This window comes from Brucella grignonensis, from assembly GCF_002252505.1.
Taxonomy (GTDB): domain Bacteria; phylum Pseudomonadota; class Alphaproteobacteria; order Rhizobiales; family Rhizobiaceae; genus Brucella; species Brucella grignonensis.
Genome location: NZ_NNRL01000157.1, coordinates 56,450 through 287,135, shown reverse-complemented (window position 1 = coordinate 287,135; position 230,686 = coordinate 56,450). Strand labels below are relative to the sequence as shown.

The window sequence follows — 230,686 nt, the reverse complement described above, 5'->3', positions numbered from 1 at the left end:
CCCGCGAGTACAGGACGCTTCCAGCGCGTAAATTCGACGCCAGGGCCACCTTGCGAGGTGGATTGTGTGAGAAAAGCATCGCAAACCATTCGCATGATCAAGGAAGCAGTCTGCCAGCCCGACGCGGCAAGCCCGCCCAGTACGCTTGCCTTGCCTGCTTCTTCATCCAGATGGAAAGGTTGTGGGTCGAACTCGCGGGCGAATTCGATAATCTCTTCTTTGGTAATGGTGCGCGGTCCGAAGGGGAGATTCAGTCCTTGCGTGAAATCTTCGTAAGCATATTTTGGTGTCTTATCAGTCAATCCGGTCTCCTCCCGAATAAGAAAAAAGCCACCGTTTTCACGGTGGCCTGATCGTATCAGGTATTGAAGCGGAACAGCATCACATCGCCGTCATGGACGATGTATTCTTTGCCTTCGTCCCGCGCTTTACCTGCTTCCTTGGCGCCGACTTCACCATTGAACTTGATGTAGTCTTCATAGGCGATGGTCTGCGCACGAATGAAGCCACGCTCGAAATCCGTATGGATAACGCCTGCTGCACCGGGAGCCTTGGTGCCGCGCCGGATGGTCCAGGCGCGTGTTTCCTTGGGGCCAGCCGTGAAATAGGTGATGAGGTCGAGCAGTTTGTAACCGGCTCGGATCAGGCGGTCGAGGCCAGGCTCTTCGAGGCCCATGGCGTCGAGATATTCCTTGGCTTCTTCATCGGCAAGCTGCGCTACTTCTGCTTCGATAGCAGCAGAAATGATGACGCTTTCAGCACCCTGTTCAGCAGCCATCTTCGCAACTGCTTCGCTATATTCATTGCCATTGGCAGCGTCGCTTTCAGCGACGTTGCAGACATAAAGCACTGGCTTGGAGGTGAGCAGGTTAAGACCCTTGAGGATCAGCAGATCGTCCGGCGCAATGTCTTTCAGCATCAGGCGAACCGGCTTGCCGTTCTGCAGCAGCTCGAGCGCTTGTTCCATCACGGGCAGGACCGTGGTTGCTTCCTTGTCTTTGGATGCGGCGCGCTTACGGATCTGAACAATGCGGCGCTCGATGCTTTCGAGGTCCGACAGCATCAGTTCCGTCTCAACGGTCTCTGCGTCCGACACAGGATCGATACGGCCTTCAACATGGGTGATGTCGTCGTCTTCAAAGCAGCGCAGAACATGCACGATCGCATCGACTTCGCGGATGTTGGCGAGGAACTGGTTGCCCAGACCTTCACCCTTGGATGCGCCGCGCACCAGACCGGCAATATCAACGAAGTTGATGCGGGTCGGGATGATTTCCTTGGAGCCTGCGATTTTCGCAATGCCATTCTGGCGCGGATCAGGGACAGCCACTTCGCCAGTGTTTGGTTCGATGGTGCAGAACGGATAGTTTGCAGCCTGTGCCGCGGCCGTCTTTGTCAGCGCGTTGAAAAGCGTGGACTTGCCGACGTTAGGCAGGCCGACGATGCCGCATTTGAAACCCATGATCTTACCTGTCAGACTAGAATAGAATTGGTGCCGCTATGCGACATTGATACAGTTATTGTCGCTATGCGACATGGAAGTGCGAAGCGTCAAGAGCGCTGCGCAACTGGATATGTTTAATCCTTCTTGCCAAGCAGCTTTTTCAGCATTTCGGCCATTGGGCCGCTTGCCGGAATGTTTGGCTTGGCTGCGCTCTGGCGGGCTTGCCGAATATGGCTCTGAGCCTTGGCTGGAGCCTTTTCCAATTGTGCAGGATCAGCCTTGAAACCGTTGGGGCGCTGGCTACCATCGCCCATGGCGATTGCCACACGGTTCATGAAGCTGTTGTCTTCCTTCTTGGCCAGCAAGCCAACATTATCGGCGATAGCGCCGAACAGCGTGTCGAGCCATTCGCTGTCGACCTTGGCGAAATCGCCCAGAACATAATTGTGAACAAGCTCTTTTGCGCCCGGATGTCCAATGCCAAGCCGCATGCGGCGATAGTCTTTGCCGCCGGGGAAGGCTTGCACATGGGCGTCGATGGATTTGATACCGTTATGGCCGCCGGAGCCGCCACCTGTCTTGATGCGCAGCTTTGCAGGCGCAAGGTCAAGTTCGTCATAAATCACGACGAGATCGGCAGGGGTCAGCTTGTAGAAGCGCATGGCTTCCCCAATTGACTGGCCGGAGAGGTTCATGAAAGTCATCGGCTTGATGAGAAGCACTTTTTCGCCGTCGATCACCCCATCGGCGATTTCGGCCTGAAACTTCTTCTGCCAGTTGGAAAAGCGATGGCGGCGGAATATTTCATCCGCCGCCATGAAACCGATATTGTGTCGGTTATGCGCATATTTGGGGCCCGGATTGCCAAGTCCTGCGATGAGCAGCATGGATTTCAGACCCCCCAATACGGAAAGCGATTATTCGCCTTCGGTCTTTGCTTCTTCTGCGCCTTCTGCATTTTCTTCCGACTTCAGGCCGGCAGGTGCAGCAATGGTGGCGATCGTGAAGTCACGGTCCTGAATGGCAGCAGTTGCACCCTTTGGCAGCTTGATAGCCGAAATGTGAACCGAGTCGCCGATTTCGAGGCCGGTCAGATCGAACTCAAGAGCTTCTGGAATTGCATTCGCAGGAACGACCAGTTCAACGTCGTGACGAACGATGTTGAGAACGCCGCCGCGCTTGATGCCCGGTGAAGCTTCTTCGTTCTTGAAGTGAACTGGAACGTTGACGTGAACAACCGACTTTGCGGAAACGCGCAGGAAGTCGACATGCTGCGGGAAGTCACGAACTGGATCCAGCTGGTAGTCTTTAGGAAGGACCTGAATCTTCTTGCCGTCTACTTCGATCGTTGCAACAGTGGTCTTGAAGCCACCGCCATGGATCTTGTAGAAGATTTCCTTATAAGGAACAGCGATTGCGAGGGGCTCCTGCTTGTCGCCATAGATGACTGCAGGAATCTGGCCGTTGCGGCGAAGTTCGCGGGAGGACCCCTTACCAACCCGGCTGCGCAGATCGGCCTTGAGCACGTAAGTATCGCTCATGGCATTACCTTTCAAAGTTACTGGAGTGTTGGTCGCAGTTTTTTATCTAAGCATGATCCAGTCCGAAAACCGGTTTCCACTTTTCGGGATCATGCTCCAGCGAACAACATGAAACAGCCCGTAACGCCTTTCACATTGTGAAAGACCGGACCGCCCCATTCCGCGTTGCCTCCAAGGGTGTCTACGCGGATGGCAGGCCTATAGCCCATAGCCTTTTCAAGCGCAAGTTTTTTGGTTGGAAAGACAGCTTCTGTGGGCTTTTGTCTTAACGGGTGGCATTGGCTGCGTCAAAAATGTTAAGCGGGTGCCTGAACAATCGCGGGTTTTCCTGCCGAGTCGTCCCAATATTCATGAAACAAAAGGAAACGAGATGCAGGTCGGTATCGACATGGGTTCTGTTGCTGGAAGCGGTACTGCTGCGGCAGGTGCGCTTGGTGGTGGCAAGCAGGCCATGCTTGATCTTGAAGAGCTTCTCGCAACCCGCCTGCTGGTTCAGGGAAATTCCGGGTCGGGCAAGTCGCATCTCCTTCGTCGCCTGCTTGAGCAGAGTGCCCAATGGGTGCAGCAATGCATCATCGATCCTGAGGGCGATTTCGTGACGCTTGCAGACATTCACGGCCATGTCGTCGTTGATGCTGCCCGCACCGAAGCCGAACTGACACGTATTGCCGGACGTATTCGCCAACACCGGGTTTCCGTCGTACTCAATCTCGAAGGTCTCGATGTCGAGCAGCAGATGCGTGCTGCTGCAGCTTTTCTCGGTGGTCTGTTTGATGCCGAGCGTGACTATTGGTATCCGATGCTCGTGGTGGTCGATGAAGCGCAGCTCTTTGCGCCCGCTGCCGCTGGCGAAGTGTCGGATGAGGCCCGTAAGCTTTCGCTTGGCGCGATGACAAACCTCATGTGTCGTGGCCGCAAGCGTGGCCTTGCTGGTGTGATTGCCACGCAGCGCCTTGCAAAGCTTGCCAAGAATGTGGCTGCGGAAGCGTCGAATTTTTTGATGGGCCGTACATTCCTCGATATCGACATGGCGCGTGCCTCCGATCTGCTCGGGATGGAACGCAAGCAGGCGGAGATGTTCCGCGATTTGCAGCGCGGCCATTTCATTGCGCTAGGACCTGCTTTGTCGCGTCGTCCGCTGCCGGTCAAGATTGGCAAGGTTGAGACCTCGGCACGTTCGTCTTCACCGAAACTGATGCCATTGCCAGATGCGCCGGAAGATGCGCGCGATCTCATTTTCACACCTGCACCACAGGAAATCCGCACGGTTGTGCGTCGAACACCTCCGCCACCGCCACCGCCATCGACGGCTGAAATTCTGGCGCAGGTCGCCAAACCCAAGCCCGAAGCAGAACCCGTAGAAGCGCCGTTGTTCCCCGGTATTGTGGAAGCCGAGCGCGAGGAATTGCTTGAAAAGGTGATGCGCGAGATTGTCGATGACCCGGAAGCCTCGTTCCGTTCGGTTGCCGTACTTTATCAGGATTTTCTGGTGCGTTGCCGCATCCATCGCGTTCCGGGCGAGCCGCTTGCGTTGCCTGCGTTCCGTCGCCGTCTTGCTGTTGCGCAAGCCAGCATTGAAAGCGATGTAGCGACCGGGGAAACATGGCAAAAGGCTTTGACGCTGTCCGAAAGTCTCACAGATGATGTGCAGGGTGTGTTCCTGATTGTCGCACAGGCAGCAGTGACGGGTGCGCCATGCCCCTCAGATGCCGCCCTCGCACGTGCCTATGGCACGCATTCATTCAGCCGCGCGCGCCGTCTCCTGACCTATTTTGAAGAACGCGGCCTTCTTGTATTGCGCAACGACTTCAAAGGCCTTCGCATCGTCAATTTCCCGGATCTCGAATGTGAAACTGCGCCGGGCGATCCCAATGCACCGGATGATCAGGTCGATGAAAGCACTGCGGCCGAGTAATGGGCCTTCTGTGCAAATTGTCATGAACCTGTAATGATCCTCAGCAACTGCTTGGAGGATTATGCAGAGAGAGAACATGACAACAGAACCGCAACCGGATTTCAGAGAATTATTCGCCACGTTTGGCAAGATCGGGTTGCTGTCGTTCGGCGGGCCTGCGGCCCAGATTGCCATGATGCAACGAGTGATCGTCGACGAAAAGAAGTGGATGGATCAGGAGCGGCTGATCCATGCTCTGAACTTCTGCATGCTTTTGCCGGGTCCCGAAGCCATGCAACTTGCCACCTATTGCGGCTGGGCTGCGAGGGGTTGGCGTGGTGGGCTGCTTGCTGGATTGCTCTTTGTTCTTCCCGGCGCTGCAGTCATGTTGGTGCTATCGGCGCTTTATGTGGCCTTCGGTCATGTTGATGTGGTCGCCGGTCTTTTGTTTGGGCTTAAAGCTGCAGTTCTGGCGATTGTCTTTGAGGCTCTTTATCGAATGGCCAGACGCACACTGGCGTCTGGATTTTCCTATGCAGTAGCGGTGCTGGCATTTATGGCCGTCGCGTTTCTTAAACTGCCGTTTCCTTTGGTGGTGGCGCTTGCGGCGCTGGCAGGAGGAATGCGTTACTGGTTGCAGCGCGACGGGCATGGGGTGCCACATGGTGCTGTTGGCCCGAATGCAATGCGTGTAGCGACACAGCAGGCGCTTATCTGGGGAGCGCTCTGGCTTCTGCCACTTTTGGTGCTTTATTTGATGTTTGGCGGACATCATGTGTTCACGACAGAAGCCGCTTTTTTCTCGAAACTTGCGGCGGTGACATTTGGCGGTGCCTACGCTGCTCTCTCCTATACGGCACAGCAGGCCGTTGAGCATTTTGGCTGGATGAAACCCGGTGAGATGCTGACAGGCCTCGGACTGGCTGAAACCACGCCCGGGCCGTTGATCCTTGTGCTGGTGTTTGTCGGCTTTGTGGGGGCGTCCAATCTGTCGGGCCTGCCGCCGCTCCTGGGCGGCTTTTTCGGTGGCCTGATTGCGCTGTGGTTTACCTTCGTACCGTGTTTTTTATGGATCTTTGCTGGTGCACCGTTTCTAGAGCGTTTGCGCAAGGTGCGTTGGTTATCGGCCATGCTGGGTGGGATAACAGCTGCAGTCGTTGGCGTGATTGCCAATCTCGCCCTGTGGTTCTCGCTGCATGTGCTGTTTGGAAAAGTGGTTGATCACCAGATCGGACCAGTAGCCCTGCCACTGCCGGTGGTGAGCACAATAGACAATGCCGCCGTCCTGATCGCAGGCGCGGCGGCATTCTTACTTGTCGTTCTGAAGCTCAACATGCCGCTCGTGCTTCTGCTTGCGGCATGTTTCGGTATCGCCATTCGCCTGATAGCGAATTAGTCGAACAGGCTCGAAACTGATTCTTCAGCTGCCGTGCGTGCAACCGCTTCACCGATGAGGCTGGAGATCGACAGAACGCGAATATTCGGAGCGTCGTTGATCGCAGTCGTCGGCTGGATGGAGTCGGTGATGACCAGTTCTTTCAGCTTTGACGAGGCGATACGGGCAACAGCGCCGCCGGAGAGAACGCCGTGCGTGATGTAAGCGGTAACGCTCTTTGCGCCCTTGGCGAGCAGAGCTTCGGCCGCATTGCAGAGCGTGCCGCCGGAATCGACGATATCGTCAAACAGCAGGCAATCTTTGCCGGTCACATCACCGATGACATTCATGACTTCCGATTCACCTGGACGTTCACGACGCTTGTCGACGATTGCAAGCTGCGCATCGATACGCTTTGCAAGCGAGCGGGCGCGAACCACACCGCCAACGTCAGGCGAAACGACCATGCAATTGCCGGTTGCGTAGTTCGCCTTCACGTCGCGTGCGATGACTGGAACGGCATAGAGATTGTCCGTTGGGATATCAAAGAAACCCTGAATCTGACCGGCATGAAGATCAAGTGTCAGAACGCGGTTAGCACCCGCTTCAGTGATAAGGTTTGCGACGAGCTTTGCCGAAATTGGTGTGCGTGGGCCGGGTTTACGATCCTGACGCGCATAGCCGAAATAAGGAAGAACGGCTGTAATGCGGCGTGCCGATGAACGACGGAACGCATCAATCATGATGAGCAGTTCCATCAGATTGTCGTTTGCCGGGTAGGATGTCGATTGCAGTACGAATACGTCTTCGCCGCGTACGTTTTCCTGAATCTCTACGAAGATTTCCTGGTCGGCAAAACGGCGTACTGTAGCCTTGCCAAGCGGGATGTTGAGATATTGAGCAACGGATTCGGCAAGAACCCGGTTGGAGTTGCCTGCGAAAAGTTTCATTCTTTTTGCCTCTGAAGCCGGAGCAGTTTCGTTCTGTCGCAAAAAGTCCGTGAAACGGACGTAATCTCTGGTTTGAGCGAAACCCGACACAAATCCGGGTGCGCTCGATTATTCTTGAAAAACTTTAAAGCCGCAGCTTCTATGACGATTGGTCAAGTGCCGCAGCTTGGAAGGTTTTCTCGAATGTGCGGCCTATTGCAAAGAGTCACTGTCATTGCAAGGCCTGAGGGAAAACAATTGCAGTAAAAAGGCTTCGCAAAGTGCTTTCCCACAGGGCTAACACGCGATTCAGCAAAAGATTTCAGTCTTTTGCTGTCTCAGCTCGTTCTCATGCGCGATTTGCCGCAAGCCAGGTGGAATATTCCTGCATGGTCTTGTCGGCGATGGATTGCATGGCAGAGGCAGGCACAATGCTCCATGAGTCTGCGGAAGCGCCCGGTACTTTTTCCTGCCCCTGTATGCGGTGGAGGCGGTTGCCGGAAGCGTCCATCACGTCCCAGACGTAGAGGATCGTTGTCTGGTTATCTTCAGACAAAACCGAGAAATAGCCCTTCATCACATAAGCGGCATCGGTGCCGTTATTGCCCGCAAGCTCAACACCCTTGGCGCGTGCATCATCATTGATGCGATGGGTAAGTGGAGTTACGACACTGACAGGTGCGCCGATGATCGGAGCGATGTAAAGCTTGCCCGACTTGAGTGAGGCCGTGCGTGTGGGCGGTGTCGCCGGTGTTGTTGTCTGGGCAGGTGTTGCAACTGGTGCAGCCGTCTGACCTGTAGAAGCCTGGCCTGCAGGCGGCGTTGTGGTTTGTCCGGATTGCTGATTGGTTCCCTGCACGTTCAATGCAGACTCGGTGCTGTTGCAGGCGGCAAGCAGTCCAGCAAGCAACAACACCATAGAAAGATGTGCCTTGTTCATGTTCGGCTTCATGCTCCTGAAAGCGCAGACCACTCTGCGCCATGAACGGAGTTTATCGCTTATCCTGCGTCACTTGACAATCATGTCGAGTGAATGACGGGACAACGGTAGGGCAGCGCCATTTGTCGTCAGGTAAGTCTGACCAAGCGTCATTGCCGTTTCGGTGTCGGAATCCATGATGATCATGTGCGCAAACAGCGTCATGTCGGGCTGGATACTTTCCGGATTGCCGGAATAGAACATCTGCGGGTCCATCCATGATGGTGTAAAGCGCGCGCCCACCGAATAGCCGCAAGCATTCAGACGATGACGGGTGAGGCCGTGTGCTTCCATCGTGCGGGAATGCGCATCGAACACGTCGCCAAAGGTTGAAGCCGGCGTCATCGCTGTCTCGACGGCTTCCAGCGCTTCTCGTGCGGCATTGTAGAGTTTTAGATGCTCTTCCTTTGGCTGACCGATGATGATGGTGCGCATCATTGGCGCATGATAGTGGCGAAAGACGCCAGACCACTCCAGTGTGAGCTGATCATTCGCTGATAATGTGCGACGGCCTGATTTGTAACGACACAAAAGCGCATCGGCGCCAGAACCGATAATGTATTCATTGGCCGGATAATCGCCATCGCCCGCAAAGTTTGCGCTCATCATCGCGGCCAGAATGTCTGCCTCGCTTGCGCCTGCCTTGGTGAGTTTCAACGCGGCATCCAGCGCTTCATCGCTCAGTTCAGCCGCACGCTTGGCATAGGCAATTTCTTGTGGGCTCTTAAGAAGTCGCAAGCGGTCAACCATGCCGGAGGCGTCGAAAAGCTTGGCAAAGCTTTGCAACTGTTCATCAAGCTTGCGTGCGTTGGCGCCGGTCAGGCCGTGGGTCTGATATTCAATGCCGATGCGTGTGCCGAGCAGATCAAGTTCTGTCAGAATATTGCGCAGATCTATGGCCGGATTGGCATTGTCGCGGTCGGTCCAGACGGTAATATTGTCGATGTTGGACGTGTGACGCGCCTGTCTCAGATCAGCAGAGCGGGTCATCAGCACTGTCGATCCATCAGCCTTCACCACGAGACACTGGAAAAAGCAAAAGCCGAAAGTGTCATAACCAGTCAGCCAGTACATGCTTTCCTGCGCGAATAGCAGTAGAGCATCGAGCTTCTCCTCCTCCATCTTCAAGATCAGACGGTCGCGGCGTGCAGCGAATTCTTCCGGCTCGAAGTGAAGGGCCATGTGGTTCTCCTAATCGTTTACGATAGCGATGGCGGCGATCTGACGACCGTAATCAGGCTCGTTGCGGTGCGTGGTGCGCCGGTAGGAATAGAACTGATCTTCATTGGCATAGGTGCACTGACGCAATGCTTCGGCTTTGACATTTGCCTTGGTCAGGCGATCTGTGATGAAGGTCCAGAGATCGAAAAGCTTGTGACCTTCCTTGCCCGAAGGCTGGAAATATTTGTCATAGCTTTCGTCTTTGCTAGTGAACTCAGCATAGAATTCCGGCCCGACCTCGTAATTTTCGGGGCCGATTGTTGGGCCAAGAACCGCAATGATATTTTCGCGTTTCGCACCGAGTTCAATCATCGCGTTGATGGTGTTTTCAAGAACGCCGGTAAATGCACCACGCCAACCCGCATGGGCCGATCCAATGACGCCAGCTTCATGATCGGCAAAAAGAACAGGACCGCAATCCGCTGACAGCGCGCCAATAGCGATACCCGGTACATTGGTGACCATGGCATCAGCCTTGGGGCGCGGTGTGCTGAATGGTTCAGTGACGCGGAGCACATCCGGCGAGTGCACTTGATGGACTGTCATCAGATGGTCGGATGCGACACCAAGGGTTTCTGCAACACGGCGGCGATTCTCTGTTACGAGTTCCGGCACATCATTTGACCCGCTGCCGACATTCAACCCGGCATAAATGCCATCTGAAACGCCACCCTTGCGCGTGAAAAAACCATGCGCAATACGCTTGCCGTTTTGTCCGGCAGGGCCATCCAGCAGGGCGGAGCGGAGCGGTTGCGGTTTATCGGTCATTAGCTTTCTCTTTTTTAAACGGCGGGATGTTGGGGGAGGCAGATTGGCTTGTCAATTGAAGCTTTTTGACAATGTAATTTATCGGGCAATATCAAAGGGGAAGATTGCGGTGGCGGGATCACTGATCACAAGGACCTTAAACAGTGTCCCCATCTGATCCGGTGCTGCGAGACGCTCAACGTCGCCGCGAATTTTTTCCTGAGATGCCACATCGCGTCCGGTGCCGAGGCGACCCGCACGATCGATGAGTCCCATCGCCAGTAGAAAATCGCCTTGCGTCATGGTTCCCGCCTTGCATCCGCAATTGCGTGCAGTTCTTTCCAGCATGTCGAAATCGACGTGGCTGGTAAGATCTGCTTGACCCGGATGTGCAAACACATCGTCATAGGCGTGTTTCAACATGGCCTGCAGTGTATCGGCAAAGCCCGATTGAAAATGCCCATAATCGATTGTGAGTGCAGCTCCGCGTGCTGTTGCAATCCGCTGTGCAATCTCCTGCATCAAAGCTGTGCGGGCAGGGGCTGCCTCAAAGATAGCCCCATCGGGAGCGGACTGATGGCCGAGTGGCAACAAAGCCTCATCGATGCCACCAGCGCCGCTCACAAACTGGAACTCGTCCTGTTCATCAAGCGCGATCATTCGTTCGACAAACCGGCCATTGGCTTTAACGAATTGTCGAAACGGTATTGCATCGAACAACTCGTTGGAAACGAGGATCAACGGGCCGTCTGGAATGCTCGGGAAGTTCTCGAACCATTCGATTGACCGGCCCAAACCAGAGAGCTTTTCTTTCTGTTTTTCGATCAGTCGCGGGCTGGTTTCGACCATGGCAACGCGCATTGTTGTGAACATCTGTGGCGCAAGCTGTTTGATCGTGCGCAGCATGTCGCTCATTAATGTTCCGCGACCCGGGCCGATTTCGCACAAGACTGCATTGTCGGGGCGTCCGAGCGCGTCCCATATGCCGATGCACCATATGCCAATCAGTTCACCGAACATCTGACTGACCTCAGGCGCGGTGATGAAGTCTCCCTCACGCCCGAATGGTTCGCGTGTTGTGTAGTAGCCTGATTCACGGTCGCCGAGGCAAGCCGCCATGTAATCCGCGACGCTGATCGGCCCTGTGGTGCCGATCAGTCGCTTTAGCCGGTCTTTGAGCGTTAACTCAGGCATTCTTCGTTACGGCTCGATTTGCGCGCCACATGGCCCAAACGCCGATCACGACCATCGGCACCGACAGCACCATGCCCATGGTCAGCCATCCACCGACCAGATAGCCGAGCTGCGCGTCTGGTTCGCGGAAGAACTCGACTGCGATGCGGCTTAAACCGTATCCGGTGACGAATGCACCTGCAATGAACCCCGGTGCTCTGAGCTTCTTGCCACCCCAGATGAGTGCGAACAGAACGAAGAACAGCACGAAACCTTCAAGGAAGGCTTCATAAAGCTGGCTTGGGTGACGTGGCAGTGGACCACCATTGGGGAAATAGACCGCCCAGGGCACATCGCTGACACGGCCCCAGAGTTCTGAATTAATGAAGTTTGCGACACGGACGACGCCAAGGCCGACGGGTACACCGGCTGCAACCGTATCAAACATGCTCCAGACCTTGATGCCGCGTGAGCGCGCAAACAGGATCATCGCGATTGTGGTGCCGAGAATGCCGCCATGGAATGACATGCCGCCATCCCACACTGCCGGAATAGCCAGTGGATTGGAGAGGTAATAGGAGAAATTATAGAAGAGGACGTAGCCAATACGGCCACCGAGTACGACGCCGAGAGCCGCCCAGATGACAAAGTCATCGAGCGCTTCGGGCTGCATGGGTGGCTGGTTGTTGCCCCAGAGACGATGATTGCGCAAAAGCTTCTTGCCGTACCACCATGCGAACATGATGCCGACGACATAGCCAAGGCCGTACCAATGAACGGCAAGCGGGCCGATGGAGAAAATCACCGGATCGATGTTCGGAAAAGCGAGAGCCGAAACCGGCAGCAACGTCTCTATCATACAATAACTCCATTTTCCGGCGGACCATGCGCGACGATATCTGAGTGGTCAAGTCATCACGATTATACAGCTTCACTTGCATCAGAACCGAGACGGCCCTATTTCAAAATCAGGTTTTCAACAAGCCTGTATCGAAGATAGGGAAGAATGCCATGACCAGCGGACAAAACCGGGTTCTTGATGAACTCGCCAAGCTTGTGACGGATGCGGCAGGCGCAGCCCAAGGCGTGCGCCGTGAGGTGGAAACGGCTTTGCGCTCGCAGAGTGAACGCGTACTGAATACACTTGATGTGGTGCAGCGCGAGGATTTCGAAGCGGTGCGCGAAATGGCGATCAAGGCGCGTGCTGAAAACAGTGCTCTGCTTGTTAAAATTGAAGCTTTGGAAGCTCGCCTTGCCAAACTCGAAGTTGATTCGAGTGCCAAAACGGCAAAATCCTCTGCTTCGACTGCTAAATCCAAAGATAATTCATAATTTTTTATTAACAGGCCGCAAGTGCCAAAAACCCTTGTCTTAGAGTCGGTTAAGGCAAGGGTTGCGGACCGCTCCAATCATATTTCCACATGCTTTAATGCCTCTTTTTAGAAAAGGGGCTGGCGTTCAGATTCAGCATCAATAGACTGAAAACACTACATGATTCGTAATGTGGTCATGTGGGCGGCGGCGAGGGGCTGTAGTTTTAGTTTTCGCGTCTTCAGGCTGCTTTCCAGTATCAGTTGCGTATGTGCGTGTGCCATTGAGGCGTTGCATGCTTTTTAAGCATGTCGGTTCCTCAACCGATCAATTCGTGCCTGTTTTCCTGCGCTTAGTCTTGCGTGGTGATAGGTGCGGGCGAGCAATAACTTGCGCGCCGGGAATTTGGAGGTGTCTTTCGAGGCGCTTCCCAGAACAGGAAACGGACATGAGCCTTCTTGAGCTTGAATTTGCACGCGAAGCGCATCCGGTGGATGTGATCGAGCATGTTGCGAATTCAAACGACTGGACGTTCGAGCGGACTGGCGACGACGAAATTGCAATTTCTGTAGCGGGTAACTGGACCGACTACCACATCTCGTTCTCCTGGATGGAGGACTTTGAAGCGTTGCACCTGGCTTGTGCCTTTGACATCAAAGTTGCAGAGCCGCGCGTCAATGAAGTGATGCGGCTGCTATCGCTGATCAATGAAAAGCTTCTGATGGGCCATTTTGATCTGTGGCAGCAGGAAGGTGCGATCATGTATCGCCAGTCGTTGCTGCTGGCCGGTGGCGCGGAGCCAACCAGCCGTCAGGTCGAAGTGCTGTTGTCGGCAGCACTTGAAGCTTGTGAAACTTATTTTCAGGCATTTCAGTTCGTTGTCTGGTCGGGTGTCAGCGCGCGTGAATCACTTGAAAGCGTTGTCTTCGAGACAGTTGGGCGCGCATAAGAATTAGAGATCCCGGTAAACAGGCCGGGATCTATTTCAGGGGATTTGTTATGAGTGAGACGGAAACGATCAGCTGGGGTGATTTCGAGAAAGTCGATATCCGCACGGGGACCATTGTTGAAGCTGTTCGATTTCCTGAAGCGCGTAAGCCTGCTTTTAAACTCAAAATCGATTTTGGTGACAAGTTCGGTATCAAAAAGTCATCCGCGCAGATAACAAAGCATTATCAGCCGGAAGATCTGGTTGGGCGTCAGGTAATGGCGGTGGTCAATTTCCCACCACGTCAGATCGGTCCGTTTATGTCCGAAGTCCTAACACTCGGCTTTCCAGATGAGAATGGCGAGGTTGTTCTCGCTGCTATCGATAAGAAAGTACAAAACGGCGTCAAACTGTTCTGATCTTATAGCGGTGATTTGCGTCGGCTTTGCATATTATGCAAATAGTCTGCACAAATAACGAATAGGAATGGGACAGATGCAGGGAACGATTGCCGTAGCTTTGGGCGGGGCGCTTGGAAGCATTTTACGCTACTGGTTTGCGATCTGGCTCGCGCCAATCAGCCGTGAACTGCCTTGGGGCACAATTGTCGTCAATATCATCGGTTCATTTGCAATCGCCTTTTTCGGCGCATTGACGATGGCATCAAGCCGCTTTGAAGTGCCCGAAATCTGGCGTCTCGCCTTCATGGTCGGTATTTGCGGCGGCTTCACCACTTTCTCATCGTTCAGCGTGCAGACTTTTGAATTATTGCGTCTGGGCATGCCGGGTCGCGCGCTCATGAATGTGAGCATATCGCTTTTTGCCTGCTTCGCTGCGACAGCGCTTGGTTATGTTGCAGCGCAGGCGATCAATAGAATTTAAGCTGGAATACGAATAATTGCCCTCAGGCCGCCGGTCGGTGCGTCTTCAAGATCGATATCCCCGCCATGGCTTCTGGCTATGTCACGGGCAATGGCGAGGCCAAGGCCGCCGGTGCCGCCGGAATCCTGCGTGCGTGCTTCATCAAGGCGCACGAAAGGTTTGAAGACGTCTTCACGTCGATCTTCCGGGATACCCGGGCCATCATCATCAACGATGATTTTCAGCCAGCCATCATTGTGGGTGATCGAAAGCTCGACATTATCCGCATGGCGGAAGGCATTCGAGACAAGGTTGCTGACGAGGCGTGAGAAGGCATTCGGGCGAACGTTGACCTCGCTGTCGCCTTCGATTGAATACTTAAAGCCACGCTCGCGCAGACGCGCTTCATTCGCAAGCTTGTCACACAGCAGGCGCACATCATAGGTTGCAGCTTCTTCCGAGCCTTCGCCACGCGCAAAGGCGAGATAGCCCTCAAGCATGGTCTGCATATCGGCGATATCCTGATTGAGCGGTTCAGTGTCGATTGCATTGCCGGTCAGTGCCAGTTGCAGCTTGAAGCGGGTCAGAATCGTGCGCAGGTCGTGGCTCACACCGGAAAGCATGGCTGTTCGTTGCTCAATTTGCCGCTCAATACGTGAGCGCATCTGAATGAAGGCGATGCCCGCACGGCGAACTTCTTCGGCACCATGGGGACGGAAGCCTTCCGGCATTGGTCGGCCCTTACCGAAGCTTTCGGCTGCTTGCGAAAGCTGCTGGATCGGCTTGATCTGGTTGCGCAGAAAAGCGATGGCGATGATCAACAGCACAAGTGCAGTGCCGATCATCCATGTGAGGAAGATGCCGGTATTGGACGCATAGGCCTGACTGCGACGTGCAAAAACACGCAGGACTCTATCATCGAGCTTGATACGGATTTCGATCAGATCGGAATCACCGACCGTATCGACCCAGAATGGCCTATTGATCTGACGAGTGATTTCTTCACTCAGGAAGTAATCGAGAATAGCGAAGAAGGGTTTCGGTCCCGGCGGCGGCAGCGGATCGGGCGGCAGGATCGAAATATTCAGGCCAAGACGCTGCTGCGAAATGCGGATCAGATTGTCATAGCCCGGTTCCTGCGGATAGGTTTCCAGGATGTCGATGATTGCAGAGATATCGCGCACGACAGCTGTTGAAAGCCGCTCGGTCACCATCTGCCAGTGGCGTTCCATGAACACATAGGCAATCACTGACTGAAGCAGCACCATCGGCGCAATGATAATAATAAGCGAACGCGCGTAGAGCCCTTTTGGCATGCGGCGCGCGAACCAGCGTGTTACTGATTTCCAGAGTGACTTCATCGTCTCAGATAACTCCAGACGGTTCTGCTGGTTGCATGTTTTCGGTCACGCTCTGAAATTTGCGAAGCTCCGCTCTAATCGCTTGTTTTAACGCGCATCTTGTCCGAAAACCGCTTCACACTTTTCGGGACGCGCTCTAAATCTAAACGCTACTCAATGCTCAGCTTGTAGCCGATACCGCGAACTGTTTGCAGCCAGACCGGGTTAGCCGGGTCCTGCTCGATCTTGCGACGCAGACGGTTGATCTGCACATCAATCGTGCGTTCGCCCACATCGCCGTCTTGTCCGGTCAGTTCATGACGCGGAATGGTTTCACCGGCGCGCTCGGCGAAAATCGCCATGATATCCTGTTCGCGATCCGTAAGCTTGATTGTTTCGGTGCCCTTCTTCAATTCGCGACGCGGAATGAAGAAAGTATAGGGCCCAAAAACGATCTGTTCGATCTTCGGCTGGGCCGGTGATGCGCCACGGCGAAGGATATTATTGATACGCAGGATCAATTCGCGCGGATCGAAAGGCTTTGGCAGATAGTCGTCTGCGCCTGCCGACAGACCATCGATACGGCTGTCGGTTTCCGACAAAGCAGTCAGCATCAGGATCGGTACACTTTTCTGCTCACGCAACGAGCGGGTCAGCGAGACACCGGTTTCGCCGGGCATCATCACATCGAGGATCAGCAGGTCGAAATCGATGCCTTCGAGCTTGCGGCGCGCCTCTGCTGCGCTGCCAGCCATAGTCACTCTAAAACCGCTGGTCGTCAGATACTGCGAAAGAAGGCTGCGAATTCGCGTGTCATCATCAACAACAAGAAGATGTGGTGCGTCGTCAGAAAGGTTGTTTTCATCTACAGCCATGGCGTCGTTCGATCCCATCCTGTGCCAAATCACCGTGCAAAGAATTCTGCACGACACTGGGCTTTTATTTCACGTATATGGAGGAAAACCAGTTCAAGGCTTTCCATAAGATACCGCATCTTAGCCACTGCAAGACAGCGCGTCTATCCGAGGCGTGCGCTGTTGGTGATTAGCCCCCAGCCTTCTCGAGCAGTTCCACTTAAGACAGAATCGTTGGAACCGGTCTAACTATTTGGTTCTACGCATTGTCGTCCTACGCAAAACCGTTTCGCATTTTTTGCTGGAGATGCTCTAGAGTTTTGGCTCGGATGCACCCCCGGCTGTTTCCGTTGCCGCGAAATCGTCAATCTGGGCGCGGCGCTCAGGATTGACCATATTATAAAGAAATCGCTCAATAACTTCACGTTCTGCTGCGCCGGATTCTTCCAATGCCCGCGCGATGCGGCGTGACTGTGGCAAAGCAAGCGCAAGCGCAAGCTGTCGCCCACTTTTTGTGGGATAAAGTTTGCGGTGGCGGCGATCATGCAGCCCCGTGGCCTGCACAACATGGCCGGTATCGATCAGTTGTTTGAGAACACGCGACAGGCTCTGCTTGGTAATGCGGAGCACTTCAAGAAGTTCAGCCACCGTCATACCGGGTTTGCGATTGATGAAATAAAGCACACGGTGATGCGCACGGCCAAATCCGATCTTCTCAAGGATCAGATCGGGGTCGGCGGTGAAGTCGCGATAAGAGAAGAACAGCAGTTCAATGACGTTGAGATCGTCAGCCTCCAGACACGTCAGAGGATTGCTGATATAGTTCACGTCGTTCGTCGAATTCACATCGAAGCTCCATCCTGTTGCGATAAATATGTCAGCATTGTTGACATAACTCAATCGCCAAGATAATTTTTGGTAAGTGCAGACCGCTTTTTTTGGAATAAAGTTTGCACTGATGCATGTTGGAGGAGAGATAATTGCGCGGTGTGCTGTGTCAGACTGTCCAATAAGGACGGTGAAGCACAATGGCGAGCGCTATTTTCCGTAATTGTCGGAAATATCTTTGTTTTACATGTATTATTTGCCTGATCTCAGCGTCGTTGTTCGAGCTGACCTCAGCGCATCTGTTTGTAAAATGCCAGTGTTGGCGAAGAAAAACACGTCTTACTTACCAGTTATATCGATTTAACTGGCCAGAAAAGATTAGGGAAAGGCTCGTCTGAGCCAAACGGCTTGCCGAAAAAGCGGGCCAATTTTGAGGAAGAGTGAAATGGCTGCGATTCCATTCGATCAACGCGACGGATTTATCTGGCAGGATGGCGAATTTGTCGCCTGGAAGGATGCGAAGGTCCATGTGCTGACTCATGGTCTGCACTATGCGAGCGCCGTATTCGAAGGTGAGCGTGCATATGGCGGCGAGATTTTCAAGCTGACCGAGCATACTGAGCGCCTGCATGAATCCGCCCGAATTCTTGGCTTCGAGATTCCATATAGTGTCGAAGAAATCGACAATGCCTGTCGCGAACTGCTCAAGAAGCAGGGCTTTGTGGATGCATATGTTCGTCCGATTGCATGGCGTGGATCAGAGTCGCTTGGTGTTTCGGCTCAGAACAACCGCATTCATCTGGCAATCGCGATCTGGCAGTGGCCGAGCTATTTCTCGCCTGAAGAAAAGATGAAGGGTATTCGTCTCGACATCGCAGAATATTGCCGCCCCGATCCGCGCACTGCACCGTCGCGTTCCAAGGCTGCAGGCCTTTATATGATCTGCACCATTTCCAAGCACGCAGCAGAAGCAAAGGGTTATGCGGATGCGCTGATGCTTGATTGGCGCGGGCAAGTGGCTGAAGCCACTGGTGCGAATGTCTTCTTTGTCAAAGACGGTGCCTTGCACACACCAAAGCCTGATTGCTTCCTTGATGGCATCACGCGTCGCACGATCATTGATCTTGCCAAGCGTCGGGGTCTGGAAGTTATTGAACGGGTTATCATGCCGGAAGAAATGGCGACATTCACCGAATGCTTCCTGTGTGGAACGGCAGCAGAAGTGACGCCGGTTTCAGAAATTGGAAAATACCATTTTACACCCGGTGAAATCACCAACATGCTGATGAACGATTATGCTGCTGAAGTTCAGCCCAAGCGAATAGCAGCCGAGTAACAACGTTTTAAACAGAAAAAAGCGGCTTTTAAGCCGCTTTTTTACTATGTGACTGCTTAATGTTTGACTTTGGAAAGTTTCGGTCCAAGATTTTTCGGGTCGGATTCGCGTTATTCCGGCTTTTAACTCAGATGGGGTGACGATTATGGAATCTCTACTGCCTATCATTCTTCAACTTGTTTCAGGCGCAGTAGGCGGCAATATTGCTGGTGCTGTTAAGAATCTCAGCCTCGGAACTGCTGGCAATACGGTTGCCGGTGGCATCGGCGGCATTATTCTTGGCCAGCTTCTGCCTATGCTGTCCGGTGGCGGATTGGACTCGGTTCTCAATGGTGTCGTTGGCCAGCTGGCTGGTGGCGGTGTGGGCGGTATCGTCCTCACAGCAATTATCGGACTGATCAAGAACTCAATGGCAAGCAAAGCCTGAGCTTAAGCGAATAGCGTGGTTGTGGGGACAACAACCGGCGATCTCATGGGGTGACATTGCTCTAAAAGTGGTTTCAGGCTTTTGGAAATGTGAACAAGTTTCGTGAGAGGGGATACGGGCGGCCTTGTGCCGCCCGTTTTACTATGATCAAGCCTTTGCAAACTGAATGTCGCGCATTATGTGAAGGTGCAAATAGTCTGCGACAGTCCGAAATTCGCCTCGGCCAACTTTTCCAACATGCTGCTGAATGGAGTATTCTATATGGGACAATTACAAGCCATCATCGTTCCAGTGACGCCATTTCAGCAGAACTGCACCATTCTTTTCGATGGTGACACCAAAAAGGGTGTAGTGATCGATCCCGGTGGCGATTTTGATCGGATCAAAGAGGCGATCGCTTCTCAGAATGTTGACGTCGAAGCCATTTGGATTACGCATGGCCATATCGACCATGCAGGCGCAGCGCTGGACCTCAAGGAAGATCTGGGCGTTGAGATTATTGGTCCGCACAAGGACGACAAGTTTCTGCTCGATAACCTGGCAACTACCGGGCTTAAATACGGATTGACTGAGGGCGTGCGTAATGTCACACCCGACCGCTGGCTGGAAGAGGGTGATACGGTTTCAGTTGCCGGGCACACTTTCGATGTCTTCCATTGCCCCGGACACGCGCCGGGACATGTGGTGTTCTACAATCCTGAAGCGCGCTTTGCGATTGTCGGAGACGTTCTGTTCAACGGTTCAATCGGTCGTACAGATTTGCCAGGTGGCGATCACGCCGCACTCATCCGCTCGATAAAAGAAAAGCTTTTGCCTTTGGGCGATGATATTGGCTTTTTATGTGGCCATGGTCCCGGCGGACGCTTTGGCGAAGAACGCCGCAACAATCCGTTTCTCAACGATATCGGATATGCATGAGCTGAACTGCTTGTGAAAAAAGCCGCCCTTGAGGCGGCTTTTCCAATTGCGGATTGCTGGCGGGATTAGTTCGCCGAGCAGAAATGGTCGCGTCCATCATAACCGCGATAGGTTCCGGTATTGGCATTGAACGAACGATAACGGTCTGAACAATACTGATACCAACCGCGACTCCATGGCTCATAGCCCACACGATACTGCACGCTGCGCGCCGGTGGTGCCGGATAATATGCAGGTGGCGGTGGAGGTGGTGCGTAAACCGGCGCTGGCTGGACATAAGTCGGCTGAGGCTGGCTCAGAGCGCTACCGATGAGTGCACCAGCCGCAAGACCGATGACGCCTGCAGCAACTGCATCGCCGCTGCGGTCACGATGACGATGATAAGGACGATCCCAGCCGCCACGATTCCAGTCATCACCGCGATCCCATCCGCGACGACCCCAAGAGTCAGCCGATGCTGAAGCCAGCGGTGCGGAGACTGCTGCTAAGGAGGCAACTGCCAGAATAGCTGTTTTAAGTAGTTTGTTCATTGTCCGCTCCTTCAGAAGCACAACTACAATTTTGGTGATATGCAGGGCCGGGTTGGCGCACCGCATCAATCATGAATGACAAGTTAATAGTCTTGACATGAATGGAGGCTGAACAATGGTGAAGGGGCGGTTGAAAACACTGTTATGCGGTAAATTAAATGCAGTGTTGGTAATATTTCGAGCGCTGCGATCTGGAACGTGTTGCGAGCGGATTGGACAAAATCGGCGCTCTGACTATTCGTTTTAGAGCATTTCCTGTTTTTTTGAATCATTGGAAATGCTCTATCTCTTTGTTTTTTCGCCATATCCCTCAAAGGACGCGGCGGATTTCTCCTCTGGCTTTGTCGAAGTTCGCTCAAGGAGGAATAACGCCTCATCGCTCACTTCTCCTCGCCAGCGCCAAAATCCCGCTCGCGCCGCTGATAAGTTAAATCGTCACCACGGCCTAGATGTACTCAGCCTAATAAAAAACCCCGGCGTTAGCCGGGGATCAAATTCTTGTTCTGTAAAATTTCGGACTTAGTCAGTAACCGAGATGTTTACAGCCTTTGGACCTTTGCCGCGACGATCCGGTTCAGTCTCGTAGGAAACCTTCTGGTTGTCGGCCAGTCCAGCCAAACCTGAAGCCTGTACGGCAGAGATATGGACAAAAATGTCTGCACCGCCATCATCAGGCTTGATAAATCCGAAACCTTTTTCGGAGTTGAAGAATTTGACCTGTCCGGTCTGTGCCATGGGATCCGTTCCTTTTCCTTGGCGCCACCGCTTTATTAAAAGACAGTGGAATTACAACTTCCGCCGAACGCACCACACACCCGGCAGAGGGTCATGCAGGCAGTTCTCGACATAGGAAAGGAACCGATCATTGCCAGAGACTAATCTCTGACCCGGAACTTCTAGCGGTTCCGGCGCGCCGTTCTTCCAGTCTTCCGTTTGTACTCAAATTGCCCGGACGGTTGAAGACTGATCTATGATGCGTAATTTGGCAAGCAAATTCTTCATGGAATATGAGATTGGTTATCTTCTTAACGGTATCGACTCGAATCTTTACAAAAATTACGAGAATATTGCTCATCCAATACCAAAATAGCACAGGCCAAAGGCAATATATCGATTCATACTAAGGTATAGCATGCTCATTTGCTTATCGATTGCGCAAAACTATGCATGCACCACCTGCCGCGCGAAGTTTAGAGCAAATGTTGTCGGCTTCGCCTCGGCTGTCGGCTCCGATGCGCACAGCATAAATGCCACGTCGGGCCATCGGGGTGCGTACGCGGCTAATGACTGGATTGTGACTCGCGAGCACCGAAGAGAATTGTTTGCGTAGCCTGCTCCACTGATTAACGGCGACGCTGCGTCGAAAGTTGCCCGCAACCTGAATGCCCCAGGGTTTGGGCTTGATGCGCGACATGGGTATTGTAGCCGTGCGAATGATCGGCAGGCGCTGGCAAGCTTCCGCAAAACTGAGTTTTGCGTCGAGGGGCTTGTTGGTGATCTCGCTGCCGGATGCGAAATTATCAGCGGGAGCACCTGTGAGATCGAGAACGTAGTCTTCCGTTTCCAGCGGAAGAAATCCGCCCGAGCGCATCCAGTTGGAAACGCGGGTTGGACCGGCATTATAAGCAGCAGCGGCCAAACCCCAATTCCCGAAAGCGCGTTTGAGTTCGCTTAGGAAGTCGGCGGACGCGGGGATCGCCTGTTCTATATCGAACGGGTCGGCAAGGCCGCGCTCTTTGGCGGTATAAGGCATGAATTGCGCGATGCCTTGTGCGCCGACCGGGCTTACTGCGCGATGATCGAAGCGACTTTCTTTCCAGATGAGCCGTGCGAAGAAGTCCTTCGGAATTCCTTGAGCTTCGGCATTGATTTCTATGAGCTGGCAAATTCGATCAACAGTAGGCGTGCTCTTCTCGGATGGCATGGGCGGACCATAAACCAGGGATTCGGAATTGGCCGCTGTCTGTGCTGTCGCGTTGATGCTTTCAGGCCAGCAAAAGAGTTGCATGAATGCAAATGTCGCTATCGTTATATGCAGACGACTCATGCAGCTGATTCCGCCCATTATCCCGCTCTGAGAATGTAGAGTAATGCATGTTTACGACTTGTCGATATGCGGTTGCTGATAATGATGCCGATTATCTTCCAATACTTCCTTGTTCTTGGAGGTTTCTGGGCCATTTTAGCATTCAGATATGAGAGGGAGAGAGCAATGCTTCTAAGCAGAATTAGCCGCTTGGGGTTGATCGCGAGTGCCATTTTTCTGGCGGGTTGCGTCGCTGAAGGTGGCCCGGATTATAGGCCTCCGGTGCGGCCGGCTCCATCGCAGCCGCAGATGTGCCCGATGATTTATGCGCCGGTTTGTGGTGAGCGCGGCCATTCACGCAAGACTTTTGGCAATGCCTGTCAGGCTCGTGCCGATGGCTATCGGATTGTTGGAAACGGTCAGTGTAGTTCAAGACCGGGAGCCGACGCGGGCTGGGGAGGGGGACGACCGGGCCGTCCGCCACATCAGGGCAACAGACCTGGACGTCCAGGCGCCGGTGCGTGCACTCGAGAATATATGCCGGTTTGCGCACGTCGCGGTAACGACAGGCAGACATTCCCAAATCGTTGTGAAGCAGAACGTGCGGGTTACCGCATTACCGACGGCGGCCAGTGTCGTTAGAGCGCGTTTTGATCTGATTGGATCAGATCGACGCTCTAATCATTTGTTTTTACGTGCATCTTGCCCGAAAACTGTTTCACATTTTTCGGGATGCGCTCTAAACATTGGGTCTTGCTCGATGTTCTTGGATTACCGCCCCGGTCGGCCAGTCTTGCCGGGGCGACGCTTTTTGCGGGCCGTTTCAGCGGGGTCTTCATAAGAGCCGATACCCGAACGTTCACGCCGAAGCAGAGCATCATCCGCACCCGCCGGTTTTTCCGTCCGCTTAACGGTCATTTCATCCAGCGTATTCTTGCGGAACAGCGGCTTTGCCGTATCCGTTCCCGGGCCCATATTGTCGAGCGAAGGCTTGGCGAACAGCGATTTTTTCGGCTCGTCATCGACTGTGCGATGCGCCTTACGACCCGCATTGTGGCGACCTTTGGTACGACCCGTTACAGGGCTCTCAAGTTCCACTTCACGCGCCATCGGATCATCGGCAATTGCCAGTTCCATTTCTCGCAGGCGCTTGACCTCATCACGCAGTCTCGCGGCCTTCTCGAAGTCGAGATCGGCAGCAGCATCGCGCATCTGCTTTTCCAGATGTTCGAGATGGGCGGCAAGATTGTTGCCCATCATCGAACCTTCTTCGGCAAAGCCTGAAATATCGGCGCGGACGTGGTCCTGTTCGTAAACCGAATTGAGAATGTCCGAGATATTCTTCTTCACCGAAGCAGGCGTGATGCCATGTTCGAGGTTGTAGGCCTCCTGCTTTTCGCGGCGGCGGCTGGTTTCATCCATCGCGCGCTGCATCGAGCCGGTGATGTTATCAGCGTAAAGAATGACCTTGCCGTCGACGTTACGCGCCGCACGACCGATGGTCTGCACCAGCGAAGTTTCCGAACGCAGGAAACCTTCTTTGTCGGCATCCAGAATGGCGACGAAACCGCATTCCGGAATGTCGAGGCCCTCGCGCAGCAGGTTGATCCCCACCAGCACGTCGAAAGCGCCAAGGCGCAAGTCGCGGATAATTTCGATACGTTCCAGCGTATCGATGTCCGAGTGCATATAACGCACGCGAACGCCTTGTTCGTGCAGATATTCGGTCAGGTCTTCGGCCATGCGCTTGGTCAGCACCGTGCAGAGCGTGCGATAGCCCTTGCGCGCAGTTTCGCGGATTTCGCCCAGCACATCATCAACCTGATTTTTCGCAGGGCGAACTTCCACCGGCGGGTCGATCAGGCCGGTTGGGCGGATGACCTGTTCGGCAAACACGCCGCCAGCTTCTTCCATTTCCCATTTGCCGGGCGTTGCCGAAACTGCGATGGTCTGTGGACGCATGGCGTCCCATTCCTCAAAGCGCAACGGACGGTTGTCCATGCAGGAGGGCAGGCGGAAGCCATATTCGGCAAGCGTTGCTTTGCGCCGAAAGTCGCCGCGATACATACCACCAATCTGCGGAACCGTGACATGGCTTTCGTCGAGGAAAACGAGTGCATTGTCTGGAATATATTCGAAAAGGGTCGGCGGCGGTTCGCCCGGCTGACGGCCGGTCAGATAGCGTGAATAGTTTTCGATACCGTTGCAGACGCCGGTTGCTTCGAGCATTTCAAGGTCGAAATTGGTGCGCTGCTCAAGGCGCTGTGCCTCAAGCAGTCGGCCTGCGCGGGTCAGTTCTGCAAGACGATGCTGCAATTCTTCCTGAATAGATTTGATCGCCTGATTGAGCGTCGGGCGCGGCGTTACATAGTGCGAATTCGCGTAAATCTTGACCGACTGCAGATCGCCGGTTTTCTGGGCGGTCAGCGGATCAAATTCTGTGATGGTCTCGATCTCGTCGCCAAACAGAGAAATACGCCATGCGCGGTCTTCCAAGTGCGCCGGGAAGATTTCAATCGTATCGCCTCGCACCCGGAACGAGCCGCGCACGAAGTTGATGTCCTGCCGCTTATATTGCTGCGCCACGAGATCGGCGAGAAGCTGGCGCTGGTCGAGCCGGTCGCCGATCTTCATCTCAAACGTCATGGCGGTATAGGTTTCAACCGAACCGATACCGTAGATGCATGAAACAGACGCGACGATAATGACGTCATCGCGCTCGATCAAAGCACGCGTTGCCGCGTGACGCATACGGTCGATCTGTTCGTTTACGGTCGATTCCTTTTCGATATAAGTATCCGACCGCGCCACATAGGCTTCGGGCTGATAGTAATCGTAGTAGGAAACGAAATATTCGACCGCATTGTTCGGGAAGAAGTTCTTGAACTCGCCATAAAGCTGCGCTGCCAGTGTCTTGTTTGGAGCAAGAATAAGCGCGGGGCGCTGCGTTTCCTGTATGACCTTCGCCATGGTGAAGGTTTTACCGGAGCCAGTAACACCGAGAAGAACCTGCGTGCGGTCCTGATCTTCAAGGCCGCTTATCAGATCGCGAATGGCAGTGGGCTGATCGCCGGACGGCTCAAAACTCGATTCCATCTGGATCGCAATGCCACCTTCGGATTTTTCCGGGCGGGCAGGACGGTGCGGGGTCCATAACTCGCCGTTCTTGAACAGCGGATTGCCGGATTCAATCAGATCGGAAAGCGCCTGAACGGTTGCGGTCGCGCCCGAAGGACTAAACTCGGCTGCGTCTTCGAGGCTGATGTCCAGTCCTGCTACCGGATTGAGGCCTGCTGCGGCACGTTCTTTGGCAGAGGCAGCGCCGCCCATCGAAGTGCCGCGTGCGCTACGCGATGATTCCTTGCTGCGTTCAGGCACTTTTTTGGGGGGCTTTGCGGCTTTGGCCGGTTTCGCCTTGGCCTGAGGCTTGGTGGCCGCATCGCTGATCTCTTTTGCCCAATCGGAAATGGACCCGGAAAGCGGCGCACCCGAAAAATCGGGCTGAGGTGCTTCACCGAAACCGCCAGTCTGGCCAGTCAGTTTGCGCGAATCCTGAGAGTATTTATCTTTTGAGGAAGCCATGTCCCCAATATGGAATTTCGCAACTCAAATGAAAAGGGTGCAGTGGTTAAATCCACCGCACCGCATCTCAGTTTTCTGTCGCTCCTGACATCAGGCTGTCAGGAGGTGGTGCTCATCGTGGACGCCAGCGATTACCGGGGCCGTAGAAATTTGGGTGAAAACCCGGATGATCATTCCAGCCGGGCCGGTCGCCCCAATGTGGACGAGGCGGTCCCCACTGACCCGGTCCGCGCCAACCCGGACCCGGACGATATGGACCTGGACCCCAACCCGGGCCGTAGGGGCGAGGCCCCCAATTTGGACCGTCATCCCATCGATTGTTATTGATTGCCGAACCGATCACCAATCCGGCGATCAGTGGTATGCCGATCGCTGCAGCGGTCGATCCAAAATTGTCATTGGTGGTGTAACCGCCACCGCCGGTCTGAACCGCGATGTAATTTGATGAAGCCCAGCCATCAAGGCCACGATAGTTGACGCGGCACCAGCCATACCCACTCGTGCAGCCAGCGACATTGAGCACAACCCCATTGGGGATGCTGCCCATGGATGGATATTGTGTGCCGGGACCGGTACGAAGATTAATATTTGCAGCTGCAAGTCCGGCTGAAGCTTCTGCGTTGGTTGCAAATAAAAGTACTAATGTAGCAATTGATGATGTAATAATTAATCTCATACTATCCCCCGATGTGTATGGCTTAGCCGTTTATATGGCAGGAAATTGTTATTTTTACTTTAAATTATTGTCGCTGTTTTGATCGTGATTAATAATTAAGTTTTTAATATTTAGGAGGTTGCCTCATGCTTGATTTGCACGGCTGCGGTGCGGATGTCGCACTTTTCCTTGATTAAGGCTTACAGCATACTCACCTTGACTCATTTCAGATGATCGAAGGATTTATTGATGAACGATACTAACGCGCCCAAGGGCATGCTGACCGTGCGTACGCAGGCAATGCCGAAAGACACCAATTCGGCTGGCGATATTTTCGGCGGCTGGGTTATGGCACAGATGGATACGGCCAGCGGCATCCGTGCTGCAGAGCGCGCCAAGGGCCGTGTCGTCACTGCGGCAGTACGTGAAATGGCTTTCGCCAAGCCGGTGAAAATCGGGGATATTCTATGTGTTTATACCGAGATCACGCGGGTTGGCCGCACGTCGATAACGCTGCGGGTGGAGGCCTGGGCGCAGCGCTATCTTGCGGATGCAATGGATCTCGTGACGCATGGTGAGTTCGTGATGGTAGCGCTCGACAAGAGCGGTCAGCCAACACCAGTTCCTGCTGAGTGAGCAAGTTCGGGAACTGATTCAGCATGCTTCGCTAAGCGGATGAAACAGAATCGAAAAAGCCCGGTTCAACCGGGCTTGTTTTATTACTTGCAAGCGCGATAACCGCTGCGACGTTGCATCAGATCGAAGTGGAAGTGATCGGCATGCTCGCGATTATAGCCGGGGCCGAGTACCGTGGTGAAGTAATCGCAAGCATCGGAACGGACGCTGTTGAGCAGGCCTTTTTCGCGAAAGGCAAAGAAGCCGGGTCTGCGCACGGTGATGCTTTTACCGTTGTTCAGCACGATCTTGGTAACGTCGATGGCATTGCCACGTGAATGCTCAGACATTTTGGCACCACGGCGATGATTCATTGTCCGACATGAGTAACCACCGGCATTGTGAATCGTATTGACGCCGGAGAGGTAGCGCAGGCGTGCCGATGGTTGCAGATCACCTTTGATCCAGCGCGCGAATGCTTCCGTGACCTGACAATTGAGTGTTGCCGCTGGTTTGAAAGCGATTGAACCACTATTGAAGCCGCTGACTTCGATGGGATTATCGATGCGGCAGCTGCCGCTCTGATTGATAGGCGACTTCTCGGTGAAGACAACACCCAGACGCTTCAGGCGTGTCCGACAGGCCGCATCCGAATTGGACATCGCATAAATATTCTCGGCGGTGCTGACCGGGTTTTGAACAGGCGCCGCAAAACCGTAATCGCCGGTATAATGCGGCTGGCTCTGCGTCGTCATCTCATTGGCATTGTTTTCGATTTCTTCGGCCAGTCCAACAACACGCTCTTCGTGTGGCGCATTGACAGAAGCAGCAGGGGCAGAGGCGACAGGGGCCGGTGGCATCATATCGGCATTGCCTATTTCGGCCTGCGGACGTGGTGGACGTTCCCCGGAACAACCGGCAGCCAGGGTCAGCAAGGCAAGAGATGCCGGTATCAGATAGCGATGAAAGCGATTGGACAACGCAACACTCATGTCCCTGCCTTTTATTTTGGAACCTGGCTCAGGCTCATATTAGCCGATAAGCGTAAACGAACAGTCAGTAAGCGCGTTAAGGGCTGTGGCGCAATTAAGGTGATTTTCCGCCCAATCAGTGGTCGTAACTGTGGCGAAATCTTCATGCCTTTTTGCTATTCGTTTCTTGCGGTTTCGGGCCAAGCCGCGACAGTGTCCTCCCGGTCCCCAAAGTTCTTTCCATGTCAGCACTGATGTCGCCGAGTGTTCTGCCGATCCTGCTTTTGATTGGTTCCAATGTTTTCATGACTTTTGCCTGGTATGGGCATCTGAAATTCACCAGCACGCCGCTGATAACGGTTATTTTCATCAGCTGGGGTATTGCGCTGGTTGAATATTGTCTGGCTGTGCCAGCAAATCGGATCGGGCATGAGGTCTATTCAGCGGCACAGCTCAAAACGATGCAGGAAGTCATCACACTTGTGATCTTCAGCCTGTTCTCGATCTTCTATTTGAAAGAAGCTTTCACCTGGAATCATGTGCTTGGCTTTGCATTGATCGCAGGTGGTGCGGCGTTGATTTTCAGAGGTTAATTATTCCGCAGCTGCCGGAATTGGTTCCGCTTTGCGCTTCCAGAACATGGGAACCAGTTCCACTACGAGCATAGCGGCAAACAACAATCCGCAGCCAATGAAGCCGATGAATGTCAGGCGATCCCCCAAGAATATCGCACCAAACAAAGCAGCAAATAAAGCTTCCGATGACAGGAAAATAGCGGCCTGTGCCGATGTGGTGTAGCGCTGGCCGATGGCTTGCAGGGTGAACGCAACGCCTGAGGAAAAGACGCCTGTAAACAGAAGCTCTTTCCATGTAAGGGCGACGATGTTCCAGTTGATGTCTTCGACGGCAAGAGCGATGGCCAGTCCTGCAACAGCAGCGGTGGCAAACTGTATACAGCTAAGCGTGATCGGACGTCCCGCAAGGTTGGCGCGGCTGATCAGTAGGACCTGCATGGCCCAGAAAAGTGCGCCACAAATGACCAGCCAGTCGCCCTGCTTGAGTGCACTTAACGCTCCGCCTGACAGAAGAAAAATACCTGCAAGACATGCAACCGCACTTGGCCAAACGACTGGATGGGGCCAGCTACGGAAAATGATGACACCCAGCACCGGCACCATCACGACGTAAAGTCCGGTGAGAAAGCCAGCATTGGTGACTGATGTTGTGATCAACCCGATCTGTTGCAGGGCAAGGCCGGTAAACAGGGTGGCTCCCACAAGCATGAAGAAGAGATAGTTCGGGCTTTGAAGCTTGTGCGGTGAGCGCCTGGCTTCCGCAATAGAGAACGGCAAAACGGTGAGCGCTGCGATGGCGGAACGCACGCCGATAAACAGGAATGGTCCGATGCTCGCCATAGCCGTGGACTGCGCCACAAAGCCCATGCCCCATATGACGCCGGCCAGAAGGAGGAGTAAATTCGCCTGTACGCGCGTCATTGTTGCTTCGTCCCCAAGAAAAATGCCCGCAATGACTTGGATCATTTTTCCGGGGTGGCCATGCTATAGAAAATATCACGCGGGATCGGCAAGACATTACTTTAAATATGACATGTTAGTAGGTTGATATTTTGAATCTTATGGAGCGGGCTATGGTTTTTCGGAAATTTGCACTCGGAGCAATTTTGCTCACAGGAGGGGCAACGATTTTGTTGCTTTCAGACACTGGCATATCGCAGGCCGCCTACAAGCTGATCCGGGATACTTCTGTTCTATGCGACTTTGCTCAGAACTGCACATTAAGTCTCACGCCGGTTGCAAGTGAGGGTGCACCAGCATTTGGTATATACAGGAGTCGCGCGATCGGGGCGAAGCCGGAAATGCAGCTTTCCTATATCGATCCGTCTAAGGTTTCTGGGAAACTGGAACTGTCCGTCGACGGAAAGTCAGTGCTGGTGGTGGAAGCATCAGCTGCATCGCTCAAGGACGATCGGCTTAATTATGGCGACGCGGCTGCCGTTACCAAACTGATTGATGCCATGAAGAATGGCCGGAAATTGCAACTCAAGTTCGCGGGGCAAACATCGAATTACTCGCTTTCCGGATTTGTTGGCGGTTTGATCTATGCCGATGAGCAGCAATCGCGCGCTGGCACGGTCGATGCATTGCAGGCAAAGGGTGACAAGCCTGCACCGCTGTCATCGGAGGTGAAAATCATTGCTTCAGTCGATCAGGTGCCGGAGCAGATTCGCAAGGACTTCACTGAAGAAAATGGTTTGTGCGGGACATCCAGTGGAAATTCTTTCGGCACCGGCGGGGGCTTTGATGCGAAAATCGCAGACGGCCTTCACCTGATCGGAATGCCGTGCGGCTCGCCGGGGGCTTATAATCAGCCCTACGTATTTTACAGCCAATATGAGAATCAGGTGGTTCCGGTTTCACTGCCAACGATTTCGGATGATGGTCCAACCGTTACTGATCAGGCATGGAACATTGACTGGTCGCAGCAGAACAAGACGCTGATGGCGTTTTTCAAGGGGAGGGGCCTGGGCGATTGTGGCACCTATGATGTCTGGAAAGCCACGGATGCGGGCGAAGGACACGTGCGGTTTGTGCTTGTGCAAGAGCGCGTCAAGGACGACTGCGATGGCAATTACGATGGCGGTCCTGAGAAATGGCCTGCGAACTGGCCCATTCAGGCAAAATAGAAATGGTATACTGCAGAATTAACAGGCTTAAATTTTTCTTCGTGAAATGATTGATGAAAATGCTATAGTTACAGCAACATCACTTTGAACGGTTCCGAAGCATGTGTTTCGGCGACCGTTTTCTTTTTGTGTTCCGGCAGGCGTTTTGATCTTCCGGACGGGTGTCCTGGGCCAATTGTGGAGCAGGATCAGGCGGGCAATCAAACTGCCGTCGCGCTCATCCTGGAGGGAAGCGCGGCGGGCGATGGAAAGGACTGGACTGGGTATGGAAAAGTTCCCTATGACCCCTCGCGGTTTCGAAAATCTCAAGGAAGAACTCCGCACGCGTCAGCAAAGTGAACGTCCGCGGATCATTGAGGCAATTGCTGAAGCGCGTGCGCATGGCGATCTTTCGGAAAACGCAGAATATCACGCTGCCAAGGAAGCCCAGAGCTTGAATGAAGGACGAATCAATGAGCTGGAAGAGCTGGTTGGTCGTGCCGAAGTCATTGATGTAACGAAGCTTTCCGGTGACAAGATCAAGTTTGGTGCAACCGTCACGCTGATCGATGAAGATACCGAAGAAGAGAAAATCTATCAGATCGTTGGCGATCAGGAAGCCGACGTGAAGGAAGGTCGTATTTCGATTTCTTCGCCAATCGCACGCGCGCTGATTGGTAAGGGCGAAGGCGATACCATTGAGGTCAATGCACCTGGCGGTTCGCGTTCATACGAGATTCTCGGTCTCAAGTTCGTTTGAGACGAAACGTGCCAATTCCCGTTGAACAGGTTGAAGTCGTAGCGCCTAATTTCAAGCGCCGCCTTTCCGGTGTGACTTCGACTATCGTGCAGCTAATCCCTTTGCAGCGAGCAAAGGGATTAGGAATTGCAACAATGGGGCCTGGGCTGCCTGAAACTCTGCCGCATCTCGGCTGGAGTGCTGTTCTCTCATTCTGGAAAAAGCCTGCCAAACGACGTTTCCGTATCTGGCATGCACGCCGGAATATCGAAATGCTTGCAGGTATTTTCATGCGCGATGTATTGCGCATGAAGTTGCGGCTGGTGTTCACTTCTGCCGCGCAACGTCACCACAAGCCCTTCACCAAATGGCTGATCCGCCGCATGAATGCAGTGATTGCAACGAGTGGCCGTTCGGGCAGCTTTCTCGAGGTTCCGCATCAGGTCATCATGCATGGCGTGGATCTTGAGCGGTTTCATCCGCCCGTTGGCGAAGAAGACCGGTTCAGCGCATCGGGCCTGCCCGGGAAATATGCTATTGGCTGTTTTGGGCGTGTGCGTCATTCCAAAGGCACTGATCTGTTTGTTGATGCGATGATTGCGCTTTTGCCGAAATATCCGGAATGGACGGCAATCATCACTGGACGCACGACTGCCGAACACCAGTCGTTTGAAGATGATTTGAAGGCACGTATTGCTGCCGCCGGATTACAGGATCGTATCCGTATTCTTGGCGAAGTGCCGGACGTTCGTATCTGGTATCGACGTCTCACGCTCTATGTCGCGCCTTCGCGCAATGAAGGCTTCGGCCTCACGCCATTGGAAGCCATGGCTTCAAAAACTGCTGTCGTTGCAAGCGATGCCGGTGCCTATGCCGAAATGATCGTGGAAGGCACAGGTCGTTTTGTTGCAGCTGGCGATGGCGACGCATTACGCAATGCAATAGAGCCTTACCTGGCTGATCCTGCCCTGGCCCAACGCGATGGCGAAAACGCGCTTGAATATGTTCGCGATGCTTTCCCACTTGAAAAAGAAGCTGCAGCAATCAGCGCAATTTACGAGCGAGTCTTCGGCCGCTAACTCTCCGTTCAAAACAAAAAGAGCGATCGCGCATGAACGCAACCGCTCTGATTTTTTATTTTTGCGCATTATCCTGCGCAAAGCCGGTTCCCATTTTTGGGCGACATGCTTTAATTCACTGAATTAGAGGATCATCAGCGGTTCGTCCTTCACTGGACGAATGGTCAGGGCTGTACGTACCGAATCCACATTGGGAGCGGCGGTCAGCTCTTCAATGACGAAAGTCTGGAAGGTGTTGAGGTCGCGTGCAACGCAATGGAGCAGGAAATCGGACTCGCCCGATACCATCCATGCGCGACGCACCAGCGGCCATTGCTTGGATTTCTCGGCGAAAGCCTTGAGATCGGCATCGGCCTGCCGGTGTAGACCGACCGAACAGAATGCGACGAGATCTTGTCCAAGGGAATTGCCATTGAGAATGGCGCGATAGCCACGAATGACGCCGCTTTCTTCCAGCTTACGCACACGACGCAGGCAGGGAGGAGCAGAGATGCCGACACGTTCGGCAAGCTCAACATTGGTGATGCGCCCGTTATTCTGGAGCTCCCGAAGGATTTTCCAATCGATTTCGTCCAGATCAGCCTTGATCGGCATGCAAAACTCCGCGCGCAATGAAATTTCATTCAGGCGTAATTATAAAACACTCAGCGCCGTTATAGCGCAATCTAATCCTGCTCATACCAAAAGAGACGACAGGATGTAAACTGCCTAAAGCGTTGTTAGCGCATCCAGAAAGTGCGTGTGAACAGGATAAATACGGTTACGAGCTCAAGACGTCCGACCAGCATGAGAAACGAAAGCACCCAAAGTGCGGAGTCGTGAATGGTGGAAAAGTTGCCGACGGGGCCGATTGTGTCACCAAGGCCGGGGCCAATATTGGAGAGTGCGGTCAGCGCGCCGGTGAAGGCTGATATGAAGTCGAGGCCGAGTGACGCAAGCAGCACCGCGCCTATAATGAGTGAGGCGCAGTAGAGAAACAGGTAGAGAAGAACGTTCTGGGCGATTTCGCCGGATACTTCCGAACTACCGTAACGGATCTTGATGACGGCATGCGGCATGATGAGCCGGGCAAGATTGGCGCGCGTCAGGCTCCAGAGGATAATCAGGCGGTTCATCTTGATGCCGCCTGATGTCGAGCCAGCGCAGCCACCCAGAAATGATGCAAGAAAGAAAATTCCAATCGCGGGCGGTCCCCACAAAGAATAGTCTTCAGTGGCGTAGCCTGTTGTCGTCATGACCGAAACAAAATGAAACGAGGCTGAGATCAGCGCGTCACCGAAAGGCACGTTGGACCCGAGCCGCAGGACCACCGCGAGTGCAAAGCTGAAGCCGATCACAATCGTGAAGAACAGTTTCACCTGCGGATCGACAAGTGATTCTGTGCGACGTGGCATGAAGGCCTTGATATAGAGTACGAAGGGCAGGGCCGAGAGGGCCATGAAGATCGTGGACACTATGAGCAGTTTACGGTTGCCTTCATAGAAGCCCAGCGAACTGTCATGCGTGGAAAAGCCTGCTGTCGCGATTGTCGTGAAGCCGTGGTTGATGGCGTCGAACATGCTCATGCCAGCAACAAAATAAGCAATGATACAGGCAGCAGTCAGACTGAGATAAGCCAGCACGATGCCGAGCGCGATCTGATTCATGCGTGGGAGGATTTTTTCCGACTTGTCGGAATTCTCCATGTGAAAGAGCGCAAGTCCGCCCGCACGCAAGGATGGCAGCATCAGCAGGGCCAAGCCGATAAAGCCGATACCCCCGATCCAGCAAAGAAGCGAACGCCATAGAAGAATGCCACGTTGCATGTTGTCGAGCCCGGTCAGCGCGGTGGCGCCAGTGGACGTGACGCCCGACATGGCCTCAAAGAATGCGGCCGCATAACTGATTGGCAGGTGCGAAAAATAGAGCGGGATCGAGCCCAGAAAACTGGCTGTGAGCCACAGGCATGTGGTCAGCAGGAAACCAAGGCGCGGGGTGAAGCGCGTGTTCTGGCTTTGGGTGGCAAACAGGATCAGAGCCGACAATGCACCGGTCGCCGCTGCAGAACGCACAAAAATAAGCCAGTCGTCGCTGCCATCGCGCAAGTCGATAGCCGCAGGCAACAGCATTGCTACAGCCATGACGAGGCCGAAACGCGCACAGATATTAGCAACGGTCTTATATATGGCCTTCGGCTCCAGCGATTTTGAAAGCTGCTTTGTTGTGCTGTGTTTAACGCGGGAACTTGCCTGCCGCAATGTGGGTATGCCGCATCATCGTGTTGAATGGCGACAAGCTGTGGCTAAAGCGCAGCAAATGTTGCTCCAACCTTGCAAACAGCCGATCGCAGACCTACCTTGGCCACAATATCAGGACATTGGCAAAGCCGAACGCGAAGGCGATTCTGGTGAGCTGGAAGTCCACTATTTAAATCGATTTTTGGACCGGAGAACTATCCTCATGTCACAGCGTCATGCGCCCGTTATTGTAATCGGCTCTGGTCCGGCAGGCTATACGGCGGCGATTTATGCTGCGCGCGCGATGCTCAAGCCGATCATCATTACTGGTTTGCAGCAGGGCGGTCAGTTGATGATCACGACCGATGTGGAAAACTATCCGGGTTATGCCGAGCCAGTGCAGGGGCCATGGATGATGGACCAGATGGCGACACAGGCTCAGAATGTCGGTGCTGAAATTCTTTATGACATCATCACGGAAGTGGATACGGCGTCGCGCCCTTTCCGCCTGATCGGTGATTCCGGCACGATCTATACCTGTGACGCCTTGATTATCGCGACTGGCGCTCAGGCCAAGTGGCTTGGTCTTGAAAGCGAACAGACATTCATGGGCGGCGGTGTTTCGGCTTGTGCGACCTGTGATGGCTTTTTCTATCGCGGCAAGGATGTGGTCGTTGTCGGCGGCGGTAACACAGCCGTCGAAGAGGCACTCTATCTGTCGCATATCGCCAAGAGCGTGACGGTCGTGCATCGCCGTGAAGGTTTCCGTGCTGAGAAGATCATGCAGGATCGGCTCATGTCGCGTGAAAATGTCAAGGTTATCTGGAACAGCGTCATTGATGAAATCGTCGGCACCGAAGCCAAGCCTCCGATGGGTGCGACGGTAACAGGTGTTCGTCTCAAGAATATTGTGACGGGTGAATTGAGCGAGCATGAAACCCATGGGGTCTTCATCGCCATTGGCCACGCACCTGCAGTTTCGTTGTTCGAGGGCAAGCTCAAGCAGAAGCCAAATGGTTATCTCTGGACTGCGCCCGATTCGACCGCTACCGACGTGCCGGGCATCTTTGCCGCTGGTGACGTTACAGACGATATTTACCGGCAGGCCGTGACTGCTGCTGGTATGGGCTGCATGGCGGCGCTCGAATCCGAGCGCTGGTTGGCTGCACAGGAACCGCTGCACGAAGCTGCGGAGTAACGAGAGGGGGAGAAGGTGGTCGCACCGCTCGACTGGGACAAACTGCGCATTTTCCATGCTGCTGCGGAAGCCGGGTCCTTCACCCATGCCGCACAGACATTGCATCTGTCGCAATCGGCTATTTCGCGACAGGTCAGCGCACTGGAGCAGGATGTTGGTGTCCCGCTGTTTCACCGTCATGCACGCGGTCTGATCCTGACCGAGCAGGGCGAAACGCTTTATCGCACTGCGCATGACGTGCTGATGAAGCTCGAGAACGTTCGCTCGAAGCTTGCCGAGAGCAAGGAAAAGCCGACAGGCCGTCTTCGCGTGACGACGACTGTTGGTCTTGGCTCCGGCTGGCTGATCGAGCGGATTCAGGAATTTGTCGAGCTTTATCCCGATATCCAGCTCCAGCTGATCCTCGACAATGAGGAGCTGGACCTGACGATGCGCCATGCGGATTGTGCCATCCGGTTGCGGCAGCCGCAGCAGCCAGACCTGATTCAGCGTCGGCTGTTCACAGTGCATATGCATGTCTATGCGTCGGCTGGTTATGTTTCAAAATATGGCAAGCTGAATTCGATCGATGAGATCGATCAGCATCGTGTCGTGACTTTCGGTGAACCGGCGCCAAGCTATCTGACAGGCCTGAACTGGCTGGAGATTGCCGGGCGCGCCGATGGCAGTACACGCATTCCGGCGTTGCAGGTGAACAATCTGTTGTCGATCCGTCGCGCTGTGCAGCGTGGCGTCGGCATCGCCGTTCTGCCCGATTATATGGCCGACAAGGAATCCGGTCTGGTGCAACTTCTGCCGGAACTGGAAGAAATACCGTCCTTCGATACTTTCTTCTGCTATCCGGAAGCCTTGAAGAACTCCGCGAAACTGCATGCCTTCCGTGACTTCCTGTTCTCGAAGGCCCGCAACTGGACTTATTGATCGTATATTATTGTTCGTAAAAAAAAGGCCGCGCTGATCGCCAGCGCGGCCCTTTTTGCTTATGGCGATGGCTGGTTACTTGCGTGGCAGCAGGCGCTGGACTTCCTTGGAGGCATCGGCAAGGGCGTCTTCCGGCGTGGCGGATTGCTCAACGACGCGCGAAAGATTGTCCACGATGGTCTGCGTCACCTTCACGCCGTTCGAACCCGGGAAGGCATACCACGGGATCATCAGCGACATCTGGCTGAGACCGGCTTTGAACAGCGGATTTTCCGCGTAGAATTTGCCGAGATAATCGTCGGACTTTGCAGCCAGTTCGTTGTTCGGCACATAGCCGGTGCCGGGAACGACGACGGAAGCGCCGTAAGGTCCAGCGGCGAACTTGGCGAATTTCCATGCCGCATCCTGCTTTGCCTGATCTTCTGTCAGGATGACGACTGCGTTGCCACCGGTTGGCAGGCGACCCTTTTCAGCATTGATAAGAGGGATTTTGGCAGTGCGCAGATCGAATTTGTCGCCGACATTCTTGATCGTGTTGCGCAGCGCGCCAGTCGTCTGGAACGAGAAGCCGACCTTGCCAGCAGCGAAAGCCTGCTCACCCGCTGCCTTGGTCAGAACCGGCATGCCGCCTTCCTTCACCATGCGGTCGACCAGCTTGAAGGCTTCGAGCCCTTCCGGTCCATCGAAGGCGACCTTCTTCTCGTCTTCGGTCAGCATGGTGCCGCCTGCGCCGAACAGAAGCGCCGAGAACATCCAGTCATCGCCCTGCCAGCGGAAATCAATGCCTTCATTGCCGTTGCCAAGCGCCTTGATCTTGCCGCCGAGCTCGATCACTGCATCCCAGGTGGTTGGAGGCGTGTCGGGATTGCCGCCTGCAGCCTTCAGAAGATCGGCATTGTAATACATGATTGGGTTGGAGGTCGCGAAAGCAAGACCAACCTGACGGTCGCCGACACGGGCGAGGCTCAACAGATGATCAGTGAAGCCTTGTGCTTCCATGTCGGTTTCTTTTTCGACCAGCGGCTTCATGTCGACGCCGATATTGCGTTCCGCGAGGACGCGCAGGCGGTTCAAACCGGTGAAGGTGATATCCGGCATTTCCGACGTTCCGGCCTGACGCATGATCGTCTGAATGCCTTCTTCGTAGGTTGCCGAGGGGCTGACGAAGTTGATCTTGATATCCGGATTTTCTGCCATGAACTTTCCAGAGATGTCAGCCATGACATCCTTGAAAAAGCCTGGCATCGGATAGTGCACGTTCAGCGTCGTTTCGGCAAAGGCGGGCGAGCCGAGGCCTGTTGCCATAGCCAGAGCGGCGAGTGCACTGGAAAAGCGTTTCATGTTTGAACTCCTGTGGAGGATGGGAGGGAAGAATTCAGCCCTTGAGGCCGGTGAGGGTGATGCCTTCGATGAAGCGGCGTTGGGCGGCAAGAAACGCAAGCAGCAGCGGCAGCGTGATGATGAGGGTTGCCGCCATCAATGCCCCGTAATCGTCGCCTGCTTCCGCAGCGCGGAAATAGAGGAGACCCAATGGCGGCGTGGCGCGCTCCATGCCGTTGATAACGATCAGCGGCCAGAACAGATCGTTCCAGTGCGCAACTACCGAGAAGATCGAGAAGGCGGTGATGGCGGGCCAGGCATTGGGTACGATCACCCGCATGACGATGCCTGCCTCTGACATGCCGTCGAGACGCGCGGCGCTGATGAGATCATCCGGCATGGCGCGGAAGAATTGCAGAAACAGGAATATGCCGAAGACCGAGATGAAGAACGGAGCACTGAGAGCAAAATAGCTGTTGAGCACGCCGAGCTGATTGAAACCTACGTAGAAGGGCAATGCGGTGGCATGGATCGGCACGAGCAGGCCGAGCATGACCATCATCATCATAGTACGCTGGCCGCGGAAATTGAGCTTTGCCATGGCATAGGCGCAGGGAATGGCGATCACGACCTGAATGACCAGAATGAGCGCGCAGACGACTATGCCGTTGAACAGCAAAAGCCCCATCGGCACACGGCTGAATGCCTTGGCAAGATTATCCAGGAGTGCCCAGTTGTGCGGGATCAGCGACAGGGAGGACGAGAAAATATCCTGCTGCGATTTTGCTGCCGTCGACAGCATGAAGATATAGGGCGCGAGAAAAAGCAGGGCACCCAGTGAAAGAATGCCAAGACGGAAAGAACGAGCCAATGTCATCCGGGTTTCCTCAGTAATGGGTGCGACGGTCCAGCACGCGGAACTGCAACATCATCAGGATCACGAGAACCGCGAGAAAGATCACCGTCATTGCTGAGGCATAGCCGACCCGCAGATAGACGAAGCCTTCCTGATAGATGGTCCAGAGCAGGACTTCCGATGCCTTGTTCGGGCCGCCTTCGGTCAGCGTCTTGACCGTCTCAAACACCTTCACGGCATTGATGATGCTGATCGTCGTGACGAAAAGCGTGGTGGGTCCGAGCAGGGGCCACGTGACCAGCCGGAAGCGTTCCCAGCTGCTTTTCACGCCGTCCACTTCGGCAGCCGAATAGAGCTCTCGCGGAATGGCGGTGAGCCCGGCTAGAAACAGCACCATGTTGAAGCCGACGCTCTGCCATACGCCGATCATCGCAAGGCTGGTCAGAACCGTGTCACTGGAACCAAGCCAATTAGGACCGGCAATGCCGATCATGCCCAGCATGGTGTTGACGGGGCCGAGTGTAGGATGCAGCAGATATTGCCAGACAGTTGCCATGGCGACGAGGAGCGAAGCGACCGGCAGGAAATAGACCGTGCGGAAGAAGGATTTGCCGCGAACTTCACCTTCGATGAGGAGGGCCACGCCGAGGCCGAGAAAGACGGAGGCCGGTGCCACGATCGCGGTATAGATGGCGGTGTTCTTCAGCGAGACCAGAAACGTTCGGTCGCTGAAGAGTTCGGCATAGTTTTCCAGCCCGATGAATTCGAAACCGTCATAGCCAAGCTCGAAATTGGTCAGGCTCCAGAAGATCACAGCAGCGGTTGGCAGCAGGATGAGGAGTACAGTCAGAAAAATCGCCGGGGAGGCGAGTTTCCACGCAAGACGTTCTTCGCGGCGGCGGGCTTCATCAGCCGCCGTGCGTGCGCTGGTGGCCACAGGGCCGGATAGCGTAAAATCAGACATGAGCGGCAGCCTTTGCCGGCGATGCAGGTTTGACGATGTTCCCGGCGGGCTGGCGCAGGCGCAAACCATCTTCTCCGAAGAGGTGGGCGTGGCTGGCATCGAAATGCAGGCCCACCGGCAGGCCGACGACAATGTCACGGGCTTGTTCGGGTGTGAGCTTCACAGTGAGATCTTGTGAGGCGCCGGGAGCCTTGAGATAGACCAGTACTTCCGAACCGAGAAATTCGATCCGCGATACCGTGCCCGCAATGCCTGTCTTGTCATGCGGCTTGAGCTGAAAATGCTCAGGACGAATGCCGATGCGGATATTGGTACCGGAATGGGCGGCGACGCCCTGCAGGATGGGGCGACCGGCAAAATGCACCATGCCGTTATCGCTGACCAATGCTTCCAGAATATTGATGCGCGGCGTGCCGATGAACTGTGCGACCTCGATATGGCGCGGATCGTTATAGATTGCGGTTGGCGTGTCGATCTGCAGCAGTTTACCGCCCATCATCACTGCAACACGGTCGGCCATGCTGAGCGCTTCGGCCTGATCGTGGGTCACATAGATAGTCGGGACACCGGCGCGGCGATGCAATTCGACGATTTCCGCACGGGTGTGAACACGCAGATTGGCATCGAGGTTCGACAGTGGTTCATCCATCAGGAATGCACCGGGCTGGCGGACGAGCGCGCGGGCAAGGGCCACGCGCTGGCGCTGGCCGCCGGACATCTGGCCCGGCTTGCGGTCGAGCAGATGGTCGATCTTGAGGCTTGTTGCGGTTGCCCTGACCTGCTTCTGGATGGCGGCGCGCTTCCTGCGCTGGCCGGGAACGAAAGTGCCGATCATTGGCAGGCGTTCCACGGCGGTCAGATCACGCATTGCAAGCGGCACCGCGATGTTCTGCGCTGTCGTCAGGTGGGGATAGAGCGCGTAGGACTGGAACACCATGGCGATGTTGCGGTCGGCAGGGTGAGCGCCCGTTATGTTACGTCCTGCCAACTCCACGCTTCCTTCGTCCGCATGGTCGAGACCGGCCAGAATACGCAGCAATGTGCTCTTGCCGCAGCCCGACGGGCCAACGAGGGCTATGAATTCGCCTTCTGCTGCTTCGATGGAAATGCCATCGAGAATACGATTGCCCCCGTAGGATTTGCCGATGTCGCGAAGGACGAGCGTGCTCACTGGCTTGCCTCCTCAGCGACTTTCTCGCCGTCACCAGCATGGTGCGGATAGACTTCATGCACCACGTCATCGATGACATAGGGCGTTAGCTCATCGATGCGGACGATGCTGCTTGTGGCGACTTCATCGAGATCGTGAATGGCGGCCCCGAGAATGCGCTCGCCAGGGAGATCGCGTTCCATTGGCCCAACGATGAAGGCAGCGGCAGGCGCCCAGATATAGTTCGTGCCGAAGGCGGCGCCCGACCAGGCCCGGTGCAGGTGGCCGCTGGCATGAAGCTGCACGTTATACTGAGCGAAGAGATCATAAAGACGTTGGCGCGGGGCAGGGCGAATGCCCCAGTAGCCGCTGTCGCCTTCATCCGGATCGTCCACGAAGAGCGGCTTGTGGGCGAAGACGGCGACGGGCTTGCCATCGCTGTTCTTCAATTCGTCTTCGAGCCACTGGAACTGTTCTGCTTCTTCGGCTTCACCGGAGCCGATGACGAGACTGTTGAGGCCGATGATGCGCCAGTTGCCGAAATTTTCCGCCCAGCGGTCCGGACCGATATGACGACGCCAGCGCATCAGGCGCTGCGGATTGACCGGCTGGTGGCTCTCGGGAAGATGGCCGATATCGTGATTGCCCGGAAGACTGAGAACACGCGCCGGAAGCTCGTTCAGGCAGGTGCGGCAGAACAGAAGGTCAGCCTCTACGTCTGCGCCATCGACGGTCAGGTCACCGGTGTGAATGACGAGATCGGGCTTTTGCTGATCGATCCAGGCAACCAGCGGCTCCCAGTTGCGATTGAAGTGCGGCTTGATAGGGCTGAGGTGGGTATCTGTAATCTGAACGATCCGCAAGATGGCGCTCCTTCATAAGTAAGGGGTGCGCGCAGCGCGTGCCATTTTGGGCATTCATCGGGGATAGCTGCGGCCTGGTGAGGGCTTCTATGCCTCTTCTGTGACAGGTTCGATGCAACGCGGTGATAGTTTAATGACAGCCCCCATGAATGTTGCAGAAGGAAGTGATTTGCTGTTTTTACAGGCAAGGCGAGCTTGCGTTTGCCTGCGGTTTAGGCTGTTTTTATATCGCTGATATAGAATTTTGGTTCAGTGAAATATGTTTAGTGGGTTGAAATTATTAGTGTTTTTCTGATTTTCGAGCTATGCATAAAACGCATAGCTGTATTGCTATAAAGTTGCATTGCAAAAACAATGAGCACGAGGCATATAAGGATCATCTCAGCGCTGCGTTTCCTCCTCCCATTTGCGCAGGCTGAGTGTTCCCCTCTGGAGGTTTGCCTCAAAGGCACCTTCAAAACTCAAAGCCAGACATTTGTCTGGCTTTTTTTTTGGCTTTTTGCCAAGCCGCCTCTTTTTCTCAGAAATGCAGAAACGAAAAAGGGGCCTTTCGGCCCCTTCGTCATTCAATGTCTGAGCTGTTTAACGCAAGCTTGCACAGAAGCGCTGAATGCGTGAGCAGGCTTCTTCAAGCAGTTCATCAGATGTCGCATAGGAAATGCGGAAGTTTGGTCCAAGACCGAAAGCCGAGCCGTGAACCACGGCGACGCCTTCAGCTTCAAGCAGTTCGGTGACGAAATCTTCGTCGGTCTCGATGACTTTGCCCGCTTCCGTTTTCTTGCCGATGAGGCCAGCGCATGACGGATAAACGTAGAACGCACCTTCAGGTGTCGGGCAGTGAATGCCTTTAGCCTGATTGAGCATAGATACAACCAGATCGCGACGGGCCTGGAAGATTTCCTTGTTCTTCGGGATGAAGTCCTGTGTGCCGTTCAGTGCTTCGACTGCGGCCCACTGAGCGATGGAGCAGGCGCCCGAGGTCTGCTGACCCTGCACCATATCCATGGCCTTGATGAGCTGCAGCGGTCCTGCCGCATAGCCGATACGCCAGCCGGTCATGGCATAGGCCTTCGACACGCCGTTCATGGTGAGCGTGCGATCGTAAAGCGAAGGTTCGACCTGAGCAGGCGTTGTGAAGACGAAGTCGCCATAGACCAGATGCTCATACATGTCGTCGGTCAGGATCCAGACCTGCGGATGACGAACGAGAACTTCGGTCAAAGCCTTCAGTTCTGCTTCGGTATAAGCCGAGCCGGTTGGGTTCGATGGCGAGTTGAAAATGAGCCACTTGGTTTTCGGCGTGATCGCCTTTTCAAGATCAGCAGCGGTGAGCTTGAAATTGTCTTCGATCTTCGTATTGACGAAAACCGGGGTGCCGCCGTTGATCGCTACCATTTCCGGGTAGCTGACCCAATATGGAGCGGGGACGATCACTTCATCGCCGGGGTTCAGCGTCGCCATGAAGGCGTTGAACAATATCTGCTTGCCGCCAGTGCCGACGATGACCTGTTCCGGCTTGTAGTCGAGACCGTTTTCACGCTTGAACTTGGCAACGATGGCCTGACGCAGTTCAGGAATACCGGCAACGGGCGTGTACTTGGTTTCGCCGCGATTGATCGCGTCGATAGCGGCCTGCTTGATATTGTCTGGAGTGTCGAAATCGGGCTCGCCCGCTCCGAGACCGATCACGTCCTTGCCCTTAGCTTTCAGTTCACGTGCTTTCTGGCTGACTGCAATGGTCGCAGATGGCTTTACACGAGAAAGGGCGTCGGCGAGAAATGCCATGATAGATCTCCATAGATGGCAGGATCAGATAACCGGCACCGGGCGCGGTCCGGTTTTGCGGACTTTCTATGTCGCATTGGCGCACGAATCGCAACAAAAGCTTTGCAGTTTCGCTAGAAATTCCGGTTTCTCGCGAGAATGTGTTGCTCAAAAGTTCTGATCCATCAATGCCGCGAACATATTGTTTCAATGAAACTGATTGGACAGTTTTCGCTCTGATGGACATGTTATACCGGTACAGGAGAAGCGGATGCTCACAATCTATTCACAGCCTGATTCCGGAAACTGCTATAAGCCCCGGCTTTTGCTCGCCAAACTGGGAAAGACGTTTAAGCACGTCACTGTTTCTTCGCTCGACGGTTCGACGCGAACGCCCGAATATCTGGCGAAAAATCCGAATGGTAAAGTTCCTCTGCTGGAACTTGATGATGGCCGGTTCATTGCCGAATCGAATGCGATGCTTCTCTACCTGGCCGAGAATACGCGCTATCTGCCGAAAGACGCCTATGAACGGGCGCTTGTTTATCAATGGCTGTTCTTCGAGCAATATAGTCATGAGCCCTATATCGCTGTGCGTCGTGCCTTGATGGTCTATCCGGAGCGTGCACGTGATGCGACGCCTGAACGTCTTGCATCGACGCTTGTGGGTGGCGACAAGGCGCTTGGTGTCATGGAAGAGCAGCTGAAAAAGACACCTTTTCTGGTTGGTGATAGTCTGACGGTGGCTGATATTGCTCTTTATGCTTATACGCATGAGGCCCATCGGGGCGGCTTCAACATGGAGCACTATCCGGCGGTCAATGCGTGGCTTGCTCGTGTGGCTGCGGATGAGGGCCACGTCTCGCTGGACTGGTTGCCTTGATCAAAATTTTATTGCGCATATCACTATCGGAAAGCCGGTTCCCGCTTATCCGCGAAATATTCCTGATAAAGAAAAAGGCGGGGTATTGCCCCGCCTTTCGTTTGCCTAATCGGCAAAAATTACGCTGCGACGAGGTTGTCGGCAGACGAACGGCCCGAACGACGGTCCTGTACGATTTCGTACGAAACCTTCTGGCCTTCATCAAGCGTGGCCAGACCAGCGCGCTGAACAGCGGAAATGTGGACGAATACGTCCGTGCCGCCCTGATCAGGCTGAATGAAGCCGAAGCCCTTGGTCGTGTTGAACCACTTAACTGTTCCCGTAGCCATGGGAAATTCCTTTGTAACATTAGTAGTCGTTAGTCCGTATGCTTCGCACACGTCCCTGTGAATCGAATTTATGGACAGGAGATCGTCAGGAAGCACGGCAGGCCGGGCGGGTCGCAAAGTCACTTGACCGAAAAATCGATGACAAGACTATATGCGACAAATTTGACCAACACAAGACAGGCTGTGCTATCTCTAAAGGCCTATTTTTGTAATGCTTTTCCCCATTCCCAGGCCAATGCGTGCACTTGCTTCTATCAAAGGCAGCCAGAACAATTTGAAAAGAATTGGTTTGTTTCCGTCACAGGGAACCATTTCATAGTGGTGCTATTGATCGGAAAATTTGCCATCCAACGGCAGATGAAAGCAGTGACGACGATGTGTCTCTGTGTGGGTAGGCTCGATATATTCGTAGGTCACGCTTTCAAGACTACGCATGCCGGAGGTTTTGAGGATGCCGGTCTCTTCGTGAAACTCGCGATAGGCTGCAGCTTGGATTGCTTCGCCCTCATCGACCGTTCCACCCGGAACCTGAAGCGGCATGTCTGGATTTTCCGGCTCGCTGAAGACCAGAAGCTTGTCGTTCCATGTGGCGTAAATCAGAACTTTATCAATTGCTTTGGTCAATGCAGTCATTGGAAGCCTTCGCGCAATCTACACTTTGTACTATCGTGACAGGATCAGGGCTCACGCAAAAGTTCCAAAATATTGCTATAGAGCGCAATCGGAATTGGTTAAGAACAACGCGATAAAAGCTGGATTTTTTCCGCAACGTTTCACATCTGCCACAAACGATTTTGATGAGGAAAGACTTGGTGTCGAAGTCAAAGCAGGAAAAGCCGCAGGGGCGCGATAGCGCTAATCAGAAAGCTGATCGTGGCACGCAGGACGGCAGCGATCTCTTTTCGCAAGCACGCATGATGATGAGCGCCTTCTGGGTATCGCCGGTTCGCAATCAGTTGATTGCGCTGGGAACTGGTATCTTCGTTCTGATTGTTTTGATCGCCGTGGGGCAGGTTGCAATCAATCGCTGGAACGTACCGTTCTATAATGCTTTGTCCGATCGCAATTTGGGCGACTTCTTTCATCAACTTCTGATCTTTTTTGTTATCGCCGGATCGGTCCTTCTTCTGAATGTGTCGCAAACCTGGCTGAATCAGATGTTCAAACTGAAGCTGCGAGAAGGGCTGGCGCGCGATCTGGTGGGTGAATGGTTGCAGCCGAGGCGAGCGTTCCGTCTTGCGAAGGCTGGCGAAATTGGCATCAATCCGGATCAACGACTGCATGAGGACGCACGCCATCTTGCCGAGACCACGAGCGATCTGGGCATTAATCTGCTGCAATCCACAGTCATTCTCGTCAGCTTCGTTGGCGTCCTGTGGTCCCTGTCGAGTGGCTTTGTATTTCACCTTTGGGGGTATAGCTTTTCCATACCGGGCTATATGGTTTGGGCGGCGGTTTTTTATGCGGGTTCGGCGTCGCTGCTGTCATGGTTTGTCGGCCGCAGCCTTGTTAATCACAATGCCAACCGTTACGCGCGGGAGGCTGACTTCCGCTTCTCATTAATGCGGGTGAATGAGCACATCGATGCTGTCACACTGGCACGTGGTGAGGCTGATGAACGCCGCAGGCTGGATATTGATCTTGACGCAGTGCTGGTTGCTATCAAGCGCATTGTCATTGCGACGACCAATCTGACATGGGTCACGGCCGGCTATGGCTGGTTCACCATTGTCGCCCCGATCCTTGTTGCGGCGCCGGTCTATTTTTCGGGCGGGCTGACATTTGGCGGTTTGATGATGGCCGTCGGCGCTTTCACGCAGGTTCATAATTCGCTGCGCTGGTTTGTCGATAATTTTGGCGCGATTGCCGATTGGCGCGCAACGCTGCTGCGCGTGGCGAGCTTTCGACAAGCGATATTGCGCATGGATGAAATTGGTCACATCGATCGCCAGATAGTTCTGGAAACAAACGAGGACGAGCGGCTGACGATCGATGCCCTGTCTATTGCTGTGCCTGATGGGTGCCTCAATCTGGTTGAGACGCACGCCAGCATCAACCCCGGTGAACGCCTGTTTGTGACTGGCGCGACGGAAACCGAACGGAGCCGGTTTTTCCGCGCGCTTGGTGGCTTGTGGCCTTGGGGGAGCGGGCGGATCGGATTGCCTGCTGGAGATCGTGTGGTGTTCATTCCGCATGCGCCCTATATCCCGCCCGGCAATCTCCATGATGCGGTGGTCTATCCTTTGAATGCCGCTGATTTCTCAAAAAATCAGGTGGCGGACGTGTTGAAACTCGCAGGATTGGAGCGGCTGACACCGCAAATCGACCGTATCCTGCGATGGGATCGCACGCTGACCGAGGATGAACAACAGAGCCTCGCTCTGGCCCGGCTTGTGCTGCAAAACCCAAGCTGGATCGTGATTGATGGTACGCTGGATGGTATGGATGAAGAGGCGCGAAAGCGCGCTTATGCCATTCTGACAGGTCCGTTAAAGGAGGCCGCCGTCATCCATATCGGCAAAGGCTTGGGCCATAATGGTCTGTTCACGCGGCAATTGCATCTGGAAATGGACTTGCAGGCGGATCCGCTTCGGTTGCCCCATCAAGCGGAAGCAGCGGAATAAGAGCCGCCTATATAACACCTATCAAAACAAAAGGCCGCAGATTGTTTTCTGCGGCCTTTTCCATTCTCGTGTAATGCGTTGCTTTTGCGCATTATCCTACGCAAAACCGCTTCGCACTTTTCGGAAAGCGCTTTAATCGCGGAAGTAATCCTGAAGTGGACGAACCTCCAGCGATCCTGCCTTAAGCGCCGCAATAGCCTCAGCCGCGGCTTCGGCACCGGCCATCGTCGTATAGTAAGGCAGCTTCTGCATCAGCGTTGCACGACGGATCGACTTGGAATCGGAGACTGCGCTTGCGCTGTCGGTCGTGTTGAAGACGAGATGAATCTGGCGATTGCGGATCGCATCTTCGACATGTGGACGACCTTCGATGACCTTATTGATCTTGGTCGATTCCACACCATTCGCTTCAAGGAACTGTTGTGTTCCACCTGTCGCCATGACCTTGAAGCCGATGCTGACCAGTTTGCGGACCGCACCGAGTACGCGTTCCTTGTCTTCGTCACGGACGGATACGAAAACCGTGCCTTCGCGTGGCAGTTCAACGCCTGCGCCGAGCTGCGCCTTTGCGAAGGCGAGAGCGTAGTCGTAGTCGAGGCCCATGACTTCGCCGGTTGAGCGCATTTCCGGTCCAAGCAATGTGTCAACGCCGGGGAAGCGGGCGAATGGGAACACAGCTTCCTTGACCGCAATATGTGGGCGGGAAGGCGTCTTCGGCTTGCCGCCATAGGCACCGAGTGCGGCTTCCAGACTTTCGCCAGCCATGATGCGGGCTGCGACCTTGGCAATCGGCGTGCCGACCGTCTTGGCGACGAATGGAACCGTACGCGATGCGCGTGGATTGACTTCAAGGATGAAGATTTCGTCGTCCTTGATGGCAAATTGCACATTCATCAAGCCACCGACATTGAGTGCCTTAGCAAGCAATGCTGTCTGGCGCTCGAGCTCGGCCACGATTTCAGGCGAAAGCGTATGAACCGGCAGCGAGCAGGCACTGTCGCCAGAGTGAATGCCAGCTTCTTCGATATGCTCCATGATGCCGGAAACATAGCTTTCCTTACCATCACAAAGGCAGTCGACATCCACTTCAATTGCCTGTGTCAGATAGGTATCGAACAGGAGCGGGTTCTTGCCGAGCAGCGTGTTGATCTGGCCGGTCTTGTCGTTCGGATACTTGGCCTTGATGTCTTCCGGCACCAGTTCCGGAACGGTGTCGAGCAGATAGTTCTGCAGCGAGCGTTCGTCATGGATGATCTGCATGGCGCGACCACCCAGAACATAGGATGGGCGCACGACAAGCGGGAAACCAAGGTCTGCTGCAATCAGGCGTGCCTGTTCAACCGAATAGGCGATGCCATTCTTTGGCTGGTTGAGGCCGAGCTTGATCAGCAGCTTCTGGAAGCGATCACGATCTTCTGCAAGGTCGATAGCGTCCGGCGAAGTACCGAGGATCGGAATGCCAGCCTTTTCAAGCGCATTGGCGAGCTTGAGCGGTGTCTGGCCGCCGAACTGAACGATGACGCCGTGCAGCGTGCCCTTTTCCTGCTCAACGCGCAGGATTTCCAGTACGTCTTCTGCAGTCAGCGGCTCGAAATAGAGGCGGTCGGACGTGTCATAATCAGTTGAAACCGTTTCCGGGTTGCAGTTGATCATGATGGCTTCATAGTCAGCATCATTGAGCGCGAAGGCCGCATGGCAGCAGCAATAATCGAACTCGATGCCCTGACCGATACGGTTTGGACCGCCGCCGAGAATGACGACCTTCTTGCGATCCGATACTTCGGCTTCCGAGCGCGGCTGACCGACGAATGGCGTTTCATAGGTCGAGTACATGTATGCGGTCGGCGATGCGAATTCGGCAGCGCAAGTATCAATGCGCTTATAGACCGGATGAACGTCGAGCTTGCTACGCAGCTTTGCGACATCTTCAGCATCTTTGCCGATCAGGCTCGCAAGACGCGCGTCGGAAAAGCCCATGGCTTTCAGCATGCGCAGGTTTTCAGCGTCCTGCGGCAGGCCATGTTCGCGAATGCGCTCTTCGGTCTTTACGATGGCTTCGATCTGTTCGAGGAACCAAGGATCAATCTTGGATGCATCATGAACCTGTTCTGTGGTCAGGCCAAGGCGCATTGCCTGTGCGACCATGCGCAAGCGATCTGGCGTCGGTGTGCCGATGGCAGCGCGGATTGCGTTCTTTTCGTCGCCGTCATCGATACCCGGAATGGCGATTTCGTCGAGACCCGTCAGGCCGGTTTCGAGACCGCGGAGCGCCTTCTGCAAGCTTTCCTGGAAAGTACGGCCAATGGCCATGACTTCACCGACCGATTTCATGGCAGTGGTCAGGATCGGCGAGGAGCCAGGAAATTTCTCGAAGGCGAAACGTGGGATCTTGGTGACGACATAGTCGATCGATGGCTCGAACGAGGCAGGCGTTGCACCGCCGGTGATGTCGTTGTCGAGTTCGTCCAGCGTATAACCGACAGCAAGCTTGGCGGCGACCTTGGCAATCGGGAAGCCAGTTGCCTTGGAAGCAAGCGCCGAAGAACGCGACACACGTGGGTTCATTTCAATCACGATCATACGGCCATTGGCCGGGTTGATCGCGAACTGCACGTTGGAGCCGCCGGTTTCAACGCCGATCTCGCGCAGCACCGCAATCGAGGCGTTACGCATGATCTGGTATTCTTTGTCGGTCAACGTCAGTGCAGGCGCAACGGTGATACTGTCGCCGGTATGCACGCCCATCGGATCGAGGTTTTCGATCGAGCAGATGATGATGCAGTTGTCCGCCTTGTCGCGGACGACTTCCATTTCATACTCTTTCCAACCCAGAACCGATTCTTCGATCAGAACTTCGGTCGTTGGCGATGCATCCAGACCGCGTTCGATGATTTCAAAGAATTCCTGGCGGTTATAGGCAATGCCACCGCCAGTGCCGCCGAGTGTGAAGCTCGGACGGATGATGGCAGGCAGGCCAACGACATCCATTGCTTGCGCAGCCTTGGCAAGCGCGTGGCTCATGTAGCGTTGCTTGCGTTCGACTTCGCCGAGCTGCCATTCGGTTTCGAGCTTGTCGAGTGCCTTATCCAGATCGTCGCCAGAATATTGCGCCTTCACTTCGTTACGCTTGGTTTCGTGGCGCTTGCGATCTTCTTCCTTGATCTCGGTCGCATTGGCGAGCATCGAAGTCGGTGTATCGAGGCCGATCTTTTCCATGGCTTCACGGAAGAGTGCGCGATCTTCTGCCTTGTCGATGGCTTCTGCATTGGCGCCGATCATCTCGACATTATAGCGCTCCAGCACGCCCATGCGGCGCAGAGACAATGCGGTGTTCAGTGCGGTCTGGCCGCCCATGGTCGGCAACAGCGCATCAGGGCGTTCCTTGGCAATGATCTTGGCGACAACTTCAGGCGTGATCGGTTCGATATAAGTCGCATCTGCCAGATCTGGATCGGTCATGATCGTCGCTGGATTGGAGTTGACGAGGATGATGCGGTAGCCTTCCTCTTTCAACGCCTTACAAGCCTGCGTGCCCGAGTAATCGAACTCGCAAGCCTGGCCGATAACAATGGGGCCCGCGCCGATAATCAGGATCGATTTGATATCTGTACGTTTCGGCATGGGGGCGTTTTCCTTGTTCTTAGCCTGCCAGAAAAGCCCGCACGGTTTACCGGCGGGTTGGCAGAGAGAAATTCTGTGGGCTAAGCTGGCCTTATAGGCAATGATGGTACAAAGCGGAACCCCACAAATGCCCTTATTTAAAAGAAAATGCGGGCATTCACGAAAATTCGCAAACAAGGCGCCGATCTGCAACCTTTCATTGCTTCATATGTTGCGATCATGTCTTTGTTTGTGATTGGTTTTGCCATTTACTTTTTATGTTGCCGTGCCAACTGTTTGTGCGACAATTACATGCAACAGATTGCTGCTGTCTTTTTATGAGACGGCCTTGTGAAGGGGAGTTGGTCAATGCGTTGGCAAGGCCGTAGACAAAGCGACAATGTGGAAGATGTTCGGGGGCAACAAAGCGGTGGCCTTGGCGGTGGGTTTAGCCGCGGTGGTGGCCTCGGCGGCGGAATGGGCGGGCCGGGTTTCCGCATCGTTCGCGGTGGCGGTCTTTCCGGGATTCTCATTCTGGTTGTGATGTTCTTTGTATTGCGTGCGTTTGGCATTGATCCACTGCCGTTTCTGTTCGGTGATGGCAGCATCAATTCTACGCAGACACAGCAGAGCAGCGGCCGCACGGCGGCTGAAGGCGGTACAGTTGCCAATGATGAGGCAACGCAGTTTGCACGCACTGTTCTTGCCGAAACAGAAGATGTCTGGAGCGGCATTTTCCAGTCGCGCGGACAGACCTATACACCGCCAACAATGGTCCTATTTTCCGATGGCGTGCGTTCAGCCTGCGGCATGGCCTCTTCGGCATCTGGCCCGTTCTATTGCCCCGGCGACCGTAAGCTTTATCTCGATCTGACATTTTTTAACGAACTCGCCAAACGCTTTGGCGCATCGGGCGACTTTGCCAATGCCTATGTGATTTCGCATGAAGTGGGGCACCATGTTCAGAACCTGCTCGGTATTCTGCCGCGCTTTAACCAGATGCGTCAGCAGATGAACGAAGCGCAAGCCAATCAGATGTCGGTGCGTGTTGAGTTGCAGGCAGACTGCTTTGCAGGTGTCTGGGGCTACTACACGGATCAGAAGGGCATTCTGGAAGCAGGCGACCTCGAAGAAGCGATCAATGCCGCCCATCAGATTGGCGATGATACGCTGCAAAAGAGAAGTCAGGGTTATGTTGTACCTGAAAGCTTCAACCACGGCACATCGGCACAACGTGCCAAATGGTTCCAGCGTGGGTTCCAGAGCGGCAAGATCGAATCCTGCGATACATTTAGTGGTGATGTTTGATCGCTAATGCGGATATCGGGAATGAAAAAAGCCGGGATCAAATCCCGGCTTTTCTTTTCTTAACAACGTCTTAATTCATAACGCTCAGGAGTTGAATCACGCTGCCTGTTCGCGCTCTGGAAGAAGAGCTTCGCCCTTCTTCTCGCGGATCAGGTTGATGAACCGGCGGAAGAGGTAATGGCTGTCCTGCGGGCCAGGAGAGGCTTCCGGGTGATGCTGTACCGAGAAGATCGGCTTGCCGATAACGCGCAGGCCGCAATTGGTGCCGTCAAACAGCGAAACATGTGTTTCTTCGACGTGTTCTGGCAGGCTGTCGGAATCGACCGCAAAGCCATGGTTCATCGATACGATTTCGACCTTGCCGGTGGTGTAATCCTTGACCGGATGGTTGGCGCCATGATGGCCCTGATGCATCTTTTCGGTCTTGGCACCAAGCGCCAATGCCAGCATTTGATGGCCGAGGCAGATGCCGAAAACTGGCAATTCGCTGTCTACGAGCTTCTGGATCGTTGGCACGGCATATTTGCCGGTTGCTGCCGGATCGCCGGGGCCATTGGAAAGGAAGATGCCGTCTGGATTATAGGCGAGAACGTCCTCTGCAGTGGCCGTGGCTGGCAATACAGTGACCTTGGCACCAAGGCCTGACAGCAGACGCAGAATGTTGCGCTTCACACCAAAGTCGAGCGCGACAACATGATATTGCGTGTCTGACTGTTCGCCGTAGCCGTCTTCCAGCGTCCACGGCGTTTGGTCCCAAGTGAGGCTCTGGCCGATGGTGACATCCTTTGCCAGATCGAGATTTTCAAGACCGCTCCAGTTTGCAGCGCGAGCCTTGAGCGCGTCGATGTCGAACTTCCCTTCCGGATCATGGGCGATCACCGCATTCTGCGCGCCACGTTCGCGGATAAGCGAGGTGAGGGCGCGCGTATCGATGTCAGCCAGTGCGATGACGCCACGGTTCTTCAGCCATGTATCGAGATTTTCTGAAGCGCGGAAATTGGATGGGTTGGTGATGTCGGCTTTGAAAATTGCGCCCACAGCGCCGTGACGATTGGCAGGCGTGAGGTCTTCCACGTCTTCCGCATTGGTGCCTACATTGCCGATATGCGGGAAGGTGAAAGTCACGATTTGTCCGGCATAGGATGGATCGGTCAGAATTTCTTCATAGCCGGTGAGGGCGGTATTGAAGACCACTTCGGCTTCAATTGCTCCAGTTGCGCCAAGGCCTTTGCCTTCAATCACTGTGCCATCTGCAAGCACAAGAACGGCGGTTCGCTTTGCAGTCGTCCAGGGTGCTGTCTTCGATGTGGCTTCGGTCATGGCGTGCACTCCTGTCAGGTTTCGCGCTTGCCGTCTGGCGCGCGTTCTACGTTATCAGTCATGCGGCATGTATCCATGTTTCAACCGCCCGATGTCAGACAGCTTGAAAAATGGAGTTTATGGGGCCATATATGCGCCAAAAAGCAGCGGGGATTAAACTTCCCGCCGCGAGCACATGCCGATGTCCTGCTAAGCCCTGAGCAATAGAGAAACTTGGGCGCGGGGTCAATCGTTTGAACGCAAGCTTTTCAGGAAATTATGAGAGTGATGTCTCATTTTTTCTATGTTGGCGGCTTTCTATGATGGTTGTTCTGACAGCTCGGAATAGGCGTGTGATTGCTTTATGGCCCCGGTTCTGGATACAAGGGCTCTGATTTTTCATTCTCACGCATGACGTCAAGGGAAGGCGAGTTTTTGCTTTTCGACGGTATGCACTAACACCGTCAGGAGAGACGTATGCTTCGCCAGGAGATTTCTCAGGCACTCACTCAGGCTATGAAGGCACAGGATAAGCTGCGCCTGTCGACATTGCGTCTGATCATGGCGGCGGTGAAGGACCGTGATATTGCCAATCGCGGTGCGGGCAAGGATCCGGTTGGCGATGAAGAACTGCTCGGCATTTTGGGCAAGATGGTGAAGCAGCGCGAAGAATCCGCTCGCATTTATGAAGAAGGCAACCGTATTGAGCTCGCCGAAGGCGAGCGTGCGGAAATTGCTATCATCAGCGGTTTTCTGCCTGTGCAGATGAGTGATGATGAAATCAAAAAAGCCTGTGCAGATGTGATCACCGAAATCGGCGCGCAAGGTTTGCGGGATATGGGCAAGGTGATGGCAGCTCTTAAGGAGCGCTATGCTGGTCAGATGGATTTCACAAAGGCCAGCGCGCTGGTAAAAACGCTTCTTCAGTAGAAGCGTCGTCGTCTTCAATGAAAAGCCCCGCTCACGCGGGGCTTTCCTAGTTTTGTTTTGCTGCTTTCAAGCGCGTCGAGCCGAGCAATCCTTGTTCTTCAAGGACTGGATAAGCCATTGATGCGAGCAACGAATTGATCTGCTTCAAATCGCGAATAGTATCGAGATGGATGGTGCTTGTCTCGATGCTACGTGTTGAACCCTCGCGTAGCCGCGAGAAGTGACGCATACTCGTCTGCTTTTCCAGATCACGCAGATTGTCTTTTTCCTGCACGAGCAGACGTGCGGTGCGACCATCACGCGAGACGATGACGTTGAACGCCATATGCGCGTTGGCCAGCACCATGGCGTGGAAATGGCTGAGCTCTTTCCAGCCTTCCTCTGTGAATTCGAGGTTATGATCCATCTTTTTCTGAACATGCGCGAGCATGTTGCGCACGATGATATCACCAACCTGTTCGAGCTTCACACATGCACCCATCAGTTCCTGCATCCGCAAAGCTTCAAACTCATCGAGATCTTTGCTTGCGAGCTTGGTAAGATAAAGCTTGATGGCTGCATGTTTCTTGTCGACCCGGTCGTCGAGGCTTGCCAGTTCGTTGATGCGTGCCTGATCCGGCTTTTCGTAGAGATCGATAATCCGACGCAGCATCACTTCAATTGTATCGCAAACGCCGACGACTTCGCGGGTTGCATTGGCGAGAGCCTGGGAAGGCCGGTCAAGGACTGCATTATCAAGAGCACTATACTCTTCGACTTCAAGCGGCTGGGCGGGTGCGTTATTGTCTGAATTGAGATGAACCAGCGCTTCAGTCGCACGGAGCACCAGTCCAGACAATGGAATGCCTGCGACCATGACGATGACGTTGAACAGAATGTGTGCGTTGACCACCTGTGAAACAGGATCACCACCAAGGAAGCCAATTGAGGGCTTGAAGGTTTCAAACAGGATCAGCATGAGCAGCGAACCAGCACCGCGCATCAACAGATTGCCGAGCGGCACGACACGGGTCTCAGGTGGCGCGTTGCGGGTCAGGATTGGCGCGATGATGGAGGAGCCAAGATTGACGCCAAGCACCATGACCACCGCAAGTTCGGGCGTGATTAGTCCGCGCGATGCGAAAGTGGTCAGCAGGATGACACCCGCGATGCTGGAATGAAACAACCACGTCATCAAAGCTGCCAGAAGATAGGCAGTCACGGGATCGTTGGAGAGATAATCCACGATGACGGGCAGAAGCTCACTCTGGCGCAGTGGCTCTGTTGCCTGTCCTGTCATTTCCAGTGACATGATGAGCAAACCGATGCCAACGAGGATGCGCCCGATCTGACGCCAGTCACGCCGCTCTGTCGTCATGAAAATGGCTGTACCGGAAACAAGGCAGAGTGGAACCAACAGCGTCAGATCGTAGCTCAGGATTTTCACAACGAGCGCTGAACCAAGTTCACCGCCGCGCACCGCCATCAAGCCGGCAACACCGCTGACGATACCCGATCCGACGAAAGAGCCGACCAGAAGCGTCACGGCAGTCGAGCTCTGCAAGGCGATTGCCAGAATAAGGCCAAAGGCTATCGAAAGCAGCGGATTCTGCATCTGATTGCGCAAGCGGCGACGCAAACGATCACCATAGGCACGCTCCACTCCTGTTCGCACCATGCGTGTCGCCCAGAGTAGGAGCGCGACTGCACCGGCAAGATGCAAAAGGACTAAAGAACCGTTCACGGAAAATCCTTTCAGGGTGTGAAGAGAGTTGGATCTCGATTGGGTTAAGCTTACGCAACAAATAAAGAAAAAATATGTTCCGGCTAACCATATTCGCCAGAAATATGGTCTGGAAATGCACTTAAATCAAGCGTCACAATTGTAATGTGACAACTATATGACAGTTTTATGAATGTCGCGACTGTGTGCAATGATTGTAATTAAGAGGCTTGCTGCATGTGATTAGCGGGGAGGGCCGTTTGTGTATGATGGACTGTCCGTCTGCGCGGGCCTATATATCATTGACTGGATGCCATGTTTACAGCGGTTCCAGTTAAGACTGAATCGTTGAAAGCGCTGTAATTATTTGTTTTTACGCATTATCCTACGCAAAACCGCTTCGCACTTTTTGCTGGAAATGCTTATCTGACCCGAAAGTGACAATCGTAATGCGTTTTCCGCCATCCTTCCTTGATGAGATTAGAGATCGTGTGCCGATCTCGACGCTGATCGGAACGCGCGTTTCGTTTGACCGAAAGAAGAGCAACCCGCCAAAAGGTGATTTCTGGGGCTGTTGCCCGTTTCATGGCGAGAAAACCCCAAGCTTTCACTGTGAGGACCGTAAGGGTCGTTATCACTGCTTTGGTTGTGGGGTGACTGGTGATCACTTCAAGTTCCTGACCGATCTGGAAGGTGCGAGTTTTCCCGAAGCCGTCGAGCGTGTTGCCGATATGGCCGGTGTGCCGATGCCAGCGCGTGATCCGGAAATGGAAAAGCGCGAAGCGCAGCGTGCGACGCTCTATGATGTGATGGAGCTTGCGGCGCAGTTTTTTGAAAGCCAGCTGCAAAGTGCGTCGGGCGCGAAGGCGCGCGCCTATTTGCGTGATCGCGGCCTTTCGAGCGCAACGCAACAGACATTCCGTATCGGCTATGGTCCGGAATCACGCAACGCGCTCAAGGAGTTTCTGGCAAGCAAAGGCATTTCAAAAGACCAGATCGAAGCCTGCGGTCTTGTCGTTCATGGCGAGGGTATCGCTGTTTCCTATGATCGCTTCCGCGATCGTATCATGTTTCCTATTGAGGACTTGCGCGGACGCATCATCGCTTTTGGGGGGCGAGCACTTTCTGCTGACGCGCCTGCGAAATATTTGAATTCGCCTGAAACCGAGCTCTTCCATAAGGGCCGCGTGCTTTATAACGGCCTTCGTGCGCGTAAAGCTTGCCAGCCGCAGGGCGGCGAGCCAGCCAAGCCGATCATTGCGGTTGAGGGCTATATGGATGTTATCGCGCTGGCGCAGGCGGGCATTCATCAGGCGGTGGCTCCGCTTGGAACGGCGCTGACCGAAGAGCAGCTTGAATTGTTGTGGCGGATCAGCCCTGAGCCGATCCTGTGTTTTGATGGTGACGGAGCAGGTGTTCGTGCGGCGCATCGTGCTGCTGATCTTGGACTGCCTACTTTGCAGCCGGGGAAATCCTTGCGCTTTGCGATGCTGCCGGAAGGACAGGACCCGGACGATCTGGTTAAGGCTGAGGGGGCTTCGGCTTTTTATTCTGTTTTGCGCGATGCCCGTCCGCTGGTCGATATGGTCTGGACGCGTGAAACGGCAGCGGGTGTGTTCGATACGCCTGAGCGTCGCGCGGAACTCGAAGCGCGCTTGCGCGAAATTACCAGCCGCATTGCGAATGAAGATATTCGTCGGCACTACAGCCAGGAAATGCGCGAACGTGCGCAGGCTTTCTTTGGTCAGGGGCGGCAGAATGCACAACGCGGCGGCGGCGCATTCAATCGCGGAAAAGATAAAGGTCGCGGTGCACAAGGTGGTCGCGGAGTAGGGCTGGTTGCTGGAGGCCGGTTAGCTTACTCCGATAGCTTGACCCGCTCCAACATGGTCAAAAAACGTAATGCGCCCCTGCGTGAAACTGCAATCGTACTGATGCTGCTTAATCATCCGCGTCTGATCGAAGAAGACTTTGAAACAATGGCGGCGCTTGATCTCGAACATGAGGCTTTGAAGGTTTTGCATCTGGCGATGCTCGACGTTCTGGCGACGGATCATGTCGAAGATGGCTTTGCCATGCGCAAGGCGCTGGTTGCAGCCGGTCATAGCGAATTGATCGAAACGCTGGAAGCCGTTGTTCGGCGGACGCGGGAATGGACCGCGACATCGCAAGCGGCGGAGGACGACGTCCGCGAAGCATTAAAGCAGGCGCTTCACTTGCATCAGCGCGCGCGCACCCTACATAGGGAACTGCGCGCTGTTGAAGCATCGCTTGATAGTGATGAAACGGGCGAAATCTTCGCTCGACTTATTGATATTCAAAAACAGATTGCTCAGGCAGAAGCAACCGAAGCCCTCATTGACGGTTTTGGGCTTTCCTCAGGACGCGCATCCGGCGGTTCGTGACCGCTCTTAAGTGAGGCACTCGTGGTGCCCGAATCACTTTGAATCGCTTGATGACTCGAAACTGCCGGAAATGGTGGGGTTTCGCGAATCTTCAGCGGCTTAAAGGCCTGAGAATGCGCCGCGACAATAAATGATTCGCTTTTTAGACCCGAATCAGGTGAGTCGCTCTTGACGTGCGGCACAAATGACGGAATCACGACAGTTCGAGCATGGATTAGGGCATAATCCGACCGGAGTGAAACGAGGATCGATAAGATTATGCTTTGAAAGAATCTTCAGAGCGTCGATCTGATTCAATCAGATCAAAACATGCTCTGGAGAACTGATATTGATAAACGTTCCCTAAGTGGACTCCTGAAATTTGCCTTGATGGGCAACAGTCAAAGACCGGACGGGGCCTTAAAGGCGATCATTGATCCCGGATCTACTCACAGGAATTTGGAGACGGCAGGATCGGTTAATGACGGCAGGGTTAATTCGGCATTAACACGAAATCAGCTATTCGCAGAATCAACAGTTAGACGGCGCTCTCGCAAAACCGTTTGACCACTCTATATATCTTAGACGCGACCGGTGTCGCCTGGAGACGAGCAATATGGCAACGAAGGCTAAGGAAAACGAAGAAGCCGAAGTCGAGCGCGAAGGTGCGACCGACGGGCCGCTTCTCGACCTTTCTGACGATGCTGTCAAGAAGATGATCAAGCTCGCGAAGAAGCGCGGCTACGTCACTATGGACGAGCTGAATGCCGTGCTGCCTTCCGAAGAAGTGACATCTGAGCAGATCGAAGACACTATGTCCATGCTGTCGGACATGGGCATCAACGTAGTTGAAGACGACGAACAGGAAGCTGATCGCGACGACAACAATGATGATGATGCTGAAGAAGGCGGCGATCTGGTCGAGGCGACCGGTACTGCAGTCGCCGCCACGACAACCAAGAAAGAACCGACTGACCGCACGGATGATCCAGTGCGCATGTATTTGCGCGAAATGGGTTCCGTCGAGCTTCTGTCGCGCGAGGGCGAAATTGCCATCGCAAAGCGTATTGAAGCCGGTCGCGAAACGATGATTGCCGGGCTTTGTGAAAGCCCACTGACCTTCCAGGCCATTATTATCTGGCGCGAACAGCTGAATGAATCAAACATTCTGTTGCGCGAAATCATTGATCTCGAAACCACTTATGCTGGCCCAGAGGCCAAGCAGGCGCCAATTGTTGAACGTGTGGAAGAAGAAAAGACACGCGACGACAAGGGGCCGCGCCGTTCGCGTGACGACGACGACATTACCAATGTCGGCGGAGACATGCCTGCGGAAGAGGAAGAAGAAGACGAGGACGAAGCCAACCTGTCGCTGGCGGCTATGGAAGCCGAATTGCGCCCACAGGTCATGGAAACGCTTGATCTGATCGCTGACACCTACCGCAAGCTGCGTAAGCTGCAGGACCAGCAGGTCGAAAGCCGTCTGGCTGCTGCCGCTGATCTGTCATCCAGCCAGGAACGCCGCTATAAGGAACTGAAAGATCAGCTGATCAAGGCTGTGAAGTCGCTGTCGCTGAATCAGAACCGTATCGAGCAGCTGGTTGAGCAGCTTTACGACATCAACAAGCGTCTCGTTCAGAACGAAGGCAAGCTGTTGCGTCTTGCTGAATCCTTCGGCGTCCGTCGTGAAGAGTTCCTGAAGGAATATCAGGGGCACGAACTGGACCCGAAATGGGTCGACCGCGTCAGCACTCTGTCGGCTCGTGGCTGGAAGGAATTCGCAGTCAAGGAAGAACGTGCGATTGATCGTCTGCGTTCGGAAATTCAGATGCTTGCTACTGAAACCGCGATTTCGATCGGTGAATTCCGCCGCATCGTCAATCAGGTGCAGAAGGGCGAACGCGAAGCGACCATCGCCAAGAAGGAAATGGTGGAAGCCAACCTTCGTCTCGTCATCTCGATTGCCAAGAAGTACACCAACCGTGGTCTTCAGTTCCTTGATCTTATTCAGGAAGGCAATATCGGTCTGATGAAGGCGGTCGATAAGTTCGAATATCGCCGCGGTTACAAGTTCTCGACCTATGCGACATGGTGGATCCGTCAGGCAATCACCCGTTCGATTGCCGATCAGGCGCGCACCATCCGTATTCCGGTGCATATGATCGAAACGATCAACAAGATCGTTCGTACATCGCGTCAGATGCTGCATGAAATCGGTCGTGAACCAACGCCGGAAGAACTGGCTGAAAAGCTGGCCATGCCGCTTGAAAAAGTTCGCAAGGTCTTGAAGATTGCCAAGGAGCCGATCTCGCTCGAAACGCCAGTGGGTGATGAAGAAGATTCACACTTAGGCGATTTTATCGAAGACAAGAATGCGCTGCTGCCAATCGATGCAGCCATTCAGGCTAACCTTCGCGATACGACGACCCGCGTTCTGGCATCGTTGACCCCGCGTGAAGAACGCGTTCTGCGTATGCGTTTCGGTATCGGCATGAACACTGACCACACACTTGAAGAAGTCGGTCAGCAGTTCTCGGTAACGCGTGAACGTATTCGTCAGATCGAAGCGAAGGCGTTGCGCAAGCTCAAGCATCCGAGCCGTTCGCGTAAGCTGCGTTCGTTCCTCGACAGCTAAGAATTTTTCGCCCGAGGCCGGATACGGTTTCGGGCGATTTTTATAGAAGAGAGGGAGCGTTATGTCTTTTTTGAAGCGCCTTTTTGGCGGTGACTCAACGGAAGAAACGCCAGCAGCACCAAAAGAAGCCGGACGCCTTGAGCACAAGGATTTTCTGATTATCGCAACGCCTTACAGCGAAGGCGGACAGTATCAGGTTTGTGGTGTTATCTCGAAGACGATCAATGGCGAGTTGAAAGAGCACCGCTTTGTCCGCGCAGATCGTTGTCCCGGTATCGAAGATGCCGCCAGCATTTCGCTGAACAAAGGCCGCCAGATTGTCGATGAGCAGGGCGAAGCGATTTTCCGCTGAATAGCTGAAAACAGAATTGAAAAAGCCGCGCATTAAATATGCGCGGCTTTTTATTTGAGCCTGTCAGTGTGGATGGCAGACGAAGCCGACCAGCTTTCGGACGATTGGCAAAATAGCCAGCAGCACCGGAAAAGCAACGAGCCATGAAAGAGCCCACGCGGTCATCCAGCTATGCGCGAGGTCCGGGTGCGTAAAGCCCAGGCTTTTCGCGGTTGCGATCAGTGAGACAATGAAAGTCATCATGATCGAGAGAATAAATGGCATAACAATAGACGCATAACGCGCTGGCAGTTTTCTGCGGCGTGAACCGTTAAACTGAGACATGTGTATTCCTGAATATTATGCAGAGAACGGACAACGAAACATCAAAACTGATAGCCGTTCCCAGCTAAATTGATGCGTTGCCTAACGTAAGACGCTTACGGTCATAAGGATGACAAGCGTTATCTAACTCAACGATGCCCCGGCATTCAATAGGGAAGGGCGACGATTTGCCCGTGTTATTGCGGACGCAACTGCTACGCACTTTTGCCGGAAATGCTCTATATGCAGCATAATGAACAAGAAACCTTTTTGGCAAACCAAATCGCTTGAGCAAATGAACCGACAGGAATGGGAAAGCCTGTGCGACGGTTGCGGCCAGTGCTGCCTGCATAAATTGCTGGATGATGATACAGAGGAAGTCTACTGGACGACAGTGGCCTGCACGCTTCTGGACGCAGATAGCTGCAAATGCAGTGACTATCCGAACCGTCGCAAAACTGTGCCCGATTGCGTGTTTCTGACGCCGGAAATCGTCTACGAGGTCAACTGGCTACCGGCCACCTGCGCTTATCGACTCGTTGCAGAAGGTGCAGATCTTTATTGGTGGCACCCGCTTGTTTCCGGGTCGCCCGATACAATCTACGAAGCTGGCGTTTCTGTTCGTGGCAAGGTGACAGCATTCGACCATGAACTCAAGGATGAAGAAGAGTACATCCAACACATGGTTCCATTGGATTAATCGCCCTATGGAGCGCATTAATTAAATTTAATGTTCGCTCTCCTGTCGTTTCCGTTTGGCCTCTGTTCTATTTAACTATTTGTTTTCTAATAATTTTCTTAAAAAGGCTGTGTGTAGTCCTGTAGTAATGTTTACTAAGCTGAATGCCATATGAACGCGAACTTGGCTTTGTGTTCATATTCGATGGGCTACTTATCGGCTGCCTCGGGTGAGGATCACCCGCCAAAGTTCGAAAGGGTTTCAAGATGTCCGCAATGTCGCTCAAGTCATTCGTTGTCACTGCCGCAATCGGTTTTGCTGCTGTCTTCACTGCTGGTGCTTCAGCAAATGCTGCATCGCCCACGTCAGCTCCTGCGATGAGCACGGCAGCACATTCGCCTGTGATCAATATCGATTATCGTGGCAATCGTCATCATGCCCGCCCTTCGCGGCGCGGTCCCGCCTGCTCGGTTGAAGGTGCCAAAATGAAGGCGCACCGTATGGGTATCCGCAATGCACGCATCATTTATCGCGGAAAATCGGTTCAGGTTCGTGGCTTCCGCCATGGTCGTCCGACCGGCGTTGTATTCGCCAATGTGCGCGGTTGCCCGATTATCCGCTAATTGCATCCTTGATTGAACAAAAGCCAGCCTGAGACTCAGGCTGGCTTTTGTATTATCTTGATCGGTAAAACGGGGCGAATAATCGCCCTTTTTACTTTTGTTGTTCCTTGATTTCGAAAACGACATTAACCGAGACATCGTAGCTATTCTCGCCAGCTGCGACAGGAACGGCATCCTGAGGCACGGAAGCGGCCATCATCTTGGCCTGACGCGCGATTGGCATTGGCATAGGTGGGCGGCTCAGTTCGTTGATTTCAACGACGCGGCCGAGGCCGACGCCTGCTGCATCGGCAAGTGTCTTAGCCTTGGCAATCGCATCCGCTACGGCGCGCTTGCGCGCTTCGTTGATGGTGGCTGCCGGGTTGTCATTGACGAAGGTGAGATCGCCACCCTGATTGACGCCGAGCGTCACGGACTCATCAAGTACATTGCCAACCTTGTCCAGATCACGCACACGTACGGTCAGGCTATTGGATACGCTGTAACCGCTGATCTTTGGTTCCTTCAGGCCGTTCTTGTCGTCGGGGTAGACATAGCGAGGCTGAATGTTGATGCCGCTTGTCTGGAGATCGCGCTCCTCGACGCCAGCTTTCTTCATTGCTTCCAGTACTTTGGTCATTGCTTCATTGTTGGCCGTCATTGCGTCGCGCGCAGTTTCAGCATCGCGCAATACAGTGAGGTTGAGAATAGCCATGTCCGGGGCAGAGGTCATCTTGCCTTCGCCGGTCACCGCAATACGCGCGGCCTGCTTCGTCATCTGATTCTCCTGCGCTGCGGCTGGCAATGAAAGTGCACCTGCGAGCATGATTGCCGAAAATGTGGTGGCAAGAAGGGTGGTAGCGCGGTTCTTCATAAAATCTCCTGTAGAGAAAGTTGAGGCAGCTTGTGCAAAGCAGTCTCCATGAAAGGCCATTTCTGCTTTGTCATTAATGTATTTAAGTTCCCTCTAAAGCAAAACGCCACAATATCTGGCCTGAAACACAGTTGAATTGCAACCAAAGGGTTCAATCCAGGTGAATCGTGTCTTGGGTTGCATGCATGACAATCGAATATGTGCGCATTAGGGCAACTCGTGCAATTGACAGCTTGTATCCCGTCTTTCTTTAGGGTAGGTGCTGTGTTGCGTGGGGCCTGTAGCTCAATTGGTTAGAGCCGGCGGCTCATAACCGCTTGGTTGGGGGTTCGAGTCCCTCCGGGCCCACCATTTCCTTAAAAAGCGAAGACTTAGACCTTGGATTTCATAGGTGGAACATCCAAGGGAGACATGGGTTGTTCAATCCGGCCTATCTAACTAAGTCCAGAAACGGAGTGTTATACTTCCGTTGGCCGATTCCCAAAGAGCTGCACCCTGCCAGAAAGCCCTCAACGCTGAAGTTGCCGCTGTTCTCTCGGCCTCCAGTTCCGCTTTTAAGCATTGAAGTGAATTTCAATCTGATCGGTTTTGCAGGTCCATAATGGTTGCAGTCCGCCCGATTTAGAGCGCATCCCGAAAAGTGTGAAACGGGTTTTCGGACAAAGATGCGCGTTAAAACAAATATTTGGAGCGCTGATCTGATCCAATCAGATCGAAACGTGCTCTAATCGCCAGGCGGGTTTTTTATCCGTAAAGTGTGCGTAGCCACGGCCATTTTCTCCGTTCAACAAGTTTTTGGGAGTCTGTTAAGGAAATAGTAACGCAATGAAACAATTTTTTATGTCACGTGATTGGTAACATTATGGAGGTTTCGGGCAATGACTAAAAAGACAACCACTGTTGCGTTGGCGCTTGCAGGGTTGGTGGCGAGTTCTCTCGCGGCTTCGGCTAAAACGAGTCACATTGGTGAGTTCAAGGACTGGGGCGTTTACCAAAACACGCAGCTGCCCGGGAACAAGTGCTATGCCCTGACTGTGCCGTCGAGTTTCCTTCCGGCAGGCGTTCGGCATGGCGATAATTTCATTATTCTTTCCAAGTCTGGTGCAAGCTACAGCCCGCAGCTCGTGATGGGATATGATCTGAAAGCGGATAGCACCGTTAAGGTCATGATTGACGGAGCACAGTTTCCGTTCTTTAGCGAAGGCAACCGGGCGTGGGCGCAGAATGTCGGTGATGAGGCACGCATCGTCAGCGCCATGCGGTCTGGTCGCACTGTAAATGTGCAGGCTACATCGGCACGTGGTACGCAAACGCGCTATACATTTTCGTTGATGGGATTGTCTGCTTCGCTTCAGCGCGTCGACCGCTGCTGAATGTGATAGAGATATAAGAATGAAGCCCTGTCGAGGGCAGGGCTTCATTTCGTTAAAGCCCCAGGAATTTGAAGGGCTCTGCGTCCTTGAAGTCCTTGTTCACAACGCCAGAAAAGATGTTGCGCTGATCCGGGCCAAGATCGAGTTTCTGCACTTTTCCCTTGTCGGAAGAGAAGTCTATCGCATTCAGGTCGACCCAGAAAACATTCGGTGTCAGGGCTGATTCAAAGAAATAGAGTTTACGCTTCTGATCTGAAACTGTGCGCCAGCGTGTTGAGGAGATATTTGGCTCATCAGGTGTCGTGATGCCGAACGGGACTGATGCGTTGCGAATGACGCCGAAAACACTCGCAAGAGCTTCGACAGGCTCTTCGGATTTTGGTACGGCGTTTATGTAGAAAGCAGCGCGTGTGAAACGATCTGATGCCCGGTTTGTGCCCGGTAACATGACGGTTCCGCCAATTTGCGACCAATAAGAGTGCAGCGCAAGCTGTTCGTCAAATGTCGGCGAATTGGTCATTACCTGATACTCACGGCTGTGATGGATGACCTGCTTACCGTCGATATATTCGACGATTGCACTATCTCCTAACGCATCCGATATGGAGAGATGCAGGGTCGCCAGCCTGTTTTGGCCGGGCACATTGTCGGTTACGATTGTGAACGGATTGGTGCTGAGCTCTTTGACAGCTTCGTCGACCGTGGCAAAGTTATCGAGCACATACTGCGCCCAGGCTGCGATGGAAAGGCCGGGGCCGGTGCCATCATATTTCGGGTATTCGGACTCTACCAACCAGAGCACATTGGCCACGAGGCCAGCTTCGTTCATTCCGTCGGTCGTCGAAATATCGTAGCCGGAGGAGATGACGCTGCCATATTTGGACGTCCATTTGATGGAGTTGGGTCCGGCTTCGCCACTGCGATCCATACCGCGCGGGAAAATCCACAGATTGGTGCCAACATCGACTTTCCAGTCCATGGAACGCGCCGTAATTACCTGATTATTGGCTCCAAGATAAACGACACGCGTGCAGGCTTCAGCGACAGGTGCGGCAAACATGCTGACAGCGACAAGAGCACTGGTGCACGCTGCTGCTAAGGACTTTTTCAGAATAACCATTGATACCCCCTAGAGCGCATCCCGAAAAATACGAAGCGGTTTTCGGAATAAGATGCGCATAAAAACAAAGAGATAGAGCATTTCCTATAATTCAAGATAAACTGGAGATGCTCTAGGTGAAACGGCCTGCATATTCATCAGGCATGGGCGCTTGCTTTTGATAAGTCCATTAGAAGGTCTCTGAAGCACTCAATCCATATTTATCTTTCGCCGCCATAGCCGCGGCGCTTCCACTCAGCCAGTGGCATGATGTCGGGCGGGCCGCCGCCTGCTTCGTACCAGGAATCAACTGCCCAGCGCTCACCATCCTTGGCTTGGATAACCGCAGTCCAATGGGGATAGCGACCATCGAAAAAGCTTCCTCGTGCGGTTTTGCGCACAGGAGTGTGATGTTTGAGCCAGCCGCGAGAATTCAGGTAGCGGATGAAATTGTCCGTATTGGTCGATTCATCGATGCAGTCCATCTGTCCTTTGATTCGTGCCTTGCCAAACTGCATGCGTGGCTTGTCACGAATACCGATTATTGCTGTGCTGCGTTGTTCAAATAGTGCAATCGCAGCTCTCAGGGCTTTGCGTTCGGCAGCCGCCGATTGAGCGCCTTGCTGCATGAGATTTTGTATGCGGCGTAAATCTTGAGCGGATAGCGTTAGCTTGGTCTGATAGTAACACTCGTAGCCATGACAGACGCGAAAGGTCTGTGCTTCGGCCTTTGGCAATGCTGCGAAGAGCGTCAGTGCTGCGATGGCTATCGAAAGAAATTTCATTCGAAAGATCAACCCGCTTTCTGGTTTGTAAATAGCAGCGACGGTTCGAGCCGCTCTATGCCCTGATATGGATTGGCATGGATCGCGAGGATCCAAAGACAAAAAGCAGCCGTGATCGAATAGATTACCATGGCCTTGATGCCGGCACTTACTCTGTCTGCATGTGTGGCTGCGATAGTGATGATGGTCAGGATCGTCAATGAAAACAGTAAATACCATTTGTACATGTCAACGGATGTCGAGCCGACAGAGAGGCGCGTGTTGCGCGCATCCTGTAATTCGTCGAAGTCGTGCACGAGCTGCGATATTATCGGTGACGGAATGTCTGTCTTTGCAAGCTTCACGATCTCTCGCCGTATATTCTGCAATGCAACTTCAACGGAATGGGCAGGCGAGATGTTGCTGTTTTCAAGCCATTCGTCTTTGACGACTGCCGCGCGATACTCGGAAAGAGACGTCACGAGTACGGGTGCATTCAGAATGTCTGGACTTGCTGCTCCTATCAGCCGCGAAATGGATGATCTTTCCTCGCTGGTCGCCTGATCCGCTTTTGAGTTGGCTGTCCAGATGTCTGCTGCAACAAATCCCAATGACAGCGCCCATGCTGTCGCAATGGTGCCGATGAAGGCTCCAATCGGGATGGATAGAATGTCATGATTGGCATGGCGGGACAGGATGTGAAGCGCGAAACGACCAACGAAATAGACGCCCACGCCGAGAGCTGCGAAGGTCACAAAAGAAAGATAAACGGATAGTTCGAAAATATAATTCATCCCGCGCCCAACGCCCCACTAGAACGCGTTTAGATCGGATTGAATCCGATCGGCGCTCTAAATGCTTGTCTTTACACGCATCTAATCCGAAAACCGTTTCACACTTTTCGGGATGCGCTCTAATACAGGCGGATGATGAATGCAGGTCCATATTTACGAATGGTTCCTGTCAAAATCATCAAGCCTGTTCAGATAGTTGAGGCCATATCACTCAATCTTGCAAGCATGAAATAGCGACAAGTTATTTCATGCTAAATAAAGAGCTTCCGCTCGATCAATGTGGGCAATGTCTTTTGTTGCGGAAGCAAAACAAAAAGCCGCCGGAAACATCCAGCGGCTTCAGAAGACAGGATCAGAACTGAACGGAGAGGCCGATCACTGGTCCGTGCTGTGTCACGTCATATTTGAACTTTTCGGCGCCATCATTGTCCCGGTAATCCTGATAGAGCGCACGATAACCAACACGCCAAGTGGTTGGGACGTCGAATACCAAGGTGCGATAGCCAAGATAAATCTGGCCGTTCGCGCTGAGCTTGGTGCCCGCACCGAAACCACCGATGTCGGCTTCAGCAAAAATGTTCCAGCGGTCATTGATGTCGTAGAAGACGCGGGTGCCGATAAACGGATCGGTCCAGTCTGCTTTCCGAGATGCGCTGAACGGTCCCACGTTGACCTGCGCCTTGAGCTCGGTCCAGCGTACGCCTACGGTCGGTTCAATGGCGAAAATCCGCTGTCCGCCGAAAAGCGTGGTGCCGTCCAGCTGTTGTTCATAGAGGCGATAATAGACACCACCCGAAAGTGTCGTGGACTTGATGTCCATGTCGAGCTGTTCGTCACGAATGTCGGCGTCCTGGCTGGTTTTGGTATATTGGCCGTCAAAATAAACGCCGAATGTGCCGTTCGTTATGTCGACATTGCCCATAAGGCTCATGTCGAGATTATCCAGAATGTCCCTGAACGGTACGTCGACATTCGTGCTCAATCCAAGCAGGCCGGCTTTGCCATTCAATGACGCGCCCCAGACATAAGGGCTGAAGATAACGCGCCAGCGTTGCTGATCCTGAATTTCGGTCTGCACGGGAGGAGGCGCGACAACGTCTGCTGCGTGGGATACGCTGGCTGCCGTTATTATAAAAGATGTAGCTAATATAATATTGCTAAAAGTAGTGTTCAGTAAATTTTTGCTATCGGAACGAGAATTGTTTCTGATCACGGCATTGTCCCCTCGGAACCTAATTTAGAAACATATAAAAGACTGAACCTATAAAGGCATGGCCAATGATTATGTTAATCATGGCAAGAAATAAATGGAAAAATAAAGACAATACAGAAGTTTTGTTAGTTGACTTTGCTATGATGCGGCCGTTCTATTCGCCTGCGATTGGATTAATGAATGTTTCTGGTTCCCCAAATGTAGCTGAGCTCCTCCAGGTGGCTGCATTTCTCAAATCCAGACATCTAATTTTGTGATGAGGTTATCATGCAAAAGAACTGGTCTATCTGGAAGTCTTCATGCCGGGCATTGGCTCGCACAGCAGCGATTGCGGCACTTGCTTCGGCGCTCGTCATTCCGCAGGTAGCGCAAGCCTGCACGAGTTTTGTATTGCCTACTACGGATGGAAGCATCGTTTACGGACGCACGATGGAGTTTGCGTTCCCGATCGATTCACAAATGATCGTATTGCCGCGCAACTTTGATATTGCCGCTACACCTGCAGACGGTAAAGTGGCCAAGACTTGGAAAGCCAAGTATGCGGCTGTCGGTATGAACGCTTTTGGCGTTACCGCGCTTGCCGACGGCATGAACGAGAAGGGTCTGACTGGCGGCGTTCTCTATTTCCCGGATTTCGCCAAATATGCCGACCCGGCTGACGCGAAGGCTGAAAACAGTCTTGCACCATGGGATGTCCTGACCTGGGCGCTGACGAATTTTGCCACGGTTGCCGAAGTGAAAGAAGCTCTGAGCGACATTTCCGTCGTGACCGTTATTCAGAAGAACATGGGCATTGCACCGCCGCTGCATTACACACTTCACGATGCAAGCGGCGCTTCGATCGTTATTGAACCAGTTGATGGCAAGCTGAAGATCTATGACAATCCGCTTGGCGTGATGACCAATGCGCCTTCATTTGACTGGCATATGACCAATCTGCGGAATTACGTCAAACTTTCCCCAAACAATGCCAAGCCAGTGAAAATTCTTGGTGCTGAAATCAAGCCACTTGGTGAAGGTTCGGGCATGTTGGGCATTCCGGGCGATACCACACCTCCGTCGCGTTTCGTGCGAGCCAGTGCCTTTGTTCTTTCGGCCAAGCCTGTTGCAAGCGGTCCGGAAAGTGTGCGGCTTGCAGAGCATATCGTAAACAACTTCGATATCCCGAAGGGTTGGATTGAAGAGCCGAATACACCCGCTGAGTATACCCAGTGGAGTACAATCGGCGATCTGAAAAACCAGGTTTATTACGTAAAGACGTATGACGATCCGGTTCTGCGCGGTGTCTCTTTCAAGGACCTTGATCTTGATGCCAAGGACATGGTCACTATTCAGATGCGCCCGAAGCTTGAGCCTGCTTCACTTATCGAGAAAAAATAGGCTGAGTTCTCATTGAAATAAAGGGCGGCGAAACAAAGGGCGACTTGAAAGGTCGCCCTTTTGCTTTTGTCAGGGGACATCGTCGTAGCCCACGACGCCGCCTTCATTTTCCATGTTGGCAATGCGCTTTGATTCCGAGCGGTTGAATTTCAGCCGCACACCAAGTCCGCCGCCATTCTCCCATATGAATTGTGCGCCGACTTTTTCGAGCGTCTCCTGCAGGATTTGGACCTGCTCATCCGATGGGGAGCCAATCTTTCGTTCAAAATGCTCGATTATCCCAGCATCAATACCCGAGAGCTGAGCCAGTCGCTCCCGCGTGAATTCCACCAGTGCTCGTGCGGCGCGGCATTGCGGTCCCGTTATCATGGCAATTATCCTCATTATCCCGGATGGGCACTGGCGATAAGTCTATGACAAATCGTGGTAATTACCATGTGGCTTTTTACTGAAAAATTTTGCACGCACGCTCGATCACGTTATCTTGAGGGGTGCCTTTTTTCGTGAACAAAATTTCGCCATGATCTTCCTTGCCCCCGATCTGTCTACTTCTTACATAAGCTCTTGCGCCGCAGGAGAAGCGCCGTCGGCCCAACGGATTGTCGGACCGGTAGTTCAGCCTGCCTCATAAACTAAAAAACAAATGGTTCGCGATGACCACTTATAAGTATTTCATTTGGCCGGCATTTTTCACGGTCATTGGACTTCTCTGCGCTCTCTGGCTTGGGTATTCGACGACTGGCACTATTGGAGGCATGGTTTCTGTCTTCATTATCTGTGCGGTGTTGAGTGTTCTCGAAATTTCCCTCTCATTCGACAATGCTATCGTTAATGCGCGCATTCTGCGTGATATGACGCCGCAATGGCAGCATCGGTTTTTGACCTGGGGTATCATCATCGCCGTCTTCGGCATGCGCATCATTTTTCCGCTCGCAATCGTTGCGGTTGCCATGTGGACAGATCCGATTTCTGCGCTGAAACTCGCTATATGGCAGCCGGATGAATATGCGCGGGTGATCGCGGAATCCCACACGGGTATCGCGGCATTTGGCGGCACATTCCTGCTCATGGTCGGCATGAAATACTTCTTCGATGTTGAAAAGGACGTGCATTGGGTCAAGATCATTGAAAGCCGCATGTCGAAATTCGCATCGGTTCAAGGTGTTGAAATCGGCGTTGCCATCGCGCTTATCCTGTTCTTCTCTTACCAGCTCGATGCCGAGCATTCGCACACATTCCTGGTCGCAGCGCTGTTCGGTCTGCTGACCTTTCTGGCTGTCGAAGGCTTGGGTGAAGTGCTGGACGCATCGCAGGAACAGGTGGATATGGTCCATCGCGGCGGTCTTGGTGCCTTCATTTATCTTGAAGTGCTCGATGCCAGCTTCTCATTCGACGGTGTTATCGGCGCATTTGCGCTGACGACCAATCTGTTTGTCATTGCGATCGGCCTTGGTATCGGCGCGTTCTACGTACGCTCGCTCACCATCATGCTGGTCGAGCGCAAGACACTTGGTCAGTATCGTTATCTGGAGCATGGCGCGTTTTACGCCATTCTGGTGCTGGCTGTGATCATGTATGTGCAGACGCTGGTGCATATTCCGGAAGTCATTACCGGCTTGATCGGTGCTGTGTTAATCGGCCTCTCCTTGATGTCGTCAATCCGCTTCAACAGGAATAATCCTGAGTGGCAGAAAGAGGCTGATGAGGCCGCGTTGCACTAAGTATCTGGATTCAAAGTTATTAAAAGGCGGCTCGAAGCCGCCTTTTTTGTTTGTTTTTTACGTATTATCCGACGCAAACCGCTTCACACTTTTACTGTAAATGCTCTGTTGACCGAATCGAAAGAGTTGGCCAGCCTTGGTGAGCTTCTGGCTCTATTGGTCAGAGCATATCAGCATAGGCCGCAGGTCTCGACGAGGCTGCGGCTGCGACTTTTTTGGAGAGGGGTTTTCCATGGTCGTTACTCGTTTGAGCAAAACCGCATTCGTTGCGGCAATTGCCTTCTTCGCAACACTCGTTTCCTTTGGCAATATTACCGACTACGGCAGTAATTTCGCGTTTGTGCAGCACGTTTTGCTCATGGATACGATTTTTCCTGATGCGACGATCAAATATCGCGCCATAGACAGCAATTTCCTGCACAATGCCGGTTACATTTTGATCATTGCCGCAGAAACGCTGACAGCTATTCTTTGTTGGATTGGCGCTTTCGCAATGTTTGGCCGCCTGGGCGGGGATGCAGGAAGCTTCAACCGTTCCAAGAAATGGGCCATTGCCGGTCTTTCGGTTGGCTTCCTCGTCTGGCAGGTTGGCTTTATGTCTATCGGTGGCGAATGGTTCGGCATGTGGATGTCATCTACATGGAACGGAATTGAATCTGCATTCCGCTTCTTCATAACCATCATTGCTGTGCTGATCTATGTCGTTCTGCCTGATGGTGAAATTCAGAAATAGTCAGAGCAAATGTGATGCAAGGGCGGGTTCGTTGATGAGTTCAACGCCCGCCTTTTGCATTTTTTCGAGCATGGTATTCATGGAACCGCCGATGTCTATGCCGCGGCAGGCGTCCAGCCGAACACGCACTTGAAAGCCGTGTGAAACTGCATCAAGTGCTGAGAAAGCCACGCAGAAATCCGTCGCCAAACCGGCCAGTGTCAATGAACCGATGTTGCGCTCGCGCAGGTATCCGGCAAGGCCCGTAGGGGTCTGGTGATCGTTCTCGAACAGGGCCGAATAGCTGTCCACTCCTATGCGGAACCCCTTGCGGATAAGCATCTGCGCACGGGTCCATTGCAAATCCGGATGAAAATCCGCACCGTGCATGCCCTGAACGCAGTGATCCGGCCATAATGTTTGCGGGCCATAGGGCATATGGATGGTATCGAATGGCCTTTTTCCGGGATGACTGGTTGCAAAGCTGGAATGTCCCGCCGGATGCCAGTCTTGTGTCAGAATGACATGCTCACTCTCGTCAATCAGCCGGTTGATAGCCGGTAGAATTTCATCACCCTTATCGACGGCCAGCGCGCCACCAGGGCAGAAATCATTTTGCACATCAACGACGAGAAGGGCATGACCAATCATAAGATGCTCCTGACTGTTTTCATGTAATTATAGTCAGCGGCGCAGGCGCATACCAGTCAATATCAGCGTTCTGGTATTACATTGTCTTTGATGCTAACGACCGGCTTTATCTATCTGGACAGGGGATGATCATGACTGATGAAATCACGCGCGACAGCAACGGGACGCAGCTCAACGACGGTGATTCCGTTACGCTCATCAAGGATTTGAAGGTCAAAGGAACGTCAACGACACTCAAGCGTGGCACGCTGGTCAAAGGCATTCGTCTAACTGGCAATCCGGATGAAGTTGATTGCAGCACTAAGCAGGTCAAAGGCCTCGTGCTGCGTACCGAATTTCTGAAGAAGGCTTAAAGCATTTCCAGCAAAAAGTGCGAAGCAGTTTTGCGTAGGATAATGCGAAAAAACAAATAGTTACAGCGGCTCCAACGATTCAGTCTTAACTGGAACCGCTGTAACTACTTCATAATTTAAACTGGTAGAGCGCACTGCGCTCTACGCATCAATTTCGACACGGCCACGCGGGCGGCTGCAGCAGGCGAGAATATAGCCATCTGCGATCTCGTCGTCACGGATGCCGCCATTGTGGTTCATTTCCGTCTCACCGCCGATGCATTTCACTTTGCAGGTTCCGCAGATACCGAACTCGCAGGCGCTTGGGATTTTAAGCCCGCCATTGCGGGCTGCGAGCAGGATGGTGTCGTTTTCCGTGCATTCAACTTCGACGCCTGACAGGCTGAAGACGACGCTCGCGGGTGCGACAGCAGGTTTTGTTGGAGCCGCAGGTGTATCGACTTGCAGTGCCGAGGGTACTGGCACTGCAGAAATTTCAGTCGCAGGCTGGAAGCTTTCCTGATGATAATTGGCCATATTGAAGCCGGATTGCTCCAGAAGGCCACGCACGCCATTCATGAATGGCTCAGGTCCGCAGCAGAATACTTTGCGATGCAGGAAATCGGGTGCCAGCAGTTCAAGTCGTGCGCGGTCGATGCGGCCATGCAGACCCGGCCAGACATGGCGCGCCGATGATTGTTCCACAATGAAAGCAAGATGCATGGCTTCCATGCGACCGGAGAGAAGCTCCAGTTCTTTGCGGAAGATGATGTCATCGGGTGTGCGTGCACAATTGATGAAGGCTACATCGGTTGCCGGTGCGCAATCGAAAAGCCAGCGCGTCATCGACACCATCGGTGTAATGCCGGAGCCAGCCGAGACGAAAAGATATTTTTCGCTCGGATGGTTGGCGAGTGAGAAATCGCCATTGGGGCCATAGGCCTTGATGGTCATCGGCGGACGCAGATTATCGAGCATCCAGCGGGTGCCAATGCTGTCTTTCTGCGCTTTGACCGTAACCGAGATATGGTAGGGGCGCGAAGGTGTGGATGAGAGCGTATAGGTGCGTAATACCGGGCCAAGTCCATCGGAGCGCTCGATTGGAAGTTCGAGCGTGATGAACTGTCCCGGTGTGTAGCGAAACCAGTTGTCATCCTGAGTTTTGAAGGAGAAGGTCATGACGTCTGGCGCTTCTTCGATGGCCGAGATGCATTGCAGCATCTGCAACCTGTCGTTCCACGGCAGCATCTCATCCAGATATTTCAGAGGCTGCATGGCCTTCTCACTTCTCTATTTCAGTTTACTTCAAGCTACGCGACTAAGCTTTGTAGTCTCGCCTTTCAGGCGAGGTGTGATGGTGTTGGTGTACCATTCGAGAAACTGCATCACACCACCTTCATGCTCGACCGAATAAGGGCCGGGCTGGTAGGCGGGTGAGCGAATGCCAATGGCATTTTCTTCTACAATCTGACGGTCCTGATCATTGGTCTGAATCCAGACATGGGTCAACTCATCGAGATTGTAATCAACGCCTTCAACGGCATCCTTGTGAACCAGCCATTTGGTCGTGACCATGGTTTCTTCGGCACTGATTGGCAGCACGCGGAAGGAAATCGCGTGATCGACCATCAGATGGTTCCATGTGGACGGATAATTGAAGAGGAGCATGGCGCCGATATTGGTATTGCCCGACACCTTATCGCTCAGTGGCTTCTTAACGGCAGGTTTGCCCGACATGGTATAGCTCACGGCATCACGCAGCAGTGGAATGCGTGTGATGCGATAGCGACCATCTTCCGACATGTTGAATTCAGCGGGCAGACCGATGGAAGCGCAGTTTTTCCAGAGTTGGTTGATTTCGGGGTCTTCCATCACACCCTGAACGCCGGTTGCGCTTGGTGCTTCAGGATAGGTGCGGCAAAGTTCCGGATGGTTGGCCGCGCAGTGATAGCATTCGCGGTTGTTTTCCCACACCAGCTTCCAGTTGCCTTTCTCGATGATCGAGCTTTCAAAGGCGACCTTGGCTTCCTTGATGTTGTGTGGTGCGAGGTAAGGCTCGACCAGATTGCGGAAGCTGTTGAAGTCAGGTGCTTCGTCCGCGAGGCAGACATAGATGTAGCCAGCAACGCTCTCGCAATGAACCTGCTTCAGACCGTATTCTGCGGGCTTGAAGTCCGGGCCGACCTGACGTGCGAACAACAGGCGGCCATCGAGTTCATAAGTCCACTGGTGATAAGGGCAGACGAGCTTGGCAGCGGTGCCTTTTTCCGCCGAACAGATGCGCGAGCCGCGATGGCGGCAGGAATTGTGGAACGCGCGGATGCCGCCTTGCGCATCGCGCACGATCACGACGGGATAGGCACCAACCTGCACTGTCATGTAGGAGCCTGTTTTCGGCAGTTCGCAGTCATGGCCGACAAACAGCCAGTCGCGGTAAAAGATGTTTTCCAGATCCAGCTTGTAATAGTCAGGATCAGTGTAAAACTTCTGTTCCAGGCTGAAATTTGGGTCACGCCCGGTCAAAAGCCCCAGCATTTCGTTGCGAACGTCCATAGAATCGACCCTTTGTGCCGTATAAAGGTCGTGCTTGTGCTGTTCTCTCAGCGACGTTTGCTCGACCTACTGTTCCCGTTGTCTTCCGAAAGCACGGCTTTTCCCGTTATCTCAATGGCTTGTCCGTTCATTCGGTTCTGTTCAGACTGGCTTTCGTTGTCATGATTCAATCATTGAAATGTTCTAAACGCGCATTGGGATGCGACATGATTTTCGCGTAAAGACGACACGTCAAAATGACGCGCAGCATTTCGCAAATATGTGTGACTTACGCGCATGGGATTGCCAAAATGGCAGAAAGCCGGTTACCAAGCTGTCAAATATATCCGGTTTCATTCCATGGGAGGCTTAGAGGCCATGAAACGTTCAGAAATTAATGAGATTATCCGTGAGAGCGATGCTTTCATCCGCTCCTTTGGCTATATCATGCCTCCCTTCGCTTATTGGTCGCCAGAAGAGCTGAAAACGCGCACGTCGAGCGATGCAAAGGCAATTCTCGATGGTCGCCTCGGATGGGATATTACCGATTACGGTCAGGGCAAGTTTGCCGATCTCGGTCTGTTTCTTTTCACCACACGCAATGGCAATGCTGAAGATCTCAAGCGCGGTGGCGGTATGCTTTATGCCGAAAAAATCATGATTTCGCGCAAGAACCAGATTTCGCCAATGCATCGCCATGTGGTGAAGGCAGAAGACATCATCAATCGTGGTGGTGGTACGCTGGTGCTTGAGCTTTTCAATTCGCGTGCCGACGGCAGCGTCGATGAAGAAACCGATGTCACGGTTGCGACGGACGGTCGTCTGGTTACGCAGAAGGCAGGTGCACATCTCAAGCTCGCGCCGGGCGAAAGTGTCACGCTGCTGCCGGGCAACTGGCACGCCTTCTGGGGTGAGGGCGCTGACGTGCTGATCGGTGAAGTATCGACGGTCAATGACGATCTGACAGACAATATTTTCCGCGAGCCGATCGGACGCTTCTCCAATATTGAAGAAAATGAGAAGCCGCTACACCTCTTGGTGTCGGACTATGATAAATGGCTTTAAGCTAAATTGAAGGGTTGAACATATGAAGCTGGCGATGATCGGAACGGGCTATGTGGGTCTGGTTTCAGGTGTGTGTTTTGCCGAATTTGGCTTTCACGTTACCTGTGTCGACAAAAACCCGTCGATCATCGAACGGCTGACTGCGGGTAAGGTCACGATTTTCGAACCAGGGCTCGATGAGCTCATGGCGCGAAATATTCGTGACGGCCGGCTGGAGTTTAGTACCGATCTTGCAACCAGTGTTGCAGATGCCGATGTGATTTTGATCGCTGTCGGCACACCATCGCGGCGTGGCGATGGCGAGGCAGATCTGCAATATATCGAGGCTGCTGCTGACGAGATCGCAGCCGCAATGAAGCCGGGTGCGGTGGTCGTCATCAAGTCGACGGTTGTTGTCGGCACCAATGCGCGTATTCGCGATCGTATTGCCGCTGCGCGTCCAGGCGTTGAATTCTCGATGGTATCAAACCCGGAATTTCTGCGCGAAGGCTCGGCAATTGAAGATTTCATGCGCCCCGACCGTGTGGTGGTTGGCGTTGATGATGAGCGCGGCAGGGCTGCTATGCAGCGGCTTTACCGCCCGCTATATCTGCGTGAGACGCCAATGGTTGTCACATCGCTTGAAAATGCCGAAATCATCAAATACGCCGCCAATGCATTTCTTGCGATGAAAGTAACCTTCATCAACCAGGTCGCTGATCTTTGTGAGAAAACTGGCGGCAATGTGCAGGAAGTTGCTCGCGCCATTGGCATGGACAACCGCATCGGCTCCAAGTTTCTTCATGCGGGGCCGGGTTTTGGCGGCTCATGCTTTCCCAAAGATACACGGGCGTTTGCTGCCACAGGCAAAAAATACGATGCGCCGCAGTCTCTGATCGAAGAAGTCATCGCGGTCAACGAAGCACGCAAACAGTCGATGGCAGAGCGCATTGTTGCCGCTGCTCATGAAAGCGGTGCAAAGACTGTTGCTGTGCTTGGTGTCGCGTTCAAACCGAACACGGATGATATTCGTGAGTCTCCGTCGCTCGACATTATTGCGGCTATTCAGAACGCAGGCATTTCTGTCCGCGCCCACGATCCTGAGGCAATGGAAGCCGCAAAACTGGTCCTGCCGGATGTGACTTGGTGTAGTTCGGCTTATGAAGCAGCAAAAGGCGCTGGCGTCGTAGCACTGCTTACCGAGTGGAATGCATATCGCGCACTCGATCTCAGACGCATTGCGAGTGTGATGGAGGGCAATGTGCTGATCGATATGCGTAATGTCTATAAGGCAGATGATGTTGCTGGCACCGGCTTGAATTATCGCTCGGTCGGGCGCACGCATAAAGTTTGATATTCTAAACTAAAACGCCGATCTGACATTATCAGATCGGCGTTTTGATTTTGAACCGTGCGAGAGGGTTAGTCTGCTGTTGCAATTCGCTTCTTCTCGTTGGCGATGAGCCAGAGATTGCGGATATAGACAATCAGGCCGAATCCCTGACCGGCGATAAAGACGGGATCCTTGCGTTGTATCGCATAGATCAGAAGAAGTGCGCCGCCAAAGAGCGAAAAGAACCAGAATGCCACTGGCATGACGCTTCTCTTGGCCTTTTCCGACGCCAGCCACTGCACGACGAAACGCATGGTGAAGCAGGCCTGCGCAACAAAGCCCAAAACGATCCAGCCGTCCCATTGAGCCACGAATACATCGTGAAGCCATTGAACGAGGCTGCTGAGAACATCAGTCATGGGTAATCTCCGTCACACGCGGCACAACCTTGCGGCGCTTGCGCAACCACCAAACGCCATAAAGGTCGAGAATACCGCGCAGGCCGCGGTCCAGAATGCCATAATTGGATTTGCCGTGGCGGCGTTCGCGGTCGGTAACATCGATATGTACGACATCAAAACCTTCGCGAAGGGCCAGCGAGGGCAGATAACGGTGCCAGCCGTCGAAGAACGGCAACTGACGGAAAAGATCGGTGTGCAGCGCCTTTAGACCGCAACCAGAATCGCGGGTCTTATCTTTCAGGATAGAACCGCGCAGATTATTGGCAAAGCGCGAGGAAAGCTGCTTGAGCTTGGTGTCTGTGCGCTTGAGGCGCTGTCCGGCGGCAATACCAAAGGCCGGACCTGCATTAATGAGAGCATCTGCGAGCGCTGGCAAATAGGCGGGATTGTTCTGCCCGTCGCCATCCATCGTGACAACAATCTGGCCGTGAGCTGCAAAGACACCTGAACGCAAAGCGGCACTCTGTCCGGCTGAACGGTCATGGCGGATATGGCGCAGCGGCCTGCCCGCATGGATACGACCTGCAAGCACGTCGCTCGTGGAATCTGTCGAGCCATCATCCACGACGATCACTTCATATGAGCGACCAAGCATGGCATTGTCGACTTCATCGAGCAGAAAAGCGAGATTGTCGGCCTCATTGCGGCAGGGGATGACCACAGAAATCGTTGGTGTTGCCAAGCGGAGCTTCCTTCATTCCTTGCGCATTTGCCGTAAAACCGGTGTGCTTAATGTTTATGTATAGATGCCCTGTAGCGCGCAAGGCGGGCTCCATAACATTGATTGCGAGGCAAACCAAGACGTTTCAAGAAATCGTGAGTTTGATCCGGTATTTGAATATCTGCAGGTTTTAACCGGAGATGCGGCTGTACGGAAGTACCTCGGTGAGCCAATCCAGAAAATTCTGCGTCACCTCATCTCGATTGATCTCGTTCAGGCTTTCATGGCGCGTGCCGGGATAGATATTGCAAGTAACATTGCTAAAGTCCATCGCCTGCATTCTATCCGCCAGTTTGCGCGTGGCCCTAGCTTTGTCTGTGGCAGGGTCTTCCGTTCCACCGACGATATTAAACGGCAGGTCTTTGCGGATGTTCGCAAAATTACTGTCGGTTGCGCCATTTTTCATCATCCGGAAGACGTCAATCCAGAGTGCCACACTTGCATCAAAGCCGCAGAGAGGATCGTTCACATAGGCTGCCACTTCTGACGCATCGCGTGAAAGCCAGTCAAATGCTGTGCGATGGCCAGGAATGGAATTACCCCATGCGCGGAATGTAAGCTTCGGCAGGATTGCGCTTGGTACGTCCGAGCCTTTGAGCATACGCTCGGCATAAAGCAATGCCATCGCTGCACTGTTCTCGATGCCACCGTTGAAATTAGCGTTCCACACGGCGACAGCATCAATCGTATCCGAATACGTAAGTGCGTAGTTCAGTGCGATAAGCCCACCCATTGAATGCCCGAATAAAACCACTGGTAAGTCTGGATGCATCGCATGAATATGGCGGTTGAGTGAAAGAACATCATTGATGGCCACTCTATAGCCGTCTTTGAGTGCGAATATTCCTTTGGGTGCGTGTGGGCCGATATTTGCACCGTGTCCCCGATGGTCATGCGCATAAGCATGATAACCGGCCTGGTTCAGTGCTGCGGCAAAACGTGCATAGCGGGCCGAGTGTTCGGCAAGCCCATGGCAGATTTGTACCACCGCTTTTGGTGTGGCGGTAAGCGACTGCCGATAAGGCAGTTCGATTTCGTCTGTCAGAGGCAGGTGATGGATGGTTTCAAATGTCATAAGACCATCAGAATTTATGCCGCGCAAATAGTCAAATTCTCTTTTGGTCGCGTCTTTAAAAAAGGCACCAGGAGGTTGAATGAATTAATTTTAGGCATTTGTATTTTTTGAGCAAATTCCGCTTGAAAACCACAAAATCCTGGGCAAATCTGTCTTTATCAGGGGATATGAACGGAGTTTTGAAGAGAATTCAGGGGCGTCGAATTCCAGTCTTTAAGGCATAACTAGCAGGCCATTCGGTGAAAGGGAGGATACTTTCCCGAGTGGTGGCCAGAGGGGAAACCGGGTGACGGAAATATCCGCGCCCGGTTTCATTTATTTTGGGACACAGAAAAATCAGTGCTTCGCTCTCGCAATGAGAGTGATCGGTGTAATCCGTGCGATGATGTTTGCTTCCGCGCGCTATTTCGCCTACATAGCCAGCAGCAATTTCCCGCGCTTCGACATCAGGTCGAACCGCGCTTTCCAACCTGTGGAGACGACGCGCTTTATGGCACGCCAATTCATCTATCATATGTCCGGGCTGAATAAGGCCTACGGCGCCAAGAAGGTTATCGAAAATCTTCATCTGTCATTCTATCCAGATGCGAAGATTGGTATTCTCGGACCAAACGGCGCCGGTAAATCGACAATTCTCAAGATCATGGCCGGTCTCGACAAGGACTTCACCGGTGAAGCCTGGCTCGCAGACGGTGCGACTTGTGGTTACCTTGCACAGGAACCGCATCTCGACCCTGAAAAGACCGTGCTCGGCAATGTAATGGAAGGTGTAGCCAAGAAAACGGCTATTCTCGACCGTTATAACGAGCTGATGATGAATTATTCTGATGAAACAGCCGACGAAGGTGCGGCGCTTCAGGATCTCATCGACAGCCAGAACCTCTGGGATCTGGACAGCCAGGTCGAAATGGCGATGGAAGCCCTGCGCTGCCCGCCTGCTGACGCCGATGTCACAACGCTTTCGGGTGGTGAACGTCGTCGTGTGGCGCTTTGTAAGCTGCTGCTTTCGAAGCCTGACCTGCTTCTGCTTGACGAGCCGACCAACCACCTTGACGCTGAAACCACCGCATGGCTGGAAAAGCATCTACGCGAATATGAAGGCGCTGTCCTGCTTATCACGCACGATCGCTACTTCCTTGACAATGTGACGGGCTGGATTCTTGAACTCGATCGTGGTCGTGGCATTCCTTATGAAGGCAACTATTCTGCCTATCTGGAAGCCAAATCCAAGCGCATGATTCAAGAAGGCCGCGAAGAAGATTCGCGCCAGAAGGCGCTTGAACGTGAACGCCAATGGATTGCCGCAAGCCCGAAAGCACGTCAGTCTAAGTCGAAGGCCCGTATCAAGGCCTATGATCAGCTCGTTGAAGCCGCCAACAATCAGCGTCCGGGCGATGCCCAGATTCTGATCCCTGCTGGTGAGCGCCTCGGTCAGGTGGTTATTGAAGCTGAAGGTCTGACCAAGTCGTTTGGCGACCGTATGCTGATCGAAAATCTGACATTCAAGCTGCCTCCAGGTGGTATTGTCGGTGTTATCGGTCCGAACGGTGCCGGTAAGTCGACACTGTTCAAGATGATTACCGGTCAGGAAAAGCCGGATTCCGGTTCGATCCGTATCGGTGACACGGTTCATCTTGGTTACGTTGATCAGAGCCGCGATCACCTGGATCCGAACAAGAATGTCTGGGAAGAAATTTCTGGCGGTAATGACATTATCAAGCTTGGCAAGTTTGAAATGAACTCCCGCGCTTATTGCGGTGCGTTCAACTTCAAGGGCGGCGATCAGCAGGCGAAAGTCGGCAATCTGTCCGGTGGTCAGCGTAACCGCGTGCATCTTGCTAAGATGCTGCAGGCAGGCGGCAACGTTCTGCTCCTCGACGAACCGACCAACGATCTTGATACCGAAACGCTGGCAGCGCTCGAAGATGCGCTTGAAAAGTATGCTGGCTGCGCTGTTATCATCTCCCACGATCGTATGTTCCTCGACCGTCTGGCAACGCATATTCTGGCATTCGAAGGCGATAGCCATGTTGAATGGTTCGAAGGCAACTTCGAGGATTACGAAGCTGACAAGGTCCGCCGTCTTGGACCTGAAAGCGTCAATCCGAAGCGGGTAACCTACAAGCCGCTGACGCGCTAAGAAATCAAAGGCCGGTGCTATGCACCGGCCTTTTTATTGGGGAGGAGTGGAGAATGAAAGACTGGTCCGCAAAGCAGTATCTGAAGTTTGAGGATGAACGTAGCCGCCCGGCAGCCGACCTTCTCGCTCAAATAGCGATCGATAGTCCGCGCAAGGTGGTTGATATTGGTTGCGGTCCCGGAAACTCCACCGAACTTTTGGCTGAACGCTGGCCAGATGCTCAGGTTTCCGGCTTCGACACATCGCCGGATATGATTGATAAAGCCAGACAACGCCTGCCTCAGCTGGATTTCGCTCTGGGTGATCTGACAAAGTTTGAACCAGATGCTGAAACGGATGTGTTGTTTTCCAATGCCGTGTTTCAGTGGATTCCGGATCACAAGGAGCAGATGCGACGACTTCTGTCACAGCTTCACAGCGGCGCTTATCTCGCTGTGCAGATGCCGGATAATATGGGTGAACCGACCCATATATTGATGCGCGAAGTTGCCAAAACTGACCCCTTTAAGGCCAAGATTGGCGATAAGGGCAGGGCACCGCTGCCGCCTGCTGCCGATTATTATAATGCTTTGATCGGTCAAGCTTCCCGCGTCGATATCTGGCATGTGATTTATAATCATCAGCTGGCCGATGTAGACGCTATTATTGAGTGGGTGAAATCTACGGGTCTGCGTCCGTTTCTTGATCCATTGAACGATGATGAGCAGCGCGAATTTTTGAAAGCCTACAAATCACGCCTTGAGGAATTCTATCCAACACTGAATGACGGTCGCGTATTGTTGCGCTTCCCACGAATTTTTATCGTTGCCAGAAAATAAGATAATCAACTTCATTAGAGCGCCGTGCGCCCTCTGGGGCGTACAAAGGTCGCTCTAACCGTTTGTTTTGACGCGCATCCCGAAAACCGTTTCACACTTTTCGGGATGCGCTTCAAATCCTGAATAAATGAACGCTGCCTTCAGGCGGCGGTTACATTACCGCCGCTTCATCCTCATCTGCGGTGACGAGGCGTGTCGCGCGCCATTCTGTCAGTTTGGAGTTGATGGCATCCATTACAAAGAAGCGTGCTGAATCCTTGTCATATCCATCATCGCGCAGTGTGTCGTAGTCGGTGTGCATGTGACGAACATGGGCCACGGTCGCAAGCCATACTGCAATTGATGGTGGAAGCGTTTTCATATGCGGCGCAAGAGCTGCAGCGCGAATTGGTTCTGAATCCGAATAGGGGACGGCAGGAAGCAAAAGTGTGAGAGATTTTGCAATTGCCTTCTGGCGTACAGTGCCTGCACTCATAGCCGTCTTCCTTTCACGCTACAGTTCCCGTTCAAAACCGGAAACGATGCCGGAAAATGCGATGCGTAGATTCAATATGTTAAGGCGCTCGAAGCAAGATTCGCAATAATCATAACTCGGTTGTTCTCCAGCTCAAATGACTTCCCAAAGGGCCGGTATTGTTTTGCTGTGCATTGCATCGCGAAAATTTCTTGCGCTCAAGCCGCACTTCATATAAACATATCTTTATATCTTTAGAGGTGTATGGAGATTGCGAATTGCGCTTGCAGCTCGATCAGATGGTGGATGTGTTAAAAGCAGTGGCAGAACCAAGCCGCTTGCGCATTCTTGCGCTTCTTTCCAAGGGTGATCTCACCGTTTCAGACCTGACCACAATTCTGGGTCAATCGCAGCCGCGTGTTTCGCGCCATCTCAAGCTGCTGGGCGAAGCCGATCTTATTGATCGCTATCAGGAAGGTGCCTGGGCCTATTTTCGTCTGTCGGACAATGCGCTGTGCGGTGAAGTCGCACGCAATCTTCTGCAGCGGCTTGATGCGGCCGATCCATTGATCGAACGTGATATGGAGCGGCTGTCGCAGGTTAAATCCAGCCGTCAGGAAAAGGCTGCAGCTTATTTCAGTGCCAATGCTGGTAGCTGGGATGAGATCCGCAAGTTGCATGTTTCCGAAAACGCAGTGGAAGCGGCTCTCAAAGGCATCATTGGCGACAAGCATTTTCAGGCCATGCTTGATGTCGGTACGGGAACGGGCCGACTGTTAGAGCTGTTTTCGCCGCTTTATGTGCGTGGATTGGGTATCGATATCAATCGCGACATGCTCTCGGTGGCGCGTGCCAATCTCGATCTCGCATCGGTCGGCAATGCGCAGGTCCGGCAGGGAGACGTCTATGCGCTGCCCGTCGAACGCGAAAATTTCGATCTGGTGACAATCCACCAGGTTCTGCACTTCCTCGATGATCCGCTCGCCGCAATCCGTGAGGCGGCGCGTGCGCTTCGCCCCGGTGGACGCTTGCTGATTGTTGACTTTGCACCGCACAGGCTCGAGTTCCTGCGTGAGGAACATGCGCATCTAAGGCTTGGCTTTAGCGACGAGCAGATGCTGGGATGGTTGAAAGATGCAGGGCTTGAACCTGCCAGGACGACTGAATTGGGGCCAAAGGCTGCAAATGGTGACGACGGATTGACGGTCAAGCTTTGGCTTGCCAATGACCCGCGCTTGCTGATTGCCGATCCAGCGCCGCAAAATGCAAGCATAACGGAGACAGTCTAATGGGCTTTTACGGTCTTTCCCGCCGATCGGATATCGGCCAGACCACCCGCGTATCGTTCGAGTTTTTTCCGCCCAAGACGGAAGAAATGGAACAGCGTCTGTGGGAAACCGTGACGCGCCTTGCGCCGCTCAAGCCTGAATTCGTCTCTGTGACTTACGGTGCCGGCGGCTCTACTCGCGAGCGTACCATCCGTACGGTCGCGCGTATTCTTAAAGAAACCGATATTGAGCCTGCGGCTCATCTGACCTGTGTTGATGCGACGCGCGAGGAAGTGGATCGCGCTGCACAGGAATTTGCGGCCCTTGGCGTCAATCGCTTTGTCGCGCTGCGTGGCGACCCTGCCAGCGGTATTGGCGAGAAATATGTGCCGACGCAGGGTGGCTATCAGAATGGTGCCGACCTGGTTGGAGGTCTGCGCAAGCTTTCCGATTTCGACATTTCGGTTTCGGCTTATCCGGAAAAACATCCTGAAAGCCCGGATTTCGCCACCGACATCGATATGCTCAAGCGTAAGGTTGATAATGGCGCGACACGTGCCATTACGCAGTTCTTCTTCGATAATGATCTTTATGAGCGTTATGTCGAGCGCGTGCGCCGTGCTGGTATATATATCCCGATTGTTCCGGGTGTTTTGCCGGTGCATAATTTCAAGCAGGTCAGCAACTTCTGTGCCCGTTCTGCGACACATATTCCGGCGTGGCTGGCCGAGCGTTTCGACGGGCTGGATAAAGATCCGCAGACGCATCAGCTTGTTGCTGCGGCCATTGCTGCGGAGCAGGTGATGGACCTCATCGAACGTGGCGTGCAGGATTTCCATTTCTATACGATGAACAGAGCCGATCTGCCGTTTGCGATCTGCCATATGATTGGCATCAGACCTAAGATTGATGCTGAATTGGAAGTTGCCTGAAATGAAAAAAGCCCGGTTTGAAAACCGGGCTTCTCTTTAGATTTTGTATCTAAAACGGGTCGGTTTATCCTCAAGAACCGATGCCGCCATAATGGCTTGGCTATCCCAATTCAGGGAATAACGCCTGCTATCAACGCTGCAACAAATGCGAATGCTGCACAGATCATGAGGACATTCAAAGATCGCGTAAGTCCCATTGGTCTGTCTCCTTATATGCACCCGACGAGGCCGGGCGCGCGCTGGTAGAGAACCGGAATCTAAGCGCAAATTGGATCAAACGAAAGAACATTTCGTACTGCAATAAGCGGTGACAGCGAAAAAAACCTTTTGTTTACCAGCTAAGTCTTTGAAATTTTTAACTGTAAAAATTTGTTCACATTTCATGAAAATGCCACGAAAGCGCCAATTTTGACCCGGCTGTGACTGGCCAATTGGCTCTTTTGCATCACCGCTTAGCGGATTAAAGCGAGGAATCCTGACAAGGTGAACACCGACAGAATGGTCGAATAAAGGATGACATTCGACGTAATGGCTGCTTCGCGGCGATAATGTTCTGCAAGCATGAAGGGACCGGTGCCAGCCGGCAGTGCTGCGAGCAGTGTTGCACTCTGCGCCAGGTGTGGCGGAAGCCCGAAGACATAGACCGCCAGTAACCACGTTGCCAACGGCATGACGATAAGCTTGACCGAAACGAGGAAGGCGATTGCATTGACACTGTCGCGTTCGATCTTGCGGGGTTGTGCGAGGAAAAGGCCGAGTGCCACGAGCGCACAGGGTGACGCTGCACCACCGAGCATTTTCAGAAAAGTTTCGGCGGGAGCAGGGATGGTGAGGCCTGAGAACGATACGAGCGTTCCCAGCGCTGGTGCAAAGAGAAGCGGATTGCGGATCAAGGATCGCGCGACTTTCCAGACAAGGCGTAGCGGCTTCTTTTCTGTCTGCATGCCGATTTCGATCAGAATGATAGCAAAGGCAAAGGTTACACAGACGGTGATGATAATGGAAATTGTTGTCGCCGCCAGAACGCCTGATCCGAAAGCGATCATCGAAAGCGGGATGCCCATATAGCCGGTATTTGGATAGGCGGCGTTCAATCCATCAAGCGCATTGTCGGCTAAGGATAACTTGCCACGAAGACGGATAACGAAGGGCAGGGCAAAGGCGATAGCGCTGCTCAATAGAAAGACGCTGATAAAGCCCGGCTGCCATAAATCGCTGCCGTGGGTATTGGCCATGATGTCGAAAAGCAGGGCAGGCAAGGCGAGGTAGACAACGAAACGGTTAAGCTCAGCGATCGCGTGCGGCCCCAATATCTTCAGCTTGAATGCACCCCAACCTGAAAAGATGAGGGCGAAGACGGGCAGAACGATGATGAGGGTGGAGATCATGGCGCTTGAATAACTTGCAAAAGTTGAAAGGCGCGGAGGTTGGTCCGCGCCTTTGATTTACTTTGGTTTAGAGCTTTTCGAGCAGTTCAGGCGTTGGCCATGAATCGGCAGGCATTCCAAGGCGCAATTGTTCGGTGCGAACGGCATCGCGGGTCAGGATACCGAAAACGCCGTCGATCTTGCCCATGTCATAGCCACGGGCCTGAAGCTTGGTCTGCAATTCCTTCATTTGTTCCTGCGTCAGTCCCTGATCAGGATTGCCGGGATTGAAGGCAGGTGCGCCAGCGAGGCGGGTGGCGAAGTAGGCAGCCGTTGTCGCGTAAACAATCGACTTGTTCCATTCCACGAAAATATCGAAATTTGCATAGGATAGGAATGCAGGGCCTTTGCGACCCAGTGGCAGGAGCAGCGATGCATCGCCGTCATCGGGGCCGAGTGGCCCCTTAAGCCCAACCACGCCCTGCTCAGCCCACCATGAGTGTGGCTTGCGATTGGTGCGAATGGATTCTTCCCAAGGCAGATCTTTGGTAATACGCACTTCTTCGAGCCACGGCTCGCCACGCTTCCAGCCGAGTTCGGAAATCATGCGGCCAGCGGTCATCATTGCATCGGGAACGCTGTTCTTCAGGTCGACCTTGCCATCGCCGTCGCCATCAACGCCGCGCTCAAGATAATCCTTCGGCAGAAGCTGCATCATACCAATCTCGCCAGCCCACGCGCCCGTTGTGGCAGCATCGACAACGCCGGTATCGAACAGCTTAAGAAGAGCGATGAGCTGCGGACGGAACAGATCCGGACGGCGGCAGTCATAAGAAAGCGTCACAAGTGCATTGAGCGTGTCGAAATCACCCTGAATGGCACCGTAGTCGGTTTCGAGACCCCAAAAAGCGGCAAGTACAGGACCCGGTACGCCATAGGTGTCTTCGACTTTCTTGAAGACATCGGCATATTTGACCAGATTGTTCTGGCCATTCTTCAGGCGCGCTTCAGAGATGAGCCGCTTGGAAAACTCGGTGAAAGTCAGGTTGAAGACCGTCTGCTTGCGGTCGCGATCAAGAACTTTCTGTTCGAGCGACGCCTTATGCAGTTCAGCTATTCCCTTTTCGCCAACGCCCGCTTCGCGTGCTTCCTTGGTCAGATTGTTCATCCACTGACCGTAATCGATCTCGCATTCTGGCTTTGGCAGGTTGACGTTGCTGTCGGCGCTAGCAGCCGGTGCGGGAGAACCGGAAGCCTTTGCGCCAGATTGGGCAACAGATATTACAGTCGATGCCAGCAAGGCGGTAGCCATCACTGAAGCTAAAATTTTCATCGAAAAAACTCACAATTCAGAGGGGGAGGTCTCCCCGTCGGGTTTTCCAAGCTATTGCCCCATCACGCATCGGAAATGAAGCAAAACTTGGTGTGAGCACCCAATTAAGGATGAGTTAACGGACCTTGTTGCTTTCCAGCCACTTTTTCCAAGCGCCCGCACTGCCAGCAAACACGTTAATATCTGCATCACCCTTGATGCCTGGAATAGTGCCCGTTCCGGTATATTGCCAGAAGGTCCATGGATGCGGTCCGTATTTCTCGGTCGGATGACCGGCCGTGGATCGCAGCCAGAATGGATATTCGCGCATCTGGTTCAGGTCATTTTCATCGAAGAAGTCGACCGTCGTGTAAATGATAGGGCGCTTGCCATAGTGCTTTTCGACGGCATCGAGGAAAATCTTCATTTCCTTGCGAACCACAACCGCATTTGGTCTGAGCTTGCAACTCGGCGAACTGGCGTTCCATTCCATATCGAGAACGGGAGGCAGTGCATTCGGATCGCGGGGCACATTCTGGATATACCAGCGTGCCTGTTCGATAGCCGGGCGGCAGAAATAATAGAAGTGATAGGCACTGCGTGGAATACCGGCCTGTTTTGCGCCGTTCCAGTGTTCGGTGAAGCGGTCATCGAAACGGTCGCCGCCTTCGGTTGCCTTGATGAAGACAAAGGAAATGCCGCTGCGCCGCACCGCGTTCCAGTCGACGTCGACCTGATATTTGGAAACATCTGTGCCGTGGATCGGATAATGCCATGGTGTCCGGCCTGTCCATTCGAACGGCTTGCGGTCACCGAACCGCGGCGCATTGACCGCTCCGCTTGGCTGCGCCATCTGCTGCATTGAATTGCGGGACTTTTTCACATCGGAAAAGTCATAATCCACTGTCGTACAGGCGGACAGAAGGAAAACACCAAGGGCAAGAATGCTGCGGTTGGCCAGACGGTTCATACAGTGGTCCCGATGTCGCGAATCAATCTTAACAACGGTTACGCGATCCGGGTGCGAACGTCATCAGCTATGCTGGCAAAACTTTGCGGGAAATAGATTGTGTCGCACCGGCTGAGGGATAATCAAAAGAGCCGTCGGAAATCTATCCGGCGCGAATGACAGCTATCCACGCAAAGCCGCGATAAAGATTCATGCGTTTGGATGTGGCGCCCTGTTCTAAAGCCATCGTATCTGCGATGCTGAAAAGATCATCACGCGGTGTCACATGGAACCATCCAAGCCATGTGAAGAGCATCTTCTTAAACCATCGTGGCAGGCGTTGTTGATCGCCGAAGTCAACGATATGCAGCTCGCCACCCGGTTTTAAGTGTCGGATGCTTTCCCGAATGACCGATTGCCATTGAGGTATCATCGAAACCGCATAGGAAATGAAGATACGATCAAAGCTATCCTGACCAAAAAGGGCCGCAGGATCGAAATGCGTGGCATCGGCACGTTCAAGTCTGGTGCGATCTGCAATCCCGGCACGCTGTGCTGCCTGACGTGCTGTGTCCAGCATTTCAGCCGAAATATCGATGCCGAAGAGTGTTGCGTCGGGGTAGTTTTGCGCTGTTTTGACAAGATTACGTCCTGTGCCGCAGCCGATTTCAAGCACACTGCCGCCTTGAGGCAAGTTTAGTCCCGCAATCATAGGGTCGCGACCCAAAAGATAATATTTGCGCGTGGCATCGTAGAAATGACGCTGCCGCTTATAAACCCGGTCCATCAGAGTAGCGTGATCGATACCCTTGATTTGCCCCTGAGTTCGTTGCGGATTGGTGCCCATATCATGCGCCCTTCAAAACATAGAGGTGAAAGCCGCCATAAATAGAGGAGCGGTCGCGATCATGCAGCATGCGGGACTCTTCTTCACGGTAGTGCCAATGTTCAAGGATCGATGGATCAACCCGGCCAGGCAGCAGGCTTGGCTCTGCCGCTGTGCGGAAGATGACGCGTGCACCCGCAGCAGCCGTGCGCGTAATTTCGCTCCAGAGCGCATTGAGCTGGGCGTCATTCATCCAGTCCTGTGCGTCGAGTAAGATGTAACGGTCTACTGATCCGGCGGGCTTTTGGCTGAGAAACTCAGTGTAATTGGCATTCCGCACCGTCATGCGGTCAACGCGCGCGCGAACGGTGTCAAAATTTGCCCTTGAGAGATATGGGGGCAGGGGGCCTGCTTCTTCATCGCCGCTATAACCACGGCCAAAGGCCTGCCACGCGAAATAGTTCTCGGTCAGGGGGAAGGCGCAGGCGAGCTTTTCGAGCCGGGCGCGCAGGACAAATGCCATGTCGCCATTTCCGGCTGTCGCCAGTGCGTCATATTGCTGAGGCGGAATGCCGAGGCCAAACAGCGACGATTTGCGGGCTGTTGCCCAGCGCACCATGCGTTTTTCAAACAGGGGGGCGAGGGCAGTGTCGAAGAAGCTGCGCTGTTCTTCCATTGTGCGGGCTTTAAGGATGTCGCGCGGGTCTATGCCATAGAGACGAGCGACGCGGTGGCCCATGCCGATAAAGACGCCCAGCAATCCGTGACGATAGAGATCCCTCGAGAAGATAGAGATACGCTGACGGCCGCTCCATTTGCGCTTTTCCCAATAGGCGCGACTTTCACTATCAAGATGCGGACGGATGAAGCGTTGATAAGCTGCGAGATTGGCCTTGTCATCGGCCTTGCCATAGAAACGATAGAAGCTGGCATAATCCGGCAGATGCTTCAAAGCGCCAAGTTTCAGGCGGTTGAAGGCGACATGGGCGCTGTTGAGATCAACAGCCTCGACCGAGGCCGGGTCTGCTGTCAGATATGAGAGAGCATTGCAGCCGCCTGAAGCGATGGTCACGATGCGGTGGCCGGGCTGAATGGCGAGCGCTGCCATATCCACTTCGGGGTCTTCCCATATCTGGGGATAGACCAGCCCTTTGAAGAGCCAGGCGAATAGCCTTTCGGATACGCCATCGCGCGAAAGCGCATGGTTTTGTGTGACTGCGCGCTTGAGGATTGTGCCGTTGGCATTTGGGCCCGTCATTCCATGCTCCCCGTATTTTTTGGGCGCATTCCGAAAATTCTGAATGATTTCGGACAAGATGCGCGAAAGTTCCAAGGCGAATCCAGCCTTGTTTGTGAGAGTTAAGCATCCGCCGGTGACAGGGGCGTGACGGCTGTTTCGGGGGCAAATTATGGTTAAAACTTTGTTATTATGGCGGTTTGTTACCGGCCGTAAAACTATTTGAGAGAACCTTTCCCTATGCGTGCCGTTTTCTGGTGTGACGTTGGCATCGTCGAAAAGCATCACCGGGGACCCAAAAGTGGTGTGACGACTGTCTTCGTAAGGTGATTGACCGGTCAGAACGGTCAGACACGGAAAACCAAAACAGCGTTGGCTATATCCCCGCAACGCTGGATTTTAGGGAAGGAGAGCCATCATGAAGAAATTTTTGATTACTTCGGTTGCTGCCTTATCGTTTTTGGGGCTTGCAGCTTGCAGCGACAATTCAAACGATGCCAGCAAGGCACCGGCATCACCCTCGCCTGAAGCGCCGGCTGCACCAGCAGCACCTTCAAACAACGATACAACGACGCCGATGACACCAGCACCTGCGCCTTCGACGCCAGGAACGACCGGTTCGCCGCCTGCAAACTAAAGCATGTCTCCCAAAAGTGGGAACCGGTTTTCGGATAAAGACGTGCTTAAAATTGCAGCTAGCGTGATTTTCGAGCACTGATCTGATTGGATCAGATCGGTGCTCTAGTCATTTGTTTTCACGCGCATCTTGTCCGAAAACCGTTTCACACTTTTCGGGATGCGCTTTAATGCCAGAGATTCTTGCTGGTAAAAGAATGGCGGTCCGGTCAGCGGGTCGCCATTTGCCCCGAAAAGAGCAAAGCTGATGGATAATTATGCAGTGGTCGTCAATAAAGACAATATAACTGCGTTTTCCATGTTCAAACGCAGGCTTTCTTCGGTTATGGCTTTTGTTATGAGCCGTCATTTTCTGTTTCTGATTTCCGCTGTCGTTCTTGTTGCCCTTGCCGCTTGCGGTAGAGGAGAGCAAGAGCAGTCTGCTGCTCCAACGCAGCCAGAACAAAACACTGCTGCTCCGGCGCCTGACGCTGACAAGCAGGCTGGGCCTGATCTGATCAAAGCTTTGCAGGATAATGCCGGTGTTATGACAGCTGAAGAGCAGAAAGCTGCCATCGAACGCGCACGCAACAATGCGGAAACTGCTGCGAAGTCTGTTGGCCAGAGCGCTGAACAGGTTCAGGCCGCCGGTGAAGCGGCAGTCGCTGCCGCACAGCGTTCGTTCGAGGCTCGCCAGACTGCGCAATAATTCTCTCTACTGAGCGCATATTCTTCTAAATTATTGTTTTTTCGTCGATTGTAACGGGTTGCTGTTTCCAGTCTTTACGGAATTATATAGAAACGATTCATGTCGATCTGGGTCCGCATCGGTGAGTTTGTCACCTCCGTCACGGCGAACGCTATTTCAAGCGTTATCGAGGCTGTGCGAACGGTGTTTGAAGGCGATGCAGATACGCGCAGGCGTGTTGCATTCTCCATTGCGATGATTGCGCTTTCAGCCAAAATGGCCAAAGCGGACGGGGTGGTGACACAGGATGAGTTCCGCGCATTCCAGAGCATTTTCTCCGTGCCGCCAGAAGAGCATGCCCATGTGGTTCGCTTGTATAATCTCGCTCAGCAGGACGTAGCGGGCTATGAGAGCTACGCACGCCAGCTTGCTGGCCTATGTCGGGAAGGCGATGAGAACTGTCATCTGCTTGAAGATATTCTCGATGGTCTCTTTCATATCGCAACCGCTGACGGTTATGTGCACGATAAGGAAATGGCTTTCTTGTCGAGTGTTGCCGAGATTTTCGGCTTTGATGAGGAAAGTTTTGAACGTATTGCACTGCGGCATGTCAATCGCGGTGAGGGCGACCCATACGCCATTCTCGGGCTGGTGCGCGGCGTTTCTTTCGAGGATGCGCGCAAGCGCTACCGGTCATTGGTGAAAGAACACCATCCGGATCGGCTCGTTGCGGAAGGCCTTCCGCTGGAATTCATAAATATCGCGAATGCACGTCTTGCAGCCATCAATGCGGCTTGGGCAAGTGTCGAAAAACAATTGGAGGCCGCATGAGCAGCGTGGATGCTTCGCAGGAAGAATTGGTAGCGGAACTGTCTTTGAAAACGCCCGATTATCCGACCGCTTTGCTGGATGCATCACCAAATTTTGGTCCGCGTCGCGATGGCAAGACGCCGACCTATCTCATTCTGCATTATACAGGGCTGGCAACGGCTGAAGAGGCTTTGGAGGTGCTCAAGTCGCCCGAGCGCGAAGTTTCCGCTCATTATCTCGTTCACGAAGATGGACGTGTGGTGCAGATGGTGTCTGAAAAGGCACGGGCATGGCATGCAGGCCAGAGCTTCTGGAAGGGCGAGACTGATATCAATTCGGCTTCCATCGGCATTGAGATCGTCAATCCTGGCAATCTGGAAAACTATCCACCATTCGCAGACCGTCAGATAGAATCCGTTATCGATCTGTGTCGCAACATATGCGGGCGCTACGAAATTCGACCGGAAAACGTTCTCGCGCATTCCGATATTGCACCGGAACGCAAGACTGATCCGGGGCATAACTTCCCATGGAAGCAACTGCATGAAGCAGGCATTGGACACTATATCGAACCAACGCCGATCCGTGGTGGACGCTTCCTCGCGCGTGGTGAACAGGGCCAGCCAGTGGAGGCTTTGCAGTCCATGCTTGCCCTTTATGGCTATAAAATCGAGATCAATGGTGTGTTCGATGAGGCCACACAAACCGTGATTAAGGCCTTTCAGCGACATTTTCGGACACAAAATGTGGACGGTGTAGCCGACGTATCTACTATAGATACCCTCTACAGGCTGATTTTTTCGTTGCAAAATGTTACCGCTTGACCGCGCGTGGTTCTGTATGGTCGAGCAGAACCCTACATTCATATTTCCGTAATAGTTTCATCAAATTAGAACAATTGCAGCTTTAGGTGGTGATCCTCTTCCACTGTGACGCGCATCACGAAATGTGACAGCGTTTATTACAACCTGTAAGACTATTTTACTTCCCCGACCAATCTTCGGCTGCATTTCCCCAGCAAATGATCTGCCATTCCCAGCGGTGACGGGCGGGCAAAAATGCTTGTCGAGCGGGATCATAAATAAACGGCATTGCTGCCCCCAAGACCAGCAATGCCCCATAAAAACGATCCAAGACGGTAGGTTATGAAAATAAAATTTGTTGTTGTATGCGCTCTCATTGGCGCCATGAGTTCCTTTGGCCTTAATTCTGCGATGAGTGCTCCTGTTAATGAGCCAACCAATCTCGCGGACCTGCTCAAGGCACGGGCACAGAATAAGACTGCTGAAGCCAACAAGTCAGAAAAGGCATCCCGCGCAGCCGCACGTGCAGAACAGAAACAGACTGCCAAGAAGGTTTCGGTCATCACCAAGCGTGCTGCTCCAACAGCTAAAAGTGCAAAGCGTTCCAAGGTGCGTGGTGAGACTTCAAAGTCTGTGCAGAGCGGCAAGGGCTACTCCCAGATTATCAATCGTTATGCAGCAACCTACGGCGTCTCTTCTTCGCTGGCCCATGCCGTTGTTCGTCACGAAAGCAATTTCCAGCCAAACGTTCGGGGTGCTGCCGGTGAAATTGGCCTGATGCAGATCAAGCTCTCGACGGCTCGCGGTCTGGGCTACACAGGGTCGGCCAAGGGTCTCTATGAACCATCGACCAATATCCAGTTCGGTATGAAGTATCTTGCTCAGGCACAGAAGCTCGGTGGCGGCAGCACCTGCGGCACGATCCTCAAATACAATGCCGGTCATGGCGCAAAGCGCATGAACCCAACCTCTGCAAAATATTGCAGCTCGGTTAAGTCCTATATGGCCGGACTTTAGAGCGCGTTTCGATCTGATTGGATCAGATCGGCGCTCTAAATATTTGTTTTAACGCGCATCTTTGTCCGAAAACCGTTTCACACTTTTCGGGATGCGCTCCAATATTCAGATTCACTTTGTCGGCTGCGTAGTGTTTCAGGTCGATGATGTGAACGAAAAGCCGGTAGCGGTTTCGCTGCCGGCTTTTCTGTTGCGTATAGTTTTTTTCGAAACCCGGTTCCCACTTTGAACGATCATGCTATATACGCGCCGTCAGTCGGTCGGGCAGCCGCGCTTGTCATATGCCGAAAGGCGGCAGGTGAGGAAAGTCCGGGCTCCATGGAAATACGGTGCCGGGTAACGCCCGGCGGGGGTGACCCCAGGGATAGTGCCACAGAAAGCAGACCGCCCCGTCTTCCGTACCGCTTTCAAGAAGCGGCAGGGATGACGGGGTAAGGGTGAAAGGGTGGGGTAAGAGCCCACCGCGCCGGTGGCAACACAGGCGGCACGGTAAACCCCACTGGGAGCAAAACCGAATAGGGACGGCGCATCAGCCCGAAAGAGCTGATAATCAGTTTCCGGATCAGCCGTCCGGGTGGGTTGCAAGAGGCGGGTGGCGACATCCGTCCCAGATGAATGGCTGCCACGTTGGACGCAAGTCCGGCCATACAGAACCCGGCTTACAGACCGACTGACATTTTTTACTCTCCGTAATGGCTAACCGATATTTCCCTTTGATCGCAGGAAACGGATAGTTGTGTTCTCATTGCACATCTATTGCGGAGCCTCCCAACCAAGGAGGTTTCCATGTCGAGCTTAAAAGATAAAGTCGCAATCATCACTGGCGCATCATCGGGAATAGGTCGTGCTACGGCACTGTTGTTTGCTTCAGAAGGTGCTGCAGTTGTGTTGAATGCCCGCAATGAGGCCGGGCTTGAGCAAGTAGCACAGAGTATCGGAGAACTTGGCGGGCAGGCATATTGTGTGGTCGGCGATGTTTCTCAGATGAAGACACATGAAAGGCTGGTTGCCGCTGCTCAAAGCGAATTTGGTCGCCTTGATATTGCTTTCAATAATGCGGGCACTGTGGGTCCAATCGCCCCGTTAATTGAGGCAAGCCTTGTTGACTGGAACAATGTGATTGCAGGCAATCTGACGTCGGCATTTCTTGGCACGAAGTTGCAGATACCATTGATGCTCAAGTCCGGCGGGGGGTCGATCATTTTCACGTCAACCTTTGTCGGCACCAGTGTCGGTATTCCGGGAATGTCGCTCTATGGTGCATCCAAAGCTGGGTTGATGGGCTTGGTCAAAGGCATTACCGCAGACTACGGATCGCTAGGCATTCGGGCCAATGCGCTCCTGCCGGGCGGTGTTGATACGCCAATGGCAGGCGGTGACGCTCAGAAAGAGTGGGCGGCGGGTCTCCATGCAATGAAGCGGATTGCGCAGCCTGAAGAAATTGCCCAAGCGGCACTCTTTCTTGCAGGGCCAATGGGGAGTTTTGTCACTGGTTCAGCGCTTTACGCCGATGGTGGCAATTCAGCGGTCAAATAAAAAACAGCGGCTTTCCGGGTTGGAAAGCCGCTGTGCCGTCTCAAATGGGTACGCCTGTGAAGAAGTCGTAGATGAGTTTCATGTTCAACACGACGATGATGGCGGCGGTAACTGCCGCAAGGATTGTTACCCAGCGCGGTGCCACCAGAGCACCCATCTTTTTCTTTTCTGCCGTAAACATCACAAGCGGGATGATCGCAAAAGGAAGCTGCAGGCTGAGTACGACCTGTGACAGGATCAGAAGTTCCGTCGTTCCTTGCGAGCCATACATGATCGTAACTATGGCCGCTGGCACGATAGCGACGAAGCGGGTGATGGCGCGACGCAACCAGGGCTTCAGTTTGATATCGATAAAGCCTTCCATCACGATCTGACCAGCCATGGTCGCCGTGATGGTCGAGTTAAGCCCGCAGCATAGCAGCGCAATTGCAAACAGTGTTGGGGCTAGAGCGGAACCAAGCAACGGGTTGAGCAAGGCGTGGGCTTTGTCGAGATCTTCGACGGTGGTATTGCCCGTTGCATTGAAGCTCGCTGCGGCGAGGATCAGGATCGAGGCATTGACCAGCAGTGCGAAGGTAAGGGCAATCGTCGAGTCGAGCGTTGCAAAGCGGATTGCTTCGCGTTTTTCTGGCAAAGTATGCCCGTAATCGCGCGTCTGGATGATGCCGGAATGCAGATAGAGGTTATGCGGCATCACGGTCGCACCAATAATGCCCAATGCTATATAAAGCATATCCGGATTGCGGAGAATTTCTGTCGTTGGTGCAAAGCCGCGGATTACTTCGCCCCATTTGGGTTCTGCCATCAAAATCTGGATCAGGAAGCAGAGGGCAATTACGCCTAACAGCGTGATGATGAGCGCTTCGACCCGACGAAAGCCCTTATTCTGGAGATAGAGAACAAGAAGCACGTCTGCGGCGGTAATGATGACGCCGATTTCCAGTGGAATGCCGAAAAGAAGATTAAGGCCGATTGCAGTCCCGATAACCTCAGCAAGATCAGTGGCGCAGATGGCAAGTTCTGCCAAAAACCACAGAGGCCAGGCGAGAAAGCGCGGATAGGCATCGCGGCAGGCCTGAGCGAGATCGCGGCCCGTCGCAACGGCAAGACGGGTGCATAGTGCTTGCAGAAGTACTGCCATGAGATTTGAAATGAGTACGATCGACAGCAACATGTAGCCGAAGCGGGAACCGCCAGCGAGCGATGTTGCCCAGTTGCCGGGGTCCATATAGCCAACGGCGACCAGATAGCCGGGGCCGAAAAAAGCTGTCGCGCGGCGAAGTTTTGAGCCTGATCGGCTGACCCGGATCGATCGGTGGACGTCAGACATGGACGCTTCGCCCCGATCCCGACGCCAGCCTTCAAATGTAACGTCTTGCGGAGCGGGGGACGTGCTTCCCCGAGGAGCCATCTTAAATGCCATGCGTTGAGCTTTCAAAATGCAATTGCGAATTATTTGCAATTAATAACGCCGGCATGGCTTGCCGTCAACGGCAGCAAATGGGGGCTTTTTTCATAAATATGTGATCGTGCTGTTTGGATACTCGACGAATTGATAGCTGCTCGGAAGCGCTGTTTACGGGCTTCGGGTCATGCAAAATCGTGCCAGAAAAACTTTTGTATAAGCCTCGGTTTTCTGAATGGGCGCGGCAAAGGATAACGGTTCATTAAGCTTAATATCCGATAACTGTTTGAACGAATCCGCCAAATAGAAGCTTGTCTACAATTGGCCGGAATCCATACAGAAAACACAGGATAGCGGGACTTGATCCCGGGAAAGGATCGGGATGATGGCTAGCCTCGGCGGAGACCAATCTCAAGCCGAAGGGGCTCAGGTCCGTCACGTTCCGGTGCTTATTTCCGAAGTGATCGATGCCCTGAAGCCCGAATCCGGCAAAATAATCGTCGATGGCACATTCGGTGCAGGCGGTTATACGCGGCGTATTCTGGAAGAGGGTGCAAACGTCATCGCTATCGACCGCGATCCGACCGCAATTGCAGCCGGTCGCGCCATGGAAAAGCAGTTCGAAGGCAAGCTCAATCTGGTCGAAAGCCGGTTCTCGGCACTGGATGAAGCCGTTAAAAAAGTCGAGGGAGAAGGCGCGAAAGTGGATGGCGTTGTGCTCGATATCGGTGTCTCGTCGATGCAGATCGATGAAGCCGAGCGTGGCTTTTCCTTCCAGAAAGACGGGCCTCTCGACATGCGCATGTCACGCATGGGCCCAAGTGCGGCTGATGTGGTGAACCGCCTGAAAATGGGCGATCTTGCACGCATCTTCAATTTTCTGGGTGAAGAACGCAATGCAGGACGCATAGCCCGCATGATCGAAAAGCGCCGCGAAGCACAGCCTTTCACGCGCACACTTGATCTTGCCAATGCGATTGAATCGCTGGTTGGTCGCAATCCGAAAGTGCCAATTCATCCTGCAACGCGCGTGTTTCAGGCGCTGCGTATCTATGTGAATGACGAGTTGGGCGAGTTGGCGCGGGCATTGCTTGCAGCCGAGCGCGTTCTCAAGCCGGGCGGACGTCTGGTTGTTGTAACCTTCCATTCGCTGGAAGATCGCATGGTCAAGCGTTACTTTGCAGACCGCGCTGGTGGCAGTGCCGGTTCGAGGCACTTGCCTGAGACACATGTGCGCCATCCGAGTTTTACACCTGCAGTGAAAGGTGCCGTTGGCCCAACTGCAGAAGAAGAAGAGCGCAATCCACGTGCCCGCTCCGCGAAATTGCGCGCTGGTCTAAGGACTGAGAATCCGCCTCTTGAAGATGATCTTTCGCTTTTCGGGCTGCCTAAATTGCCTGAAACGCATGAACTGGCCCGGAGTTGAACGAGTGCTGCGTACTTTTGAACTCATCATGATAGCGGCGATGCTGGTAGCAGCAACGATCACCTACACCATCAAATATGATGCGGAGAGGCAGATCGCTGTTATTTCCAAGCTCAAGCGCCAGATCGATTCCGAGAAGGATACGATCACGCTTCTGCGCGCGGATTGGGCATTGATGACCCAGCCGGGTCGCTTGCAGAGCCTTGTCGGCGTTTATTCTGATGAGCTGAAACTTGCACCCATTGAAGCGGAGCAGCTTGCGATGGGCGTGCAGGACATTCCAGAACGCCAGCTGGACGACATTCAGAAACTTATTTCAGGCAGCGATGAACTGGTGGCAAGCGGCGTTCTTGGACCCGATGCAACGACCACCGGCAGTATCAAGAAGAATGGAGCGAGGCACTGATCATGCGGCTGAAGCTCGGATTTTCCAAAAAGAACAAGCAGAACGGCAATGACGGTTTTGAGCCGGCTGGCGATGAAAAGCTGGCTGGCAATATGGCGTTTGTTGGTTCCCGCAAGAAGCATGGCAATCGTGCGCGCAATCGTTTGTGGATGGCAATTGCATGTTTTGTCGGCATTTATGGCGTGATTGGCGGCAAGCTCGTCTATTTCGGTGTGATTGGTGGTGAGGACGACGATTCCAACGGTCCTGCCATGCATCAGCTCGCATCGCGTCCTGATATTCTGGATCGCAACGGCGAAATTCTTGCGACCGATATCAAGACCTCTTCGCTCTTTGCCGAGCCACGGAAGATCGTCGATCCGGATGAAACCATTGAACTGCTTTCAACGGTTATTCCTGATCTCGACTGGGAAGCGACCTATCGCCGTCTCAAGAGTGGTGCTGGCTTCGTCTGGATCAAGCGCGGTCTGACGCCACGCCAGCAGAGCCAAGTCATGGCGCTCGGTGTTCCGGGCATCGGTTTCCGTACTGAAAAGCGTCGTTTTTATCCCGGCGGCCCAACGGCCTCTCATGTTCTTGGTCTCGTGAATGTCGACAATCAGGGCATTGCCGGCATGGAGAAGTATATCGATAGTCAGGGTCTGAGTGATTTGCGTGCCGTCGGCATGGCGACCGGGCAATCGCTTGAGCCAGTCCGTCTTTCGATCGATATTCGCGTTCAGCACATCATGCGTGACGTGTTGGTCAAGGCAGTCGAACGCTATCGTGCAATCGCTGCGGGTGCAGTGGTATTGAATGTGAAGACTGGCGAAGTTATCGCCATGGCTTCTGTTCCGGATTTTGATCCGAACAATCCTGTGCATGCGCTCGACAAGGACCGTCTGAACCGTATGTCTGCGGGCACCTATGAAATGGGCTCGACGATCAAGAGCTTCACCACTGCAATGGCGCTCGATTCCGGCAAGTTTACGCTTAATTCCAGGATTGATGCATCGCGGCCGCTGGTGATTGGTCGTCAGACCATCCGCGACTTCCATGGTAAAGGCCGTGTGCTGACGTTGCCGGAAGTATTCATCTTCTCGTCCAACATTGGTTCGGGTCATGAGGCGAATGTGGTTGGTATCGAAGGCCATCGCGCATTCCTCAAGAAGATTGGCCTGCTTGATCGCATGCAGACGGAATTGCCGGAAGTTGCCCGTCCTGTCGAACCACGCGTCTGGAAGAAAGTTCATTCCATGACCATTTCGTTTGGTCACGGCATGATGACAACCCCGCTGCAAACGGCAGTGGGTGCTGCAGCTTTGATGAATGGCGGCAAGCTGATCGAACCGACCTTCCTGACCCGCACTCAGGCTCAGGCCGATCAGGTGGCGCAGCAGGTTATCCATCCGCAGGTTTCTGCCGATATGCGTTATCTCTATCGCCTGAACTCGACCGCTCAGGGTGGTTCGGGTAAGCGCGCTACAGTTCAGGGCTATCGCGTTGGTGGCAAAACCGGTACGGCGGAAAAGGTTGTTCATGGCCGCTATTCGAAAGATGTGCGCTTCAACGCCTTCCTGGCATCCTTCCCGATGGATGATCCAACTTATGTCGTCTTGACGATCATCGATGAGCCAAAGCCGGAAGAAGGCAAGTACAGCGCAACCGCTGGTCTTAATGCCGCCCCGATGGTTGCAGACATTATTAGGCGCTCAGCCACTTTTTTGGGGGTAAAGCCCGATTTTAAACAGGAATTTGCGCCAGCAGAGGCAGAGATCGCTTCCGCTGATTCGATAAACGACTGACACGTGCGGCTTCGCTATTGGAAGCGGAAACTGCACCACTGAACCTGGATTTGGTAAGACCATGAAGCTGAAGGAAATTACACTCTTTAAAGAACTGGCCTCCGGCGCTGCGGGCGAAGTGGACATTACCGGTGTCACGTCAGACTCGCGTAAAGTCGAGCGCGGCTTCCTTTTTGCGGCCCTCAAGGGTGTAAAGGCTGATGGCTCCGCCTATGCCGCCGATGCAGTCAAGCGTGGCGCAGTAGCGATTATTGCTGACAAGAATACGGTTCTGGAAAATCCAGGCGTACCGGTGCTGTATATTGATGATCCGCGCCATGCTCTGGCGGTTGTTGCTGCCCAATTCTATGGCAAACAGCCGGAAGTCATGGTTGCCGTAACTGGTACGAGCGGCAAGACGTCGGTCGCTTCCTTCACCCGCCAGATCTGGGCTTATGCGGGCTTTCCAGCGGCTAATATTGGAACCACGGGCGTTTTTTCGCCAACGCGCAGCGATTATAATTCGCTGACAACGCCCGATCCAGTTGAGCTGCATCGTCTCCTCGCAGAGCTTACTGATGAAGGCGTGACCCATGCTGCGATGGAAGCCTCGTCGCATGGTCTCGACCAGCGCCGCCTGGATGGCGTGAAGCTTGCTGCCGGTGCTTTCACCAATCTCGGTCGTGATCACATGGACTATCATGCGACGATCGAAGAATATCTGAACGCCAAGATGCGCTTGTTCGATACCCTGCTTCCTAAAGGTTCGCCCGCAATCATCTTTGCGGATGACCAGTTCTCGCCACAGGCGATTGAAGCGGTAAAAGCTGCAGGCTGTGACGTCAAGACTGTCGGTCGCAAGGGTGATTTCATCACAATCAAGCGTGTTGAACATGAACGTTTCCGCCAGCACATTGAAGTGCGCATTGCTGACGAAATCTTTGAAATTGAGTTGCCGCTGGCTGGTGATTTTCAAGTGGCTAATGCGCTTGTGTCCGCTGGTCTTGCCATGGTTACGGGCGTTCCGGCTGCCGCTGCCATGCGCGCGCTTGAACGTCTCAAGGGGGCGCCGGGTCGTCTCGATCTGGTAGGAGCCACGGAAGAAGGCGCTCCTGCTTACGTTGACTATGCGCATAAGCCGGAAGCACTTGAAAATGTCCTGACGTCCGTCCGTCCGTTTACGACGGGCCGTGTGATCGTGGTGTTTGGCTGCGGCGGTGATCGTGACAAGGGTAAACGCCCGATCATGGGCGAAATTGCTGCGCGTCTGGCCGATGTTGCCATCGTAACTGACGACAATCCACGTTCGGAAGTGCCTGCGCAGATCCGTTCGGAAATCATGGCAGCAGCCCCCGGCGCCACCGAAATCGGCGACCGTCGCGAGGCAATTTTCACGGCAGTTTCCATGATGATGCCGGGCGACACACTGGTGGTAGCGGGCAAGGGACACGAAGAAGGCCAGATCGTCGGTGACATCACGCTGCCGTTCTCGGATCATACGGAAGTGGCAGCTGCACTGGCAGCGCGCTTTGAGGAGCATAAGGGATGAGTGACTGGCTTTGGACATCTGCCGATATGGTGGAGGCCATGGAAGGCCGGCCTTTCGGTACGTTGCCTGTGGGTATTACCGGGATTTCCATCGATAGCCGCACGCTGAAGGACGGCGAAGCCTTTTTCGCGATCAAGGGCGATCTGTTTGATGGGCATGATTTTGCAACCGCTGCTATGGCCGCGGGCGCAGGTCTTCTGGTCGTTAATGAATCACGCCTTCCAGCGCTCGGTAATCTCAAAGTTCCGATGATCGTGGTCGAGGATGTGCTTGAAGCCCTGACCAAGCTCGGTATTGCTTCGCGCGAACGCTCCAGAGCCCAGATCATTGCTGTCACGGGCTCTGTCGGCAAAACCACAACAAAAGAAGCGCTGCGTCACGTTCTTGCCGATTCAGGCAAGGTCCATGCGTCGGTTGCTTCGTTCAACAATCATTGGGGCGTGCCGCTGACGCTTGCCCGTATGCCTGCGGATACCGATTACGGCGTATTCGAAATCGGCATGAACCATCACGGCGAAATCCGCCCACTGGTTAAGATGGTGCGTCCGCATGTGGCGCTGATCACGTTGATCGCGCCTGCACATCTTGGTCATTTTGCTAATCTCGAAGAAATTGCGGTCGCGAAAGCTGAGATTTTTGAGGGTGTTGTGCCGGGTGGTTATGCGCTTCTCAATCGCGACGATAAGCGTTTCAAGCAGCTTGAAGAGCTGGCCGAGAAGGCCGGTGTCGAACACGTCGTCACCTTTGGCGAAAATGCCCGTTCCGACTATCGCCTGCGCGACGTAAAGATGCATCCGACCTGCTCATGCATGACGGTGAAGATTGGCAGCGAAGAGGCGGTCGTAAAAGTTGGTATGCCTGGACGCCATATCGTGCAGAACATGCTTGCAGTTCTCGGAGCCGCACATCTTGTTGGTGCGGACATGGCAAAAGTTGCTATTGCTATGGCAACGCTGACCGCTGAAGGCGGACGCGGCGCACGTCATGTGCTGGAGCATCCGGATGGCGGCTCCTTCACGCTGATCGACGAAAGCTACAACGCAAACCCGACGTCGATGCGTGCATCGCTATCATTGCTTCATGCAACTCCGCCCGAAGGGCAACGTGGTCGCCGCATCGCCATTCTGGGCGACATGCTGGAGCTTGGGCGCCAGTCTGGAAAACTTCATGCCGATCTTGCGCGGCCCATCGTCGATGCCGAAGTGAACGTACTTTATATCGGTGGACGTGAAATGTCGGTGCTCAAAAATGCCTTGCCGGTTGAAATTCACGTCGAATACAGGCAGAGCACCGATGAATTGTTGCCGCTGGTGATGAAGGCTGTGCGCCCCGGCGATGTTGTTATGGTGAAGTCATCCAAGGGGATTGGCTTCTCCAAGATCGTCAAGGCGCTTACCAACCAGTTTCCACCAGTGGTGCCTGCCGAGTAGCAGTTTTTGAGGGATTTTTCTCAGCATGTTGATGCTTCTTTCAATCTTCGCCGAGCATGTGACACCGTTTAACGTGTTCCGCTACATCACGTTCCGCACCGGTGGAGCGATGATCACCTCGGCGTTGATCGTGTTTCTGTTTGGTCCTGCGATCATCAATGCGCTGCGCGTGCGTCAGGGAAAAGGTCAGCCGATCCGCGCTGACGGTCCTCAGACACACTTCAAAAAAGCTGGTACGCCTACCATGGGCGGCCTGATGATCATGACCGGTATTCTGGTCTCCTGCTTCTTCTGGGCCAATCTTTCCAGCGTCTATGTCTGGGTTGTGCTGATGGTCACGATTGGTTTTGGTGCCATCGGCTTTTACGACGATTATCTCAAAGTCACGAAGCAGTCGGACAAAGGCTTTTCTGGCAAATCGCGTCTGGCTATCGAGTTTCTGATTGCGGCGGTTGCAGCCTTCATCATTATGCGTGCCGGTCAGGAGCCGTTTTCCTCGTCACTGACGTTCCCGTTCGTGAAGCAGTTTGTTCTGAACCTTGGCTGGTTCTTCATTCCACTTGCGGCCTTCGTCATGGTTGGCGCTGGTAATGCGGTGAACCTCACCGATGGTCTTGATGGTCTCGCGATCGTGCCTGTAATGGTTGCGGCCGCTTCCTTCGGTTTCATCGCTTATCTCTCGGGTAACGCGATCTTTGCGGATTATCTGCAAATTCACTTTGTTCCGGGTACGGGTGAACTGGCGGTCGTACTGGGCGCCGTGATAGGCGCGGGACTTGGTTTCCTCTGGTTCAATGCGCCGCCTGCCGCAATCTTCATGGGCGATACGGGTTCGCTGGCACTCGGCGGGATGCTTGGGACGGTTGCTGTTGCCACCAAGCACGAAATCGTTTTGGCCATCATTGGCGGTTTGTTTGTGGTTGAAGCGCTCTCGGTCATTATTCAGGTTGGCTCGTTCAAGCTCACCGGCAAGCGTGTGTTCCTGATGGCACCAATTCACCATCATTTTGAAAAGAAGGGCTGGACGGAAAGTCAGGTCGTGATCCGTTTCTGGATCGTGGCAATTATCCTCGCCATGATCGGCCTTTCCACATTGAAGCTGAGATAAGGCAGACGAATGATCCCGATCACCGCCCTCAAAGATAAGACCGTAGCCCTCTTTGGATTGGGCGGGTCGGGTATCGCGACAGCCAAGGCCATCGTGGCCGGCGGCGCGAAGATCATTGCCTGGGATGATAATCCCGACAGTGTGGCCCGCGCTCAGAGCGCAGGCATTGCAACAGGTGATTTGAGGCAGGCGGACTGGTCACAGTTCGCCGCCTTTGTGCTTTCGCCTGGTGTTCCGCTGACCCATCCAAAGCCGCATTGGTCGGTCGATCTGGCCCATGCTGCCAGCGTTGAAATTATCGGCGATGTCGAGCTGTTCGTACGGGAACGCAATCACATTGCACCGGATTGCCCGTTTATTGCCATTACCGGCACCAACGGCAAGTCCACCACGACTGCGCTCATTGCGCACATTATCAAGGCCTCGGGCCGCGACATGCAGCTTGGAGGCAATATTGGCACCGCGATCCTGACACTCGAAGCACCTGCGCCGAACCGTTTCTATGTGGTTGAGTGCTCGTCCTATCAGATTGATCTGGCGCCTTCGCTCAATCCGACCGCTGGCATTCTGCTTAATCTGACGCCGGATCATCTTGACCGCCATGGCTCGATGGAAAACTATGCTGCCATTAAAGAGCGGCTGGTTGCGAAAAGCGGGGTGGCAATCGTTGGTGTGGACGATGAATATTGCGGGAGCATTGCGGATCGTCTTGAAAGCAAGGGCGTAAAAGTCGCACGTATTTCCAAGGATAAGCGCCTTGAGAACGGCGCATTCGCTGAAGGTGCAAAGCTATATTCTGCAAAAGATGGTAAGATTGAAGAGCTTGCCTCCCTTGAAGGCATTGGTTCGCTGCGCGGCGCGCATAATGCGCAGAACGCGTTGGCTGCAATTGCCGCCTGTTTGTCGGTTGGTCTTTCAATCGAAGAAATTCGTGCAGGCCTCAAAAGCTTTCCGGGTCTTGCGCATCGTATGGAACAGGTGGGGCGCCGCGGCAAAGTTTTGTTCGTTAATGATTCCAAGGCGACCAACGCCGAAGCTACCGCCCCCGCATTGTCGTCCTTCGCAAATCACATTTACTGGATTGCCGGTGGCGTGCCCAAGGCTGGCGGTATCAGTGCTTTGTCGGAGTTTTTTCCGCGTATTACCAAAGCCTATCTGATCGGTGAAGCTGCGGCGCAATTTGCTGCGACGCTGGGCGATGCTGTAACATTCGAGATTTCCGACACACTGGCTGTTGCAGTCGAACATGCAGCGCGCGACGCAGGCAATGATGCGGCAAGCGAACCTGTGGTGCTGCTATCGCCTGCTTGCGCGAGCTTCGACCAGTTCCAGAATTTTGAGAAACGCGGCGATGCATTCCGCAACGCCGTGCTTGCGCTCCCGGGTATTGAGCCAATGAGAGGGGAAAGCTGATGGTAAGTCGCGTTGACCGTGGTGCTGTCGCCAATTGGTGGTGGACAATCGACCGTTACTTTCTGGCTGCATGTCTGGCCCTGATGGGGCTTGGTGTGCTGTTGTCCTTTGCAGCGAGCCCAGCGGTTGCGCAGCGCATTGGCCTCGATAGCTTCCACTTTGTCGAACGTCAGACCTTCTTCATGATCCCGGCTGTGATCGTGATGATCGGCGTGTCATTCTTGACACCACGCCAGATCAGGCGATTTGCGCTGGTCCTGTTGGGCGTTTCGCTGTTTTTGATGGTCGCAGCACTTTTCGTCGGTATCGAAATCAAGGGTGCGCGCCGCTGGGTCAGCCTTGCAGGCGTTTCCATTCAGCCATCCGAGTTTATGAAGCCAGCCTTCGTGGTGATTTGCGCCTGGCTTTTCTCTGAGCGGGAACGTGGCGGCGAGATGCCGGGCTATTTTCTGGCGATGATGTTGTTCTGCGTGACTGCTGGATTGCTGATGCTGCAGCCTGACTTTGGTCAGACGATGCTCACCACCGGCACATGGGGCGCGATGTTCTTCCTCGCCGGTCTGCCGATGTTCTGGATTCTGGTCCTTGGCGGGATTGCGGTTGTCGGTGCCTTTGGTGCCTACATGACGCTCGATCACGTTGCGGGCCGTGTTAACCGCTTCATGACCGGTGAAGGTGATACATTCCAGGTGGACGCAGGTCGTGAAGCCATTCTGCGCGGTGGCTGGTTTGGACAAGGTCCGGGCGAAGGCACCGTCAAACGTATCATCCCGGATAGCCATACCGACTTTATCTTCTCGGTTGCCGCAGAAGAATACGGGATCATCCTGTGCATGATCATCATGGCACTGTTTGCCTTTATCGTGATCCGCGGGCTTTCCATTGCGCTTCGTGAGCGAGATGCGTTCACGCGGTTGGCTGTTTCTGGCATTGTGATCCTGTTCGGCTTTCAGTCGATCATCAACATGGCCGTTAATCTGCATCTGATGCCCGCCAAGGGCATGACCCTGCCGTTTATCTCCTATGGGGGGTCTTCGCTCGTTGCGATCGCGATCACCATGGGCATCCTGCTGGCACTGACGCGCCGTCGTCCGGAAGCGCGCATGACGCATACGGTCAGCATGGGCGCTGATGTGAACAGGCGCATTCTGGCTTTGTGAGGGCAATATGGGAAAAGGCGTAATTGTACTGGCCGCCGGGGGCACGGGCGGCCATCTCTTCCCAGCGGAAGCGCTGGCACATGAATTGAAGACGCGCGGTTGGGACGTGCATCTGGCAACAGACGCACGCGCACAGCGTTTTGCCGGTGCATTTTCCGAAGATCATGTGCATGTGATCCGTTCGGCCACGATTTCAGGCCGTAATCCGATTGCACTCATCAGGACCTTCTGGTCGCTGTGGCAGGGTAACCTCGATAGCCGCAGGCTGTTCCGCCGCTTGAAGCCGAAGCTCGTTGTTGGTTTTGGTGGCTATCCAACGCTGCCGCCGCTTTATGCTGCAAGCAATATGGGTATCCCGACGATGGTGCATGAGCAGAACGCTGTCATGGGCCGCGCCAATAAGGGGCTGGCCGGGCGCGTGAAGGCGATTGCCGGTGGTTTCTTGCCTGAGACAAGCGGTGCCTATGCGGATAAGATTATTGCGACTGGTAATCCGGTTCGCCCACCTGTGCTTGCAGCCGCTCAAACGTCTTACAAGCCTGCAAAGGACGGTCAGCGTTTTCGTCTTCTGGTGTTCGGCGGAAGTCAGGGCGCACAGTTTTTCTCGACCGCCATTCCAGAAGCGATTGGGCTTTTGCCTGACAGTGAACGTGCACGGCTGCTGATCACACAGCAGGCGCGTAAAGAGGACGAAGCGGCTGTTCGGACTGCTTATCAGAATCTGCGCGTTCCGGCTGATGTAGCACCGTTCTTCAACGACATGCCTGCGCGCATTGCAGACGCGCATTTTGTGATCTCCCGTTCGGGTGCTTCGACTGTTTCGGAAATCGCAGCAATTGGTCGTCCGGCGATGCTCGTGCCATTCCCGCACGCACTTGATCATGATCAGGCAGCGAATGCAGCAGCCCTCGCTGCGGCAGGTGGTGGCCAGGTTGTTCGCCAGTCCGAGCTTACTCCACAGCGGCTGGCTGAGATCATAAGTTCGGCCATGAATGAGCCTGAAAGGCTTGAGCAACAGGCAAAAGCTGCAAAAAGCGTCGGTAAGCCGGATGCCGCACAGTTGCTTGCTGATCTCGCAGAGGCTATTGCAGCGGGTAAATCAGTTCAGGAATTGAAAGAAGGAACTCGGCCATGAAAATGCCGCTCAATATCGGGCTTGTCCATTTTATCGGGATCGGCGGCATTGGCATGAGCGGCATTGCGGAAGTGCTGCACAATCTTGGCTATAAGGTTCAGGGCTCGGATCAGTCGGACAGCGCCAATGTGCAGCGTCTGCGTGAGAAGGGTATTGAGGTCTTTGTCGGCCATAAGGCCGAGAACCTTGGTGATGCGGAAGTGATTGTTGTCTCGACCGCGATCAAGAAAACCAATCCGGAACTTGCAGCAGCACGTGAAAAGCTTCTGCCGATCGTTCGCCGCGCTGAAATGCTGGCTGAGCTGATGCGCTTTCGTCGCGCTGTTGCCATCGGCGGAACGCACGGCAAAACCACGACCACATCTATGGTCGCAGCCTTGCTCGATGCCGGTCATCTCGATCCGACTGTTATCAATGGTGGTATCATCAATGCCTATGGCACCAATGCCCGTATGGGCGATGGTGACTGGATGGTTGTTGAAGCGGATGAAAGCGACGGCACTTTCCTGAAATTGCCAGCCGATATTGCGGTTGTTACCAATATCGATCCGGAGCATCTGGATCACTACGGCAATTTCGACAATGTGCGTGCAGCCTTTGCGCAGTTTGTCGAGAACGTGCCGTTCTATGGCTTCGGTGTGATGTGTCTTGATCATCCTGAAGTGCAGGCTCTGGTAAGCCGCATCGAAGATCGCCGCATCATCACCTATGGTCAGAATCCGCAGGCGGATGTCCGCTTCGTCAATCATCGTATGGATGGTGCAACGAGCCTGTTTGACGTGCTGATCCGCTCGCGCAAGGGCGAAACTGTTGAGATCAAGGATCTCCGCTTGCCGATGCCGGGTATGCACAATGTTTCAAACGCAACGGCAGCAATTGCGGTCGCAAATGAACTTGGCATTTCAGCCGACGATATCCGTCGTGGTTTGGGTGCGTTCGGTGGGGTCAAGCGTCGCTTCACTCATACCGGCTCCTGGAATGGTGTCGAAATTTTCGATGACTACGGCCATCACCCGGTCGAAATCCGTGCTGTTCTGAAAGCAGCACGCGAAGCAACCAAAGGTCGAGTGATTGGCATTGTTCAGCCGCATCGCTATACGCGTCTGCACAGCCTGTTTGATGAATTTGCAGCGTGCTTTAACGACGCCGATACCGTTATCGTGATGCCGGTTTATACCGCTGGCGAGGACCCGATTGAGGGCGTGAATTCGGAAACGCTGGTTTCACGTATCAAGACGGCTGGTCATCGCGATGCACGTTATGCAAACGGACCTGAAGCCTTGGCGCCGCTCGTCGCATCTGTGGCTGAGCCGGGCGATTTCGTAGTTTTCCTCGGTGCAGGCAACATTACGCAATGGGCTTATGCGCTTCCCAAAGAACTGGCTGAACAGGGTAAGAAGTAATGGAAAGCGGCGAGACGCTTCTCAAGAAGCTCGACGGCAAGCTGTCGGGCCTGCGTGGCAAGCTTATGCCAGATACTGGCATGGACAAGATCACATGGTTTCGTGCTGGCGGTCCTGCACAGGTTCTGTTCCAGCCCGCTGACGAAGAAGACCTGTCCGAGTTTCTGAAAGCTGTGCCAGAAGAGATTCCGCTTCTGGTTGTAGGTATCGGGTCCAATCTATTGGTACGCGACGGCGGTATTCCGGGCTTTGTGGTGCGTCTGTCGGCCAAGGGCTTTGGCGAGGTTCAGCAGGTTTCTGACACGCAGCTCAGGGCAGGGACGGCAACACCAGACAAACGTGTGGCTGCTGCTGCCCTTGAAGCGGGTCTTGGTGGCTTTCATTTCTATCATGGCATCCCCGGTGGCATTGGCGGCGCTTTGCGCATGAATGCGGGCGCTAATGGCGTCGAAACGCGTGAGCGTGTCGTGGAAGTCCGCGCGCTCGACCGAAAGGGTGAACTGCATATCCTTTCCAATGCCGATATGGGGTATGCTTATAGGCATTCTTCGGCTTCACCAGATTTGATTTTCACCTCAGCGCTGTTTGAAGGTGTTCCGGGCGACCGGGAAGAAATCAAAAAGGCAATGGACGAGGTGCAGAATCACCGCGAGACCGTACAGCCGGTGCGGGAAAAAACAGGCGGTTCAACCTTTAAGAACCCTGAAGGCACATCCGCTTGGAAGGAAATCGACAAGGCAGGCTGCCGTGGTCTGCGTGTCGGTGGCGCGCAGATGTCTGAGATGCACTGCAATTTCATGATCAATACCGGTAACGCGACCGGATATGACCTTGAAACGCTCGGCGAGACAGTTCGCGCTAAAGTTTATGAGAATTCAGGTGTTCGCCTTCATTGGGAGATCAAGCGGCTTGGCTTGTTCCGCGAAGGGGAAGAAGTGAAAGAATTCTTACAAAAAGTCTAATTTTAAGAAGCCCGGATTTCCCACTGAAATTCCGGGCTTTTTTGCGCTTGTTGAGGCATGTGTAAGTTGCTCCCCTTTTGATAGGGGCTTGCCACGGAATCAACTCTCTGATTCTTTATGGTTAACCGTACAGTGATTTGATTCGTCAGGGTTTTCCTGACTTGGGTGTCTGCGGTTTGTGTCGCCGGACTATCCAGATTCTATTTTTGATTCGAGCGCAGGGGATGCGCAGAGGGGATGATTAACGTGGCTGGACAGAAGGCTGGAAAGCATGTTGCTGTTTTGATGGGAGGTTTCTCTTCAGAGCGTCCTGTCAGTCTCTCCTCCGGTGCTGCTTGCGCGACGACGCTTGAGGAGTGCGGCTACCGCGTCACACGCATCGATGTTGATCGCAATGTCGCCAGCGTTCTTGCTGAGCTGAAGCCTGATGTGGCTTTCAATGCGCTGCATGGGCCGTTCGGTGAGGATGGTACTATTCAGGGAATTCTTGAATATCTTCAGATCCCTTACACGCATTCCGGTGTGCTGGCCTCTGCGCTCGCCATGGATAAGGATCGTGCCAAGACGGTTGCGTCTGCTGCCGGTGTGGCTGTTGCGCCTTCGCGTTTGATGAACCGTTTTGATATCGGTAACGAGCATCCGATGGAGCCGCCTTATGTGGTGAAGCCGGTGCGCGAAGGTTCGAGCTTTGGTGTTGTGATCGTCAAGGAAGGTCAGGCGCATCCGCCGCAAATCATCAGCTCGAGCGAATGGAATTATGGGGCGGATGTTCTGGTCGAAAAATACATCGCCGGTCGCGAGTTGACCTGCGCTGTGATTGGAGATCGCGCAATGGATGTGTGCGAGATCATTCCGGTGGGGCATCAGTTCTACGATTTTGATTCAAAATATGTGCCTGGCGCATCAACTCACGTATGTCCGGCAAAAATTTTACCAAATATTTACCAAAAAATACAAACAATGGCCCTTACGGCGCATCGGGCAATCGGGTGTCGGGGCGTAAGCAGATCAGACTTCCGTTTCGATGATCGTTTTTCCGAAGAAGGCGAAGTTATTTGGCTGGAAATTAACACCCAGCCGGGAATGACTCCTACCTCGCTCGTACCTGATATCGCGAAGGCGGCGGGTATCTCTTTTGGTGAATTGTTGAGTTGGATGGTGGAGGACGCGTCTTGTTTGCGTTAAACGGCAGATCTCAGGAATACAGGCGTTCGGGCGCGATGCGGGATGCATCGGGTGCAGCCTTTGTTCTGCCGCGCTTTCTGCGCAAGCCGTTCCGCTTTGCCGTCCGCATGTTTCAGGGCAATATCAATGTTCCGCGCTATGCTGGCACGATTGGTATGCTCGGTTTTCTCGGCGCAACCGGCATCTACGGTATGGTGCTCGGTGGTCATTCCGAGAATATGATCAAGGCAACCGCTTCAACATTTGGCTTTGCGATTGAAGACGTAAAGGTCGTTGGTAACAACGAGACCTCCGACATCGATATTCTCGGTCAGCTTGAGCTGGATGGAGAGACGTCACTGGTCGGTCTGAGTGCCGAGCAGGCGCGTCAGACTATCGCCAAGTTGCCTTGGGTTGAAAGCGCTGAAGTGCGCAAGGTTTATCCGGGTACGCTGCTTGTTTCTCTTGAGGAGCGCAAAGCGTTCGCTGTCTGGCAGAATGGTCAGGAGCTTTCGCTAATTGATTCAGCTGGCGATACCATCGTTCCATTTCGTCCCGGTCGTTACAATGCTCTCCCGCTTGTCGTGGGTGAGGGGGCTGAAAAGCGCGTTAAGGGCTTCGTAGACGAGGTTGCTGCCTATCCGGGGCTTGCTGGCAAGGTCCGGGCCTATATCCGCGTTGCCGACCGTCGCTGGGACATTCTGCTTGAAAACGGTGTTCGCATCATGCTGCCGGAAGACGAGCCGATGAAGGCTCTTGCCGAAGTCGAGCGCCTCGATAGCGAAAAGCAACTTTTGTCGCGCGATATCGCTTCTGTCGATCTACGTCTGGATGATCGTGTCACGGTCCAACTGACTGCGAGCGGTATGGAACAGCGCCAGAAATTTTTGGCGGAGCGTAAAAAAGAATTATCCCGCATGGGGAAGCGCGTATGAGTATTCTTGGCGGAAAAGGTTCATCGCAGGTCGGAACTTCAGGGCGCAAGGTGCGCCTGCTCACGGTTCTGGATGTTGGTTCAAGCAAGGTTTCCTGCGTGATTGCACGCTTGCGTCCACATGAAAGTGGCGCGTTGCTGCCAGGCCGCACGCATCGCATGGAAGTGCTTGGTATCGGTCATCAGCGCTCGCGCGGTGTGAAGTCCGGCGTCATTATCGATCTGGATGCGGCTGAACAGTCCATTCGCCTCGCAGTGGATGCTGCTGAGCGCATGGCCGGTCTGACCGTCGACAGCCTCATCGTCAATATTTCGGCTGGCCGCCTCAAGAGCGAAACCTTCACCGCGAGCGTCAATCTTGGCGGTCATGAAGTCGAACAAACTGATATTCGCCGCGTGCTGGCCGCTGGTGCGAAGCAGGCGCTTGCAGCAGAACGTCACCTCGTTCATTCGCTGCCGGTTGGCTACACGCTTGATGGTGAACGCGGTATTCGCGATCCGCTCGGCATGCTGGGCGATAGCCTCGGCGTCGATATGCATGTGCTGACCGCAGATGCTGCGCCACTGCGCAATCTCGAGCTCTGCGTCAATCGTTGTCACCTTTCAGTCGAAGCAATTGTTGCCACGCCTTATGCGAGCGGCCTTGCAGCGCTCGTAGGTGATGAAGCTGAAATGGGGGCTGCCTGCATCGATATGGGCGGCGGTACGACCACGATTTCGGTTTTCTCCGAAGGTAAGTTCATTCACGCTGATGCAGTTGCCATCGGCGGCAATCACGTCACGATGGACGTGGCACGCGGCTTCTCCACGCGTATGGAAGACGCCGAGCGCCTCAAGGTCATGTATGGCTCGGCGCTGCCAAGCGCTGCCGATGATCGCGACCTCATTTCGGTTCCGCCAATCGGCGACGATGAGCGTGATGTACCCAATCAATATCCGCGCTCGGTACTGACGCGGATCATCCGTGCACGCGTGGAAGAGACGCTGGAACTGGTTCGCGACAGGCTGAACCAGTCAGGTCTCGGACATATTGTTGGCAAGCGTGTGGTCCTGACAGGTGGCGCAAGTCAGCTGCCGGGCATGCCTGAAGCTGCGCGACGGATTCTTGCAAGAAATGTACGTATCGGGCGTCCGCTAGGGATAGCGGGATTGCCTGAGGCGGCTAAGGGTGCGGCTTTCTCCGCGACCGTTGGTCTTCTGATCTACCCTCAGGTGGCAGGCATTGAAGAACGGTCCGTGAAGGCAGCCTCCTCCGGTCTTATGACTGGTACGGGCGGGCGGATTCAACGTGTCAGCCAATGGCTGAAAGAGAGTTTTTGAGTACACATTGAGTGATTTGATTGCGTGATGTGGGCGTAACCATCAGCGTAATAACCAATTAGCACCGCGGCGGCGAAGCGGTGAGAGGCTTAAGAGGAACGAGAACCATGACCATTAATCTGCAAAAGCCGGACATCACCGAGCTGAAGCCTCGTATCACCGTATTCGGTGTTGGCGGTGGCGGCGGCAACGCGGTAAACAACATGATCAATGCCGGTCTGCGCGGCGTGGATTTTGTCGTTGCTAACACCGACGCACAGGCTCTGACGATGTCAAAGTCTGAACGCATGATCCAGCTCGGCGCTGCTGTCACCGAAGGCCTCGGCGCTGGCTCCCAGCCAGAGGTTGGCCGCGCAGCTGCTGAAGAATGCATCGACGAAATCGTTGATCATCTCAACGGCACGCATATGTGCTTCGTAACTGCCGGCATGGGCGGCGGCACCGGTACTGGTGCTGCTCCTGTTGTGGCACGCGCTGCACGCGAACGCGGTATCCTCACCGTTGGCGTTGTTACCAAGCCTTTCCATTTCGAAGGTGCTCGCCGCATGAAGACGGCTGAGTACGGCATCGAAGAACTGCAGAAGAACGTCGATACCCTGATCGTCATTCCGAACCAGAACCTTTTCCGCATTGCTAACGACAAGACCACCTTCGCTGATGCCTTCGCAATGGCTGATCAGGTGCTTTACTCTGGTGTTGCCTGCATCACCGATCTGATGGTCAAGGAAGGCCTCATCAACCTCGACTTTGCTGACGTTCGCTCGGTCATGCGCGAAATGGGCAAGGCCATGATGGGAACGGGCGAAGCTTCGGGTGAAGGCCGTGCGATGGCTGCTGCTGAAGCTGCAATTGCTAACCCACTGCTCGACGAAACTTCGATGCGCGGTGCAAAGGGTCTCCTGATCTCGATCACTGGTGGTCGTGATATGACCCTCTTTGAAGTCGATGAAGCAGCAACCCGTATCCGCGAAGAAGTTGATCCGGAAGCCAACATCATTCTCGGCGCGACCTTCGACGAAGGCCTCGAAGGCGTCATCCGTGTATCCGTTGTTGCGACCGGCATCGACAAGCAGATCGGAGATGCGGCCCCGGCGCCGCTGGAATTTCGCCAGCCGGTAAAACCGGCTGCTCAGCAGGCAAAGCCAATGGCTCCGCATGGCGCTCTGCGTCCTCCGGTTGCGGAACAGCCACGTCAGGCTGAACCAGCTGTTCCGGTTGCTCAGTCTATCGAAAGCGAAATGCCTGCTGCGACTGCGGCACCTGCAGCTTCTGCTGCTCCAGATTTCCGTCCGCAGAGCCGCATTTTCCAGGCTCCTGCCGCGGACAGCTTTGAACGCGCACCTGTTGCCCGTCCTGCCGTCCCGCAGCCGCAGATGATCAACAACCAGGCGACGGCTCACGCAATGCAGCCGCAGTCATACCAGCAGCCACAGCAGATGCATGCAGAACCAGCGCGTGAACCACGTCCTGCTCCACGTATGCCAGCGGTGTCTGACTTTCCCCCAGTCGCTCAGGCAGAAATCAATGCACGTCGTGCAGCGCCTCAGCAGCCTGTTCAGGAAGAACGCGGACCGATGAGCCTTCTCAAGCGTCTGACCCACGGTTTGTCGTCACGCCGTGAAGAAGAGCAGCCAGCAGCTCGTCTGGAGCCAGCACAGCATCGTGAGCCTGCAATGCGCCAGCCAGAACAGCGCCGCCCAATGCAGCAGGACAGCTCGATCTATGCTCCACGTCGTGGCCAGCTCGATGATCAGGGCCGTCCGCAGCCACGTGCTGCCTCGGAAGAAGATCAGCTCGAAATCCCGGCATTCCTGCGCCGTCAGTCGAACTAATCATCTGATGTGACTTTGAAATAGAAAAAGCCGTGGGGTTATTCCCACGGCTTTTTCGTTAGAACAGATATTGCTCGGAATTTACTTGTTAGCACGCTTCTGGTCGTGATTTTTGATGCATGTCGGCGTCAGAAAGCCTTCCTCCGCTTCTTGCATTACGACTTTGGCAACTGTTGTTATATTTTGTAAGAAAGCGTGATTTTGAACGACTGTTGAGCAACACTATTTTCGCCATATCTATCTTATTGAAGAAATACATGACGGAAGCTGGCGATTGCTGGGAGCGCATCCCGAAAAGTGTGAACCGGTTTTCGGATAAGATGTGCGTTGAAATAAAATATTGGGGCGCCGATCTGATTCAATCAGATCGAAACGTGCTCTAACGCAGGCACTGCACGCTCGGCAGGCACACCTCGGGAGAGGTTTCGCTCTTGCCTCATATGATAATTGGATTGGACTGGTTTTGAGCGCTTATCAAAAAACAATCGGTCGCGCGATTACGCTTTCGGGCGTTGGCGTCCATGGCGGGGCGTCTGCTTCGGTGACGTTTCTACCTGCTGATGCTGATACGGGAATCGTTTTCCAGCGCTCGGACCTGGGCGTTGCGTCGCGCGATATTCGCGCCCATGTTTCGGAAATTGGCGCAACGGACTTGTCCACAGCGCTGGGGCCGAAGGAAGCGCGCGTCAATACCGTTGAGCATCTGATGGCCGCAATCGCTGCGGTTGGGATCGACAATCTGATTGTCGAAGTCGATGGACCGGAAGTTCCAATTCTTGACGGCACGTCTGCGCGTTTCATTGAGGCTTTTGACGAGGCCCGTATCGTTGTGCAGGAAGCAAAGCGCCGCTTTATTCGTATTTTGAAGACAGTGCGTGTGGAAGCCGGTGGTTCATGGGGCGAATTTCAACCTTATTCGGGCACACGATTTGAGGTCGAGATTGACTTTGAGTGCCCGCTGATCGGCCGACAGAAATTTGCTTCTGACATGTCGGAAGAAACTTTCCGCAAGGAAATATCGACGGCACGTACCTTTGGTTTCATGAAGGACGTTGAGCGCCTTTGGGCGGCAGGGCTGGCACTTGGTTCTTCGCTCGACAATTCGCTGGTGATTGGCGACGATAATTCGGTGATCAATCCCGGCGGACTGCGTTTCAAAGATGAGTTCGTGCGTCACAAGACGCTCGATGCCGTGGGCGACATTTCGCTTGCCGGTCTGCCGTTTATCGGTTGTTTTCGGTCCTATCGCGGTGGTCACAGATTGAATGCGGAAACCGTTAAGGCACTTCTTGCCGACAAATCGAATTACGATATTGTTGAAGCAAGCGGTGTGCGCCGGAATGCAGACAGCTCTGATTTTGTGATTGTCCGGTCAAATATTTCGGCGCCCTGGGCACTTTGATGTTTGTGCGGAATGCTCAGGCGTTTATGGCCATAATTGGGCCGTGATCGCCGGGTCTTCTGCGTTTTGAGTCGGCGTATTCATTGTGGACTGACAGCCAAGCCTCTGTATCGGATGAGGAAAAGCCATTGGTTTGCATAGATATAGCTTCGATGTAGCTTTGGGCCGGGGTATTCACGCCTTATGCGCGCATTTTCGGACGATTGATCAGCTTGACGATTGCCGATTTCGCCAGCATGTGGTTTATGAACTGCCAAAACAGCCTCGGCTATGTTTACCTATGCGCTGATGCTGATGTATTGGGAAGAATGGGGAAGGCAGTGAACTGAAGGGTTCACGTTGCTCCAGACAGAAAAGACGTTGCCAGATGGCCGGAGACCGCATGACGAGTTCGAAATTCCCGGTGAAGACGAAGACCGCGCTACTTGCCAGCGCTCTTGCCGTTTTTGTTCCGCTTGCGGGATGTGCCAGCAAAAACGACGATATCGATCTGACCAAATATGTTGAGACGATCGATCCGGCGGATAAGCTTTACAACGAAGGTCTTGCTAATCTTGATGCGGGTCGCCTCGGCGAAGCTGCCAAGAAGTTTGCCGCCGTTGACCGTCAGCATCCTTACACTGAATGGGCACGTAAGTCCCTCGTCATGGCTGCTTTCACCAATTACCGTCAAGGCAATTACGAAGAAGCGGTCAGCATGGCAAAGCGTTATAACACGCTTTATCCGACATCGCCTGAATCGGCTTATGCCTATTACATTATCGGTCTGAGCTACTTCCGTCAGATTCCTGACGTAACCCGCGATCAGGCGGCAAGCCGCCGTGCAATCGCTGCGATGCAGGAAGTGGTCGATCGCTTCCCGGATTCAGAATATACCGACGACGCCAAGACCAAGATCCGCGTCGCCCGCGACCAGCTCGCTGGCAAGGAAATGCAGGTCGGTCGTTATTATCTCGAGCGCAAGGAATATCTGGCTGCGATCAAGCGCTTCCGTGGTGTGGTTGAAGAGTATTCGAACACCCGCCAGGTTGAAGAAGCACTCGCCCGTCTGGTTGAAGCCTACTATGCGCTTGGCCTGACTTCCGAAGCCCAGATGGCTGCATCGGTGCTTGGCAAGAACTTCCCGGACAGCCGTTGGTATAAGGATTCTTACAAGCTCTTGCAGAGCGGTGGTCTTGAGCCACGTGAGAATGGCGGTTCGTGGCTTGCCAAGGCTTCGGCACTCATCACGGGTGGCGGCGCCTAAGCCGATATCCGCATGCTGTCGCACCTGTCGATCCGCGATATTGTCCTGATTGAAAGGCTCGACATCGAGTTCAAGACCGGCTTGTCCGTACTTACGGGCGAGACCGGTGCGGGTAAATCCATCCTGCTCGATTCGTTGTCGCTTGCGCTTGGTGCACGCGGTGACGCTTCTCTGGTCCGCCATGGTGCGGATCAGGGACAGGTGACGGCCGTGTTTGATGTGCCCGGCATACACCCTGCCAGAAATTTTCTCCGCGAAAATGGTTTTGACGATGATGGCGACGTTATCCTGCGCCGTCTTCAGATGGGCGACGGGCGCACGCGGGTTTTCATCAACGACCAGGCTGCAAGCGTTGCACTGCTGCGCGAGTTGGGTAAGCGACTCGTGGAAATCCACGGTCAGCATGATGACCGTGCGCTAATCGATACTGATTTGCACCGTACGTTGCTGGATGCCTTTGGTGGACTTGATGCCGAGGCTGCGACTGTTCGCGAACGATACAAAGCATGGCGTGATGCGGAAAATGCCCTGTCGAAACATCGTGCCCGTGTCGAGCAGGCGGAACGCGAAGGTGACTATCTGCGCTCTTCTGTGGAAGAGCTGACCAAGCTTGATCCGCAGGCAGGCGAGGAAGAAGAACTCGCCGAACGCCGCGCGATCATGATGAAATCGGAAAAGATCGCCGGTGATGTGAACGAAGCGGGCGAGCTTCTGTCAGGTAATGGTTCGCCGGTGCCTACACTTGCAAGCCTCGTGCGTCGCCTGGAGCGCAAAATTCCAGAAGCACCGCATCTTCTGGAGCCTGTCTGCAAGGCGATAGACGAGGCACTTAACAGTCTGGCGCTGGCGCAGGACGGCATTGACCATGCCATGCGCGAAATCGATTTTGACCCGCGTGTGCTGGAACAGGTCGAGGAGAGACTTTTTGCTCTCAGAGCTGCTGCGCGTAAGTATTCCGTTGCGGTAGAGGGCTTGCCCCAACTGCGTGACAAAATGGATGCAGATCTTGCCGATTTGGACGCCGGTGCAGAAAAGCTGATCCAGCTGGAGGCGCAGGCAACCGAAACGCGCGCTTCTTACGATACTGCTGCGAAGGCTCTGTCTGAACGGCGCAAGGATACCGCTGATCATCTCAAATCCGCTGTCATGGCTGAGCTTCCGGCACTCAAGCTGGAACGCGCCGAGTTTATCGTGGAAATGACGACCGATACCAATGCGCGTGCCGCCGAAGGTATCGATACGGTTGAATATTGGGTTCGCACCAATCCGGGCACCCGTGCTGGACCGATGATGAAGGTTGCTTCGGGCGGCGAGCTTTCGCGCTTCCTGCTGGCGCTGAAAGTGGCGCTTGCAGATCGTGGTTCTGCTCCGACGCTTGTATTTGATGAAATCGATACCGGTGTGGGCGGTGCGGTTGCCGATGCCATTGGCCAACGTCTTGCGCGCCTTTCATCGCGTGTGCAGGTGCTATCGGTTACGCACGCGCCGCAGGTGGCCGCGCGCGCATCGACGCATTTCCTGATTGCTAAATCCGCCACCAATGAAGATCGCATGTCGACATCGATCCGTTCGATTGGTGTCGATGAACGACAGGAAGAAATCGCGCGTATGCTTGCTGGTGCGAGCATCACTGATGAAGCGCGTGCAGCGGCCGAGCGTTTGCTGGCCGAGAACAGTGCATTGGCTAACTAATACGCTGTCAGCAGTCTGTGTGCGATTTGCTGTTTTCATAGGCGCGGCCTCATTTCTTGGTTATGTTGGGCAAAATTGAATCAGCAGGTTTTGCCACGCATATGTCCGATATCTCCGTTGAAAAACTGACCGACCTTGAAGCCGTAGCTGAACTGGAGCGGCTGGCGCGTGAAATTGCGCATCATGATGAGCTTTATCATGCCAATGACCGGCCGGAGATTTCGGATGCGGACTATGATGCACTGAAACGGCGCAATGATGCCATTGAAGAGCGCTTTCCACATTTGGTGCGGGCAGACAGTCCTTCCTTGCGTGTTGGCAGTACGCCTGTTTCCAAGTTCGCGCAGGTTGTCCACGCACGTCCGATGCTTTCGCTTGGCAACGCGTTTTCGGATGAAGATGTGCAGGATTTTGTCGGCAGCGTTTACCGCTTTCTCGGACAATTGCCGGATAATTCTATTGCCTTTACGGCTGAGCCGAAGATTGACGGGCTTTCCATGTCGATCCGCTATGAGAATGGTGTTCTGGTGAGTGCTGCTACACGTGGTGATGGCACGACCGGCGAAAATGTAACCGCGAATATTCGTAGCATCGGCGAGATTCCAAATAAGCTTCCAGCGGGTGTTCCTGAAGTTGTTGAAGTGCGCGGTGAGGTCTATATGGCCAAGAGTGACTTCTTAGCGCTCAACGAACAGATGGTGGCAGAAGGCAAGCAAACCTATGTCAACCCGCGCAATACGGCAGCAGGCTCGCTGAGACAGCTTGATGCCAAGGTCACGGCAAGCCGTAAACTCAGGTTCTTTGCCTATGCATGGGGTGAAATGTCGGAAATGCCTGCCGATACACAACACGGCATGGTTGATGTGTTCCGTGAATGGGGCTTCCCGGTTAATCCACTGACAAAACGTTTGCAGAGTGCGGACGAGCTGATTGCACATTATCGCGCCATTGGTCTCGAACGTGCCAGTCTCGATTATGATATCGACGGCGTTGTCTACAAAGTGGATCGGCTGGATCTGCAAACACGGCTTGGATTCCGCTCGCGTAGCCCGCGCTGGGCCATTGCGCATAAATTCCCGGCAGAACAGGCAACGACCATTCTGCGCGACATCGATATTCAGGTTGGACGCACGGGTGCGTTGACGCCTGTTGCACGTCTTGAGCCTATTACCGTCGGCGGTGTGGTCGTAACGAACGCGACGCTGCACAATGAGGACTATATCAAGGGCATTGGTCTCAAGGGTGAACGCATCCGCGAGGACGATCATGATATTCGTATTGGCGATACGGTCATTGTGCAGCGCGCAGGGGACGTCATTCCGCAGATTGTCGATGTGGTGCTCGAAAAGCGCCCTGCTGATGCTGTGCCGTTCCATTTCCCGCACGAATGTCCGGTCTGTGGTAGCCATGCCGTGCGCGAAGAGGGTGAGGCGGTTTATCGCTGCACGGGTGGCCTTACCTGTGCTGCACAGGCAGTCGAACGCATTCGTCATTTTGTGTCGCGTAATGCGTTCGATATTGAGGGTCTTGGCGAAAAGCAGGTCGAGTTCTTCTTCCATGCAGACGATGACAGTCTGAAAATCAAATCGCCTGCGGATATTTTCACGCTGCAAGATCGCCAATCTGGTTCGCTTAAAAAGCTTGAGAACATCGAGGGCTTTGGCACGACCTCCGTGAAGAAGCTTTACGACGCGATCACTGCTCGACGTGAGATTGCTTTGCATCGCTTCCTGTTTGGCCTTGGTATCCGTCATGTTGGCGAAGTGAATGCCAAGCGTTTTGCCAAGGCTTATCTGACCTATGACAAGTTTGCCGAAGCAGCGACAATGGCTGTCCCGCCGAAAGAAGGTGACCGCACTGACAAGGGCAACGACGCGTGGCAGGATCTGATTGCCGTTGAAGGCATTGGCGGCATTGTAGCCGAAGCCGTGGTCGATTTTTATGCGGAGCCACATAATCGGGAAGTTCTGAAAGAATTACGCAAAAAAGTAACACCGCTCGATGAAGTGGCACGCATTGCAACCGGTTCGCCGGTTGAAGGCAAGACAGTCGTGTTCACTGGCAGTCTCGAGCGCATGTCGCGCGATGAGGCCAAGGCCATGGCTGAGCGCCATGGTGCTAAGACGGCGGGTTCTGTTTCCAAGAAAACTGATCTTGTTGTTGCAGGGCCGGGTGCCGGATCGAAACTTACGAAGGCATCGGAACTAGGCATCGACGTGATTGATGAAGATGCTTGGCTCAAGCTGGTTGGAGAGGGTTGATGGCTCCGTTCAAAGGTTTCGGCGACAAGGCTATTCCGTTCCTCAAAGCGCTTGATTTTCATCAGAACCGCGAGTGGTTTGTTGAAAACAAGGACTTGTTTGAAGAGCACCTGAAGGAGCCGCTTGGCGATCTGGTTGAGGAGCTGACGGCGCGCTTTGAAAAAGTGGGACTGCCCTTTAAGGGGGACCGTGTGAAGTCGCAATTCCGTATCAAACGGGACACGCGTTTTTCTCATGACAAAGCACCCTATAATCGTCATTTGTCGGCATTGCTTTCAAACTCTGGCACCAAATGGGATGAGAGCGGTTGCTTTTATGTCTGCATCGGTTTGCCGGGCGTGCGCGATTGCTATGCTGGCGTGGCGTGGTGGGGACCGAAGAAAGAGCTGTTGCAGGCCATCCGCGAAGCAATTGTCGAAAAGCCGGATGAGTATCGCGCTGTTGTGGCAAAGCTCAGGAAAAGCGGTTTGCAGATCAGTGATAATGATCGGCTAAAGCGTACGCCGCGTGGCTTTGATACCGTGACCGATGATGACCTTCTTGACGCGATCCGCAATCGGCATTTTGCTGTTCGTCTGGAGATCGATCCCGAGAGCATCACCCATGCCGACCTTGCGGATCGGCTGGTAAAATTTGCGGAACAGACGCGCCCACTGATCGACTGGATCAAGAAGATTGAAAGCACTGTTCCTCAAGCATCAGAATAATGCATTGATGCATCACGCATTTTAATAGGTGATGCTGAAATGCTGCTGATCACGGGCAATTTATTGCTTGAGATTCTTATAGTATGATTTTTCGCGAAAACTGATTTCAACTTGGTGCAAAATTTCCTAAGCCACTCTCATACCAAGGCACTGAGATGCTCACGCACCGCACTTTGGTATGATTGAGGAGTGACTTTCGTGGATCAGGGTTTTCGGCCAACACCGGCTTCAGCACGCAGCGACTTTTGGGTTGGTGTCAAACGCGGTATGCCCATTGTTGCAGCTGGCGCGCCATTCGGCCTGTTGTTCGGTGCCGTGGCACTCGATAACGGCCTGTCGATCAGTGAAGCCGTGTTTATGAGCGCAATGCTCTATGCCGGAGCAAGCCAGATGGTTGGGCTTGATCTTTTTGGCCAGAATATTGCGCCATGGATGATTGTTCTATCGATCTTCGCGGTGAATTTTCGTCACGTGCTTTACTCGGCGACCGTTGGTCGACGTATCAGTCATTTCACATTCATGCAAAAGGCTGCAGCCTTCTTTCTGCTGGTCGATCCGCAATATGCCGAAGTTGAAATCCGGGCTGAAGCGGGCCGGAAAATAAGCTTTGCTTGGTATATGGGGCTTGGTCTCACGATCTATATCTGCTGGCTTCTTGAGACGCTTATCGGAGCGCTGTTCGGTAACCTGATCAGCAATCCCTATGCACTTGGCATCGATTTCCTGTTGCCGATCTATTTTCTTGGCATGGTGATGAGCTTCCGCCACCGCGAGCATTGGTGGCCGGTGGTCATCGTCAGCGCGATTTGTGCGGTCGTTGCTTATAAACTTGTCGGTTCGCCCTGGCATGTGACACTGGGTGCAATGGGCGGTGTTGTACTTGCCGCGATCCTCGCGAAGCCGCAGGCAGGGGAGGCATAAGGCCATGTCTACAACGATCTGGATCATTCTTGCAGGCGCTGTTTGCACCTATCTCACCCGTGTTGGCGGACATCTGATTTTGTCGCGATTTGAGCGTGTGCACTACCGTATCGAAGCAGCATTGAATGCAGTGCCTGCGGCAGTTTTGACGGCAATTGTTGCGGCTCCCGCGTCGGATCATGGCTGGCGCGAACTGCTTGTGCTCGTCTTCTGTGTGTTACTGTCATTGCGCGTTGGCATGATGACGATGTTTTTTGCAGGCGCAACGCTGTTGATTGCGCTGCGCCATTTCTTTCCAGCCTAATTTTAAAGAGCAGCCGTTGCCGCCTCCAACCATTTGGCCTGTGCACCATCGAGATGGCCGATAAGCTTCTCACGCACGCTTGCATGATAGGCGTTTAGCCAATCAAGCTCCTCTTGTGTAAGCAGTGACTTGTCGATCAGGCGACGGTCAATGGGGCAGAAGGTGAGCGTTTCAAAACTCATCATCGGCAGCTCACCGCCTGCTGGCACTTCCGCTTCTTTCACGATGATCAGGTTTTCGATGCGGATGCCGTAAGCGCCAGGCTTGTAATAGCCGGGTTCATTGGAAAGGATCATGCCCGGCAGAAGCTCGTGTGCGCCCTTCTTGGAAATGCTCTGCGGACCTTCATGCACCGACAGGTAGCTGCCGACACCATGGCCGGTGCCATGCGCGTAATCAAAGCCCTGTTTCCAGAGCGCGATACGAGCCAGCACGTCGATATCCTGTCCGCGCGTGCCTTTCGGAAAACGTGCGGTGGTGATCGCAATCATGCCTTTGAGAACAAGCGTGAAAGAGCGGATCGTCTCAGGCGCGATAGTGCCGATTGCAACCGTGCGGGTGATGTCGGTCGTGCCGTCGCGATATTGTGCACCAGAATCAATCAGATAGAGCTCACCATCTTCGAGTTTGCGGTTTGTATCTGTGTTGACGCGGTAATGGATGATCGCACCGTCCGGACCTGCACCGGAAATCGAATCGAAGGAAATATCTTCGAGCGGCATCTGGAAATCACGCCCAGCCTTGTCACGGCTTGCTTCCAGCTTCTGCGCAGCCGAAATTTCATCAACTGTTCCCGGCTTCTCGCCGTCGAGCCAAGACAGGAAGTTGACCATGGCCACGCCGTCACGTTCATGCGCTGCGCGGGAGCCGTCAAGCTCGGCCTTGTTCTTGATCGCGCGAGGCAGGCGGGCAGGGTCCTTACCGTGGACCACGTTGCCACCTGCGGCTTCCACGGCAAGGCGTAGCTTCTCAGCAGCCAATGCCGGATCAAGCAATATGGTTTCGCCTTGTGCCGCACGCGCGCTCAGATGACCTTCAAGCTTGGCTGGTTCGCAGAGTTTGGCAAGCTGCGTGAGATAGGCGCGCGGTTCGATGGCAAGCTTGCGCTCATCGATGAACAGTTCTGGCTCGCCAGTCGCGGGTATAATCGCAAAGCTCAATGGCAGCGGCGTATTGGAGACGTCTTTACCACGAATATTGAACACCCACGCGACGGATGATGGATCGGTCAGTACAGTCGCGCTTGCGCCTGCACTTGCCACGGCTTTCTGCATCTCCTTGATCTTGTCTTCAGCTTCATGACCAGCAAAGCGGGCGGGCTGAATAGTGACCGGTGCAAGAGGTGCTTCCGGCTGATCGTCCCAGATGAGATCAACAAGATTCTGGGTGACAGGAACGAGCTTGCCGCCCTGACTTTCGAGAGCCTCACGTAGTGCTGCTGCTTCAGAAATCGTGTGCAGCCATGGGTCAAAACCGATGGTTAGGCCCTTGCCGTTTTCCGCGAGCCAACTGGCAGGCGGATTGGTGATGAGGCTTTCATAGGAAAACACATTTCCATCGGTCTGATTGCGTACCTGCAGCTCGTAACGGCCGTCGATGAAAATGTAGGCCTGCTTTTTCAGGATCAGCGCAGCGCCTGCGGAACCTGTAAAGCCTGTGAGCCAGCCAAGACGCTGGGCGCGTGGTGGTACATATTCGCCCTGATGCTCATCGGCACGTGGAACGAGAAAGCCATCAAGGCTCAGCTCGGTCAGCTTCTCGCGCAGTTTGGCTACGCGCGGCGCACCATTGGCCGGATCGGTGGTTACATCAAAAGTCTGAAAAGCCATGAGCGTAACTCGCATAAAATAAGGAAAGCAGTGTTATTGCAGGCCACCATTATTTCAGGTGAATTGTGACCCAGCCTTCACGATGGAAGGTTTTCTCATGGGTGAGGCCTTGTGCCTGATAAGCCTCAAGCACCATGTCATGCTGGCTGTCGAGAATGCCGGACAGGATGATCGAGCCACTTGGTGCGAGGTGCGACTTCAGCGAAGGCGCAAGTTCCATCAGTGGATTGGCAAGAATATTGGCGACGATCAGATCAAATGGCGTGTAGGAGCGGAAGATCGGGTGGTCGAAGCCTTCGGCCGTGGCAGTGACAACGTGTTCGCTCACGCCATTGAGAACCGTGTTTTCAGCAGCAACGGTGACGGCTACCGGGTCAATATCGGTGGCGAGGACAGGGATCGGTGCAAGCTTGGCGATAGCGATTGCCAGCACAGCGCTTCCCGTTCCGAGATCAAGCGCGTTGGTCGGATGCTCGCGCTCCACCACTTCCTCGATCATTTCGAGGCAGCCAGATGTGGTGCCATGATGGCCTGTGCCAAAAGCAAGCCCGGCATCGATTAAGATCGGAACTTCGTTGGGCTGCAACTTATCGCGATCATGCGAACCATGCACGAAGAAGCAACCTGCACGAACAGGCTTCAGGCCTTCAAGCGAATGTGTAACCCAATCAATGTCCGGCAGTTCTTCAGCTTCAAATTTGCCGGGACCTATCAGCGCGTCGATACGCGCTGCAAGCTCTTCAGCCTCATCTTCGGTATAGACGGATACTTCGAATATCTGACGGTCTTCATCAATCTCGTTGATGGCGATCGGAAAACCATCATCCTCGAATGCGATTTCGAGGATGTTGTAGATTCGTTCGGCTTCCGTCTTGTCTGCCGAAAAGAAAAGGCGTGATTGGGGCATGGATAAAAACTCTCTAAAAGATTCAGAGTAGTTCTTTAACCGTTTGCGCGGCCCTTTGCCAGATTCTTCAACTTTTGCAGCGCTGTATCTGCGTTCTCTTGATAAGCGATAGTGCCACGGAAGCGTCCGCCTTTGTCGAGCAGAAACACGGAAGCCGTGTGATCCACGGTATATTCACCGTCTTCGGTCGGAACCTTTTTCGCATAGATGTGGTAGGACTTAACCACTTCGGCAACGTTTGCTGGCGTGCCGGTTACGCCAATGATGCGGTCAGACACGTTGCTGACATAGGTTTTCATGATTTCCTGCGTATCGCGTTCCGGGTCGACAGAGATGAAATAAGCTTTAATATCAGCGGCTTCCGGCCCAAGCTGCTTCAGATAACCGTCAAGCTCATAAAGTGTGGTTGGGCATACATCCGGGCAATGGGTGAAGCCAAAGAAAACCAGAGATGGGGTGGCACGCAGATCTTTTTCAGTAAAAGGCTGTCCATCCATGGCGACGAGATTAAATGACCCACCGAATGGCTCGTCGGCTGCATTGCGATCACGCAGCATGTTGAAGCCAGCCGCACCGACAATTACGATGATGAAGGCGAAGATGAAGATGGGCAGGAATTTTTTCATGTCCAGTCAGCCTTGAATTTTGTTTTGCGTTTATCGCACATAAGCGCGCTCATTAGAATTTACATCGATCTGCGGCAGGAAAATACTCATATGCAAGCGCATATCGAACTGCCGCGCATTTCGCGGATAGTCTAACAGAATGCAGAGATTTCAGAAAGTTCTGAAATGACGCGGCGTGGTTTAGTCCGGTGTATTTTGGCTATACTGCGCGCTGAGCAGGATAATCAGTTATCCTTGGCTTTTGGCGAAACCATTTGTGCATTGGCTGATCAATGAGAAAATAGGTCGCGAAACCCACAAATATGCAGGATAGAAGCGCGAATACGCTAAAAATGACCAGATAATCGTTGCTGATTCCAAGAAGCCGCCAGACCTGTGTCGCAGCGGAAAGCACGATGCCATGGGTAAGATAAAGCGCGTAGGAAATGTCTCCCAGCCGCTCCGGCCATATATAGCGTTGGACATGGTTGCTTCGCTCGAAAAGAACTGCTGAGAAAACCAGCAGGAAAGCCGGGATTCCAAGTGCGAATGCGCGATGCATGTTCGGGTTGAAGCTCATGACGCTTAGCCATGACAGCAGCGCCAATATTGCCAGAAAGAGCGCAATTTTTCGGGATGCCGGGACCTTGCGAATGAGGACGGCGGCAAAAACACCATATAAAAATTCGAGGATTATTGGGTCAGACCAGTATCGCAGTATCGTGTTTTCTGGCTGTTTCGCCTGTCCGAACGTTGCCAGACCGACAATGACAGTGCTCAGAAGTGCCAGGCGAAGTTTGGCTGGTGCTGCGAGACAGATTGCGAAAACAGCATAGAAAAATATTTCATAATTCAGTGTCCAGCCTGCGACGAGGATGGGATAAATCAATTTTTGGTCAGATACTTCATATGGCAGGAACAGATAGGACGCGATAATATGGCCAAGGTCGAACCGTGTGCTTTGCAACAGCTGCGGCATCAAAAGCGCCATGATCACAATCGCAGTTGTGACCAGCCAGTAGAGCGGAACAATTCTTGCCACGCGTCTATAGGCAAAGTCGACTATCGATGATGAATGACGCTCAGCGGCCGTCCAGATCACAAATCCACTGATGACGAAGAAGATATCAACGCCGCCTTCCAGCGCGCGTGGCCATAGTCCATCGTAACCCAACCTGTTAAGCTGAAATTCGAGATGAACAAAAACGACCGAGAGCGCCGCAACGCCTCTCAAATATTGAATTGAGAGATACAAGTGTTTTCCCCGACCGAATCCCTATTTCACGATATGCTCATTCATGAAAACAATCTAGCCGCGCTGTGATGATTGCATATGTATAACGCTGAGAACTTTGGTTTAATGCCGTACAGATGCGCTGTAATCTATTAAAAATGCCAACTATATTCGTATCTTTCCGGGTGCCGCATTTTTGGTGAAAGCTGCGGGTCGGTCTCCAATCTACAGGGTTTTGAAATGACGCAGGGTGAAGACCTCCGTTTCCAGAATAGTGAGCCGCGTATTCACTCGACAGCTCAGCTCAAAGCTTCGAAACTGGGGCGTTATGCCGACATTGGCGAGCGGGTGATCCTGCGTGAAGTGACTGTCGGCGATTTCACCTATTTTGAGCGAAACGGTGAGGGGATTTACGCCGATATTGGAAAGTTCTGCTCGATTGCGGCCAATGTGCGGATCAACGCACTTGAGCATCCGATGGAGCGGCTAACGACGCATAAGGTAAGTTACCGCCCGAACGAGTATTTCCGTTATCTGGGTGTTGATGGCGATTTTCGCGCAAGGCGGCAGGCGAAGCGTGTCACAATCGGCAATGATGTGTGGATCGGCCATGGCGCTGTTATCATACCGGGGGTGACAGTTGGTCATGGTGCAGTGATCGGGGCGAATGCTGTGGTGACAAAAGATGTGGCGCCTTATCATGTTGTTGGCGGGGTTCCGGCGCGCGTCATCCGCAAGCGCTTTGACGACAAGGTCATCGAGAGATTGCTCAAACTTTGCTGGTGGGATTGGCCGGTGGAAAAGCTCTATGAGGCGGTGCCGGACATTCAGGCACTTGAAATCGAAGCATTTCTGAAAAAATGGAGCGGTTAGGCACACTTCACTTGCGATGCCCGATTTGCTTCGCCATTTTACATATGGAAACTGCTGGAGATATCGAATGTCGAAAATGAACAAGCTCGCCGGACTACTGGTTGCCCCAATGTTGCTTCTTGGCGCTTCAGCTGCCGTGTCTGCCGAGGAGGTTGGTCAGGTTGGTGTGGACTGGCTCGGCAATGACATTGTGATCGATGCGGTGTCTGACCCGAAAGTGAAAGGCGTGACCTGTCATCTCGCGTCATTCTCTCGCGGAATGATTGACCGGTTGCAGAAGGGCAATTGGTTTGAAGATCCGTCCAATGCATCGATTTCCTGCGAACAGACAGGACCGATCAGCATCGGCGATATCAAGCTGGGTAAGGGCGGCGAGCGGGTTTTTTCCGAGCGAACAAGCCTGATCTGGAAGAAGCTGGTCATCACGCGCATCTATGATCAGAAAAACAATACGCTGCTTTATCTCGCACACGCTACTCAGGTGCAGGACGGTTCGGCTAAGACATCGCTGTCGACAGTTCCGCTCTTCAAAGGTGATGTGACCTGGGAAAATGGAAAGCCGGAGTAATCTCCGGCTAACACTGTTTTCATCGTTTAGGCGCGCTGAACAAAACTGTCGAGAACACGCTTCTGACCGGCTTTGTCGAAATCGATTGTGAGCTTGTTGCCGTCGATTGTCGCAATTGTACCGTTTCCAAACTTGATGTGGAACACGCGGTCGCCAACGAAAAAGTTCGACGGCTTGTCGGCCACTGATTTCGCAACCAGTTCGCCATCAATCGTACGGCCTTTGACAGAACCACGACCGGCACCGAAACCGGAGTCCGTTTCGCCATAGCCGATGCGTTCTACATTGGCTCCGGAGCGCGAACCCCAATTGTTACGTGTCGCATCCGTGCGGTTTTGCTGCGCGCGCTGCCAGCCGGGCGTTGAATAGGTGTTCTGGAATGGATCGGCCTTGTCGAAGCGCGATTGTCCATAACCGCTATTACCATAGCCGCCGTAATTGCCTTCCATTTCGGCCACTTCCACATGCGTTTCCGGAAGTTCTTCCAGAAAGCGGGACGGAATGGTCGATTGCCACATGCCATGGATACGGCGGTTGGAAACGAACCAGATATGCAGGTTCTTTTTGGCGCGCGTGACGCCGACATAGGCGAGGCGGCGTTCTTCTTCCAAGCCGGAACGTCCGCCTTCATCCAGCGTACGCTGGTGCGGAAACAGGCCTTCTTCCCAACCGGGCAGGAAGACGGTTTCAAATTCGAGACCTTTGGCAGAGTGGAGCGTCATGATGTTGACGGCATCCATATCTTCGTTCTTCTCAGCATCCATGACGAGCGCGACATGCTCAAGGAAACCGCGCAGGCTCTCATATTCCTCCATGGAACGGATAAGTTCCTTAAGGTTTTCGAGGCGTCCCGGCGCTTCTGCCGATTTGTCGTTCTGCCACATGGCCGTATAGCCGGACTCATCCAGAATGTTTTCTGCCAGTTCCGTATGCGGCGTATTGTCGATGAGCGATTGCCAGCGGCGGAAATTATCGACCACTTCACGCAGCGCCGAGCGCGGCTTGGGCTTCAGCTCTTCGGTTTCAACCAGATCGCAGGCCGCTGCAAACATCGAAATGTCGCGCGCGCGGGCATAATCATGCACCTGACGAATTGCTGCTTCACCAAGGCCGCGTTTCGGCGTGTTGATGATGCGTTCAAGCGCCAGATCATCTGCGGGTTGGGCCACAACGCGCAAATAAGCCATGGCATCGCGGATTTCGAGGCGTTCATAGAAACGCGGACCACCGATAACCCGGTAATTGAGGCCGAGCGTCACAAAGCGGTCTTCGAACTCGCGCATCTGGAACGATGCGCGCACAAGGATCGCCATGTTGTTGAGCAAATGCCCCTGACGCTGCGCCTGTTCGATGGCTTCACCAACTGCGCGGGCTTCTTCTTCCGAATCCCATGCGGCATGGATTTTGACTTTAGGATCGTCGGGGTTCGGGGCTTCCGTGAACAGCGTCTTACCGAGGCGACCTTCGTTATGCGCGATCAGATGGGCGGCTGTACCCAGAATATGTGCGGTCGAGCGGTAGTTACGCTCAAGCTTAATGACCACTGCGCCCGGAAAATCCTTGTCAAAGCGGAGAATATTATCCACTTCCGCACCGCGCCAGCCATAGATGGATTGATCGTCATCACCGACGCAGCACAGATTGACTTTGTTGTCGCCCGCGCCGAGTTCGCTATGCTCACCGGTTCCACGGACTGAATTTCCTGCGGGCGCGGGTGCCGTCGTCCTTGATTTCGGACGCTGGGCAAGCAGACGCAGCCACATATATTGGGCGGTGTTGGTGTCCTGATACTCGTCTACCAGAATATAGCGGAACTTCGCATGGTATTCGCGAAGAATATCCGGGTGATTGCGGAAGATGCGGATTGGGTGCAGCAGCAAATCGCCAAAATCGCAGGCGTTCAGTGTACGTAGGCGCTCCTGATAGGCATGATAAAGTTCACGGCCTTTGCCATTGCCGAATGAACGTGCATCGCCTTCCGGAATATCTGCGGGACCAAAGCCCTTGTTCTTCCAGCCATCGATCATATTGGCGAATGTGCGGGCAGGCCAGCGCTTGTCGTCCAGACCTTCGGCCTGAATAAGCTGCTTGATCAACCGGATCACATCGTCGGTATCGAGAATGGTGAAATCGGAAGTGAGATTCACCAGCTCTGCATGACGACGCAAAAGCTTCACGCCGATAGAGTGGAATGTTCCGAGCCACGGCATGCCTTCGACAGCACCGCCGACCAGATGGCCGATACGCTCCTTCATCTCGCGCGCAGCCTTGTTGGTGAAGGTCACTGCAAGGATCTGGCTCGGATAGGCAAGGCCGGTCGTCAGAATATGCGCGATGCGTGTGGTGAGTACGCGTGTCTTGCCGGTGCCTGCACCCGCAAGAACCAGAACCGGACCTTCGGTGGTGAGGACGGCCTGGCGCTGTTCAGGGTTCAAGCCCTGTAAATAATCAGGCTCACCGCGTTGCTGGTTGCGTGCGGCCATGGCACGCGCTGCAATACTTCCGGCCGCTGGCGCGCGGTCAGCCGGTGCTTCATCGCCGAAGAACGGCATATCATCAGGGAAATCGGACATTGCTACCGAATGTAGTGATTCGCTGATGAAAAACCAGCGAAAGCGTGAAATTACTCAAGCTGCGTGACGCGCCGGTCGGTGAAATTGAGGCGGTGCGAAGCGAGAGCTTCGACCAGTCCAAGCATTTCCGGCTCGCGGCTCAACAGATCATCGAGTTCTGTCATCTGGTTCATGGCGATCAGACGAAGAATGTCATCGCGGATCGTGCCATCGGCTCGACGCGGCAAATGTGCGACCGGCTGGATGAGTTCGAGCTTGGTGCCCTTGAGCCGTACGCGCAGGCTCTTTTCATCCGCATCAAGCGTTTCAACGAAAGCATAGAGGCCGACGCCTTTCGCTGGCAGCGAATAAAGCGCCAGCGCCACATCTTTAACGCGCGGATCGGATTTGAGGGCGGCCATGATGGCCGGGCCTTCATTATCGATGCGGTCGCCTGTACCTTCACCGTCCGACCAATTGAAGATGCCACGGGTGATGAAGTTGTAAACCTTCTTGCCGGTTGCCAGCCAGATACGTGACGGTAGTGAGCGGCGCGCCAGAATGCGCTTTTCAGTCGGCGTCATCAGATCGGCGGCAAAGGCGCGCTTCTGCTTAATGAGATGTCGAAAATCTTCGTAGGCCAACAGGCGATAGAGCCCACCACGACGACGATGCACGCTTGCAAGCTGGAAATCGATGACGGCCGCTTCGCCTTCTGGTGTCATCAGCCAGTTTTGCGGCTTGGCAAGGTCATTATGCGTAACGCCAAGGCGACGCATGTCGCGTAGAATACGGTGTGCCGTACGATACCATTTTGGATCAGAAGGCCGCGCAAGATGCAGCGGCGTACCTTCTGTCCATGAACGATAGAGGCCATCGCGGTCAGTATAAAGAAGCTGTGGAACGCCCTCGATGCCACGCACTGTCTTCAGTCCGCGGATTTCGCGACGCGCCAGAATCCAGGCAAGCGGCTTTGACCACCATGGTGCAGCGCTGACCACGCGACGGATGATCCGCGTGTCGGGATCGCCTGCAAAATAACCTGCGCGTGTTTCGGAAAACACGTCGCGTTTAAAGACGGCGGTTTCCACAAACTCCGGTATGCGGTCACCTTTTGCGGTTACATCAATATTTGGGTTCTGAGCCATGAAGTTCCACTAACCGCTTGTGTCCCATCAATCAAGTTTGAAGGCATGGTTCAGCTGTTGCAATCATATGAATGAGGGCGCAAAAGAACTCACATAGCGTTTAAAGCATGTCGTTATCGGAAAACCGGTTCCCACTTTTCCGCGACATGCTCAGGGGAGAAGAAAAACATGGCGCAGAGTGACGATATCAAGCAGATCATCCGGCAGGAACAGGCGTTGATTTTCACGTCTTTCAATGAAAACGACGCGTTTTCACTGGGCCATCGGATACGTGATCTGGCTGTAAAGCAAAAGCTTGCAGTTGCCATTGATATATCGCTCTGGGATCGCCGCTTGTTCTTTGCTGCAACAGCCGGAACGACTGTGGACAACAGTGAATGGCTTCGCCGCAAGTTCAACGTCGTGCGCCGCTTTCACGTTTCGAGCTACCGCCTTGTTCTGGAACAGAACCGCGACGACAAGATGTTCGCTGCACACAAGGCGCTGGATGTGGCAGATTATGCATTGGCGGGCGGCGGCTTTCCAATCCATGTGGCGGGAGCGGGGGTCATTGGAACGGCTATTGTTTCCGGTCTGCCGCAGCGCGAGGATCACAACCTTGTTGTGCGGGCTATTGCCGAGCATCTGGGGCAAGACCCGGTCGCGCTGGCTTTGGCTTCTGCTTGAACTTTGAAATACGGAGAATGAACGATGTCGCTTCAGAATGTGGTTGCTCTTCAGCGTAATGAGGAGGGCATTGCCGCCGCAGTTGCAATGCTGAAACAGCATTTTGGTGAACGCGCGCAGACGGGGCAAGCAATCCGCGAGCAGCATGGCCACACGACGACCTATGTGCCAACGCAGGCACCGGACATTGTCATTTTTGCGCAGACAACTGAAAATGTGCAGGATGTGGTCCGCATCTGCGCTGAGCATAAGGTGCCGGTGATTGCTTTTGGTGCCGGCTCTTCGCTTGAGGGACAGGTGAACGCGCCTGCTGGCGGCGTGTCGATTGATCTTACCCATATGAATCGCGTGCTGGCAGTTCATGCGGAAGATCTTGATTGCGTGATTGAGCCGGGAATTACGCGGCGCGAACTCAATGAATATCTGCGCGATACGGGGCTGTTTTTTCCGATTGATCCCGGTGCCAATGCTACCCTTGGCGGTATGGCTTCAACCCGTGCCTCCGGTACCAATGCCGTGCGCTATGGCACGATGCGCGAGAACGTACTGGCGCTTAAAGCCGTTATGCCCGATGGGCGTCTGATCGAAACATCGAAGCGTGTGAAAAAGACTGCTGCGGGCTACGATCTCACAAGGCTCTTGATCGGCTCGGAAGGTACACTCGGCATCATCACTGAACTCACATTGAAATTGCAGGGCATCCCGCAGGCAGTATCGGGCGGTATCTGTCCATTCCCCGATGTTGAATCGGCCTGCCGCGCAGTGATCGAAACCATTCAGATGGGTATTCCGGTTGCGCGCATCGAGCTGGTCAATAAACTCCAGATGGAAGCGTTGATCTTGCATTCCAAACTGCCTTATGATGCGCAGCCCTATCTGTTCGTAGAGTTCCACGGCACGGAAACCGGCGTTGCCGAGCAGGCGGAAATCTTTGGCGAAATCGCTGCGGAAAACGGTGGCGGAGAATTCCGCTGGACCAATGATCCGGAAGAGCGCGACCGGCTTTGGCGTGCGCGGCACGATGCCTATCTCGCCTCCTTCCTTCTGCGTCCGGGCGCCAAGGGTGTTTCGACGGATGTTTGCGTGCCGATCTCGCGCCTTGCCGATTGCATTGCAGAAACTGAAAAAGACCTGGCTGAAAGCGGATTGATCGCGCCGGTCGTCGGTCATGTTGGTGACGGCAATTTCCATCTGCTGCTTCTGCTCGATACCGATGACGCATCGGAGATGGAACGCGCCGAAGATTTCATGGATCGTCTGGTCAGGCGGGCAATTGCCATGGAAGGCACCTGCACGGGCGAACACGGTATCGGACAGGGCAAGATGAAATATCTTCCCATGGAGCTTGGCGAAGCGACTGATTACATGCGGATGATCAAGAAAGCGATCGATCCGAACAACATTATGAACCCAGGAAAAATCCTGATTTCCTGATTCAAATCAGCCATTTGAATCGTCTTTTTGAGAAGGCGATTCAATATCGTTCATGAATCAGCCGTGAATCGCTTCGGCGAAAGGCAATTTGCCTTGTTATCGCCGGAACGATGCCGTTATGTTGCACCGATAAAGACCGCGTGATTCACCCTTTGTTTCATGCGGCGAGCATAAGCATTTTATCGGAGCTTCGTTTGGGCCGCATATTCGTCATCGTGGGTGGATTGCTGGTGCTGCTTTTGACGGCAGCGCTCGTCGTGCCACCATTTGTCGACTGGAGCGGCTATCGTGCCGATTTCGAACGTGAAGCAAGTCGGATACTTGGCCGTCCGGTCCATGTAACGGGTGATGTGAGTGCGCGCCTCTTACCTTTTCCGTCTGTGGCGTTTTCCGATGTTCGCGTGGGTGCTGATGCAGCCCATCCGGTGATGACTGTCGATACGTTTTCGATGGATGCCGAACTGATGCCGTTTCTGCGCGGGCAGCTCCTGATTTTCGATATGCGCGTCGAGCGTCCGCAGGCGATTATTTCTCTCGATAAGGACGGTAAGGTGGATTGGGCAATTCGTCCCTCCACGCCAATTGACCCTTCCCATATCAAGGTCGAGCGGCTTTCAATCCTGGATGGCACAGCAACGTTACACGATGAAGCAAGCGGACGTATTCATACGGCCACTTCCATCAATGCGGTGATGTCTGCGAATAGCTTGTCGGGACCTTGGCAGGCAAACGGCACATTGGATATGGAAGGGCAGAAACTCGCGCTTGATCTCAACAGCGGTGAGGCGAAACCTGATGGCTCGCTGCGGTTAAAAGCACGCATTTCTCCCGATGCGATTCCAGCATCCTTTGAAACGGATGGTGATATTACGCTCAAGGATGGTCGGCTTGAGTACGCAGGTAATTTTTCGCTTCGTTCGGCGGATGCCGTTGCGCTGAACACCAAAAATCAAAAGAAACCAGCAGATAAGCCGTTTTTTAGCGACTTGCGGGTATCGGGAAAGTTCGACGCGGATAGAAGCCGGTTTGATGCCAGCGAATTCCGTATGGAACAGGGGCCTGCTGATAATCCTTATGTGGTGAACGGCAAAGCATTTATTGATTACGGCGATACGCCCCGTTTCGATATCAGTGCCGATGGTCAGCAGATTTTTTGGGGCCCCGTCGAGACAACAGAAGACCAGCAAATGGCTGTGCCTGTCGGTGATCGTGTGGTCCTTGTCCGCCGTATGCTCGAACAATTGCCGATACCCGGAATGCCCGGCAATGTGGAGCTGCGTTTGCCTGCGGTCATTGCCGGGGGCACCACAATTCGCTCGGTGACGATCAGTGCAGGGCCTGACGGCAATGGCTGGAATATCCGTCAGTTTGCAGCTGATCTGCCGGGACGCACGAAGATCGAAGCGAAGGGCAGGCTTTCGGTTGGCAAGGATTTTGGCTTTGCAGGCGATATGCTTGTTGCTTCGCGCCAGCCGTCAGGTCTTGCTTCGTGGCTCAATGAAACAGTCGATGAATCGATCCGCAAGCTTGATAGCGTCGGCTTTTCCGGCAAGGTCAATCTGCGTGATGGCATGCAGAGCATTGACGAACTGGAAGTCGGACTGGGGCAGACATCGCTGAAAGGCAGCTTCTTACGGCAGGTTGCGGGTTCTGCTGAACCAGCCATTACGCTACGGCTTCATGGTGGCGCAGTCGATAGCAATGCGTTGAGAGCATTTACAGGCTTTTTCTCAAGTGGTCATGGCATGGCTTCCCTTGAAGGACAGGCGCTGGATATCGGTTTCAAGGCTGGTCCGGTCCAGTATGAGGACATGGAAGCGGGTGGTGTTGATCTTTCCGTGCGGGTACATGGCGGGCGCTTTGATTTTGACCGCCTGATGGTCAACGATGTCGCGGGCACCACCTTAACAGCAACGGGTGCTTATGAGCCGTTTGCATCGGCGCCGTCAGGTTCGCTGGATGCCACTTTGCTGTCTGCCGATCTGTCGCATTTTCTGACGCTGGTCGCCCATCGCCATCCCCAGATCCCATTGTTCAGGTCGCTTTCATCGCGCGCGGACAATTATCCGGGTCTGTTTGACGATACGGAGATTAATATTATCGCCAATGCGGTCGCAGCCCCTCATGGCAATGCCGCGCCAATGCCCGCCACAGGCAAGAGTGTTGGCAAGGACAAGAGTTCACGCACCAAAGAGGCGAACACAAAAAACCCCGCCAGGGGTGGGGAAGCATCTTTCAGCGTGACCGGCAAAGCTGGTGGAATGAAACTCGATCTCTCAGGTACAACGAGCGGCGGCAGTTCCGAGAGTGACCCGATGCAAATGCAGCTGAGCGGCACTGCGACATCGCAGAACGGAGAAACTGTTCTTGCGCTTCTGGGCGTGCCTTCATTGCCTCTCGGGCTTGCTGGCGAGTTGACCGCGGATTTGACTATGCAGGGTGCTCCAAGCGCGGGTATGCGGACACAACTCAAGCTGACGGCGCCTGATGGAACAGCTGACGCCGATGGTATCCTCTCTCTTGTTGGTGGTGATATCGCGGCAAGCGGTAAGGCGCAGGTGAAGTCCGCTGATTTACAGCCGTTTATCGCAACTGCGGGTTATACGCTGCCGGGATTTGGTGAAGGACTGTCCGCGGATCTTTCCAGTGACTTTCAATTTGCCAAAGGTCTTCTTCGCCTCCCGAATTTTTCAGGAAAGCTCGGTAGCGATGACGTTTCCGCCCGCATAGAGGCGAATTTTTCTGACAGCGGCCTGCCGCAGCTCAAAGGTGAAGCCAAGCTTGCTTCCATTGAGCTGGATAGTCTTGCTGCGATTATGTTGGGGCTTGACGCTGTTGAGCCTGTAAAGCCGTCTAAAGCAACGATCTGGCCAAAGATACCATTTGCCGTGCGGCCTTCCTTGCCGTTGCTCATTGATATGAAGCTTACTGCAACGCAGGCTCATATGGACGGGTTTGGAGCTTTGAACGACTTTTCTACCCGGCTCCAGAAGGGCATGGATGATCTCACTCTTGGGGAGCTGACAGGTAACTGGGCGGGTGGTTATCTGGTCGGTAATGTTTCGTTGCGTAACAATGACAAAACCGCGCTTTTGACTTCGGATCTCAAATGGAGTGGTGCGGCACTTCAGGATTTTTATCGTCTGCCAGATGGTAGCAGCCCCCTCTCAGGCACGGTGAAGGCAGCTTTGTCTTTGAATGGCAGCGGTACGAGCGTTGCTGATCTTGTTTCATCACTCGCAGGAACAGGCAGCGCGGATATTGAGAATTTTGCGATCAATGGTCTTGATCAGAACGCTTTCCCGGGGATGCTGACAGCGGCTGATGCCATGGGCGATCAACCTGCGGGCGCATCGCAGCCCGATGCAAAGCAGTTCGCCGCGATTGCAGATAAAGCAGTTGGCCAGGGGCATTTTGTTGCAGGTAATCCGCGATTTGATTTCACAGTTGCCGGGGGTATTGCACGACTGGCACCGATTAGTCTCAGTTCAGGCGACACGGTACTGGCAGGGGATTTGCAGTTGGATCTCTCCACACTGCGTCTGAACGGAGAGGGCAGTTTCTCTTTCAACCAAGTTGAAGCCACACAGTCTGGCAGCGCCGCCAATCTGCGGTATTCAATCGGTGGGACTTATGAAGAACCATCGGTTCAGTTTGATCGCCAGCCTTTGGTTCAGTTCCTGACGCAACGTGCGCTTGAGCGGGAACAGGAACGGGTCGAGGCCATGCAGGCCAGCGTCATGGAAAAGCAGCGCTTGCGCCGCCAGCTTGATCTGCTTTCATCGGACGCGCAGGAGCGTGAACGTTTGAGGCTCGAAGAAGAAGCACGCCGCAAGGCCGAGGCTGAAGCGCGGGAGCAGGCTGCACGAGATGCTTTGGAAGCACAGCGCCCTGCAGTGGGTGGCAATCCGCCAACCCAGCTGGATGGGCAGGGCGGACAGTCGCTGAATGAGTTTCTGAAGGATTTAGAGCAATCGCCGACTACGGTGCCGAGCCCTCAGCCTTAGAGCGCGTTTCGATCTGATTGAATCAGATCGGCGCTCTAAGGCCTTATATTCGAAACATAATCTTATCGATCCTCGTTTCACTCCGGTCGGATTATGCTCTAAATCTGAAGCCGCGATTTCAGCCAGTCGAGTACATAAAGGCGCAGGGCGGATGAGAGGTTGATCGTGCGATCGCGCTGTCCATCGATCTCGGCAATCAGCGATGCCACGGAAACCTGTCGGCTCTGTGCGATTTCTTCAAGGATTTCGAAGAACGGTTCTTCAAGCGTATAGCTTGTGGCATGGCCGCGGATAGTGACAGAGCGCTTTCGCAAGCGGGCTGACTGGTTCACGTGTTGTCATCCGGTTTATCGCGCGAATCGAGTTTGTTGTGAGTGAGAAAACCCTCTACCTTACGGGCTTCTGCTTGCGCGAAATCCTTTTCGGCCTTGGTCCTGCCAAATAGAATTCTGTTCTGTTCAGCTTGCTTTTCCTTGGAGGCACGCGCTTTGTTCTTTTTGAACTGGCGCAGATTAACGATTTCGCTCATGAATGCCTGCCGTAACAATAAGCTGCCAGAGGATAATAGCCTCGATGCCTTTATTTACCTGGCTTTTTCGGGTTGGTGAACCACCATATCAGCAGCGAGAGTATCACGAGCAAAAGCAGTCCGAAAGTCATCTGCCACAGCGGAAAATTGGGTGCGTCTTTAGCGACAAAGAAGCCCGCGACGATACCGCTAAACCATAAGACAATCTGAGCAATAAAACGCAGCATGATAAAACCGATCCAGATGAGTTGCCGTCGATCCATTACTGACAGATTAATAATCTGCGTGCTTTGATTAAAGTCAATTGCCAAGCAGCTGCTGATGACAAGCGGTGAACTTTTAGAGCCCAAAAGCAACGCGCCGGGAGAAGGTTTCTTCTACCGGCGCATAGAATGTTTCAGAATAGTATAAGACTTACTTCTTGCGGAAGGAATCGAGCGAGACAACATCTGCAGACGGCTTGGATTCCGTCTCTTCACCGTCTGTTGCTTCTTTATCCTTGGCAGCCGCATCTTCTTTTTCAGCCGCAGTCTTACGCGGCCTGGATTTTGATTTTTGCGACTTTGCCGGAGCGTCTTCAGAAGAAATCAGTTCAATCGAAGAAATATTGCTGCCTTCATCATTGTCGCTCGTTGGCTGGACAACGGACACATCGAATTCAAGTTCGAAATTAACCGATGGGTCATAGAAGCCGCGAATAGCAGCGAAGGGGATCGTCAGCTTTTCAGGCACATCACCGAAGGAAAGGCCGATTTCAAACAGCTGGTCCGTAACCAGCATATCCCAGAACTGATGCTGTAACACGACGGTCATCTGCTCAGGATATTTTTCCTTGAGGCGCGATGAAATCCGCACACCAGGCGCTCCTGTAAGGAACGTGATGAAAAAGTGGTGGTTTCCAGGCAAGCCAGTCGCCGCCACTTCCGCAAGAACCTTGCGAATGACGCCACGGAGGGCTTCCTGAGCTAAAATATCATAACGGATCAGGTCCTGTACCATATTTTGCTTATCCCACGGATTCGCGGGTTGATGTCAAGTTTGTTCTCAATGGAATTGAAAATTATATCGTGAAAAAGCTCAACCTCCACGATTGCGGGATTAAAATAGCAATCAGAGCGTGAATTTGAAGGTTCTAAAAGACAAAGTGTACAGCTTATGCGCGCTTGCCGAATGCCATCAGAAATGTGCGGACACCATTGATCGAACTTTGCTCGATTATGGAATCGTCGATACTTTGACCTGTCAGGAGATGATAGTGGATGTCGGCATTGATCAGTGCGAGATAATGACGGGCAGCAAGATCGGGGTCTTCAATCACCAAATCGCCGGTAAGGGCAAGTCGCGCCAGATGGGCTGCAATAGCGGGCACACCTTGCGCCGGGCCTTTGGTGCTGCAAAGCTTTGCGTTCTGCGGAAGAGCATCCTCATCGGACTGAAACACCTTGCGCAAAAACGCGGTGGAGGGATCATAAACGCAATTGCGACTCATTCTGACAGAGAATGCGATAAGGTCTTCCTCAAGGTTTTCGCTCGATTGCGGAAAGGTTGCGAGCACGGCAAAAAGGCTCGACATCATCCTGTCGAACGCGTCATCGACAACTGCTGCAAGCAGTGCTTCTTTATCACGATAGTGATTATAGATCGTCTGGCGGGATACTCCGGCCTCACTGGCAATCAGATCGATACTCGCACCCTGAAAGCCATCGCGATAAAAAACACGGGCGGCGGCGCAAAGAATGAAGTCGCGCTTCATGCATTGCCCCGGTTTGATGACCGTGGAACTCGCCCCTTTGGAAAGGGCAGCGGGTCTATCCGATAGAACGGCTATATCGAGCATGTCAGTAGGTTTCATATCCTCAACATAAGACGACTTGACGATTTGGACAATGGTGTCTAATTTTACACTTGTGTCAAATCGGTTTTGACAATCCGTCCATTGTGGTGATTGCTGCACTATTTTTAAAGGCTGGGATATCCGGTGGGGGGCCGGGGGCGTCGCAGAAATTGTTAAAAATATGCAGCAGTAACATGTGGATAGAACTTCTGTTGCGATATTTGGACTTAGGCTTTCCCATCCTCCCAAGCGGTGCCGCGGGCCTGAATGGGTCCAAAATCGTAACAGGCGACTCACGAAACATTGATGAAAGCGCTCCTCCCCATGACTTCTGGTCTCGTGCGCAATGCGATTATTCTCGGTCTTTTGTCCGCTATTGGTCCGTTTGCAATAGATATGTACCTGCCGGCACTGCCGACCATCGCTTCAGATCTCCACGCGGAGACGGGCGCGGTGCAGATGAGTCTGCTTGCGTTCTTTCTGGCACTGGCGCTGGCGCAGCTTTTCCTTGGACCTCTTTCCGACATGATCGGCCGCAAGTTGCCGCTCTATGGCGGTCTGGTTCTGTTTTCCATTGGCAGTATCGGATCGGCCTTTGCGGCGGATATCGATATTCTTGTGCTGTTTCGCTTCGTACAGGGGATTGGCGCTGCATCCGGCTCCGTCATTCCACGTGCGATCGTTCGCGATCTGCACACGGGTGTAGATGCCGCGCGCCTCATGTCCCTGCTGATGCTGGTTTTCTCCATCTCGCCAATTCTGGCGCCACTGACCGGCTCGGTGCTGATCAGCTTCTTTGGCTGGCGCAGCGTGTTTTGGGCAGTGTTTATTGCAGCCCTTATCGGAATTGCTCTTATCGGATCGCTGCTAAAGGAGACGCGCGGCGCGGAGGCCCGGCTTGAGAGCAATATCAGCAGTGCGCTCAGCGGTTACGCGCGCTTGCTCAAAGACCGCTACTTCCTTGGTCTGGTAAGCATTGGCGGCTTTGGTATCTCGGCATTCTTCGTGTATCTGGCGAATTCATCCTTCGTGCTGATCGACCATTACGGTCTGACACCCAGCCAATATGCGATCGCGTTCTCGGTCAATGCGGTTTCATTTTTCGCGGCTTCGCAGCTCAATGGTGTGCTTGGTGCACGCTTTGGACTGCGCCGTGTGGTTAAGATGGCGGTAACCGGCTTCGCTGTGTCGATGGTTGCGCTACTCGCAGTCATTCTGCTGGGCTACCAGTCGCTCTATGTGATGGCGGCGTTCCTGTTCGTCGGCTATGGATTTTTGGGTCTTGTCATTCCGACCACAGCGGTGCTTGCCCTTGAGGATTATGGCGAGATTGCCGGAACCGCGTCTGCGCTGATGGGGACACTGCAATTTGTCATCGGCGGTTTAGCGATTGCTGTGACGAGTGCCGTCTTTGATGGATCGCCTTTGCCGATGGTCGCTGGCATTGCAGCCTGCGCGGTCCTTGCATTTGTCATCGCGATGATTGCGCTTTCGTCGAAAACACAACCAGCAGAGATCGCGATAACGGGAGCAAAAGTGGCTGAAACCGAGCCAGTTATAGTCTGACTGCTCCAAAGCGTGTCGCGTTTTAGCATAGCTATGCGGCACGCTTTGAATCTTTGTTTATGCACGTCTTTTTCCAAAAGTGAGCGCCACTTTTGGAAGACCGCCCAGCTTTCACAATGGAATGATATCTGCCGGAAATCGTTTTGATTGTCGGACACGATCTTGTGGTCTGAAAGCTGAGAATTTAATTAGTGAAAGAAAGTGGAGGCTTCTGTTGCCAGGTGCCTCCGAACCCCGCCTTAAGGTGCTAACCCTAAGGGCTTTAGAGTGGGTTTCCCGCACCGCCATTAGGCAGCGAGAGCATAACCCTGAGCTTTGTTGTCATTTGCAACTACTCAATTGACCCGATAACGGTGGTATCATGCCGAGCAAAAGAGCGATCTTTACACCCTTGTCGATCCTATTTCGCCCCCGCCACAGCACAACTTGCTTCTCAAGCATCTTGTGTTCTGGTGGAGGCGCCGGGTACCGCCCCCGGGTCCAATAGGTTTATTACATCGTCCATTTATCACCATAGTCAGCTTGCGCTGACACGCCGTATATAGGCGTCCTTCCTCGCGATTGGAAGAGGGTAGTTGTGATTTTACAGGTTGTTGGCGGTCGCGGCCTTCGCTTTCTACGTTCATTTTTAATTGACAGCCAGCCTCCGCTGGTCAATCCTCAGCACACTATCAGTGCATGCCTGATGGGGATCGAAATTCTCCGGCTCTGGCGGAGGTTTAAACGGGGCAAAGGCCCAATCGAAGGAGAGTGGATATATGAGTGAATATCTCGCGGATGTTCGTCGTTATGATGCTGGCGCTGATGAAGCCGTTGTCGGGAAGATCGTAAAGCATCTCGGTATTGCGTTGCGCAATCGCGATTCCTCTCTCGTTTCAGCGACGGATCCGGAAGAATTGAAGCGTGTTCGCGACAGCTGGGTGGCGAAAAAGCTCGGTGTTGCAGATGCTGCGAAAGCTGAAGAAGTGGTCAATCACGTGGCAGAAGTCATGAAGGGCGACCGCAATAAGCAGCGCGTTACCTTCTATTATCTCGTAGCCAAACAGCTGGGTAAGCTCGGCGATCTCTAATAATATCACTCCCTTGTGGAGTTTGAGACCTCGGTGCCTCGTCGCGCCGAGGTTTTTCTTTATAGTGATGTCAAAACGAATCGGCCCGGAAAGTAATCCCTATGCGTACCTATCTCGACCTTCTCCAGCATGTGCTCGATAATGGTTCTGACCGTGGTGACCGGACCGGGACAGGCACGCGTTCGGTGTTCGGCTATCAGATGCGATTTAATCTGGCCGAAGGTTTTCCGGTTCTGACGACGAAAAAGCTGCATCTGCGCTCAATCATCCATGAACTGCTATGGTTCCTCAAAGGCGATACCAATATCGCTTATCTTAAGGAAAACGGCGTTTCGATCTGGGATGAATGGGCCGACGAGAATGGCGATCTCGGTCCCGTCTATGGCTATCAATGGCGTTCATGGCCCGCACCAGATGGCCGTCACATCGACCAGATCGCGAATCTTCTCAAGATGTTGCGTGAAAATCCTAATTCACGACGTTTGATCGTGTCCGCATGGAATCCCGCGCTGGTCGATGAAATGGCTCTGCCACCATGCCATTGCCTGTTTCAGTTTTATGTGTCGGACGGCAAACTATCCTGCCAGCTTTATCAGCGTTCGGCGGATATTTTTCTGGGCGTTCCATTCAACATTGCTTCCTATGCATTGCTAACCATGATGATTGCACAGGTTGCAGGGCTTGAGCCCGGTGATTTTGTTCACACGCTGGGGGATGCGCATATCTATTCGAACCATTTCGAACAGGCGCGTTTGCAACTGACCCGCACGCCGAAGGCCTTGCCGACCATGCGTATCAATCCGGATGTGAAGGATCTGTTTGATTTCCGCTTCGAGGATTTTGAACTCGTTGGCTACGAAGCCGATCCAACGATCAAAGCTCCGATTGCGGTGTAAGACATGACAATTCGGAAGCCGATTGTATCGATCATCGTCGCTGCTGCTGAAAACGGTGTCATTGGTCGTGACAACGACATGCCGTGGAAGCTGTCGACTGATCTCAAGCGTTTCAAGGCACTGACATTGGGTAAACCCGTTATCATGGGGCGCCGTACATGGGAATCCATCGGGCGCCCTTTGCCGGGGCGCCCCAATATTGTTGTGACACGCGATGCCGCGTTTACTGCGGAAGGTGTACAGGTTGTCGGTTCGCTTGAAGATGCAATTGATCTGGGACGCAGGCTTGCGGCTGAGCTCAATGTTGATGAGGTCTGCATTATTGGTGGTGGCAACATCTATGCCCAAGGGCTACCATTGGCGGATGTGGTACATCTCACCCGCGTTTTGGCCACGATTGATGGTGACACGTATTTCCCTGATATCGATTCGGAAGTTTGGCAGGCCGTTTCGGTCGAGAATGTGCCCGCAGGTGAGAAAGACAGCCATCCAACATGCTATATTCGATATGAACGGCGTGTTGCGTAAATTATAACGCAGGAAATTTGCCGCCTTACGTTGAAAGCGGCCCTCGCGATGCCTATAAAACGGTAACATTAGTTGATGACGGGAGATGGCGCTTGCTTTCCCGTTTCCCGGACGAGAGGTGAGGATGCCCTGGAGTAATCAGAATGGCGGCGGTGGCCCATGGGGTGGCGGCGGCGATAATAATAACAATAACAATAATAACGGCGGCGGTGGCGGCCCATGGGGGCAGGGACCAAAAGGGCCGCGCGGTGGTGGACAGAACACGCCGCCAGACCTTGAGGATATTCTTCGCAAGGGCCAAGATCGTCTGAAAAAGGTTTTCCCAGGTGGTGGTGGCAGCAAGAGCGGCAGCAATCGCGGCGTATTTTTCCTCATCGGCGCAGCGGTGGTGGGTTTCTGGCTTTTCCAATCCATCTATACCGTCCAGCCTGATGAACTTGCTGTAGAACTTCGCTTTGGTAAGCCAAAGGCTGAAGTTTCTGAGCCAGGCCTGCATTTCCATTTCTGGCCGATCGAAACCTATGAAAAGGCGCAGATCGTCGAAAAGCAGATCAATATCGGTGGACAGGGTTCGCGCAGCGCTACGCAGGGACTAATGCTGACGGGCGATCAGAACATCGTTAATGTCCAGTTCTCGGTGCTTTACCGCGTATCCGATCCGCGCGCTTATCTGTTCAATGTCGATAATCCGGATTCGATGGTCCAGCAGGTTTCTGAAAGTGCGATCCGCGAGATCGTTGGACGCAGACCGGCTCAGGATGTCTTCCGTGATAATCGTGCTGCGATTGCGCAAAGTGTTCGTGACATCGTTCAGGCGACGCTTGACCGCTACAATACCGGTATTCAGGTCAATGCCGTTTCGATCGAAGATGCAGCACCGCCGCGTGAAGTGGCCGATGCGTTTGACGAAGTACAGCGTGCTGAACAGGACGAAGATCGTTTCGTAGAAGAGTCCAACCAGTATTCCAACCAGCGTCTTGGTCAGGCACGTGGTGAAGCAGCCCAGCTTCGTGAAGAAGCAGCAGCTTACAAAAACCGTGTTGTTCAGGAAGCTGAAGGTGAAGCCCAGCGTTTCAGCTCGGTACTTGGTGAATATCAGAAGTCGCCGGAAGTTACCCGTAACCGTCTTTTCCTCGAAACGATGGAACAGGTGCTGAAGAGCACGAAGAAAGTCATCGTGGAACCTGGAAAAGAAGTCGTGCCTTATCTGCCTCTGAATGAACTTATGCGCCAGCAGCCGCGTCCTGGTGCGAGCGCGACCACAACCGGCGGGGGTGCACAGTAATGTCTCAGAACAGGCTTCCGATTATTGGCGGTATCATCGCTGTCATCCTTTTTCTGGCATATTCGGCCACCTTCATCGTCAACGAACGCCAGCAGGCAATCGTTCTGCGCTTCGGTCAGATCGTTGCTGTAAAGACCGAACCGGGTATCTATTTCAAGCTGCCTTTCGGCTTTCTTGATGCCGATACTGTGCAGCTGATTGATGACCGTCTTCTGCGCTTTGATCTCGATGATATCCGCGTTCAGGTTTCAGGTGGTAAGTTCTACGACGTGGATGCATTCCTCGTTTATCGCATTACCGATGCGCGCAAGTTCCGTGAAACTGTTTCGGGTAGCACGCTGCTTGCAGAACAACGTCTGCGCACACGCCTCGATGCGGCATTGCGTGGTGTTTACGGTCAGCGTGGCTTTGAAGCAGCACTCTCTGAAGAGCGTGGCGACATGATGCGTGAAGTGGCAAACCAGATGCGTTCCGATGCGACGTCGCTTGGTCTGACCATTGAAGACGTTCGTATTCGTCGTACGGATCTGACGGCTGAGGTCTCGCAGCAGACCTATGACCGCATGAAGGCAGAACGTCTTGCAGAAGCAGAACGTCTGCGTGCCCGTGGTCGTGAAGCAGCACAGCGTATTCGCGCTATTGCCGATCGCCAGGTTGTCGAAACGATTGCTGAAGCGCGCAAGGAATCTGAAATCCTTCGTGGTGAAGGCGAAGCGCAGCGGAGTGATATTTTCGCTCAGTCTGCCTCAAAAGATCCGGGCTTCTTTGCCTTCTATCGTTCGATGGCAGCCTATCGTGAAGCTCTGCAGACGCCAGATACGACGCTTGTTCTCTCACCGGATTCGGAGTTCTTCAAGTTCTTCCGTGATGCCGGCGGGAAACTGGCAACGCCGTCGCAGTAAGAGAGATTATCGCAAATGAGCGATTTTCTGGCCGCCGTAGGACTTCTCTTCGTCTTTGAAGGGCTGCTCTACGGCGGCTTTCCTTTTTTCGCCAAGAAGCTTGCGCGCGATGCATCCGAAGCACCGGAAACCATGCTGCGGATTGCAGGGCTTTCAGCGCTGGCAATCGGCGTCTTCATTGTCTGGCTTGTCAGGGGATAAGCCACTTCATCCATTATATTTCTGCTCACCGCTCTATGCGGGGCCGTAAACAGGCCGTATTTTGCAGCGATCTAATCCTTTCGATTATCACCGCAGACAGAAACGGAGCAGAGCTTCATGGCAATTGCACCCAAGGCGGGATTTGCTCGCACCCTTTTAGCAACCGTAGCTCTTGGAGCGATGAGTTTTACAGGGACAGTAGCGATTGGCATGCCCCCTGCGGTTGCTCAGCAAGGCGGGGCGCAACAGACCGCGCCAGTGCACCAGGGACCGGGGTCGGTCGCTGATCTTGCCGAAGGGCTCCTTGATGCAGTCGTCAATATTTCGACATCGCAGACGGTCAAGGAAGACGGCGAAGGGGATGGCGGCGTTCCAATGCCGCAGGTGCCGGAAGGCTCCCCATTTCAGGAGTTCTTTAACGACTTCTTCAATGACAAGGACGGCGGTAAAAACAACGATTCGCGCAAAGTGCAGTCGCTTGGTTCCGGCTTTGTGATCGATGCCGAAAAAGGCTATATCGTCACGAACAACCACGTCATTGCCGATGCCGATGAAATCGAAGTGAATTTCGTTGATGGCTCGAAGCTCAAGGCCGAGCTTGTCGGCAAGGATACCAAAACCGATCTAGCTGTGCTGAAAGTTGATCCTGCCAAACACAAGCTCACTGCAGTGCAGTTCGGAAATTCCGAGAAGGCACGCATTGGCGACTGGGTTCTGGCGATCGGTAACCCCTTCGGCCTTGGTGGGACTGTAACGGCCGGTATCATTTCGGCCCGTAAGCGCGATATTCAGTCCGGGCCTTATGACGACTTCATCCAGACCGATGCTGCGATCAACCGGGGTAATTCCGGCGGTCCACTTTTCGATATGGATGGCAAGGTAATCGGCATCAATACGGCAATTTATTCGCCATCGGGTGGCTCGATTGGTATTGGCTTTGCAATTCCAGCTGAAATGGCCGTCGGTGTCATCGATCAGCTGAAAGAGTTTGGTGAAGTGCGCCGCGGCTGGCTCGGTGTACGTCTGCAGCCAGTTACCGAAGATATTGCGCAGAGCCTTGGTCTGAAAGACGCGAAAGGCGCTTTGATCGCTGGATTGATTGAAAATTCAGGCGTCGACAATACGGCTATCAAGGCGGGTGACGTGGTTATCCGCTACGATGGCAAGCCAGTCGAACGCGCACGGGATCTGCCACGTCTTGTCGCTGAAAGCGCAGTCGGTGACGAGGTCGATATTGTCGTCGTTCGTGATGGTGAAGAGAAAACCATAAAGGTCAAGCTCGGGCGTCTGGTTGAAGACGATAAGAGCACTGAAGCGGCCGCCGAAGATCAGGCTCCTCCACCAGGCATGGAAGAAGGTAAAGACGGTGCAGAAGTGCCCGATGCGTCAAAGCCAGATGCTCAGAAAAAAGAACAGAAGGAGCAGGCCGCCACGACTGTGATGGGCATGAAGCTTGCGGAAATCAGCGATGATGTTCGCGGTGAGTTTGGCATTGCCGAAGATGTGGAAGGCGTTGCCGTGCTTTACGTTGCTCCGGGTTCTGCTGCCGGTGAGAAGCGCGTTGAAACCGGTGATGTTATTGTCGATATCGGTCAGGTCACGGTGAAAACGCCTGCCGATGTGAAGAAGCGGATCGATGCCTTGCGCCGCGAGGGGCGCAAGAATGCACTTCTGATGCTTGCTTCGCGCTCGGGCGAGCTGCGTTTTGTGACAATCCGTATCGACTGAGCATTTCCAGCAAAAGTGCGAAGCGGTTTTGCGTAGGATAATGCGATGAAACAAACACTTAGAGCGGTTCCAGCGACTCCGTTTTAACTGGAACCGCTCTAGGCTTTCGTCGCGTTACAAAAACGAAAGGCGTTGCGGAATACCGCAACGCCTTTTTTATTTGTGTTCTGAATCGCTTATGGGATTCCGTTACGAATATGATTCAGTCTTCGCAGGCTTGATGGTCCGATAGACGACATGGCGTTTGAGATGTGGCGTCTCGTCCGGCACGCGCGGATGATCGAAGTCGCTTGCCATATCGCGAACCATACCGATGCGCTGCATGACTGATGTCGAGCGGTCGTTGTTAGAGACTGCGAAGGACACGACTTCAGGCAATTCCAATGTTTCGAAGGCATAGGCGAGCAGCGCTTTGCCTGCTTCCGTCACATAGCCTTTGCCCCAGAATGGCGGCGCGAGACGCCAGCCAATTTCGACAGTGCCGTTCGGAAAATGTGGTTCCAGATCGGTGCGCGCCAGCCCCGCAAAGCCGATGCATTGTCCGCTTTGCTTTTCTTCGAGAGCGTAAAAGCCGAAGCCGGTTTCTGCGATCATGGTTTGAAGAAGCTCAAACAGCGCATCCGATTCAGCACGATTGCGACGAAACGGAAAGAAACGCATCACTTCATCATCGGAGTTGATCACGTGAAGCAGTTCACGATCACGATCTTCCCAGTTGCGGATAATGAGGCGAGGTGTTTCCAGAATGATCATTCAACGAAATCCGATTTACGATAGCCTTGAATATAGAGAAGCGCGGTCAGGTCGCCATGGTCAATGCGGACCTTGGCCTGGGCTGCGACTGCAGGCTTTGCATGAAGGGCCACGCCTGTCCCTGCAAGCTGGATCATGCCAAGGTCGTTGGCACCGTCACCCACTGCGATTGCATCTTGAGGTGTAAGGCCAAGACGATCAGCGATCTCAATGAGCTTTTCGACCTTCGCTTCGCGCCCAAGGATTGGATCTGAAACGGTGCCGCTCAAATGTGCGCCATCGTGAAGAAGTGTGTTGGCGCGGTCTTCATTGAAGCCAATCATTTCTGCAACGCGACGTGTAAACGAGGTGAAGCCACCGGACACCAATGCGGTATATGCGCCGTGCTTGCGCATGGTACGCACAAGTTCAACACCGCCCGGCATCAGTGAGATGCGCGTGGAAATGACCTTGTCGATGACCGACAGCGGTAGGCCCTTAAGGAGAGCGACACGCTCCCGAAGTGCTGGCTCGAATTCGATTTCGCCGTTCATGGCACGGGCTGTAATGGCTGCAACATGCTCACGCAGACCTGCTTCTTCGGCCAACTCGTCGATACATTCCTGCTGGATCATGGTGGAATCCATGTCTGCGATCAGAATTTTCTTGCGTCGGCTATCCTGTTCCTGCACCACCACATCGACAGGTGCACCATCGAGGGAAGCGCGCAGAGTGCTTTCTGCTTCTTTGTGGGAGATGCCAGAGGCAAGCGGTATGTCGCAGGCGATGCCGTCAGCCAGCCAATAAAGTCCGGTTGCATTCACTGCCGCCGAGGCTTTAATCCCCAGAGACGGAGCAAGCAGCGCTTTGGCCGGATTGGCAATCAGTGTAGCAATGAGGGAAACGGATCGGGACATGAGGAGCATTTCCTACGATGAGTGAGCATGCGGTGAAGGATGCAATCCTGATAGCTGGCCCAACGGCCAGCGGCAAGTCAGCTCTTGCTCTTCATATGGCAAAGAAGACCGGCGGCTTCATCGTGAACACCGATTCTATGCAGGTTTATGATGTGCTCGACCTGTTGAGTGCACGCCCGCAGCCTGATGAGTTGCGCGAGGCTGAGCATTATCTTTATGGGCATGTTCCCCCCTCTGTTTCCTATTCGACCGGCAAATGGTTTGCCGATGTGGAGATCTTGCTTTCGCGTTCCGATCTTAAGGAACGAACGCCGATTTTTGTCGGCGGTACGGGGCTTTATTTTAAGGCGCTGCTGGGCGGGCTGTCGCAAATGCCGGAGGTGCCTGTCGATATACGTGGATATTGGCGTAACCGTATGGGCGAAGAGGGGGCGGAAGCTCTTCATGCAATGCTTACGGCGCGTGATCCTGAGATTGCAGCAACGCTTCGTCCAACCGACAGCCAGCGTATCGTTCGCGCATTGGAAGTGTTTGAAGGGACAGGCAAGTCTCTGCTGCATTGGCAGAAGGCAACGGGCACGGCGCTGGTAGATGATGCGAGCGCGACCAAGATCGTGCTGTTGCCTGATCGTAAGTGGTTGGGCGAGCGGATTGCCCAACGCTTCAATCTTATGTGGGGCCAGGGTGCGCTTGATGAAGTACGCGCATTGATGGCGCTTGATCTTGATCCGGCACTGCCAGCGATGAAGGCAATCGGCGTGCGGGAAACTGCTGCATTCTTTGCCGGTGAGATGACGCAGGAAGAGGCTATCGAGCGGTCTGTAATTGCAACCCGCCAATACGCCAAACGCCAATCGACATGGTTCCGCAATCAGCTGGATCAAAGCTGGAATGTCTATTCCTCAGGTCATGAGGCCTTGTCAGGGCAATAATGTTATCGAATGCGGGTGTTTGACAGAAGAAAACAACGCACCTGATGAATTTATGCGTTGACGGAGCGATTTTCGGTGATTAGTCTCCCGACCATGAACAGAACAGCTCTTATTCTTGTGGTACGAACGCGCATGGGCAGGATGGTGTAACCATCCGGCGAAAGCTCCCATGCGCGAAAGACAGGCTCCCTCGGGGGCCTTTTTTGTTATCTAAACACCAACGAAATTGAATATGTAAAGCAGACGGGAAGTGACGACGATGACGGCAGCAAAAAGCGAGGCGGCGACGATCTCCGCAGGGCAACGCGAAATGACCGGTGCAGAAATGGTGGTTCAGGCTATGATCGATCATGGCGTGGAACATCTTTTTGGTTATCCGGGTGGCGCTGTGCTGCCGATCTACGACGAACTTTTCCAGCAGGACAAGGTTCAGCACATTCTGGTTCGCCACGAGCAGGGTGCAGGCCATGCGGCTGAAGGCTATGCCCGTTCAACTGGCAAGGTCGGCGTTATGCTGGTTACATCCGGTCCTGGTGCCACCAATGCGGTGACGCCGTTGCAGGATGCATTGATGGATTCCATCCCGCTGGTCTGCATTTCCGGTCAGGTTCCAACATCGCTCATCGGTTCCGATGGTTTTCAGGAAGCTGATACCGTTGGCATCACCCGTCCTTGTACCAAGCACAATTGGCTGGTCCGTGACGTAAACGATCTCTCGCGTATTTTGCACGAGGCGTTCCATATCGCCTCCACGGGTCGTCCGGGTCCGGTTCTGGTCGATATTCCTAAGGACATTCAGTTTGCAACCGGCATCTATACGCCACCGCAAACTGCTCCGCGCACCAGCTATCGCCCGACAGTTGAAGGCGACAAGTCGGCGATTGCACAAGCGGTTGAAATGCTGCTGAGCGCAAAGAAGCCCATTATCTATTCGGGTGGTGGCGTTATCAATTCCGGTCCTGCCGCAACAAAACTGCTGCGTGAACTGGTCGAGATCAGCAATTTCCCGATCACCTCGACCTTGATGGGGTTGGGTGCCTATCCGGCATCGGGCAAGAACTGGCTTGGTATGCTGGGTATGCATGGTACGTATGAAGCCAATATGACGATGCATGATTGCGACGTCATGCTGTGTGTTGGTGCACGCTTTGATGACCGTATCACCGGCCGTCTTAATGCCTTTGCGCCATATTCGCGCAAGATTCACATCGATATTGATCCATCGTCGATCAACAAGAACGTTCGCGTTGATGTTCCGATCATTGGTGACGTTGCGCATGTTCTCGAAGACATTGTTCGCCAGTTCCGTGCAGCCGCAAAAAAGCCGGATGCAAGCGCGATCGGCGCATGGTGGGAGCAGATCAACCGCTGGCGTGCACGCAATTCGCTCGCCTTTACGCCGAACAAAGACGTCATCATGCCGCAATATGCATTGCAGCGCCTGAATGAACTGACCAAGGATCGTAATACCTACATCACCACCGAAGTTGGCCAGCATCAGATGTGGGCTGCCCAGTTCATGGATTTCGATGAACCGAACCGTTGGATGACATCGGGTGGTCTGGGCACCATGGGGTATGGCCTGCCTGCCGCGCTTGGCGTGCAGATTGCACATCCCGATGCGTTGGTTATCGATATTGCCGGTGACGCATCGATCCAGATGTGCATTCAGGAAATGTCGGCTGCAATCCAGTATGAAGCGCCAATCAAGATCTTCATCCTGAACAACCAGTATATGGGCATGGTACGTCAATGGCAGCAGTTGTTGCACGGCAATCGCCTGTCGCATTCCTATACAGAGGCAATGCCTGACTTCGTGAAGCTTGCAGAGGCCTATGGTGCGCATGGCATTCGTTGTGAAAAGCCAGCTCAGCTCGATGATGCGATCATGGAAATGATCGAGATCAAGAAGCCGGTTATCTTCGATTGCCGCGTTGCCAATCTCGCCAACTGTTTCCCGATGATCCCATCCGGCAAGGCACATAATGAAATGCTGCTGCCCGATGAAGCGACTGATGAAGCTGTTGCCAACGCCATTGATGCCAAGGGCCGCGCCCTAGTCTGATCCGGAGAAAAGAAAATGAACGCACAAAATCTAGCATCCGGCTCGGCATATTTCATTGCGACGGATACGCAAACGCCGGAAACCCACACGCTTTCCGTTCTCGTCGACAATGAGCCGGGCGTTCTGGCCCGCGTCATTGGCCTGTTTTCGGGCCGTGGCTACAATATTGAAAGCCTTACGGTTTCTGAAACCGAGCACGAGCAGCACCTGTCGCGCATTACGATTGTTACGCGCGGCACGCCCAATGTGCTTGATCAGATCCGTCATCAGCTTGAGCGTATCGTACCAGTGCACCGCGTGGTTGATATGACCCACCGCGCTGTGGAACTCGGCCACGAGCGTCCAATTGAACGTGAGCTTGCGCTGATCAAGGTGGCAGGCAAGGGTGAGGCGCGTGCGGAAACGCTGCGTCTGACCGATGCCTTCAACGCCAAGATTGTTGATGCAACGACAGAGCATTTCATTGTCGAGATTACGGGCAAGACCGCCAAGATTGACCAGTTCATTTTGCTGATGAAGCCGCTCGGTCTGGTGGAGATTTGCCGGACCGGTGTGGCGGCGATGAACCGCGGTCCTCAGGGGTTATAGCATTTTTCTGGAGCGCATCTTTTCCGAAAACCGCTTCACACTTTTCGGGATGCGCTCTTAGCTAAATCGAGACAATATCGGCTAAAACCGGCACAATGTTTCGATTGTGCCGGTTTTTTATTGAGCTAATTTGTCTCTATCAATCAGGTCAAACCAATGTCTCTTGAAATATTCCTTGCGCTTCTTGTCTTCGCATTTGTCTCTTCAGTCACACCTGGTCCCAACAATCTGATGCTACTCGCATCGGGGGTGAATTTTGGTTTTCGGCGGACAATTCCGCATATGCTAGGAATAGGCGTGGGCTTTTTCATTCTGCTGCTGGCGGTTGGGTTCGGTCTCGGTGCGCTGATCGAAACGGTGCCGTCATTCTATACGTCGCTTAAGTTCGCTGGCGGCGCTTACATGCTTTACCTCGCGTGGAAAATTGCTACGTCGCGCTCGATTGGCGAGTCTAAAGGCAGTGATAGTGGCGAGCCGATGACATTTCTTCAGGCGGCTGCATTTCAGTGGGTCAATCCGAAAGCCTGGGTCATGGGGATCACCGGCATCGCCACCTATGCCAACCATGACAATTACTATGTGGCCGTAATCCTGGTGAGCGTCGCCTTCGCGATTGTAAACCTGCCGAGTGTATCAGTCTGGGCAGGTTTCGGCACCTTGCTGCGCAACTGGCTTTCCGATCCTGTCCGATTGAAATGGTTCAATCTTACCATGGCCTTGCTGCTCATTCTGAGCCTGTGGCCGATGTTGAAATAATGAGTTGAAGGAATGAAAGATGTCTGCGCTTCCTACCTATGATGATGTGGTGTCTGCGGCTCAACTGATTGAAGGACATGCGCATCACACACCGGTATTCACTTCTTCAACGATTGACCGCGAGACCGGCGCGCAGTTCTTTTTCAAATGCGAGAATTTTCAACGCATTGGCGCTTTCAAATTTCGTGGTGCGTTCAACGCTTTGTCTCGCTTCAATGATGAGCAGAAGAAACGTGGTGTGCTGGCATTTTCTTCCGGCAATCACGCACAGGCAATCGCGCTTGCTGCCAAACTGTTGGGCATTAGCGCGACAATTATCATGCCAGAGGATGCTCCGGCGGCAAAGCTGGAGGCCACGAAAGGCTATGGCGCAAAGGTTGTCACTTATAACCGCTATACCGAAGATCGCGATGCGCTCTCGAAGAAACTCGCGGACGAAGGTGGCCTGACGCTCATTCCGCCATTCAATCATCCCGACATTATTGCCGGGCAGGGAACGGCGACAAAGGAACTGATCGAAGAGACCGGACCTTTGGATGCCTTGTTTGTCTGTCTGGGTGGTGGCGGATTGCTTGCAGGGTCTGCTTTGGCTGCCAAGGCACTTTCACCATCATGCGATGTTTATGGGGTTGAGCCGGAAGCAGGCAATGACGGCCAGCAATCGTTCCGTTCGGGCAAAATTGTGCATATCGATGTGCCCAAGACATTGGCGGATGGCGCTCAGACACAGGCCCTGGGTGATATGACCTTCGCTGTCATCCGCGACACAGTCCGAGATATTCTCGCCGTCAGTGACGATGAACTGGTGCAGGGAATGAAGTTCTTTGCGAGCCGGATGAAAATGATTGTTGAACCGACTGGCTGCCTTGCTTTTGCAGGTGCATTGCAAATGGCACCAATGCTGAAGGGCAAGCGGGTTGGCGTTATTGTCAGTGGTGGCAATGTCGATCTCGATAAATTTGCGGCGCTGGTCGGTAAAAGCATTTGATCACGGTTTGATCTTGTCTTTGAGGGACGAATCCTGTCTGAACAACGGATGCAGTTTTCACCGGAGCAGGATCAGGCCTTGAAGGCCGTCGGAAAATGGCTGAAGGAAGGGCGCTCCCCGATCTTCAGGCTGTTTGGCTATGCAGGCACGGGTAAGACGACGCTCGCGCGTTATTTTGCCGAGCATGTCGATGGCGATGTGCAGTTTGCTGCATTCACCGGCAAAGCCGCGCAGGTTCTCCGCTCAAAGGGTGCGAACAATGCGCGCACGCTTCATTCGCTGATCTATCGCCCGCGTGGTGAAGAAGCCGTAGAAGACGAAACCACCGGCAAAACCTCCATTTCACCGACCTTTTCGCTCAACCGCCAAAGCCCTGTTGCCAAGGCCGCACTTATCGTTGTGGATGAGTGCTCGATGGTTGATGAACAACTCGGTCGCGATTTGATGACCTTTGGCACACCTATTCTGGTGCTGGGTGATCCGGGTCAGTTGCCTCCGATTTCCGGCGGCGGGTTCTTTACCGAGCACGACCCTGATTTCCTGCTGACCGAAATTCACCGTCAGGCACGCGACAACCCTATCATTCGCATGGCGCTTGATGTGCGTGAGGGCAGGGATCTCGACTATTGCGATGAGGGACGGGCGAAGGTCATTTCCAAGGGACAAGTCAATCAGGATCTGGTTCTTTCGGCTGATCAGGTGCTTGTCGGGACCAACCGCACACGCAAGCGCTATAACCAGCGACTGCGCGAACTGAAAGGCTTCACCGCCGAATATCCGCAGGCTGGCGACAAGCTGGTTTGTTTGCGCAATGATCCAGCCAAGGGATTGTTGAATGGTTCGCTCTGGAAGGTGATGACTTCATCCAAGGAGACGGTAAAGCCCGGCATCAATCTGCTGGTTTCGCCGGAAGATGAAGATCGTGGCGTTGCCAAGATCAAGCTGCTCAAGGCTCAGTTTGAGGACCCGGATGCCGAAATTCCCTGGCAAACCAAGAAGCGCTTTGACGATTTCGATTATGGTTATGCGCTGACCGTGCATAAGGCGCAGGGTTCGCAATGGGACAATGTCGTGCTTTTCGATGAAAGCTACGCTTTCCGGGATACACGTGAACGCTGGCTTTACACGGCTATTACCCGCGCGGCCGAACAGTTGACTATCGTCAAGTAATCATTGCGCAGTGGGTTCCGCATCGAGCCACTTCCAGGCTTCCGGCTCGTCATCGGCTTCAAATGTCCGCATTTCGATTGAAAGAAATGGCTGCATGAGCGTGACGCTGGCCTGTATCCACAAAGGACCGCCGACAATTGCATAGCGTCGCAGATGTCTTAGCGATTTTGCGCGCATGGACAGCATGCTTTCTGAGAAGGCTGAACCCCAATCGACCCCCTCATAACCGGTTAGCCGAATGAGTAGATCGATTTCCTCAAACCCCTCATAGGCCGCATCAAGCAGGCCATAGAGATTTTCAAGGGCTGCATCGTTGAGGTGCCCCTCGATTGCAAAAGCAAAAGCATCTTCACGATTGGTGGGAATGCGTCGAATGACAGGAATGTCTTCATTGCGCATGGGGACCTCCATCCTTTGAATATCGTCTTTGTCAGAACGTCACGTCTTTTGATGGCTTCAACGTTTTTGACCGGGCAAAAGTTGCGTTACATATGTGAAAATTCCATCAGTAAAAGTTCCGGTAATTCATTGTGGGGTGCGACCGGAAAACACTGACATTTTTTAGCCGTGGGGGCTATAAAGCCATATCCTTATCTGAGGGAGCTATGCTCTATGCCTGCAAAACTGTCCGTCAATCTCAACGCCATAGCCATGTTGCGCAACCGGCGTGATCTCCCTTGGCCAAATGTCACCGGGCTTGGGCGGGCGGCACTTGCAGCAGGCGCTGCTGGTTTGACGGTGCATCCGCGCCCTGATCAGCGACACATCCGTTTCTCCGACCTTGGCGATATTCGCGCGCTTATCGATGATGAATATCCGCAGGCCGAGTTTAATATCGAAGGTTTTCCAACGGAAGCCTTTCTTGAACTCGTTGAAAAGCATCAGCCAGAGCAAGTAACATTGGTTCCCGATGATCCGATGCAGGCGACTTCCGATCATGGTTGGAACTTTGAAACCAAATCTGATTTTCTTGCCCCTATCATCAAGCGTTTGAAATCAAATGGAATGCGTGTTTCGCTGTTCGCCGATCCCGACCCGCTTGGCTATGATAAGGCAAAGGCCATCGGCGCGGATCGGATTGAGCTTTATACCGGCCCCTATGGCGCGACTTATGACGATCCGGCTGCTGCCACGTTGGAACTGAATCGTCTCGGTAAGGCGGCGGATGCTGCAACTGCGCTCGGGCTCGCGATCAATGCGGGGCATGATCTGACAGTTGAAAACCTGCCAGCACTGGTCAAACATGTGCCGCAGCTCAGTGAAGTTTCCATCGGCCATGGCCTCACGGCGGATGCGTTGATGTATGGTATGCCGGTGACCGTTAGTCGCTATATTGCAGCGCTCGCTGGGTAGCTGCTACGTAAAACGCATGGCTGGAAATCGAGCCCTGCGAAATCTGCATTTGTGTGCGGGCGCGACAAGATATAGACCGCCCGCCTGATATTCATGCGCTGGGGGGCGCTGGATCGTTTGAGGGAAGCATACATGAAGTTTTCCGCAGTGCGTGTTCCGTGCCAGCGTGCCGGTGCAGATTACTTTTCTATAAAGAGTTTAACTTTGACACGTCGGACATAAGGCTGATCCTCAATTGGTGTGGGAACTTTTTGCGGCTATCATGTATTCCTTAGCTGTTGACAGTTTGATTAATCCTCACACGCTCAGATATTCCATCCCGATACTTACGACCTTGCGAGGTGTCTGCATATGAGCAGCGAGCAACCAGATAAGAACGCGTCAGTCACAGGAGATGCGCTGACGGATTCTCAGAACACGCTGCCCGTTGGTGTTTCTGCTGAAAACGCTGTGCCCCCGGAAGAAAACGACCACTCTCACGACAGTATGAAGACGCTGGTCCTTGGTGCGCTCGGCGTTGTTTATGGTGATATCGGTACAAGCCCGATCTATGCCTTTCGCGAAGCGCTGCATGCGGCAACGTCTGACGGTTTTCTTTCCAGAAGCGACATTCTGGGCGTTGTTTCACTCATTTTCTGGGCGCTTTTGCTCGTTGTAACCGTTAAATATGTGATCTTCGTGCTGCGTGCCGACAACAATGGCGAAGGCGGTATTCTCTCTTTGATGGCTTTGGTACGCGCTGCCTTAAAAGGGCGGCCCGACATCATTCTGGCCGCCGGTATTTGCGGTGCTGCGCTGTTTTTTGGTGACGCCGTTATCACGCCAGCAATTTCGGTGCTGTCAGCAGTTGAAGGCGTGCAGATTGTTGCGCCGCATATGACGCCGTTTGTGGTGCCCATCACGGTGGTCATTCTCGTTGTGCTTTTCTCTGTTCAAAAATATGGGACAAGCAAGGTTGCCATTGTTTTCGGCCCGATCATGGCGGTCTGGTTTCTGGCACTCGGTGCATCAGGGCTTTGGCATATTTTTGATGACCCGACAGTGATGGCAGCGCTCAATCCTTATTATGCGCTGCGGTTTCTTGTCGTTAGCCCTGGTGTGGCGTTCATCACTGTAGGCGCGGTCTTCCTCGCCATGACTGGTGCAGAAGCGCTCTACGCAGATCTTGGCCATTTCGGGCGTACGCCGATTGTGCGGGCTTGGTTGTGGATTGTGTTTCCGTGCCTGCTGCTCAACTATTTTGGGCAGGCGGCCTTTGTGCTTTCGCATGGCGAAGCAGCAGCACTTCCGTTCTTCGAGATGATGCCGGAATTTGCACTCTGGCCAATAGTTTTGCTGGCAACAGCTGCAACCGTGATCGCCAGTCAGGCGGTTATCAGTGGTGCGTTTTCGGTGGCGCGTCAGGCCGTGCAGCTCAATATTCTGCCACGCCTTGAAATCCAGCACACTTCGGAAAAGCTGCACGGGCAGATTTATATTCCGCGCGTCAATCTTCTGTTGGGCCTTACCGTCATCATTCTGGTGCTTGGCTTTGAGAAGTCGAATAATCTGGCGTCCGCTTACGGTATCGCTGTGACCGGCAATATGTTGGTTACGACAGGGCTTCTTTATTTTGTCATGACGCGCATCTGGAACTGGCGCGTCAGCCGTGCGCTGCCATTGATCCTTGGCTTTCTTGTCATCGACCTCATGTTCTTCAGTGCCAATATCATCAAGGTGCATGAAGGCGGCTGGGCGTCGATCACTTTTGCTGCCATTCTGGTCATCATCATGTGGACCTGGGTGCGTGGCACTCGCCACCTTTCCCAGAAAACCCGCAAGGCAGAAGTGCCGCTTGACCTCATTGTGGGGCAGATGACCAAACGTCCGCCAATCATTGTTCCGGGGACGGCTGTATTTTTGACTGGCGATCCAAAGAGTGCGCCAACAGCACTGATGCATAGCCTCAAACATTATAAGGTTCTGCACGAGAACAACGTCATCCTGACCGTGGTTACAGCTTCGAAGCCTTGGGTTTCGAGTGCGGATCGTGCGCGTGTTTCGCAGTACAATGAACGTTTCATGCAGGTCACACTGACGTTCGGTTATATGCAGCAGCCTAACATCCCGCGCGCGCTTGGACTTTGCCGTAAGCTTGGCTGGAAGTTTGACATCATGACGACGTCTTTCTTCTTGTCGCGACGTTGGTTGAAGGCGTCGGCACATTCCGGTCTGCCGCTCTGGCAGGATAAACTCTTCATCCTGCTTGCACGCACTGCATCGGATGCGACGGAATATTTCCAGATTCCAACGGGCCGCGTGGTGGAGATTGGAACGCAGGTAAACCTCTGAGGTTTCAAACCACAAATTGCCTATTTTAAAAGGGCGTCTTCTGAGAATTTGATTCCGGAAGGCGCCTTTTCTTTTTGAATTTGCTGGCTTCTTTCCTGTCGCTGAAAAGACGCTCTGCTTTGCGCAGGGATCGCATTTCTAAAATCGTGGTTCACCTTGAAAAATCCTGCTTGACGGTCTCTCAAGCAAGGGTTAATAAACTGAACCGTACCGTACGGTACAAGGTGGAGGGATTGATCCGTGACTGATAAAAGCGACGAATTGCAGGCTCAGAAGCAGCCGTCTTTTTCGCCGCGTCAGAACGATGTTCTGGAGCAGGCGTTGCGCCTTCTTGTCGAAGGTGGGGACCGCGCTTTGACAACGGCGAGCATTGCGCGTGCCGCCAATTGCTCCAAGGAAAGCCTCTATAAATGGTTTGGTGATCGCGACGGTCTGCTTACTGCAATGGTGCGCTGGCAGGCATCGAAGGTTCGTGTTGTGCCGGTGGCGCGTGAGAAGCTTGATGCGGAATCGCTGTTCTCCAGCCTTGAACATTTTGCCCGTGACTGGCTGCTTGTGCTGTCAGGCCCGACATCGATCGCATTGAACCGTCTGGCCGTTAGCCACACGGCATCGGGAAAGTCGGCCCTGGGGGACATCGTTCTCGCCAATGGTCCGGTTGCGATGGCGAAGCGTCTTAAGCCGATTCTTAAAATGGGGCAGGAAGCAAAGCTTCTGGCTTTTGACGATATTGACGAAGCATTTCGTGCATTTTTCGGGCTCGTTGTCCGGGATATGCAGATCCGGTTGCTGCTTGGTGACCGGCTGGAACTGACTGACGAAGTGGTTATCCGGGACGCCCGGCGTGCCACAAAGCAGTTTTTCGCTCTTTACGGGGCATAACCAAAGGCCAACGCGAGAAGGCCACAGAGCAATCTGAAAAAACAATCTGAATGAAGGGAATATGGAAATGCGCGTATATTACGATCGCGATGCAGACGTTAACCTGATCAAGGCAAAGAAAGTCGTTATCGTCGGCTACGGCAGCCAGGGTCGCGCCCATGCGCTGAACCTCAAGGATTCCGGCGCTGCCAACGTGCGCATCGCTCTTCGTGAAGGTTCGGCGACGGTCAAGAAGGCCGAAGCTGACGGCTTTGAAGTCATGAATGTTGCTGATGCCGCCAAGTGGGGCGATCTCCTTATGATGGCAACCCCTGATGAACTTCAGGCTGACATCTACAAGGATCACATCCAGGATAACATTCGTGACGGCGCAGCGATTGCATTCGCACACGGCCTCAATGTTCACTTCGGCCTCATCGAGCCAAAGAAGACCGTCGACGTTGTCATGATCGCACCAAAGGGCCCAGGCCACACGGTTCGCGGCGAATACCAGAAGGGCGGCGGCGTTCCTTGCCTTATCGCGATCCATCAGGATGCTTCGGGCAACGCGCATGACCTCGCTCTGTCTTACGCTTCGGGCGTTGGCGGCGGCCGTTCGGGCGTTATCGAAACCACCTTCAAGGAAGAGTGCGAAACCGATCTGTTCGGTGAGCAGGCTGTTCTTTGCGGCGGCGTTGTTGAGCTCATCCGTACCGGTTTTGAAGTTCTGGTCGAAGCTGGTTACGCACCAGAAATGGCTTACTTCGAGTGCCTGCACGAAATGAAGCTCATCGTAGACCTGATCTACGAAGGCGGCATTGCGAACATGAACTACTCGATCTCCAACACTGCTGAGTGGGGCGAATACGTCACTGGTCCGCGCATCATTACTGCAGAAACCAAGGAAGAAATGAAGCGCGTTCTGAAGGACATTCAGACCGGCAAGTTCACTTCCGATTGGATGCAGGAATATCGTGCAGGTGCAGCGCGCTTCAAGGGTATCCGTCGCAACAACGACAGCCACCAGATCGAAGAAGTTGGCGAAAAGCTCCGCGGCATGATGCCATGGATCGCAGCGAACAAGCTCGTCGATAAGGCACGCAACTAAAAATCTGCGATATTCAGACTCTGGCCGTCTGCAAATGGCATTTTGTTACGCTTACCTAGGCTTACGTACTTTATGTACGCTCCGCTCCGGTTCTCACAAAACACCATTTTCGTATAGAGCGCCGTGCGCCCGTTTGGGCGCACAAAGGTCGCTCTAATTTTAAGACAGGCGCATCGAGCTATCCAAAAATCGATTTCGATTTTTGTGCCGATGCGTCGGCCAGAACCAGAATTGCATCAGATTTTGCAGTGCTCTACGATTAGACAAAAAGAGGGGCGTTTCTTACGCCCCTTTAATACATGGCAGTGACGTAACTTGAGTTGAGCGCGCCCTTGCGCACGAAAAGATCGTCAAATGCCTATAGGATTTATGTTTTGTGCGCCGTTGAGCCAAAACAATTCTGAATATCTTTATTCCATGTAAGCATGGAAAGAAGTGTTCTCGTCGGCTGAAATTTGCGCTATCGCTTCACCTTTATCTGGTGAAGTTTGAGGAGGCTTTGCCTTCAAACGAATTGAGGAGATTTCCGGTGCTGGACTGGGAAACTGTATTTGCAACGCGCTCGAAACGCATGCGCGCTTCGGAAATCCGTGAACTTCTGAAATTGTTGGAACGTCCGGATATTATTTCCTTTGCCGGCGGCATTCCCGATCCTGCGTTGTTTCCGCATGACGAATTCCAGACTGCCTATAAGGACATCTTTGGCGGACCTGAAGCCAATGCTGCTCTGCAATATTCTGTGTCGGAAGGCTATAAGCCACTACGCACATGGCTGGTGAGCGAGCTTGCCAAGATTGGCATTCCTTGCACCGAGGACAATGTCTTTATCACGTCTGGTTCACAGCAAGCGCTCGATTATCTGGGTAAGCTGTTCATCTCGCCAAATGACACGGCACTGGTGACGGCTCCGACCTATCTTGGCGCTCTGCAGGCATTCAATGCCTATGAGCCGACCTATGACATTCTTTCGCTCAACGGAAACCGCACACCGGATTCTTATAAGCAGCATGCAAAAGATGCTGGCGGACAGGTCAAGTTTGCATATCTCTCAGCAGATTTCAGCAATCCAACCGGTGAGACCGTTGATCTTGCAGGCCGTAAGAAGCTTATGGCCGATGCTGATGAGCTTGATATTCCAATTATCGAAGATGCTGCCTATCAGTATCTGCGTTACAATGGCGAAGCCATTGCGCCTATCCTGTCGCTCGACATCGCACGCAATGGTGGCGATATCGAAAAGACCCGCACCGTCTATTGCGGTTCATTCTCCAAGACGCTGGCGCCGGGTCTGCGCGTTGGCTACGTGGTTGCCTCGCAGTCGGTGATCCGCAAGCTGGTCCTGATGAAGCAGGCAGCTGATCTGCATTCGTCGACGATCAACCAGATTGCCATCTATCATGTGGCATCGCGCGGCTTCGACAAACAGGTCGCCAAGCTTCATGGCGTTTACAAACATCGCCGTGACAAGATGTTGGAAGCTTTGGCCAAGTATATGCCGGAAGGCACGAATTGGACCAAACCAGAAGGCGGCATGTTTATCTGGGTCACATTGCCGAAGGGCATGGATGGTGCGGCATTGCTCGCAGCATCGATTGAAAGTGAGAAAGTCGCTTTTGTTCCAGGCAAGGCATTCTTTGCCGATGGTACAGGCGCGAACACGCTGCGTCTGAGCTATTCCTGTGCAAATGATGAAATGATCGAGGAAGGCATTATGCGCCTTGGTCGTCTGATCCGCACTCATTCCAAATCGGAAGCTGCATAGAACGCATCCCGAAAAGCGTGAAGCGGGTTTCGGATAAGATGTGCGTTCTAAGAAATAAATGAGCCGGGCATTGCCCGGCTTTTATTTTATTGGAATGGTGAATTACAGCCCGTACGTGGCCCCGCCAAGGGCTGGTATGTATTGTCCGAAGTACGATAGCTGCGGTAACGGTTCGAGCACCATTGAATATGGTTGCTGCTTGGACCAAAGGTAGTGACCGGTTTGCGATTGGATGGCCGAACCTGAAGCGGATCGCCATTTTTGTAGATCGGGATGCCTTCGCGCGAGATGTAATTGCCGCTGTCACGACAGCCTACGCCATAACACTTACTCGATCCTGCTTGCGGCAGATAAGTCCGCGGCATCCCGCCAGCAACAGGAGGGGTGCTCGGACGCAAAGACGGCACGTAAGGCGTGTTCAAGTCAACAGCTGCAGCGCTGCCGACGAAGCTTGCTGCAAAGAGGCCTGAGCAAAGCGCAATATACCGTATTTTTTCAAGCATTCTCGGTGTCCTGATTTCCAGACATTATATGGTGGCCTTTCTGATCAAAACCAGCACGTCTGTACGATTTTGAAAAGAACCACTTGCCAATCATAGCGCAAGTGGTGAGATTGCGCGGGCATGTTTACTATAGCAACCTTCAATGTCGAAAATCTGATGCGCCGGTTTGATTATTCCGGCTTTCGCAATGAATTGCATCAGGATCGCTCGCTCAAATTGTTCGAAATTGGCGATGAAACGCAATATCGTTTGCTGGAGCAGGCACGTGCCGTTGCTCATGCGGATGATACGCGCCAGATGACGGCGCTGGCTATCGCCGAAACCCGGGCAGATATTCTCTGTCTGCAGGAAGTCGATAATCTCGCGGCACTGAATGCCTTTGAATATGGCTATCTTTTCAAGATGATTGGCCAGGGCTATCGCAACAAATATCTGATCGACGGCAATGATAGCCGGGGCATCGATGTGGCCGTTATGGCGCGTGACACCACACGCGATGGTCAGCCCATCGAGATCAGAGAGGTCACGAGCCATGCACATCTGACGTACAACGATCTTGGGCTTTATCAGCCTGTGCTGGCTGAACTGGGGCTCGAGCCGCATGATCGTATCTTCAAGCGCGATTGTCTCAATCTTGATATGCGGATTGGCGGCAAACCTTTGTCACTGTTTGTGGTCCATCTCAAATCGATGGGTGGTGCGCGCAACGGTTTTGATGGACGCACGGCATCATTGCCTGTGCGGCAGGCCGAGACGCGAGCGATTCGGCAGATTATCGAAGACAAGTTCGGGGCAGGGCATACTGCTGACAAGCGCTGGCTTATTTGTGGTGATTTCAACGATTACCGCGAGCGGATCATCATCGACGGCGATGAGTGGAATGGGTATCAGTTTTCACCATTCTCTGAGGAAATAAGCGCGCTCGATACGCTGCTCGATGACGGCTTTGCCGTCAATCTGGTTGAACGCCGCCCGGTCATGGATCGTTGGACGCTCTACCACACACGTGGACCGCAGGAGCGGCACCTTTGCCAGCTGGATTATATTCTGGCCTCGCCGTCATTCGCGAACAAGAACGAGAGTGCCATTCCGCAGATCATTCGGCGCGGACAGCCATGGCGTACCATTTTTCCACCGGAGCAGGATGTTGAGCGCTACCCACGCACCGGATGGGACCGGCCCAAGGCCAGCGATCATTGTCCCGTGTCCGTGACGTTGAACATTGTTTGAAAATGAGGCCGCTGATGCAGCATGTGAAAGAAAACACGGTCTATGAAATTGATCGTGTCGATGTCAGGGTTTTGCCCGACCCTCTTTCTTATACCGACGACAACAAGTCTTCTATCGCCGCAAACTGGGAAAAGGCAGTTGCTGCCAATCCAACGCTTTTCGACGGTGAGATTTATCTGGCGCCGGAAGCGCATCTTGACGGCCATATTTTTGAAGCGAGTTTCAGGCGTACAAGCTTTGCAACGCTGATGTTTTGGCGTGATGATAGAGCAACCGAAAAGCCGTGGCATATTTTTGGCGTGGGCATCATGGTCTCTGCCGAGGGGCATCTAATTGCCGCGCGCATGAGTGCGCATAATGCAGTGGCAGGTCGCGTTTATTTTCCCGCCGGTTCTATCGATGATCACGATATTGTCGGGGCGCGCGCCGATTATGAAGCGAACATGGCGCGAGAGGTCTTTGAAGAGACCGGGATTGAGCTTGGCAGAGCAAGGGCTGAAGCGAAAACTCATCTCGTGACGGCTGATAGTAGCATTGCGCTTTTCCGGCGTTACTATTTTGATATGTCGACGGCCGAATTGCTCAGACGTATCGAAGAAAACATTGCAAAACAGGCCGAACCAGAACTTGCTGAGATCATTCCGGTGAGGCGGGCAGGCGCGATGGGTGAGGCGACGCCGTCCTATGTTCGCGCATTTGCTGACTGGCATTTTGATAATCAACAATGAGGTTGGTTCTGACAGATGACAGCGCTGCGAAATTGACTATGCTCGCGAACTATCATCGACTGATGTGAGGGAGAGTTGAAAGATGACCGAAGCTGCCAGTGCCGGCCGATATTACGAGATTTTCGACGTCTTCGCCGACAAGGCTCTGGCCGGAAATCCATTGGCTGTTGTTCACGACAGTGAGGGGCTGACGGATGCGCGCATGCAAGCCATTGCGCGTGAATTCAATTTGTCCGAAACGGTCTTCATCTTTCCGCCCGAAAATCCGGTTCACGAAGCTGCTGTGCGCATTTTCACGCCGGATTATGAACTTCCCTTTGCCGGACATCCAACAGTGGGTGCTGCCGTATCATTGGCGCGACATCGCAGGACGGGTGATGAGTCTGATCGACTGATAACACTGGAAGAAAAGGTCGGCGTGGTTCGCTGCGGTGTTATTCTGGGTGAGAACAGCGCCTTTGCCGAATTTGATCTGCCACGGCTGCCCGAAAAGCTCGATATCAAGATTGAGAAAGAGGAAGCAGCCGCTGCAATCGGACTGGGTACGCATGAAATAGGCTTCGAGAATCATGTGCCTGCCATTTGGAGTGCTGGCACGCCTTATCTTCTGGTTCCAGTGCACAATCTGATCGCTGCCGCGAAAGTTTCGATCGATCCTGTTTATGTCAGCGAGAGCCTGCCACATGTCGCGGAGCGACCGCTGCCGATTTATGTTTATTGTCGCGAGACAATTTTGTTCGATAGCAATTATCATGCGCGCATGTTCGTGACGGGTGCGAATGTTTATGAAGATCCAGCGACAGGTTCCGCAGCTGCTGCTTTTGCCGGGATGATTTTGGCCAAGGACAAGCCTGTTGACGGCAGCTCGCAATGGTGGATCGAGCAGGGCATGGAGATGGGGCGACCATCCAGCATCCGCCTCGAGCTTGATGTTTCCAAAGGGGTGCTGACAGGCGCACGTATCGGCGGCACGGCAGTGAAGATCGCCGAAGGGCGCTTATTCGTTTGAGTTTCTAGTTTTGATCGCAGTCAACGCGCAATCGCTACCCTATAGTAATCTATCGACGGATTAGCCGAACGAGGGACGCTCGCCATGATAATCAATGAAATGTCAGAACTTGATATCCGCGATATGATCCAGCATACCCAGATCGGGCGACTGGGTTATATTCTCGATAACCGGCCCTATGTAGTACCGCTCGGATTCCGGTTCAGTGGCGGTTCACTTTATTCATTTACGACTGACGGTCAGAAGACTGAGGCAATGCGGAAGAATGCAGCCGTCTGCATCCTTTTCGATCATATTGTTTCGCGCACCCAATGGCGCAGTGTGGTGGTGAATGGGCACTACCGGGAAATCATCCGCGAAGAAGAGAAGGCGTCCATCGTCAATATGATGGCCAGCGAGCCGACGTGGTGGGAGCCTGCCTATACCAAAACGATCATCGGTGGCGGCGAGCAGCGCAAGCTGGAGCCCGTCTTTTTCCGCGTGGACATTGAAAGTGCCACGGGCCACCAGGCGGGCTGAGTTTTAACGAACGACCAGAACTGGAATTGTACTGCGCGTCACAACCTCAAAGGCCTGGCTGCCAAGCAACATGCCTTTCAATCCGCGACGGCCATGTGAAGCCATGACGATCAGATCGTTACGCAGCTCTTTGGTCGTTTCAATGATGGATGTTGCGGGATGATGGGCAACGACGTGCAAAGTATGGATTTCAACACCTGCTTCAACCGCTAGCTCGCGAGCACGCGCGAGCGCCTTATCGGCGTAATCATTCCATTCTTCTTCATATCGTTCGATGAATTCAGGGCTATCCGTAAAACCACCGGGAAGGCCGGAAATTGAATAGGGAGCTGTTACCGTAATCACGGTTACCTTGCTGCCCATGACTTTGGCTGTATCAAAACCATGAATAAGCCCGCGTTCCGCAAATTCCGAACCATCAGTGGTGATCAGGATATTCTTATACATCGTGCCCTCGCTTTGACTTTATGCAAATTTAAAATAGGTAGTGAATTGATCATGTCAAACCGGATATGACCTCACATACGTATCGGACGGGAATTCAGTAATCCATGCCACTTGATTGCGATATGTTTCATGCGAGCTGGGTTGCGACTGTTCTTAATCTGGATTGGCCATCCAGAGCTTCGACACAGATTGAAGATGATTCCGAGCGGGTAAAGCATCAGAAAAAAGAGCTGGTGCGGATGTTCGATGAGGCGTCGGAGCATGGCATCAATGCCGTGATTTTTCAGGTCTCTCCTGCTGCCGATGCTTTCTACAAATCCGAATATCTTCCGTGGTCGTCTTATCTTACAGGCACACTTGGAAAAGATCCGGGCTTCGATCCACTTCGCTTTGCAATTGCTGAAGCGCATAAGCGCGGGATTGAACTTCATGCATGGCTCAATCCCTACCGCGTTTCGACGGATGTGCGGCCAGCGACGCGAAAAGAGCTGAAAAATTCGTCCAGCGATTCTCCGCCAAGCGTCTATAAAACCAATCCGGGATGGGTGGGCATATCTGCGGATCGCTATGTTCTCGATCCGGGTATTCCGGCCGTGCGCCAGTGGGTGACGAACATCACAGCTGAAGTTGTCCAGAAATATGATGTCGATGGTATCCAGTTCGACGACTATTTCTATTACGAAACGCAAGGGTCGTCTCTCAAGGATGACAAGACATTCAAGCGTTTCGGGACGCGTTTCGCCAGCAAATATGACTGGCGGCGCTACAATACCTATACGCTCGTGCAGGAGATTTCGAACAAGATCAAAGCGATCAAGCCGCATGTTCGTTTTGGTATCAGCCCCGGTGGTGTCTGGCGCAATCAGATCGATGATCCGCTCGGTTCGCCAACGCAGGCGGGCAAAACCAATTATGACGGTGACTTCGCGGATACGCGCGCCTGGGTCAAAGATGGCCTGATCGATTATATAGCTCCGCAGGTCTATTGGTCGTCAGGCCGCAAGGAAGTGCCGTATGGGCCTATCGTCAGATGGTGGGCGGATACAGTTAAAGGCACAAATACTGACCTTTATATAGGGATGGCACTTTATCGCGCTGGTACTTCGACCAAGTCTGAGCCTGAATGGAGTGAGGGAAATGGCGTGGATGAAATCAAGCGTCAGCTCGATCTCAACCGCGCGATACCAGAGGTCAAGGGCAGCATTCTCTTCCGGCATGGCTTTCTGTCTGATCCGAAGCTCAAAAGCGTGTCGAACTATCTGAAAAAGAGCTGGGGCAAGTGTCGATCTAAAAAATAGTGGCATATTCAAGCTATTTATTATCTGATTGATTTAAATCAAAGAAAGCCTCTGCTAGCGGGTGCTAATGGTCGCGTGTTGCCGGGTTCCACCAGAACCGGCAATCTCCGGGGCGTCGAGGCCCAACCTAAAGCGACGTCCCGGCTAACTCAATCAATTCAAGGATCTGTCGAGCGCATCAGCGCGATCTTTTTTGCAATGTTGTATGATCGACAGTCAGCGGGTGCTGTCAGCATTGCCCTCCATCTCACCAAATCGGCACCCGCGAATTTTCTTATATTTATTATTCTTTATCACATGAAATTGCGGTGCATTTGAGTATAGTTGATTTTAATCAAGGCATGCACTCCCAAGTGAAAATACAGAATTCAACCTGACTGAGTAATATCGTTTGCCGCACGGCTATGTTGTGCAGGCCCAAAAGATGATGATGACACAGAGGATGTTTCGGCATGGGGTTTAATCGCAAGCAGTGGATCGTAACCGGTGTGGCCGTGGTTTTGGTGGCCGGAGGCTATTATGCCTGGAAAGCACTGAGCGCGCCCGGATTGCCGGAAGGAATTGCTGGCGGAAATGGTCGCATCGAAGCCGTAGAGATCGACGTTTCCACCAAGAGCCCCGGACGTATCCGCGAAATCCTGGCCGATGAGGGGCAATTCGTTGAAGCGAATGCAGTTCTGGCACGCATGGATACGGATCAGCTCGAAAGTCAGCGCAAGCAGGCAGAAGCGCAACTGCGGCGAGCTGAAATAAGTATCGATACCGCGAAGAGCCTCGTCGCGCAGCGGGAAGCCGAACAAACTGCTGCTGAAGCGACCGTTGCGCAGCGCGAGGCGCAGCTGGATGCCGCCAATCGTCGGTTGGTTCGTTCGCAGCAACTGTCGGAATCACGCACGGTTTCTCAGCAGGTCCTCGATGATGATCGTGCAACTGCGCAAGGGGCTGAAGCAGCCGTAGGTGCTGCGAAGGCACAACTGGCAGCGACTGCCGCTGCGATCAGTGCGGCCAAGGCACAGGTTGTCGATGCAGAAGCTGCCGTTGAAGCGGCAAAGGCTGCCATTGCCACCATCGACACGGATATCAATGATGCCACTTTGCGTTCGCCAAAGCCGGGCCGCGTGCAATATCGTGTCGCACAACCGGGCGAGGTGCTGTCAGCTGGTGGTCGCGTGCTTAATCTGGTCGACGTCAGCGATGTCTATATGACCTTCTTCCTGCCGACCGCGCAGGCTGGTCGTGTAGCGATCGGGGCAGATGCACGCATTGTGCTCGATGCAGCACCTCAATATGTGATCCCGGCTACAATCAGCTTCGTTGCTGATGTGGCGCAGTTCACGCCGAAATCGGTTGAAACGGAAGAAGAGCGCCAGAAGCTCATGTTCCGCGTCAAGGCAAAGATCCCTCAGGATTTGCTTCAGAAATATATTCAGCAAGTCAAAACCGGACTTCCGGGAATGGCTTATGTGAAACTCGATCCCAATGCTGAATGGCCGAAGAACCTCGCGGAAACCGTAAAATGAGTGCGGCTTCGATAAAGGCTGGCGTGGGCGACGACAGCTTTGTCGTTCGCGCTGACAGCGTGACGCTGTCTTATGGATCGACGGAAGCGTTGCGCGATATTTCGCTCAATGTGCCTGCCGGTTGCATGGTGGGGCTGATCGGTCCTGACGGTGTTGGGAAGTCGAGCCTTCTGTCGCTGATTGCTGGCGCACGCGTTATGCAAAAGGGTAAGATCGAAGTGCTGGGCGGCGATATTGCCGATAAGCGCCATCGCCAGTCGGCTTTTCCGCGTATTGCCTATATGCCGCAAGGGCTGGGAAAAAACCTTTATCCGACGCTCTCTGTCTTCGAGAACATCGAGTTCTTTGGGCGACTGTTTGGGCATGACAAGCACGAGCGTGAGCGCCGTATAGCTGATCTTCTGGCACGAACGGGTATGTCGCCCTTTGCGGATCGCCCGGCGGGTAAGCTTTCCGGCGGTATGAAGCAGAAGACGAGTCTCTGCTGTTCGCTGATCCATGATCCCGATTTGTTGATCCTCGATGAGCCGACAACGGGTGTCGATCCTTTGTCGCGGCGTCAGTTCTGGGAGCTGATCGATGACATCCGCAAGGATCGTCCGGGTATGAGCGTTATTGTTGCGACGGCCTATATGGAAGAAGCGGAGCGCTTCGACTGGTTGGTTGCAATGAATGATGGCCAGATTCTTGCGACCGGCACGCCACAGGAACTGCTTGAGAAAACCAAAACGCCCAATCTTGATGCGGCCTTTATCGCGCTTTTGCCGGAAGAACTTCGTCGGGGGCATAGCGAAGTTGTCATGCCGCCACGCAATGCGCAGACAGATAGCGGTATCGCTATCGAGGCAGAGCATGTCACGGTGCGGTTTGGCAACTTTACGGCTGTCAATAATGTGAGTTTCCGTATTCCGCGCGGTGAGATTTTCGGCTTTCTCGGATCGAATGGCTGCGGCAAGTCCACGACCATGAAAGTGCTGACCGGGCTTTTGCCCGCGAGCGAAGGCACGGCGCGGCTGTTCGGACGTGAGGTCGATCCAAAGGATATCGATATACGTCGTCATGTCGGCTACATGTCACAGGCTTTCTCGCTCTATTCCGAGCTCACAGTTCATCAGAATCTTGAGCTACATGCCAAGCTGTTTGGTATGGCAGAGGACGATACCAAACGTAGAATCAAGGAACTGGCCCAAAGGTTTGATTTAGCTGGTGTTATGGATGATTTGCCGGACTCGATGCCGCTTGGCATTCGCCAGCGTTTGTCGCTGGCTGTGGCATTGATCCATTCACCGGACATTCTCATTCTCGATGAGCCGACATCGGGCGTCGATCCGGTTGCGCGCGATGCATTCTGGCAGATACTTGCCGATCTTTCGCGCAAGGATAATGTGACGATCTTTGTCTCGACCCATTTCATGAATGAAGCTGAACTGTGTGATCGTATCTCTTTGATGCATGCGGGTAAGGTGCTGATCAGTGATACGCCGAAGGCAATCACCGCCAGCCGCAATGCAGCAACGCTCGAAGATGCGTTTATTGCCTATCTCGAAGAAGCGATAGGTGAGACCGCGCCACAGAAAAACGATCAGGAAAAGGTCGATACGATACCGGAAAAGAAGCCGGAGAAGAGGATAACGCCTTCATCAAGCTGGTTGCCAAACCCGCGACGGATGCTGGCTTTCTCACGTCGCGAAGCGCTGGAGCTCAAGCGCGATCCGATTCGTGCGACACTCGCCATTCTTGGTACTGTCATTCTTATGTTCGTCATCGGCTATGGTATTAATCTTGACGTCGAAGACCTGACATTTGCGGTTCTTGATCGCGATGACACCACGATCAGCCGGGATTATACCCAGCAGCTTGCCGGTTCGCGCTATTTCACCGAAAAGCCACCAATTACCGACTATGACGATCTCGACCGACGGATGCGTGAGGGTGAGATTAGTCTTGCGATTGAAATTCCACCGAATTTTGGCAGCAATGTCGCGCATGGTCGTCCTGTTGAGGTGGCTGCCTGGATCGATGGTGCGATGCCAACGCGTGCCGAAACAGTACGTGGTTATGTGCAGGGGATGCATGCCAATTGGCTGACGCAGAAGGCGCGTGAGCTTTATGGAGATGCTGCCACCGTCGGCAATTTCAATCTCGAAATCCGCTATCGGTATAATCCGGACGTGCAGAGCCTTGTGGCTATGGTTCCAGCAGTCATCCCGCTTTTGCTTTTGATGATCCCGGCCATGCTCGCTGTGCTGAGCGTGGTGCGCGAGAAGGAACTTGGCTCAATCATCAATTTCTACGTAACGCCAGTTACGAAATTCGAGTTTCTGCTGGGCAAACAACTGCCCTATATCGCGCTGGCCTTCCTCAATTTCCTGATGTTGACAGCTTTTGCGGTTTTCATATTCCGTGTGCCATTTACTGGAAGCTTCCTGACCTATGCCACAGCAGCGCTGCTCTATGTCATCATCACGACTGGTATGGGCTTAGTGATATCGACCTTTATCAATAGCCAGATTGCAGCGATTTTCGGCACAGCATTGCTGACGCTCATTCCTGCTGTGCAATATTCTGGCATTATTGATCCTGTCTCATCCTTGCAGGGAGCGGGTGCCTTTATCGGGAAAATTTATCCGACAACCTATTTCGTGACGATCTCGCGCGGGACTTTCTCTAAGGCGCTCGATTTTACCGATCTGGCGGGGTCGTTTCTGCCGCTGCTGATTGCAATCCCGGTGCTTACCGTTCTCGGCATTGTTCTCCTCAAGAAACAGGCGGGCTGAGATGCGGGTTTCCAACATATTCCAGCTTGGCATCAAGGAACTGCGCGGACTGGCGCGCGATCCGATGCTTCTGCTGCTCATTGTCTATGCCTTCACGCTCGCAATCTACACGGCGGCAAAGGCTATGCCCGAAAACCTTAACAATGCAGCTATAGCCATTGTCGACGAGGATCAGTCGCCGGTTTCGGGGCGGATCACGACCGCGTTTTATCCGCCATATTTCGTGCCTCCCAAACTCATCTCGTCTCATGAGATGGATAAGCGCATGGATGCGGGGCTGGATACATTCGCACTCGATATCCCGCCGAATTTCCAGCGTGATCTTCTCGCGGGGCGTTCACCAACAATTCAGCTGAATGTTGATGCAACGCGCATGAGCCAGGCCTTCACGGGTGGTGGCTATGTGCAATCGATTGTCTCGAGCGAAGTTTCCGAGTTTCTCAATCGCTATCGCGGGGACACACAAACGCCAGTTGGCCTCAATTTGCGTGCGAGGTTCAATCAGGATCTGAACAAGGGGTGGTTCGGAGCGATTACCAATGTCATCTCGTCGGTGACGATGCTCTCAATTATTCTGACGGGTGCAGCCCTTATCCGTGAGCGCGAGCATGGCACCATCGAGCACCTTTTGGTGATGCCGGTAACGCCGCTTGAGATCATGATCTCCAAGGTCTGGTCTATGGGTATGGTGGTTCTGGTCGCTACGGCCTTTTCGCTGATCGTGGTGGTGCAGGGCGTTCTGGCGGTGCCGATCAACGGTTCACTGACACTGTTTCTGGCGGGGGCTGCATTGCAGCTTTTTGCAACCACCAGCCTTGGTATTTTCCTCGCAACGATTGCCGGTTCGATGCCGCAGTTTGGCCTTCTGCTGATGCTGGTTTTGCTGCCGCTTCAGGTTCTCTCAGGCGGTACAACGCCGCGTGAGAGCATGCCTGAAATTATCCAGAACATCATGCTGGCAGCACCCAACACGCATTTCGTAATGCTTGCGCAATCGGTGTTGTTCCGGGGGGCAGGACTCAGCGTCGTGTGGCCGCAATTACTGGCCATGATTGTAATTGGAAGCATTCTTTTCTTCTTCGCTCTGCGTCGTTTCCGTGACTTCCTGAGATAGAAAAACCTTTACAATTCAACCATCTGAATCGCTTCATTCCGAATGTGATTCAGATGGGGCATATTGTTGCAGTTGATAATCTTCCTTCCCCTTGCTATCGCTCGAACAGGAAACGGTTCTGCCCGAGAGGGTGGATGAAAAGGGAACACGGTGAAGCATTAAATTGCTGATGCCGAGACTGCCCCCGCAACTGTAACCGGCGAGTCATCCTCCCATGATCGTATCCCACGATCATAGCCACTGAACATTCGTGTTCGGGAAGGCGGAGGACCGATGAAGACCCGGAAGTCAGGAGACCTGCCGTATCCAGTCACCCATGGCTGACACGAGGGGTGTTCAGTCGCGGCCGTCCGTAGCGGTGACATTGTGAAATGTTGCCGTGGGACAAAGACAGGGGGCTTGCGCCCTGATTTCTGACACCTGCGGTGAAGCAACGCTTGCGCGCAGGAAGTAGAAATATGCATATTCTCCGACTATCCGCATACCTTGCATCGACCGTTCTTGTGGCGGTGCCGTTGGATGCTATCGCACAGACAAACCCAAATGCGCAGGATGGAGTCGTGCTCGACACCATCGTTGTTACGCCGCTCCGTCGCGCAACATCGTTGCAGCGTTCGACGTCTTCCGTCACGGTGATTGATAAGGCCGAGATAGAGCGTTCTGCCTCACCGGATCTCCAGTCGCTGCTGCAATATTATCCGGGCATTTCGATCACCACCAATGGCGGGCAGGGATCATCTTCCAATCTTTACATTCGTGGAATGTCATCGAAACAGACAGTCGTTCTGGTGAATGGCGTGCGAACAGCTTCGGCAACGACAGGCGCAACAGCGCTTTCCGATATTCCGCTGAGTTCGATTGATCGTATTGAAATCGCCAAAGGCGCGCATTCCTCGCAATATGGTGCCGATGCGATGGGCGGTGTCATCAACATCATCACCAGGCAGGGCGGAGTTTGTGGCGAGCGCTCTTTCTGCGGGAGCGCGACAACGGGCGTCATGCATCCGTGGGGCGGCTATGCGTCCGGTTCGCTGCAGGGACGCAGCAAAGACGGTATCGATTATGCCTTCGGCGCGGCTGTTACCGGCACACGGGGTTATAATTTCACGACTCCTGAAGCTTTTGGTTATGAGCCTGATCGCGACGGTTTTCTGCAGGGATCGTTCAACTTCGCGCTGTCGAAGGATTTCGACTGGGGCAAGATTTATACCGATGGTCTTTTGAGCCGAGGACGCAATCAATATGACGCCAAAGCGCCGTCAGCCAATGAAGCTTACACAACTGCATTCAGCGGCAAGCTTGGTGCGCGGATCGATCACACGTCAGACTGGTCTTCGACGATTGAACTCAGCTCTGGCCTCGATCATAGCAGGAATTTTCGCAAGAGCGTCAGTGGCTCGGACCGCTTTGAAACCAAGCGCTATGGCATCTTCGCTTCAACGGAAAAGCAGTTTGAAACGGGTAACGTTTTGCATGTGGTGACTGGTGGCGTTGAAGCTTACCGCGAAGAAGTGGATGCAACAACTGCTTATGCTGAGACGAGTCGCAATCTCGCTGCGATGTTTGGCCAATATTCACTTGAATATGATGCGCTGCGTTTTGATGGCGGTGTGCGCTATGACTACAATGAGCAGTTCGGTGATGTCGTGACGTATAATCTCGGTGCGAGTTACGAAATTCTGCCCGATCTCGTGCTGCGTTCGTCGTTCGGCACCGGCTTCCGTGCTCCTACCTTCAATGAGCTTTATTATCCCGGTTTTGCCAATGCCGATTTGCAACCGGAAAAATCACGCTCCTACGAGATTGGCCTCAACTGGCAGGCGACAGCCGATACAAGTCTAGATCTGGCTTTCTATAAGACCTGGCTGCGTGATGCGATCATGAGTACGGCGCCATCCTACCTGCCTTATAATATCGCACGAGCACAAGTGACGGGTTTTGAGGCGGCACTCGCCCATCGCCTCAATGAGACTTTGGCGATCAAAGGCTCACTGGACTTTAAGAAGCCAATTGATGAGGATACCGACAACGACCTGCCATATCGTGAACGGGTGAAAGCGATGGCAGAGGTGAACTTCAAGCCGGTTGAAAAACTCGATTTAACGGCAAGGATGCGTTACGGCGGCTCGCGCTACACGAGCGCTGCGAATACCAAAAAGCTTGATTCTTATGTGACGGCGGATTTCATCGCACTTTATGAGATTGATACCCAGTCGCAGTTTAAGTTCTCGGTGGAGAATATTTTTGACAAGGATTACCAGACGACGTCTGGCTATAATGCGCCGGGGCGCAGCTTCAATATCGGGCTGACGCGGAATTTCTGACGAGATATCCAATATGAAAACGCAGTTGGGATCATGGAAAATCAGGCTTGGCCTTGTGGCAGGCCTGTTTCTGGCTGCGTTTCACTCCGCTCAGGCGCAGGAGCGATCCAAGCGCGTGGTGTCGATCAATGTCTGCACTGATCAACTGGCGATGCTGCTGGCAGATGCCAGGCAACTACTATCGGTGTCGTATCTTTCGCGTGATCCGCTTTTGTCGGTCATGACTGAGAAGGCAAAGCAGCTTCCGGTCAATCATGGACAGGCAGAGGAAGTCTTTCTCATGAAGCCTGATCTGGTGCTGGCGGGCACGTTTTCTTCGCGGGCTACCGTCGGACTGCTTCGTGATCTCGGTGTGCGTGTTGAGGAGTTTGCGCCTGCACGCTCCTTTGAGGATATCAAGGTACATATGAAACGCATGGGTGAATTGTTGGGGCGCAACGAAGAAGCAGGTCAACAAATTGCTGCAATGGATGCAGCACTATCAGCAATCAAACGACCCGATCATAAGCGCTCCGTCGCGCTTTATTACGCAAACAGCTACACGTCAGGGCGCGGTACGCTGATCGATGAAGCGATCCGTCTGGCCGGGCTTGATAATATTGCCGACAAAGCCGGTGTTCGCGGCTCGGCCATGCTGCCGCTGGAAATGCTGGTGATGGAAAAGCCAGATATTCTCGTGCGCGGATCACGTGGTCGACCGCCAGCACTGGCTTTTGAGAATTTTGAGCACCCCGCATTGCGCGCGCTGGAAGGGCATACACGAACAGTGGCACTCAACGATAATCTGACCGTATGTGGTGGGCCGTTCAGCGTTGAGGCAGTGGCGAGACTTGCGGAGGCTGCGCGTGACTGAAACTAGCCGCTTCTATCTTCTGCTTTTTGCACTTGGCCTGTTGGTGCTTGTGCTGTTTGCACTTTCGCTGCTGGTTGGCCCGGCATCGATTAGCATTGGTGACAGTATCCGGGCGCTGCTGGGCGGACAGGGCGACGCGATCGTGTTGGTCATGCGTGAAATCCGGCTGCCGCGCGCACTGCTCGCTCTTCTGATCGGCGCTTCGCTTGGTCTTTCAGGAGCTGCTCTTCAGGGCTATTTGCGCAATCCGCTGGCCGAACCGGGATTGCTTGGTGTGAGTTCTTCTGCGTCGCTTGGGGCAGTGATTGCGATTTATACGGGATTGTCGCAGATTTTTCCGTTAGCCTTGCCATTGCTGGCGCTGGTCGGGGCGTTTGTGTCGGTGTTTCTGGTGAAGGTGCTTGCGGGGTGCCACGCGGGAACACTGGCCGTCATTCTCGCTGGCGTGGCAGTCACCAGTCTTGCGGGTGCGATGACAGCTTTGGCGCTCAATCTTTCACCCAATCCATTTGCTGCGATGGAAATCGTGTTCTGGATGTTGGGCTCGCTGGCCGACCGTTCCATGACCCATGTTTGGCTTGCTGCCCCCTTTGTCCTGATTGGCTGGGTGATGCTGTTTTCGCTGGGCCGTGCGCTGGACAGCCTTACATTGGGATCAGATGCTGCGGCCAGCATGGGCGTCAATCTTTCCCGCGTTCAGATTTTGGCGGTTCTTGGTACTGCGGCCAGTGTCGGGGCCTCAACAGCAGTCGCTGGTGCCATCGGTTTCGTAGGACTGGTGGTGCCACATATTCTGCGTCCGCTGGTCGGCGCACGACCTTCGCACCTACTTGTCGCCAGCGCCTTTGGCGGTGCTGCATTGCTGCTCGCAGCTGATGTATTAGTCCGGGTCATCATGCCGGGGCGCGAATTAAAACTCGGCGTGCTGACGGCAATCATCGGCGCTCCGTTCTTCCTGTGGCTGGTCTTCAAATATCGGAGGCGGCTGGTATGAGCATACTTTCAGTCCGCAATCTTGATGTGTCGCTAGGACGCAAAGCGGTGCTCGAAACTGTTGGTTTTGGGGCCGGTGAGGGCGAGTTTATCGGGCTGATCGGCCCGAACGGTGCAGGAAAGACCACGCTGTTGCGCGCGCTTCTGGGGCTGACGGTATCAACAGGCGACATGTTGCTTGATGGCTCGGACCTTAGAAAAATGCACGTGGCAGACCGCGCCAAGATCATCGCCTATCTACCGCAGGAGCGTGATGTTGCATGGCCGGTTTCGGTCAGAATGCTGGTGTCACTTGGGCGTTCGGCACTGAAGCCTGTTTTTGCCGGGCTTGATGGTGACGATGAAACCGTCGTTGAGACAGCAATGCAACGCATGGGCGTGGCTGAGCTTGCCTCGCGTCCCGCCAACGAACTTTCAGGTGGCGAAAGAGCACGGGCTCTGATCGCGCGTGTGCTGGCACAGGATACGCCGGTCATTCTGGCCGACGAGCCAGTGGCGGGGCTGGACCCGGCACATCAGCTGGAACTGATGGAACTGTTTGCCGGGTTGGCAACCGAGAAGAAGACGGTGATCGCCTCACTCCATGATCTTGGTTTAGCTGCGAAATATTGCACACGGCTGATCGTGCTGAATAAGGGCAGGCTGGTTGTGGATGGCGCGCCGGAGGATGTGTTAACCCCGGCGCTACTGAAAGATGTCTACGGCATCGATGCGCGGTTGATGAAGATCGATGATGATTTCATCGTTCATACCCGCAAGCGCCTCCGATAGTTCATACCTTCTTCCATTGCCGCTCGCGGCTGGAAGCATAGATGGCTTCGATGGTTTTTTGCACCTCATAGCCTTCGCGGAAATCGGCATGGCCGGTATTCTGTCCTGCGATGCTCAACAGGAAGTCACGCACTTCTATGGTTTTCAGATCATTGAAGCCAATCTGGTGCCCGCCAGCCACGCAGAAAGCACCATAAGGTTCGTGATCAGGACCAGCGAAAATCTTGCGGAAACCCTGCTGCCCTTTCTTATCTGAGAAAAGAAACAGGTCGAGTTCGTTGAAGCGCTCCTGCGAAAAGAAGATCGAGCCCTTTGAGCCCGATATTTCGAAATCATGCTGCATCTTGCGACCGCTGGCGACCCAGTTCGCTTCCAGCGTTCCGGTAGCGCCGTTCCCGAACGACACGAAGGCGTGGCAAATGTCGTCCACTTCCACCGCTTTCATCTGAGATGACTTGTTGTGGTCCGGGCGCTCAGCAATCGCTGTCACGCTTTTGCCCATCACCTCGGCAATGGGGCCAACCAGATAGCGCGCTGCGGCAATGATATGACTGCCGATATCGGCAAGTGCGCCGCCACCGCTTGCCGGATCAAGTCGCCAGGTCCATGGAATGCGGTGATCTGCCATAAAGTCCTCGGCATGAATGCCGCGGAAATTTCTGATTTCGCCGATTTCGCCGCTATCGATGATGTCTTTCGCAAGCTTGATCATCGGGTTTTTGAGATAGTTAAAGCCGACCGCGGCTTTAACGCCCTCTCGTTCGGCAGCGAGTGTCATTTCAAGACATTCGGCAGCAGTCGGAGCCAACGGTTTTTCGCAATAGACGTGCTTGCCAGCATTAATTGCTGCGAGCGCCATTTCCTTATGAAAGCGGTTTGGCGTGGTGATGTCGACCAGATTGATGGCCGGATTAGCAATCAGGTCGTGCCAATTGCCTGTCGCATGCGCAAAGCCGAGCTGACGCGCTGCGCGTAAGGCAGTGTTTTCATCCACATCGGCCAGCGTATGTAGTTCGACCGTCATCGGCAGGTCGAAAATCCGGTTTACATTTGCAAGGGCGAGAGCATGAGTTTTACCCATGAAACCCGAGCCGATCAGGCCTGCTACAACTGCCATTCTCTCCTCCCAGAGTTAAATTGCATGTGCATTTCGACTGCTGCTTATGTGATTGACATGAGCTAACAGAAATGGAATTATAATTCCACGAGAAATTTCTAATGAATGTTTCATTCTATTAAGGATCGAAGGTCAGATCAAAATTGCCGGGATCAAATGCGTGGAGGCAGCCCCGGAATTAGTTCTGAACAAGGTGCAGATAAATTAACAAACCGGCGGGGAGTGCCGGGTAGGGAGGAGTGAACATGAAATCGCTTTTGAAGTCGGCAGTCGCTGGGGTTGCTCTGATGGCTGCGTCGTTTGCGGCGCAGGCACAGGAAGTCAGCATTGTGGTTGTGAGCCACGGTCAGGCATCTGATCCGTTCTGGTCGGTTGTGAAGAATGGCGTTGCAGAAGCCGCCAAGGATACGGGTGCAAAGGTTGATTATCGCGCGCCTGAAACATTCGATATGGTGCAGATGGCGCAGCTCATTGATGCTGCAATCAACCAGAATCCGCAGGGCATTGTTGTTTCGATCCCGGATGCGGATGCGCTGGGACCGTCGATTGAACGTGCTGTTGCAGCCGGTATTCCGGTTATTTCGATGAACGCAGGTTCTGATGCATCCAAAAAGCTTGGTGCGCTGCTGCACGTTGGTCAGGATGAGTTCGATGCTGGCAAGGTTGCCGGTGAGGCGCTTAAAAAAGCTGGCGGCAAGAAGGGCATCTGCGTCAATCAGGAAGTCGGTAACGTCTCGCTCGATCAGCGTTGCGCAGGGTTCAAGGAAGGCTTTGGCGACGTAACAGTTCTGCCAACCTCGGCTGATCCGACCGAAAACGAATCCAAGGTCCGTGCAGCGCTTGCATCTGACACGACGGTCGATACGATCCTGACGCTGAATGCAACACTGGCTGGTGAGCCAGCAGTAAAGGCTGCTTCGGAAAGCGGTCGCGACGGCATTCATATTGCCACTTTCGATATGTCGGCTGGCTTCCTCGAAGCTGTCGAAAATGGGAAAGCGGATTTTGCGATTGACCAGCAGCAGTTCCTGCAGGGTTATCTGCCGGTCGCTTTCCTTGCACTCAATGCAAAATATGGTCTGATGCCGGGCGGTAATGTGCCGTCGGGTCCGAACCTGATTACCAAGGATAAGGCCAAGCAAGTAGTTGAGCTGTCTGCCAAGGGCATCCGCTAAGTAGAGCAAAGCATAATTTTGAATGACCCACCCGCCCATGAAAATGGGCGGGAACGGGTTTCCATATCCACAAGCTCGCGACCTTCAGGTCGCGTGGTCTGGAGCGCGTTTCTCTCAGGTTGAATCAAAGCGGTGCTCTAGTGGATTGTTTTAATGCGTATTTTTACAGATACGTTTGAAGGAGGAAAGCATGAGTGAGCCAACGTCATCAGAGCAGCCTGCTCAGGCCGCCGCAAATGGCCCGGCGATCACAGCTGCGCAGCGGGATGAACGGCTGAAGAATGCCAGCGCTCTCCAACGGATGCTCAGTCGTCCTGAGCTGGGAGCGGTTTCAGGCCTCGTGCTCATCACGATCTTCTTCCTGTCGACAGCCAATCCGGCAATGTTCACGGCTGCCGGTATTATGAATTTCATGGCGCCAGCATCACAATTGGGTATTCTGGCTGTTGCTGCTGCTCTTCTCATGATCGGCGGCGAGTTCGATCTTTCTATCGGATCGATGATTGCGTTCGCTGGTCTCATATTTGCCGCAGCACTTGTTGTCTTGCAGGTGCCGCTTGTCGTTGCAATCATTCTGACGCTGGTTTTCGCGGCTCTTGTGGGCGCGGTGAATGCGCAAATTGTGCTCAAAACCGGATTGCCGTCCTTCATCGTAACCCTGGCATTTCTCTTTATCCTGCGCGGACTTTCGCTTGTCGGTCTCAAATGGGCAACGGGCGGTGCAACGCAGCTGCGCGGTGTGAAAGAAGCCGTTGGCACCAGCTATCTTGCCGGATTGTTTTCGGGTGATGCTTTTCAGGGGCTGTTCGCATGGCTTGCCGAAAAAGACCTGATTGCGAAATTTCCCAATGGTCAGCCGACTGTCAAAGGCGTGCCAGTAGAAGTGCTTTGGTTTATCGGCATCGCATTACTGGCCACATACGTTCTTGTGCGAACACGCTTTGGCAACTGGATTTTTGCTTCTGGCGGTGACGCACTGGCAGCGCGTAATTCCGGTGTACCGGTCCGCCGCGTAAAGACCATTCTATTCATGTGTACGGCAATGGCTGCGGCGCTGGTCGCGATCCTGACCGTTCTCGATGCGGGATCGACCGATGCGCGGCGCGGCTTTCAAAAAGAGTTCGAGGCGATCATCGCAGCAGTTATTGGCGGCTGTTTGCTGACGGGTGGTTATGGTTCAGCCATTGGCGCATTCTTCGGCTCGATCATTTTCGGCATGGTGCTGATCGGCCTGACTTACACGACGATTGATCAGGACTGGTATCTGGTGTTCCTCGGTGGGATGCTGCTCATTGCCGTCCTCTTCAACAACTTCATCCGCAAGCGCGCCACTGGTGAGCGATAGGTTTCAGCATTCATGCAGTTTCGGACGGAAAGCCGGTTTCCACTTTTCCTGAAACTGCGTTGATAGGGAAGGCAAATCATGACAACCCCGATCATTGAAATTCGCAATCTTGTCAAACACTTCGGCCCGGTTATTGCGCTGAATGGCGTTTCACTGAGTGTGGAACCAGGGCAGGTGCATTGCCTGCTTGGCGATAACGGTGCAGGAAAGTCGACATTGATCAAGACGCTTTCAGGCGTTCATAAACCGACCAGCGGTGAGTTCTTCGTTGATGGCAAGCAAGTTGTCTTCAACAGTCCACGTGATGCGCTGGATCACGGTATTGCAACGGTCTATCAGGACCTTGCCATGATCCCGTTGATGTCAGTGATGCGGAATTTCTTTCTCGGACGCGAACCCACAAAGGGAATTGGACCAGTTCGATGGTTCGACGCACAATTTGCTGAAGATGTGACGCGCGAAGAGATGAAGAAAATCGGCATCGATGTGCGCGATCCACAGCAGGCAGTTGGAACGCTTTCTGGCGGCGAGCGGCAATGTGTTGCCATTGCGCGAGCGGTTTATTTTGGTGCGAAGGTGCTGATCCTCGATGAGCCGACATCCGCTCTTGGTGTGCGTCAGACAGCTATGGTGCTGAAATACATCAATCTCGTTCGCGAACGTGGGCTCGGCGTCATCTTCATCACGCATAATGTACGCCATGCCCATGCCGTTGGTGACAAGTTCACGGTACTTAATCGCGGCGCTACTCTTGGAACGCGCACGAGAAGCGATGTTGATATGGATGAGTTGCAAAGTTTGATGGCTGGCGGTCAGGAATTAGCCGATCTGTCGTCAGCACTTGGTGGGCGGGTTTAACTTCAATCTGGAGCTGGGAATGAGCGGACAATTGACGGGTAAGGTTGCGGTCATCACTGGCGGCACCCAGGGGCTTGGTGCGGCCACCGCGCGGCTTTTCGCAGAACGGGGTGCAAAAGGCATCGTGATTTGCGGGCGTTCAGCGGAGAAGGGCAAGGCACAGGTAAGTGTCCTGGAAAAGCTGGGTGCGAAGGCCGTCTTTGTTCAGGCTGATCTCGAAAAGATCGAAGATTGCCGCAAAGTAATTGCCGAGGCGGATCGGGCTTTCGGACAGCTTGATATTCTTGTCAATGCAGCCGGGCTGACGGATCGCGGTGATATACTCGACACCACGCCGGAATTGTTTGATCGGCTATTTGCAGTCAATACGCGTGCACCATTCTTCCTCATTCAGGAAGCAGTTAAGCTCTTCCGTCGGGACAAGGTCGAGGGAGCGATTGTCAATATATCCTCCATGTCTTCCATGGGAGGCCAGCCCTTCATCGCGGCTTACTGCGCTTCCAAGGGGGCGCTCGATACATTGACCCGCAATGTCGCTTATTCGGTGTTGCGCAACCGTATCCGTGTCAACAGCCTCAATATCGGCTGGATGGCATCGGATGGTGAAGACCGTATCCAGCGTGAGTTTCATGGTGCGCCCGCCAACTGGCTTGATGAAGCTGTTAAAGCGCAACCATTTGGTCGCCTGATCGATCCTGCCGAAGTTGCCCGGGCGATTGCCTTTCTCGCATCGGAAGAATCTGGCTTGATGACCGGTGCAATCGTCAATTTCGATCAGTCGATTTGGGGCGCGTACGATTCGTCGCCACACCCTGAACAGCCGCTTTGACGTACTTGCCAGACCATTCTGTGCAAAATCCTTCATAAATGTGCAGGATTTTTTGCACCGGATGGTCAAAAAACTCAGATCTCTCGCGATCCTGCTTGCTCTTACAAATTCTTGTGATTAACCAATCAGTTCTTAGATATGGTTGAAATTGCGCTAAAAGGATGAGAAATCGTGGAGCAGGCAACGAGCGGAAAACGCAAAGGCGGACGCAAAGCGCTTTGGGCAGCTGTAGCAGTCATCGCCATAGCGGCAGCAGGTGCGGTCGGATACAAGATTACCCTTGAGAAAACGATCAATGCTCAGCTTGAAAGACGTGGCGGCAAGGCTGCTTCGGTTTCTGCCGACTTTCTCGGTCGTATTCATCTGACCGATGTGGTCCTGCCACTGAAAGATGGAACGAATGTAACAATCGCTTCGATTGAAGGCCGCCCGAAAATCCTGTTTCTGAATGGCATGTTGGATGCCAAGGGCATCAATACGGAGATCGCGCAGTTCAAGATTTCGCTGCCGAGCGTTCGTATTGATGATGCGAATTTCGATATCCAGATGTTGCGCGACACCTTTGGTAACGGCGAGTTGAGCCTTGCCGAGCGCGTGGGACGTGTTTCGGCCAAGCGTATGTCGGTGCCGGAAATCAACATTGTTCAAATGCTGAACGATAAGGAACAGAAGACGTCTTATAAAGATGTCACTCTGGAAGACATCGTTCATGGTCATGTCACACGCTATTCTTCAAGCGGTGCAACCTTCGATCTTGATCTGTCGTTGCCGGATGAAAACGGCACGATCAACGAAGAGCGTATGGCTGGCACGATCGGTGCGTCTGAAGGCAAAGATATCGATGGTGTGTTCATCGCACGTCTTTATACGGAAAAGGCTGGCCCGAACGATACCGAAGCAAAGCCGGTTTACGGACCGTTCTCAGCAAAGAATATCGTCGTAAAGGGCACGAAGTCGAGCTTCAGCTATGATGAAGTTCGTAGCAACGGCTTTACGATGCGCCTGCCTGCAGAGCCGTTTACGGAAACGCTGCAGAAGCTTGAAACTGTCAAGAATATCGAAGACCTTTCACTGGAAGAGCGTAAAGAGTTCTTCACGCGGCTGATTGGTATCTTCGATACGATTGGCAAGGGTGATGTCGAGTTGCTCGGAATGAAGATCCAGCCGGGCGATCCTGAAAAGGGCGAAGGCAAAATCGATAAGATGGCGATGGCTTTCGATAACAAGAAGCTCGACATGTCTCTTAATGGATTTGCTGCGGGCAATGGTACCGATTCAGTGAAACTTGATGAATTCTCGCTCAAGGGTTTCAACTGGGCGCCTTCGGCAGAAGCGGTGACGAAATTTGCCGGCTTGAGCGACGAGGAAATGGAAAATTTCCCGTTCACAACGATGCTGCCTGAATTTGGCACATTGGTCGTTAAAGGTATTGATGCCGATTTGCCGGGCGACGAGCATGCCAATGATGACATTGATGTTGAACAAGATCAGGACAGTGCTGCGACACCACCAACAACCGGTCTGCCTGAACGTATCAAGTTCAGCATGAAGAGCTATGAGCTTGCATTGAACAAGCCATATAACGGTATTCCGACCGATATACGCGTTGCATACGAAGACATGTCTTTGCCGGTGCCAGCCAACAGCAACGAAGAAATGTATCAACAGCTGCGTAAGCTCGGTTATGAGCACGTGAGTATTTCTTCCAATCTGGAAGCCAATTGGAACGAAGCGGACCAAAGCCTCGTGATCAAGGACCTTTCGGTCAGCGGCAAGGATATGGGCAAGGTCTCCATGTCTGGTCTGATGGGCGGGTTCACCAAAGAGTTCTTCTCCGGTGACAAGGTGCTGGCACAGGTTGCACTTCTGGGTCTGAAAGCCCGTGAAGTGAAGCTCAAGATCGAAGAGCAGGGCATCATCGCCAAAGGTCTTCAGTTCTATGCTGATGAAAACAACATGACGGTTGATGAAGCGCGCAGCACTCTGACGCTGATTGCGAGCGCTGTTCTACAGGAGCTTGCAGCTGATCAACCGAAGCTTCAGGATGCGATTACGGCATTCTCCACTTTCATCGCGAAGCCGAACGTTTTTGAACTGACCGTAAAATCCAAATCCGAAAAGGGTATTGGTGCATTGGAAATGGTCGCTGCATCGCAGGATCCATTCTTGATGCTCGACAAGGTCGATATCGAAGCGAAAGCTGAATAAGGGGTTTTGTCCCTATCAAATGATCAACAGGAAACGCCGGCTTTGATCAGCCGGCGTTTGCTTTTTTCGAGTGCTTTCAGATAGGGTGTAGAAGTAAGATCCTCCATCATTCGGATTCACCAAATGCTTAAAAACATAAACCCACTGCTCACCGGATCACTTCTCGAAGTGCTTGCAGATATGGGCCATGGCGACGATCTGGTTATTGTTGACGCCAATTATCCCGCACAGGCTTCTGGTGTGCAGGTTCTGGATTTTCCGGGTATCAGTGCGACTGATGTTGCAGAAGCTGTGCTCTCACTGCTGCCGCTGGACGACTTTGTCGATAAGCCAGCAGCCGTGATGGAAGCGCCGAATGAAACGCCCGCGATTTTTGGTGAGTTTGAAGCCATCATCGAGAAGGCTGAAGGACGCAAGATTGCGGTCGATCCGATTGAACGCTTTGCGTTCTATGATCGCGCGACTACTGCCTATGCAGTCATACGCTCTGGCGAAAAGCGTCTCTACGGCAATATCATTTTCAAGAAGGGCGTTATTCGCTCGTAACTGAAATAAAATAAGCCCCGCAATGCGGGGCTTTTTCTTGGCGTGGATATTTACTCCTGTGGCTTAGGCTCGTGATGTTCCATCTTGCCCATGCCGTGGTGGTGCTGACCTCTTGGGCCATGGTGATTGAACTTCTTTGCGCCTCGCATTTCGTGGCGATCAAGTTTGCCGTCTTCGTTGCGATCAAGAGCCGCAAATTCCTTCTGGCGCTGCTTTTCAATCGCTTCCAGCGTTATCTTGCCGTCACCCTTCACGTCGAGGCGGCGCTCCATACGGTCGGCCGCACGGCTCACCATACGCTTAAGCGCAAGCGCTTCGATTTCATCGCGGGAGAGTACACCGTCGCCATTGGTGTCAGCGGCTTTCAATTCATCCATACGAGAGAATTTCTCAAGATCAATCGGACCGCGTTTGCCCTTGGCTCCATCATTTTGCGTAATGGAAGTATCCGTCGCTGACTTGTCTGTATTTTCGCTCGATTTGTCCTGTGCGAACGCAGGGGCGGACAGCAATGCTGATGCGATTACAGCGATATACAATGTCTTCGATTTCATAGTGCTTTGACTCCATCACTCTATACAAGGGCGCCATTGATTGGCGTGTGAGTAATGTCGACCATATTAGGTGAACCTGATATGAACAGGCCAATTAATAATTCGTAATGTTATGATGGCTTCTTTGCGAGGCGTCTTTCTCTGAACATAGAGAAGAGGCCCGCAGCCACAACGATGCCCGCGCCGGTGATAACATTCCAGGTTAATTGTTCATGGAACACGAGGACGGCGATGAAGGCACCGATGACGAGCTGTAAATATGTAAGAGGTTGTACTTCACCGGCTTCAAGAATGTCGTAGGCTCGAATGAGGCAGTAGTGGCTTGCAATTCCACAGGCGCAGAGTGCTGCCATCCACGGCCAATCGTGTGGGGCAATCGATTCCATATGAAACAAGCCAACGGCCGTGAGGACAACCGCACCGCCGATGCCCGTATAGAAGAAGCTGGTCATCGCGCTGTCGTATTTGCTGACCGCACGCGTTGCGATGACGTAAATGGCAAACATCGTTGTTGCAGTCAGAGGGAACAGCAAGTTCCAGTCGAAATAGACATGTGTTGGGTCAATAATGAGCAGAACGCCGAACAAACCGACCACGATGGCGGTCCAGCGTCGCCAACCCACTTTTTCGCCAAGGAAGGGCACAGAGAGCATCGTGACGAGCAGAGGTCCAACCTGGAAGATTGATTGCGCCATCGCCATACCAACCCTGCTAAGGCCAAATACGAAGACAACAATTTCCGTTGCGAGCAGCACGCCGCGAAAAATCTGCAATACGGGTTTCTTGGTTGCCGCTGCACGGGCAATTCCCCCGGACCGTACGGCAAGCAGAATCACGAAGACGGCAAAAGCCCAATACCGCACCATCGTGATAAAGATGGGCGAGTAATGCGATCCGAGATACTTCGAAATGCCGTCCTGCGTAGCGAATATGGCGACGGCAATAAGTGTAAATGTGTAACCAAGGCTTTTGGGGGTCATGGGGCACTCATAGTCCCACTATGCCGGTTTCGCCATGTCTAATTATGCATGGCTGCCGCTATTTATGATCGACAATATCAGGGAGCAAAAAAGAACATTTATCGCTGAAGATACAAATTCAGCCGGATTATCCGGCCGCCATGTAATCAGCGGTAACTCTTTGAAAGAAGAGGAGAAAATGGTGGGTGATGTAGGGATCGAACCTACGACCCGCTGATTAAGAGTCAGCTGCTCTACCAACTGAGCTAATCACCCACTCGCTTCTCCGAGGCAGCGGCCCCGGTGAGGTGAGCGGTTCTATAAAGGCCGCTTTTCTGTCTGTCTAGCCTTCAATCGAAAAAAAACGAAAAAAAGTTTGGTGATTTTCAAAAAGCCCACAAATGCGCTGTTTTCTGAAAATAGCTTCTGCACGCATTTCGAGCATAAGTAACGGCTAATCGTTTTAATTGCTGATGAATGATCGTTCTGAGGGAATCAAATCGTTTATGATTCTGTTTTGAATCATTTTTCAGATGTTCGATGTTGTAACCGGTCTTGCGAGTTTCCATATCTGCAAAGCTTGATCAGGACATGTCCATGCTACGCAATGAGGGGATTGGCACTGTTCATTTGAGCTAATTCATTTGCGCTGCAAATGTCGCAGTCATGTCATCAATTTTTGATGCTTGTCTGAGATGCTTCGGCATATAAAAGACTTGATAAGCAAATATGATTTTTGCCATTGAGTAAAAATGCTGCAAGCGTTTGTAACGCGCAGGCAGGCGAGGGGTTCACGCACCGGATTGTCCTCGTTTCAGAAAACCCGAAGTTGCCCCAAATTTTGGGGACTGCTTCATAATCCGGTTCGCGGCATTTTGAGGACGGAATGGAAAGCATAATTAGCGATCTCGGGCAGTTCATTTCCGATCACCGGGCATGGGCAGGTCCTATCGTGGGCGTCATCGCCTTCGGCGAGTCTCTCGCTATTATCGGAATGTTCATTCCAGCTACCCCGATCATGCTCGCGATTGGTGGTTTGGTGGGGGCAGGGATCGTTGAGCCGTGGCCAATCATCATTGGTGCAATCGTCGGTGCGGTTATCGGCGATATTGTTTCTTATTTCCTCGGCTGGTGGCTTGGTCGTAGCATCATCCATAAGTGGCCGCTGAACAAACACCGCAGCGGGGTGGCGCGCGCGCGTCTTTTGTTCAGGCGCTATGGTTTTTCCGCAGTCTTCCTTGGGCGTTTCTTTGGCCCAGTTCGTTGTACCGTGCCAATGGTTGCCGGCATGATGTCGATGGATCAGACGCGTTTCCAGACAGCCAATATTCTCTCTGCAATGGTTTGGGCACCTGTCATGTTCCTGCCAGGCTGGCTTGCGGGCCGTGGTATGGGCGTTTTCGCGAAAATGAACGGTGATCACATGTTCTGGTTTGTCATTGGCATCACTGCTTTGACAATCGTCGCAACAGTGATCGGCATGCGCTTCTTCAAGGGACGTCCGCGTCGCGAGCGTAAACGCGGCGTGCATGTTTCTCCAGCTGAATAGCATATGGTCTTGCGTGCGAGCTGAGCGTCTGCATAATGCAGTGATCACATGCTCATATGACAACATGGCATTCAGGAGCAGGCAGAGAGCCTGCTTCGTGTCTCTTTAAAAGGTTCATCGCGCTTTATGCCCGACGACAGTTCTGACGATTCGTCTTCACGAAGTCCCGCTCCCTGTATGGGAGCATCAGACTTAAAAGGCTTTGAGCTTTCTCACGCCGTTTGCAGTTTCTTGTGGCCGATCCGTGTTTCAACGGTTCGGGACGGAAATGCATGCGGCGTTTTTTCTGTTTCCTCTTTCTTCTGATTTAGAACGCCGATCTGCTGAAATCAGATTGACGTTCTAATTGTTTGTCTTAACGCGCATCTTGTCCGAAAACCGCTCACACATTTCGGGATGCGCTCTTACAGGAGCCGACACATCATGGATTGGTCCATGGACTGGATTGCCGACCCCAATGCCTGGATAGGTCTCGTGACATTGGTGGTGCTGGAAATTGTTCTCGGCATCGACAATCTCGTCTTCATCGCAATTCTGGCCGATAAACTGCCGCCCCATCAGCGTAACCGTGCGCGTATAATTGGCCTTAGCCTGGCCTTGCTGATGCGCCTTGTGCTGCTCGCATCCATCTCGTGGATTGTGACGTTGCGCGAGCCGTTGATTACCGTGATGGAGCTTTCGTTCTCCGGCCGTGATATCATCATGCTCATTGGTGGTCTGTTCCTGCTTGCCAAGGGTACGATGGAGTTGCACGAGCGTCTTGAAGGCGCGCATGGGCCCAAGAACACCCGCGTTGCACATGCAATCTTCTGGCAGGTCATTGTTCAGATCGTGGTTCTCGATGCCGTCTTCTCGCTTGATAGCGTGATCACGGCTGTGGGTATGGTGCAGCATCTGCCGGTCATGATGATTGCCGTCATCATTGCTATCGCTGTGATGATGCTGGCTTCTCGTCCTCTGATGGATTTTGTCAACAAGCACCCGACGGTTGTTATCCTCTGTCTCGGCTTCCTGATGATGATCGGCTTCAGCCTCATCGTTGAAGGTTTCGGCTTCCATATTCCGAAGGGCTATCTCTACGCAGCCATCGGCTTCTCGGTGCTGATCGAAGCCGCCAACCAGATGGCGCGCAAGAATCGCGAGAAACTGGTGACGACCAATGATCTGCGTGAAAGAACCGCTGGTGCGGTGCTTCGCCTGCTTGGCGGTTATCGCGATGATAATCCACTGTCTGATACGGTCGATGTCATCGCGCAGCAAACTGCTGCAAGTGACGTCTTCTTGCCAGAAGAGAAAGAAATGATCCGTGGCGTTCTCGATCTTGCAGATCGTCCCGTGCGTTCGATCATGTCGCCGCGAAATGAAATCGAATGGCTTGATCTGGGTGAAGATGAAGCGGAGATTCATCAGGCGATCCGCAAGCTCTCTCATTCGCGCGTCATCATTGCCCGTCGTCAGGTCGATGAGTTTGTTGGCGTCGCTTCGGTCAAGGATCTGTTGCTATATATGAGCGACAAGAAGCCGATTGACTGGGATAACGTTGCCAAGCAGCCACTCGTCATCCACGAAAACGCGAATGTGCTTCGCGTCATGGAACAGCTTCGTGTTTCGCCGGTACAGCTTGCTGTTGTGGTGGATGAGCATGGCTCGTTTGAAGGCGTGGTCACGCCGACCGACGTGCTTGAAGCGATTGCCGGTGAATTCCCGGATGAAGATGAAGAAGCGGCCGTTGCAGAATCAGACGGGCAGGGTGGCTATCTGGTCGATGGCTTCGCCGATATTCGCCGTCTCAGCAGCATCCTGCAGCGCGATCTGGTGGATGATGGCGATCGCTACACGACGCTTGCAGGCTATGCGCTCTGGCATCTCGGTCATCTGCCTTTGGGCGGGGAAAGCTTCATTGCGGATGGGTATCAGTTCACGATCGAAGCGATGAACGGTCGTCATGTCGAAAAGGTCCGCATCAGGCCTGTTGACGACTACGAAGTGTAAAATGGAATAATTTTGCGGGCAGCTATATGGTTGCTCGCAAAATATTTCCGTCTGTTAACTCCCATAAAATAAGTAGGATATTGACTTTATCGCAGAAGCCTTCAGAATTAACACATCGTTCATTGTTGCGGCGAAAGCGTGGCCCAAAATGGTCCCAAAATCGTAGCATTGACTGGTGATCGCGAAACGGGCGCGAATTGGAGGTTTTTATGAACCGCAAACTTCAATTGCTGGTGCTAAGTGTAAAAGATGTTGTGCTTCGTCTGACGGCCTATCTGGAGCAGCCTTGGCGTGGCATGAAGCTGAACGCCGAAGAAATCGCCGAGCGTCGTCGTAGCCGTCTAGATCGCGGCGAGCAAAATTTTCTGTGGTGCTGGCAGCATCGTGGATTTTGGTAACATCTAAGCAATGAAAAAAGTTTCGAAAGCCGGGAGCGAAAGCTTCCGGCTTTCTCGTTTTTATTGCGTATTTTTGCCTGTCTTTGGAAAAATATTCTCAGGCTACTTTTGCCGTTAGATGAGGTTTCCAAGAACAGCTATGAAAGTAGTTTATATATTTAAATCAATGATTTAGATTGATTCTTGCTTGTCTCTCTGTAGATTTGTTTCCCAACAGAAGTCGATTTACGGGCACTTTGCGCAAGCAAAGTGAGAAGGGTGCAGTCTATGAAGAAAATTATTCTATATGCGGCAGTAGCGCTTGGTCTGGGTGCGGCTCCTGTTCATGCGCAAGAGCCAAAGGAAATCCTCAACGTTTCCTATGACATCGCGCGTGAGCTTTACGAGCAGGTCAACAAGGCGTTCGTGGCTGACTGGAAGGCCAAGACGGGTGAAGACCTCACCGTCAATCAGTCTCACGCTGGTTCATCCAAGCAGGCTCGTTCCATTCTCGAAGGTCTGGAAGCCGATGTTGTTACCTTCAATCAGGTGACGGACGTGCAGGTCTTACATGACAAGGGCGATCTGATCCCTGCCGATTGGCAGAAGCGTTTGCCGAATAATTCCTCGCCTTATTACTCGTTCCCGGCTTTTCTCGTGCGTGAAGGCAATCCGAAGGGCATCAAGAACTGGGATGATCTTGCTCGTGATGACGTGAAGGTCATTTTCCCGAACCCAAAAACCTCGGGCAATGCGCGCTATACCTATCTGGCGGCTACCGCCTATGCCAATGAAGCTTTCAAAGGCGATCAGGAAAAGGTTCATGAGTTCATCGGCAAGATCTTCAAGAATGTGCCCGTGTTCGATACTGGCGGTCGTGGCGCGACGACGACTTTTGCCGAACGCGGCATTGGCGATGTTCTTGTAACCTTTGAAGCTGAAACACGCGGCACCGAAAAGGTTCTGGGCAAAGACAAGTACGATGTTGTGGTGCCTGAAGTGAGCCTTCTGGCCGAGTTCCCAGTCACTGTCGTTGATAAGGTCGTCGACAAACGCGGTTCACGCAAGATTGCAGAAGCTTATCTCAACTACCTCTATGCACCGGAAGGTCAGGAGATTCTTGCGCAGAACTTCAACCGTGTTCACGACAAGGATGTGATTGCCAAGCACAAGGATATTTATCCGGACGTACGCCTCGTAACCGTCGAGGATGCTTTCGGCGGTTGGGCGAAAGTGCAGAAAGATCACTTTGCCGAAGGCGGCGTGCTTGATCAGCTCTTCACGGCTAAGTAAACAAGACTATCTGGCGAGAGCACCCAGCTCTCGCCTTTCTATTGGAAAAATCCAGTGTCGCTTCTGAGCATGAAACGCAATTCGGTGCTGCCGGGGTTTGGACTGACCCTTGGCTGCACTTTGCTTTATCTGGCTATCATCGTAGCCCTGCCTCTTCTGGCAATGATCCTTAAAACTGCAAGCCTTGGCTGGAGCGATTTCTGGACCATCGTCACATCGGATCGCGCACTGGCAACCTATCGCATCACGTTAAGTGCTGCCGCTGTTGCCACGATTCTCAACGGTCTGTTTGGCTTGCTGTTAGCCTGGGTGCTGTCACGCTATCAGTTTCCGGGCAAGCGATTGATCGATGCAGCTGTTGACCTGCCATTTGCGCTTCCGACTGCAATTGCCGGTTTGGCGCTCGTGACGTTGTTTGCGCCGAATGGTTGGTTCGGGCGGTTTTTGGAGCCGTTGGGTATCAAGGTTGCTTATGCGCCGCTCGGCATCATGATCGCGATGTTCTTCACCAGCATTCCTTTTGTCATTCGCACCGTACAGCCAGTACTGGAAGACATGAGTGCGGATGTAGAAGAGGCCGCACGCAGTTTGGGGGCCAGTTCGTGGCAGATATTCTCACACATCATCTGGCCAACCATTTTCCCAGCTTTTCTGGCTGGCGCGTCGCTGTCATTTGCGCGCAGTCTGGGCGAGTTCGGATCAATTGTTTTCATCTCCGGCAATCTGCCCTTTGAAACGGAAGTGACGTCGCTGCTCGTCTTTATACGGCTTGACGAATATGACTATCCTGCAGCCGCAGCGCTGGCCTCCGTCATGTTGCTGATGGCGTTCTTCATGCTTCTCGTGACCAATCTCATTCAGGCAAGGCAGCTTCGTTATGCAGACCGTTAGTGCGAGCCTGCAGGCGCGAAATGCGCCCGGACCAGTGCGCAATCTGTTGATCTGGCTTGCGACCATCCTGTCGATCATTTGTATTGGTGCACCGCTGGCGCTTATTTTCTCCTATGCGTTCAGCAAAGGTGTTGGCGTCTTTTTCGGTGAAATCCTCAAACCCGATACGTTGCATGCCGTCTGGCTGACTATTCTGACCGCAATTGTAGTCGTGCCGATCAATATGGCGTTCGGTGTCTGTGTTGCATGGCTCGTCACGAAGTTCCGCTTCCCGGGCCGCAGGTTGCTGATCACCTTCGTGGAAATCCCGTTCTCGGTTTCTCCGATCGTTGCCGGCGTGACCTATCTCTTCCTCTATGGTTCGCAGGGGCTGCTTGGGCCGCTGCTCGAATCCTACGATGTGAAGATCATGTTCACGGTTCCGGCCATCTTTCTGGTGAGTCTGTTTGTGACATCGCCTTTCGTGGCGCGTGAGCTCATTCCGCTGATGGAAGTGCAGGGCAGTGATGAGGAAGAGGCGGCCCTTACACTCGGTGCCAATGCGTGGCAGACATTTTTCTATGTCACGCTGCCCAATATCAAATGGGCGCTGCTCTATGGCGCTGTGCTTTGCAATGCACGTGTCATGGGTGAATTTGGTGCGGTGTCCGTGGTATCGGGCGCTATTCGTGGAAAGACCAACACGCTACCGCTGCAGGTCGAACTTCTGTTCAACGACTATAATGTTGCCGGCGCTTTTGCTGCCGCTTCAACATTGGCTGGCATTGCGCTTCTGACGCTCGTTCTCAAAATCTGGCTTGAACGCAAGCAGCATAGCTAAAAAGGAAACCGCCCGTTTCTATTGTCACGGGCGGTTCGCGGTCACGCTGCTTGGGAGAGCGTGTGTGTTATCGGCTCGCGGTGAAGCGAAGAGGCGAGGATTGAGCCTTCAGGCCAGCGGTTGAAACCGCTTTCCACATTGATGTGTCCTGCATGGCCAACATCAACGAAGCCTGAGCCCCAGACATTCGCCAGTGCTTCTGCCTTGGCGAAACTCATATAATTGTCATTGCGGCTTGCAACGACGATCGACGGGAAAGCCAGCTCATGACGCGGTAGGGGAGCGAAACTCGCAAAGCGACTGTCTTTGCGGGCCATGGTTTCAACGTCTGCTGGCGCGACCAGAAGAGCGCCTGCGACGTGAGCTGCAGCTGGACGGCTTGCGAGATGCGAAACAAGAATACAACCAAGACTGTGGGCAACCAGAACCGCGCCGGGGTTTTCGGCGAGTTTAGCTTCGAGCGCGTGCATCCAATCGGATAGCACCGGATAGTGCCAGTCGTCCTGTTCGACGAGCACTGCTGACGGATCGTCATGCAACCATTGGCGCTGCCAGTGGCCTGCTTCCGATCCCTTGTAACCGGGGATAATCAATGTCGCAGGCATGCGTTAGTTCCTCTTGGAAAGAGCCTTGGGAGGCTGGTTTTGCTTCGCAATGGGAGGTCACGCAAAACAGTTTCCAAGATAAGGGCTGTTTGATGCTATTTTAAGGAAAATTAATTCAATATGAGGCGGGTAAGTGAAAATTATACCCGCCTCTCAGGCGTTACTTCTTTCGTTTATCGTTCCAGCGCAGAACGAATTGCGACTTCTCGAAAACCAGAACCACGATCAGCGATATCGCGAATGGTATCAGAAGGTAAAGCAGGCGGAAGACGATAAGAGCTGCCAGAACATCAGCCTGATCCATATCCGGCAGACCGGTCAGGAATACCAGCTCGAGAACACCCAGCCCACCGGGTGCATGGGATATGAGGGCTGCTGAAAACGAGACGAGAAAGATGCCAAGAATGATCAGGAAGCCGGGGTTTCCCGCTTCTGGAAGTGCGAAATAAATAATGCCAGCAGCACCGATAAGTTCGAGTGGAGCCACGATGAGCTGTTGGGTCACAACAGGCAGGCGCGGATATTCCAGACGAAACTTACCAATCTGCAAGGGGCGCAGCTGTAACCAGCTGCCAAAGATATAGAGCAGCACAAAAGCCAGCATCAACAGCGCAATGACAATCGATACTGTCGGCGTGAGATCGGCATTGAACCGCATCAGAATATGCGGTTCCAGCAACAGGACGATGCTGGAGGTTATGATCACACCAAGAATAAAGGTGAAGGAACAGAAGGCAATCAGCACCGCAATTTCACTGCCCGGCATTCCTTGCGAGGAATAAGCGCGATAGCGAACAACGGCGCCGGAGACAACCGATGCGCCAATATTGTGTGACAACGCATAGGTCGTAAACGAGCAAAGTGCGATAAAGAGCCAGGATATTTTACGGCGCAGGTGAAGAAGTGCGATACGGTCGTAGCCTGCAAGCGAACTATAGGCGAGAAGCGCCGAAGCTGCCGCAAGTAACCAATGATGAGTGCGGATTGCATAAAGACTGTCCAGAACGTCATCGAGAGAGATGCTGCGCAATTCCCGATAGAGAAGCCATGCTGAAATAGCGACTGCACAGATGCCTATTACAGGCCAGACATAATCCTTGAATTTCATTAACTGGCCACCGCACATTCAATTCGCATGTTTTCCCCTTTTTCTCATCTGTCGTTCTGATCCTTTAAAGCGCATCTTTTTTATCCGTGTTCATGTGATGCGCTTTAACAATTTCGTTGCTTGCCTTTATCCCAAGACTGATTCCAACTTTTGGGAGTCATGCTTTAGGTAGCGTTGGGTTCCATCCCTTTTGCTTCCACCAGTGGTCCAAATGGTGCGTGAGGTGTTTGAAGGCTCTCGCTCCGCTTCTCATTTATAATCGCTCTCTCCATGGCTCCGGCGATTTCCGCTTCACCCAGAATGACGGAGTCTGCACCAAGATCGCGCAGATATTGTGCTTCAGCTGGCGAACAGGCGCGCACAATGATGTGTAAGCTCGGGTTCGCCGCACGGGCGAGCGATGTTGCACGTCCCGCCTCAAATGCATTTGGTATAGCAATCACAAGATTGATCGCTTCCTCCGGATTCGCCGCCCTCCATATTTCAGCATCAGCGGCATTACCCGCAATAGCTTCAATGCCGATTTCTTTCAATCTGAAATAAATCTTGGGCGAATCTTCGATGACGAGGAAAGGCATGTGCTTTTCCTGAAGGCTTGCGGCCACACGCTGGCCGATTTGGCCATAACCGACAACGATCGTGTGTTGTTTGAGACTAGTCAGCGGCAGCGGGGCTGGTTCGGATACATCTAAGTTTGTTTCGTTCGATTCTGCCGAGGTTATGCCGCTGCCCATACGCTTCTCAATCCATGGTCGCATCCGTTCAGCGACGATGAACATGACTGGATTGAGGAAGATGGACAGGATTGCGCCAGCGAGAATCAAATCACGACCCTCGGGTGGTAACAGATTGAGGCTGACACCGAGCCCGGCCAGAATGAACGAGAATTCGCCGATCTGTGCGAGGCTTGCCGAAATGGTCAGAGCAGTGCCGACCGGTCGGCGAAAAGCGCGGACGATGAAAAACGCAGCGACTGATTTTCCAACCAAAATGATGGCGAGGGTTGCAATCAGGGGCAGGGGATCGCGGATGAGACTCATGGGATCAAACAACATGCCCACGGAAATGAAGAACAGAACCGCGAAAGCGTCACGCAGCGGCAAGGATTCTTCTGCAGCCCGATGACTGAGCTCGGACTCGCTCATCACCATGCCTGCGAAGAATGCGCCAAGTGCGAAAGACACACCGAAAAGATGGGCCGCACCGAAGGCGACACCGAGCGCAATGGCAAGAACACCCAGTCGGAAAAGTTCGCGCGAGCCGGTCTGCACGATGACGTTCAAAATCCATGGGATTACCTTGCGCCCCACCACCAGCATGAGCGCTACAAAAACGGCAACCTTCGCGATAGTGAAAAGAATAATGCCGCTAATACCAAGGCCAAGCCATTCGATGATCGGATTGCTTGCTGCGGCATGGTCGGTTTGGCCACCGATACTTGCAAGCGCAGGCAGAAGTACCAGCGCCATGACCATGGCCAGATCTTCGACAATGAGCCAGCCGATAGCAATGCGTCCCCGTTCAGTATCGATGAGACGAAGATCCTGCATTGCGCGCAAAAGGACCACGGTACTTGCAGTCGAGAGTGCAAGGCCAAAAACCAGCCCGGCTTTCACGTCCCAGCCAAGCGCCAGACCAAGAGCTGTACCCAATGCCGCTGCTGCCGCGATTTGGGCCAGCGCCCCGGGAACCGCAATGGCTTTCACCGAGAGAAGATCTTTAAGGGAGAAGTGAAGCCCAACGCCGAACATCAGCAGAATAACGCCAATTTCAGCCAGTTGGAGAATGAGTTCCTGATCGGCAACGAAACCGGGTGTATGCGGGCCAGCGATGACACCAGCAAGCAAATAGCCGACAAGGGGAGAGATTTTAAGACGGGTGGCAATGGTGCCGAAAATAAAAGCCAGACATAACCCAATGACGATTGTCGCAATCAAAGGCGTGTCATGGGGCATAGGGATGCCTTCCCGTTCTTCAGTCTTATAAGATTGTCATGGAAAGCCGGGCATAGTCGAAACCATGCCCGGCAATGAGATTACTTCTGCGCTGCGGCGTTGTCTTCAAGAGCCCGATGGGCTTCCTGGCGGTGCTGCCACCAGTTACCCAGCAGAAGCAGGATAGGTGCTGCAATGAAGATCGACGATGAAGTCGCAATGAAGATACCAAACAGCATCGGCACGGCAAAATTGTGAACGGCGCTGCCGCCCCATATGGCCATTGGAAGCATACACAGGAATGTCGTCGTCGATGTATAAATACAGCGGATGAGCACCTGATTGATACTCATATCGACGATCTCGCGCAGTGGCTTTGATTTATAGAGACGCATGTTTTCACGCATGCGGTCATAAACCACGACCTTATCGTTTACAGAATAACCGATAGCGGTCAGAAGTGCTGCGATGGCCGTCAGGTTGAAGTCGAGCTGGAACAACGCGAAGAAACCGACCATTTTTGTGGTATCGAGGACAAGCGTGATAATCGCGCCCATCGCAAAGAACCACTCAAAGCGCCACCAAAGATAGATCAGCATGCCGAGCGCTGAAAGCACGACGGCGATGAAGCCGGAGCGAGCAAGCTCGCCGGAAACCTTCGGTCCGACAACTTCGGTGCGTTCGATCTTTACGCCAGCATCGAGTTCAGTCACGGCTTCGCGCATTTTGTTGACGGCAACCGTTTGCGCTTCCTCACCGCCATCCTGACGCTGGATACGGATCAGAACATCATTTGGGCTACCGGCTGATTGGAGTGCAACTTCACCCAACCCCAGCGTACCAAGCTTTTCACGCAATTGCGCCAGATTGGCAGGCTGTGATGTAACGATTTCAGCCTGAATACCGCCCTTGAAGTCGATGCCGTAATTGAGGCCGGGCTTGAAAAACAGACCAATCGACAGGATCGACAGAACAATCGAAACACCAATGCCGATAAAGCGCGCATTCATGAAGTTGATATTCGTCTTTTCGGGAACGAATTTCAGGAATGGCTCAATGACAAGCACTTTCAGCTTACGCTTGCGAACATACCAAGCCATCGCCATGCGGACGAGTGTCACGTCGGTGAACATGGAGATTGCGATACCGAGCATCATGGTGATCGCAAAACCGCGTACCGGACCTGTGCCAAATGTGAAGAGCAGCAGGGTAGAAATCAGCGAGGTAACATTCGCATCCACAATGGTCGAGAAAGCCGCGTGGAAGCCCTTGTCGAGAGCGGCCATAGCGCCCAAGCCTCTTCGCGTTTCTTCACGGATACGTTCATTAATAAGAATATTCGCATCAACCGCGATACCGATACCGAGAATGATACCAGCGATACCCGGCAATGTCAGCGTCGCTCCGATAAGGCTCAACGCGGAGAAGGTCAGCAAGGTATGAAGCAGGAGTGCTACGTTGGCAATCGTACCCCAGACGCCGTAGAGGAGCTGAATGAAAACGGCTACGAGAACGAAGCCGATGATACCTGTGACGAGACCCATTTTGATGGCGTCGCCGCCAAGATCCGGTCCAACTGTACGTTCTTCGATAACAGTTAGCGGAGCTGGCAGGGCGCCAGCACGCAAGAGTGCGGAAAGAACAACACTGTCCTGAACTGTGAAGCTGCCGCTGATCTGACCGTTACCACCTGTGATCGGCTCACGAATAACCGGTGCACTCAGCACCTTGCCGTCAAGAACGATCGCAAAAGGACGATTGACGTTCTTGGTCGTAATATCCGCGAATTGACGTGCGCCAAGGCTATCGAAACGGAACGAGACGATTGGTTCGTTGGTGCGCTGATCAAAGCCAGCACGGGCATCAGTCAGGCGCTCACCGGAGAGGGCGATCTGATCCTCAATCGGATATTTGATGTTCGGATCTTTGGAATCCGGAAGGATGCTGACACCTGGAGGCGGTGCATCATTCGGATTGGCGTCCGCTACCATGTGGAAGCTCATCTTCGCAGTGCTTCCAAGAAGCTGACGAAGCTGTGCTGGATCCTGAAGACCTGGAAGCTGAACAACGATACGGTCGGAACCCACACGCTGAATCGATGGTTCGGCAACGCCGACCTGATCCACACGCTGGCGGATGATTTCAAGGCTCTGCTGAAGAGCCGAGTCCAGACGATAGTTGAAGCCTGCTTCCGTCAGCGTCAGACGAATCTGATTGTCACTGGAAGTGACGTCGATATCGTTGATCGCTGTACCGAAGCCGCTGGTATTAACCTGCGAAATCAGCGTGCGCAGTGCAGTGTCGGCCTTTGCACGCTGATCGGCATCCGGGATGCTCACAATAACTGCATCACCGACAGCGCGGATCGACTGTGGCTGGATACGTTCGGTGCGCAGCTTGCTGCGGGCGTCATCGAGCAACGTGCGCAGGCGATCTTTCTTGAGGGTCGCCGCATCCACTTCGAGAACGAGATAGGAACCGCCACGTAAGTCGAGGCCGAGCGTAACCTGCCGTTTCGGGAACCATGACGGCAACGCGTCGAGTTGCTGCTGTGTGAAGAAGTTGGGCAAGGCGATAATGACACCGATCAATACGATCAGGCCATAAAGCACAGCGACCCATTTAGAAGTACGCATGAGTTGAAATTCCGGATATTGAGTGCTTAAAATTTTGTATCAAATACAAGGTCTTAAAGCACATTTCTTCGTAAGTGATTCAGGATTGGTCAATGCCAATCTCAAGGATGGTCGCTCAAACGCTCAGTGGTGGCGCGCGAACCGAAGCATAAGTGCTTCGCGAAAGTCTCAGACCCCTGATGGCGCTCGCAGTTTCGACATGCTTTGTGCCGAAGAAGGCCAGTTCATTTGGCAATGCAGAAAGCCCAGCGCCATTTCCGTCGGGATAAGCGGCTTTGATCTTCGCTGCTATTGCTTCAGCCAGGACTGCGCGCATTGGCTGCGGTGCAGGCGTCGATTGCTGACGAGCAGGGGTCGCGGGTGCATCTGCAACCTGCTGTGCGGCCATATTTTTAGGTGCGTTGCGGCAGGCTTCATCACCGAATACGGAAAGGTCCACAGCAAACATAAAGGCAGCAAACGACAGGACGCACGTCACAACCAGCATGAAACCATGCTGACGATGACGAACAGTGTGCTGATCCCTGTTGTTCATGCCTTTAATCAAAACGCTCGGACTTTCCTCTACAGTCGTTCCGCAGAAATTAGCCAGTGCCAGAGCGGTTTTCTCAATGGTCTAACCCGCTCTAGTTATTCGATTTTACGCAAAGCCCGATAGGAAAAGTTCGTCATCTTATCGGTACTTAGCGTTGACACCTACAGCATCGATTCACAAATTGGAATCTATTTCTGTCGTGTTTCGCTTGTTGGTGAGTATGACACGGATCAACATGGTTTTGAATCTCCGGCGCGGAAAAACAGATCCATCCTCGTTTGGGCCCGCTCGATTATAAAACCGATTTCGATTTTCAGACCAATGTTGTAGGGGTTGTTTCCGCTTTAATGCGCTTTATGTTGAAACCGTGATTGTGAAATTGGCAGAGTTCAAATTGGCATATTTACCGACGTTCCGCGCCATTGCTTTTGCAATGACCACTTTTGCCGTGTCCATCGGAGCGCTGAATGGTTCGTTTGCTCAGGACAACAAACCGCAACCAGCTCAGCCTGCTGCCATACAAGCGGCACCAGCCCCAGTCTCAGCCCCAGTCTCAGCCCCAGTCTCAGCCACGGAAACTGGCGCTCCGAGTGTGCCCGCATCTGCTGCAGATAGAGCGCCTGTATCCAGCGTGGTGCAGCAGCAAAAGCCCATCATCAACGATCTTAAGCAACAAACCAAAACAATCAATGATCAGTTGCAGAAGTCTACAACCAGCGATGAAACGCTGGCCAATCTCAAGCTGCAACTTGATGGCCTCTCCAAGAAATTGCTTGATGCTGGTGTAGCGTTTCGTCCGCGTCTGGCCGAAATTAATACGCGACTTGAGCAGTTGGGAGCCGCCCCTTCGGGCGATCAACCGGCCGAGCCAACCATTGTTGCAGAAGAACGAGCGCGATTGGCTGCTGAAAAGGCAGAAATCAATGCAGTCATTGGCGAGACCGAAGATACATCGCTTTCAGTTAATCAAATGTCGGCGAAAATCGGCAATATGCGCCGTGATTTGTTCGCACAGACGCTATCGCAGCGCGTCAGTCTCGATCTGACGCTTGGAACAGAAGTGACATCGGCCGCAGGCGACCAGATGGTTTCGCTGTGGAGTATCGTGAAGTCATGGTGGCGCTTCGTTTTCACGTTCAAGCTGAACTCGTTTCTTGCTGCGGCCTTTTTCGCACTTGTTGCGGCACTGATCATCCAGCTTGGTGCGCGCCGCATGCTCGGCACTCTTTATGAGCGTGATCCGACAATTGAAGCGCCGTCTTATCTGAGCCGCCTGTCGGTAGCCTTCTGGTCGACAGCGATCCCATCGGGTGCCGTTGGTGTTTTTCTCGCCACGACATATTTCTTTCTCAACTACTTCAATGTCTTAAGACCTGATATAGCGACGCTTTTACAGTCGCTCTTTATTGTTCTGGGCATCGTTTTCTTTATCAGCCGACTGGCGTTTTCTTGCATCAGCCCTTACACACCTGCTTGGCGACTGGTTCCTGTTGCACCCCGCCCGGGTCGTGTTCTTGTCTGGCTGATTACGGGTATGGCGCTGATCAATGGGCTTGATTCGTTTTTCAGCAAGGTGAACCAGGTTTTGTCTTCACCACTGTCTCTGACGATGGCGAAAAGCCTGCTTTCGACTGTGGTAATCGGCATTTTGATACTGATCATCGCGCTGTTGAAGCCTATTGAGAGAAACGGGGAGGAGGGTGTCCGTCCCTGGCCTAAGGCCTTTCGGATTTTCCTGATTATTCTCGGGCTTTTGCCGATCTTTGCGGCAGGTTTCGGCTTTATCGGTCTGGCGCGTTTTGCGGCACAGCAGATCGTCGTAACCGGCGCTTTCCTTGTCACGATGTATCTCGGTTTTCTGACGGGACGGGCGATTTCGGAAGAACAGGCATTCGCTTCCAGCCCGATTGGGCGGGTGATGCGCGACCGTTTTCATTTCGATGAAGCGACACTTGACCAGATCGGGCTTGCAGTTGGCATTCTGATCAATTTTGTCGTGGCGCTGGTTGGCATACCGCTAGTGCTTATGCAGTTTGGATTCCAGTGGTCGGAGCTGAAAAGCACCTTCTACAATTTGATGACAGGCTTTCAGATCGGAAATATTTCCATTTCGCTGATGGGAATCCTGACTGGTATCGCACTTTTCGTTCTTGTTTATCTGATGACACGCTGGTTCCAGAACTGGCTCGACAATAGCGTCATGGCGCGCGGCCGCGTTGACTCGGGCGTGCGCAATTCGATCCGCACAGTGATTGGCTATGTCGGTTTGGTCCTTGCAGCACTTGTCGCGGTGTCTGCGGCTGGCTTCAATCTTTCCAGCTTGGCGCTGATTGCCGGTGGTCTGTCACTTGGTATCGGTTTTGGTCTTCAGAATATCGTCCAGAATTTTGTTTCCGGTCTGATCCTGTTGGCTGAGCGGCCATTCAAGGTTGGTGACTGGGTTGAGGCAGGAACTGTCAGTGGTATCGTCAAGAAGATCAGTGTTCGCGCGACAGAGGTCGAAACGTTCCAGAAGCAGTCGATCGTGGTTCCCAATTCCACGCTTATCAATGGTAATGTTGGTAACTGGACGCTTCGCAACAAGCTTGGTCGTATCGATATCAATGTGCAGGCAGCCTATACGGATGAGCCGCGTCGCGTTCACTCATTGCTGCTTGAAATCATCCGCGGCCATCCGTCGATCCTGAAGAATCCGGAGCCGTTTGTATCGTTTCAAAGCATGAATGACACGCTGATGATTTTCGATGTCTATGCGCATGTCGCAGATATTACATCGACCGGTGGTATCAAAAACGAATTGCGGTTCCAGATTGTCGAGCGTTTTCACGCAGAAGGTATTCAGCTCGCGTCCACGGCCCCTGATCTCGTGCTTGGTGTTTCTGAAATCGAGAAGCTGTCCGAGCTGGTTAGTAAGGACGTCCGGCGAGCTGCAAAAGCACGTAAGGAAAAGCCAGCAGAGCCTGAAAAGGCTGAAAAGCCAGAACACGATGACAAGGTCTGAATAAACGGGCGTAATTTATGAACATGTCGTTCAGTTGCAGTTCAGTTTTGAAGCTTTATAAATGATCATGAAGAGGGGCAGGTACACTGTCTCGGGGCAAATAGGGCCGAATATCAGGCTTGTAGCGGGAGCAGTGGAAACGCTGAGACGATATGAACAGAACTCAGGTCAATTATGCTGGCAAGGTTGCGATTGGTGCGATACTCGCTATTTCGTTCTCTATACCGAGCCTTTATGCTGCGACTGTTGCTAATAACGACAGCTCTGCACAGACGATTGTCGTTACCGAAGGCGCTTCCAAGCGTGAAATGCTGGTTGCACCGGGTGAGACGGTTGATTTTTGCAGCGGCGGTTGCTTTGTAACCTTCCCGAACGGTGATCGTGAGGCGCTGAAGGGCGATGAAACGATTACTATTTCCGGCGGCAAGGCAACCATTCAGTAAGCTGATCATAATACCAAGACGCCAAGATGCTGGCGCATCACGCCTTGAAAATGTTCAATTGCCACACGGGCTTAACCAATATCCCCTGAATTTCACTTATCGGATATTGGTATAAGAAATTGAAAAAGCCGGGGTGTTCGCCCCGGCTTTTTGTCACCTGTCATCAACTGCGCGGCTTAAGATTTTCCGGATCGTAAAGCGGCTTGTAGCCAATTGATACGACTTCGACCGGATAGGTCTCGCCGAAATATTCCACGTTGAGCTTGCGGCCTTCCTGACAGTAGGACCAAGGCAAATAGGCAAGTGCGATGTTCTTGCCTATCGTTGGGCCGTAAGCGATGGACGAAGTGAACGAACGGCGTCCGAGTTCATCGACCAGTGTTTCGCCGGTTTCAGGATCCATAACCGGCAGAATGCCAACGGGGTAGCGAGCCACACCCTTTGAATCAACGTTCTCGCTCATAACCAGCGTGCAGAGCATGGCCGGCTGATGTTCGCGAGCCTTGTATTCAAGGTGTTTGGCCTTGCCTCGGAAATCCGCTTCCTTGACCTTTGGGCGTGCGAGGTCTGCTTCAAGCAAATTATACTCGGTGAGCAGGTCCGCATTCTGAAGCCGCAGGCTCTTTTCCATGCGGCGCGTATTCGCATAGGTTTCGACGCCCACGGCAATAGCACCAGTTGAGCGCAGTGCGTCCCATATGGCCAGACCGTCCTCGTAGCGCATATGCAATTCCCAGCCTTGTTCACCAACATAGGAAATACGGAACGCTGTTACGTCCTTGCCAGCGATACGGATTGGCTTGATGGCTGCAAAAGGAAAGTTTTCGAGATCGAGACCTTCAGGATTTTCGACGACCTTCTTCAAATTGTCGCGGGCGTTTGGTCCCCATATGCCAATGGTGACGTATTTTTCTGTGACATCGGTGATAGTGACGTCAAAGCCCTTATCTTCGGCGACGCGGCGCATGTAGTGGAAGTCGCGTGGGCCTGCATCAGCACCGTTGATCATGCGGATGCGATCAGCCATGCGAATTGCAGTGAAGTCAGCACGAACCATGCCTTCATCGTCGAGGAAGTGGGTGTAGATGCCTTTTCCGATATTGGCATCGCCGCCGATCTTGGCAGCACAAAGCCATTCCATAAGCTCGACATGATCTGGTCCTTCAATGTCGTACATGGCGAAGTGCGAGAGGTTGATGATGCCGCAATCGTCGCTTAAAGCCAGATGCTCGGCGTTGGACACGCGCCAGAAATGGCGGTTGTCCCATTCGTTCTCACGCACCGGGACGCGGTCGCCATATTTTTCCAGTAGATGTTCATTGGCGGCATAACCATGCGCGCGCTCCCAGCCGCCAAGCTCCATGAAATGGCCGCCAAGTTCCTTCTCGCGTTCGTAAAATGGCGAGCGGCGAATATTACGGCCTTTGGAGAAGGGTTCGCGCGGATGAACCGCCGGATTGTACACTTTCATCGCCGTTTCCGTGCAGCGATCCCAAATGAACTGCTCGGTCATCTGATGCGGATAGAAACGGGAATAGTCGATGGCATGGTGGTCGATTGCTGTCCGTCCATCCGTCATCCAGTCGGCGATGAGCTTGCCCATGCCCGGGCCATCCTTGACCCAGATGGCAACCGCATACCAAAGCCCGCGCACCTTCTGACTTTCGCCCATGGATGGGCCACCATCGGTCGTGACCTGAAGAAAGCCGTTGAAGGAGTGACTTTCATTATAACCCAGCTCACCAAGGATCGGCGTCAGTTCGATGGCGCGTTCAAGCGGCTCGAGAACCTGTTCCATGTCGAGATCGCGCTGGGATGGCGACAGGCGTGCTTCGTGCTTTTCAAGCAAATCGCGTGGATGGCAGAGCCGCGGATTAGTTTCCTCGTAATAACCCCATTCGATCTGGCCGCCTTCGGCTGTCTTCGGATCGCCGGTGTCACGCATATAGGCGGAGTTACCCTGATCACGCAGAAGCGGCCAGCCGATTTCCTTGCCGGTTCCGGCAAATTCATTATACGGGCCAAAAAATGTGAGCGGATGGTCAATCGGCATGACAGGTAGGTCTTCGCCAACCATTTCGGCGATGAGACGCCCCCAAAGACCAGCGCAGATGACCACATAATCGGCTTCAATCGTGCCCCGATGGGTAACGACACCCTTGATGCGGCCATTTTCAACAATGAGCGACTGCGCCGGGGTATTCGCAAAGCTTTGCAGTTTGCCTGCAGCTTCGGCCTGATCGATCAGCTTGCCTGCAACCGTCTGCGAGCGAGGGATGACAAGACCTGCATCTGGGTCCCACAAGCCGCCCTGAACGAGGCTTTCCTCAATAAGGGGGAACTTCTCTTTGACCTCGGATGGTTTCATCAGGCGGGCGCGGGTGCCGAAGGCTTTTCCGGATGCGACCTTGCGCTTCAACTCTTCCATGCGGGAATCGTCACCGACGCGGGCGACTTCAATGCCACCAACACGGGCGTAATGGCCCATCTTTTCATAGAAATCGATGGAATAGAGCGTCGTCCAGCACGACAGGAAGTCATGGCTGGTGGCGTAGCAGAAGTCGGATGCGTGCGCTGTCGAGCCAATATCGGTGGGGATACCGGATTTATCGATGCCGACAATATCGTCCCAGCCACGCTTAATCAGGTGGTGGACGACCGACGCGCCAACGATGCCGCCGAGCCCGATAATGACCACTTTCGCTTTCTTAGGAAACTCTGCCATTTTATGCGATCCCATTTTGTATTTGACGGAATCATAGTGATTGGCATGGGCCGACAATTGTCATTCTACGACATAATCACGGCGTGAGGCGACCGAAGCTTATTGGTTGCTGCACGTCGGTGCGTATGCGCAAGGTCTGACCATGCATCAAGCTGATGATTTGATTCAGGGGGTGGGCTTATCGGTATGATTTTAAAAGAAAAGCCGCATCAGGAAAGATGCGGCTTGTGATACAAGAATGGCGGTTAAGCCGCGATGAGCATTTTACGATCAGCGCGCTCCTGCTGTGGCGAACGTCCATAAAGTTCACGATAGCACTTGGAAAAATGCGACGCGGAAACGAAGCCGCATGCGACGGCCACTTCAACCACCGGCATGGATGATTGCAACAGCAGATGCCGCGCTCTGTCGAGGCGTATTTCGAGATAGTAGCGCGCGGGCGAACGGCCCATTTCCTGACGGAAGAGACGTTCGACCTGGCGACGTGACAGGCCAATATTATGGGCTACGTCGATGAGTGCTTCCGGTTCTGAAAGATTGGCTTCCATCATTTCGATGATGGTGAGTATCTTCGAGTTCTGTATGCCGAGACGTGCGCGCAGTGGCAGACGTTGACGATCATGCGGATTGCGAACCCGGTCGGTGAGGGCCTGTTCGCAAATTCGATTGACTAGATTATCGTCAAAATCGTCGCCGATGAGCTTTAGCATCATATCGAGCGATGCCGTGCCACCTGCGCAGGTATAGATGTTGCTGTCGACCTCAAAGAGATCGGCATAAACCTCGGCCTTTGGAAAGGCTTCCGAAAAACCGGGCAGGTTTTCCCAGTGAATGGCACAGCGTTTGCCAGATAGAAGGCCAGCGGCCGCCAGAATATGGGCGCCGGTACAAAGACCGCCAACCGCGACCCCACGATTATATTCCTCGCGCAGCCACGCAAAGACGGACTTGTTGCGGAATTCTTCGACATAGACCCCGGAGCAGACAAACACCATGGATGGGCGCTGTTCGCGCTGCAGAAAACGGCGTTCGTCTTCCAGCGACGCGGTGACCGCGCATTCCACGCCATTTGATGCTTTAACCGGCTTGCCATCGGTGGAGGTGAGCCGCCAGCGATAGGCCTCATAACCTAGCATTCGATTCGCAATGCGCAGCGGCTCGATCGCCGTCGCAAATGCGATCATCGAGAAGTCAGGGACCAGAAAAAAAACAATAGACCGCTTAATCGATGAAGCTTGATTCATAGCCTGATCGTTCCCATTCTCGAAGGCCTTTACTGCGGTTCCCGACGCAGTTCAGGCCTTGTGCCTCCGTCATGACATGGGGACCTCATTCAGGCCCAGTCACCCGGTCGCATTTTGACCGGTTATCCTGTTGCTTTAGCCCGGATTTATAGGGGGTAGGCTATGACGCAAACAGGATAGGTATATTGAGACATAGAACTTTCAGATTGCATAGTGCGGCTAAATGCCTGCCGCATATTGGTAGCTGTATGTCGCTAAATTGAGGGCAGGGCATATCCCGCCCTCAATTGCCTTCTCGCATTTCTATCAGGAAGGTTTTCTCGGGTAGCCTGGAAGGCGATCATCCACGCAAGGCCAGCCAATATCGTGCAAGATATGCTCCGGTAAAGCTTCCAGCATTCTACGGCTTTTCTTGATGCGCCGCTGATACGCCCAGTAAGAATAATACGAGACTGCTGATGCAATTTTACCTTGTAACCAGTGCGGGATCATCGATGGGCGCGAACCGCATTCGTTTTGCAGTGCTTCACATTGAATGCTCATTTTCGTTCTCCTGACAAAAAGTGAGACCAAGTGGTTGGGTGGAGATGTTCTGATCTCGATGTTGACAGCTTGCGGCCATCTTGACGTTCAATCAAATGAAATATAGAAAGGTATAACATCAGAAAAATTGAACTAATAAAATGCGGAGTCCACTATGACAGCGCCGGTTCAACATCCCCTGCCAATGCTCGATATTGATGTGCTGCGTACATTTGCAGCCATTGCAGACACGGGTAGCTTTTCGGCGGCGGCAAACGTGGTATTTCGCACGCCTTCAGCCGTTTCGATGCAAATCAAGAAACTTGAGGAGCAGCTCGGTGTCGCCGTTTTTGAGCGCGATGCTCGGTCCGTGACGCTGACCAGCGATGGTGAGGTGTTGCTTGGCTATGCTCGGCGTTTGCTTGCTCTTAATCGTGAAGCGGTAGCCAAATTTGTGGCTCCAACTGTTACGGGCGTAGTTCGGCTCGGTTCACCGGATGACATCGGCGAATGCGTTTTGCCGCTCGTTTTGAAGCGCTTTGCTGAAACCCATCCGGGTGTAACTGTTGATGTGGTGATCGATCAGAGCAGCAATTTACGTAAACGGTTGGACGAGCGTCGTCTGGATGTGACACTCATAAATCTCTCGCATACGGTCCCGAGTAAGGGCGATGTTGAAATATTGCTCGATGAAGAGCTGGTATGGGCGGGAGCCAAATGCGGTACAGCCTATCGCCGTGATCCGCTGCCACTTTCGATATGGGAAGAGGGGTGCGCCTGGCGAGGAAATGCGCTTGAGGCTCTTGAGAAATCAGGACGTCCTTACCGCATCGCTTATATGAGCTCTCATTCAACAGGCCAGCGCGCTGCGATCATGGCTGATCTTGCCATCGCGCCTTTCGGCAAAACGTTGCTTGGCGAAGGGATCGTTGCGCTTGGCGCGGAACATGATCTCCCAAAACTTGGGCGTTATCAGCTTGGGATGATTATCAGGCCTGATGCGCGGCAACATATTCAGGTCGTCGCTGAACATTTACGCACTGTTTTCGAAGCCTATCGACGTAGCGGTCGTTTCGATACTTTTAGAGCAGGTTAGAACGCGTTCCGAAAAGTGTGAAGCGGTTTTGGAAAAACACGCTTTAAGCCAAGAAACGAAACTTGATCGGATAACTAAATCCTTCTCTTGCCAGCAAATAATGCTGCGCTAGATTTTATATGTGACAGCCGACTAACGGCTTCACCGCCAGAATACCCGGCCGCGCGCATCTGGTAGTTTGGGAGGCATAAATTGGTTGAGTTGCGCATCTCAATGGAGAGACTGTTATGAAGTTATCCCGCATTGTCCCCGTTGCCATTGTTCTGTGTGCTTTCACGCTGGCGTCTTGCGCGAATACAGTGCGTGGCGTCGGACGTGACGTAAAAAGCACTGCGCACGCTGTACAGGAAACAGTTGAATAAACTAAAATGGTCCAGGCGTGTTACCTGGACCATTTTTTGAGCGGTTCCAATTTTGATTGAAATGTTGAAGCCAATTTAATTATTTGTTTTTACGCATCGTCCCATGCAGAACCACTCACGCTTTTGCCGGAAGCGCTTTAATTCTGCAGGAAATAACTTACTTTCATACTCATATCTGGACGCGTTTTGTACGCGATTGATGTCGTGGTGACTCCTGTTTCAGGAACCTTGATTTGCGCCTCATTGATAAGCGCAGTTATACGCTCATTGGGCGTTGCTTCTCCAAACCACATGACCAAAGTGGGTCTGGCAGCATTGGCCGCACCATAAGGCGTTTCGGGATGAATGACCTGAAGCGATGAATCAAATAAGCGGAAATTTCCCGGGATTTGAGCATTGTCTGTGAGGATAGTCTTAAACGCACCGTGCTGCTTCACTTCATCATAAAGCCGCTGATAATCCAGTTGCCCATAAGGTGGTGTGCTCGAACCATATGTCAGATAATAGCCAAGAACGGGCGGTACGATCAGCGCTGCAACAATGCTGACCCTCGCGAAATCTCGTAGAGCATTGCCGCCAGCGCGATAGTGCGAAAACCAGGCAGCGGTCGCTGCAGGTAACAAGAACAGCACCGGCTGCAGCCAGCGATCCTTAATATTGTTGACGCCAGCCAAAACCACACCTGTGAAAACAACCAGCATGCCGATAATGAGCAAGCGGCGCATGAATATTTCACCAGATGTGAATGGCTTCGGCGGTGATGTACGTTCTTTGGAATGTATGAGTGCAATAATTCCAGCAATCGCAAGTACAACGATCGAAAACAGAAATGCCGCTTCAATGAAGCTTCCAACGCCGTTCAAACGATCCGCAAAAAGATTACCGGAAGCGCCGATTTGCAGCTTCGCAGATCGAGCGATGACACTTGATTTATGCGCCAACATCCACGAACCAGTCGGTGCAAATGAAGCGCCGAAGGTAAGAATCGTAACGAGCGAGAGCTTGGAAAGCAGGATTTTTCTATATTCTGGAACAGACAGGCCGGTGGCGATCAGCATGATAACGAAGATCGATGCGTTGAATTTACCCAGAATGGCCGCCGTCATGGTGATTCCAAGCACGGCTGCGGACCCCGTATGACGGGAACGCATGTGCCATGCGAAAGCCAGGAAAGCCCAACCGCATCCTGCCGTGCCTGCGATGGAATGCGTCAGCGCCCGCTGTGATTCCCAGCCGATCTGCGGCACGAGAAACAGCCCCAGCATCGATGCGGATGCGACAATGCGCGAGAAACCGAGCAAACGCATTGCGCCGAACACACTTAGGAATAAGCTTGCAAGCATGCCGAATTTGACGATTTGCAGCGTCAGCATGGAGGTGCCTAGCACCGAGGCAGCGATATTTGTTATCCATGTATAGAGTGGTGGTTGCGAGCCACCATATCCCCAATCAAGATAGCCAATATTGGCGAGCTGCTCGGCATCATCAAGTCCAGCACCATTTGATACAAGCGTGACAAAAACTGCCTGAAAGGTAAAATAACAAAGGACAAAAAGCACTGCGACCGGCAGACCGAAGGTATTTTTTTCGGCTGAAGACGCTATTATTGGTTTTGTTGTATTCAAAATCTATTGGCCCCAGAAAGAATTAGCTTTGTTTGGTTAGCAAGCAGCGGCTAGCTTTCACAGGATTATGGCCTTAATTCAATCGCGGCGGCTAATTCTTATGCAAAAAATCACGGATAAGTTACGACGTGTACAATTACGGCAAAAACCGCGCTGCCTCGTCAGGTGCACGGTCTTGCCAAAAACGCATGGCGTTCCCGCCAAACAATACACAGGCGGGAGAGACTGAAGCTCCGGTACGCAGTACCAGATCCGGAGCATCGAGAAGGTTTGACCCGTCTCTTGCTCCCTTTTAGCGCAACATCGTTACCGGACGGTTATCAGATACTTAAGCAAATCTAAACAAAGCAAGTTTTTTCACTTTTCTGGAGAAAAACTCCTTACCGCGGTTTCAGTTACAGTTGAAACGTCGGAGCAGCTCTGAATTTTTGCGCATCTACCTCCGGCATAACGGCATCGTATTTTTTACCCAGACCCTAATCCGCCGCTTTGGCTGTGCGCAGAAAGTTAATGATACCCGAAAAATCTTCTCCACCGTGACCGTCACTGTCGAAGCGGCTGTAAAGTTCTTCCGCATGTGCTCCCAATGGTGTTACCGCGCCAGAAATTTTGGCGGCTTCCTGCGAAAGCTTCAGGTCTTTCAACATCAGAGCCGCTGCGAATCCGGGCTTATAGTCACGATTGGCGGGCGAAGTCGGTACAGGGCCCGGCACTGGGCAATAGGTCGTCAGCGACCAACATTGGCCGGATGACGTCGAGGCCACATCGAACAATGCTTGGTGGGAAAGGCCTAGCTTTTCTGCCAGGACAAATGCTTCACTGACGCCAATCATGGAGATGCCGAGAATCATATTATTACAGATTTTCGCGGCCTGTCCCGCGCCGTCGCCACCGCAATGGACGATTTTTCCGGCCATAGGCTTGAGAATTGACTCTGCTTTGCCAAATGCAGCATCGCTGCCGCCCGCCATGAAGGTGAGCGTGCCTGCTGCGGCGCCGCCTGTTCCGCCAGATACGGGTGCATCAATCGAAAGGTGACCGTGTTTGGCCGCGCTTTCGTGAGCCTTGCGCGCCGAATCAACATCGATTGTCGAGCAATCGATGAAAACTGAATCTTTTCCGGCTTTGGGCGCGATGTCTTCATAAACCGAAAGAACATGTTTGCCTGCGGGCAGCATGGTGATGACCGCATCCGCATCACTGACAGCTTCTGCGGCACTCGCTGCAATCTGAAGCCCGTTGGCTTTTGCTTCCTCAAGATGGGCAGGCAACAGATCGAAACCTATGACCTGATGCCCGGCTTTGACCAGATTTGCGGCCATTGGCCCGCCCATATTGCCGAGGCCGATAAATGCGATAGTGGCCATGATTTACTCCCTAAAACTCTATTGATCAGCGTCCGATCAGCTGACGTGCGATGATGACGCGCATAATCTCGTTTGTGCCTTCAAGGATCTGGTGAACGCGCAGATCGCGGACAAGCTTTTCGATGCCGTAATCGTGCAAATAGCCGTAGCCGCCCAAAAGCTGCAGTGCGTCATTGGTGACATCAAAGCCTGTATCTGTCACAAAACGCTTGGCCATGGCGGACCATTTGCCTGCATCGTGGGTTTTGCGGTCGAGTTTGCTTGCGGCGGTGTAAAGGAGCTGACGTGCCGCCGAAAGCTCGGTTTCCATATCGGCGAGGCGGAACTGTAAAGCCTGAAAGCGATCAATCGTCTGGCCGAAAGCCTTGCGCTGGCCGGAATATTCCAGAGCTTTGTTAAGTGCTGATTGTGCACCGCCTAGTGAACAAGCGGCAATGTTCAGCCTTCCGCCATCAAGTCCGGCCATTGCAATCTTGAAGCCAGTACCTTCATCGCCCAAACGATTGGCGACTGGAACGCGGCAATTGTCGAAAATGACTGTGCGTGTGGGCTGCATATTCCAGCCCATCTTGTGTTCATTGGCTCCAAAAGACAGCCCGGGTGCATCTTTCGGCACAACGAGAGTGGAAATTCCCTTGGGACCGTCCTCGCCGGTACGTACCATGGTAACGTAAAGATCAGTCGCACCCGCGCCCGAAATGAACTGTTTGGTTCCGTTGATGACATAGTGGTTGCCATCACGCTCAGCGCGTGTGCGAAGGGCTGCTGCATCGGAGCCGGAACCGGGCTCGGTGAGGCAGTAGCTTGCGAGCGTTTCCATAGATGTTAGTTTGGGCAGGAACATCTGGCGCTGGTTTTCATCGCCAAATGTGTCGATCATCCATGCCGCCATATTGTGAATGGAAATAAACGCCGAAAAAGCCGGACAAGCTTCGGCCAGCGCTTCAAAAATAAGGACCGCGTCCGAGCGTTTAAGTGCTGAGCCGCCCACGTCCTCGCGAACATAAATGCCGCCCATGCCGAGCGGGCCGGTTTCCTTTATGACGTCAATTGGGAAATGCTTGTCGCGATCCCATTGCAGCGCATGGGGCGCTACAAAATCGGTAGCAAAACCACGCGCCATCTCTTGAATAGCGAGTTGGTCCTCGTTGAGTTCGAATTGATTCTGGTCCGCCGTATCCATGGTTTCCTCCCTATGAGCACCGCGCCTCCTAGATTGACTAGATCACAATGGCGCGTGGCTGCCAACGCTCCATTGGAATAATGTTGCTCACTTTTGTAATAATCGGATGCGCATTTTTGCATATAAGCTTGCGTAAAGGAGCAGCGATTGCCAGTCGTAGAAACTTGGGATAGGCACGGGACATGACACGCGCGATCATGTTTCAGGGAACGGGTTCGGATGTCGGCAAAAGCGTGCTTGTTGCAGGTCTTTGCCGGGTTGCACGCAATCGCGGACTGAAAGTCCGGCCATTTAAACCGCAAAATATGTCCAACAATGCAGCCGTCAGTGACGATGGTGGCGAAATTGGTCGCGCGCAGTGGTTGCAAGCATTGGCCTGCGGTGTGCCGTCATCTTTTCATATGAATCCAGTTCTTTTGAAGCCACAGACCGATATGGGCAGTCAGGTGATTGTCCAGGGGCATGTGCGGGGAGAGGCACGCGGACGCTACTATCAGCAGTTAAAACCGCAACTGATGGCGGCGGTGATGGAATCCTTTGATATTGTCAGTGAGGGTGCTGATCTTGTGCTGGTCGAAGGTGCCGGATCGCCTGCCGAGATCAATTTGCGCGCTGGTGACATCGCCAATATGGGCTTTGCCACGCAAGCCAACGTGCCGGTGGTGCTGGTGGGTGACATTGACCGGGGTGGGGTGATTGCCTCGCTGGTCGGTACGCACACAATTTTGTCGGATGAAGACCGCGCGATGGTTCGTGGTTTTCTCATCAACAAATTTCGCGGCGATATTTCGCTGTTTGATGATGGTCTGAAAGCGATTACACGCTTTACCGGCTGGCGGTCTTTTGGCGTCGTGCCATGGCTGAAAGCAGTTTCACGTTTGCCTGCAGAAGATTCGGTCGTGCTGGAGCGAGCAACGCGCGGTGACGCCAAGGCTTTAAAAGTGGCAGTACCAATGCTGCCGCGTATTGCCAATTTCGACGATCTTGATCCGTTGAAAGCAGAGCGCCAAGTCGAAGTCGTTATGGTTCCGCCTGGGCAGCCATTGCCGCATGATGCAGGCCTTGTCGTTCTGCCGGGAACCAAATCCACGATAGCCGATCTGATTGCCTTCCGTGAAAACGGTTGGGAGCGAGATTTACAGACCCATGTGCGGCGCGGCGGGCATGTGCTTGGCATTTGCGGCGGGTTTCAGATGCTCGGAAGCCGCATCAGTGATCCTGACGGCATCGAAGGGCAGGTTCACGAGATTGAAGGACTTGGATTGCTCGACGTTGAGACTGTAATGGAGTCGGAAAAGGTCGTGCGCAATGTCGCGGCCCGCTCGGTGCTCTTTGATACAGCTCTTGAAGGTTATGAAATTCACATCGGTCGCACTGGGGGGGCAGATGTTATTCGCCCGTTTGCCCGCATTGGCGACCACGATGACGGAGCCATGTCAGCGAATGGCCGGATCATGGGAACATATCTGCATGGTGTTTTTGGAGCAGATGATTTCCGGCAGCATTTTCTCGCAGCACTCGGCGTAAGCAGTTCAGGCGGGAACTATCGTGCTGGCATCGAAGCGGCACTTGATGAGCTGGCTGAAGCTCTGGAAAGCTGTTTGGATATTGATGGTTTATTCGCACTCGATTGACGGCGCATCGGCGAAGGCCTAGTGTCGATTTATGCAACAGGTTTTGCCGGGACGAATCCCGGCGATACCAAAAGGGAATGCGACGGACGGACCCAATTCGGGCGTCTTTATCGCAGCCGACCCCGCGACTGTAGAGCGGAGAGGGATGAGGCAAGCCGGTTAACCGGCAGCCACTGGAAACCATCAGCGTTTCTGGGAAGGCAGCTTCAGACCCTGCGACCCGTGAGCCAGGAGACCTGCCTGTTGCGTGAAGGGCATTATGCCCGCACCTGATGGGAGGTTTTCCCTGCTGCCTGCACGGAGGTTGTCATGGCTGCGCATAAAGAAAATTCACTTTCAACTACACTCCCTCTGCCACTTGCTGCCCGTCTTGGTACTGCGGTGGTTTCGCTCATGCTCGGCGCTTTCCTGATCTACGGCGTCGGTCTCGCGCATTCGGATACGCTGCATGATTCGGCGCATGACACGCGTCACTCTTACGGTTTTCCTTGTCACTGAGCAGTTAAAGCGTCTGTTTTAGGATTTGGTGCTTTGCAGCGCCCGATGGTGAATGGCCATCGGCGCGAGTTTTTTGTTGAGGGACAAAAATGTTAATCCGTTATCTTCTGGCCACGCTGGCTGCTGGCCTTCTGGCTGGGCTTCTCGTGACGCCTGCCATGTATTTGAAAACTGTTCCGCTCATCATTCAGGCGGAAACCTATGAAGACGCTGGTGGCGGCCACAGCCATGGTGAAGCAGAAGCTGCCGCGCCACATGATCATGCCGCTGCTGCAACTGCTGCTAGTGAAGGTGAAGAAACTGGAGCAGAACTGCCGTTTGGTCGTCTTGGCAACACATTGCTTGCCAATCTTGTGGCCGGTGCAGGTTTTGCTCTGCTTCTGGGTGGTGTTGCCCTGCTTCTCGGTCATCGTATTACACCGAAGAACGGTATTTTCTGGGGTATGGCCGGTTTTTTTGCGATCGCTTTCCTGCCAGCTTTGGGACTTTCGCCGGAATTGCCGGCTATGCCTGCTGCAGATTTGGCTGAGCGTCAGCTCTGGTGGCTTTCCACGGTAGTCTTGAGCGGTGTTGGTATTTATCTGCTGATTCTGCGTGGCGAAGTGGTTTCCAAGATCCTTGGTCTGGTGTTGATCATTGCACCTCATCTTTACGGTGCGCCGCATCCAGAGGATATTTCCTCGCCAATCCCATCGCTGCTGGCCTCGCAATATGCAGTCGCATCTCTGGCGACGAACCTCTTCATGTGGGCTGTGATCGGTTTGGCACTTGGCTGGTTCATCCAGACTTACGCAAAGTCGGAAGTGGAAGGCTGATAGGAATGGCTTCGTCAGGAAAAATCACATTCGTTCTTGGCGGAGCCCGTTCCGGGAAGTCGTCTTATGCAGAGAGGCTGGTTGAAGGCTCAGGACTTCAGCCCGTCTATCTCGCAACAGGACGCGCATTCGACAAAGAAATGGAAAGTCGTATCTCCATTCACCGCGACCGTCGTGGGGGTGAATGGCAGACGGTGGAAGAACCGCTCGACCTCGTAGGAGCGCTTCAAAAACACGCGGGGCATGACCGCTTTGTACTGGTCGATTGCCTAACGCTCTGGATCACCAATCTGATGATGGCAGAGCAAAATATCGCTGCTGAAACCGAGACACTGATAGCGGCACTGCGTCAGCTTTCAGGTCCGATTGTTTTCGTTTCCAACGAAGTCGGCCTAGGCATTGTGCCGGAAAATCAGATGGCGCGGGAGTTCCGCGATCATGCAGGTTTTTTGCATCAGGCTGTGGCATCAGTGGCGGATGAAGTTTATTTCATGGCGGCAGGATTGTCGCTCAAAATGAAGGGTTAATTTTATGCAGGGACAAAAAATTCCGGCAACTGTGATCACCGGCTTCTTAGGTTCCGGCAAGACGACAATGATCCGCAATCTGCTGGAAAACGCCAATGGCAAGCGTATTGCGCTCATCATCAATGAGTTCGGCGATTTGGGCGTCGATGGCGGAATTCTGAAAGGTTGTGGTATCGAAAGCTGCCGTGAGGAAGACGTGATCGAACTCAACAATGGTTGCATTTGCTGCACTGTTGCCGATGATTTCATTCCGACCATGACCAAACTTCTCGACCGTGCGGATCGTCCTGATCATATCGTGATTGAAACGTCGGGTCTGGCGCTGCCACAGCCGCTGGTCGCAGCCTTCAACTGGCCTGAAATCAAGACGCAGGTTACGGTTGACGGTGTGGTGACTGTGATTGATGCAGCCGCCGTTGCCGAAGGTCGCTTTGCTGACGATCACGACAAGGTCGATGCACAGCGTGCAGCGGATGAATCTCTTGATCATGAAAGCCCTTTAGAGGAACTTTTTGAGGATCAGATTCATGCGGCCGACCTTATCGTTCTGAATAAGGCCGATCTCGTTGATCCATCGAAACTCGATAGCGTGAAGGCCGATGTGGCTGAACGCTCAACACGCCGCGTCAATATGGTGCCTGCAAGTTTCGGCAAGCTTGGTGCCGATGTGCTGCTCGGTCTTGGCGTGGGTACGGAAGACGATATTGCCAACCGCAAGTCGCATCATGAAATCCATCATGCTGATGGCCATGAGCATGATCACGACGAGTTTGAAAGCTTTGTCGTTGAAGCAGGCTCTGTTGCCGATCCGAAGGCATTTACCGAGAAGCTTAAGGCCGTGATTGCGGAACATGATGTTCTGCGTCTCAAGGGCTTTGTCGACGTGCCGGGTAAGCCGATGCGTCTGGTTGTGCAGGCCGTTGGTCCGCGTATTGAGCATTATTTCGACCGCCCATGGGGCAAAGATGAAGTGCGCAATACGCGTCTTGTCGTCATTGGTCTGCATGAGCTCGATGAGCAGGCAGTCACCAAAGCCGTGAAAGACGCTGTTTCGTAATGCACTTATTGCTTGCCCAGAAAGGAACGATCAGCGACGGCAATGAGGCCGTCGACCTCGGCCAGACGCCAGGCGATATATTATTCCTTTCCGCTGCCGATACGGAGCTGGCTAGTCTTGCTCAAGCGCATAAGCTTGGGCAGGGCGGGCCAAGTCTGAGGCCAAGTCTAAGACTCGCCAATTTTCTAAGCCTTACCCATCCGATGTCAGTGGATACCTATGTGGAGCGCACGGCGCGTCACGCGAAGCTGATCGTGGTGCGTATCATTGGTGGTGAAACCTACTGGCCTTATGGGCTTGAGGCACTGCATGCTTCTGCGCTTGCGCATGGGGCAAAGATTGCCGTGCTGCCGGGCGACGACAAACCGGATCATGGTCTGGACAGATTTTCCAATGTGCCTGTCAGCGAGCGCGAGGCGCTTTGGCATTATCTGATCGAAGGCGGAGCGGCGAATACGAGTGCTTTCCTCAGCTATTGCGCTGCAATGATTTCTGGCTTGGAAAAGCCGGAAGAAGCAGCGCCCTTGTTGAAGGCCGGTTTGTGGTGGCCGGGTGATACGATGTCGTCGCTTGATAGCATCAAAAATCATTGGCCGGATGCTGACGGCCCCGTTGCTGCAATCGTCTTTTATCGTGCGTTGGTGCAAAGTGGTCAGACGCAGCCAGTGGAAGCGTTGATTGATGGCTTGAAGGCGCAAGGTCTCAACCCGCTGCCGATTTTCGTTTCAAGTCTCAAAGACCGGCTTTCAGCTGCCGTGGTCGACGGTGTGTTTGAAGATTGCACACCGGATATCGTGCTGAATGCTACCGGTTTTGCCATTTCATCACCAGGAGCAGAACGCAAGCCAACTGTACTTGATAAACGTGGCAACATGGTTCTGCAGGTGATTTTCTCAGGCACGCCAAAGGCTGTATGGGAAACATCGCAGCAGGGTCTGCTCGCACGTGATCTGGCGATGAATGTGGCACTTCCGGAAGTCGACGGGCGTGTGCTTTCTCGTGCGGTGTCCTTCAAATCGGCCAAACAATTCGATGCATCGGTCGAAGCGAATATCGTCACGCACGAGCCGGATGAGGGCCGCGTGGCATTCGTGGCGGAGCTTGCCGCGCGCTGGGTCCGGCTGAGGCGCAAGGAGCCGCAAGAGCGCCGTATTGCGCTTATCCTTGCCAATTATCCAAATCGCGACGGGCGGCTTGGCAATGGTGTCGGGCTTGATACGCCTGCTGGAACTGTCGAAGTGCTGCGTGCTATGAAAGGTGAGGGCTATGTAGTCGGTGATATTCCAGCCGATAGCGATGCCCTGATGCGCCAGCTCATGGCTGGGCCAACCAATGCCGCACGCGATGGACGCGAAATCCGCGAAACCATTTCCCTGAATCAATACAAGCGCTTCTTTGAAACGCTTCCCAATGTGATTCAAGATGAAGTGACCGCACGCTGGGGCGTGCCGGAGAACGATCCATATTTTACACATGAGCTTGATGCCTTCGCATTGCCGCTCATGCGCCTTGGTGAAACGTATGTCGGTATCCAGCCTGCGCGCGGGTACAATATCGATCCGAAAGAAACCTATCACTCACCTGATCTGGTGCCGCCGCACGGCTATATTGCCTTCTACGCCTACTTGCGTGATGTGGCAGAGGTCGGTGCCATTGTGCACATGGGCAAGCATGGCAATCTGGAATGGCTGCCGGGCAAGGCGCTGGCTTTGTCGGAAAACTGTTATCCAGAAGCGGTCTTTGGGCCGACGCCACATGTCTATCCTTTCATCGTCAACGATCCGGGTGAGGGTACGCAGGCCAAACGCCGTGCGGGTGCTGTGATCATTGATCATCTGACGCCGCCGCTGACACGTGCGGAAAGCTACGGACCCCTCAAAGATCTCGAAGCGCTGGTCGATGAATATTACGAGGCGTCGGGTGTTGATCCGCGCCGCCTGTTGCGGCTCAAAGGTCAGATACTCGATCTGGTGCGCGATGTCGGTCTTGATCGTGATGCGGGCATCCATGCCCATGACGATGAAGACATGGCGCTGCAAAAGCTCGATGCATATCTCTGCGATCTCAAGGAAATGCAGATCCGTGATGGCCTGCATATTTTTGGACTGGCGCCCGAGGGGCGATTGCTCGCCGATCTGCTGGTCGCACTTGCACGGGTGCCGCGCGGCATTCCTGTTTCGCTGGGTGGTCTGCCCGGCGATCAGAGCTTGCAACGGGCAATTGCGAGAGATGCGGGGCTTGGTGAAGATTTCGATCCGCTCGATTGCGCAATGGCCGATCTGTGGACCGGGCCGAAACCTCAATTGCTTGATGCTGCAAGCCCGGCAAGCTGGCGCATTGCTGGTGATACGGTTGAGCGTATCGAACTGCTGGCAGCGCAACTCGTTGAGGGCAAGGTGAATTGCCCTGATGATTGGTTACAGACGACTGCTGTGCTGCAATCCATCAATGAGTATTTGCGACCCATGGTGATATCGTGCGGACCTTCGGAGATTGCAGGCTTTCTATCGGCCATTTCGGGGCGCTTCGTCCCGCCGGGGCCGTCGGGTGCACCGACGCGTGGACGACCCGATGTTCTGCCGACTGGACGAAATTTCTTCTCGACAGATAGCCGTGCTGTGCCGACGCCGGCGGCGTGGGAGCTGGGTTGTAAATCAGCTGAACTGCTGATTACGCGTTACACGCAGGATCATGGCGAATGGCCAACCTCGTTCGGTTTGACTGCATGGGGTACATCCAACATGCGCACTGGCGGCGACGATATTGCGCAGGCCTTGGCGCTCATCGGCGTGAAGCCGGTCTGGGATATGGCCTCACGTCGGGTCACGGGCTATGAGATCGTGCCAATCGCTAAGCTTGGTCGCCCACGCGTTGATGTGACTTTGCGCATCTCCGGCTTTTTCCGTGACGCCTTCCCGGAACAGATTGCACTATTCGACAAGGCTGTGCGTGCTGTTGGTGCGCTTGACGAAGAGGTGGAAGACAATCCGATTGCCGCACGCATCAAAGCTGAGCAGGCGCGGCTCATAGCAACGGGTGCCGATGAAAAGACCGCCGAACGCCGTGCCGGTTATCGCGTATTCGGTTCAAAACCCGGTGCCTATGGCGCAGGTTTGCAAGCTCTTATCGATGAAAAAGGCTGGACCGGTCGTAATGATCTCGCCGAAGCATGGCTTGTCTGGGGCGGCTATGCCTATGGCGCTGGCGAGGAAGGGCAGGCCGAGCGCGGACTTCTCGAAGAGCGGCTTCGTTCCGTGCAGGCCGTGGTGCAGAATCAGGATAATCGGGAGCATGATCTGCTCGATAGCGACGACTATTACCAGTTTGAAGGCGGCATGGCCGCAACCGTCGAGAAGCTGACCGGCGCGATGCCGGAGGTTTATCATAATGACCATTCTCGACCTGAAAAGCCGATGATCCGCACGCTGGAAGAAGAGCTCTCACGTGTGGTGCGTGGACGTGCTGCTAATCCTAAGTGGATCGCTGGCGTTATGCGCCACGGCTATAAGGGTGCGGCTGAAATTGCGGCCACTGTTGATTATCTCTTTGCCTTTGCGGCCACGACCGGCAAAGTCGGCAATCA

General features: G+C 53.5%; 205 protein-coding genes, 2 tRNA genes, 2 other RNA genes, 2 pseudogenes and 2 riboswitches (2 of these 213 cut by a window edge). Of the genes and pseudogenes, 125 read left to right on the top strand and 86 right to left on the bottom strand.

Features of this window, described 5'->3' with window-relative positions:
• The 4 genes from CEV33_RS08540 to CEV33_RS08525 form a co-directional block, all read right to left on the bottom strand.
• Positions 1 to 302: the 5' portion of a MaoC family dehydratase gene (locus CEV33_RS08540; protein WP_094540058.1), read on the bottom strand. It extends 199 nt beyond the left edge of the window; only the first 302 of its 501 coding nucleotides appear in the window; the start codon lies at positions 300 to 302; its stop codon lies off the left edge, out of view.
• Positions 303 to 358: 56 nt separating this feature from the next.
• Positions 359 to 1,462, bottom strand: a complete 1,104-nt coding sequence (ychF, locus tag CEV33_RS08535) for a redox-regulated ATPase YchF (RefSeq protein ID WP_094540056.1) — start codon at positions 1,460 to 1,462, stop codon at positions 359 to 361.
• Positions 1,463 to 1,578: 116 nt separating this feature from the next.
• Positions 1,579 to 2,331: an aminoacyl-tRNA hydrolase gene (gene pth / locus CEV33_RS08530; protein WP_094540055.1), complete on the bottom strand. Its 753-nt coding sequence runs from the start codon at positions 2,329 to 2,331 to the stop codon at positions 1,579 to 1,581.
• A 30-nt stretch (positions 2,332 to 2,361) separates the two neighbouring features.
• On the bottom strand, positions 2,362 to 2,985 hold the full coding sequence (locus tag CEV33_RS08525) for a 50S ribosomal protein L25/general stress protein Ctc (RefSeq protein WP_094540053.1): 624 nt from the start codon (positions 2,983 to 2,985) through the stop codon (positions 2,362 to 2,364).
• 370 nt (positions 2,986 to 3,355) lie between these two features.
• On the opposite strand from CEV33_RS08525, the gene CEV33_RS08520 reads away from it, so the two are divergent.
• Together CEV33_RS08520 and chrA are read left to right on the top strand one after the other, a co-directional pair.
• A complete protein-coding gene (locus CEV33_RS08520) occupies positions 3,356 to 4,900 on the top strand; it encodes a helicase HerA domain-containing protein (RefSeq protein ID WP_094540270.1) in 1,545 nt (514 codons plus the stop codon).
• Between the two features lie 76 nt (positions 4,901 to 4,976).
• The gene (gene chrA / locus CEV33_RS08515; protein ID WP_094540052.1) at positions 4,977 to 6,275 is read left to right on the top strand and encodes a chromate efflux transporter; all 1,299 of its coding nucleotides are present in this window, start codon (positions 4,977 to 4,979) and stop codon (positions 6,273 to 6,275) included.
• Here the strand turns inward: chrA and CEV33_RS08510 are convergent.
• The 6 genes from CEV33_RS08510 to lgt form a co-directional block, all read right to left on the bottom strand.
• The gene (locus tag CEV33_RS08510; RefSeq protein ID WP_024899428.1) at positions 6,272 to 7,204 is read right to left on the bottom strand and encodes a ribose-phosphate pyrophosphokinase; all 933 of its coding nucleotides are present in this window, start codon (positions 7,202 to 7,204) and stop codon (positions 6,272 to 6,274) included. The two genes, chrA and CEV33_RS08510, sit on opposite strands and share 4 nt — an antisense overlap.
• Before the next feature lie 328 nt (positions 7,205 to 7,532).
• The gene (locus CEV33_RS08505) at positions 7,533 to 8,135 is read right to left on the bottom strand and encodes a hypothetical protein (protein ID WP_094540050.1); all 603 of its coding nucleotides are present in this window, start codon (positions 8,133 to 8,135) and stop codon (positions 7,533 to 7,535) included.
• A 57-nt stretch (positions 8,136 to 8,192) separates the two neighbouring features.
• A complete protein-coding gene (locus CEV33_RS08500) occupies positions 8,193 to 9,344 on the bottom strand; it encodes a M24 family metallopeptidase (protein ID WP_094540049.1) in 1,152 nt (383 codons plus the stop codon).
• Between the two features lie 9 nt (positions 9,345 to 9,353).
• Positions 9,354 to 10,151, bottom strand: a complete 798-nt coding sequence (gene pgeF / locus CEV33_RS08495) for a peptidoglycan editing factor PgeF (protein WP_094540047.1) — start codon at positions 10,149 to 10,151, stop codon at positions 9,354 to 9,356.
• A 78-nt stretch (positions 10,152 to 10,229) separates the two neighbouring features.
• Positions 10,230 to 11,324, bottom strand: a complete 1,095-nt coding sequence (locus CEV33_RS08490; protein ID WP_094540045.1) for a class I SAM-dependent methyltransferase — start codon at positions 11,322 to 11,324, stop codon at positions 10,230 to 10,232.
• A complete protein-coding gene (gene lgt / locus CEV33_RS08485) occupies positions 11,317 to 12,162 on the bottom strand; it encodes a prolipoprotein diacylglyceryl transferase (protein ID WP_094540044.1) in 846 nt (281 codons plus the stop codon). The genes CEV33_RS08490 and lgt overlap by 8 nt, the downstream gene beginning before the upstream one ends.
• A 152-nt stretch (positions 12,163 to 12,314) precedes the next feature.
• On the opposite strand from lgt, the gene CEV33_RS08480 reads away from it, so the two are divergent.
• The 4 genes from CEV33_RS08480 to crcB all read left to right on the top strand — a co-directional run bounded on the left by CEV33_RS08480 (position 12,315) and on the right by crcB (position 14,424).
• A complete protein-coding gene (locus CEV33_RS08480) occupies positions 12,315 to 12,635 on the top strand; it encodes an accessory factor UbiK family protein (RefSeq protein WP_024899434.1) in 321 nt (106 codons plus the stop codon).
• A gap of 427 nt (positions 12,636 to 13,062) precedes the next feature.
• Complete coding sequence (locus CEV33_RS08475) at positions 13,063 to 13,563, top strand: type III secretion system chaperone family protein (protein WP_024899435.1); 501 nt, start codon at positions 13,063 to 13,065, stop codon at positions 13,561 to 13,563.
• A 50-nt stretch (positions 13,564 to 13,613) separates the two neighbouring features.
• A complete protein-coding gene (locus CEV33_RS08470; protein WP_094540042.1) occupies positions 13,614 to 13,961 on the top strand; it encodes a tRNA-binding protein in 348 nt (115 codons plus the stop codon).
• Between the two features lie 76 nt (positions 13,962 to 14,037).
• Complete coding sequence (gene crcB, locus CEV33_RS08465; protein WP_094540269.1) at positions 14,038 to 14,424, top strand: fluoride efflux transporter CrcB; 387 nt, start codon at positions 14,038 to 14,040, stop codon at positions 14,422 to 14,424.
• Here crcB and CEV33_RS08460 read toward each other — a convergent pair.
• The 3 genes from CEV33_RS08460 to CEV33_RS08450 form a co-directional block, all read right to left on the bottom strand.
• Positions 14,421 to 15,764, bottom strand: coding sequence for an ATP-binding protein (locus CEV33_RS08460; protein WP_094540041.1), 1,344 nt, complete (start codon positions 15,762 to 15,764; stop codon positions 14,421 to 14,423). The two genes, crcB and CEV33_RS08460, sit on opposite strands and share 4 nt — an antisense overlap.
• Positions 15,765 to 15,913: 149 nt before the next feature.
• Positions 15,914 to 16,636, bottom strand: coding sequence for a response regulator (locus tag CEV33_RS08455; protein WP_094540039.1), 723 nt, complete (start codon positions 16,634 to 16,636; stop codon positions 15,914 to 15,916).
• A 273-nt stretch (positions 16,637 to 16,909) separates the two neighbouring features.
• Positions 16,910 to 17,443 (bottom strand): MarR family winged helix-turn-helix transcriptional regulator, encoded by a 534-nt coding sequence (locus tag CEV33_RS08450; protein ID WP_094540268.1) that lies wholly within the window; start codon positions 17,441 to 17,443, stop codon positions 16,910 to 16,912.
• A gap of 427 nt (positions 17,444 to 17,870) precedes the next feature.
• On the opposite strand from CEV33_RS08450, the gene CEV33_RS08445 reads away from it, so the two are divergent.
• From CEV33_RS08445 to CEV33_RS08435, 3 genes are all read left to right on the top strand, one after another.
• Positions 17,871 to 18,761 (top strand): branched-chain amino acid aminotransferase, encoded by an 891-nt coding sequence (locus tag CEV33_RS08445; RefSeq protein WP_094540037.1) that lies wholly within the window; start codon positions 17,871 to 17,873, stop codon positions 18,759 to 18,761.
• A 145-nt stretch (positions 18,762 to 18,906) separates the two neighbouring features.
• Positions 18,907 to 19,188, top strand: a complete 282-nt coding sequence (locus CEV33_RS08440) for a hypothetical protein (RefSeq protein WP_094540035.1) — start codon at positions 18,907 to 18,909, stop codon at positions 19,186 to 19,188.
• A 261-nt stretch (positions 19,189 to 19,449) separates the two neighbouring features.
• Positions 19,450 to 20,106 (top strand): MBL fold metallo-hydrolase, encoded by a 657-nt coding sequence (locus CEV33_RS08435; protein ID WP_094540034.1) that lies wholly within the window; start codon positions 19,450 to 19,452, stop codon positions 20,104 to 20,106.
• 65 nt (positions 20,107 to 20,171) lie between these two features.
• Here CEV33_RS08435 and CEV33_RS08430 read toward each other — a convergent pair whose 3' ends face one another.
• From CEV33_RS08430 to CEV33_RS08420, 3 genes are all read right to left on the bottom strand, one after another.
• A complete protein-coding gene (locus CEV33_RS08430) occupies positions 20,172 to 20,636 on the bottom strand; it encodes a BA14K family protein (RefSeq protein ID WP_094540267.1) in 465 nt (154 codons plus the stop codon).
• A gap of 519 nt (positions 20,637 to 21,155) precedes the next feature.
• On the bottom strand, positions 21,156 to 21,371 hold the full coding sequence (locus CEV33_RS08425) for a cold-shock protein (protein ID WP_024899445.1): 216 nt from the start codon (positions 21,369 to 21,371) through the stop codon (positions 21,156 to 21,158).
• A 409-nt stretch (positions 21,372 to 21,780) separates the two neighbouring features.
• Entirely contained in the window at positions 21,781 to 22,683 is a 903-nt protein-coding gene (locus CEV33_RS08420) for a lytic transglycosylase domain-containing protein (protein WP_235818383.1), read from the bottom strand.
• A gap of 165 nt (positions 22,684 to 22,848) precedes the next feature.
• Between CEV33_RS08420 and CEV33_RS08415 the strand changes: the two genes are divergently transcribed.
• Positions 22,849 to 23,304, top strand: coding sequence for a Kazal-type serine protease inhibitor family protein (locus CEV33_RS08415; protein WP_094540032.1), 456 nt, complete (start codon positions 22,849 to 22,851; stop codon positions 23,302 to 23,304).
• Between the two features lie 129 nt (positions 23,305 to 23,433).
• Here CEV33_RS08415 and uvrB read toward each other — a convergent pair whose 3' ends face one another.
• On the bottom strand, positions 23,434 to 26,244 hold the full coding sequence (gene uvrB / locus CEV33_RS08410; protein WP_094540030.1) for an excinuclease ABC subunit UvrB: 2,811 nt from the start codon (positions 26,242 to 26,244) through the stop codon (positions 23,434 to 23,436).
• 112 nt (positions 26,245 to 26,356) lie between these two features.
• Positions 26,357 to 26,920, bottom strand: coding sequence for an SH3 domain-containing protein (locus tag CEV33_RS08405; RefSeq protein WP_094540029.1), 564 nt, complete (start codon positions 26,918 to 26,920; stop codon positions 26,357 to 26,359).
• A 228-nt stretch (positions 26,921 to 27,148) separates the two neighbouring features.
• On the opposite strand from CEV33_RS08405, the gene CEV33_RS08400 reads away from it, so the two are divergent.
• The gene (locus tag CEV33_RS08400; RefSeq protein WP_094540027.1) at positions 27,149 to 27,535 is read left to right on the top strand and encodes an acyl-CoA thioesterase; all 387 of its coding nucleotides are present in this window, start codon (positions 27,149 to 27,151) and stop codon (positions 27,533 to 27,535) included.
• 83 nt (positions 27,536 to 27,618) lie between these two features.
• On the opposite strand, the gene CEV33_RS08395 is transcribed toward CEV33_RS08400, so the two are convergent.
• The gene (locus CEV33_RS08395) at positions 27,619 to 28,506 is read right to left on the bottom strand and encodes an extensin-like domain-containing protein (RefSeq protein WP_094540025.1); all 888 of its coding nucleotides are present in this window, start codon (positions 28,504 to 28,506) and stop codon (positions 27,619 to 27,621) included.
• A 221-nt stretch (positions 28,507 to 28,727) separates the two neighbouring features.
• On the opposite strand from CEV33_RS08395, the gene CEV33_RS08390 reads away from it, so the two are divergent.
• A complete protein-coding gene (locus CEV33_RS08390; protein ID WP_094540023.1) occupies positions 28,728 to 29,078 on the top strand; it encodes a DMT family protein in 351 nt (116 codons plus the stop codon).
• Here CEV33_RS08390 and CEV33_RS08385 read toward each other — a convergent pair whose 3' ends face one another.
• Complete coding sequence (locus CEV33_RS08385) at positions 29,079 to 29,981, bottom strand: DMT family transporter (protein WP_094540266.1); 903 nt, start codon at positions 29,979 to 29,981, stop codon at positions 29,079 to 29,081.
• A gap of 152 nt (positions 29,982 to 30,133) precedes the next feature.
• On the opposite strand from CEV33_RS08385, the gene CEV33_RS08380 reads away from it, so the two are divergent.
• From CEV33_RS08380 to CEV33_RS08370, 3 genes are all read left to right on the top strand, one after another.
• Positions 30,134 to 31,189 carry a DUF1176 domain-containing protein gene (locus CEV33_RS08380; protein ID WP_094540021.1) on the top strand — a complete coding sequence of 352 codons (1,056 nt, stop codon included), beginning with the start codon at positions 30,134 to 30,136 and terminating at the stop codon, positions 31,187 to 31,189.
• 265 nt (positions 31,190 to 31,454) lie between these two features.
• On the top strand, positions 31,455 to 31,928 hold the full coding sequence (gene greA / locus CEV33_RS08375; RefSeq protein ID WP_094540020.1) for a transcription elongation factor GreA: 474 nt from the start codon (positions 31,455 to 31,457) through the stop codon (positions 31,926 to 31,928).
• Between the two features lie 8 nt (positions 31,929 to 31,936).
• A complete protein-coding gene (locus CEV33_RS08370; RefSeq protein ID WP_094540018.1) occupies positions 31,937 to 32,986 on the top strand; it encodes a glycosyltransferase family 4 protein in 1,050 nt (349 codons plus the stop codon).
• A 123-nt stretch (positions 32,987 to 33,109) separates the two neighbouring features.
• On the opposite strand, the gene CEV33_RS08365 is transcribed toward CEV33_RS08370, so the two are convergent.
• Both CEV33_RS08365 and CEV33_RS08360 read right to left on the bottom strand, forming a co-directional pair.
• On the bottom strand, positions 33,110 to 33,580 hold the full coding sequence (locus tag CEV33_RS08365; protein ID WP_010659649.1) for an Lrp/AsnC family transcriptional regulator: 471 nt from the start codon (positions 33,578 to 33,580) through the stop codon (positions 33,110 to 33,112).
• Positions 33,581 to 33,705: 125 nt separating this feature from the next.
• A complete protein-coding gene (locus CEV33_RS08360; protein WP_094540265.1) occupies positions 33,706 to 35,106 on the bottom strand; it encodes a TrkH family potassium uptake protein in 1,401 nt (466 codons plus the stop codon).
• 319 nt (positions 35,107 to 35,425) lie between these two features.
• Here CEV33_RS08360 and trxB point away from each other — a divergent pair, with 319 nt between their 5' ends.
• Positions 35,426 to 36,400 (top strand): thioredoxin-disulfide reductase, encoded by a 975-nt coding sequence (gene trxB, locus CEV33_RS08355; protein ID WP_094540016.1) that lies wholly within the window; start codon positions 35,426 to 35,428, stop codon positions 36,398 to 36,400.
• A 15-nt stretch (positions 36,401 to 36,415) separates the two neighbouring features.
• Complete coding sequence (locus CEV33_RS08350) at positions 36,416 to 37,321, top strand: LysR family transcriptional regulator (RefSeq protein ID WP_010659652.1); 906 nt, start codon at positions 36,416 to 36,418, stop codon at positions 37,319 to 37,321.
• Between the two features lie 75 nt (positions 37,322 to 37,396).
• Here CEV33_RS08350 and CEV33_RS08345 read toward each other — a convergent pair whose 3' ends face one another.
• The 7 genes and pseudogenes from CEV33_RS08345 to CEV33_RS08315 all read right to left on the bottom strand — a co-directional run bounded on the left by CEV33_RS08345 (position 37,397) and on the right by CEV33_RS08315 (position 44,259).
• Positions 37,397 to 38,662, bottom strand: a complete 1,266-nt coding sequence (locus tag CEV33_RS08345) for an ABC transporter substrate-binding protein (RefSeq protein WP_094540015.1) — start codon at positions 38,660 to 38,662, stop codon at positions 37,397 to 37,399.
• A 34-nt stretch (positions 38,663 to 38,696) separates the two neighbouring features.
• A complete protein-coding gene (locus CEV33_RS08340; RefSeq protein ID WP_094540013.1) occupies positions 38,697 to 39,518 on the bottom strand; it encodes a carbohydrate ABC transporter permease in 822 nt (273 codons plus the stop codon).
• 10 nt (positions 39,519 to 39,528) lie between these two features.
• Positions 39,529 to 40,461 carry a carbohydrate ABC transporter permease gene (locus tag CEV33_RS08335; RefSeq protein ID WP_094540012.1) on the bottom strand — a complete coding sequence of 311 codons (933 nt, stop codon included), beginning with the start codon at positions 40,459 to 40,461 and terminating at the stop codon, positions 39,529 to 39,531.
• The gene (locus CEV33_RS08330; RefSeq protein WP_094540010.1) at positions 40,454 to 41,632 is read right to left on the bottom strand and encodes an ABC transporter ATP-binding protein; all 1,179 of its coding nucleotides are present in this window, start codon (positions 41,630 to 41,632) and stop codon (positions 40,454 to 40,456) included. The genes CEV33_RS08335 and CEV33_RS08330 overlap by 8 nt, the downstream gene beginning before the upstream one ends.
• Positions 41,629 to 42,474 (bottom strand): metallophosphoesterase family protein, encoded by an 846-nt coding sequence (locus CEV33_RS08325; RefSeq protein ID WP_094540008.1) that lies wholly within the window; start codon positions 42,472 to 42,474, stop codon positions 41,629 to 41,631. Before CEV33_RS08325 ends, CEV33_RS08330 begins: the two co-directional genes overlap by 4 nt.
• Before the next feature lie 376 nt (positions 42,475 to 42,850).
• A pseudogene (locus CEV33_RS08320) lies at positions 42,851 to 43,040 on the bottom strand (hypothetical protein).
• A 16-nt stretch (positions 43,041 to 43,056) separates the two neighbouring features.
• The gene (locus CEV33_RS08315) at positions 43,057 to 44,259 is read right to left on the bottom strand and encodes a pyridoxal phosphate-dependent aminotransferase (RefSeq protein WP_024899468.1); all 1,203 of its coding nucleotides are present in this window, start codon (positions 44,257 to 44,259) and stop codon (positions 43,057 to 43,059) included.
• Between the two features lie 250 nt (positions 44,260 to 44,509).
• Here CEV33_RS08315 and CEV33_RS08310 point away from each other — a divergent pair, with 250 nt between their 5' ends.
• On the top strand, positions 44,510 to 45,121 hold the full coding sequence (locus CEV33_RS08310; RefSeq protein ID WP_094540007.1) for a glutathione S-transferase family protein: 612 nt from the start codon (positions 44,510 to 44,512) through the stop codon (positions 45,119 to 45,121).
• A gap of 119 nt (positions 45,122 to 45,240) precedes the next feature.
• On the opposite strand, the gene CEV33_RS08305 is transcribed toward CEV33_RS08310, so the two are convergent.
• Both CEV33_RS08305 and CEV33_RS08300 read right to left on the bottom strand, forming a co-directional pair.
• Positions 45,241 to 45,450, bottom strand: a complete 210-nt coding sequence (locus CEV33_RS08305; protein WP_006471898.1) for a cold-shock protein — start codon at positions 45,448 to 45,450, stop codon at positions 45,241 to 45,243.
• 192 nt (positions 45,451 to 45,642) lie between these two features.
• Positions 45,643 to 46,083 (bottom strand): annotated as a pseudogene (locus tag CEV33_RS08300) (NUDIX hydrolase).
• Between the two features lie 164 nt (positions 46,084 to 46,247).
• Here CEV33_RS08300 and CEV33_RS08295 point away from each other — a divergent pair.
• Positions 46,248 to 48,074: an ABC transporter ATP-binding protein/permease gene (locus CEV33_RS08295; RefSeq protein ID WP_374816753.1), complete on the top strand. Its 1,827-nt coding sequence runs from the start codon at positions 46,248 to 46,250 to the stop codon at positions 48,072 to 48,074.
• Positions 48,075 to 48,206: 132 nt separating this feature from the next.
• Here CEV33_RS08295 and carB read toward each other — a convergent pair whose 3' ends face one another.
• Complete coding sequence (gene carB, locus CEV33_RS08290) at positions 48,207 to 51,695, bottom strand: carbamoyl-phosphate synthase large subunit (protein ID WP_094540005.1); 3,489 nt, start codon at positions 51,693 to 51,695, stop codon at positions 48,207 to 48,209.
• A gap of 348 nt (positions 51,696 to 52,043) precedes the next feature.
• Between carB and ypfJ the strand changes: the two genes are divergently transcribed.
• A complete protein-coding gene (gene ypfJ, locus CEV33_RS08285; RefSeq protein ID WP_094540003.1) occupies positions 52,044 to 52,982 on the top strand; it encodes a KPN_02809 family neutral zinc metallopeptidase in 939 nt (312 codons plus the stop codon).
• A 96-nt stretch (positions 52,983 to 53,078) separates the two neighbouring features.
• On the opposite strand, the gene carA is transcribed toward ypfJ, so the two are convergent.
• On the bottom strand, positions 53,079 to 54,302 hold the full coding sequence (carA, locus tag CEV33_RS08280) for a glutamine-hydrolyzing carbamoyl-phosphate synthase small subunit (protein WP_094540001.1): 1,224 nt from the start codon (positions 54,300 to 54,302) through the stop codon (positions 53,079 to 53,081).
• A gap of 456 nt (positions 54,303 to 54,758) precedes the next feature.
• Here carA and CEV33_RS08275 point away from each other — a divergent pair, with 456 nt between their 5' ends.
• Entirely contained in the window at positions 54,759 to 55,211 is a 453-nt protein-coding gene (locus tag CEV33_RS08275) for a GatB/YqeY domain-containing protein (RefSeq protein WP_094539999.1), read from the top strand.
• 46 nt (positions 55,212 to 55,257) lie between these two features.
• Here CEV33_RS08275 and CEV33_RS08270 read toward each other — a convergent pair whose 3' ends face one another.
• Entirely contained in the window at positions 55,258 to 56,934 is a 1,677-nt protein-coding gene (locus CEV33_RS08270) for a Na/Pi cotransporter family protein (RefSeq protein ID WP_094539998.1), read from the bottom strand.
• Between the two features lie 428 nt (positions 56,935 to 57,362).
• Between CEV33_RS08270 and dnaG the strand changes: the two genes are divergently transcribed.
• The 3 genes from dnaG to CEV33_RS08255 all read left to right on the top strand — a co-directional run bounded on the left by dnaG (position 57,363) and on the right by CEV33_RS08255 (position 62,284).
• The gene (dnaG, locus tag CEV33_RS08265) at positions 57,363 to 59,318 is read left to right on the top strand and encodes a DNA primase (protein ID WP_094539996.1); all 1,956 of its coding nucleotides are present in this window, start codon (positions 57,363 to 57,365) and stop codon (positions 59,316 to 59,318) included.
• A 595-nt stretch (positions 59,319 to 59,913) separates the two neighbouring features.
• A complete protein-coding gene (gene rpoD, locus CEV33_RS08260; protein WP_094539994.1) occupies positions 59,914 to 61,932 on the top strand; it encodes an RNA polymerase sigma factor RpoD in 2,019 nt (672 codons plus the stop codon).
• Positions 61,933 to 61,993: 61 nt separating this feature from the next.
• Positions 61,994 to 62,284: an HlyU family transcriptional regulator gene (locus CEV33_RS08255; RefSeq protein WP_094539993.1), complete on the top strand. Its 291-nt coding sequence runs from the start codon at positions 61,994 to 61,996 to the stop codon at positions 62,282 to 62,284.
• Between the two features lie 63 nt (positions 62,285 to 62,347).
• Here the strand turns inward: CEV33_RS08255 and CEV33_RS08250 are convergent, their stop codons facing one another.
• On the bottom strand, positions 62,348 to 62,608 hold the full coding sequence (locus CEV33_RS08250) for a DUF2798 domain-containing protein (RefSeq protein ID WP_094539991.1): 261 nt from the start codon (positions 62,606 to 62,608) through the stop codon (positions 62,348 to 62,350).
• A 232-nt stretch (positions 62,609 to 62,840) separates the two neighbouring features.
• On the opposite strand from CEV33_RS08250, the gene CEV33_RS08245 reads away from it, so the two are divergent.
• Both CEV33_RS08245 and CEV33_RS08240 read left to right on the top strand, forming a co-directional pair.
• Positions 62,841 to 63,287 (top strand): YcgN family cysteine cluster protein, encoded by a 447-nt coding sequence (locus CEV33_RS08245; RefSeq protein ID WP_024899485.1) that lies wholly within the window; start codon positions 62,841 to 62,843, stop codon positions 63,285 to 63,287.
• Positions 63,288 to 63,532: 245 nt separating this feature from the next.
• Entirely contained in the window at positions 63,533 to 63,889 is a 357-nt protein-coding gene (locus CEV33_RS08240) for an antifreeze protein (RefSeq protein ID WP_094539989.1), read from the top strand.
• 91 nt (positions 63,890 to 63,980) lie between these two features.
• Here CEV33_RS08240 and CEV33_RS08235 read toward each other — a convergent pair whose 3' ends face one another.
• Entirely contained in the window at positions 63,981 to 64,742 is a 762-nt protein-coding gene (locus tag CEV33_RS08235) for an SIMPL domain-containing protein (RefSeq protein ID WP_094539987.1), read from the bottom strand.
• A gap of 274 nt (positions 64,743 to 65,016) precedes the next feature.
• On the opposite strand from CEV33_RS08235, the gene CEV33_RS08230 reads away from it, so the two are divergent.
• Positions 65,017 to 65,093, top strand: a tRNA-Ile gene (locus tag CEV33_RS08230).
• Positions 65,094 to 65,620: 527 nt separating this feature from the next.
• Positions 65,621 to 66,115, top strand: a complete 495-nt coding sequence (locus CEV33_RS08225; RefSeq protein ID WP_094539986.1) for an invasion associated locus B family protein — start codon at positions 65,621 to 65,623, stop codon at positions 66,113 to 66,115.
• A 52-nt stretch (positions 66,116 to 66,167) separates the two neighbouring features.
• On the opposite strand, the gene CEV33_RS08220 is transcribed toward CEV33_RS08225, so the two are convergent.
• The 4 genes from CEV33_RS08220 to CEV33_RS08205 all read right to left on the bottom strand — a co-directional run bounded on the left by CEV33_RS08220 (position 66,168) and on the right by CEV33_RS08205 (position 69,985).
• Positions 66,168 to 67,235: a linear amide C-N hydrolase gene (locus CEV33_RS08220; protein ID WP_167388137.1), complete on the bottom strand. Its 1,068-nt coding sequence runs from the start codon at positions 67,233 to 67,235 to the stop codon at positions 66,168 to 66,170.
• Positions 67,236 to 67,435: 200 nt separating this feature from the next.
• Entirely contained in the window at positions 67,436 to 67,999 is a 564-nt protein-coding gene (locus CEV33_RS08215; protein WP_094539984.1) for a hypothetical protein, read from the bottom strand.
• 8 nt (positions 68,000 to 68,007) lie between these two features.
• Positions 68,008 to 68,772, bottom strand: coding sequence for a bestrophin-like domain (locus CEV33_RS08210; RefSeq protein ID WP_094539983.1), 765 nt, complete (start codon positions 68,770 to 68,772; stop codon positions 68,008 to 68,010).
• 352 nt (positions 68,773 to 69,124) lie between these two features.
• Entirely contained in the window at positions 69,125 to 69,985 is an 861-nt protein-coding gene (locus tag CEV33_RS08205) for a hypothetical protein (RefSeq protein ID WP_094539981.1), read from the bottom strand.
• Positions 69,986 to 70,252: 267 nt separating this feature from the next.
• Between CEV33_RS08205 and CEV33_RS08200 the strand changes: the two genes are divergently transcribed.
• Positions 70,253 to 71,365 carry a linear amide C-N hydrolase gene (locus CEV33_RS08200; RefSeq protein WP_094539979.1) on the top strand — a complete coding sequence of 371 codons (1,113 nt, stop codon included), beginning with the start codon at positions 70,253 to 70,255 and terminating at the stop codon, positions 71,363 to 71,365.
• Between the two features lie 69 nt (positions 71,366 to 71,434).
• Here the strand turns inward: CEV33_RS08200 and CEV33_RS08195 are convergent, their stop codons facing one another.
• On the bottom strand, positions 71,435 to 71,734 hold the full coding sequence (locus tag CEV33_RS08195) for a helix-turn-helix domain-containing protein (RefSeq protein ID WP_094539978.1): 300 nt from the start codon (positions 71,732 to 71,734) through the stop codon (positions 71,435 to 71,437).
• Between the two features lie 284 nt (positions 71,735 to 72,018).
• On the opposite strand from CEV33_RS08195, the gene CEV33_RS08190 reads away from it, so the two are divergent.
• The gene (locus tag CEV33_RS08190; RefSeq protein ID WP_094539976.1) at positions 72,019 to 73,086 is read left to right on the top strand and encodes a DUF475 domain-containing protein; all 1,068 of its coding nucleotides are present in this window, start codon (positions 72,019 to 72,021) and stop codon (positions 73,084 to 73,086) included.
• 232 nt (positions 73,087 to 73,318) lie between these two features.
• On the top strand, positions 73,319 to 73,819 hold the full coding sequence (locus CEV33_RS08185) for a DUF2165 family protein (RefSeq protein WP_094539975.1): 501 nt from the start codon (positions 73,319 to 73,321) through the stop codon (positions 73,817 to 73,819).
• Here CEV33_RS08185 and pncA read toward each other — a convergent pair whose 3' ends face one another.
• Positions 73,820 to 74,449, bottom strand: coding sequence for a bifunctional nicotinamidase/pyrazinamidase (gene pncA / locus CEV33_RS08180; RefSeq protein ID WP_094539973.1), 630 nt, complete (start codon positions 74,447 to 74,449; stop codon positions 73,820 to 73,822).
• Between the two features lie 131 nt (positions 74,450 to 74,580).
• Here pncA and CEV33_RS08175 point away from each other — a divergent pair, with 131 nt between their 5' ends.
• Positions 74,581 to 74,802, top strand: coding sequence for an alkylphosphonate utilization protein (locus tag CEV33_RS08175; RefSeq protein WP_007875876.1), 222 nt, complete (start codon positions 74,581 to 74,583; stop codon positions 74,800 to 74,802).
• 141 nt (positions 74,803 to 74,943) lie between these two features.
• On the opposite strand, the gene CEV33_RS08170 is transcribed toward CEV33_RS08175, so the two are convergent.
• Both CEV33_RS08170 and CEV33_RS08165 read right to left on the bottom strand, forming a co-directional pair.
• Complete coding sequence (locus CEV33_RS08170) at positions 74,944 to 76,056, bottom strand: hybrid-cluster NAD(P)-dependent oxidoreductase (RefSeq protein ID WP_094539972.1); 1,113 nt, start codon at positions 76,054 to 76,056, stop codon at positions 74,944 to 74,946.
• A 30-nt stretch (positions 76,057 to 76,086) separates the two neighbouring features.
• The gene (locus CEV33_RS08165) at positions 76,087 to 77,334 is read right to left on the bottom strand and encodes an aromatic ring-hydroxylating oxygenase subunit alpha (protein ID WP_094539970.1); all 1,248 of its coding nucleotides are present in this window, start codon (positions 77,332 to 77,334) and stop codon (positions 76,087 to 76,089) included.
• A gap of 357 nt (positions 77,335 to 77,691) precedes the next feature.
• On the opposite strand from CEV33_RS08165, the gene CEV33_RS08160 reads away from it, so the two are divergent.
• Both CEV33_RS08160 and CEV33_RS08155 read left to right on the top strand, forming a co-directional pair.
• A complete protein-coding gene (locus tag CEV33_RS08160) occupies positions 77,692 to 78,378 on the top strand; it encodes a D-lyxose/D-mannose family sugar isomerase (protein ID WP_094539968.1) in 687 nt (228 codons plus the stop codon).
• A gap of 22 nt (positions 78,379 to 78,400) precedes the next feature.
• Positions 78,401 to 79,711, top strand: a complete 1,311-nt coding sequence (locus CEV33_RS08155) for a UDP-glucose dehydrogenase family protein (protein WP_094539966.1) — start codon at positions 78,401 to 78,403, stop codon at positions 79,709 to 79,711.
• 68 nt (positions 79,712 to 79,779) lie between these two features.
• On the opposite strand, the gene CEV33_RS08150 is transcribed toward CEV33_RS08155, so the two are convergent.
• From CEV33_RS08150 to CEV33_RS08140, 3 genes are all read right to left on the bottom strand, one after another.
• A complete protein-coding gene (locus CEV33_RS08150; RefSeq protein WP_094539965.1) occupies positions 79,780 to 80,109 on the bottom strand; it encodes a lipid-A-disaccharide synthase N-terminal domain-containing protein in 330 nt (109 codons plus the stop codon).
• Positions 80,102 to 80,833, bottom strand: a complete 732-nt coding sequence (locus CEV33_RS08145; protein ID WP_094539963.1) for a glycosyltransferase family 2 protein — start codon at positions 80,831 to 80,833, stop codon at positions 80,102 to 80,104. The genes CEV33_RS08150 and CEV33_RS08145 overlap by 8 nt, the downstream gene beginning before the upstream one ends.
• 169 nt (positions 80,834 to 81,002) lie before the next feature.
• On the bottom strand, positions 81,003 to 81,947 hold the full coding sequence (locus tag CEV33_RS08140; RefSeq protein ID WP_094540262.1) for an alpha/beta hydrolase: 945 nt from the start codon (positions 81,945 to 81,947) through the stop codon (positions 81,003 to 81,005).
• 490 nt (positions 81,948 to 82,437) lie between these two features.
• Between CEV33_RS08140 and ettA the strand changes: the two genes are divergently transcribed.
• Positions 82,438 to 84,087, top strand: a complete 1,650-nt coding sequence (ettA, locus tag CEV33_RS08135) for an energy-dependent translational throttle protein EttA (RefSeq protein ID WP_094540261.1) — start codon at positions 82,438 to 82,440, stop codon at positions 84,085 to 84,087.
• A gap of 53 nt (positions 84,088 to 84,140) precedes the next feature.
• Positions 84,141 to 84,905: a trans-aconitate 2-methyltransferase gene (gene tam / locus CEV33_RS08130; RefSeq protein ID WP_094539961.1), complete on the top strand. Its 765-nt coding sequence runs from the start codon at positions 84,141 to 84,143 to the stop codon at positions 84,903 to 84,905.
• Between the two features lie 151 nt (positions 84,906 to 85,056).
• Here the strand turns inward: tam and CEV33_RS08125 are convergent, their stop codons facing one another.
• Positions 85,057 to 85,380, bottom strand: a complete 324-nt coding sequence (locus tag CEV33_RS08125; RefSeq protein WP_094539959.1) for a DUF2293 domain-containing protein — start codon at positions 85,378 to 85,380, stop codon at positions 85,057 to 85,059.
• A gap of 278 nt (positions 85,381 to 85,658) precedes the next feature.
• On the opposite strand from CEV33_RS08125, the gene CEV33_RS08120 reads away from it, so the two are divergent.
• Positions 85,659 to 86,648 (top strand): ArsR/SmtB family transcription factor, encoded by a 990-nt coding sequence (locus CEV33_RS08120; protein WP_036568070.1) that lies wholly within the window; start codon positions 85,659 to 85,661, stop codon positions 86,646 to 86,648.
• Complete coding sequence (gene metF, locus CEV33_RS08115) at positions 86,648 to 87,559, top strand: methylenetetrahydrofolate reductase [NAD(P)H] (protein ID WP_094539958.1); 912 nt, start codon at positions 86,648 to 86,650, stop codon at positions 87,557 to 87,559. Before CEV33_RS08120 ends, metF begins: the two co-directional genes overlap by 1 nt.
• A 452-nt stretch (positions 87,560 to 88,011) precedes the next feature.
• Here metF and CEV33_RS08110 read toward each other — a convergent pair whose 3' ends face one another.
• The 5 genes from CEV33_RS08110 to CEV33_RS08090 all read right to left on the bottom strand — a co-directional run bounded on the left by CEV33_RS08110 (position 88,012) and on the right by CEV33_RS08090 (position 93,271).
• Positions 88,012 to 88,947, bottom strand: coding sequence for an AEC family transporter (locus CEV33_RS08110; protein ID WP_094539956.1), 936 nt, complete (start codon positions 88,945 to 88,947; stop codon positions 88,012 to 88,014).
• A 67-nt stretch (positions 88,948 to 89,014) separates the two neighbouring features.
• A complete protein-coding gene (locus CEV33_RS08105) occupies positions 89,015 to 90,259 on the bottom strand; it encodes a lytic murein transglycosylase (RefSeq protein WP_094539955.1) in 1,245 nt (414 codons plus the stop codon).
• A 115-nt stretch (positions 90,260 to 90,374) separates the two neighbouring features.
• A complete protein-coding gene (locus tag CEV33_RS08100) occupies positions 90,375 to 91,208 on the bottom strand; it encodes a glycoside hydrolase family 25 protein (protein WP_094539954.1) in 834 nt (277 codons plus the stop codon).
• Positions 91,209 to 91,350: 142 nt separating this feature from the next.
• The gene (locus tag CEV33_RS08095; protein ID WP_094539953.1) at positions 91,351 to 92,034 is read right to left on the bottom strand and encodes a class I SAM-dependent methyltransferase; all 684 of its coding nucleotides are present in this window, start codon (positions 92,032 to 92,034) and stop codon (positions 91,351 to 91,353) included.
• 1 nt (position 92,035) lies between these two features.
• Positions 92,036 to 93,271 carry a DUF3419 family protein gene (locus tag CEV33_RS08090; RefSeq protein ID WP_094540260.1) on the bottom strand — a complete coding sequence of 412 codons (1,236 nt, stop codon included), beginning with the start codon at positions 93,269 to 93,271 and terminating at the stop codon, positions 92,036 to 92,038.
• Between the two features lie 397 nt (positions 93,272 to 93,668).
• Between CEV33_RS08090 and CEV33_RS08085 the strand changes: the two genes are divergently transcribed.
• The 7 genes from CEV33_RS08085 to CEV33_RS08055 all read left to right on the top strand — a co-directional run bounded on the left by CEV33_RS08085 (position 93,669) and on the right by CEV33_RS08055 (position 98,719).
• Positions 93,669 to 93,887, top strand: a complete 219-nt coding sequence (locus tag CEV33_RS08085) for a hypothetical protein (RefSeq protein ID WP_094539951.1) — start codon at positions 93,669 to 93,671, stop codon at positions 93,885 to 93,887.
• Positions 93,888 to 94,133: 246 nt separating this feature from the next.
• Positions 94,134 to 94,574 carry a hypothetical protein gene (locus CEV33_RS08080; RefSeq protein WP_235818382.1) on the top strand — a complete coding sequence of 147 codons (441 nt, stop codon included), beginning with the start codon at positions 94,134 to 94,136 and terminating at the stop codon, positions 94,572 to 94,574.
• A gap of 99 nt (positions 94,575 to 94,673) precedes the next feature.
• Positions 94,674 to 95,384: a J domain-containing protein gene (locus tag CEV33_RS08075; protein ID WP_094539949.1), complete on the top strand. Its 711-nt coding sequence runs from the start codon at positions 94,674 to 94,676 to the stop codon at positions 95,382 to 95,384.
• The gene (locus CEV33_RS08070) at positions 95,381 to 96,187 is read left to right on the top strand and encodes an N-acetylmuramoyl-L-alanine amidase (RefSeq protein ID WP_094539947.1); all 807 of its coding nucleotides are present in this window, start codon (positions 95,381 to 95,383) and stop codon (positions 96,185 to 96,187) included. Before CEV33_RS08075 ends, CEV33_RS08070 begins: the two co-directional genes overlap by 4 nt.
• A 321-nt stretch (positions 96,188 to 96,508) precedes the next feature.
• Entirely contained in the window at positions 96,509 to 97,183 is a 675-nt protein-coding gene (locus CEV33_RS08065; protein ID WP_094539945.1) for a lytic transglycosylase domain-containing protein, read from the top strand.
• A 252-nt stretch (positions 97,184 to 97,435) separates the two neighbouring features.
• An RNA gene (rnpB, locus tag CEV33_RS08060) (RNase P RNA component class A) lies at positions 97,436 to 97,861 on the top strand.
• A 108-nt stretch (positions 97,862 to 97,969) separates the two neighbouring features.
• The gene (locus tag CEV33_RS08055; RefSeq protein WP_094539943.1) at positions 97,970 to 98,719 is read left to right on the top strand and encodes an SDR family oxidoreductase; all 750 of its coding nucleotides are present in this window, start codon (positions 97,970 to 97,972) and stop codon (positions 98,717 to 98,719) included.
• Positions 98,720 to 98,759: 40 nt separating this feature from the next.
• Here the strand turns inward: CEV33_RS08055 and CEV33_RS08050 are convergent, their stop codons facing one another.
• Entirely contained in the window at positions 98,760 to 100,049 is a 1,290-nt protein-coding gene (locus CEV33_RS08050; protein ID WP_235818381.1) for an Nramp family divalent metal transporter, read from the bottom strand.
• Positions 100,050 to 100,506: 457 nt separating this feature from the next.
• Between CEV33_RS08050 and rsmH the strand changes: the two genes are divergently transcribed.
• From rsmH to CEV33_RS07940, 22 genes are all read left to right on the top strand, one after another.
• Positions 100,507 to 101,550, top strand: coding sequence for a 16S rRNA (cytosine(1402)-N(4))-methyltransferase RsmH (gene rsmH / locus CEV33_RS08045; RefSeq protein ID WP_208620169.1), 1,044 nt, complete (start codon positions 100,507 to 100,509; stop codon positions 101,548 to 101,550).
• 4 nt (positions 101,551 to 101,554) lie between these two features.
• Complete coding sequence (gene ftsL, locus CEV33_RS08040; protein WP_024899583.1) at positions 101,555 to 101,956, top strand: cell division protein FtsL; 402 nt, start codon at positions 101,555 to 101,557, stop codon at positions 101,954 to 101,956.
• A 2-nt stretch (positions 101,957 to 101,958) separates the two neighbouring features.
• Positions 101,959 to 103,740 (top strand): peptidoglycan D,D-transpeptidase FtsI family protein, encoded by a 1,782-nt coding sequence (locus CEV33_RS08035; RefSeq protein WP_094539942.1) that lies wholly within the window; start codon positions 101,959 to 101,961, stop codon positions 103,738 to 103,740.
• Between the two features lie 61 nt (positions 103,741 to 103,801).
• Positions 103,802 to 105,268 carry a UDP-N-acetylmuramoyl-L-alanyl-D-glutamate--2,6-diaminopimelate ligase gene (locus CEV33_RS08030; protein ID WP_094539941.1) on the top strand — a complete coding sequence of 489 codons (1,467 nt, stop codon included), beginning with the start codon at positions 103,802 to 103,804 and terminating at the stop codon, positions 105,266 to 105,268.
• Positions 105,265 to 106,698 (top strand): UDP-N-acetylmuramoylalanyl-D-glutamyl-2,6-diaminopimelate--D-alanyl-D-alanine ligase, encoded by a 1,434-nt coding sequence (locus tag CEV33_RS08025; protein ID WP_094539939.1) that lies wholly within the window; start codon positions 105,265 to 105,267, stop codon positions 106,696 to 106,698. The genes CEV33_RS08030 and CEV33_RS08025 overlap by 4 nt, the downstream gene beginning before the upstream one ends.
• A gap of 25 nt (positions 106,699 to 106,723) precedes the next feature.
• On the top strand, positions 106,724 to 107,806 hold the full coding sequence (gene mraY / locus CEV33_RS08020) for a phospho-N-acetylmuramoyl-pentapeptide-transferase (RefSeq protein WP_094539937.1): 1,083 nt from the start codon (positions 106,724 to 106,726) through the stop codon (positions 107,804 to 107,806).
• A 9-nt stretch (positions 107,807 to 107,815) separates the two neighbouring features.
• Complete coding sequence (gene murD, locus CEV33_RS08015; protein WP_094539936.1) at positions 107,816 to 109,219, top strand: UDP-N-acetylmuramoyl-L-alanine--D-glutamate ligase; 1,404 nt, start codon at positions 107,816 to 107,818, stop codon at positions 109,217 to 109,219.
• A complete protein-coding gene (gene ftsW / locus CEV33_RS08010; RefSeq protein WP_094539934.1) occupies positions 109,219 to 110,379 on the top strand; it encodes a putative lipid II flippase FtsW in 1,161 nt (386 codons plus the stop codon). Before murD ends, ftsW begins: the two co-directional genes overlap by 1 nt.
• 7 nt (positions 110,380 to 110,386) lie before the next feature.
• On the top strand, positions 110,387 to 111,514 hold the full coding sequence (murG, locus tag CEV33_RS08005; RefSeq protein ID WP_094539933.1) for an undecaprenyldiphospho-muramoylpentapeptide beta-N-acetylglucosaminyltransferase: 1,128 nt from the start codon (positions 110,387 to 110,389) through the stop codon (positions 111,512 to 111,514).
• Entirely contained in the window at positions 111,511 to 112,917 is a 1,407-nt protein-coding gene (gene murC / locus CEV33_RS08000; RefSeq protein WP_094539931.1) for a UDP-N-acetylmuramate--L-alanine ligase, read from the top strand. Before murG ends, murC begins: the two co-directional genes overlap by 4 nt.
• Positions 112,917 to 113,879 (top strand): UDP-N-acetylmuramate dehydrogenase, encoded by a 963-nt coding sequence (gene murB, locus CEV33_RS07995; RefSeq protein WP_094539930.1) that lies wholly within the window; start codon positions 112,917 to 112,919, stop codon positions 113,877 to 113,879. The genes murC and murB overlap by 1 nt, the downstream gene beginning before the upstream one ends.
• 237 nt (positions 113,880 to 114,116) lie before the next feature.
• A complete protein-coding gene (locus CEV33_RS07990) occupies positions 114,117 to 115,064 on the top strand; it encodes a D-alanine--D-alanine ligase (RefSeq protein ID WP_094539928.1) in 948 nt (315 codons plus the stop codon).
• The gene (locus CEV33_RS07985) at positions 115,052 to 115,978 is read left to right on the top strand and encodes a cell division protein FtsQ/DivIB (protein WP_094539927.1); all 927 of its coding nucleotides are present in this window, start codon (positions 115,052 to 115,054) and stop codon (positions 115,976 to 115,978) included. The genes CEV33_RS07990 and CEV33_RS07985 overlap by 13 nt, the downstream gene beginning before the upstream one ends.
• Positions 115,975 to 117,297: a cell division protein FtsA gene (ftsA, locus tag CEV33_RS07980; RefSeq protein WP_094539926.1), complete on the top strand. Its 1,323-nt coding sequence runs from the start codon at positions 115,975 to 115,977 to the stop codon at positions 117,295 to 117,297. Before CEV33_RS07985 ends, ftsA begins: the two co-directional genes overlap by 4 nt.
• 107 nt (positions 117,298 to 117,404) lie before the next feature.
• Positions 117,405 to 119,129 carry a cell division protein FtsZ gene (gene ftsZ, locus CEV33_RS07975; protein WP_094539925.1) on the top strand — a complete coding sequence of 575 codons (1,725 nt, stop codon included), beginning with the start codon at positions 117,405 to 117,407 and terminating at the stop codon, positions 119,127 to 119,129.
• Positions 119,130 to 119,592: 463 nt separating this feature from the next.
• Entirely contained in the window at positions 119,593 to 120,531 is a 939-nt protein-coding gene (gene lpxC / locus CEV33_RS07970) for a UDP-3-O-acyl-N-acetylglucosamine deacetylase (RefSeq protein WP_094539924.1), read from the top strand.
• Positions 120,532 to 120,913: 382 nt separating this feature from the next.
• Complete coding sequence (locus tag CEV33_RS07965) at positions 120,914 to 121,777, top strand: outer membrane protein assembly factor BamD (protein WP_094539922.1); 864 nt, start codon at positions 120,914 to 120,916, stop codon at positions 121,775 to 121,777.
• A gap of 12 nt (positions 121,778 to 121,789) precedes the next feature.
• A complete protein-coding gene (recN, locus tag CEV33_RS07960; protein ID WP_094539921.1) occupies positions 121,790 to 123,469 on the top strand; it encodes a DNA repair protein RecN in 1,680 nt (559 codons plus the stop codon).
• Between the two features lie 101 nt (positions 123,470 to 123,570).
• Complete coding sequence (gene ligA / locus CEV33_RS07955; RefSeq protein ID WP_094540256.1) at positions 123,571 to 125,730, top strand: NAD-dependent DNA ligase LigA; 2,160 nt, start codon at positions 123,571 to 123,573, stop codon at positions 125,728 to 125,730.
• Positions 125,730 to 126,437, top strand: a complete 708-nt coding sequence (locus tag CEV33_RS07950) for a DUF2461 domain-containing protein (protein ID WP_094539919.1) — start codon at positions 125,730 to 125,732, stop codon at positions 126,435 to 126,437. Before ligA ends, CEV33_RS07950 begins: the two co-directional genes overlap by 1 nt.
• Positions 126,438 to 126,635: 198 nt before the next feature.
• Positions 126,636 to 127,358: an AzlC family ABC transporter permease gene (locus CEV33_RS07945; RefSeq protein ID WP_094539918.1), complete on the top strand. Its 723-nt coding sequence runs from the start codon at positions 126,636 to 126,638 to the stop codon at positions 127,356 to 127,358.
• A gap of 4 nt (positions 127,359 to 127,362) precedes the next feature.
• Complete coding sequence (locus CEV33_RS07940; protein ID WP_094539916.1) at positions 127,363 to 127,662, top strand: AzlD family protein; 300 nt, start codon at positions 127,363 to 127,365, stop codon at positions 127,660 to 127,662.
• A gap of 2 nt (positions 127,663 to 127,664) precedes the next feature.
• On the opposite strand, the gene CEV33_RS07935 is transcribed toward CEV33_RS07940, so the two are convergent.
• The 4 genes from CEV33_RS07935 to CEV33_RS07920 all read right to left on the bottom strand — a co-directional run bounded on the left by CEV33_RS07935 (position 127,665) and on the right by CEV33_RS07920 (position 132,258).
• Positions 127,665 to 129,491: an aminopeptidase P family protein gene (locus tag CEV33_RS07935; protein WP_094539915.1), complete on the bottom strand. Its 1,827-nt coding sequence runs from the start codon at positions 129,489 to 129,491 to the stop codon at positions 127,665 to 127,667.
• Between the two features lie 49 nt (positions 129,492 to 129,540).
• Positions 129,541 to 130,398 carry a 50S ribosomal protein L11 methyltransferase gene (locus CEV33_RS07930; protein WP_094539914.1) on the bottom strand — a complete coding sequence of 286 codons (858 nt, stop codon included), beginning with the start codon at positions 130,396 to 130,398 and terminating at the stop codon, positions 129,541 to 129,543.
• Positions 130,399 to 130,433: 35 nt separating this feature from the next.
• On the bottom strand, positions 130,434 to 131,024 hold the full coding sequence (locus tag CEV33_RS07925) for an SCO family protein (RefSeq protein WP_094539912.1): 591 nt from the start codon (positions 131,022 to 131,024) through the stop codon (positions 130,434 to 130,436).
• A 199-nt stretch (positions 131,025 to 131,223) separates the two neighbouring features.
• Complete coding sequence (locus CEV33_RS07920; RefSeq protein ID WP_094539911.1) at positions 131,224 to 132,258, bottom strand: acyltransferase family protein; 1,035 nt, start codon at positions 132,256 to 132,258, stop codon at positions 131,224 to 131,226.
• Positions 132,259 to 132,477: 219 nt separating this feature from the next.
• On the opposite strand from CEV33_RS07920, the gene CEV33_RS07915 reads away from it, so the two are divergent.
• A complete protein-coding gene (locus CEV33_RS07915; RefSeq protein WP_094539909.1) occupies positions 132,478 to 133,110 on the top strand; it encodes a DapH/DapD/GlmU-related protein in 633 nt (210 codons plus the stop codon).
• A gap of 67 nt (positions 133,111 to 133,177) precedes the next feature.
• Positions 133,178 to 133,678 carry a CreA family protein gene (locus CEV33_RS07910; protein WP_094539907.1) on the top strand — a complete coding sequence of 167 codons (501 nt, stop codon included), beginning with the start codon at positions 133,178 to 133,180 and terminating at the stop codon, positions 133,676 to 133,678.
• Between the two features lie 26 nt (positions 133,679 to 133,704).
• Here the strand turns inward: CEV33_RS07910 and CEV33_RS07905 are convergent, their stop codons facing one another.
• Positions 133,705 to 136,251, bottom strand: coding sequence for an ATP-dependent helicase (locus tag CEV33_RS07905; RefSeq protein ID WP_094539906.1), 2,547 nt, complete (start codon positions 136,249 to 136,251; stop codon positions 133,705 to 133,707).
• 50 nt (positions 136,252 to 136,301) lie between these two features.
• Positions 136,302 to 137,378 (bottom strand): serine/threonine protein kinase, encoded by a 1,077-nt coding sequence (locus CEV33_RS07900; protein ID WP_094539905.1) that lies wholly within the window; start codon positions 137,376 to 137,378, stop codon positions 136,302 to 136,304.
• Between the two features lie 168 nt (positions 137,379 to 137,546).
• Between CEV33_RS07900 and CEV33_RS07895 the strand changes: the two genes are divergently transcribed.
• The 3 genes from CEV33_RS07895 to CEV33_RS07885 all read left to right on the top strand — a co-directional run bounded on the left by CEV33_RS07895 (position 137,547) and on the right by CEV33_RS07885 (position 143,485).
• Positions 137,547 to 138,044 carry a heme-degrading domain-containing protein gene (locus CEV33_RS07895; protein ID WP_094539903.1) on the top strand — a complete coding sequence of 166 codons (498 nt, stop codon included), beginning with the start codon at positions 137,547 to 137,549 and terminating at the stop codon, positions 138,042 to 138,044.
• A 24-nt stretch (positions 138,045 to 138,068) separates the two neighbouring features.
• Positions 138,069 to 139,478, top strand: a complete 1,410-nt coding sequence (locus CEV33_RS07890; protein WP_094539902.1) for an FAD-binding oxidoreductase — start codon at positions 138,069 to 138,071, stop codon at positions 139,476 to 139,478.
• A 194-nt stretch (positions 139,479 to 139,672) separates the two neighbouring features.
• Complete coding sequence (locus CEV33_RS07885) at positions 139,673 to 143,485, top strand: AsmA family protein (protein WP_094539900.1); 3,813 nt, start codon at positions 139,673 to 139,675, stop codon at positions 143,483 to 143,485.
• Between the two features lie 98 nt (positions 143,486 to 143,583).
• Here CEV33_RS07885 and CEV33_RS07880 read toward each other — a convergent pair whose 3' ends face one another.
• The 5 genes from CEV33_RS07880 to CEV33_RS07860 all read right to left on the bottom strand — a co-directional run bounded on the left by CEV33_RS07880 (position 143,584) and on the right by CEV33_RS07860 (position 145,866).
• Entirely contained in the window at positions 143,584 to 143,817 is a 234-nt protein-coding gene (locus CEV33_RS07880; RefSeq protein ID WP_094539899.1) for a ribbon-helix-helix domain-containing protein, read from the bottom strand.
• Positions 143,814 to 144,014, bottom strand: coding sequence for a DUF4169 family protein (locus CEV33_RS07875; RefSeq protein ID WP_094539897.1), 201 nt, complete (start codon positions 144,012 to 144,014; stop codon positions 143,814 to 143,816). The genes CEV33_RS07880 and CEV33_RS07875 overlap by 4 nt, the downstream gene beginning before the upstream one ends.
• A 50-nt stretch (positions 144,015 to 144,064) precedes the next feature.
• On the bottom strand, positions 144,065 to 144,241 hold the full coding sequence (locus tag CEV33_RS23975; RefSeq protein ID WP_167388136.1) for a hypothetical protein: 177 nt from the start codon (positions 144,239 to 144,241) through the stop codon (positions 144,065 to 144,067).
• A 187-nt stretch (positions 144,242 to 144,428) separates the two neighbouring features.
• The gene (locus tag CEV33_RS07865; protein WP_094539895.1) at positions 144,429 to 145,013 is read right to left on the bottom strand and encodes an SspB family protein; all 585 of its coding nucleotides are present in this window, start codon (positions 145,011 to 145,013) and stop codon (positions 144,429 to 144,431) included.
• A 154-nt stretch (positions 145,014 to 145,167) separates the two neighbouring features.
• Positions 145,168 to 145,866, bottom strand: a complete 699-nt coding sequence (locus tag CEV33_RS07860; protein WP_094539893.1) for a TetR/AcrR family transcriptional regulator — start codon at positions 145,864 to 145,866, stop codon at positions 145,168 to 145,170.
• 306 nt (positions 145,867 to 146,172) lie between these two features.
• On the opposite strand from CEV33_RS07860, the gene CEV33_RS07855 reads away from it, so the two are divergent.
• Positions 146,173 to 147,414, top strand: a complete 1,242-nt coding sequence (locus tag CEV33_RS07855) for a multidrug effflux MFS transporter (protein WP_094539891.1) — start codon at positions 146,173 to 146,175, stop codon at positions 147,412 to 147,414.
• Between the two features lie 200 nt (positions 147,415 to 147,614).
• Here the strand turns inward: CEV33_RS07855 and ssrA are convergent.
• Positions 147,615 to 147,985: a transfer-messenger RNA gene (gene ssrA / locus CEV33_RS07850) on the bottom strand.
• A 187-nt stretch (positions 147,986 to 148,172) separates the two neighbouring features.
• On the opposite strand from ssrA, the gene CEV33_RS07845 reads away from it, so the two are divergent.
• The 7 genes from CEV33_RS07845 (at position 148,173) to CEV33_RS07815 (ending at position 154,024) form a co-directional block, all read left to right on the top strand.
• The gene (locus tag CEV33_RS07845) at positions 148,173 to 148,484 is read left to right on the top strand and encodes a DUF2853 family protein (RefSeq protein ID WP_094539889.1); all 312 of its coding nucleotides are present in this window, start codon (positions 148,173 to 148,175) and stop codon (positions 148,482 to 148,484) included.
• Positions 148,485 to 148,585: 101 nt separating this feature from the next.
• A complete protein-coding gene (locus tag CEV33_RS07840) occupies positions 148,586 to 149,380 on the top strand; it encodes a thymidylate synthase (protein WP_094539887.1) in 795 nt (264 codons plus the stop codon).
• Between the two features lie 9 nt (positions 149,381 to 149,389).
• Complete coding sequence (locus tag CEV33_RS07835; RefSeq protein WP_208620177.1) at positions 149,390 to 149,908, top strand: dihydrofolate reductase; 519 nt, start codon at positions 149,390 to 149,392, stop codon at positions 149,906 to 149,908.
• Positions 149,909 to 150,032: 124 nt separating this feature from the next.
• Positions 150,033 to 151,193 carry an FtsH protease activity modulator HflK gene (gene hflK, locus CEV33_RS07830; protein WP_094539884.1) on the top strand — a complete coding sequence of 387 codons (1,161 nt, stop codon included), beginning with the start codon at positions 150,033 to 150,035 and terminating at the stop codon, positions 151,191 to 151,193.
• Positions 151,193 to 152,095 (top strand): protease modulator HflC, encoded by a 903-nt coding sequence (gene hflC / locus CEV33_RS07825; RefSeq protein WP_094539883.1) that lies wholly within the window; start codon positions 151,193 to 151,195, stop codon positions 152,093 to 152,095. Before hflK ends, hflC begins: the two co-directional genes overlap by 1 nt.
• A 15-nt stretch (positions 152,096 to 152,110) precedes the next feature.
• Entirely contained in the window at positions 152,111 to 152,296 is a 186-nt protein-coding gene (locus tag CEV33_RS07820) for a DUF2065 domain-containing protein (protein WP_094539881.1), read from the top strand.
• A gap of 117 nt (positions 152,297 to 152,413) precedes the next feature.
• On the top strand, positions 152,414 to 154,024 hold the full coding sequence (locus CEV33_RS07815; protein WP_094539880.1) for a DegQ family serine endoprotease: 1,611 nt from the start codon (positions 152,414 to 152,416) through the stop codon (positions 154,022 to 154,024).
• A 189-nt stretch (positions 154,025 to 154,213) separates the two neighbouring features.
• Here CEV33_RS07815 and CEV33_RS07810 read toward each other — a convergent pair whose 3' ends face one another.
• Positions 154,214 to 154,777 carry a GNAT family N-acetyltransferase gene (locus CEV33_RS07810; RefSeq protein ID WP_094539879.1) on the bottom strand — a complete coding sequence of 188 codons (564 nt, stop codon included), beginning with the start codon at positions 154,775 to 154,777 and terminating at the stop codon, positions 154,214 to 154,216.
• Complete coding sequence (gene serB, locus CEV33_RS07805) at positions 154,774 to 155,673, bottom strand: phosphoserine phosphatase SerB (RefSeq protein WP_094539878.1); 900 nt, start codon at positions 155,671 to 155,673, stop codon at positions 154,774 to 154,776. The genes CEV33_RS07810 and serB overlap by 4 nt, the downstream gene beginning before the upstream one ends.
• A gap of 17 nt (positions 155,674 to 155,690) precedes the next feature.
• Between serB and miaA the strand changes: the two genes are divergently transcribed.
• The 6 genes from miaA (at position 155,691) to CEV33_RS07770 (ending at position 162,172) form a co-directional block, all read left to right on the top strand.
• Positions 155,691 to 156,605, top strand: a complete 915-nt coding sequence (gene miaA, locus CEV33_RS07800) for a tRNA (adenosine(37)-N6)-dimethylallyltransferase MiaA (protein WP_094539877.1) — start codon at positions 155,691 to 155,693, stop codon at positions 156,603 to 156,605.
• A gap of 259 nt (positions 156,606 to 156,864) precedes the next feature.
• Positions 156,865 to 158,670, top strand: a complete 1,806-nt coding sequence (locus tag CEV33_RS07790; protein ID WP_208620168.1) for an acetolactate synthase 3 large subunit — start codon at positions 156,865 to 156,867, stop codon at positions 158,668 to 158,670.
• 15 nt (positions 158,671 to 158,685) lie between these two features.
• Positions 158,686 to 159,258 (top strand): acetolactate synthase small subunit, encoded by a 573-nt coding sequence (gene ilvN / locus CEV33_RS07785; RefSeq protein WP_094539876.1) that lies wholly within the window; start codon positions 158,686 to 158,688, stop codon positions 159,256 to 159,258.
• Between the two features lie 156 nt (positions 159,259 to 159,414).
• Positions 159,415 to 160,014 (top strand): LysE family translocator, encoded by a 600-nt coding sequence (locus CEV33_RS07780; protein WP_094539875.1) that lies wholly within the window; start codon positions 159,415 to 159,417, stop codon positions 160,012 to 160,014.
• Positions 160,015 to 160,033: 19 nt separating this feature from the next.
• Entirely contained in the window at positions 160,034 to 161,002 is a 969-nt protein-coding gene (locus CEV33_RS07775) for a threo-3-hydroxy-L-aspartate ammonia-lyase (RefSeq protein ID WP_094539874.1), read from the top strand.
• A 48-nt stretch (positions 161,003 to 161,050) separates the two neighbouring features.
• Positions 161,051 to 162,172, top strand: coding sequence for an ATP-dependent DNA helicase (locus tag CEV33_RS07770; RefSeq protein ID WP_094539873.1), 1,122 nt, complete (start codon positions 161,051 to 161,053; stop codon positions 162,170 to 162,172).
• On the opposite strand, the gene CEV33_RS07765 is transcribed toward CEV33_RS07770, so the two are convergent.
• Positions 162,173 to 162,571 carry a SpoIIAA family protein gene (locus CEV33_RS07765; protein WP_094539872.1) on the bottom strand — a complete coding sequence of 133 codons (399 nt, stop codon included), beginning with the start codon at positions 162,569 to 162,571 and terminating at the stop codon, positions 162,173 to 162,175.
• A gap of 213 nt (positions 162,572 to 162,784) precedes the next feature.
• Here CEV33_RS07765 and CEV33_RS07760 point away from each other — a divergent pair, with 213 nt between their 5' ends.
• The 5 genes from CEV33_RS07760 (at position 162,785) to CEV33_RS07740 (ending at position 169,587) form a co-directional block, all read left to right on the top strand.
• Positions 162,785 to 163,525: a pyridoxine 5'-phosphate synthase gene (locus tag CEV33_RS07760; protein ID WP_094539871.1), complete on the top strand. Its 741-nt coding sequence runs from the start codon at positions 162,785 to 162,787 to the stop codon at positions 163,523 to 163,525.
• 486 nt (positions 163,526 to 164,011) lie between these two features.
• Entirely contained in the window at positions 164,012 to 165,856 is a 1,845-nt protein-coding gene (locus tag CEV33_RS07755; protein ID WP_235818388.1) for a potassium transporter Kup, read from the top strand.
• Positions 165,857 to 166,096: 240 nt separating this feature from the next.
• Positions 166,097 to 166,738, top strand: a complete 642-nt coding sequence (locus CEV33_RS07750; protein ID WP_094539869.1) for a TetR/AcrR family transcriptional regulator — start codon at positions 166,097 to 166,099, stop codon at positions 166,736 to 166,738.
• Between the two features lie 67 nt (positions 166,739 to 166,805).
• Positions 166,806 to 167,825 (top strand): ketol-acid reductoisomerase, encoded by a 1,020-nt coding sequence (gene ilvC / locus CEV33_RS07745; RefSeq protein ID WP_094540254.1) that lies wholly within the window; start codon positions 166,806 to 166,808, stop codon positions 167,823 to 167,825.
• 529 nt (positions 167,826 to 168,354) lie between these two features.
• Positions 168,355 to 169,587, top strand: coding sequence for an aminotransferase-like domain-containing protein (locus CEV33_RS07740; RefSeq protein ID WP_094539868.1), 1,233 nt, complete (start codon positions 168,355 to 168,357; stop codon positions 169,585 to 169,587).
• 86 nt (positions 169,588 to 169,673) lie between these two features.
• Here CEV33_RS07740 and CEV33_RS07735 read toward each other — a convergent pair whose 3' ends face one another.
• The gene (locus CEV33_RS07735; RefSeq protein ID WP_094539867.1) at positions 169,674 to 170,090 is read right to left on the bottom strand and encodes a BA14K family protein; all 417 of its coding nucleotides are present in this window, start codon (positions 170,088 to 170,090) and stop codon (positions 169,674 to 169,676) included.
• A gap of 120 nt (positions 170,091 to 170,210) precedes the next feature.
• Here CEV33_RS07735 and CEV33_RS07730 point away from each other — a divergent pair, with 120 nt between their 5' ends.
• From CEV33_RS07730 to CEV33_RS07715, 4 genes are all read left to right on the top strand, one after another.
• Entirely contained in the window at positions 170,211 to 171,320 is a 1,110-nt protein-coding gene (locus CEV33_RS07730) for an endonuclease/exonuclease/phosphatase family protein (protein ID WP_094539866.1), read from the top strand.
• A 14-nt stretch (positions 171,321 to 171,334) separates the two neighbouring features.
• Positions 171,335 to 172,048, top strand: coding sequence for an NUDIX hydrolase (locus tag CEV33_RS07725; RefSeq protein WP_094540253.1), 714 nt, complete (start codon positions 171,335 to 171,337; stop codon positions 172,046 to 172,048).
• Between the two features lie 82 nt (positions 172,049 to 172,130).
• Entirely contained in the window at positions 172,131 to 173,057 is a 927-nt protein-coding gene (locus CEV33_RS07720; RefSeq protein ID WP_094539865.1) for a PhzF family phenazine biosynthesis protein, read from the top strand.
• Between the two features lie 84 nt (positions 173,058 to 173,141).
• Positions 173,142 to 173,576 carry a pyridoxamine 5'-phosphate oxidase family protein gene (locus CEV33_RS07715; protein WP_094539864.1) on the top strand — a complete coding sequence of 145 codons (435 nt, stop codon included), beginning with the start codon at positions 173,142 to 173,144 and terminating at the stop codon, positions 173,574 to 173,576.
• A gap of 3 nt (positions 173,577 to 173,579) precedes the next feature.
• On the opposite strand, the gene CEV33_RS07710 is transcribed toward CEV33_RS07715, so the two are convergent.
• Positions 173,580 to 174,023, bottom strand: a complete 444-nt coding sequence (locus CEV33_RS07710; RefSeq protein WP_094539863.1) for a universal stress protein — start codon at positions 174,021 to 174,023, stop codon at positions 173,580 to 173,582.
• Between the two features lie 104 nt (positions 174,024 to 174,127).
• On the opposite strand from CEV33_RS07710, the gene CEV33_RS07705 reads away from it, so the two are divergent.
• The 8 genes from CEV33_RS07705 (at position 174,128) to CEV33_RS07670 (ending at position 185,673) form a co-directional block, all read left to right on the top strand.
• Positions 174,128 to 175,321: a glycoside hydrolase family 10 protein gene (locus CEV33_RS07705; protein WP_094539862.1), complete on the top strand. Its 1,194-nt coding sequence runs from the start codon at positions 174,128 to 174,130 to the stop codon at positions 175,319 to 175,321.
• A 452-nt stretch (positions 175,322 to 175,773) separates the two neighbouring features.
• On the top strand, positions 175,774 to 176,841 hold the full coding sequence (locus CEV33_RS07700; RefSeq protein ID WP_094539861.1) for an HlyD family secretion protein: 1,068 nt from the start codon (positions 175,774 to 175,776) through the stop codon (positions 176,839 to 176,841).
• The gene (rbbA, locus tag CEV33_RS07695) at positions 176,808 to 179,618 is read left to right on the top strand and encodes a ribosome-associated ATPase/putative transporter RbbA (protein ID WP_374816716.1); all 2,811 of its coding nucleotides are present in this window, start codon (positions 176,808 to 176,810) and stop codon (positions 179,616 to 179,618) included. The genes CEV33_RS07700 and rbbA overlap by 34 nt, the downstream gene beginning before the upstream one ends.
• Position 179,619: 1 nt before the next feature.
• Positions 179,620 to 180,732: an ABC transporter permease gene (locus tag CEV33_RS07690; protein ID WP_094539859.1), complete on the top strand. Its 1,113-nt coding sequence runs from the start codon at positions 179,620 to 179,622 to the stop codon at positions 180,730 to 180,732.
• A 96-nt stretch (positions 180,733 to 180,828) separates the two neighbouring features.
• A riboswitch (cobalamin riboswitch) is annotated at positions 180,829 to 181,051 on the top strand.
• Positions 181,052 to 181,190: 139 nt separating this feature from the next.
• Complete coding sequence (locus tag CEV33_RS07685) at positions 181,191 to 183,056, top strand: TonB-dependent receptor domain-containing protein (RefSeq protein WP_094539858.1); 1,866 nt, start codon at positions 181,191 to 181,193, stop codon at positions 183,054 to 183,056.
• Between the two features lie 13 nt (positions 183,057 to 183,069).
• Positions 183,070 to 183,909: an ABC transporter substrate-binding protein gene (locus tag CEV33_RS07680; RefSeq protein ID WP_094539857.1), complete on the top strand. Its 840-nt coding sequence runs from the start codon at positions 183,070 to 183,072 to the stop codon at positions 183,907 to 183,909.
• Positions 183,902 to 184,903 carry a FecCD family ABC transporter permease gene (locus CEV33_RS07675; protein WP_094539856.1) on the top strand — a complete coding sequence of 334 codons (1,002 nt, stop codon included), beginning with the start codon at positions 183,902 to 183,904 and terminating at the stop codon, positions 184,901 to 184,903. Before CEV33_RS07680 ends, CEV33_RS07675 begins: the two co-directional genes overlap by 8 nt.
• Entirely contained in the window at positions 184,900 to 185,673 is a 774-nt protein-coding gene (locus CEV33_RS07670) for an ABC transporter ATP-binding protein (RefSeq protein WP_094539855.1), read from the top strand. The genes CEV33_RS07675 and CEV33_RS07670 overlap by 4 nt, the downstream gene beginning before the upstream one ends.
• Before the next feature lies 1 nt (position 185,674).
• Here the strand turns inward: CEV33_RS07670 and CEV33_RS07665 are convergent, their stop codons facing one another.
• Positions 185,675 to 186,790: a Gfo/Idh/MocA family protein gene (locus CEV33_RS07665; protein ID WP_094539854.1), complete on the bottom strand. Its 1,116-nt coding sequence runs from the start codon at positions 186,788 to 186,790 to the stop codon at positions 185,675 to 185,677.
• A 245-nt stretch (positions 186,791 to 187,035) separates the two neighbouring features.
• Between CEV33_RS07665 and CEV33_RS07660 the strand changes: the two genes are divergently transcribed.
• From CEV33_RS07660 to CEV33_RS07635, 6 genes are all read left to right on the top strand, one after another.
• Positions 187,036 to 187,965, top strand: a complete 930-nt coding sequence (locus tag CEV33_RS07660; RefSeq protein WP_094539853.1) for a sugar ABC transporter substrate-binding protein — start codon at positions 187,036 to 187,038, stop codon at positions 187,963 to 187,965.
• A gap of 190 nt (positions 187,966 to 188,155) precedes the next feature.
• Complete coding sequence (locus tag CEV33_RS07655) at positions 188,156 to 189,310, top strand: ABC transporter permease (RefSeq protein WP_094539852.1); 1,155 nt, start codon at positions 188,156 to 188,158, stop codon at positions 189,308 to 189,310.
• A gap of 78 nt (positions 189,311 to 189,388) precedes the next feature.
• Positions 189,389 to 190,168, top strand: a complete 780-nt coding sequence (locus CEV33_RS07650) for an ATP-binding cassette domain-containing protein (RefSeq protein WP_094539851.1) — start codon at positions 189,389 to 189,391, stop codon at positions 190,166 to 190,168.
• A gap of 19 nt (positions 190,169 to 190,187) precedes the next feature.
• The gene (locus CEV33_RS07645) at positions 190,188 to 190,997 is read left to right on the top strand and encodes an SDR family oxidoreductase (protein WP_094539850.1); all 810 of its coding nucleotides are present in this window, start codon (positions 190,188 to 190,190) and stop codon (positions 190,995 to 190,997) included.
• Positions 190,998 to 191,168: 171 nt separating this feature from the next.
• Entirely contained in the window at positions 191,169 to 193,205 is a 2,037-nt protein-coding gene (locus CEV33_RS24430; protein ID WP_235818380.1) for a hypothetical protein, read from the top strand.
• A gap of 123 nt (positions 193,206 to 193,328) precedes the next feature.
• Complete coding sequence (locus tag CEV33_RS07635) at positions 193,329 to 193,751, top strand: RbsD/FucU family protein (RefSeq protein ID WP_094539849.1); 423 nt, start codon at positions 193,329 to 193,331, stop codon at positions 193,749 to 193,751.
• 50 nt (positions 193,752 to 193,801) lie between these two features.
• Here CEV33_RS07635 and CEV33_RS07630 read toward each other — a convergent pair whose 3' ends face one another.
• The 3 genes from CEV33_RS07630 to CEV33_RS07620 form a co-directional block, all read right to left on the bottom strand.
• Positions 193,802 to 194,305: an EF-hand domain-containing protein gene (locus CEV33_RS07630; RefSeq protein ID WP_094539848.1), complete on the bottom strand. Its 504-nt coding sequence runs from the start codon at positions 194,303 to 194,305 to the stop codon at positions 193,802 to 193,804.
• Between the two features lie 110 nt (positions 194,306 to 194,415).
• A complete protein-coding gene (locus tag CEV33_RS07625; RefSeq protein WP_094539847.1) occupies positions 194,416 to 195,285 on the bottom strand; it encodes a DMT family transporter in 870 nt (289 codons plus the stop codon).
• Positions 195,286 to 195,464: 179 nt separating this feature from the next.
• Positions 195,465 to 195,540, bottom strand: a tRNA-Lys gene (locus CEV33_RS07620).
• A gap of 610 nt (positions 195,541 to 196,150) precedes the next feature.
• Here CEV33_RS07620 and CEV33_RS07610 point away from each other — a divergent pair.
• From CEV33_RS07610 to cysW, 6 genes are all read left to right on the top strand, one after another.
• On the top strand, positions 196,151 to 196,813 hold the full coding sequence (locus CEV33_RS07610; protein ID WP_094539846.1) for a DedA family protein: 663 nt from the start codon (positions 196,151 to 196,153) through the stop codon (positions 196,811 to 196,813).
• A gap of 423 nt (positions 196,814 to 197,236) precedes the next feature.
• Complete coding sequence (locus tag CEV33_RS07605; protein ID WP_094539845.1) at positions 197,237 to 198,805, top strand: TerC family protein; 1,569 nt, start codon at positions 197,237 to 197,239, stop codon at positions 198,803 to 198,805.
• A 209-nt stretch (positions 198,806 to 199,014) separates the two neighbouring features.
• The gene (locus tag CEV33_RS07600) at positions 199,015 to 199,203 is read left to right on the top strand and encodes a hypothetical protein (protein WP_094539844.1); all 189 of its coding nucleotides are present in this window, start codon (positions 199,015 to 199,017) and stop codon (positions 199,201 to 199,203) included.
• A gap of 267 nt (positions 199,204 to 199,470) precedes the next feature.
• Positions 199,471 to 200,475 carry a sulfate ABC transporter substrate-binding protein gene (locus CEV33_RS07595; protein ID WP_094539843.1) on the top strand — a complete coding sequence of 335 codons (1,005 nt, stop codon included), beginning with the start codon at positions 199,471 to 199,473 and terminating at the stop codon, positions 200,473 to 200,475.
• 69 nt (positions 200,476 to 200,544) lie between these two features.
• Positions 200,545 to 201,366, top strand: coding sequence for a sulfate ABC transporter permease subunit CysT (cysT, locus tag CEV33_RS07590; protein WP_094540251.1), 822 nt, complete (start codon positions 200,545 to 200,547; stop codon positions 201,364 to 201,366).
• Positions 201,353 to 202,186: a sulfate ABC transporter permease subunit CysW gene (gene cysW, locus CEV33_RS07585; protein ID WP_094539842.1), complete on the top strand. Its 834-nt coding sequence runs from the start codon at positions 201,353 to 201,355 to the stop codon at positions 202,184 to 202,186. Before cysT ends, cysW begins: the two co-directional genes overlap by 14 nt.
• 41 nt (positions 202,187 to 202,227) lie before the next feature.
• On the opposite strand, the gene CEV33_RS07580 is transcribed toward cysW, so the two are convergent.
• The 5 genes from CEV33_RS07580 to CEV33_RS24675 all read right to left on the bottom strand — a co-directional run bounded on the left by CEV33_RS07580 (position 202,228) and on the right by CEV33_RS24675 (position 209,004).
• Positions 202,228 to 202,791 (bottom strand): alpha/beta hydrolase, encoded by a 564-nt coding sequence (locus tag CEV33_RS07580; protein ID WP_094539841.1) that lies wholly within the window; start codon positions 202,789 to 202,791, stop codon positions 202,228 to 202,230.
• A 160-nt stretch (positions 202,792 to 202,951) separates the two neighbouring features.
• Positions 202,952 to 203,899: a lysylphosphatidylglycerol synthase domain-containing protein gene (locus CEV33_RS07575; RefSeq protein WP_094539840.1), complete on the bottom strand. Its 948-nt coding sequence runs from the start codon at positions 203,897 to 203,899 to the stop codon at positions 202,952 to 202,954.
• 164 nt (positions 203,900 to 204,063) lie between these two features.
• Positions 204,064 to 205,854: a YbaL family putative K(+) efflux transporter gene (ybaL, locus tag CEV33_RS07570; RefSeq protein ID WP_094539839.1), complete on the bottom strand. Its 1,791-nt coding sequence runs from the start codon at positions 205,852 to 205,854 to the stop codon at positions 204,064 to 204,066.
• Between the two features lie 80 nt (positions 205,855 to 205,934).
• Positions 205,935 to 208,469, bottom strand: coding sequence for a protein translocase subunit SecD (gene secD / locus CEV33_RS07565; RefSeq protein ID WP_094539838.1), 2,535 nt, complete (start codon positions 208,467 to 208,469; stop codon positions 205,935 to 205,937).
• Between the two features lie 115 nt (positions 208,470 to 208,584).
• The gene (locus tag CEV33_RS24675; RefSeq protein WP_094539837.1) at positions 208,585 to 209,004 is read right to left on the bottom strand and encodes a hypothetical protein; all 420 of its coding nucleotides are present in this window, start codon (positions 209,002 to 209,004) and stop codon (positions 208,585 to 208,587) included.
• A gap of 394 nt (positions 209,005 to 209,398) precedes the next feature.
• Between CEV33_RS24675 and CEV33_RS07555 the strand changes: the two genes are divergently transcribed.
• Both CEV33_RS07555 and CEV33_RS07550 read left to right on the top strand, forming a co-directional pair.
• Positions 209,399 to 212,005 carry a mechanosensitive ion channel family protein gene (locus tag CEV33_RS07555; RefSeq protein WP_094540250.1) on the top strand — a complete coding sequence of 869 codons (2,607 nt, stop codon included), beginning with the start codon at positions 209,399 to 209,401 and terminating at the stop codon, positions 212,003 to 212,005.
• A 152-nt stretch (positions 212,006 to 212,157) separates the two neighbouring features.
• Positions 212,158 to 212,448 (top strand): hypothetical protein, encoded by a 291-nt coding sequence (locus tag CEV33_RS07550; RefSeq protein WP_094539836.1) that lies wholly within the window; start codon positions 212,158 to 212,160, stop codon positions 212,446 to 212,448.
• A gap of 163 nt (positions 212,449 to 212,611) precedes the next feature.
• On the opposite strand, the gene CEV33_RS07545 is transcribed toward CEV33_RS07550, so the two are convergent.
• From CEV33_RS07545 to CEV33_RS07535, 3 genes are all read right to left on the bottom strand, one after another.
• Complete coding sequence (locus tag CEV33_RS07545; RefSeq protein WP_094540249.1) at positions 212,612 to 215,173, bottom strand: GcvT family protein; 2,562 nt, start codon at positions 215,171 to 215,173, stop codon at positions 212,612 to 212,614.
• 245 nt (positions 215,174 to 215,418) lie between these two features.
• Positions 215,419 to 216,417 carry a GlxA family transcriptional regulator gene (locus CEV33_RS07540; protein ID WP_094539835.1) on the bottom strand — a complete coding sequence of 333 codons (999 nt, stop codon included), beginning with the start codon at positions 216,415 to 216,417 and terminating at the stop codon, positions 215,419 to 215,421.
• Positions 216,418 to 216,723: 306 nt separating this feature from the next.
• The gene (locus CEV33_RS07535) at positions 216,724 to 216,960 is read right to left on the bottom strand and encodes a DUF1127 domain-containing protein (RefSeq protein ID WP_094539834.1); all 237 of its coding nucleotides are present in this window, start codon (positions 216,958 to 216,960) and stop codon (positions 216,724 to 216,726) included.
• A 154-nt stretch (positions 216,961 to 217,114) separates the two neighbouring features.
• Between CEV33_RS07535 and CEV33_RS07530 the strand changes: the two genes are divergently transcribed.
• A complete protein-coding gene (locus tag CEV33_RS07530; RefSeq protein ID WP_094539833.1) occupies positions 217,115 to 218,035 on the top strand; it encodes a LysR family transcriptional regulator in 921 nt (306 codons plus the stop codon).
• 227 nt (positions 218,036 to 218,262) lie between these two features.
• Positions 218,263 to 218,397: an entericidin A/B family lipoprotein gene (locus CEV33_RS07525; RefSeq protein WP_094539832.1), complete on the top strand. Its 135-nt coding sequence runs from the start codon at positions 218,263 to 218,265 to the stop codon at positions 218,395 to 218,397.
• Positions 218,398 to 218,534: 137 nt separating this feature from the next.
• Here the strand turns inward: CEV33_RS07525 and CEV33_RS07520 are convergent, their stop codons facing one another.
• From CEV33_RS07520 to CEV33_RS07510, 3 genes are all read right to left on the bottom strand, one after another.
• Positions 218,535 to 219,956, bottom strand: coding sequence for an ArnT family glycosyltransferase (locus CEV33_RS07520; protein ID WP_235818379.1), 1,422 nt, complete (start codon positions 219,954 to 219,956; stop codon positions 218,535 to 218,537).
• A 542-nt stretch (positions 219,957 to 220,498) separates the two neighbouring features.
• Positions 220,499 to 221,389, bottom strand: coding sequence for a 3-hydroxyisobutyrate dehydrogenase (gene mmsB / locus CEV33_RS07515; protein WP_094539830.1), 891 nt, complete (start codon positions 221,387 to 221,389; stop codon positions 220,499 to 220,501).
• Positions 221,390 to 221,414: 25 nt separating this feature from the next.
• Positions 221,415 to 222,572: an isobutyryl-CoA dehydrogenase gene (locus tag CEV33_RS07510; protein ID WP_094539829.1), complete on the bottom strand. Its 1,158-nt coding sequence runs from the start codon at positions 222,570 to 222,572 to the stop codon at positions 221,415 to 221,417.
• Positions 222,573 to 222,754: 182 nt separating this feature from the next.
• Between CEV33_RS07510 and CEV33_RS07505 the strand changes: the two genes are divergently transcribed.
• The 6 genes from CEV33_RS07505 to cobN all read left to right on the top strand — a co-directional run.
• Positions 222,755 to 224,206 carry a cobyric acid synthase gene (locus tag CEV33_RS07505; RefSeq protein ID WP_094539828.1) on the top strand — a complete coding sequence of 484 codons (1,452 nt, stop codon included), beginning with the start codon at positions 222,755 to 222,757 and terminating at the stop codon, positions 224,204 to 224,206.
• A gap of 21 nt (positions 224,207 to 224,227) precedes the next feature.
• Positions 224,228 to 224,464, top strand: a riboswitch (cobalamin riboswitch).
• A 51-nt stretch (positions 224,465 to 224,515) separates the two neighbouring features.
• Entirely contained in the window at positions 224,516 to 224,704 is a 189-nt protein-coding gene (locus CEV33_RS07500; RefSeq protein WP_024898918.1) for a CbtB domain-containing protein, read from the top strand.
• 89 nt (positions 224,705 to 224,793) lie between these two features.
• Entirely contained in the window at positions 224,794 to 225,519 is a 726-nt protein-coding gene (locus tag CEV33_RS07495) for a CbtA family protein (protein ID WP_094539827.1), read from the top strand.
• A 5-nt stretch (positions 225,520 to 225,524) separates the two neighbouring features.
• Complete coding sequence (gene cobU / locus CEV33_RS07490) at positions 225,525 to 226,046, top strand: bifunctional adenosylcobinamide kinase/adenosylcobinamide-phosphate guanylyltransferase (RefSeq protein ID WP_094539826.1); 522 nt, start codon at positions 225,525 to 225,527, stop codon at positions 226,044 to 226,046.
• Between the two features lie 4 nt (positions 226,047 to 226,050).
• Entirely contained in the window at positions 226,051 to 227,103 is a 1,053-nt protein-coding gene (gene cobW, locus CEV33_RS07485) for a cobalamin biosynthesis protein CobW (protein ID WP_094539825.1), read from the top strand.
• A protein-coding gene (gene cobN / locus CEV33_RS07480) for a cobaltochelatase subunit CobN (RefSeq protein ID WP_094539824.1) crosses the window boundary here: on the top strand, positions 227,103 to 230,686 show its 5' portion. The gene runs 196 nt beyond the window's last position; 3,584 of the gene's 3,780 nt are visible here — the first part of the coding sequence; its start codon is at positions 227,103 to 227,105; its stop codon lies beyond the right edge, outside the window. Before cobW ends, cobN begins: the two co-directional genes overlap by 1 nt.

What these genes read in the sequence shown, in the direction of transcription:
- ychF (WP_094540056.1), bottom strand. Translation starts at nt 1,462, where the DNA reads ATGGGTTTCAAATGCGGCATCGTCGGCCTGCCTAACGTCGGCAAGTCC.
- pth (WP_094540055.1), bottom strand. Translation starts at nt 2,331, where the DNA reads ATGCTGCTCATCGCAGGACTTGGCAATCCGGGCCCCAAATATGCGCAT.
- CEV33_RS08525 (WP_094540053.1), bottom strand. Translation starts at nt 2,985, where the DNA reads ATGAGCGATACTTACGTGCTCAAGGCCGATCTGCGCAGCCGGGTTGGT.
- CEV33_RS08520 (WP_094540270.1), top strand. Translation starts at nt 3,356, where the DNA reads ATGCAGGTCGGTATCGACATGGGTTCTGTTGCTGGAAGCGGTACTGCT.
- chrA (WP_094540052.1), top strand. Translation starts at nt 4,977, where the DNA reads ATGACAACAGAACCGCAACCGGATTTCAGAGAATTATTCGCCACGTTT.
- CEV33_RS08510 (WP_024899428.1), bottom strand. Translation starts at nt 7,204, where the DNA reads ATGAAACTTTTCGCAGGCAACTCCAACCGGGTTCTTGCCGAATCCGTT.
- CEV33_RS08505 (WP_094540050.1), bottom strand. Translation starts at nt 8,135, where the DNA reads ATGAAGCCGAACATGAACAAGGCACATCTTTCTATGGTGTTGTTGCTT.
- CEV33_RS08500 (WP_094540049.1), bottom strand. Translation starts at nt 9,344, where the DNA reads ATGGCCCTTCACTTCGAGCCGGAAGAATTCGCTGCACGCCGCGACCGT.
- pgeF (WP_094540047.1), bottom strand. Translation starts at nt 10,151, where the DNA reads ATGACCGATAAACCGCAACCGCTCCGCTCCGCCCTGCTGGATGGCCCT.
- CEV33_RS08490 (WP_094540045.1), bottom strand. Translation starts at nt 11,324, where the DNA reads ATGCCTGAGTTAACGCTCAAAGACCGGCTAAAGCGACTGATCGGCACC.
- lgt (WP_094540044.1), bottom strand. Translation starts at nt 12,162, where the DNA reads ATGATAGAGACGTTGCTGCCGGTTTCGGCTCTCGCTTTTCCGAACATC.
- CEV33_RS08480 (WP_024899434.1), top strand. Translation starts at nt 12,315, where the DNA reads ATGACCAGCGGACAAAACCGGGTTCTTGATGAACTCGCCAAGCTTGTG.
- CEV33_RS08475 (WP_024899435.1), top strand. Translation starts at nt 13,063, where the DNA reads ATGAGCCTTCTTGAGCTTGAATTTGCACGCGAAGCGCATCCGGTGGAT.
- CEV33_RS08470 (WP_094540042.1), top strand. Translation starts at nt 13,614, where the DNA reads ATGAGTGAGACGGAAACGATCAGCTGGGGTGATTTCGAGAAAGTCGAT.
- crcB (WP_094540269.1), top strand. Translation starts at nt 14,038, where the DNA reads ATGCAGGGAACGATTGCCGTAGCTTTGGGCGGGGCGCTTGGAAGCATT.
- CEV33_RS08460 (WP_094540041.1), bottom strand. Translation starts at nt 15,764, where the DNA reads ATGAAGTCACTCTGGAAATCAGTAACACGCTGGTTCGCGCGCCGCATG.
- CEV33_RS08455 (WP_094540039.1), bottom strand. Translation starts at nt 16,636, where the DNA reads ATGGGATCGAACGACGCCATGGCTGTAGATGAAAACAACCTTTCTGAC.
- CEV33_RS08445 (WP_094540037.1), top strand. Translation starts at nt 17,871, where the DNA reads ATGGCTGCGATTCCATTCGATCAACGCGACGGATTTATCTGGCAGGAT.
- CEV33_RS08440 (WP_094540035.1), top strand. Translation starts at nt 18,907, where the DNA reads ATGGAATCTCTACTGCCTATCATTCTTCAACTTGTTTCAGGCGCAGTA.
- CEV33_RS08435 (WP_094540034.1), top strand. Translation starts at nt 19,450, where the DNA reads ATGGGACAATTACAAGCCATCATCGTTCCAGTGACGCCATTTCAGCAG.
- CEV33_RS08430 (WP_094540267.1), bottom strand. Translation starts at nt 20,636, where the DNA reads ATGAACAAACTACTTAAAACAGCTATTCTGGCAGTTGCCTCCTTAGCA.
- CEV33_RS08425 (WP_024899445.1), bottom strand. Translation starts at nt 21,371, where the DNA reads ATGGCACAGACCGGACAGGTCAAATTCTTCAACTCCGAAAAAGGTTTC.
- CEV33_RS08420 (WP_235818383.1), bottom strand. Translation starts at nt 22,683, where the DNA reads ATGAGTCGTCTGCATATAACGATAGCGACATTTGCATTCATGCAACTC.
- CEV33_RS08415 (WP_094540032.1), top strand. Translation starts at nt 22,849, where the DNA reads ATGCTTCTAAGCAGAATTAGCCGCTTGGGGTTGATCGCGAGTGCCATT.
- uvrB (WP_094540030.1), bottom strand. Translation starts at nt 26,244, where the DNA reads ATGGCTTCCTCAAAAGATAAATACTCTCAGGATTCGCGCAAACTGACT.
- CEV33_RS08405 (WP_094540029.1), bottom strand. Translation starts at nt 26,920, where the DNA reads ATGAGATTAATTATTACATCATCAATTGCTACATTAGTACTTTTATTT.
- CEV33_RS08400 (WP_094540027.1), top strand. Translation starts at nt 27,149, where the DNA reads ATGAACGATACTAACGCGCCCAAGGGCATGCTGACCGTGCGTACGCAG.
- CEV33_RS08395 (WP_094540025.1), bottom strand. Translation starts at nt 28,506, where the DNA reads ATGAGTGTTGCGTTGTCCAATCGCTTTCATCGCTATCTGATACCGGCA.
- CEV33_RS08390 (WP_094540023.1), top strand. Translation starts at nt 28,728, where the DNA reads ATGTCAGCACTGATGTCGCCGAGTGTTCTGCCGATCCTGCTTTTGATT.
- CEV33_RS08385 (WP_094540266.1), bottom strand. Translation starts at nt 29,981, where the DNA reads ATGACGCGCGTACAGGCGAATTTACTCCTCCTTCTGGCCGGCGTCATA.
- CEV33_RS08380 (WP_094540021.1), top strand. Translation starts at nt 30,134, where the DNA reads ATGGTTTTTCGGAAATTTGCACTCGGAGCAATTTTGCTCACAGGAGGG.
- greA (WP_094540020.1), top strand. Translation starts at nt 31,455, where the DNA reads ATGGAAAAGTTCCCTATGACCCCTCGCGGTTTCGAAAATCTCAAGGAA.
- CEV33_RS08365 (WP_010659649.1), bottom strand. Translation starts at nt 33,580, where the DNA reads ATGCCGATCAAGGCTGATCTGGACGAAATCGATTGGAAAATCCTTCGG.
- CEV33_RS08360 (WP_094540265.1), bottom strand. Translation starts at nt 35,106, where the DNA reads ATGGCTGTAGCAATGCTGTTGCCTGCGGCTATCGACTTGCGCGATGGC.
- trxB (WP_094540016.1), top strand. Translation starts at nt 35,426, where the DNA reads ATGTCACAGCGTCATGCGCCCGTTATTGTAATCGGCTCTGGTCCGGCA.
- CEV33_RS08345 (WP_094540015.1), bottom strand. Translation starts at nt 38,662, where the DNA reads ATGAAACGCTTTTCCAGTGCACTCGCCGCTCTGGCTATGGCAACAGGC.
- CEV33_RS08340 (WP_094540013.1), bottom strand. Translation starts at nt 39,518, where the DNA reads ATGACATTGGCTCGTTCTTTCCGTCTTGGCATTCTTTCACTGGGTGCC.
- CEV33_RS08335 (WP_094540012.1), bottom strand. Translation starts at nt 40,461, where the DNA reads ATGTCTGATTTTACGCTATCCGGCCCTGTGGCCACCAGCGCACGCACG.
- CEV33_RS08315 (WP_024899468.1), bottom strand. Translation starts at nt 44,259, where the DNA reads ATGGCATTTCTCGCCGACGCCCTTTCTCGTGTAAAGCCATCTGCGACC.
- CEV33_RS08310 (WP_094540007.1), top strand. Translation starts at nt 44,510, where the DNA reads ATGCTCACAATCTATTCACAGCCTGATTCCGGAAACTGCTATAAGCCC.
- CEV33_RS08305 (WP_006471898.1), bottom strand. Translation starts at nt 45,450, where the DNA reads ATGGCTACGGGAACAGTTAAGTGGTTCAACACGACCAAGGGCTTCGGC.
- CEV33_RS08295 (WP_374816753.1), top strand. Translation starts at nt 46,248, where the DNA reads ATGAGGAAAGACTTGGTGTCGAAGTCAAAGCAGGAAAAGCCGCAGGGG.
- carB (WP_094540005.1), bottom strand. Translation starts at nt 51,695, where the DNA reads ATGCCGAAACGTACAGATATCAAATCGATCCTGATTATCGGCGCGGGC.
- ypfJ (WP_094540003.1), top strand. Translation starts at nt 52,044, where the DNA reads ATGCGTTGGCAAGGCCGTAGACAAAGCGACAATGTGGAAGATGTTCGG.
- carA (WP_094540001.1), bottom strand. Translation starts at nt 54,302, where the DNA reads ATGACCGAAGCCACATCGAAGACAGCACCCTGGACGACTGCAAAGCGA.
- CEV33_RS08275 (WP_094539999.1), top strand. Translation starts at nt 54,759, where the DNA reads ATGCTTCGCCAGGAGATTTCTCAGGCACTCACTCAGGCTATGAAGGCA.
- dnaG (WP_094539996.1), top strand. Translation starts at nt 57,363, where the DNA reads ATGCGTTTTCCGCCATCCTTCCTTGATGAGATTAGAGATCGTGTGCCG.
- rpoD (WP_094539994.1), top strand. Translation starts at nt 59,914, where the DNA reads ATGGCAACGAAGGCTAAGGAAAACGAAGAAGCCGAAGTCGAGCGCGAA.
- CEV33_RS08255 (WP_094539993.1), top strand. Translation starts at nt 61,994, where the DNA reads ATGTCTTTTTTGAAGCGCCTTTTTGGCGGTGACTCAACGGAAGAAACG.
- CEV33_RS08250 (WP_094539991.1), bottom strand. Translation starts at nt 62,608, where the DNA reads ATGTCTCAGTTTAACGGTTCACGCCGCAGAAAACTGCCAGCGCGTTAT.
- CEV33_RS08245 (WP_024899485.1), top strand. Translation starts at nt 62,841, where the DNA reads ATGAACAAGAAACCTTTTTGGCAAACCAAATCGCTTGAGCAAATGAAC.
- CEV33_RS08240 (WP_094539989.1), top strand. Translation starts at nt 63,533, where the DNA reads ATGTCCGCAATGTCGCTCAAGTCATTCGTTGTCACTGCCGCAATCGGT.
- CEV33_RS08235 (WP_094539987.1), bottom strand. Translation starts at nt 64,742, where the DNA reads ATGAAGAACCGCGCTACCACCCTTCTTGCCACCACATTTTCGGCAATC.
- CEV33_RS08225 (WP_094539986.1), top strand. Translation starts at nt 65,621, where the DNA reads ATGACTAAAAAGACAACCACTGTTGCGTTGGCGCTTGCAGGGTTGGTG.
- CEV33_RS08220 (WP_167388137.1), bottom strand. Translation starts at nt 67,235, where the DNA reads ATGGTTATTCTGAAAAAGTCCTTAGCAGCAGCGTGCACCAGTGCTCTT.
- CEV33_RS08215 (WP_094539984.1), bottom strand. Translation starts at nt 67,999, where the DNA reads ATGAAATTTCTTTCGATAGCCATCGCAGCACTGACGCTCTTCGCAGCA.
- CEV33_RS08210 (WP_094539983.1), bottom strand. Translation starts at nt 68,772, where the DNA reads ATGAATTATATTTTCGAACTATCCGTTTATCTTTCTTTTGTGACCTTC.
- CEV33_RS08200 (WP_094539979.1), top strand. Translation starts at nt 70,253, where the DNA reads ATGCAAAAGAACTGGTCTATCTGGAAGTCTTCATGCCGGGCATTGGCT.
- CEV33_RS08195 (WP_094539978.1), bottom strand. Translation starts at nt 71,734, where the DNA reads ATGATAACGGGACCGCAATGCCGCGCCGCACGAGCACTGGTGGAATTC.
- CEV33_RS08190 (WP_094539976.1), top strand. Translation starts at nt 72,019, where the DNA reads ATGACCACTTATAAGTATTTCATTTGGCCGGCATTTTTCACGGTCATT.
- CEV33_RS08185 (WP_094539975.1), top strand. Translation starts at nt 73,319, where the DNA reads ATGGTCGTTACTCGTTTGAGCAAAACCGCATTCGTTGCGGCAATTGCC.
- pncA (WP_094539973.1), bottom strand. Translation starts at nt 74,449, where the DNA reads ATGATTGGTCATGCCCTTCTCGTCGTTGATGTGCAAAATGATTTCTGC.
- CEV33_RS08175 (WP_007875876.1), top strand. Translation starts at nt 74,581, where the DNA reads ATGACTGATGAAATCACGCGCGACAGCAACGGGACGCAGCTCAACGAC.
- CEV33_RS08170 (WP_094539972.1), bottom strand. Translation starts at nt 76,056, where the DNA reads ATGCAGCCTCTGAAATATCTGGATGAGATGCTGCCGTGGAACGACAGG.
- CEV33_RS08165 (WP_094539970.1), bottom strand. Translation starts at nt 77,334, where the DNA reads ATGGACGTTCGCAACGAAATGCTGGGGCTTTTGACCGGGCGTGACCCA.
- CEV33_RS08160 (WP_094539968.1), top strand. Translation starts at nt 77,692, where the DNA reads ATGAAACGTTCAGAAATTAATGAGATTATCCGTGAGAGCGATGCTTTC.
- CEV33_RS08155 (WP_094539966.1), top strand. Translation starts at nt 78,401, where the DNA reads ATGAAGCTGGCGATGATCGGAACGGGCTATGTGGGTCTGGTTTCAGGT.
- CEV33_RS08150 (WP_094539965.1), bottom strand. Translation starts at nt 80,109, where the DNA reads ATGACTGATGTTCTCAGCAGCCTCGTTCAATGGCTTCACGATGTATTC.
- CEV33_RS08140 (WP_094540262.1), bottom strand. Translation starts at nt 81,947, where the DNA reads ATGACATTTGAAACCATCCATCACCTGCCTCTGACAGACGAAATCGAA.
- ettA (WP_094540261.1), top strand. Translation starts at nt 82,438, where the DNA reads ATGGCACGCCAATTCATCTATCATATGTCCGGGCTGAATAAGGCCTAC.
- tam (WP_094539961.1), top strand. Translation starts at nt 84,141, where the DNA reads ATGAAAGACTGGTCCGCAAAGCAGTATCTGAAGTTTGAGGATGAACGT.
- CEV33_RS08125 (WP_094539959.1), bottom strand. Translation starts at nt 85,380, where the DNA reads ATGAGTGCAGGCACTGTACGCCAGAAGGCAATTGCAAAATCTCTCACA.
- CEV33_RS08120 (WP_036568070.1), top strand. Translation starts at nt 85,659, where the DNA reads ATGGTGGATGTGTTAAAAGCAGTGGCAGAACCAAGCCGCTTGCGCATT.
- metF (WP_094539958.1), top strand. Translation starts at nt 86,648, where the DNA reads ATGGGCTTTTACGGTCTTTCCCGCCGATCGGATATCGGCCAGACCACC.
- CEV33_RS08110 (WP_094539956.1), bottom strand. Translation starts at nt 88,947, where the DNA reads ATGATCTCCACCCTCATCATCGTTCTGCCCGTCTTCGCCCTCATCTTT.
- CEV33_RS08105 (WP_094539955.1), bottom strand. Translation starts at nt 90,259, where the DNA reads ATGAAAATTTTAGCTTCAGTGATGGCTACCGCCTTGCTGGCATCGACT.
- CEV33_RS08100 (WP_094539954.1), bottom strand. Translation starts at nt 91,208, where the DNA reads ATGAACCGTCTGGCCAACCGCAGCATTCTTGCCCTTGGTGTTTTCCTT.
- CEV33_RS08095 (WP_094539953.1), bottom strand. Translation starts at nt 92,034, where the DNA reads ATGGGCACCAATCCGCAACGAACTCAGGGGCAAATCAAGGGTATCGAT.
- CEV33_RS08090 (WP_094540260.1), bottom strand. Translation starts at nt 93,271, where the DNA reads ATGACGGGCCCAAATGCCAACGGCACAATCCTCAAGCGCGCAGTCACA.
- CEV33_RS08085 (WP_094539951.1), top strand. Translation starts at nt 93,669, where the DNA reads ATGAAGAAATTTTTGATTACTTCGGTTGCTGCCTTATCGTTTTTGGGG.
- CEV33_RS08080 (WP_235818382.1), top strand. Translation starts at nt 94,134, where the DNA reads ATGGATAATTATGCAGTGGTCGTCAATAAAGACAATATAACTGCGTTT.
- CEV33_RS08075 (WP_094539949.1), top strand. Translation starts at nt 94,674, where the DNA reads ATGTCGATCTGGGTCCGCATCGGTGAGTTTGTCACCTCCGTCACGGCG.
- CEV33_RS08070 (WP_094539947.1), top strand. Translation starts at nt 95,381, where the DNA reads ATGAGCAGCGTGGATGCTTCGCAGGAAGAATTGGTAGCGGAACTGTCT.
- CEV33_RS08065 (WP_094539945.1), top strand. Translation starts at nt 96,509, where the DNA reads ATGAAAATAAAATTTGTTGTTGTATGCGCTCTCATTGGCGCCATGAGT.
- CEV33_RS08055 (WP_094539943.1), top strand. Translation starts at nt 97,970, where the DNA reads ATGTCGAGCTTAAAAGATAAAGTCGCAATCATCACTGGCGCATCATCG.
- CEV33_RS08050 (WP_235818381.1), bottom strand. Translation starts at nt 100,049, where the DNA reads ATGTCTGACGTCCACCGATCGATCCGGGTCAGCCGATCAGGCTCAAAA.
- rsmH (WP_208620169.1), top strand. Translation starts at nt 100,507, where the DNA reads ATGATGGCTAGCCTCGGCGGAGACCAATCTCAAGCCGAAGGGGCTCAG.
- CEV33_RS08035 (WP_094539942.1), top strand. Translation starts at nt 101,959, where the DNA reads ATGCGGCTGAAGCTCGGATTTTCCAAAAAGAACAAGCAGAACGGCAAT.
- CEV33_RS08030 (WP_094539941.1), top strand. Translation starts at nt 103,802, where the DNA reads ATGAAGCTGAAGGAAATTACACTCTTTAAAGAACTGGCCTCCGGCGCT.
- CEV33_RS08025 (WP_094539939.1), top strand. Translation starts at nt 105,265, where the DNA reads ATGAGTGACTGGCTTTGGACATCTGCCGATATGGTGGAGGCCATGGAA.
- mraY (WP_094539937.1), top strand. Translation starts at nt 106,724, where the DNA reads ATGTTGATGCTTCTTTCAATCTTCGCCGAGCATGTGACACCGTTTAAC.
- murD (WP_094539936.1), top strand. Translation starts at nt 107,816, where the DNA reads ATGATCCCGATCACCGCCCTCAAAGATAAGACCGTAGCCCTCTTTGGA.
- ftsW (WP_094539934.1), top strand. Translation starts at nt 109,219, where the DNA reads ATGGTAAGTCGCGTTGACCGTGGTGCTGTCGCCAATTGGTGGTGGACA.
- murG (WP_094539933.1), top strand. Translation starts at nt 110,387, where the DNA reads ATGGGAAAAGGCGTAATTGTACTGGCCGCCGGGGGCACGGGCGGCCAT.
- murC (WP_094539931.1), top strand. Translation starts at nt 111,511, where the DNA reads ATGAAAATGCCGCTCAATATCGGGCTTGTCCATTTTATCGGGATCGGC.
- murB (WP_094539930.1), top strand. Translation starts at nt 112,917, where the DNA reads ATGGAAAGCGGCGAGACGCTTCTCAAGAAGCTCGACGGCAAGCTGTCG.
- CEV33_RS07990 (WP_094539928.1), top strand. Translation starts at nt 114,117, where the DNA reads ATGATTAACGTGGCTGGACAGAAGGCTGGAAAGCATGTTGCTGTTTTG.
- ftsA (WP_094539926.1), top strand. Translation starts at nt 115,975, where the DNA reads ATGAGTATTCTTGGCGGAAAAGGTTCATCGCAGGTCGGAACTTCAGGG.
- ftsZ (WP_094539925.1), top strand. Translation starts at nt 117,405, where the DNA reads ATGACCATTAATCTGCAAAAGCCGGACATCACCGAGCTGAAGCCTCGT.
- CEV33_RS07965 (WP_094539922.1), top strand. Translation starts at nt 120,914, where the DNA reads ATGACGAGTTCGAAATTCCCGGTGAAGACGAAGACCGCGCTACTTGCC.
- recN (WP_094539921.1), top strand. Translation starts at nt 121,790, where the DNA reads ATGCTGTCGCACCTGTCGATCCGCGATATTGTCCTGATTGAAAGGCTC.
- ligA (WP_094540256.1), top strand. Translation starts at nt 123,571, where the DNA reads ATGTCCGATATCTCCGTTGAAAAACTGACCGACCTTGAAGCCGTAGCT.
- CEV33_RS07950 (WP_094539919.1), top strand. Translation starts at nt 125,730, where the DNA reads ATGGCTCCGTTCAAAGGTTTCGGCGACAAGGCTATTCCGTTCCTCAAA.
- CEV33_RS07940 (WP_094539916.1), top strand. Translation starts at nt 127,363, where the DNA reads ATGTCTACAACGATCTGGATCATTCTTGCAGGCGCTGTTTGCACCTAT.
- CEV33_RS07935 (WP_094539915.1), bottom strand. Translation starts at nt 129,491, where the DNA reads ATGGCTTTTCAGACTTTTGATGTAACCACCGATCCGGCCAATGGTGCG.
- CEV33_RS07930 (WP_094539914.1), bottom strand. Translation starts at nt 130,398, where the DNA reads ATGCCCCAATCACGCCTTTTCTTTTCGGCAGACAAGACGGAAGCCGAA.
- CEV33_RS07925 (WP_094539912.1), bottom strand. Translation starts at nt 131,024, where the DNA reads ATGAAAAAATTCCTGCCCATCTTCATCTTCGCCTTCATCATCGTAATT.
- CEV33_RS07915 (WP_094539909.1), top strand. Translation starts at nt 132,478, where the DNA reads ATGACGCAGGGTGAAGACCTCCGTTTCCAGAATAGTGAGCCGCGTATT.
- CEV33_RS07910 (WP_094539907.1), top strand. Translation starts at nt 133,178, where the DNA reads ATGTCGAAAATGAACAAGCTCGCCGGACTACTGGTTGCCCCAATGTTG.
- CEV33_RS07905 (WP_094539906.1), bottom strand. Translation starts at nt 136,251, where the DNA reads ATGTCCGATTTCCCTGATGATATGCCGTTCTTCGGCGATGAAGCACCG.
- CEV33_RS07900 (WP_094539905.1), bottom strand. Translation starts at nt 137,378, where the DNA reads ATGGCTCAGAACCCAAATATTGATGTAACCGCAAAAGGTGACCGCATA.
- CEV33_RS07895 (WP_094539903.1), top strand. Translation starts at nt 137,547, where the DNA reads ATGGCGCAGAGTGACGATATCAAGCAGATCATCCGGCAGGAACAGGCG.
- CEV33_RS07890 (WP_094539902.1), top strand. Translation starts at nt 138,069, where the DNA reads ATGTCGCTTCAGAATGTGGTTGCTCTTCAGCGTAATGAGGAGGGCATT.
- CEV33_RS07875 (WP_094539897.1), bottom strand. Translation starts at nt 144,014, where the DNA reads ATGAGCGAAATCGTTAATCTGCGCCAGTTCAAAAAGAACAAAGCGCGT.
- CEV33_RS23975 (WP_167388136.1), bottom strand. Translation starts at nt 144,241, where the DNA reads ATGCTGCGTTTTATTGCTCAGATTGTCTTATGGTTTAGCGGTATCGTC.
- CEV33_RS07865 (WP_094539895.1), bottom strand. Translation starts at nt 145,013, where the DNA reads ATGGTACAGGACCTGATCCGTTATGATATTTTAGCTCAGGAAGCCCTC.
- CEV33_RS07860 (WP_094539893.1), bottom strand. Translation starts at nt 145,866, where the DNA reads ATGAAACCTACTGACATGCTCGATATAGCCGTTCTATCGGATAGACCC.
- CEV33_RS07855 (WP_094539891.1), top strand. Translation starts at nt 146,173, where the DNA reads ATGACTTCTGGTCTCGTGCGCAATGCGATTATTCTCGGTCTTTTGTCC.
- CEV33_RS07845 (WP_094539889.1), top strand. Translation starts at nt 148,173, where the DNA reads ATGAGTGAATATCTCGCGGATGTTCGTCGTTATGATGCTGGCGCTGAT.
- CEV33_RS07840 (WP_094539887.1), top strand. Translation starts at nt 148,586, where the DNA reads ATGCGTACCTATCTCGACCTTCTCCAGCATGTGCTCGATAATGGTTCT.
- hflK (WP_094539884.1), top strand. Translation starts at nt 150,033, where the DNA reads ATGCCCTGGAGTAATCAGAATGGCGGCGGTGGCCCATGGGGTGGCGGC.
- hflC (WP_094539883.1), top strand. Translation starts at nt 151,193, where the DNA reads ATGTCTCAGAACAGGCTTCCGATTATTGGCGGTATCATCGCTGTCATC.
- CEV33_RS07820 (WP_094539881.1), top strand. Translation starts at nt 152,111, where the DNA reads ATGAGCGATTTTCTGGCCGCCGTAGGACTTCTCTTCGTCTTTGAAGGG.
- CEV33_RS07815 (WP_094539880.1), top strand. Translation starts at nt 152,414, where the DNA reads ATGGCAATTGCACCCAAGGCGGGATTTGCTCGCACCCTTTTAGCAACC.
- CEV33_RS07810 (WP_094539879.1), bottom strand. Translation starts at nt 154,777, where the DNA reads ATGATCATTCTGGAAACACCTCGCCTCATTATCCGCAACTGGGAAGAT.
- serB (WP_094539878.1), bottom strand. Translation starts at nt 155,673, where the DNA reads ATGTCCCGATCCGTTTCCCTCATTGCTACACTGATTGCCAATCCGGCC.
- miaA (WP_094539877.1), top strand. Translation starts at nt 155,691, where the DNA reads ATGAGTGAGCATGCGGTGAAGGATGCAATCCTGATAGCTGGCCCAACG.
- CEV33_RS07790 (WP_208620168.1), top strand. Translation starts at nt 156,865, where the DNA reads ATGACGGCAGCAAAAAGCGAGGCGGCGACGATCTCCGCAGGGCAACGC.
- ilvN (WP_094539876.1), top strand. Translation starts at nt 158,686, where the DNA reads ATGAACGCACAAAATCTAGCATCCGGCTCGGCATATTTCATTGCGACG.
- CEV33_RS07780 (WP_094539875.1), top strand. Translation starts at nt 159,415, where the DNA reads ATGTCTCTTGAAATATTCCTTGCGCTTCTTGTCTTCGCATTTGTCTCT.
- CEV33_RS07775 (WP_094539874.1), top strand. Translation starts at nt 160,034, where the DNA reads ATGTCTGCGCTTCCTACCTATGATGATGTGGTGTCTGCGGCTCAACTG.
- CEV33_RS07770 (WP_094539873.1), top strand. Translation starts at nt 161,051, where the DNA reads ATGCAGTTTTCACCGGAGCAGGATCAGGCCTTGAAGGCCGTCGGAAAA.
- CEV33_RS07765 (WP_094539872.1), bottom strand. Translation starts at nt 162,571, where the DNA reads ATGCGCAATGAAGACATTCCTGTCATTCGACGCATTCCCACCAATCGT.
- CEV33_RS07760 (WP_094539871.1), top strand. Translation starts at nt 162,785, where the DNA reads ATGCCTGCAAAACTGTCCGTCAATCTCAACGCCATAGCCATGTTGCGC.
- CEV33_RS07755 (WP_235818388.1), top strand. Translation starts at nt 164,012, where the DNA reads ATGAAGACGCTGGTCCTTGGTGCGCTCGGCGTTGTTTATGGTGATATC.
- ilvC (WP_094540254.1), top strand. Translation starts at nt 166,806, where the DNA reads ATGCGCGTATATTACGATCGCGATGCAGACGTTAACCTGATCAAGGCA.
- CEV33_RS07735 (WP_094539867.1), bottom strand. Translation starts at nt 170,090, where the DNA reads ATGCTTGAAAAAATACGGTATATTGCGCTTTGCTCAGGCCTCTTTGCA.
- CEV33_RS07730 (WP_094539866.1), top strand. Translation starts at nt 170,211, where the DNA reads ATGTTTACTATAGCAACCTTCAATGTCGAAAATCTGATGCGCCGGTTT.
- CEV33_RS07725 (WP_094540253.1), top strand. Translation starts at nt 171,335, where the DNA reads ATGCAGCATGTGAAAGAAAACACGGTCTATGAAATTGATCGTGTCGAT.
- CEV33_RS07720 (WP_094539865.1), top strand. Translation starts at nt 172,131, where the DNA reads ATGACCGAAGCTGCCAGTGCCGGCCGATATTACGAGATTTTCGACGTC.
- CEV33_RS07715 (WP_094539864.1), top strand. Translation starts at nt 173,142, where the DNA reads ATGATAATCAATGAAATGTCAGAACTTGATATCCGCGATATGATCCAG.
- CEV33_RS07710 (WP_094539863.1), bottom strand. Translation starts at nt 174,023, where the DNA reads ATGTATAAGAATATCCTGATCACCACTGATGGTTCGGAATTTGCGGAA.
- CEV33_RS07705 (WP_094539862.1), top strand. Translation starts at nt 174,128, where the DNA reads ATGCCACTTGATTGCGATATGTTTCATGCGAGCTGGGTTGCGACTGTT.
- CEV33_RS07700 (WP_094539861.1), top strand. Translation starts at nt 175,774, where the DNA reads ATGGGGTTTAATCGCAAGCAGTGGATCGTAACCGGTGTGGCCGTGGTT.
- rbbA (WP_374816716.1), top strand. Translation starts at nt 176,808, where the DNA reads ATGGCCGAAGAACCTCGCGGAAACCGTAAAATGAGTGCGGCTTCGATA.
- CEV33_RS07690 (WP_094539859.1), top strand. Translation starts at nt 179,620, where the DNA reads ATGCGGGTTTCCAACATATTCCAGCTTGGCATCAAGGAACTGCGCGGA.
- CEV33_RS07685 (WP_094539858.1), top strand. Translation starts at nt 181,191, where the DNA reads ATGCATATTCTCCGACTATCCGCATACCTTGCATCGACCGTTCTTGTG.
- CEV33_RS07680 (WP_094539857.1), top strand. Translation starts at nt 183,070, where the DNA reads ATGAAAACGCAGTTGGGATCATGGAAAATCAGGCTTGGCCTTGTGGCA.
- CEV33_RS07670 (WP_094539855.1), top strand. Translation starts at nt 184,900, where the DNA reads ATGAGCATACTTTCAGTCCGCAATCTTGATGTGTCGCTAGGACGCAAA.
- CEV33_RS07665 (WP_094539854.1), bottom strand. Translation starts at nt 186,790, where the DNA reads ATGGCAGTTGTAGCAGGCCTGATCGGCTCGGGTTTCATGGGTAAAACT.
- CEV33_RS07660 (WP_094539853.1), top strand. Translation starts at nt 187,036, where the DNA reads ATGAAATCGCTTTTGAAGTCGGCAGTCGCTGGGGTTGCTCTGATGGCT.
- CEV33_RS07655 (WP_094539852.1), top strand. Translation starts at nt 188,156, where the DNA reads ATGAGTGAGCCAACGTCATCAGAGCAGCCTGCTCAGGCCGCCGCAAAT.
- CEV33_RS07650 (WP_094539851.1), top strand. Translation starts at nt 189,389, where the DNA reads ATGACAACCCCGATCATTGAAATTCGCAATCTTGTCAAACACTTCGGC.
- CEV33_RS07645 (WP_094539850.1), top strand. Translation starts at nt 190,188, where the DNA reads ATGAGCGGACAATTGACGGGTAAGGTTGCGGTCATCACTGGCGGCACC.
- CEV33_RS07635 (WP_094539849.1), top strand. Translation starts at nt 193,329, where the DNA reads ATGCTTAAAAACATAAACCCACTGCTCACCGGATCACTTCTCGAAGTG.
- CEV33_RS07630 (WP_094539848.1), bottom strand. Translation starts at nt 194,305, where the DNA reads ATGAAATCGAAGACATTGTATATCGCTGTAATCGCATCAGCATTGCTG.
- CEV33_RS07625 (WP_094539847.1), bottom strand. Translation starts at nt 195,285, where the DNA reads ATGACCCCCAAAAGCCTTGGTTACACATTTACACTTATTGCCGTCGCC.
- CEV33_RS07610 (WP_094539846.1), top strand. Translation starts at nt 196,151, where the DNA reads ATGGAAAGCATAATTAGCGATCTCGGGCAGTTCATTTCCGATCACCGG.
- CEV33_RS07605 (WP_094539845.1), top strand. Translation starts at nt 197,237, where the DNA reads ATGGATTGGTCCATGGACTGGATTGCCGACCCCAATGCCTGGATAGGT.
- CEV33_RS07600 (WP_094539844.1), top strand. Translation starts at nt 199,015, where the DNA reads ATGAACCGCAAACTTCAATTGCTGGTGCTAAGTGTAAAAGATGTTGTG.
- CEV33_RS07595 (WP_094539843.1), top strand. Translation starts at nt 199,471, where the DNA reads ATGAAGAAAATTATTCTATATGCGGCAGTAGCGCTTGGTCTGGGTGCG.
- cysT (WP_094540251.1), top strand. Translation starts at nt 200,545, where the DNA reads ATGAAACGCAATTCGGTGCTGCCGGGGTTTGGACTGACCCTTGGCTGC.
- cysW (WP_094539842.1), top strand. Translation starts at nt 201,353, where the DNA reads ATGCAGACCGTTAGTGCGAGCCTGCAGGCGCGAAATGCGCCCGGACCA.
- CEV33_RS07580 (WP_094539841.1), bottom strand. Translation starts at nt 202,791, where the DNA reads ATGCCTGCGACATTGATTATCCCCGGTTACAAGGGATCGGAAGCAGGC.
- CEV33_RS07575 (WP_094539840.1), bottom strand. Translation starts at nt 203,899, where the DNA reads ATGAAATTCAAGGATTATGTCTGGCCTGTAATAGGCATCTGTGCAGTC.
- ybaL (WP_094539839.1), bottom strand. Translation starts at nt 205,854, where the DNA reads ATGCCCCATGACACGCCTTTGATTGCGACAATCGTCATTGGGTTATGT.
- secD (WP_094539838.1), bottom strand. Translation starts at nt 208,469, where the DNA reads ATGCGTACTTCTAAATGGGTCGCTGTGCTTTATGGCCTGATCGTATTG.
- CEV33_RS24675 (WP_094539837.1), bottom strand. Translation starts at nt 209,004, where the DNA reads ATGAACAACAGGGATCAGCACACTGTTCGTCATCGTCAGCATGGTTTC.
- CEV33_RS07550 (WP_094539836.1), top strand. Translation starts at nt 212,158, where the DNA reads ATGAACAGAACTCAGGTCAATTATGCTGGCAAGGTTGCGATTGGTGCG.
- CEV33_RS07545 (WP_094540249.1), bottom strand. Translation starts at nt 215,173, where the DNA reads ATGGCAGAGTTTCCTAAGAAAGCGAAAGTGGTCATTATCGGGCTCGGC.
- CEV33_RS07540 (WP_094539835.1), bottom strand. Translation starts at nt 216,417, where the DNA reads ATGAATCAAGCTTCATCGATTAAGCGGTCTATTGTTTTTTTTCTGGTC.
- CEV33_RS07535 (WP_094539834.1), bottom strand. Translation starts at nt 216,960, where the DNA reads ATGAGCATTCAATGTGAAGCACTGCAAAACGAATGCGGTTCGCGCCCA.
- CEV33_RS07530 (WP_094539833.1), top strand. Translation starts at nt 217,115, where the DNA reads ATGACAGCGCCGGTTCAACATCCCCTGCCAATGCTCGATATTGATGTG.
- CEV33_RS07525 (WP_094539832.1), top strand. Translation starts at nt 218,263, where the DNA reads ATGAAGTTATCCCGCATTGTCCCCGTTGCCATTGTTCTGTGTGCTTTC.
- mmsB (WP_094539830.1), bottom strand. Translation starts at nt 221,389, where the DNA reads ATGGCCACTATCGCATTTATCGGCCTCGGCAATATGGGCGGGCCAATG.
- CEV33_RS07510 (WP_094539829.1), bottom strand. Translation starts at nt 222,572, where the DNA reads ATGGATACGGCGGACCAGAATCAATTCGAACTCAACGAGGACCAACTC.
- CEV33_RS07505 (WP_094539828.1), top strand. Translation starts at nt 222,755, where the DNA reads ATGACACGCGCGATCATGTTTCAGGGAACGGGTTCGGATGTCGGCAAA.
- CEV33_RS07500 (WP_024898918.1), top strand. Translation starts at nt 224,516, where the DNA reads ATGGCTGCGCATAAAGAAAATTCACTTTCAACTACACTCCCTCTGCCA.
- CEV33_RS07495 (WP_094539827.1), top strand. Translation starts at nt 224,794, where the DNA reads ATGTTAATCCGTTATCTTCTGGCCACGCTGGCTGCTGGCCTTCTGGCT.
- cobU (WP_094539826.1), top strand. Translation starts at nt 225,525, where the DNA reads ATGGCTTCGTCAGGAAAAATCACATTCGTTCTTGGCGGAGCCCGTTCC.
- cobW (WP_094539825.1), top strand. Translation starts at nt 226,051, where the DNA reads ATGCAGGGACAAAAAATTCCGGCAACTGTGATCACCGGCTTCTTAGGT.